Origin of the sequence: Novipirellula herctigrandis (assembly GCA_007859835.1) — a bacterium.
Classification (GTDB): Bacteria; Planctomycetota; Planctomycetia; order Pirellulales; family Pirellulaceae; genus Novipirellula_A; species Novipirellula_A herctigrandis.
The window spans coordinates 5,438,283-5,668,968 of the sequence record SJPJ01000001.1 but is presented as its reverse complement, the minus strand read 5'-3'; the positions used below and the strand labels follow the sequence as shown (position 1 = coordinate 5,668,968).

Sequence of the window (230,686 nt, the reverse complement as noted above, 5' to 3'; positions counted from 1 at the left end):
GCGAGCTTGGCCGAGAAGTTCCAGGTCGGTGCTGGGGCCAATCATCGTGATTCCACGCTGTAGGATTTGGATCGCGATTAATCTCGCTTCCTTCACCTGCTTGCTCATCTCTTCGATTTGCGTGGCGATTTCGGGATCATCGCTACCTTGTTTTTCCAGCAACGCGATCGCCTGAGTCGACGACTCGCTAACTTCTAAAAGCTGGCGGGCCGAATCCATCGCATCGTCAAGACTTTCTGGGTCTTCGGCTTTCGGCAATTCAACCTCAGCGATTTGAATTCCGAGACCACCCAACAACTCGGCCGTTTCCTCGAGATGATCGCCAGGCAACTTTTCAATTTCAACCAACAACTGCCGACCTTCGGATTCCGCCTTTTTGGTTTCCGCGTTCTTCAAATTTTCTTTGTCTTTTGATTTCAGCAAATAGGATTTCGCCAAATCCACTTTAAGACTTAGCACACTTGCTAATTGCTTTTCATTGGGGCGAACGTCTTTGACAATCGCTTGACCACGATCAATGGCTGTCTGATAGTCAGGCGGCGACTTGGACAATGCGATTTGGATCAGCCCAGTCGTGGCTTGAAACCGCGCATCGCGTAGCGGGTCAAGGTCAGGCAACTCGAGTAGCCGAATGTAACTGTCGGTCGCTTTGTCAATCTCGCCAAGTGTATGGAAAGATTGCCCCAAATTCAGTAGCGAAGTGGCTCCGGTGACGAATCCATCGTAGTTGTCGCTAAGGTCTTGAAATTCGGCAACTGCTTCTTCGAGAAGCTTCTTTCCGTCTTCCGCTGGCTTGGCGAACGTCATCGCGGCCAAACGACGTGATTCACCTTTATTGAGTTTTGCATCAAGGAATTCGCCCCGGTATTGGGTCCGCCGCGCCGCCAATTCGGGGTCGGCGCTAGCATCGATCTTTTGCCCTTGCATCTCTTTCAATTTCGATCGCAAGTTCTCGACGATCGTATCAAAGGTCTTCGATGCCGCGAGATAGGATTCGCGTGCCAGAGCCTTTTTTTGGTCATCCGGTTTGACCATCAGTAATTGCCCAGCTCTGACCATCTGAAGCTTTCCAAGCTGTAATCGTGCTTCGGAAACTCGCGGATGGTCTTCGTTCTTGAGAAACTCGCTCAACGACGACGCAGCCTTCGCAAAATACTCGTCACGCTCGGTAGCACTTCGCGCATCGACGGCTGCATCGATATACGTTTGTGCCTTTTCGAGATCGATGGCTTCAAGAAAGGATGGATCGACGCCTGGATACTCGTTGATACGATCAAGGTAGGTGATCGACGTGTCGAAATAGCCGCCCGCTCGTAATCGCTTCAAAAAATCTTGTACGGGTTCGCCGTCGGCACGAGCCTCGTTCACGACAAGCGTGCTGCTCAAGACGAAGATGCTGCACACAACCGCACGGAGCAAAACGCTGCCGATTTGCTGTGAGTGGGATCGAAGATAGACGAGCATATTGGAGATGATTGTTGAAAGGTGGCCCATCGAGACGTTTCGTTCGACTTCCCTAAGCCTTAGATTAAAGAGTTCCTCTGCCCCCTAGATTAAAGTGCAGTGGTCGCTCCTTCAAGCATAGCCAGCCAATCCGAAGAATATCCGATGAGAATTCCTTCTCAATTTACCGAAGATAACCTTTACAGCCGCCCCAAGCGTCGAAGCGAGACGATTCAGACCTATCGACGATTGATCCGCCTCGGCCTCGGATTGCTTTTGGTGGTCGTCGTGATGCAGCAAGCCGCTAAACCGGTTTTGTATGAAACCTTCTTCGCAGAGGAGACAGCTTTCGCACCCTCCCCCCCGAACGATGACAACCGTAGCCCATCCGCAAACGCGTTGGATGCTCAAGCGACAACCGAGAAGCCACCCCCCATCGATCCTGACACGCTTTTTGCAGCAAGGCAAATCGCCAAGCGGATCCCCGAAACCGACCGATCGGCGTGGATAATGGCTTTGCTCAATCAGCAACGTCATACGGGTATCTCTGTTCTGAATCCTCCGGATCGAACTTGGATAGAAACCCAATGGGACGAAAACATCCCGGACTCTGAATCTTGGAAAGAGCTTTTAGAAAATGCCGCAGTGGGGAATCAACCGGCGGAGCGATCAACCGACGATTCACAACCTACCGACGATTCACAACAAATCCGATCGCTTGTCACGTCGCTCGATAATTGGGTGACTCAGCGAGTCGTTGATGGCAGCGTTTGGAATCCGAAAGATAGCGACGCCCTTTATCTCTACCTCTACCAAGCAATGCATCCGCCGAGAACGACTCCTGCGGTGATCGGCATACTACCGTTGCTGCAACAACCCGAAGTCTACCGAGGCAAATGGGTTGCCTTTTCCGGTCGCGTTGCCCGTAGCGAGAAACAACCTGTCTCGGAGAATGCCTATGACATCGATTCATATTGGCGTCTTTGGCTGCGGCCACGCACCGGAGCAGACCGTCCGGTGCAAGTGATTGTCCCGCGTGTTCCCGATGCGATTGCTGAGATCGGCTCGGAGGCTACGGTTACCGAAGGCCCAGCCGTGATGATCGTGGGGCGGTTCCTTAAACGACTTGCCTATCGGTCCAGCGTCGGTGCCGATTTGGCCCCCGTGATTGTGGGACGAATCGTTCCGCAATCAGGCACGCCCACCGGCGTCAATGCCTCGAACAAGCTCGTTCCCGCAAAACCAAAAAAGCCAAGCCTACTCGCGATCGTCGCAGCGGCAGCGATGGCAGGCATCGGGTTCGCCGGATTGCTGTTTTGGCGCACGGTGTCACAAGCGAAAAAGAGTCAACGTCTTCGCGATGCGAACCGCAAAGACCCCAGTGGTTTTTTGGACGAGTTACAAAATGGTAATTTGGGAGATCAACGATGACCCGTTTTCCTGTCACGGTCGCTTTCACCCTACTGCTCACTTTCGGCCTCCTTACCGATGCAGCCTACGCGGAAAGCGAACTCGTTTCTTTAATTGGCTTTGATCTTTCTCGGATCGAAAAAACATTCCCGGTTCGCAACGAAGACTCGGTGGGCGAGGCGGCAAAGCTACTCTATCGCCTGAACCGAATGACCTCGGAAAAGTTGTCCGAAATTGCGGCCAAAGACAAACAACCTAATGCACCTACGCTTGGTGATTGCTCCATCGTCGAGGGTACGGTCCAAGGGATCAAGCCGTTTGCGATTCCCGAAAAGCTCATCGAGTTCTTGGAACTTCGCCAAGTACTGCAAGTGACGGTACAGCGTGAGGAAGCAGCTTCAACGGTCACTTTGCTAACGACGGAACTTCCTCGCGATATCACGATTGGTGATCGCATTCGCGGAATCGGAATGGTGATTGAAACCAGCGAGGAAGACGTTGTCTCGGCCGTCGCCAGTGTGCCTGTCCAATGGTTTCCAGCAAAACCGAAAAACGAAGGCTGGAAATTGCTTTCTTCCAAAGGAGTCGATGTCGGACAACTGGGCTCGGTCGCTTTACGAAATCGTCAACCCCTGTCTGGGGAAGATACCGAGATTTTCTACGCGATGCTTGCGGCCTCCGCAGAGGTTGGGCGAACTCCGAAAAACGAACTACCCACGCCAGCGAGGATTAAACCGGTCGACCTGTTAAAAGATCCGATGGCCTTCACTGGTGACTTTGTGCAAATCAAAGTCGAAACGATCCAGGTCACTCGAATCGCCGTCACCGAGCCGGCGAGACAAAAACAGTTGGGCAGCGATCACTATTTCCAAATCGATGCAATTGGAGACCTTGGTAATGTGGTCGTCGAAATTGCTCCGCCTCCCGGTTCGGACGGTCAACCGGCAAAGTTTCAGAATCGTTATCCGATCTCTATCGTTTCCAGAACGCTGCCCGCGTGGATGCAACAACGGATCAAAGCAACCAAACAAACCGACGCCGTAGTTACCCCGATCGTGGTCCCCGTGGCGGTCGACGGTTTCTTCTTTCGTCTTTGGAGTTATTCGAGCGAATACATGCGACAATTTGGGGGAGGCGACCAATTTGGACCGCTTCTGATTGCTGCGGACCTAAATAATCGTGAACCGACCAATCCCGACCCAGCCGGAGTTAAAATGATCGGTTGGATTGCCGCGATAGCAACTTGCGCCTCGATTGTGGGACTTTTCATATGGAGTCTTATTGTCGCACGCCGCGACCGACGGATTGAACGCGTTAGAAAAGAACGCGAAGCGGAGCAAATGCAACTTCCAGAGTCGATGTAAGCTCGTCGATGTAAGGTCGATGTCGCCGTTGGCTGCGAGAAAGTGCGTCGGATAGCGATTCTTTTTTGAGCATTGCGTGCTGGTGTGAGGACACGCTTGAATCAACGAACAAGCTGTTTGCAGCCGCTGGGTTGGTCCAAACCAAGGATCTCAGCCCCCCTAATCCTACAAAACTATGGTGTTTTTCGGCGGGTGGCTACTTGACCCGAAGCGTGGTTCTTAGACGATTAAGGACTCATCGAGCTCGCCCATGTGAGCGACGATTCCTATCAGAAACGAAACATCCTTTTCAGACAGAGCAGAACAAGATGCGCCGAGCAAAAATATCGATCATTGGGGCCGGAAATGTTGGAGCAACCTGTGCACATTGGTGCGCCGCAGCCGAATTAGGTGACATCGTGTTGTTGGATATCCCACAAACCGAGGATATGCCAGCTGGTAAAGCACTCGACCTAATGCAAGCATCTCCCATCATGGGCTACGACTCGAACATCGTGGGCACAACCAGCTATGACGACACCAAAGACAGCGATGTCATCGTCGTAACAGCGGGAATTCCGCGAAAACCAGGGATGAGCCGTGACGATTTGCTTGGAACTAATGCCAAAATCATCACCAGCGTTGCGGAACAGATCAAGACCACCAGTCCAAACGCAGTCGTGATCGTCGTCAGCAACCCGCTCGACGCAATGGTCCAACAAATGTGGAAAGTAACCGGATTCGATTCGGCTCGCGTTTGTGGTCAAGCTGGTGTTTTGGATACCGCTCGTTATCGCGCCTTTTTGGCAATGGAGTTGGGTGTCAGCGTCGAAGACATCAGTGCATTGTTAATGGGTGGCCACGGCGACACGATGGTTCCAATGCCAAGCTGCACTAGCGTCGGGGGAATCCCAGTAACCCAATTGATCGGTGCCGAGCGACTCGAAGAAATCGTCACCCGAACTCGTAAGGGTGGTGCCGAAATTGTTTCACTTTTGAAGACCGGTAGCGCTTATTACGCTCCTGCGGCAGCTTGTGCCCAAATGGCAGAAGCGGTTGTGAAGGATAAGAAACGCCTGATCCCTGTCGCTGCACTATGCGACAGCCAATACGATGTCGGTGGTTACTATGTCGGCGTTCCCGTTGTCATGGGAAGTGGCGGAGTCGAAAAGATCATTGAGCTTGAATTGTCCGAAAAAGAAAAGGCTGGATTTGAGCACAGCGTGCAAGCAGTGAAGGACTTGGTCGCAGCAATGGATGAATTGCTATCGGCTTAAGAGAACGCACTTTCGTTCTCACGCTTATGGATGGGCAATTCACGTTGACACCTACGTGCCTTGGCGCGTAGGTTTACGGTATTCATCCCACGTGTTAGTCGCAATTTCCCCTTCCCCCCGCGTCACTTCGTTCGTTTGATGCTTTTGGGGAAGCGTGGTTGTTGCGATTGCTCGTATGGCCATCCTACCGAAGACCCGGGTGCTATGAGTCGTTTTGATCCAACGGAAATCTGGGGCCCGCCATCCTCTCACGAAACAACTCATTCGCCTTCAGAATCGAGCGATTTCGATTTCTTTTCAGGCGATAGCGATTTCCTCTGGGACAGTGATGCTCCTACCGAAGGGGCTTACGATGACGTCGGGCCGTTCTCGCAGAATCCATCGTCGCGAGTCGCGTTCTTTTTGCCCACTCATTACGAAGCCAAATACGAATACCCGCTGTTGGTGTGGCTGCACAGCGATGGATTCAATGAAAACCAAATCAAGCAGGTTTTGCCCCACATCAGCCTGCGCAATTATGTCGCAGTCGGCACACGAGCAAGTCGCGCGGTCGACTCCTCGGGGCATTGTTACGAATGGCGAAAGAGCCCTGCGGCGATCGCATCAGCTAATGAAAATGTCTTGATGGCCATCGACGAAGCCCAGAGTCGCTTTTCCATAAACCCGTCGCGAGTGGTTCTGGCAGGCTATCAAAATGGTGGCACAATGGCGATGCGAATCGCACTGCAATCCCCCAATCGCTTTGCCGGCGTGGTCTCACTCGGTGGGGCGTTGCCCCAAGGTTGCCATAGCCTTTCCAACTTGGATCTGCTCCGCGAGCGACGTTTACAGATGCTTTGGCAATGGGCACACAAGAACCCCGCTTACAGTTCAAACCGGCTCGATCATGACATGCGAACGGCACTGATGATCCGCGCCAAGTTAGAAGTTCGAAAGTACGACGACGATGATGAAATGAACACCGTCGCGCTAGCGGATATGAACCAATGGATCATGAATTCGGTGATCCCTGCGAGCCAAAACCAATCGAACGATGCTTGGTCAACTTCGCCAACCCAGTTTTCTCATAACTGATTCCTAAGCAACCGAAAAACGGTTACAATCCGATTCTCACCTGTCCCCTGCCCTACCCCGCCCAATTAATTCCCACGCTTTGTTCGCCCCCGCTCGTTTGAATGAGAATCGATGAATAGCGACGATAACCTATCGGAGAAACCGGCTTCCTCAGGTCAAAGTGATCCTCAAAAGGGCGGTCAGGTTAAGAAAGTCTTAATCGTTGACGACGACTACGAAATCATCGACTCCGTTCGCTATGCGATCGAAGGCGAAGGTTACGAAGTGATCGTCGCCCGCGATGGCAACCAAGGCTTGGCATTGGCCGAGCGAGAAGACCCAGACTTAATGATTTTGGACATGATGATGCCCAAACGTAGTGGTTTTTTGGTGCTCGAAAAACTACGACGTACGCGTGACGAACCGATGCCTGTAATCATGATCACGGGTAACGAAGGAAGCCGTCACAAAGCCTACGCGGAACTGTTGGGCGTCAGCGATTACATTCGCAAACCCTTCCCCATGAACCGTCTCATCGCCGCAGTCAACAAACTGATCGGCTAGATGCTCTGATGAGTTTGGCACCGAAAAAAATCAGTGTTGCCTCGTAACATCTTGGCGATTTCGTTGCTAAGCCTCAGTCGATTCGCGATACTCGCCCGGGGTCATCTTCAACTCTCGTTTGAAGAAAGCGTGCATGTATTCAGGATGTTTGAATCCGCAGATATTTGCGATTCGTTCGATGGAAAGATCCGTCATTTTCAAAAGTTCACAAGCGCGGCGCATCCGAACATTGCGAATTTCTTGTTGAGGCGATCGGCGCAGATACTTTCGTAGTTGACGTTCGAGCGTACTTCGCGAAACCGGAATATTTTTAAGGACATCTCGTACCGAAATCCCTGCACAAGCGTTCTCTCGGATGTAGCCAATCGCCGCGGCAATATCCGGATCATCGATTGCAACAATTTCCGTCGAATGGCGTGTGCAAATCCCAATCGGCGGGATGTGACTTTCACCTGTTTCTTGTTCGATTCCCTCCATCTTCACAGCAAGCGTTTCGGCAGCCAAATAGCCAACCATCTCTGCATTGGGTATCACACTCGAAAGCGGTGGCGAGCAGAGTTGGCACAGCAATTCGTCATTATCGACCCCAAGCACTGCGACCTCTTCGGGGGCATTGAACCCTGATTGAGCACAGGCTTGTAAGACATGGTGCCCACGAATATCACAACAGGCCATCACACCGACGGGCTTCACTAGCGTTCCGAGCCAACGGATTAGATTCGCCTGCTCGACTTCCCAGGGGGTCATTGTCGCACCGTGCCAACGCGATCGGTAAACGCAACATTGGCCGTACTTCGATGCATGCTGAACGAACGATTTTTCACGGCGCACTGACCACGCTTCATCTTCAAAACCACAAAAAGCGAAGCTCTGGAATCCACGATCAGCAAAGTGTTCAAACCCCATCTTTCCAATAGCCGTATCGTCAGACCGCAATGATACCGAATCACTCTCTTCACTGCGATCGGCGAGTTGCACCAGCGGAATCCCCTGCTGTTTAACCACTTCGGCAAGTTCGCGGTTTGCCACGCGAGAGATAATCCCATGCCCGGCCCAATTCATTAACCACGATGGCAACTCGCTCGAAAGATCCCGTTGTTCGTAGTAGACCAACCAATCATCCGTCGACCGGCAATAACGCATGATCCCCTTGAGCAATTCACGTCCGTAAACACCCGATGACTCAACGATTAAGGCCACACGTTTTTTTTCCGCCATCGAACTTTCACTCGTGTTCGGGACTGTAAGGCAAGAATGCCGTCACAATCGCTGCGAGCAAAAGGCAAACGCCACCGAAAACGACCACATGCAAACGATTCACTTCATCGTACTGAGCCAATACTCGGCTCAAAACGATTGCCACCAAAATCTGAGGTATCACGATAAAGAGATTAAAAATCCCCATGTAAACGCCGATTCGACGCTCCGGAAGCGATCCCGCAAGCATGGCATAGGGCATCGACAAAATGGATGCCCATGCGATCCCCACTCCGGTAAAACAGCCCCAAGTCAAAATGGTCGGGTCACGCACAAACAGCAGCGAAGCAAGCCCCAACCCTCCGCAAAACATCGACACGACATGAATCCACTTTGCGGAAACAAAACGACCGATCCAAAGAAACCCAATCGCAGTAAAAAAGGCAACCAAATTATAGGTTGCGAAACAATCGTTCGCTAAATAGATCCCTGTCTTATACAAATCCGATTGCGCGTCGGTTGCGCCAAGAATATCCCTGGCAACCGCAACAGTGAAAAAGATCCACATGCAAAACAATCCCATCCAAGTCAGGAACTGCACGACGGCCAAGTGCTTCATCCGAGAAGGCATGTGACGAAACGCATCGTAAATCTCTGCCATTCCGCTTCTTTTCTGTTTGGTCTCTGCCAACTCTGCTTCGCTTGGAGGTTTTTCACGCGTGCTGATGACGGTCCAAAGCACAGCAAAGAAAAACACGAACGCACCCGCCGTAAACGCAACATGAACCGTTTGCGGAATCGGATGCGCATCGGATGTTGTTGAATCTACCCCGCAGTCCTTTAGCCAACCGGGCAACTTCGACGCAATCACGGCACCTGCACCGATAAAAACCGATTGCATCGCAAAACCAACCGTACGCTGTCGCTCCGGCAGTAAGTCGGCAACGAACGCTCGGAATGGCTCCATGCTGATATTCACCGAAGCGTCTAAAACCCAAAGCAATCCAGCTGCCATCCACAACGCACCACTGCGAGGCATCAAGATCAAAGCGATACTCGAAAAGATCGCACCAAAAAGAAAATAGGGACGCCGACGACCGAGCCAACACCATGTGTTGTCGCTCATGTATCCAACGATGGGCTGGACAATCAAGCCCGTCAGTGGGGCGGCCAACCACAGCAGCGGTAGTTCGCTCTCGCTCGCACCGAGATACTCGTAGATGGCCGACATATTCCCCATCTGCAATCCCCAGCCGAATTGGATTCCAAAGAAGCCAAACGACATATTGCAGATTTGCCAAAACGACAACGCAGGCTTTTCCGTATTCACTGTTGATTCATGGGGTAAGAAGTTTGATTCATCGCCTTGTGCCACTATCGAATATAGATGACAGCCGAAGAGGGCGGGACTTCCACCCGGATCGATGCAGAACTTGCACCCATCATTTCAGTGACCGTAATCTGAATTTCGTCGTCCGATTCAAACGGCCTTACTTGATGAAAGCGATCTCCAGACCGCGCTAATGCCTGTTCGCCATCAGGCCCAACGACCAGCGAAACATGCTCAGCAATAGCCGATTGTTTCGGATTCGCATTGATCGCAACAATCACCGTTTTCGCAGTGTCAATCCCGTCGTCCGTTCCCACGTACCGCGCAAACACATACAACCCGTCATCACTTGACGTACTATCCGAATCGACCCAAAGCGTTGACATTGCCCCCGCATGAAGAGCCTCCTGCTGAGCACGCAACTCACTCAACCGGTTGATAAGTTCAAACGACGCCGTCTTGGTCGCCAATTCGAGCCTCGACGCATCACCGTCTTCACAATAGGTCATCCTGCCCGTCTCGCCATCTTGTTTCAAACGTCCTTTCGAGTCACGCAGCGACGCTTCCGCACCATAGTAAATACAGGGGATTCCTTCGGTCGTCATCAGAATCGCCAAGGCCAAACGATGCTTGACTTCATCGACTTCCGGTACGAGAAAACGATTGAGGCCATCGTGGTTCTCGAAAAAATTGACCATCTTTTGACGCGGTGCAAGTCCATCGACACCGACTTGCGAGTTATAGAACGCCTTCTCTCCCTGCCGATTCAGAGAGTTGGTCGTGTTCTGTAAACCCCATGGATGGCCAAATGAATCCCCTGGTTTGCGAAGATAATCACGAAGATTAAAGCAGAATTGAAAATTCAATAGCGAATCAAGACAAGGTTTCGAGTCTCGTTCACCTGTCTCTGGATTCAGAGAAAAGGTGTATCGCCCAAGAACAAATGGGTTCCCGTCGTAGACTTCGCCAGTAATCAATAATTTCTCAGCCTCTTCGCCAAGTTTGTCGCGAAGTCGGTGCGTGAACTCCGACCAGAACTCATGATGGACGTGTTTCACTGTATCAAGCCTCATGCCATCGATACCAACAACATGGATATAGAAATAGTAGATTTCAACGAACTCATTCACCAACGCGTCAAAATGTTCCGAGTCAGGATGGGTTGCCATATCACGTAGCGAAAAGAAATCACATTTCACTTCTTCGCCATCCGATTTGCCGAGACTATTGGAATTAAATCCGTGCCGACCGTAAATGCGAAATTCGCGAAGCAGACCTGTCGTCTTCACCCTGTGCCCAAGTATCAATTCTTCATCATCAGGATTCGGCGGAACGAGATTCCACTGAGGAAGGTCAACCCACCGAGTGTTCGTGTAGGGATGATTAGAATACGGTGCGATCCATTCGTTTTCACTCGACATATCGAGTTGCTGGTTACCGTTCTCGTCATAGTAAAACAGCGGCCCAATGTGGTTACAAACCGCATCTTGGATAACCTTGATTCCGTGTTCATGAGCAAGCGTGACAAGGTCTTTGTAGTGCATCATCCGTCCATCACGATCATCGGAGTAGGATTTGCCGTCGATCGAAACGGTGCTGGTTAAATGCGGGTCGATATCCAAAAAGTCCTGTGCCCAGTATCCGTGGTACCCGGTTTTGGGTCCGCCTAAATCGTGGGGCGAATGCCAGGCATTTCGAATGGGGGGAGTCAACCAGAGCGTGGTCACTCCAAGCTTATTGAAGTAGCCGCTGCGTAGTGCGATTTCGAGACCTCGAAAATCACCACCGTGATACCGATTAATGTCGTTCTGCGAAGCATCGTAGAGCTGAGGATCGCTTTGCCGGGGAGTATTGTTCGATGGATCACCATCACAAAAACGATCTGTCAGCGCGAAGTAAATAATGTCTTCGTTCCAAGAGCGATCAATCGTGACATCTTCGCCATTGCCATTCGCAACGCCAAGTAACACGATGCCTAGTAGCAGAAGACTTGGTAAACGGTTGAGGACAAGCATGGGTATTACTGTGGCTAAAAGTTAGTCTCGTTCGTCAAAAAAATCTTCATGCTCGCGTGGGGAACGGCAATGTCATGCGTTGCCTTTCCTTTCAGCATCGCATCGTCGGTGTCGATTCCATTTGCAATATCCACTCTCGTCTGATCTGCCACTAAACGCCAATGCACTGAACCAGCATTAACATCTTCAAAAATGCAATCCGTATCACTCGTATTCATCAACACCATGATCCGGTCATTAATGACATAGCCGAGCTGATGGGGGTTCTGTGGCAAAATCCATCGATAGTAGTCCAGTGGTGGCACGTGACCGATACGAAGCACACGTCCGGCATCACTATTGCGAAGTGCAATCAAGCCTTTCCAATACTCGATCATGCTGGCAAAGTCATTCGTTACGGTATCGTCACGTTCAATCCGACCAACATTTGCCCAGACAAACTCATTGGCCGCGCGCAGATTGTAGGTATCTTTTTTGCCGTGATAGACGAGTGGTCCGTCGGGAAGATGTTTCAACAATTTGCCGGGTGGAGCGGAACCTTTGCTACGCATCATTTCCGTCCCGCCGTGGAGTACGACCGGGCCGAGCGAGGTCATCAACAATCCGGCAGCCAATTTGAAACGCCGCTCGTCAACGCCCCGGCGACCATCCCAATCAGTCAGTGCGAAACGATCGGCTAACGCCCAATTATCATGAATATCCAAATAGTTAATGCCGCGATTCGGATGAACTTCATCATCGAAACCGTTGGTCAATGCCAATTGAACGTTCTCTCGTTCAGATCCATTACCCCCGGCATAGCCGCGATCAGTCGCTTTGTTGGTGGGGTCGGCCGTGGGTCCTTTCATTGCGTTGCGTGCATTGTCTTGAAAGAACGTGATCGGAGCGTCTTTCTTGTACCAACTCCACTCCGGATTGAGTGCAACATCGGGGTCACTCGGTGCAATCCACGGTTCGCCGTAAAGAATCACGTCGTCGGGAAGTTCATTACGAAGCCGTGTGAGCGTTTGCTTGTCAATTTGTCCCGCTAGATCAATTCGGAAGCCATCGATTCCAAATTCATTGATCAAGTGTTGGCATTGATCGATCAACCAACGTGCGACCATCGGACGGTCTTCGGTCTTAACTTCGTTACCGAAAGGCCCGATGTGAGAGAGCGTCTCATCGGTACGATAATAGTAAGGCATATCAATAGCGTTGAAGTTGAACAAATAGTGACGACCATCCATGTTCTCGCCTGTGTGATTGGGAACCAAATCGACGATGACAGCGATACCGCGGTCATGGAACGCTTGGACCAAATCGCGAAACTGGTCACGCTGGGCACCATGCGTAGTTCCCTTTTCTCGATAGCGTGTTTCAATGGCGAAGGCGTGCGTTGTGCGGTAGCCCCACTGGTAATTCGACTCACTAACGCCCGCAGCGATCATATAGGGATCCTCGGCGAACGCGGTCTTCCACGTCTCGTCGGGATAATGCAGGTACTCTTGAACCGGCATCAAATGAACGACATTGATGCCTAACTCGCAAAGGTAGTCGAATCCGATCGACTGGCCGAGAAGATTCGTTAGGCCAGGCAACGTCATGGCGGTGAGCGTGCCTTTGAGATTTTCATCAACCGGCAATTGATTTGTAAAATCCTCGACGTGAACCTCGTAGGCGATGACGTCTTCCATCGCCGGACGCCCGTTTCTTAGTGGCGTTGCCGGCTTGGTAGCTTTCCAAACACGACACTTGCCGAAACTATCAACACTGACCCGGGCGTAAGGGTCCGAGACATGAACGGCATGCGTTTCGTAAAAATGGTTGCCTGGATCGTCGGGGCCATGAACCGTGAAGTCATAGTAGACACCGTGCAGGTCACCCGTAACGGTAGCTTCCCAGACGCCATCATCATCCCCATTCATTTGGATCGTTTTCTTGGCAAGTCTGTCTCCGACGCGATCGTATAGATAGAGCCGAACGGCATCAGCCCGCGGTGCGAACAAGCCGAACGTGGTCTGCGATCCATCGTTTGCCACTTGAGCTCCGAGCGGCTTTTGTGATTCGATTTCACGGAACCAGCCGTCGCGTCGACACAACGACCGCAGACCCTTGCTTGGATAATCAAGGTAATAAACCCTGCGGTGATCGATCCGCTCGGCGGCCTGGAGCCGAATCGAATTGTCTGAACTGCGGTCAAGTTCAGCAATCGAAATTCGGGCACCACCGGCATCAACCAAGCTAAGTTCTGATGGTTTGATGGGATGATACGATTCGAATCCTTCAAAGCGAACGGCGATACTGCCATCTCGATTCATTTCCGCACGCAACCGAACGGATTTCTCGCCAGGTCGATGGATCAAATTTCCAGCATGGCGATTTTCCGCCTTGTGATATGGCTCGATCCATCGGCCATCGTCGATGCGGAATTTGAACGGCGACGACGGCGCAATCGTTCGACTGTTTGGGTTTGAGATGGATAGCGTCCACAGCACCGGATATTGCTCGCTTCGCGTCAAGTGCCACTGTGGATCGGTCATATCTTGACTCCACCCTCGGAACTCGCCCGTAACAACAACCCGCGACGGTTCGATTCCATACAATGACGAATCAAAAACAAACATCGTCGTTCCGTTCGCGTAAACGAAGCCATTGTGTTTTTGCTGGAGGGTCAAATCCATTGGATCAATCGGGGGTTGTTGCGGGAGCCTCTCTTGCCCATTTGTCACGGTGACATGGGAAAGCATCAACACAAAGCATAAACAAATCAGACGACAAAGCATCATGAGGACGAACGCGTGTTGGCGAGTGGAGGCATAAAATGAGGGCGAGGAGTTTGAGTGGGGTCAGCCTCAGCTTCGCGTTGCTTCGGTTCGCCCACTCGCGGCCCCCATCCGTTTCGTTCATAAACATTCACTAAGTGCGACAACCGGCTTGCGGTTGATTCCGTGAGCGAATCCTCGGATAGCCGCCAACACCAATTCGCTCCCATCGTCGCGGGTTGGTTCAATCTTGCTTCGCTTCCAAGTCCAAGCACGTCTTGCATTGGGATGATCACGGTATTAGCAACCGAAGCGAGCGCCATTCGTATCAAATCCCACCAAACATCGCCGCACGAATACCCAGCGTATTCATGCAAGAGTTGGCGATCCGATTCCGGATGATTCGCGTACCATCCCCGTACAGTGTCATTGTCATGTGTACCGGTATAGACGACGGTGTTGGCGATATAATGATGCGGCAAGAAATGAGTGCGACGTGACTCGTTACAATCGAAGGCAAACTGCAAGATCCTCATTCCGGGGAAACCATGTCGATCACGAAGTGCCTCGACTTCTGGCGTGATCACACCGAGGTCTTCCGCAATGATCGGGATCTCACCAAGCGATTCGCGTACCGCTGCGAAAACGTCTTCGCCGGGAGCCAAGTCCCAATGTCCGTTGATCGCGGTTGGCTCGTCCGCTGCAATCGACCAACATGCTTGGAAGCCTCGAAAATGATCTAGTCGAACGACATCGACTAATTCCAAGGTTGCTGAAAATCGTTGGATCCACCAACGAAAACCATCGGCCCGCATCGCATCCCAATCATAAAGTGGGTTACCCCAACGTTGTCCCGTCTCGCTAAAGTAATCCGGTGGCACTCCAGCGACTTTGGTTGGGTGTAATTCTTCGTCCAGCAAGAATTGCCCCGGGGACGCCCATACATCACTGCTGTCCAATGCGACGAAGATCGGCACGTCACCAATAAAGCGGACATGACGATCCGAAGCGTACGCTTTGAGTCGATTCCATTGCTCGAAGAAATAGAACTGAAGCACTTTTTCCGCTTCGATTTCTCGTTCGTGCTCTTCGCTCCAACGAGCCAAAGCCTCAGGGCAACGTCGTTTTAGATCGGCATCCCAAAAGACATTCCAAGCCGAATTGGGTGCACCCGATTGGATTGCCAAGCGGTCGGCATGATGTTTGATGGAAACAAACATTGCGTAATCGTTGAGCCACCAGTGAGCTTTTCCACAGAAACGATTAAACGCTTGCCCGCGACTTGGTGGTGCGTTGTCAAGGAACAATTCGGCCGCTTTGCGAAGTCGCGGCAATTTCCATGCTGACACCTTTGCAAAATCAATCACGCGGCTCGAAAACTCTGGTGCATCCGCCAGCAACTCTCCACAATGGTTCTCTTCAGCCATGGCATTGAGATCGATCAGCAGCGGGTTGCCGGCGAAAGCCGAAGTCGATGCGTAAGGCGAGTTGCCATAGCCGGTTGGGCCCAGCGGCAACAATTGCCAATAACGCTGGTTCGCCAGTGAAAGATAATCAACAAATCGGTACGCTGCTTGACCGAGATCGCCGATTCCATGACGGGAAGGCAACGAGGTTGGATGTAGCAGCACGCCACTTGCTCGCTCGGATAATTCCATCTTGCAAAATATCAAATGGGGGTGGGGGTTGTTGATCAACGTACAGGTCGTTTCATCACGCTTCGCTGAATTTTCATCACGCTTCGCTGAATCAAGTCACTCAATCAAGTTCGGCGAAGCGATGAACCTGTCGTTGAGCTAGCGTCTCGGCTGCTTCGTCTGCTTTTCAATTTCCTCCTACTAAGACTGCAATCGCTCAGGCGACCACCCGCAATTCAACCAGCATAAAGCCGGCTCAGAATCGAAGCTTTTCGGTGCTAGTTTTGGCAACCTCACAGCAAGGAACTTCCAACTATCGCGGGACGGTCGGATGAATGAAGATGTTCGTGAAACCCTTGAAGAACCACTGGCAACGTGTCGCCGTTTTTCCCCCGTCAAATTCAGCGATTCCCTGATAGGTGTCAAAGCAGCTGTGTTGAATACCGTCATCCTAAACAGCAAAATAAGCAATGAACACTGCGTTTCCACGTCATTCAACTACGATTCGTTGTCAAATTGCCTCGGGGCTTCAGCCTAGAAAAACCCATCTTTCAATGGGTAAACGCTCGATCCCAGAGGACAAAAACTAAGCATCCTGCACAAGAGTTTCTATTTTTTTCTGAGAGCGCTCGGGGGTGCCATTTCATGACAAAAAATGTTTGGGATCAAAAGGACGATCCGACACCTGTGGCGGGAGGACCTATGGGGTGTGGAACCAACAGAGTCGGAGTGAACGTGGACTCGATTCAGTGTTTTGGGAGTTATCGAGCCTCCTCGCGTTTGCCGCGTTGAGGTGATGAAAGGAGTCAACCGTATTCTGTACCCCATCGCTGAGCGTGACGCACGGCGCGACCTTTACAGAACAGACATCGCCTTTTTCCCAGTGGGATGCCCGGCGAAGGCCAACAGGAAGGCAAGATGGTTGTTGCCGTTTGAATCGACTACAACTACGATTAGAAGGGTGACGCTTACGAGGACACTGTTTTCACTGCGAATCTTGTGTCCCCCAAGCCCTCCCTCCGGTGATTCTGAACGACTAGGAATATCTAACATGTGGAAGCGTTTGTTATCGATTTGCCTCATAACCGGACTGTTGCATCCGGTTGCTTTTGGGGCGATTTACACGGGCAACGGGAATAGCGGGTTTGGTGGTGTGATTGGCACTGGCACGCTCGAATTAGCGCAAGTTGGCACAACGGGCGTGATTAACGGAACGGTGACGAAGGGGACAGCTGATTTCAACGATGAGCTTGTGATCTACCTGAACACGACCGTCGGCGGATTCAATACGACGTCCACGTTCGATGATAATGGCGACACACTTCGTCGAGCTATTTCGGGATTAAGTTTTGACGGGACAAATCGAGCAACTCTCAATTTCAGTGCCGGTTTCGACGCTGATTACGCCATTGCATTGTCTGTAAACGATTTTGACTTTGCCGGCCTTTTTAGCCTGTCGGAAACAGGGGCTCATGGTTTCGTCGCTGACCTTGGCCTCACGCCAATTGATCCATCAGACGCCTCCACTTCCTTCAGTTTCGATTTGGCTTCATTGGGTCTGGCTCCTGGAAACTCATTTGAATTTGTCGGAGCCTACTTGAACGGTGACGATGCATTTCGAGCGGACGAAGCGATTGGCGACGGAATTGCTCCTGGCAATCCTGGTCAAGGGACAACCGTCGCTTATACAGGCTCTCGAACCTTCAGTACGGTTACGGCAGTACCTGAGCCTTCATCGGTTGCATTTATCGCATTGGGTGCGGGCGCGGCAGTACTTCGCCGACGTCGGAGGTAATCGATTCGCGGGCAAAATTGAAAACCTGGCATCTTGGTGCTAGGTTTTTTTGTGCGCGAGAACAAATTCGATAACGGCACCTCCGCGACTTACCCCCCACACGACTTTGACAACGAATCGTAGTCAGAATACGCGGATATTCAGTGTATGACGCGTCCTCTTGGGGATAGGATGGGTTCATAAAGCCGCGATCGCGAAAATTTCGCCACGTTAATTGCATTCCTTATCGATATCCGGGTTCTTCATGCTTCGACTTTTCAAACCATCTCGACGCGATGCGAAACGCAAAAAGTTCCGCCTCGCCATGGAACAACTTGAAAGTCGACGGATGCTGGCTAGCGTTTCGGCTCCCGCAATTTTGCAGTGGTTTGATGGTTCGTTTGACACCATCGAGAGCCGCACGCCCGATATTTTTGACGCCGGCTACGGTACCGTTTGGTTGCCGCCGCCTTCGCGAGCCGATAGCGGTGGTTTCTCAGTCGGCTATGACGTTTACGATCGATTCGATCTTGGACAGCCGGATGATCCGACGCTTTACGGAACCGAAACGGGACTGAGGACCATCGCCGATACGTTCGATGCCGCCGGGGTTCAATTGCATGTCGATACCGTGCTGAACCACGCTGGGTTCACCGATTTAGGTACCTCTGGATTTTATGAATCGGGTGGCTACCCGGGCTTGGCAATCACGTTGCCAAACGCGGTTGATGGTGATTTCCATTCATCGTTTTCCTCGGGGGACTTGGAGGGTCGATTAGCGGGACTGGTTGATATTGACCATACAACGAACTTTCAATTCATTCGTAGCCCCGTTGACCCAGCGGACCCGAATAACTTGCGTCCGGGGGTCACACCGTTCAACGGCAGAGTCGCAAATGTACCAACCGAGGAAAACCGACGTTTCTATCCCGACCGCGATCTCGATCCAATCTACCTCTTTGATCCAGTCACGGGACAATCGGGCATCGCAACCTATCCGTTCAACCCTGACTGTGATTCGTGTGGCGATCCGGTGACTGAGAACGCGCTCGGTTATGAAATGCGGTGGCTGCAATGGTTGGTCCAAGACGTGGGCGTCGATGGGTTCCGCTTGGATGCCGCCAAACATTTTGATCCGTTCGTGATGGACTATTTCGACCGAGCGGTTTATCGATCCAATCCAAGATTGTTACTGGACGGTTCGGTGGACCATGTTTACTCCTATAGTGAAGTATTTGACGGCAACAAAGATGTGCTGCTGTCTTACACAAAAAAGAACATCAACAACTTTGACCCAGGACGTATCGGCGGCAACCGCGACGCATTGGATTTTAGTGCCTTCTTTGCAATGCACGACAAACTTGGTTCCCCCGGGATTTCGAACGCTTGGTACGACGTTCGTGATTCGCTGCTCGACTTGCACGACGATGGTTTACACAACGGCTCAGCAGGCGTGTTGTTTGTCAACAGCCACGATGAATCCGGCCCAGGCTCATTGAATAACGTTGCGCACGCCTTTGCATTGATGTATCCCGGCAACACAGTTGTCTACTTCAACGGAAAAGAGTTCGGCGACAATCGTGATTTCCCCAAGAACGGACGCGGCGATGCGTTGGGCGGAACGTACGGCGACGGGTTGAAACAACTGGTCCAAATCCGCAACACGCACGGCCGCGGTGACTTCCTCGAACGCTGGATCGATAGCGAAGGCTTGTACATTTACGAACGAGAAAGCTCCGCCGTCGTCGGCTTGTCCAACCGAGGTGATGGTGGTTTCGACGAACGCACGGTCTCGGTCGCTTTCGCACCTGGCACCCATCTGGTCGAGTTAACGGGGAACGCATCGAACTCGTTCATCGATCCGTACGATGACATTCCCGACGTGGTAACCGTTTCGGCGAACCAGACAATCAACATACGAGTCCCGCGCAACGCAAACGCAAACGGTGACTTCCACGGCAACGGCTATGTCATTTACGGTTTGGCAAGCCCACAAGCGCTGGCCGGCTTGGAGATCCTCGGCACCAGCAGCGTGTTACCAGGAACGGTTCCCGCAGCCGAAAATTACGCCAACGGTGTTACCCGCTTGAGTGATTTGAACGTGATCTCGGGCGACTCGTTCGATGTTCGTTTGATGACCAACGAAGTTCGGCTGCTCGGACTCGACGCGCTGCGTGACGTGTATGCAGATGGAGATCACGCGATCCTCCGAATTGACGGTGGAACGGATGTGAACGGGAATGGCCAAGTCGATTTCGTCGTTCCTGGCGATGCGGGCTACGGTTTTGAATTATTCGGCGACAAAGCCAGTTCGCTGATCGGCGTGGACGGAATTTCCGGTCCGCGTGGCGATGGCGAATTCCTTCAAACGGTCGATGCAACCACATTGTCCGAAGGTGTCCACTTTGTCGAAGCTCGCGCGTTTCGGCATCGAACCGATGGTGGGCCAGCTGTCTTTAGTGACTTCCGAAAATCGATCTACGTCGATAGGCTTGCACCGCTATCAGCGGTCAAGAGTTTCGAGCCTTGGCAGGAAGGCGTCAATGAGAATCGCGACTTGATCATTCAGTCGCTGGATAAAACTGCGGATTCCGTTCACGTTTTCCTCGACTTGCCCGCCGGACTGTCCGACGCAGAAGTCTTAGCGCTCACCGCTGGTGGCAATGGGAATACAAGACAAATCGATCGCGACCAATTCATCTATGGCTTCTCTGGACTGAGTCATGGCAATCACGCCGTTACAACTGTGACTTACGAGCAAACGGGGACTTTCAATGTCCAGAGGACACCTGGCTTATTCACTTCAACGATCATTGGCAGCGGGCTTGGTGATGTCAATTTCGATGGTGACATCGACTCATCCGATCGCACTCGAATGATGGAACTAGTCGCTGGCAACAACTCCGAGTTCAACGCGGCTGCCGATTTCGACGCTAACGGCTTGATTGACGACGTGGATTTAAGAATTTTCCACGATGAGTTTATTGACCAACTGCGTGGCCCCGTCGATTTCTCCGATTCCCCTGAATCGTTTGTGCGTCCTTACTTTAGCGACCGTGTGACCGCTGGCGAAAACTCGATCACGCTCGAAGTTCCCGGCGGCGACGTCAACCAGCAATCGTCATTCGAAATCCCGTTGTCAGGCTTGTCTCGCAACGATACCGCCAGCGATTCGCTCTACTTCCGTTTTACCGCAACCCCATCATCGCTTGGCGGCGAAGGTTTTGCGGATGCGTTCGCAGGACTTCAACTATGGGAATCCGGCAATGAAGGACTCGGGTTCGGCAACCGATTCGGCACCGAGTTTTGGAGTGCCTTCGGAGCGGCATCCGATCCTTTCAAGTCATCTAACCACGATGTGGCAAGCGAATCTGAAACGATCGCCGAAAATGTGGCTCGGACCTTCTTGGTACGAGTTCAGTATCAAGCCGGAGCGGACGATGCAGTGACCGTGTGGATGCAACCGGGCGATGTGCTGGATGACCTGCAAGACTCGGATGCAACCACAAGCTTCACAGCAGACGCTTCGTTCGACCAGCTTCGACTACGTCTGGGCAGCGATCATGGCGCGGCGATTTGGACATTTTCCAATATCTTCGTCGCGAAGCAGTTGAAGCCAGGGCCGGCGCATCTGCTCAGTAACGATTTGAAATTTGGATTCCTGGTCGACCCCGATGGTGGCCAGCAAACCTCAGCCAATGCGGATGGCGATGATCTCGACGGCAATGATGACGATGACGGGATTCTCTTCAGTGGTCCGCTGGTTGCGGGCACTACGTGGCCCGTTGATGTCGGGGCATCAGGAACAGCAAAGCTTGATGGATGGATCGACTTCAACCAGAACGGCCAATTCGAACACCCGGCGGAACATATTTCCGGTGGCACTTCGCTCGACGTCGCCCTTGGGCTGACTCGCGTTAACGTGATCGTGCCGCCGACCACGGACGCCGGGACGGTGCTGATGCGACTTAGAATCAGCAGCGAGGGCAACTTAACACCAAATTCGTACGCGACCGACGGTGAAGTTGAAGATCATTTATTGCAGGTCATTGATACGGCCCCTGCGGTCAAAAGTGTTCGCCTTGCTTCGACAACTTGGACGACGGAGTTCACTAATGGACTGGATCCGGAACTTGGTTTGGGATATCCAATTCCAACGACGAGCGAACAGCTTGATCCGGTGGTTTGGCCAAACATGGATCGCGTCATCGTCGAGTTTAGCGAAGATGTATCCGAGGGACTCGATGTATCGATGTTCCATCTAAACGGCGTCAATTTACCAAACGTCCCGTTCACGATTACACCGAATGCCGATTCAACGATCGTGACGTTGGTTTTGCCCAGTGGCTTAACGACAGACAAGTTTCGATTAACGATTGAAGATGCAATTCGTGACCGCAATGGAAACCAACTCGATGGTGGACGGTTTGATTTCCGATTTAACGTATTGCCCGGTGACGTAGATGGCGACGGCCTTGTTTCAGGAGGTGACGCCCAACCGATCGGCCCCGCATTTGCGAAGCGTCCAGGACAATTGGGGTACAACGCCCGTGCCGATCTTGACGGTGATGGGTTGGTCAGCGGTGGAGATGCCCAACCGATCGGAACCTATTTTGCTCAGCGGATACCAACGGGTGAACCGGCCGTACCGCCACCAATGCCTGCTTCACTCGTTCTCACAGAGTCTCAGTCCGTCATCGCAACTTCCGATGTGTCCGCTAATCAGGTGGTCGTTGATGCCGAGACTCAGCGGCAACTCGATCGAGACCGCCGAGTCGCCGAACGGCGTGCGCAGAGAGAAGAACGAATGGCCGATCGACGAGCGGAACGCGAACGGTGGATTGCCGAACGTGCCAACAGACGCGCCGAAAGAATCCGGCAGCGGGAAGCACGCCGCGAGAGGATAAAAGCAAGACGACTGGGAAGAGTTATTGAACGCCGCGAGGCGAGAATGAGGGCGGATTCCGGTGTCCCCCAAACAGAAACGTTGTCGGATGCGGCGTTTGCATCACTGGACCGTCAAGAATGGGAATTGTCTTCTTGATATCGAATTTGGTCGCCAATTCGTGTTCGACCAATTATCCTTAAAATTAACGATCGCCGTTTAACGCGGTGCCCATTTTGCAAAAGAGCTTCACTATGTTCTCGACTACTCGGATTCAATACTCCAAACTCGCGTTGCTCGTTGCTTTGGCATCCTTCATTTGCGTTGGTTCAGCAGACGCTGCGTTTGTTGTCAAATTCGATCCCAACATGACAACCATCGTTTCCAACGGAACGACGCAAACAGTGTCCGTCGATTTGTTGATCGATTATATGGACGATGGTAACCCAAATACCTTGTCGGCCTATACGTTCAACATAACGGATCCTGGAACCGGTCTTACCTTTACCAATCCGTTAGCCGCAGACTACGCCTGGGATTTTGGACCTTCACTATCGATGGACCTTGCTGGCGATTCCCAAGTGCTTTCTTCGAATTTTTCTTCAGGTAACTTTGTGGTTCCTGAAGGATCTACTCGCTCTCTGATGACGTTGGATTTTGTCGTGGACGGCAGTGTGATTGACCAGACATTTCCATTGAACCTGTCCGTTCTCAATGCCAGTCGTAACCTCTTCACGGACATTGAATCTGAATTTTCTTTTGACGCTGGTCAATTCGTTGTCACTTCCGTTCCTGAACCAAGCACAGCGAGCGTGCTCGCTCTTGGGGTAGGCCTTTGCACACTTCGACGTCGAAAACGATCCCGTCAAACGAATCGGCATTGTTAGTATGCACCACCATTTCTCGGCAACGGAGCCCCCGTCACGGGACGAAGCTCCGGTTGGTTATTAATACCAACTCGCGTAATTGGGACTCACGTTCATGAATTGGCGTCTGCGGCTCAGGAAGCATGGCGTGATTGCATTGTTCGCTGAACTGGTAATTGCGTCTTGGTGCGTGATGACATTCACGCATGAAATGGGCCATATCATCGGCGGTTGGATTGGTGGAGCGACTCTGATTGATTTCACGCTTGCGCCATGGCGACTCCCTTACAGTCTCCATAGCCCCGATCCATTGCCGCTGCTCACCCTTTGGGCAGGTCCTGTTCTAGGTGTTCTCATCCCTGTGATTTTTGCGTCGTTAGTCCGCAGACGTTGGGCTTGGTTCATTGCCGACTTTTGCTTACTCGCCAACGGCGTCTACCTAGCCGTCGCGTGGTGGTCGGGAGATCGATTTCTCGACACACCACGCTTGATCCAAGCCGGCGCCTATCCCCTTTGGATCGCGGGCTATTGCATCTTGACCATCTCCGTTGGTTACTATCGCTTTCGAGCCGATTGCATCGGAATACTCCGCTAACCCAATTCTGACAACACCGCGCTGCTATCACCAAATTTGTCCGCCTTCACTCCCATTTGCTGCATCATCCATAGGTACAAATTGCAAAGGGGAGTTTTATTTTCGTAGCGAATGTGGCGGCCCGTTTTGATTTGCCCTGCACCTCCGCCCGCCAAAAGAATAGGCAAATCGTCGTGATTGTGCCGATCGCCGTCACTGATCCCGCTGCCGTAGACCAACATGCAATGATCTAACAGGGTTCCATCTCCCTCGGATACACTACTAAGTCGTTTCAAAAGGTATCCAAATTGGTCAACGTGAAAACGATTGATCTTTGCGATTTGAGCTTGTTTATGTTTGCTCTTGCCGTGATGCGACAGCTCATGATGTCCTTCGCTAACATCAATCTCAGGATAACTTCGATTGCTTCCCGCGTTGGTAAACATGAACGACAAAATACGCGAGCTATCGGTTTGAATCGCCAAGGTAATCATGTCCATCATCAATTCGGAATGGTTGGCCAATTCGCGAGGCACTCCACTCGGTCGCGGATAATCGGGCACACCTTCTTCGGAAATCCCCAATCGTTCCGCTCCGGCGATTCGTTTTTCAACGTCGCGCACTGCGTAAAGGTACTCGTCTAACTTTCGGCGATCGACTTCCGGCAGCGTTTGGTGCAATCGTTTGGCATCCTCTTGAATAAAATCAAGAACACTTTTTCGGTATTTTTCACGCACCGATTTAGCTCGGCGTGTTTCCTTGACCGTTTGTCCGGCAAACAAACGATCAAACAACGCACCCGGATCAATTTCCTTTGCCACAGGACTCGTCGGTCCGCGCCACGACATATTAGACGCGTAGGCACAACTGTACCCACTATCACAATTACCGGCTTGGCTACTCTCTTCGAGTCCAAGTTCGAGGGAACCGAAACGCGTCGCACCGCCAATTTGCTCAGCTGCGAATTGGTCGACCGAGACTCCGTTTTGAATATCGGCTCCGTTCGTTTTTCGAGGATGTGCACCGGTCAGGAACGCAGCCACACTTCGCGCATGGTCGCCGCCACCGTCTCCATGAGCATAGGCTCCATCGAGCGTTAGTCCTGTTAAGACGTTGAATTTATCGCGATGTTTGGAAAGCCGCGCCAACGTCTCCGGCATCTCATAACCATGACCTGCCTTCGTGGGCGTCCAATCGGGCATGTGCATGCCATTGGGAACATAAAAGAAACCCATTCGCAGCGGCGTTTCGGGGGCCTTGCTAGTGGCAGCCAACAATCGCGTCGCGGACATTGATTCAAAAAGCGGCAGGGCTAACGAGACACCGAGCCCGCGCAGCAGCGTACGGCGTGAAAGTGAATCTGGCATCGTGATCGATTTCCTATTCTCGTGAACCTTGGCTTTGAAACGGGGCGCTATCAATGATGGCGGAAAGAAGGTAGGCAAACCGATAGTCATTTTGCCTCAAATTTTCCATGATCTCATCTAACGCACATTTATCGTAATATTCAGTACCTCGCCCGGTGGCATAAATCATCATTTTTTCAGCAAGACAGCGTACAAATTGATCCCGCCGCTGCTGGGACAAAACCCGGCGGAGGTCTTCCACCCCATCAAAACGGGTTCCGTCAGGCATTTTGCCGCTGGGGTCAATCGCATCACCGCCGTCTTGCGTTCGGAATCGACCAACGGCATCAAAATTTTCGAGCGCAAAGCCCAATGGGTCCATCATATTGTGGCAAGCTGCGCAGGCGGGATTGGCGCGATGCTGTTCGAGTCTTTCGCGAAGCGTTCCGCTAAGCATCCCTTTGTCTAATTCGGGAATATTTGGCGGCGGAGGTGGCGGTGGCGTATTGAGAAAATTTTCAAGAATCCACTTGCCGCGTTTCACCGGACTGGTTCGCGTCGGGTTGCTGGTGACCGTCAGGATGCTGGCGTGAGTCAACAATCCGCCTCGCGGGGTCCCCGAAAGGGAGACTCTTCGAAAATCGCTTCCGGCGACATCCTTCCTACCATAAAACTTCGCCAAATCCTCGTTCAGGTAAGTAAAATCAGCGTCCAACAAATCGGTCACGGGCCGATTCGCTCTCATCACGGCAGCAAAAAAAGTCAGCGTTTCTCGCCGCATCAAATCGCGGATGTTGTCATCGAACGATGGAAAACGTCGAACGTCGGGGTCGACGTTATCGAGATTGCGCAATTGTAACCATTGGCCTGCAAAATTTTCGATGAATTCATTCGACCGTGGGTCCACGATCATCTCGCCTACTTTCCGAAGCAATCGTTTTCGATCGCGAAGTTGTCCTTTGCGAGCCATTTGAAGCAGTTCATCATCGGGCATACTGCTCCACAAAAAATACGAGATTCGCGTCGCTAGCTCGTACTCACTTAGCGGAACACGCCCGCCGTCGGAATCTTTCCCCGGCGGCGATTCCACTTTAAACAAAAAATGCGGCGAAACCAAAATCGCTTGCAGTGCCACTTGAATCGACTCTTCAAAGGTGGCATCATCGGAACGGACACTCGCGGCCAATTGCGACAACCGACGAACCTCCTCATTGGTTGCGGGTCGACGAAATGCGCGACTGGCGAATCGCCCAAGAACTTGAGCTGTCGCTTGACCTTCGGACAATTTTTCACTGGGAGTAACGAAGATAATCTTGCGATGACTTGGTGGTAAATCTCGCGGATTGACGGTTCGGCTGGTTGCTTCGACTCCAGAAAGACGAACGGCATGCAAATGCAAGTTCCGATCGGCCTTGCCAGCTTGATAGAAGTCATTGATAAAGCCAATTTTGATTTGTCGTTTCCCACGATTCAATCGAAAGGGAACCCTGTATTCATCGATTTCGGTTTTCGGTACTTCGATGACTTGCTTTTTATTTCCGGTGACAACTTCCATTTTCACCGGCTCGTCGCCTCCTTGATCACCACTCGCTGTGATCACCAATTGGTACGTTACGCTAAATGGCACGTCGACTTCCAATACAACCGTACCATGGCTAGCCATCGTCAAACGGTTGCCACGTCCATACTTTTCCGCACCGGTCAACGAAGTCGCCGCAACATCGATTTCAAACAAACGCGGCGGAGGTGGCGTCAGGATCGCTGTACCTGCGACGACTTCAGCCGCATCAAGATATTTTTCAAGCAAGATAGGTGGCAGGGACAAAACATCCCCAATATTGTCAAACCCGTAGCCGACATCGTCACCAGGAAAAGTGTCGGCCGGTTCGTAATCGACGCCGGTCAAGTCGCGGATCGTATTACGGTACTCTGCCCGATTGAGCCGGCGAATGACCACCTTGCCAGCGTTGGGATTTTGAACGCAGTCGACCGCATTGGCAACTTGATCAAGCAGGTCGACCATCCGCATTCGTATGTCGGCGTCCATGATCTCGCCATCTTCGGGTGGCATCGTACCGAGTTGGACTTGGGCAAACGCCCGTTTCCAAAGATCGCGATTGAGCGAGATACTGGCAACGGTATCGTCATCCTCGAGTGATAAGTCACTGCCACTATCGTGACAATCAAAGCAGTATGTCCGAAGTAATGGCAAAAGTGAATCGCGATAGGCGGTTTCCAATGCAGCTTGGTCCGCAAATGAAGTATTTGAAGCGACAAGCAATAGCATCGGGAAAGCGAGCCATGATTGTGCTCGCAATCGCAGCGGGGGCAAAGAATCCATAGGAGTTACGCGAAACGATGGAAGGCGGGACGGATGGGAGGGAGGGTGTGGGATTATACGCAAAAAACGACACGCAAAAGGGTCCATCGCTCCGATTTTGGCTGGCGTTATTCGACAACTCCATTGTCTCAAACGTCGTTTTTTATAGCAAATGGCCGCCTCGTTCGGACCACAGTGCCAACCAGTGATAGCGTCGTCATGACTACGACACTTCCAATGCCACCGATCATCACCGAGTCAATTTGTTTGTCAAAAGTGCTTTCGCTTCTGTGTCCGCCTTCGCCATTACTTCGGCAATGTCCACGGGTTTCCCCCCCCGTTGCTTACTCAACATGGCAGCTTGCATGAATGCGTATAACTCGATTGTCTCGGTTGGCTCGATCGGCGACTGACGGGATCGAAAGAATTTTCCGATTTCGCCCACAAGCGGTTTGTAACCTTCATAGGGCCCAATCGGCTGAATACTCTTTTTGCAGAACACCGTGCCACCGTACCGGGACAATCCGGCACGAATTCCGCGGAAGGTTCCGATCCGTCCGTCAGCCCATCGCCCCACGGCAAATTCAAAGTCATCCGTCGACGTGTGGCTGACGCTGACACAACCGGTTCCCATGCACGTGTACAGCAATTCCACGCCGTGAATTCCATACCAAAACAAATCCACATGCGTCTTTTCGAGTGAACAAGGACTGTGGCTACTGCACCCTAGGACCGCACCATACTGACCGCCGCGAACCTTCTGTACCGTGCTGCTGAATCGAAGGGACGAACTGGAAAACATCGGCGTCTTGTAGTACTCCGCTGCCTCAAATATCGCGATCGCTTCGGCAAGATTCGAACCGATTGGCTTATCAATGAAGACTGGTTTCCCAGATTGAAAAACCTCCAACGCTTGTTCAAAGTGCATGCGACCATCATTGGTTTCAAGCAGCACGCAATCAACTTTGGTTAACAGATCCGCTATCGAATTGGTGATTTCAACGCCCATCGCTTTGACTTCGGCGGTATACCTTGGAATTCGGCTGGCGCTCGATTCAATATCAGGGCTGCCGTGCGGGTAAGCAGCGACCACACGAAGCCCAACTAATGCTGGGTCGTTGGCCTCGTTTTGATTGAACTCTTTGGTGAAAGCGGGCGAATGAGAGGTATCCAGTCCGATGATCCCAATTCGCAGAACGGGGTGCTGCAACGACTCCGGCTCGTCGGCGCAAATTGGTACGGTGGTCGAGACCAGGAAGGCGGCTACAAGCCATACAGGTAAGACGAAATCATTCCTCATCGAGAGTACCTTGAAAGGGTGTTTCTAACTTGGCAATGTCCAAGGACTGCGGTATTCGTAGTGTAGTAGAGAGTTCGCTTCTTCATCTGCCACGAAGTGTTCCGTTTTCGCATCCCACTCTAAACGTCGTCCGAGCTTCTGGGAAAGGTTGGCAAGATGGCAAAACGTGGTGCTACGATGCCCAATTTCGATGTCCGCATGGGGATTTTCTCGAGACGTCATGCAATCCAGGAAGTTTCGAGCATGCAGCGAAGTTAAGGAGTGATTGTTGTAGGATGCTTCCTGTTTTTCCGGTTTCGTTCGCGGCACCTTCTCTTGAAACTGACCATGTCCTTCTGGGATGATTTCATACGCCCGTTCCGACACGTATGCGGTGCCTCCGGTGCCTCGCAGCTCAATTTCCCCACTGGGCATCATCGGGTTACCACTGGTTTCATATTGGCCAAAGATCGCCAATCGACCTGAATCGAATTGGAATGTCACTTCCATCGTATCGGGGATGGTCCGGTCGTCATCGACCGCAAATCGACCGCCCATCGCACACACGCTGCTCGGAGCTTCTTCCCCGAGACACCAGCGTATGGCATCAAGATAATGAACGCCCCAATTACCCATTTGTGAGCTGTAGTCCTGCCACCAACGAAACTTGTAAGGGGCAATGTTGGCTTGGTATGGCTGAACATCGCGAGGTCCAAGCCACATGTCCCAGTCCAAGTGCTGCGGTGGCGACGAAAGCGGTTCTATGCCGATGCCAGCAGGGGCCATGTTGCTAAGGCGATACGCCCGTGACACGCAGACTTTTCCGAGCAGTCCAGCTTGCACACGGTTTGACAATTCGGCATACAGCGGACTGCTTCGACGATGCGTCCCAACTTGGACAACTCGTTTGTATTTGCGAGCAGCGTTGACCATTGCGCGGCCTTCATGGATCGTCACCGAAAGTGGCTTTTCGACATAAACATCCTTGCCTGCAGCGCATGCCGAGATCGCTTGGATGGCGTGCCAATGATCAGGTGTCGCAATGACAACCGCGTCGATATCCGTCCGTTCAATGAGCTTGCGAAAATCGCCGGTTTGGAATGTGGCATTGGGGACATTTCCCGCTGCCTTGGCGAGTGCTTGCGAATCAACATCGCACAGCGCCACCGTTTCACAATCGTCGTGTTCCGCAAACGCCTTCATCAATTGGGATCCACGGTTTGCAACACCAATGAATCCCAATCGAATGCGATCATTCGATCCGGAGGCATGGGCGGCCGAAACTGCTGTCGCGGTGGACAACACAAATGTCGAAGCAGCTTTCACCTGAAATCCGCGGCGGGTCATTCGATCAGGCATGGATCTTTCCAATCGTCAAAGGAGGAGGGCGGGGTTGGTTGGAACCATCAGTTTAACCTGAAAGAGACGCCTAGGTTTTATGGGGCGATACTAATTCGGCTCACAAAAAAGATATCTGTCGAGATACGCACGGAGGCGTTAATCATCGTTATTTCGCGTCAAATGACCACTCCGATTGATCGCGATTAGCAACCACATCATGACCGCGACGCTTCCAACGACTCCGATCAAACCGAGCAGACTCATATTTTGAATCCCCAGAAAGGATGTCTCGCGAAAGAGAACGGGGGGTACGTTCATCGCCAGCATGAGTGAGGAACCGAGGAACACAGCACTGGCCATCAACCCCAGTACCATTCGGTTGACTGTCGGACCAATCCGCTGGTGCTCAAGAATCATGCGAACTTCGCCTCGACGTGCTTGTTGAATCAGGTTGAGGACCTCGTCGGGGGCGATTTCCAGAAAGTTTTCGGCCTCCATGTAGATTCGTCTAGCTTGCCGAATTCGACGCCTTGGACTCAATCGACTCAACATCGATTTTCGAACGAAGGTATGAACAACCTGCATCGAATCAAAGCTCGCCCCCAGTTCGCGCAGTGTCCCCTCAAGCGAGATAAGCATTTTGAGAAGAAGTGCAGATTGGTTGGGCAATTTGATCGCATGACGATGCAGCATATCGCTCAATTCGTTGAGCGCTCCTGTCAGATCAAAATCACCAAGGCTTTGTCGCCCAAACGTCGAAATATACTCGGCTGCGTCGATCGCTAGCGCCGATTCATCGAGCGTCGGTGGTGCATCGCCAATCCGGCGAATCAAGCGAGTCAACCGATTTTGGTCACCGCGTGCGATGCATCCCATCATCTCTTCGATCGATTCGCGAAGCGTCTCGTCAATTCGGCCAACCATGCCGAAGTCCAGAATGCCGAGTCGACCGTCATCGAGCAAAAGCAAGTTACCCAAGTGTGGGTCGGCATGAAAAACCCCTTCATCGAAGATCATTGTCAAATAGATGCTGGCGATAATCTCCGCCAATCGTTGTTTGCACTGCTGATGGCCGCCATCCTCTGTATCAAGTGGTTGACTGATTTGCTTTTCCGCTGATTCACTCTCCGTCGTCAATTCATGCCTCCATTCGTTCAACGGTTCATGCAAGAATGTCGACAGCGTTTGACCGACCAATTCGTCCATCACCAAGACGCGTTTGGTACATAAGGTTCGAACGGGTTTGGGAATCGCAACCTCGTCGCTGCGACTGGAAAGCATCTCGGCAAAAAATTCGAGATTTTGACGTTCACGGCCAAAGTCGAGTTCTCGTTGAAGCATCGTTGACAATTGGTTGGCCATTTGACACGGCCCCCAGGCAGCGAACGTGTCAACCCGCTCGGCCAATTGAGCCACCCCGGCGAGCACGTCCATATCTTGCCGCATCGTCTTTTCAATGTCTGCTCGCATCACTTTGATTACCACACAACGGCCATCATTAAGCGTTGCTCGGTGAACTTGGCCGATCGATGCAGTTGCCAAAGGTTTGGGATCGATATATTGGAACGCGTCGAGATAGCCTTCGCCAAGTTCTTTGGTTAGAGTCGCTCGCACCTTTTCGATGTCATCGGGCGCGACATCGGCTCGAAGTCGTTTCAGCTCGTTTCCCAGTTTTGGGCCGACTAAATCAGGACGTGCCGCTAAGATTTGCCCAAGCTTGATGAAGGTTGGCCCAAGGTCCGTCAGCGCCATTCGGACCCGTTGCTCGCGTGAATATTGCGAAAGAGGCACGCCGCTGGGGTCAGTAATCCGATCCCGAAAAGGAAGTTTTTGGAATTGGCTCATCCAATCCGCCAAACCATAACGCTGCAAAACAGCGAGGATCTCTCGCCATCGTTTTAGGTTTCGGTACAGTTGGGGGATTGAAGTTATCTTCATGCGTACGATTCTAGTGTGAAGCGTTATTTTATGATTCGCTGTTTTCTATGAGATCTTTGCTTTGGATTGGTGGCATCCGCTTTTATCGACTTTGCAGCTTGTAGCGGTTGCCGTCAGCATTTCGCTAGCGATTGGCATCCCCTCGGCGTGGGCGACCGACATTCTGAGCCGATCAGGGTTCATCGGCCGATGGCTCGCCCACGCGTTTATTTTGGCAATGATCATGGCGATTGCTATTCCCCTGATTCTGCACGCTGCGGCCTGGGAAGCGACCGCCGGCAAATTTGGATGGCTCACAATGACGCAAACGGGCAGCCGGTCCTTTGAGGCATTTCGAGGACTCGTTGCATCGGGATGGATTCATGCGGTCGTCGGTTCGGCGATCGTGACCGTGGCAACTTGGTATGGTACTCGAAGCCAATCACGTGGAATGATCGAAGCCACGTCCCTTGATGTTGGCCCACTACGAGCGTGGTGGACGATCCAATTGCCGGTCGCGTGGCCGTGGGTCTTCGCTGCATGTGTGGCCAATGCAGGATTGGCAGCAACCGAGATGACGGTCGTGGATCTTTATGGCTATCGTACGATCGCGGATGAATTCTATCTCTTCTACGCAGTCAACCCGAATTTAATTTCCGTAATCGTTACTTGTGGGGTCCCATTGGCAATTGCGTTTACCTTCATCGGGATTGTGATATTCTCAAGCAACTCACTTTCGAGACGATGTCGCCTAACCCAAACTCGCCAAGAGATGGACCTCGGCGAGCATGCCGAAAAACCGGGGCTGTTGATCACGTTGATCGCCGCAGCGATTGTCACCGCAAGCTTGCTTGTTGTTGTTGCAGTACCCGTGGTGGGATTGATCGCAAAAGCCGGTCATCAGATCGTGATAACGGACAATCATGTTTCCACTGATTGGTCACTTGCTCGGGCGATGAGTCAGGTGATGACGGCTCCTCGCGTGTTTGCTCGCGAGTACCAATGGACGATGGTGCTTGGGTTTGTCACAGGACTTTTAGCAACACTTCTTGCTTGGCCACTCGCATCGATTGGACGAAAGAACGAATCCGCCGAGCGTATTATGGATATCGCCAGCGTCGTGATGTTCTGTATTCCAGGGCCGATCGTTGGACTAACCGTCGTTGGGTTGTTTCAATACAACATTCCGCTTTTCCGGTTTCTCTACGAGATGACTATTGTGCCAACGGTCATGGCGTTATCCGTTCGTGCGATTGCGGTTGCCTATTGGGTGCTGCGCAGTGGTTACCGCAGCATCGACAATTCAGTACTAGCAAGTGCCAAGCTCGATTCATTATGGTGGCAATGTTTTTGGCGAATCGAACGTCCGCTTCTAAGTGGCACCTTGGTCACCTCGATACTAGCCGTTGCGATTGTTGCGTCGGGAGATGTTCCGGTCACGTTGCCAGTGGCCCCTCCAGGTGTTTCGACCGTTGGGACCCGACTATTCGGACTTCTACATAGTGGTGCGAGGTATCAAGAAGCAGCGTTGGCCCTTTGGTATTTGGCGATGGTTCTTTTGTTGGCTTTGGCAATAGGTGTTGGGGTTCATCGCCAGCGTGCTAGAATAGTACGAGAGAAGGACGAACAGGTTTTTTGTGATCATTAGGAAAAAGCACCGCATGCTTCGAGCCATTTTCATCCCATTGACGCTCATCGGTTTGATCTGCTTTTCCGTGCCAGCGCAATTGCTCGCAGTGGAAGTGGTCCAATTCAAAAGCGAGGGCGAAACGAATGCTAGGTCGGTCGTTGGTGAAATTCTAGTCGAAGCACAAGATGGCGGACTGATGCTGTTGGGTGACGACGGGCGGATTTGGATGATCCAGCCCGAGGAGTTGATTTCTCGCGATTCGACATCGCAGGATCTTGTACCGATCGATGCCGACACGATGGCAACTCGCATGCTTGCGGAAATGCCGAGCGACTTCTCCATCTATCGGACGGCAAACTACCTAATCTTGCATAACACCGACGAACTCCACGCGCGGCAAGTCGGTAGCCTTTTTGAACAGCTTTATCGAGGATTCTTCGCCTACTGGGACAACCAAGGCTGGGATTTGCCTCAACCTCGATTTCCGCTCGTGGCACTGGTCTTGAAGGACCACAACTCGTTCCTGACGCATGCAGAAAAAGAGATTGGAGATGCCGCCAAATCGATGATTGGCTACTACCATCTTGCCAGTAACCGAATGACAACGTTCAACGTCCCAAATTGGGAACGAAACATTGCAACGATCATTCACGAAGCCACGCATCAACTCGCTTACAATTGTGGATTACAGCGGCGGTACGCAGACAACCCAATGTGGGTCAGCGAAGGACTCGCCACATTTTTCGAATCACCCGATCGTCGCAACTCGCGAGGTTGGCGAGGAATTGGGCGAGTCAACCAAGTGAATTTGCTGCGATGGAAGAAGTACTACCGAGATCGCCCCGAGGAATCGTTATCGACGCTGCTTGCGGATGATGGGCGTTTCCGCAGTGCATCGACAGCCGCGTCGGCTTATGCTGAATGCTGGGCGTTGACCTATTTTCTTCTGAAAACCAAACGGGAACAGTATGTCCAATACCTTCGCACGCTTAGTGCCGGCAAGCCAATGGTCGATCGCACCAAACGCGAACGTGTGGAGATGTTCGAGACTGCCTTTGGCGTGACGCTCCGTGAGCTTGACAAAGATTTCGTGACCTACATGAGGCGAGTACGTTGAAGCGTAAAATCGCGTTTGGACTACAACGTCATTAGAATATCCAACATCTCGGCGGCGGTTGAGATGACTTTGGACGAGGCTTGGAAGGCTCGCTGATACGCAATCATCTTGATCGACTCTTCGTCAATGTTCACACCCGTGATCGATAGGTGCTGACTCTCAAGCGTGGCATGAAAATTTTTGAGCCCCTCGGCTTCGCTGCTCTGCAAACTCACTTTTTGACCGAGACTTGCCAAAGTACCTTCGTAGACACCGCGGACACTGCGACCATCGAGTTGGTCGAGCGGACGGTCGACCAAATCAACCAACGTGGTAAGTACATCGGTGTCTTCGCCAATCCCACTGCTGCTAATCGCCAACAAGTTGCTGTTCTCCTTCAGCTGACTACTCACATCGATATCTACCGCACTTTTGCCGACGAAAAAAGTGTTGATCCCCGCTGCAGCTAGAAACCCGCTGGTATCTTCGCCAAACGTGAAACCGGCGGTTGGTGAATCGGCATCAATGTGGATACGACCATCGCTGGTCACTTTTGCCGATATACCATCGATTGCATCGACGTCATTCACGATCGAATTAATCGAGGAATCGGTGACTTGGCCGAGCCTTCGGATCGCGATCTGGTGTGTTGACACAATTTCGCCTTTTGCATCAACGACGTTCATGTCAAAGGTGCCATTATCTGGAACAAACGTCAAACCAGCGGATGCTAGCGGTACACCGCTCTCTCCGTTGAAACTCGATGCAAGCGTTTGATATCCGACCCTGCCCTGCCCTTGCGAATGCGCCGTATTGACGGCGCGGATGAGGGCCGCTGACATATTGTCGAGGTTCTCGATGTATTCGCCGAAGACTCCGTCGCGGGCCTCGATCGAGGCGGCCAACTTTCCGCCGGTCACTTGCAGTGGTGAGTCGGTTTCGATAATCCGGATTTCTTGCCCACCAGCCGATTCGCTATAGTCGCTGAAAACTTCGCGGTGAGTACTGTTGCTGACCAAGTAGTCGCCGCCGACGAAGACGTTGACCGCACCGCTTTCTTGTTCTTGGTAGTTGATTTGCACGTATGTCGAAAGCTCTTCCAGATCGCGGTAGCGTTGATCGCGAAGTCCGGTCGCGTCACTACTACGCAAACCGCCACCGCCTTCGATCGTTGAAATTTCGAGATTTAGCGAGGCGATCCGTTCGGTCAAACGATTCATCTCGTTCGCCATCTCTTTGAAGTCGCCATCCCAGGTCGATTGTTGATCGATCGCGTTTTGACGAGTTCGCCGCAGATTGGTCGCCAAGGTTTCGCCTTGCAAGATGACGAATTCGCGTAGCGATGCATCACCTGGTTGAGCCGACAGCTCGTGGATGGCGTTATTGAACTGAGAAAATTGCTGACTGAGCCCGGTGTTATCGAGGTCGGATGAGAGTTCCTCAAGTTGGTTGTAGGCTTTCTCTAACGCCTCAGCACCGGTCAGGGCGGTCTTGGCGTTCATCATCCGTTCGGCCAAGGCTTCGTCGACGACTTGAACGATGCCCGTGGGCAGCACGCCGGTTCCTTTGATCAGGTTCCCTTCACGAACCGAGACCGAAGAGGACTGCTGCAATTGTTGGCGGATGTAGCCGGGCGTATTGGTATTGGCGACGTTATTGCCGACTACTTGCAGCCCAATCTGGGCGACGTCAAGTCCGCCTTTCGCCTGCTGAATTGTTCCGAATAGGCCCATACCGATATCCCTAGCGACCGAAGAAGACTCTTCTTCGGTTTAGAATCGGCATAGACAGGGCAATAAGTTGACCTAATCGGAATAATCGGGCAAAACGGAAGTTTGAAAGCAATTGCGAAATCGCTTTGGACCAGCGTCGCCGCGCATAGAAACGCCGCGCAAAGAAACGCCGCGCAAAAAAACGCCGCCAAGAGACTCGGCGGCGTTTTATTCGCTAGTTGTTAAACTTTCATAGCCCAACAGGGCTGTACGGAAACGGTTATTCTCCGCCCGGGAAAAGTGGGCCTTCGCCGCTTCCGAGACCACCCTTAAGCTCACCGTCAACGGACGATGCGGGGATTTCGTTCTCTGCGGCTTCCGCTGCAGCGGCTGCCTTCTCTTGGTCCTCATCCCATTCGACTCGCTTCAGCGAAAGACCGATTTTGCGTTCGCCTGTATCGACGCGAAGCACTTTGACTTCGATCTCATCGCCAACCTTGACGACTTCTTCTGGGTCTTCGACCTTTTGGTCTGCAAGCTCACTAATGTGCAACAGTCCTTCCAAGCCGTCTTCCAAGCCGATAAAGACCCCGAAGTTGGTGATCTTAGTGACCTTGCCCTTCACCAATTGGCCTGGTTGATACTTATCAGGAATGTCGCCATCCCATGGATCGCTATCAAGCTGCTTGAGTCCAAGTGCGATACGACGGCGTTCTTCGTCGACGCTCAACACGCGGCAAGCCAACTCTTGGCCCTTTTCGAGCATTTCGCTGGGGTGACCAATCTTGCGAGTCCACGACATGTCGCTGACGTGAAGCAAACCATCGATCCCTTCTTCCAACTCGATGAATGCACCGTAATTGGTCAGATTTCGCACCTTGCCGGTAACGTCGGTACCTTCGGGATAACGCTCGAGAACTTCGTCCCACGGGTTCTTTTGAGTTTGCTTCATTCCGAGCGACAGTTGTTGGCCTTCGGGGTCGACGCCAAGGATCTTGACTTCGATTTCGTCGCCGATGTTGACCAATTCGCTTGGATGATTGACTCGCTTGGTCCAGCTCATTTCGCTGATGTGAACCAAACCTTCGATGCCGGGTTCGAGTTTGACGAACGCACCGTAGCTCATCACATTGACAACTTCGCCCTTGTGATCGCTGTTGACCGGGTACTTCTCTTCGATGTTTTCCCACGGGTTGCGGTCTTTTTGCTTTAGACCCAATGCAATTTTTTGCTTTTCGCGGTCGATATGCAGCACCTTGACTTCGATTTCTTGATCGATCGAAACCATTTCGGTTGGATGACCAATGCGTTCCCAAGCCATGTCGGTGATGTGAAGCAATCCGTCGATGCCGCCCAGGTCCACGAACGCACCAAAATCGGCGATGTTCTTGACCACACCTTTGCGGATTTGGCCGACTTCGAGTTCCTTCATCAAGTACGCACGGTCTTCTTCGCGTTGACGTTCGATGAGCGATCGGCGGCTGATAACGATGTTGCGGCGCGTGTCGTCGATCTTCAGCACTTCGGCTTGGATCACGCGGCCAATGAAATCACCGATGTCGCCAGGACGTCGGATGTCGACTTGGCTGCCAGGAAGGAAGACGTGAATAACGCCCAATTCGACCAGCAAGCCACCTTTGATTTTTCGGACGACTGTCCCGGTGACCACTTGGCCCTCGGCGACTTTGTCCATCATGTCTTCCCATTCGATGATCTTTTCCGCTTTGCGCTTGCTCAGCGAGATCATGCCATAGGGATCGTCGGCGGCCCCAATTTCGTCCTCCATCTCTTCGATCAGGACTTTGACGGTGTCGCCTACTTTAGGCGGGTTCTCGTCACCGCTCCATTCGTCGAGGCTGACGGTTCCTTCACTTTTGAAACCGACATCGATAAGTGCCCATTCGTCATTGATTTCAACGATGTGCCCGTCGACGAGTTTTCCTTGGGCGTAGTCTTGTTGTTCGGCCGCGAGGGCTTCCAGGAGTAGCTCTTCCCCTTGATCCTCAGGGACCAGGAGAGCTAATTCAGCAAAAATGTCGTCGTCTTCGAGACTGCGAATGAGGTTACGGTTGACCATGAAAAAAATACCAATTGAGATTCGATCGCGGTGGTCGGGAGACGAACCGGCCAGAATCGAATGTCGGGGGGGTTAGAGTATATGTGTCTCTTGCCAGGCACCTTGCCAAGCGCGTAGCCCGGTAACCTATCAAAGCCGCAAAATCGTCACAACAGCTTTCCCCCCCGTTTCGCTGTTTTCCAAGCAGTTTCACAGTGAAACAGCAAATTCATGGTGAAACAGCGAAGGATTTCGAGTTTTCGCTCGAGTTTCCGTTTGGGAACAACGAAAATGGGACGACCCGGGGCCAACTGACGACCCGGGGCCAACTGACGACCCGGGGCCAACTGACGACCCGAGGCCAACTGATTTAGTGAAACGCTCCAAAACCGACCTCACTCCCCTCCCCTTTCTCCTCGAGCAGATTGCTGATCAAGCCATTTTTTATCAGCCGGAAGATCGGACCAATACGATCGATTCATCGCCCCCGGTAGCCGATTTTTACTTCTCGCGGTATTAATTGCGACTCCCCGATTCCTCTATTTCTTTTAAACATCCAATGCCTGACTCTGATTCCCTTCGCGTAGCCATCGGCGGCGATCACGCTGGTTTTCCCCTCAAGAACATGATTGTCGAACGACTTGGGCGGAATGTCAGCAAATTAATTGACTGTGGCACCAATAGCGACGCGAGTTGCGATTACCCCGATTTTGCAGTCGCTGTGGCAAAGGAACTGCTTGGTGGGCGAGCGAACAAGGGGATCATCGTCTGCGGCAGCGGTGTCGGCGTTAGTGTCGCGGCAAACAAAATCCCAGGCATTCGCGCCGCGATTTGTCACGATACGTACTCGGCTCGCCAAGGCGTTGAACACGACGACATGAACGTGCTTTGTATCGGCGGACGAATCATCGGCCCTGAATTGGCATTTGAAATCGTCGAAGCGTTCCTAAACGCAAAATACACTCCGCTTGAACGCCACGCCCGCCGGCTCGAAAAGGTTCTCGAGATCGAAAAGAACGGAATCGCCTAGTTGGAAAGCCCTACTGAGCGGACGCGGGGGCTGGCACTTGATGCCAGCGACTTGGTGGAGCGGAGCAACAAAGCGGTGCAATCGTCTCGTTCCAAATCGTCCAGATCGACGTTAGCAAACAGAAAATCGATCAGTTTCGCAATAGGTTCGGAGGCATGGCGAGAGACTTGATCCACAGCGAATTGAAATGATTGCTGTGTCGGTTCTGCTGAAATGGAATCGACGATGCCATCGGTAAAGAGCAACAGCGTTCGTGATTCGAAGGAGACTGGCGACTGAACCGTTGTGTAGACTTTGTCCGCGACGATTCCCAGAGGCGGATCCAGAGACTCAAGAGAAATCGGAGCTTGGTTGTCACCGAGCAAGTACCCTGGATGCCCGGCGCTGGCATAACATATCGTCCGCCGATCTACCGATAGGCACCCCAGAAAGAGGGTGACAAAGTACTTCATTTGAACGTCATGATAGATGATCCGATTGGCACGCGTGAGAATCGTTCCCGGGTCATGACAAACCGTCGCCATCGCTCGTAAAATAGCGCGAGTTTCCATCATTAGCATCGCGGGACCAAGACCATGACCACTGACATCCGCGATCACGAACGCGAGTCCACCGTTGGGGATTTCCATCAGATCATAGAAATCTCCACCCGCTTGGTCGGCCGGTTCACAACGTCCACGCCACTGGACGTTAGCGAATGACTCGTCCGGCTTGGGAAGTAACATACACTGAATTCGACGCGCCAAATCCATCTGACTTTCGACGGCAAGTAGCGAGACTTCGGCCGACTTGCGACGATTTCGTTCGATCGCCAAGTCGATCGGGCGCGAAAGATGCTCAGGCCTCGTGACTTCACTTTTTAGGATGTAATCCTCGACCCCTGACCGAACCGCCCGAATCGCCATACTTCGATCGGAGATCCCCGTAAAAATAACGATCGGCGTTACTTCGGTGATGCATTGCACTTGCCGCAAACTATCAAGCCCAAATGACTCGGTCAGCGTAAGATCCAGCAAAATCAAGTCGGGCAGTCGCTCACGAATTAATTGTCCCGCTTCATTGATCGTACGAACCCCGACAAAATCGTACGTGGTTTCGCTTCGAGACAGCCAACGACGCACCGCTTCCACATCATCAAGATTGTCCTCGATCATGAGTATCAGGGGCGATCGATGCTCGTTCACGTCGACACCTCGTCGGCAGTATTATCGCAATACTTGACCATCACAATCTCTTTTCCGCCCTCGTTGTGACTAACCTCGTCCATAAAGGCGTTGATTAACAGTAGACCTCGTCCACTCACGTTTTCCAAATTGGCCATATCCGTTGGATCGGCCACCTTATCGACGCAAAAACCGGGACCCTGGTCACGAATTGTGAATGTCGCGTTGTTGCGATCCGCTTGAATGCGAAACAAGACACGACGATCACAGTAGGGTGGCAAGGTCATCCGGCGATTGATTTCATCAACGTACGGTTGGCCATTATCGATATCTCGCAAATCCGAATTGATTTCTAAATTGCCATGAACAATCGCGTTCGTAATCGATTCATCAAGCGCCATTGCAATCTGCATATGTTGGCTTGAATCATACACGCCAAATTCATTGAGAATCGCTTCGACGCGCCGAATCAGATCCGGTACAAGGGATTGATCATTGGTCAAATGCCACTGGATGCTGACGCTGCCTAAGCAGTCTGCCAATTGTTGATTGGGTTGAGATGCTTTGCGAAGCTCCAAAATACGCACAACCGTTGGAAGCAACAGCGTCGCCAACGCACTCTTGGGGACGTAGCTTGCCGCCCCCGCGTGCAATGCTTCGGCAGCGATTATTTCGCTTCCTGCTGCGGTGGTCAAGATAACGGGCACATCAATTTGCTGCTCGGAAATCTCACGGACCAACTGCAATCCATCCATATTCGGCATCTGCAAGTCGGTGACAACCATATCCGGCAATTCACGTTGGATGCACTCCAACGCCTCGACACCATCACCAGCGGTATGGATATCGTAACCACCCGATTTTAAATGTGATTCAAGCAGAATGCGCTGCGTAGCGCTATCATCAACTACTAGAATCCGAACTTGATTGGTCATGAATTGCCCCTAAGATTCGAACGAATCAATCGCTTTGACCACCGAATCTTGGATACTCAATATCGTTCCATCTAAATTCGTGACCTTGAACGCCATCCTAACCACTGGACTCATCCCACATAGGGCAAGCTTTCCATTTTCGCTTCGCACGTACTCACTGCACCGGAGCATCGTGGTAATGAACTCTGACGAAATCGACTCGACCGACTTAAAGTCAATCACCATCTTTTCCGGTTTTGTCGACTTGATATACGAAATCAACTCCTGCTGCGTCTCTTGAATCAACAGCCGATCAATAAATTTAGATACCGCTAACGTCACAACAGGAACATTTTCTTTCAAACTCGTTTGGATATGATCGTAAGTCATTATCGGTCCCTTGTTTGCCTGAAAAAAAGCCCATGCCAACTCAACCGACGTTCGCTCGCGGATTGGCCCTTTAACCTGTTTGTTACATCCATCGTTTCATTGTAATGGAGTATCATGGCGATGTGTGTACCCAGGGACTACCGGCACGAGTGCAAATTCGCTGCCACAATTCCATTTTCTTCGGCAGTTCGCCTTCCGGTCAGAGACTTAATTCCGATTACAGGTTAGCACATGGGCCCTAATTAGAGAGCGGACTGACGAGGTAGCTGTGCTACAATAAAAATGGCGTTTGATTTTCTCGATCGTCCTCATCGGAGATGCGCAACGTGCGAATTGTCCACAAGCTTTTACTCGTCACGCTACTTCCAGCATTGTTAATTTGGCTGGTTGGTCTGTATGCGACTCGCACGAGCGAGCAAAGCCTTCGTCAAGCGATCGAATCGACTGCTTTGGCCAGGGCGACTGCGGTGATGGATGAGATTGACCGCGTGGTGGATGTTCGCACTGCTGACTGGAAAGCGTTTAACCTTAGCGACTTGGTACAGCAGACGCTTGCAGAATCGAATACAAAAATTGAGCAGTTCGACGATCCCGCCGAAACCATCCTCAGTCGTGACGAGCAGTGGCAGAAAACGGCCCCGAATCAACCGACGCCACTAATGAAGTCGCTAAGGACCAATCGATTGGCTCGAGAGCTAAAACGACGATTGGAAACTCTACAAAACGGTAGCGGGCACTCGGTCTTTGGCGAAGTATTTTTCACCAATCGTTTTGGTGCCAATGCCGCCCAGACCAATCGAACGAGTGATTACCGGCAAAACGACGAAACTTGGTGGCAACGTGCCGCCCAGGACGGTGTCTATATTGGCGACGTTATTTTCGATGAGAGTGCAGGCATCTACTCGGTTGACATTTGTCTTCGGGTGGAAGATGACGCAGGCCAACTCGCCGGCGTGATGAAAGCGGTTATGAACATCCAAGAAGTTTTGAGCATCGTGGATCGTCGGGCTGAGAGGTTTCATTCGAGTGATCGGCTGGTTTTGCTCAATGACCAAGGGCGAGTGATTCACGTGGGCAATGACCCATCCAATCCGCTCGCGGACGGATCCGCGTACCTCAACGGAGTCAAGTTAACGCCCCAGGTACCTGAAAAAGTGTCCTATCGACGTGATCCAGCGACAGGCGAATTGTTCATCGGAGCATATGCCTTATCACAAGGACATGGTTCTTTCGCAGGCTTGGGGTGGATTCTGCTCGACGAGCGTCTTGAGTTGGAAGCGTTTGCAACAGCAAACATACTACGAAAACGTATTTTCTGGATCTCCTTTTTGGCAACGATGCTAGCCCTTGGTATCGGAGGCCTGATTGCGTTGTCGTTACGCCGGCGAATCGGTGAATTAGCGATTGCGACCAATGCAATTCGAAGAGGAAAACTCGACACCACCGTATCGCTCCGAGGAAACGATGAAATCACCCAATTGGCTGGTCACTTCAATCGGATGAGCCAAGACTTACATCAAACGCATTCCGAACTTGTCATTGCACGCGATGAAGCTCACAAAGCGAGCTTGGCGAAAAGTGAATTCTTAGCAAACATGAGTCACGAAATTCGTACGCCGATGAATGGGATCATCGGCATGTCGGAACTGCTAAGCGGGACCAAACTTTCGCCGGAACAGAAGGAATATCTCGGGATGGTTCGTGGCAGTGCCGATTCGCTGCTGAGACTTCTCAACGACATCCTTGATTTTTCAAAAGTCGAAGCGGGCAAATTGGAACTCGAGATGATTCCGTTCGATTTGCGGGATAACGTTGAAAAAACCACGCGTACTCTCTCGGCGCGCGCCACAAAAAAAGGACTGGAACTTGCCTGTCGCATCGATCCGCAAGTACCGCAGTGCATCGTCGGAGACCCCGGTCGGCTTCGGCAACTTATCGTCAACCTTGTCGGAAACTCGATGAAATTCACCGAGCAAGGCGAGATCATCATTTCAGTTGTTTCCGATGAAATCGACGAACATTCCACGCTCTTACACTTTTCCGTTATCGACACGGGGATTGGCATTCCCCAAGAGAAGCAAAAGTCGATTTTCCAAGCATTCTCTCAAGTAGATACTTCCACCACGCGACAATACGGCGGAACCGGCTTAGGACTGGCGATCTCGTCACAACTAGTCAACTTGATGGGCGGTCGTATTTGGGTTGAGAGCACCGTTGGTGAGGGGACGACCTTTCACTTTACCATGCGCGTAGGAATCGCCCAGGACCAACCCCCAAGCTGCCCTACGGTGCTCGCCGATTTAATCGGTCTTGCTGTGTTGGTTGTCGATGACAATGAAACGAACCGGAAAATTTTGCAGGAAGTGCTTGGCTCTTGGCAATTGAAGCCTACATGTGTACCCGATGGTCCCACGGCACTTGCGGAACTGCGACGCGCCGCTGACTCGGGTCATCCGTACCGATTGGTTTTGCTCGATTGCATGATGCCAAAGATGGATGGATTCACAGTGGCAAAGAGGATGCATGATGACCAGAAGCTACAGCATCCCAAGACCATCATGATATCGTCGGCTAGCGAGCGAGCGGATTCTCAGCGTTGCCGCGAAATTGGCGTTGGTCGCTATATGATCAAACCCGTCGTTCAGTCAGAGCTACTTGATACGATTCTGCACATGATGATTTCGCCCGAAGATCTCGAAGCGGCACAACCATCTACTCCCGTTGAGAAACCGGCTCAGCCTCTGCGTGTCTTGTTGGCCGAAGATGGGATGGTAAACCAACGCGTTGCGGTTGGACTGCTTCAACGGATGGGCCATCAAGTGGAAGTCGCCGAAAATGGCTTACAGGCACTCGAAGCATGGCGAGCACATCCCTTTGATGTCATCCTCATGGATTGGCAAATGCCGGTGATGGATGGTCGAGAAGCAACACGAAAAATTCGCTCTGAGGAACAACCTCTTGGAACCCACATTCCCATCATTGCGATTACAGCCGCTGCCATGAAAGGCGACCGAGAGAAATGCTTGGAAGCGGGGATGGACGACTATGTGACCAAACCGATTAACCCCGAAATTCTGTCTAAAGTACTACGAAAAGTGGCGACAGAGGATTCAATTACTTTGCCAGTACCCGAACCAACGGACATCGCACCAGCGGACATCGAAAATTCAAACTCACAATGCTCGAATAATTCAGACAGCGAAATCGACAACACTCTCGAACACGCATCCACCGTCGACTCGAACATTCTAAATCTTGAAGAAGCTCGTACGTTGATGGGCGGCTGTGACGATGCAATGCTACGCGAGTTGAGCGAAGTGTTGCTAAAGGAGTGTACGATACGGATCGAAGAAATCAGCCAAGGTATCCGTGAGCAAGACAGCGAAAGCACGTCGCGAGCCGGCCACACCCTCAAAGGAGCTGCCGGAGTATTCGGGAAAACCCCAGTCCAGCAAACCGCAATGCAAATTGAGATTGCTGGACGCGACGCGGACTTCGATCAAGCTGCCAAACTACTCGAACAACTCAAAGGCGAAGTGAAGGAATTGACCGGGCAATTAAGCCGCTTCTTGGAATCCACTTAACCGACTGCTTTGTCAACTCGATTCGTGGGTTTGCGGTTGCCGATAGCGCAGCAGGCTCAAGTTTCGCAAATCGAGTCGGCGTCCCGTTCCGAGGTTGTCTCTAACGAGAATAGCCGAGCGAATGCATCACTTTGAGCATTTCGTCACAGGTGATGTAACGACGATGGTGTTCGACTTTGTATTGGTCGATCGCCAAAGCAAGTTCACATCCATCGGCGGATAGTTCCGCGTATGAACTTCCGAATTGGCGGCGTTCACCGCGAGACTGATATTCGGATTTTCGGCGGTCGACGAAAGACTTGGCAGTTGGATTTTGCGATGCAGGTGTCCCACTTGAAACGGCAAACGAATCCGAATCGAGACCGAGGTTGTTGGGCGAGAGATTGGGTAGCGACATCAAGAGGCTCTTAGCTGCTGGACAAGAGATAGGTTCCGATGAAAGCGTACGCTATAAATCGTCATCAGGACGTTTCCTTGATGCCACTTTCTGGCAAAACGGGACACGCGTGGATAGATCGACATCGGCTCAATCCGCATAACCCGCTCTACCGCAACTCGATTGGGGAGTCCCCAAGCTTCTGCTGGTCGGCCAATCGTTCTTGTTGGCGTTTAAAACGATCGCTCCAATCGCCTTCGAGCAACGAGTTTGGATTCAACATCAAAGCGGTAGCCAGCGATGTTTTGGCCTGATCGACATTGCCATGTTCAAGTGACAGCGATGCCAACTCCAAATGAGGCGTTGCGTCGTTGGGATCCTTGCCAGCAGCTCGTATAAAGCTCCTTTTGGCTTCGTCAAGTCGTCCAACTTCTCGCATCGCGATCCCTTGCAGAATATCCGCTCGCGCCGGCGTCGCTTCGGGCCCCAACCCGTCTTGCAACCGATCAAGGGTCGCTAGCAGGCGTCCATGACGCTCCTGCATATGGTAGATCTCAGCAGCTTGCAGCTGTAACTCTGGGTAGTCCGGCTGAATCGCCAAGGCGCGGTGGTAGGCCGCCAGGGCGTCCGAGAGTTGGTTTGCCGCAAGCAAACAATCACCTCGCAATGCCCACACATCCGCAGAACCCCGAGCCGCAGCAAGAGCGATTTCACTCTGCTGCTGAGCCTCCTCGAGCCGACCGACATCCAGGTACATTTGCCCCAATCGTTGGACCCGCTTAGGATCGTTCGCGCTTAGTCGAACGGCTTGTTCCATGTGCTTGATCGCGAGGTCAGATTCACCTCGCTGCCACAATGATTCGGCGAGCCCCCAATGAGCACGGTCATCGGTGCGAGAAACATCCAAGGCGTCCTCGAACAAGGACTCAGCAACATCCCATCGGTCATTGTGCATCGCATTGAAGCCTTGCCCCGACAAACGTCGCGCCGCGATCGATTGTCGGCTCTCACCAATTCGACGAATCGAGCGGCAACCGGCGGGTGCCAGAACCGTCGCGACGAGTATCATAAAGGTGAAAAACGACTTCATAGTGTCGCTTTTAGCAACTTATCCCTGTGCGAAGCAACGCAGAACCCCCACAATAACGCCTTAGTCAGCTTCCCAAAACAAAAAGGCTCTTTTGGATCGATGCCCGCCACTTTTGAACACTTTGGTCTCCGATTTCTCTTCCCCGATAATTGGGAGATCGCCGTCGATGAGGAGGACCCCGATAACGGCGTCACACTTCAGCTGCCGAGCGGCGGGTTTTGCTCGATTATTAGGGACAATCATCCACACGGCGATGAAGATATTGTCGATGAGACCGCAGACGCGATCCGGTCCGATTATGGCGAAATGGAGTCGGAGAGAGTGCCAATCGACTCGTTCTTTGACGAAGGTTTGGCGGTGGAGATCCGGTTTTATTATTTGGATCTGTTGATTATGGCTCGGATCTTGATCACCCGTCTCGGTGGGGAGCGGTTTGTGATCCAATTTCAAGCGGAAAGCCGCGACTTTGACGCTAATGAAGCCGTTTTCGCTGCCATTGCGAAACAGTTGCGTGATGGCAATCAGGCTTAGCCCGGACGATTCGCGTTAAACCAAATCTTGCTTGCGTTTTTTCCGGCGATTTTTGCTGCATTCGCGACAGACGCCGTGGATGATCATTCGGTGGCCTGAAATCCGAAACCCCTGCTCGGCGGCCACTTCGTCTCGTAGTGTCGTTAACGCTTCGCTTTGAAATTCAAACAGCTCGCGACACACCGTACAGTATAAGTGGTCGTGTTGCGGATAGCCGTAATCGTGTTCGTAAACCGTGCGGCCTTCGAGTTGAAAACTCTTCAGCAACCCTGCGTCAACGAACTCGCGCAGCGTTCGGTAGACCGTCGCACTACTGACGTAATTCTTCGCCCCTTTGCGAGGCAAACGCTCCATCAATTCATCAGCATCGAAGTGCTCATGGTGGCTAAAGATTTCATCCACCAAGAACTTTCGCTGATTCGTCTGCCTCAATCCACGCGTCTGCAAATACTCCTCAAAGCGTTCTTGAGGGGTCAGCGAAACGTCAACGGGCGGCAGCGAAGGGGAAGAATTGGACACGAGTGGTGAATCAATGCGAACGTCTAAATGGGATCTGTGCTTCTAAGATACACCAAACGAGCGTTTCGTAGCAGAAGGTTTCACGACTTCCGCTAGAAAGCAATTCCTCGAGAACGTGTTTGAAACCGTTCCCTTTTAAGCAAATTGATCCAGCATTCGATCGAGTGCCGCATCCAATTTCTCGGGCGTGTCGTAGCTGCCATCGGCGATTTGGCGGCGAATATCGGCAACCTTGTCAATCCGGATCTCTCCGCCACCTGCAACGGCACCTTCAAGACGATTGATGCCCGAGGCCGCACTGCTTAGATCGAGCTGATCGACCGGCGCCGCGGTTTTTTTAGGTGTAAGTTGCTGTGGCGATTGAGCTTGTGACCTTTGAACTCCACCAGCGTTTTGGGCGGTAGAAAGACGAAAAGGGCCATAAATTTGCATAGTCTGATTGCTCCCCATTTGGGACGGGTTCCTTCTAACAAGCCACCGTAACTCGAAAATCGAGTCGCCGTGGTACGGCTTGATAGATGCGAAAGCGCGGTGATTGACCGAGTCGTCCGAGTGCCTTCATCCTTGAAAACCATCGAATTTGACCATTTCCGCGTCGGTCGTCAGCGCCGCGATCCTTGTCCCAGGATGCAATCCGTAAGCGAAAAAAGAGACTTTTTCAGCGCATAGCGGGCGGAAACATTCATTTCATCGTCCACTTGGCCGCTAAACCTGAGCCTAATCTTTCCCGTCGGAGTCACATTTCCCCAAAGCAAGGACAGCGGCGAGAGTAGCAAAGCCGTGAAACCTCGATCAAGACCGGTTCAACGGGACTCTTTAACGAAACCGAAAATTTTCTGCCACAATCCCACTATCTCAGAACACTCACCCAATTGTGGACGAAAATCATTGTCTCCCTGATTGGCAACTTTGCCAGCAAAATCAAGATCTCGCGTCCCACCGTTGACCTCTACCGACAAGCCGACATATCGGGGGGGGGATCTTTCAGCCAATGTTACTTGACGGTTGATCAGGCGAACGCGTCTGGCCGCGACCCATTGGTTCCCCTTCGCTCGCCAAGTTAGACTTGGACCGATGCTGCCACCCGTTTCCAATCCAGCGGAATCCTCATTTGTCGATTAGCCCACCTCGTGACGAAGCCTCCCTTGCAATTCGCAAGGGAGTCTATGTCGATGCGACACGTGCAGCGGTATGGGGATTGGGCGCCAACATTGCATTGGGAATTACCAAACTCACCTGCGGCATGCTCACGGGATCAGCCGCACTGATCGCCGACGCTGTCAATTCAGTCGGCGATGTTGCCAGTGGTTTGGCCGTGCGTGGCGCACTGAGCGTCGCCCAACGTGAAGAAGATGAAGACCATCCGTATGGACACACCAAAGCCGAATCAATCGCTGGGTTATGTGTAGCGTTATTGGTCGTATTCACCGCAGTTTTATTGGCGTTCGAAACCATCAAACGCTTCTCGGGAGACCTACGAACGCCAAGCATGATCGCAGGTTCGGTGGCCGCGGCGTGTGCTTTGGCCAAAGAGACCATCTATTGGTATACCCATCGTGTTGCACACCGACTCGACTCGTCCGCGCTACGTGCTACCGCATTGGATCATCGTAGCGACGCACTTAGTAGTGGCGCGGTAGCGATATCGTTATTAGCTGCCCCCTATCTTGGGTCGTTCGGTCCCTACGTCGATCCAATCGCCGCGTTGTGTGTCTGTGCCATATTGGTCATCACCGGGATTCGCATTTTCATAAGCACTGCGCGTGAAATGATGGACCAACAAGCCGACGAGGAAACGGTAATTCAAGCAAGAAGAATCGCCCAAAGTGTCGATGGAGTCGCGTTTGTAGAAAAGCTACGGATTCGTAAAAGTGGGCTGGAGTTCTTTGTCGAAATCCACGTGCACGTCAATGGCGAGATGACAGTCCAACAAGGCCATCGGATCGGCCACAACGTCAAAGACCAACTGCTGTTGGAAATGCCACGTGTCCGCGACGTTCACGTGCACATCGAACCCGCCGGGCCAGACGAACCCGCCGGGCCAGACGAACCCGCCGGGCCAGACGAACCCGCCGGGCCAGACGAACCCGCCGCATCCGATGAAAACACGACTGCCAGCGGCAATCTCTCAAATAATAAACCTAAAGATGTTTGTTAACACGAGCTTTGGGCCCTCGACATTCCGTTATTGGGCATTCCCAATTCGATCATCGAATGGGGGACGGAAATGATTACTCCCTACCGGTCGTTGGACTCCACGGACAACGCTCAGTCCTGAGCTGTTCTAAGTTGGAAGTAGGCGGAAACCTGTCCTGGCATTGCGGCATTAGGACAGGTCCTTGCCTACGATGGTGCCCCTCAAAGATGAATATTCTCAAGCCAAACCGTGACACGGCCCGGCGCGCAAAGGGCAATTCGCCGCACCAAGCGTTTGTAAGGAAAGCCATTTTTTTGGATCTTACTCCATCACTAGGCGGACCTACTCATCCACAACATCCCCTACAATAAGGAGTGCAAAAACAAACATTCCTCCAAGGCGAAGTGGTGCAACATGTGTGCTTCCCAAACGAATGCGTCTCTTGCTGATCGCGCAGTCTCGCTTGCCGCCGATATACTCAAAAAAGCGAATACACTTCAAACGCCTCAAGAGCGACGTCAGCAATCGGAATTTGACCGGATGGTCAGCAACCCCGAAGACAAAGCAACTCTGGTTGAAATGACCGACCAAGCGTTTCGAACCCACTCGTCGGCTCGCGTCGCGGATCAACTTACCCATCTGCTCGACGTTCAGGGTGTCCCTCGCTTTTTCAGCCCGATTGAACAGGCGATGCTGCGCGGATTCCAGTCGTTTGGCGAGTATTTGCCAGGGGTTGCCGTGCCGATGGTCAAGGAAAAAATGCGCCGAGAAACGGCAAATGTGATCTTACCTGCCGAACCGGATCTATTGGCTGAACACTTGCGGAACCGTCAACTGCATGGCGTCCAAATGAATGTTAACTTGCTCGGCGAAGCGATCCTGGGCGAGGCCGAAGCGAGACGCCGAATCCAACAATGCTACAACGCTTTGCGGATGCCCGAAGTGCGATGTTTGTCGGTAAAAATATCAACGCTCTATAGCCAAATTTCTCCGCTGGCTCGCAAACACTCGATCGCAAAAATCGCCGACCGATTGGAAGCTCTCTACCGAGTCGCCCTGAGTGAATCGGATCCCGATGCGGGGCTAACCAAGTTCGTTTACCTCGATATGGAAGAGTATCGAGATCTTTGCCTGACTGCTGAAATTCTATGTGAGACGCTCGATCGTGAAGGCATGGAGCAGGTTCACGCGGGAGTGGCACTGCAAGCCTATGTCCCTGATTCCTATCAAGTGATGTTGCGGTTGATCGATTGGTCAAAAAAACGTGTCGCATCGGGATGCCAACCTTTGACGGTTCGAATCGTCAAGGGAGCGAACTTGGAAATGGAACGAGTCGAATCGTCCATTCGCGGAATTCCACAAGCTCCTTATGAAACAAAAATGGAAACGGATGCGAACTTTAAACGAATGCTTCGCCATCTGATCGACGCTGCGGCAAGCGGGGAATTGCGAGTGGGCGTTGCATCGCACAACCTTTTCGATGTTGCACTCGCCCTCATCTGGGCAAACGATTCGGACGCCATGCATAATGTCCAATTCGAAATGCTTGAAGGGATGGCGAATCATCAGCGACGCGCGCTGTCGGAAGAGGACATCGAAATGGTGCTGTACGCACCAGCTTGCTTTCGCGAAGGATTTCTCAATGCCATCGGCTATCTGATTCGGCGATTAGACGAAAACACCGGTCCTGAGAACTTCTTGCGTCACGCCTACCGATTATTGCCTCAGAGCGACGATTTCAAGCGACTTAGCGAGGGATTTCGCCAATCGCTCGAATTCATGGATACCGTCAATAGCCAACCCCGACGCGCAATGCAAATCCGCAGCGGTCAACAAATCGAAGCGAAAGAAATGGCACTCGACCATTTCGTTAACGAGCCTGATACGGATTGGTCGCTGCCCGAAAATGCCGATTGGATCGAAGGGGTATTGAACCAATGGAAAGGCCGATGCATCGATCTGACACCGCAAACCGCATTTCCGAACTCCAGCGAGACCAGCGATTCAAACATCGCGACTTGTTTTGATCCGTCCCAACCGGAAGTTCCCGTATGCCAATACCACGCCGCCACGGTTCAAGAGGTGGAATCGGCCGTCACGCGTGCAGCAAATGACGAAACGAATTGGTCCAATACAACCCTTGAATACCGCCATCAATTGTTGCGAAAGGTCGCTCAGAACCTTCGTGATCGGCGTGGTGATTTGATTGGGGTCATGGTTGCCGATGGTGGAAAAACCGTATCGGAAGCCGACCCCGAGGTGAGTGAAGCGATCGACTTCTGCGAATTCTATCCGTTGACGGTCGACCACTGGTTCGGTCACCAGTCGATCCGGGTGCGTCCACAGGGCATCGTTGCAGTGGTGTCGCCATGGAATTTTCCGCTTGCGATCCCTTGTGGCGGAATCGCGGCATCGCTTGCAGCCGGAAACCGCGTCATCCTTAAACCGGCTTCCCAAACGGTACTGACCGCTTGGCAATTGTGCCAAGCCTTCTGGGACGCGGGTGTTCCCAAATCCGTCCTGCAATTGATCCCCTGTAGCGGCCAAACCGCTGAACAAGGACTGATTAACAATCCCGATATCGACACGGTGATTTTGACCGGTGGCACCGCCACGGCGAAACGAATGTTGGCGGTCCGAAATGACCTACATTTGCTGGCTGAAACGGGTGGCAAGAATGCGACGATCGTCACCGCAATGGCTGACCGCGAATTGGCCGTCAAACATGTAGTGCAGTCGGCGTTTGGACACAGCGGCCAGAAATGCAGTGCAACCTCGTTGCTGTTGCTGGAAGAAGAAGTTTTCAACGACGACAGCTTTCGCGAACTACTAGCCGATGCTGTGGAGAGTATACGCGTTGGTTCAAGCTGGGATCTATCCACTCGTATGGGACCGTTAATTTCTCCGCCGCGTGCGGAATTGAATCGCGGACTCAAAACACTTGAAGACAACGAGTCTTGGTTGGTCGTCCCCGAGCACATCGTCGCCAACCCGAACTTGTATCGGCCAGGTGTGAAATGGAACATTCGCCCGGGAAGTTTCAGCCATTTGACGGAGCTATTCGGGCCCGTTCTATCGGTGATGCGTTTTTCGCGATTGGAAGAAGCGATCGCAATCGTTCGTTCGACCGGGTACGGATTGACCAGCGGCATTGAGAGTTTAGACGATCGAGAAATCCAATTGTGGCGTGAAACCACTCACGCAGGAAACTTGTACATCAACCGCTCGACGACAGGTGCGATTGTGCTGCGTCAACCATTCGGTGGCGTTGGGCTGAGTGCCTATGGTCCTGGAGTAAAGGCCGGTGGCCCGCACTACATTTTGGCGTTAATGCATGTCGAAAATACTGATGATCTGAACCATCATGAGAAAACATCTTCACCAACCCCTTTTATCGATTGGCTAAATCAATTGCCTGACGCCAACCCGCTCGGCGAGGATGAGATCGAAAAACTCCGTTCCGCTAGTTGGTTGCAACAATCGGCAATGGAGACCGAGTTTTCGAAAGAACACGATACGTTCCGGCTCGTGGGCCAGGATAATTTGCGGCGATACCGAAGCACCGACGCGATGAATCTTCGCTTCGAGGCGGGCGATACGCTGAGCGATGTTTTGGTTTGCCTCTCGGCTTCCATCGCCGTCAACACTCAAATCACATTGTCAATTGATCCGGGATGTAATCCGAAAGTGAAAATAATTCTCGAATCGATTGCCGATGCGTTCCCGGGTCTCGTTCATCCAACGGAAGAGAGCGACCATGAATTAGCGGTCCGCATCGCAAGTGGTGATGTAGGGCGATTGAGAATCCTAACGCGTTCGACTTCCGCGGAAATCGACACGGCTTGCGCAGAAGCTTTTGTCACGGTCGTGCGCGAACCGGTGGTGATCGATGGTCGAATCGAATGTTTACGTTACCTCGATGAGCAATCGGTCAGCTATGATTACCACCGCTACGGCAACCTCGGTCGACGCGGCAATGTTTGAAAGGTCCATCTAGCTTCGACAGCGACCCAAAGAAGATCACTTTTCGTGCTTCGGTTCGTGCGTCTCGAAGGTCGTTCGGCGGCTTTGCTTTGCTTTGCGAATCGCTTCAACCGCGCGGCTATGGAGAACCCGCTGGGCTTGGAACGTCTCCTTTCCGATTTTGCCAGGTGTGGTTCGCTCGTACATCCCAGTCGACAACATTCGCCAACAATTTGTGTTGTCTTTGAAATACGTCCGCAGTGTAGAAAGCAGTTTGTCCCGACACGTTTGATCCTGTACAGGAACGAATAATTCGACCCGACGGTCCAAGTTTCGTGGCATCCAATCGGCACTACTGATAAACAACTCGTCGTCCCCACCATGACGGAAATAGATGATACGAGCATGCTCGAGGAATCGATCAACGATCGATATCACCTCGATGGATTCGCTGAGTCCCTTCACGCCGGGTCGCAAACAACACACGCCGCGAACATTCAAACGAATCCGCACTCCCGCTTGGCTAGCCCGATAGAGCGCATCGATCACTTGGGTATCAACAAGTGAATTCACTTTAGCAACGATTTCCGCCTTTTGACCTTCGAGACAACGTTTCGTTTCCGCTTCTATCAGACCAAGCAATCGCTTGCGAAGTGTCATCGGAGCCGCGGAAAGCACCTGTAACTGCTGCGGTTGACTCGCCCCCGTAACTGCATTGAAAAACGTAGTGGCATCTGCACCGAGCGTATCGTTGCAGGTCAACAAAGAGACATCGCTGTAGATTTTCGCAGTCGCTTCGTTGTAGTTGCCAGTACCAAAATGCATGTAACGAACGATGCCCTGAGGTTCACGGCGAACAATGATACAGACCTTGGCGTGCGTCTTCAGTCCACGGATGCCGTAAATCACTTGGACGCCAGCCTGTTCCATTTCGCGTGCCCATTCAATGTTTCGGGCCTCATCAAACCGTGCCTTCAATTCCACGATCGCCGAAACATATTTGCCTCGTTCGGCTGCTCGCATCAACGCCGCCACGATCGGACTTCGCTTGCTGGTTCGGTAAAGCACTTGCTTGATCGCCAAGACATCGGGGTCGACCGCAGCTTCTTCGATCAGCCGTACAATCGGATCAAATCGCTCGTAAGGATGCACAAGCATCAAGTCGCCCTTGGCGATGGTCGCAAACATCGTTTCGGCAGGATCAATGTGCGGATTCGCTTGCGGAAGCCACGGTTGTTCACGCAGAGAGTCGAAGCCTTCGAGTCCATGCAGGGTGAACAAGTAACTCAGATCGAGCGGCCCATCAATCGGGTAGAGATCCTGGTTAGTGAGCTGCATCATTTCGGACAAAAATGCGACGGTAAAGTCGCTTGCCGTTGCACCATATTCAAGCCGTACGACTCGCGACAAGCGACGGCTCTCCAAAATCTCTTCCATACCATCGACAAGGTCGGCGGCGCCATCTTCTTGCAGTTCGATATCCGCGTTTCGCGTGATCCGAAATGGAACACACTCCATTACCTCGCGGCCGGGAAAATACTCTTCCACATTATGCATCACCAAATCTTCTAGCAACACGTAGCGAAGCCCGCGATCGGCCGGAACCGGGATCAAACGTGGCACCGTTCGCCCCAGAGGAATCACTGCATACTGCCAAGCCTCACCATCGCCCTTGGACTGCGTTTCATCGGATGCCGATGATTGTTCCAAGTCCTCATCGTCGAACTGCTTGCCAGTTTCCGTCGGCTCCGCACGGAGCCGAACGCACAAATGGACGCCAAGCCCCTGCAATAACGGAAACGGACGATCGTGCGAGAGCGCTTGCGGGGACAGGACCGCCGACACATCGGTTTGAAACCGCCGGTCAGCCACCTCGCGCACACGGTCATTTGCCGAGTCCAAATTCACTCGGCAAACATCGGCATCAGCAAGTTGCGGTTCGAGCACATCACGCAATAACTGGTATTGCCGATCGACCATTTCCTTGCACCGACTTGATACCGCATTAATTTGCTGCGATACGGTCAGTCCAGCCGCATCATGCAGCATCGCATTGCGTTCAAATTGAAGCTTCAATCCACCAATGCGAACCATCACAAATTCGTCAAAGTTGGAGCCGGTGATGGCGAGAAATTTTGCTCGTTCTAGCAGCGGCAACGAAGCGTCCGCCGCTTGATCAAGCACTCGTTCATTGAACTCTAACCAACCGAGCTCACGATTGATGAAGCGATCATCAGGAAGCGGCAGATCAAGCGGGTTCGCTTTTTTTTTAACAGCGGATTTTTTTTTGGCCACAACAATGCTTACGGGTCTAAAGTGACTGGGCGAACGAATAAAAAATGGGATCAAGCGAATGTCTATTCTGCTGCCTGATTGTCGATCGGCTGCTCGCTTATGGCAACCGGTGGTACGGGCTCGGCCTCAGCTTCTGTCGACTCGGTTCCAAGCAGAATGGCGATGGCTTTTGGATAAAAATCTTTGCCATAATTCAACTCACCGCCCTGATGCCCGACGGCGCCGACCATCCCAGCCATAACCACCATCCCCACTTTCCAAACGTGACCCAATCTCTCGCTGTCTCGCCAAAATGCCATTGCCGCAATTCCAATCAAGACGACCGAACCAAATGCGACCAAAACACCGCTCCATCGATGCCAGAATACTTCGGAGTCAAAATCGATTCGACTCCAACTGCCGTAACCTTGTTCAGTCGCAAAGGACCATCCCATCGCGGTGGCAACGACCGCGGAAATGCCTCCCAAAATCAAGCACGCCAATGGCACTTGTGTGCTAAGCGAAGGCCATTTGATGCCTAATACAACAAACAAGGCCCCGAGCAGCAACAGTGCAATTGGGAAGTGGACCGTCGCCGGGTGCAAGAAACCTTGAAAAGCCCAAATCCGCTGGGCCAAATCCCTTGGCTCTGCTGCAACAACGGCCGGTACAACCACCGCATCGGTCGAACCGACCTTCGCGCCCTCGGGCCACTGTGCCCCTTCGTCGACCCAAGTTCGCACGAGCGCCAAATCGCTGGGCGATAGAGGACCACCGTGCGATGTTGGTGGCATCATCATGTCCTCGTCACTGGTAGTTAAGTAGTCGATGTAGAGTGTGCTTCCCTCGATATCGTCTGGCTCGACATATTGCATGAAAGTTTCCGCATCGTCCACGCGAAAGTCATTCTTTGCGTCTTCGGGACCGTGGCATTCCAAGCAATGACGGCTCAATATCGGAGCGATGTCGCGTTGGAACTGAATCAAATGACCTTCTTCATCGACGACGGCAACTTGGGACGGCGTTTCCTGTCCCCGCACTGGCCAAACGAAACTGACCGCAACCAGCAAGGACACGAATCGAGCCACGTAGAGACTTGGGCATCGACAAAGGACATTCACGGCAGGCTCCAAATTCAGCAAGAGAGAATAACAACGCCATTGGGTGAAAAGCGTCATCGAATGGGAGGGACATTTTGGCAGGACCGTTAGATTGCGATACCATCAAACGCTTTGGTCAAGCCAAGCGTTTTCAGTTCCGCTTTCACCTCTTCTTCTTTCGGCTTTTCAAGTGTCTCAGCAACTTCGTCGGCTAACAATTGTGCAAACATCGCCCGCGCCGCTTGAAGCAGCGACTGAATTTTGGCTTCCTCGATCTCGATGCTTCGTTCCGATTTAATCCGCTCACGAAGGGATTGCCCCGGTTGTTTTGCTTTCGTGGTTGCACAGTGCAACACGGAAAACAAAGGCTGGTCGGGCTTCTTATGTTCCTTTCGCTCGAGCGCTCGCCACGCTCGTTCAAGCAATCCGGTTCGCCACAGAGAAAGCCACTGCTCATTGTCAGCCAGAATCGAATCAATATCAACATTCGGTTTTTCGCTGTCCGGCATCTCGCGAATCTTTGCCTTGGCGGTGGTCCGGATCGCCTTGATCAAAAAGTCTCTCAACCGGCCTTTCTTGTGTTCACCAAAACCGACCTGAACAAGGTGAGCGATCAGAATTTTCAAACAATCATCCGCCTGGTCGGCCGAACCCAGCACCGAGATCAATTCTTTTCGCACGACCAATAGGTATCGCAGCACGAATCCGGCCGCGCTGCTGGCGCTGGTCCATGGATTCGAAGAACGGACCAAGTTGATCGAACTGGTCGGGTTCACGGTGGGCGGTACGTCGTTGGGCATGCGACCTAGTTTAACCTGAACTTATCGAAAAGGTGAACGGTGGCAAACCACCTTATTTGATTCCGGTCAAAATACCACATCGTTGTCGACGGGGTTGTTTTTTTGACGTTTTCCGCCATTTGGGCCCAATCTGAACGTCACCGCCTTGCCAAAGGACCGTCGAAAACGCCATCCTAATTAGACCCAAAACACTTCTTGTCTCCGGCGTCTCCATCTCTACCTCTATCTCTAACCACAAGTGCAGCACTCGTGATTCGCATACCCATTATAGAATTGACCGATGGCCAACAAGTGGAACAGGCCTTTCGTGCGGTCGACAAACAACTTCGCGTCAATCGCCAAGGCGGCAAGTATATTATTTTAAAGCTATCGGATCGATCGGGGACCCTGTCGGGCATGCATTGGAATGCGGACGAGCGGATTTTCGACTCCTTTGACCGTGGCGACTTCGTTCACTGCATTGGGCGGACTCAGGTCCACAATGGTGCACTGCAAATAATCGTCACCGAAGTCCAGCGAATGGATCCCTCGGAAGTCGACCTTGCCGATTTCGAACGATTCGACGCCAACGAATCTCAGCGGCTACGCGAGCGGCTAGCCGAGATTCTTGAAGGGCTCCACGACGTCCATCTGAACCGACTTGGACAAGCGTTTCTTAGCGACACACAGTTCATGTCCCGTTTGGAACTCGGTGCCGCTGCCGTCTCAAACCACCACGCTTACCCAGGTGGTCTACTGCGTCACACAATCGACCTGATGGAGCTGACCCAATTGGTGGGCCCACGGTACCCACAACTCGATACGGAATTGCTCACTTTCGGCGCATTTCTTCACGATCTCGGCAAACTTGAAGAACTTTCAAGCGAAGGCGAGGCAACTTATACCGACCGTGGCCAATTGGTCGGCCACATCGTCATCGGCGTGCAAATGCTCGATGACAAAATTCGTGAAGTGGAATCATCAGGCGAATCATTTCCCGCGGAACTACGTTTGCAACTGGAACACCTTGTCGTCGCCCATCATGGGCAATTCGAATTTGGTAGTCCAAAGTTGCCGGTAACGCTCGAAGCGTTGACGCTGCATCACCTTGACAACCTTGATGCCAAAATCGATTGCTATAGCAGTGTTATCGCATCGGACATCGCCGCAGACGGAAATTGGACTAACTTCCATCCTTCGATTGGCCGCAAACTTTGGAAGAAACGTGACTAGCTCAAAACAGCTCCCCGCCGTCGTTCTGCTGTCGGGTGGACTCGACAGCGCGACGTGCCTTGCGATTGCCTTGGCGGAAGGCTTTGTGCCACATGCGATCAGTTTCCGCTATGGGCAACGGCACACCTACGAACTTGACCGCGCCGTCGCGGTTGCCGAATCGCTCGGCGCAGCATCACACCGAATCGTCGATATCAACTTGGCTCAATTCGGTGGCTCGGCATTAACCGACTCGGCGATCGACGTCCCTAAAAGTGAATCCGTTGACGAGCTTGGGGATTCGATTCCTGTGACTTACGTCCCGGCTCGTAACACAGTATTTCTATCGCTTGCGTTAGCGTTTTCCGAAACCATCGGCGCAACGGACATCTTCATCGGCGTCAACTCGCTCGACTATAGCGGCTATCCCGATTGCCGCCCTGAATTTATCGCAGCGTTCGAGACCATGGCAAACCTCGCCACGAAAGCAGGCGTCGAAGGAAAACGATTAACGGTCCATACGCCGCTAATCGACTTGACGAAAGCACAAATCATCGCCCAGGGGCTGTCCCTGGGGGTCGACTATTCGCAAACGCTATCTTGCTATGATCCCGGTAAAAATGGCAAGCCATGTGGCCACTGCGACGCGTGCCTATTGAGGCAAAAAGGGTTTGCCCAAAACGGCATGCCTGATCCGTCGATGTGTGGATAAAAACCAAGCCAAAGCCAATTCGAACGGAACACTCACCGTGACGTCTCATCGTAGAATCATACTGTCGAAGAAGAATGCCGTTGGAACAATCATGTTGGACTATTCCGACATCAATTGCTACGACATTCACTTCATGCGCCAATTCAATGATGCGATCGATTCAGCAAACGATGATACCGAGATCAAAGTTGTGCTGCTCAAGAGCGCGTCGGCCCGATGCTTTTGTGTCGGTGCGGACGTAAAAGCGTTTCTGGCCAACGACACCTCGGCAAACAAAGAAATGATTGACGCAGCGCGTTCTGCCTTAGCCAAAATCGAAGCAAGTTCCAAAATTTTCATCGCAGTGATCGGCGGGCATACGCTCGGTGGCGGACTTGAAATGGTGATGGCCTGCGACCTCAGGTTCGCGGCCGAGGGAAAATACGTTTTTGGATTGCCGGAAGTCAAACTGGGGTTGATGCCTGGCAATGGTGGTTCGGTACGTTTACCTCGACTGATCGGTGCCAGCCGCGCATTACGATTGCTTGTGACGGGCGACAACATTGGCCCCGAAGAGGCTTACCGAATCGGCCTCGTCAATGAATTATGCTCTTGCGAAATGATTGACGAAGAGGCCGAATCGTACGCGCGCACGCTTGCTCAAGGTGCGTCGTTGGCGATCGCGGCAATCAAACGGTCCGTATTTGACGGTCGTCACTTGTCCCTACAGGATGCATTGGCCTTGGAAGACTCGTTAGTTGAACCGTTATATAATTCGGAAGATGCCGCCGAAGGCTTCTTGGCATTTAAGGAAAAACGCGAACCCAGGTATCGCGGCCGTTAGAATTCCCTTTTTTTGAATCACGCACTCTCAACAAAGGCTACCCAATGAACGGAACCGATTCCCCGATCCCGAATTACCGCTGCTACATCGACGGCCAATGGGTTGACTCGGACAAGAGAATCGAAGTTCGCAATCCGGCCAACGACGCACTCTTTGCGACGGTTCCCTCTTGTAGCCAAGCACAAGCCGAACAAGCGCTAGCGTCGTCCGAGCAGGCCCAATTGGGATGGCAGTCGCTACCGGCGATTGAACGAGCGACGTACATATACGCGATCATCGAGCGACTACGAGCGGAACAGGATCACTTTGCAAAGCTGCTCGTATTGGAACAGGGAAAGACGCTCGCAGAAGCAAATGGCGAAGTGGCCGACACGATCCGTTATCTACAATATTCGGCCGAAGCGGCTCGGCGTCTAGAAGGCAGTATTTTTCCGTCCGACGCGCCAAATGAACAGCTTTGGATTCAAAAAGTCCCCTTCGGCGTCACCGTCGGCCTCTGTGCATTCAACTACCCGCTGGCGTTAATCGGTCGCAAAGTTGGACCTGCCTTGGTCACTGGCAACACCATGGTACTCAAACCGCACGATGCGACACCCGTGACTGCGTCCGAGTTTTGCCGATTAGTCGACGAGGCGGGGTTGCCCCCGGGCGTAATCAACATGGTAAGCGGAACGGCCCAAGATGTCGGGGCGACCTTGGTGCAAAGCCCCATCACAAAACTCATTTCGGTCACCGGCAGCACGCGAGCGGGCCAAGCCATCTACGAAGCCGCCGCACCAAACATCACTGCACTTGCTCTAGAACTCGGCGGAAAAGCCCCCTTCATCGTGCTTGATGATGCGGATATCGACCAAGCAGTCGAAGCAGCAGTGGTCGCCAGATACGCAAATTGTGGCCAAGTTTGTATCTGCAACGAAATGGTGTTTGTCGATAGAAAAATCGCGGACGAGTTCGCAGAGAAAGTCCTTCGCCGCGTGAAACAAATCACCGTCGGCGACCCAATGACCGGTATCAACATGGGACCTTACACGACCGCGGTCGGCTTGCAACGTGTCGATGAAATCGTGAACACGACCGTTGCCGAAGGTGCCGAATTAGCACTGGGCGGCAAACGCCCGGACGGAGCTAGCTATGAAAGAGGCAATTGGTATCAGCCGACGGTGCTATTGAATGTGACCGAAGAGATGGCAGCGTCGCAAGAAGAAATCTTTGGGCCGGTAATGCCGATCATCAAAGTAGACGGATATGAGCAAGCGTTGGCGATGACCAATTCACGTCGCGAAGGATTGTCAGCCTACCTGTTTACGCAAAATTACAACCGCATCATGCATGCTGTCGCAAACATGCAAGTCGGCACGATTTTTGTCAACAAAGGCATTTGCGGCTATATCCAGGGTTACCACAGCGGCCACAAACTCAGCGGCGTGGGTGGTGAGGATGGAATCTACGGCATCGAAGGATACTTGCAGAAAAAGACGATCTACTTGAGCTACAATCCCGAGCGATAACGAATCACTTTTGATTCAGCAAAATTGAATCGAGATCGGCGATTTGGATTTCACACTTCCCAAACGTTGAATGATCGCCAATGATGGCGTCATCGCTGACTTCGATGGACGAGAACGAGAGCCGACATCCGCGTGAATAAGTAACGAGAATGTGGCTTCCACTGGATACGTCTTTCGCAGGCGACTCTCTAAGTGGCTCGATCGTTGCGATCCGTTCTCGCGAAATCTCTTGCCGCCGCGATCGAATGTCGACGGTAAGGGAATCCGCATCGAGTTGCACCAATCGGCCTCGCAACACATCACCGGCAACCGAATAGAACAAATGTGTCGGCGGAGTTTCCGCCATCGAATTGGGAATGTTTCGTAATCGTCGCCGTTCGTTTCGCGTCAATGCCAGCGAACGCGTCGGTCTTTGAAGCGTGACACCAGCGACTTCCGCCGCAGCAAGGAAATTCATATCTGTTTGAGGTGATTCAAATTCAACTCCGTCGAGAGTGATGTTCCTAACGTCGGCTTCGAGGCTATCACCGTCGATCAGCCGTATGCAATTTGGTGGCGTCTCGTATTCCACTCTTGCTCGAATAATCCGGTTGAGATAGTCAAGCGATTCAATACCACGAACACTCGCCATAGTGTACGGCTTGGATTCTTCCGACGATGCGGAACGAAATCGAATGAGACCATGCGCGGTGGATGGTTCGATATGGCCGGTGAATTCCGTCGCATCAAGCATCGTCAATCGCAATTGGGGCGTCTTGGCGTCGAGTCGTCCGCACCACGAAAACCCGAAAAAACCTACAAGAATGCAGAAAACAAGCATCGATCCTTTTTGAATTTGCACGCAATTACCTTTCATAGATCGGCAACAACCGATAATTCAGTGCCAATGCCAATAACGACAAGGACGTATTGTTCGCCGCACCCATGTTGCCTCGAAAACTGCCGTCAGCATTTTGTCGGGACTTTAGCGTACGCACCAAACCTTCGTTCCACTTTTTCCACGCTTCAATGTCGGCTTGAAACAATGCCTGTGCTTGATAGTATCGAGCATATTCCGTCCAAGCCGACCGTTGATTCAGATGGTTTCGAAGATAGGTTTCCGTCGCCTTATACTGGGGCAGGTCTTTGCGTCGAGCAATCGCCAACACAAGGCAAGTGATCGAAGATCGCGCGATTGATTCGCCAAAACCATCCAACCCGCCCGCGTACGCGACCACGCCGTCATCCGATGTCATGCTGACAAAATAGTCTAACACGCGATCGATTACCTCATCGGGCACTTCGATTCCCGCGTTTCGGGCGGCCAATAACCCCATCATCACAGCACCACTCACGGATGTGTCTGCATCTATTGCCCCTGGCGAGTATCGCCATCCGCCACGCGGGTTGCTCTTCTGCGACGTGATTGCACAGCGAACCCCAAGCTCCAGCGCGGTTCCAATACCACGCCGGTTCACAGCTTCACTTCCGTTCCATAAACGGTCTTCGTCGACTTGCCCATATGCTTCGGCCAACGCAAGCAGAGCAAACCCATGGTGATACATGCTCGGCCCCATAAAACCGCTTTCCGCATCCTGAGTCGAGATCATATGTCGAATCGCTTTTCGAGCGGCCATTTGATATTTTCCAAAATTGGGATTTTCGCCTGAAGCGAGCAGCGACAACAAACCGAGTGCCGTCGTTCCGGCCCCCGCTTCTCCCATATCATTCCAATGACCGCTATCCGATTGTGCCTCGACGAGGAAAGACAAGCCGCGATCCATCATTTCGCGCACCTCGCGTGAAACCACATTGCCATCGAAGTCTTGCGCCATACCGGCAGTTGGCTTGAGAACAACAACGATCGCGATGCACAACAATGTCGCCGCTACAAAAATCCGGCTCATCGGCTTTCCTCCAATTGACGAAAGTACTCGTCGAGGCCAGCTCGGAATTCTTCGGGAAACGTTTGACCAGTAACACCGGTGGATTGGACAGCCTCCGATTCACGCAATTGTTCGCTGGCATTTAATCCGGCACCAATCAGGGCGAGCGCGGCATTGGCAGCATCGCCCTGCCCTCCCCCGCTCGGATCCGTCCCCGCATCGGTGCCGCCGCTGGGATCCGTCCGCTTTGAACGCAGCAATAGCTCAATCGCTTCCGACTCGGCCGCGATCGCTTCACCAGCAGTATCGGGAGACGCCAGGATACTAGCCGCTTCGTTCATCGTTTGAGCGACCATCAACATCAAGTTAATCTCGTCTTCGAAGGCCACGTTTCCCTCGGGCACCGCTTCCAAATCAGCAATCACGGACTCGACGCGACCTCGCAGCGTTTGTTGCACCTGGCTTAAACGTGTCGCTTCGTCTTGGTACGCCGACTCGGCCGCCACTACCTTGTATTGCTCTGCCGCCCTTGTTTGTTCACGCAAGTTGACTTCTTGTTCCAAGATTCGAAGCACTTCAAGAATGACGGCAACCGGAAGCGACGCAGTCTTCTCCGCGTCAGGATCCGAATCACCATCGGGCGACTCAACCAAAGCATCCGCCCATTGGTCGAGGGCATCACACCAGTATTCCGCCTGCGCAATCGACAAACCGGGCTCATTCGGAATCCGGCGACGAAGCTGCTCAAGCGATGGCAAAAGCGTCTCTTGTTCCATCTTGGCAAGGACGAGTCGGTACGTCACGAGCTGTCTACGATCATAAAAGGCATGCATGTCATCAACCGTATTTTTCGTCGCTTCGCAATTCGTCTGTTGTAGCTGAGCAATCTGGCCGAACAATTCTTGATCCAACGGACGGAGACGGGTTTCACCAAACGTCTGCTCGATCGGGGCGGCCAGTCGCTCGGCGATTTGGTCCTGCGTTCGCGAAGCCGCTTTCAAACGCTTTACGAACGTACTACCTTCCAGCTTCACAAGTGTCTGATGCATTTCGTCCGCGAGTCTCTTGAACTCCGCCAAAAGTTCGGCTTGTTCTTCGATCGCCTCGTCGAGCACTTCGTCGAGCACTTCGTCAAGCGTACTCTCCTCGGACTCGGAATGGGTCTCGTTGCTCGACTGCGACGCCTTGGAACCGGCGATGGTCGTCGCGGCCAAATCCAATCGAGCTTCTGAATCCGTAGTCTCGCTGGTTTCTTCGACCTTCGATTCGCCAACGGCTTGCTGGGAAGATTCCTGATCAACAATACTGGGGAATTCTTGTTCTTCCTCGGCACCTTCCTCTGGGCCTTCTTCTTGGCCTTCCGTAGACGAGGATGTGGATGACGTACGCGACTTCATCCGGTTCTCTCCAACGATTGGCAAATCATCTTGCTGCCTCAATTGATTTTTGGATTGCGTCATAGCAGACGCTTTTTCGAGTAAGTCCGCGACAGAGGGCATTCGATGGGTCGCGATGTCTTGCAGGACTTGGATCATTTCAGCAACCTCTTCGACCTGTTCTGCTGCCACATCGGTGTTCTTTGCCGCTTGGCGAAGGAGCGTTTCCCCTGCTTTGGTCAATTCGGACAATCGCCTCGCATTTGCAGTTTCCGCTGCCGCTTGCTGGCGAAGCTCATCTCGCAGTGCTTCGTTATTGGCCCCATGTTGTTGCTGACGCAACTGTTCGTTCCGCTGGTGCAACCGCATCTCTCGGTCCCGAATGTCGAAAGCGGATTGCTGCCAAAGGGACAATCGATTTGTCATCCACTGAGCATGTTGTGCGTTGCTAAGCAGCGTTACAGGTAGAGGCATCGAATAGGCTCGCTGTCGATTCGGCAAATAGTCTTCTGCCCACAACCGAAGCTCAATCGGCTGTGGCTCAATACCGAGCGAACCAGCAGAGAACGTCGCGGGCAATTCGAGCGATGTCATTTCGGGGCCGCCGCGTGCAATCGTTCGCTCGCCCGTAGCCGTATTGCCGTTGCGATCATCGAGCCCACACCACTCGATGCCGATTCGCTTGATTCCAAAGTCGTCAACCGCCAACGTCTCGAATCGAATGAGTTCGCTATGCAGTAACACCAAGTTCTTTGGCCAATTGACGGCCGCGATTGACGGCGGCTGGTCAACCAAGGGCTTGATCGACAGCCGAAAAGGCTCGGCCCCGCATACCCGATCATGATCTTGCCACTCGATTCGCTGTTCGATTTCTTGGCTATCGACGTCAAGTGGCGGCATCGTAAATGTGTCGCCAACAATTTCGAGCGGAACATCGTCGCTGGTCGCGGATGCAAGCGGTTGTGATGCGGTCGCATGAACGGTGACTCGACTCCCCTTCAAAGCCGCCACAATACCGCCACGCACCTCAAGCGATGTCGGCTGCGGACGTTGCAAGTACTCGGGAAATTCCACTTGCGCACCGATCGCAACCAATGCGGGACGCAGCTTGGGATTGATCGAAAAAATTTGGTGGTAGTCGCCGATCGTCAATCGCGTTTGTGTCGGCTCTGTCACCGATGGCAAGTTGAACGCGTACGTCCGATCCTGGCGCGAGACCGCGACACCGGGCAACTCGCCAACCGCAAGACTCGCCGTCGATGGCTTCCACTGGCTCGTTTCATCAAGCGAGACCAACCAACGAACCGATTCGCCATGCGGAACAATCAAGGTGGAAGCAATTGGCTCAATCGTTGTAAAGGTGAACCGAGGTGTATCTCGCCATGGAAATGCAAGGCGGGCCCACGTGTTCTTTGCCGCATCGCCAGCAAAGATGGAAGTCATCACCGCCAAGCCAACGACAGCCAATAAGGCAACACCTAACGGCCGTGTTCGCGAGGGTGGCGATGCATCGATCAAGTCCAAACGTGACGCCGTCTGAGCGACTTGCTGCATCGCAGCGGCACACAAAGCCCCCGATCGAGTTTGTTCGGAATCGGATTGAGCCAACTCGACAACGCCGAGCAGTTGGTCGCCCAAGCCTGGCCGCCGTTGTCGTACCAGTTTGGCGAGTTGGTCGGGCCGCCGATGATCCCAAACCCAACGATGCCCCCGATAAAGGACCATCAAGCAAATGACGACGGCGCCGAGGAAAAACCCGAGACGAATTGTCGCAGGGGTATCCCCAAATCGGTCGAGAGTGAACACAATCATAAACACGGCAAAACAGACCACGAATGCCATACAGCCCGCCTCGGCTATCTTCGTCCGCCACACGTGCCGGCGAAATGCAGTCAATTGCCTGAGCAGACTTGGCGGAATGCTCAAACGGACGCGGCAATTGGATGTGGATGACGAACTCATTCGATGGACGGCTTCTACGTGCTTTTCTACGTGGTTGACATCCTGAGATGGCTGACGGATGCTAGTCAATGTGGCGAGTTTCTTGATCATTATTGAGCGTAAATTTACCTCTTACCGAGCGGCAGCAGGAGCCCATGTACCCAATCGTCGAAGCCAAGCTACTTGCCCCGGATGTCAAGTTATTCCGAATTCATGCCCCCCGCGTCGCCAGAAAACGAAAAGCGGGCCAATTCGTCATCATCCGTATCGACGAGCACGGGGAACGAATTCCACTAACCATCGCCGACTCGGACGACCAAGGAAACATCACGATTATCGTTCAAGGCGTCGGGAAAACAACCAAATGGCTCAACACCCTTAATACCGGTGACACCATTTTGGACGTGGTTGGGCCACTCGGCGAAGAATCCGAGATCGGAAATTTCGGAACCGTCGTCGTGATCGGTGGCGGTGTGGGAACGGCGATCGCTTATCCAACCGCCGTGGCGATGAAACAAGCTGGCAGTCGCGTGATCAGTATCGTGGGCGCTCGCAACAAGGAACTGCTGATTCTTGAAGAGGAACTTCAAGCGACCAGTGATGAATTGTGCATCATGACCGATGATGGCAGCTACGGCGAACAAGGTTTCGTCACCCAGAAGCTTCAAGAACTCATTGACCGCGGCGAAACCATTGCACGCGTCTTGGCGATCGGCCCTATCCCAATGATGCGAGCCGTCGCGGACGTGACTCGCGAGAAAGGCATCAAAACGATTGTCAGCTTGAATCCGATCATGGTCGACGGAACGGGAATGTGCGGCGGGTGCCGTGTCCAAGTCGGTGGCAAAAGTAAGTTTGCCTGCGTCGACGGCCCCGAGTTCGACGCTCATGATGTCGATTTTGAAATCTTGATCCAACGAAATAGTTTGTACAAGGATCAGGAACAGAAGTCGCTTGAGCAATTTGAATCCGAGCAATGTGAAAGCAAAAAGTCCGCTTGTCGCCTTCAGCACGAACATCCCGAAGTCGGCCCCAAAATCGGCACGCAATCCAATGCCTGATCGATAATTGCGACTGTTCCAATCTCGTCTCGCCTTCCGCATTTTCCTCACTCTATTCCGACTCATTGCGATTTTCACGCCATGGCCAAATCACTTCCCCCAAAAGAACGCGTCAAGATTCCTCGCCAAGGAATGCCTGAGCAAGACGCCAAGCAACGAGCTCGCAACTTCGAAGAAGTCAACTTGGGTTTGGAAGTCGTCGCGGCGGAAAGCGAGGCACAACGATGCCTCTCTTGTGCGGACCCGAAATGCGTCCAAGGATGCCCCGTGGGTGTCAAGATTCGGGACTTTGTCGAGCTGGTTCTCGATGGTGAATACCTCAAAGCCGCAGCGAAAATTCGTGAAGACAACGTACTGCCGGCCGTAACCGGCCGCGTTTGTCCTCAAGAAAAACAGTGCGAAGGCGCATGCATCATGGGCAAGCGATTCAGTTCGCTTGCGATCGGAAACCTGGAACGTTTCGTTGCTGACTACGAACGGCAAACCGGGGAAATCGGATTGCCTGAGCGAGCGCCAGCGACTGGCAAGAAAGTGGCTATTGTCGGCAGTGGTCCCGCAGGGCTCAGCTGTGCCGGCGACTTGGCTCTCCACGGTCACGATGTCACCGTCTTTGAAGCGTTGCACGAAATCGGCGGCGTCTTGCTTTATGGCATCCCGGAATTTCGATTGCCGAAAGATATCGTCCGTGGCGAAATCGAAAACATGAAGAAGATGGGCATCGATTTCCAAACCAATGTTGTCGTAGGAAAATCCGTCACGATTGACGAGCTTTTTGACGAAGAAAATTTCGACGCTGTCTTCATCGCAACAGGTGCCGGACTACCACAATTCTTGAATATTCCCGGCGAACATCTCGGCGGCGTCTACTCGGCCAATGAATTCTTGACTCGCGTCAATTTGATGAAGGCATACGACGAAGAAAACTACGACGAACCCGTTTACAAGTGCCGCGATCGCAATGTTGCCGTCGTAGGAGGCGGCAATACGGCCATGGACTCCGTCCGGTCGGCGATGAGACTTGGAGCTGAGCATGCCTATATCATCTATCGACGTGGTGAAGAAGAAATGCCCGCTCGCGGGGAAGAAGTCCACCACGCCAAAGATGAAGGTGTCGAATTCCTGAACCTGCATAATCCAATCGAATTCATCGGTGATGAGCGAGGCGTTTTGAAAGCCGTCAAACTCATCAAGATGGAACTCGGCGAGCCCGACGAATCGGGGCGGCGGCGGCCCCAACCCATCGAAGGAAGCGAATTCGAAATGCCCCTCGATGTCGCGATCATCGCCGTCGGGACCGGTGCGAATCCGCTCGTTCAATCGACCACACCCGATATGGAAACTAACAAATGGGGCTACATCGTTGCTGACGATGATTCTCTGCGAACGAGCAAAAAAGGTGTCTTCGCAGGTGGAGACATCGTCAGCGGTGCCGCCACGGTCATCCTCGCAATGGGTGCCGGCCGAACCGCTGCGAAGTCAATCAACGAGTATCTTAATACCGGCGAGTGGTAGCCGCGTGCAAACGCTATCGCGATGATTCCTGTGATCGATTCGACACGTGATCAATCGTTTCGAGCTTTTATGGCGGTTCCCGATTCGATTCGTGCCCGTTGCTCTGGACTGAGTCCGAAGTTAAAGAAGATTTCAGGCTGGACGAAGAGGTCGCTTTCTTTCATCTCGATATCATGAACATCGAGGCTCAAGTCGCAATCGAATCTTGCCAACATGCTATGACTCTTATCGGGCAAACCGAGATTTCGGAAATGGCACAGGCCCCAAGTGATCCCTCGACCGTCGCCATTATCGTCAAATGCATCCGCGACGTATGCTCCAGGTGCAATCGGCAGTAACGAAGTAATCGATTTAATTTCGAATGTTACGCCATCGGCCGCATATTGGATCGTATTGTGCTCAAGCCCGTGCCGGCTGACCAATGCAGCGAGCCCCTCTCTAAATGGAAACAGGCACGTTTCATGCCCTGAGTTGATGACCGGGTTCAATGGATGCTTCACAAATGGACCAAGGGGATCGTCTGCAATCGCAAGCCCCTGAGCGCGAACCGGTGGAGTTCCTCCCATTTCGCCTTTGTAGTACAGGTAGATTTTGCCGTTGTAGATTAGCGGATAAGGATCGTGAATCACGTATTGATCCCAAGTCCCTTTAGGCCCATTTTCGACGACGATCTTTTTTGATGGTGTCCAAGGCCCGTTAGGCGAATCCGCAACTGCCACCGATACGCCACAATCATCGCCGCCGGTACCCAATGTCGATGGCGATCCGGGCATGACGACGTACGCTTGATAGTAAAGGTAATACTTTCCTTTCCAAACCAAGATGTCAGGAGTCGATACCGATCGCCATCCTGGGTAAGGCTTCTCGACCCGTGGCACGGCAACTCCTTGCTCTTCCCATACGAAACCGTCCTTGCTAGTTGCAAACCAAATTTCGGCGAGATCCCAATCCCACGAAGGAATCGTTTCGTTTCCACCGCTAGGGCCACGGGGTGGCGTATCGCTTTGGCGATGCGTGTACCAGACATAATATTGATCGTTTGCACGGATGATCTTCGTCGCATCGCGTCGCGAAACGGTTCCGTCATGTCCGTGGTAGTCAAATCCTTTGAGTGGCGTGTATTTGAAATTGGAAAACAACTCGTTCGTTGCCAATTCGGTTGAGCCATAGGTGCTGTCGTACACACGGTTCATCGCAGCACTCAAAGGACGTGTAGGCTTGTTCCGCGGAACATTGCCGTAGGGGAATCCGTCGGGAAAATCACCGTCGGTCACCCGCCCGGAATCCGCTGAATCGTCCGCCGTTGCTAGACGGCTCTCGGTCCACGAAACAGAGATTAGAATCAAGGACAAACCGAAAAGGCATCGTCTCATCGTACGAAAACTCATGGGCTAGAGGCGAAGAAAGGTCAAGTGCTGCGGAAAACCATTGACACGTGATCATACCACGGGCGCAGCCAAATCGCCAAAACTCTCAAATGCAATTCGGCCACTGACGAATGCCCCAAGCATCGCTATCGCATTTTCTCAAAACCGAGCAAATCGTATCCCTGAGCTTTTTGCTGGTCAACGACGCAGAATCCTGGCCACTCTCGATCAAGGTATTGGCCCGTTTGTTTGGTGACCACCCAAGCCCGCGCCCCCGCTGAAAGGCAGGAAGCGGCGGTGGCCATGAAATGTTCGGCAATTTTGAAATCACCGTAATAGGGAGGGTTGAGCAGTGCCAAGTCGCATGGCTCGAGACCGCTCAGCTTGCCGTCGTGATTCAAGATTGCAGTTAGGTTGTTGATGCCGTTCACCTCGGCGCCACGGCGTGCGCAATCGACCGCTCGAGTGTTGCAGTCAACCGCATAAACATCACCGGTCGCCGAACGAAACGCTGCTGCCATGGCGACAGCGCCATTACCACACCCCAGTTCCAAAACGTTGCATCCAGTTGGAACATCGACGTGGCGAATCATGACGCGCGCGGCATTGTCGATCGAACGATGCGAAAAAACCGAAGGAAGTGAAAAGGCTGTTAAAATTTGGTCTTCGACCCGAAATGTGATCTCCGCGTCAAAACTCCGGATTTTCGATATTTCACTTTTCTTCTTGCCAAAGTATACGCATCCTGATTGCAGTCGACGACAGTGAACCTTGTCAAAAACGGCCTGCATTTGCTTGAGCAACCATTGGTCGTCGGGAGCGTTCACGGACGCAATAAGAGTCCCGCCGACTCGCAGCCGTTGGTGTGCTTGTTGGAGCAGTTCACGGTTCATTTCCGCCTCACCATTCTTGAGCACCGGAAGCAATGCCAAGTCCACCATTTGTTCGGGCAGATCACTACTGCATACAATCCGTACGGTTCCTACCGTCGATCGACGTGCTTTTGCCGCGCGGTGGCTATCGACAAACCAAGCGACGACATCCGCTCGCGGATACCGCTCGGCAAGCGACCATGCCGACTGTCCGCGGCCCGGCGACAAAACGATCGCATGCTTAACACCGTGGTATGACTTGGTACAAAGCACATCGATCAACAATGCTTCAGATGGCAGTGGTGGAAGATCAGGCAAACTTAGGCTCATGGTTGAAAGCTTATCCGCAAAAGCGGCTCAACTGAACCGCCAATCGCTCGCGGATACTACGGAATTCTCACCTTGATTTCCGTTACCAACTTGTCGCTAAGCGGCCCGGCATTGGCTGCAGCGACGTTTTCGATCATATGGGCTTCGTTGCAAGTTCCGACGATCGTGGTACTGATTGCCGGATGAGACAAAGTGAAGCGAAGAATCATTTCCGCTCGTGACATGCCGTCGGGCAAAATGCCATCCAAGCCCGCTCGCTCCCACACTTGGTTCAAGTTCGGTCGCTGGATTTCGGCATCGGGGCCGCCCTGGGCAACACCACCACGAACGATGATACCGGCACCTTGTTTCGCAGCTCTGACGATCAAATCGCCATGCTCGGGAGCCAAACAAGAATAGGGAATCTGGTAAGTATCGAAAACACCAAGCTCGATCAAACCTTCGAGTTCAGGAATCTTGCTCGACACGCCGACAAAGCGAACCAAACCTCGATCACGAAAAGAAACAAGCTGGTCGATCAATCCGTTTTGAACAAGCGTTTTGGCATCGCCACCATGAAATTGAAGTAGATCGATATGGTCCGTTTTCATCCGATCAAGCGACGTGTGCAGATTTCGCTCGACGACATCCTTGCTCCAAACGTGATTGATCTCGAGATGGTCTTCGTGTTGAGTGTAATCACATCCACACTTGGTCGCCAAAATATACTCATCGCGCCGCGAGGCAATGTATCGCCCGATTCGCTCTTCACTGATTCCGTAATCGGGTGCGGTATCAATAAAGTTTATCCCGCTATCAAGCACCAAATTCAACATCCGCTCGGCGTGCGATTCATCCACCACGCGAACTCCCCACGTTTGTGGCCCGCGGAGCCCCATACTGCCGTAGCCCAACTGAGTCACACTTAGACCAGTTCGCCCCAATATTCGAGTCGGAAGTAACATGACACATCCTGATTTGAAGAAAGTGAACGTCGGTAGGACCGCAATACTTTGGAACTATGATAAGCTATGCGTAAATCAATGGCTTCCCACCTTTACATCCCCCTTCCCAAAAGGCTTTTCCATGTCACTTCGCTCTGTTTTATTTCTGTTTGCCGCGAGCTCTCTGTTTGGTCTCCCAACGCTTGACGCAAATGCCGAAGAACCGGTTGTCTTGTTCGGCGGACAATCACTTGACAATTTCGACGTGCTTGGATGCGAAGCGGTTGTTGAAGACGGTGCCATTTTGATCAAAGCAGGCAATGGACTCGTTCAAACCAAAGAACGCTACAAAGACTTTGTGCTCCAATATGAATGGAAAGCACTCGACGAAAAGATGTGGGACTCGGGCGTCTATTTCCGCTACTCCTCGGTGCCCGAAGGTAAACCATGGCCTCCGAGATTCCAAGTGAATTTGCGAAAAGGCCTGGAGGGCGAACTAGTTGGATTCAAAAACGGCAAAAACTCCGTGCCGACAAAACCGCACGAGTGGAACAAATTTGAATTGACTGTCGAAGGGTCTAAGGCCTCTTTGAAAGTGAATGGCGAATCGGCTTGGTCTATCGATGGCATCACCGAACCAGAGGGCTTCATCGCGCTTCAATCCGAAGTCCCAGGAGGAGGCCAATTCTTGTTTCGCAATGTGCGAATTACGAAGCTTGACCGACAATAAGTTGAATCGGGAAAAACCGATTACCGGCCAAAAATCGGTTTAAATCAATCCGACGATTTTGCGACCTGTCCAGAAAAGACCAAAGAAAAAGATCAAACCAACGATCGTTGCTGGGTGACTCCAAATCCGAAGGCGACGAATTTCGCGTTGCGATTGCTGGATTTCTTCGATAGTGTCGATCACCGATTCGGTATCATCGGGACCAAAGACGCGACCTTGCGATACCTTGGCGATTTCTTCGAGCACGTCGGGCCGAGCTTGCCTGCCGACGTGCTCTGGCACAATGTCTTGCACATAGAGAGGTGATTCAAGTGTCGTGTTGGTTTCAGCGCAGCGAAGTGTGAGCGTGTGGCTGCCCGGCTCGTTCAATTCGTGCGTTGTGGAATAAATCCCCCAGTCTCGATCCGTGCACTCCAACGTGACGGTTCGGATTTGGCCCGCTGGCGAGAGAATCTGTAGAGTGACATTGGCGTCGGCCAACGGTTCCAATTGAGATCCCATCACATTCGCTGTGAACGAGACGGTTTGTCCGCGTTTCGGCTGCTCAGGCAAATACGACAACCACATCGAATCACCCTTTGCCCTATTGCGCTGGTAGGCCATCCAACGAACGACTTGCCCCCAAAATCGATAGTGATATCGATCCTCGACACCCATTCGCCAACGCCAAACGCTATCGATACCCATCCACATCACCTTGCCGCTGCCAAACGACCGAGTGACGATCAGTGGCGTTCGCCCGTACGCATTGGACTGGTCACGATGAACAGCCAAGACATCGCTACCCGCTTTCGCTCGTAAAGGCGGAGCGTACCATTGGAACCCAGGAAGACTATCCCAAACATCAAGGTTTTCGGCCTCCTCATCGACTAGGCGAGTCAGCAAACTGCGGCGTCCCGAACGAGTCAGAGCGAAAGATCCGGGCATTTGTGATCCTCGACCGCGTGACTCACGCTGATCGAGTTCGACTGGCAACAACGTTTGAAGTGGAGAATTCGCCAGCGACGATGTATTCCCCATTGAACCAGGGATAATCACCAAGCCGCTTGCCTGTTGTTCCACCAAACCCTTTAGCCATTCGCATTGCAGTTCGGTCAGATGAGTGTCGCCAAGCCCAACATCACCCAAAAAAACAACGTCATACGTCGCAAGCTCACTCAAGGTTTCGGGAAAGGCTTGAATGTAGTCCGCGTTACCACCACCGCGTTTGCTCAACCCCTCATGAAACAAAAGGCATGATACCGTGATCCCGGGATCACGCGAAAACGCATTTCGCAAAAACCGATATTCCCATCGGGGCGATGACTCGATCACGAGAACTCTCAGCGTTTCATGTCGCACGGAAACCGAAACCGACAAAGCGTTGTTGTCAAATATTTGCTCTTCTTCCGCAAAGGCAACCGATAGCCGAAGCGTGGTGTTGCCAATCTCTTCGGGTGTCCACCAAGCCACATCATCGGTTCGCCCCATGGCCTTGACCGTGACATCCTTTTTAAGGACCTCGCCATCGGAGTCTTCCAGTGTGACGACAGCAAGGTGATCTCTCGGAAGAGAACTTTCGATGGAAAATGGAATCCGAACGGGCTTGTCTGGAACCGCTGCAGCTGGGCAATCGAAGGAAAACATCCGCAAATCAGGCAATCGTTTCGTGCTGCCCACCGGAACCACGTACACGGGAATTTTCCGCAGGCCGAAACGCGACGCCATCTCAACCGGTGGCGGCCCGGCGTTCCAATCACCGTCAGATGCTAACACAATGCCTCGTAAGTTCGCATATTGTTTGTCGGCTACCGCCAATGCATGATGCAAATTCGTTTCACGATTCAATTCACTGTTTTCAAAGGGCATGATCACCGTGTTTACATTGCCTGACAACCTCTTCCACGTCTTGGTGTCCAACAAAGGCTCGATCCGTTCGGCGCGACTAACGATCGCCTGACCGTCGGATACCACGTCACGAGTCGACATACTCTTGGATTGATCCACCAAGACCACTAGCGTCGGCTCATGATTCCGTTCAACCTTCAATCCAATTTCAGGCTGATTGAACAACAAGACAATGGAAGCCACCAACACCACTCGCAACACTTCGAGCATGACTATTCGACGGCGGAAACCTGATCGCCAACATGCAATCCATGACAGCACGCATGAGCAAGCGATCACAAAAATTGTAATCGCGATCACGGTTGCGGAGGTATCAAAGGTAAGGCCTTGTTCCATCATGCCGTTTCGTTTTCCGCTTTAGCGATACGCAACGACGCCCACGAAGACGTTTGAGACGAACTCTTTGGCACAATCTCCTTTTTCAGTGAACGCGGCAAACAAAGGATCGCTTCAAACAATAGAGCCCCAAGCATCGCCAGTAAAAAGAAACGCCAAACCTCACTTGCACCCGTGCTCTCTTGGTCCAGCGCACCATCCACCCGAGTGAAATCAAGCTCATCGAATAACCCTTGCAGTAACGCAACTGTCGCTAGACCTGGTTGGTCTTCCGCCTCCGATCGATTCACCGCTACGCTATTGCCCCCTCCAGCTACACCCTGCCCTGACCTGACCTGTTCAGAGTCAATCTCATAAACACCACATTGAAACGCATACTCGCTTGATGACGTGCTTTGGTCACCAGCCACACGATGCCATGATGCGAGCGACTGGGTCATCGATCGAGGCACCTGCCCGGCGATGCACTGCGACGAAGACACCAACGAGATCAATCCTTGGTCAATCGCTCGCTGAATCATCGCGTACAGCACTACTCCATTTTCTGCTAGCGAAGAAAATTTCTCCGAAGGCAAAGTCGTGCAAAAGAAAACGCCTCCCTTCGCTGTGGGAACACGCGCAAGTAGCGGGTCACCACCGGAAAGTGTGGCCAAAACGGTGATGTCACCTTCAAGTTTCCCATAGGCATCAATTTGCAATTCATCAACAGGCAATTCTTCACCATTGCTTGTTACAACCAGCAAGTCTTGATCGCGTCGCCAAGATTCCACCATTGCCCTACCCTGATCATGCACCCACCGACTCCAACGAACACCATTGAATGCGTTGTTCCCTACGAGTTCCAAACCGCTTTCCAGTTGCGACGGCGGAAAAAAGACCACTTGACCTCCTCGATTGACGAATGACTCAATACGCAGGCTGGTCGAATCGTCCGGCAAACTGGCTTGCCAAACAACCAATGCGACCTCGTCCAACGACAAAGCATCAAATTGACTCGGTTCAACCCATTCCACCTCGGCACCCGTTTCTGTTCCCGTGTCAGGGGACACCGAGGCGGCGAGTTTTAAGACTCGCGAAACATCGGCCGATTCGCTAACCAGGATCACGCGCCGAATCGTCACTTCGTCAATAACGAAATAGGCATCATTATCAGCAAGGTTCGCATCGGCGGGAATCGAGAGGTGTCCCCATCCGTTTTCGTTGTGTGGGGCAATCGGTATACGAAATTCATGTTGCGCAACTGCATTCCCATCAAATTTAACGATGAAGCGGGTGCTCACGCCATTTATTTCCACCATCACGGGAACCTCGCTCGGGGGATGGGCCGTCACATCACAGGCAACTTCGATCGACAACACAACCTCGGACGCTTCGCTACCACGAACTCGCCAAATCTCTTTGACGCGAATCGATCGATTTATAGAAGGCGGCTGTTCTGGATAAGCCAATAAATGGAACCGCATCGATCCGGGGTGATCACGGACCGACTCTCGCAAAGTCAACCAATCACTGCTGTCTGGTTTCCAATCCGCCAAACGCAAATCACTGCAAATCCAAACATCCGTGGATCCCGACTGATTGCGTCGCGAGTATTCGACTGCCTTGTTCAGCATCGCAGGTATATCCGCAGTATTCGAGGCACTGCGGCCATGCCGAGAATCGATAAGCGACTGAACCGACAAGAGCGTTGATGGTTCTTCGTAAACGCTGTCAATCACAGCAAAGTCGGATCGCCCCCACTTCGAAAACACATTGGCAATCCGTTGGACGCTTGACTGCAATTTACTTTCACCTGAGAGTCCCGTTTGCTGCATACTCGGTGACCGATCCAAGACAAAAATCGTCGAATCGGCGCCGTTGCCGAAGGACCATCCGGCGAGCCCATCCATCAGCGGACGCGATGCGGCAAGGATCAATGCGCCGATCGCCATGGTTCGTATCGCAAGAATTGCCCACTGGCGAATCTTCGCATGACCACGCTGGGCTTGGTGTGCTTGCATCAAAAACAGCATTGCGGCCCACGATTTCGTTTGATAACGCCTCTGATTAAGCAGATGGATAACAACAGGCAAAGCCATCAGCGGCAAAGCCAAGAGCATCCACGGATGCAGCAAACTCATCGACCACCTCGGCCTTGGATTCGACCAAGCAGAAACTGCGTTAGCACCTTCTCATAAGCCATATCAAGCGACACGAACTGATAATCAACCTCGGTTTCCAGCGCTACTCGTTTGATGGATTCTAAGTAATCACGCACCTCGCGATCATAACGATCCGCTATTTCTGCTGGCTCGGCAAACAAAGTCGCACCGCTTTCCATGTCAACAAAACGCGTCGGTCTTTCGATCGGGAGGCAAATTTCCTCTGGGTCCATAAGATGGAACGCCGACACGTCATGATTGCGAAACCGCAAATGCTCAAAACAATCTCGCAACGACTCCGGATCACTGAAAAAGTCAGATAGAACAACAATCCACGCCCGTTGCCGAACGGTTTCCGCCAATTCATGAAGAACATCCGCCAGCCGCGTCTCCCCTTCGCCTTGCGTTTGCTCGAGCGTGTCAAACAGGACCGATAGATGAGAAGCGTTTCGACTTGCGGGCAACGAACCCTTAATCTGATCCGCCACACAAAAAAGGCCTACTGCGTCACCTTGCTCAATAGCCAAATAACCGAGCGTTGCAACAATCCGTTTTGCGTAATCAAGCTTCGAAAGTGGCCCGCTGCCGAACGCCATCGAAGCACTCGTGTCGAGGACAAAAACGAGTCGAAGATTCGTATCGGCTTCAAACTCTTTGACAAAAAACCGGTCCGATCGGCCGTACGCTCGCCAATCAAGGCGTCTTAAATCGTCGCCGGGAACATACTTCCGATACTCAGCAAACTCAACCGACGCTCCGCGGTGGGGGCTCGAATGCCTACCAGACACACTACCCAACATCAACTTGCGGGCGACCAACGGCAATCCGCGCAGACGCGAAACGACCTGGGGGTCTAAAAAGTCGCGGTCGTTGGGGCGGTTAGTCATGAGCTAAATGATAGTCGTTTTATTGAAAAACGACAGCATGTCGCTTGCGAGGCAAGCAGTGTTTCAATCCTATTTGTTAATCCCCAAAATCCCTTCACCAATATTTTCAGGGCGAAATACCGATATCTCGTTCGTCGTCAACACTACCGTCGTTATCAACCATGTCCTGGCCAACCGCGTAGATAGCGATCGAATCACCGACAACGGTTAGCTTCATTGATGATCCATCAAACGGGTCGGTGCACACGGATTCGGGTAGGCCAAGATCGTCAATCGAGATTGCTGTGTCACTTCCCAATGTCTGCCACGTAGCCAAAATTTGAAGAGCTCGAGCCTTGGCTTGGCTGCGTCTCAGACTAGCCAAACTCGACGCAAAACTTGGCCATGCGAGTGCGGTAAAAAGGCCCTCCTTCGGAGATGTTGACGGAGCTAGCCCAGTCGGCATTTTCGCGATGGATTTCATCTCTGAAAAAACGTCGATATAATCGGAAAGTTCGCCAAGCATGAATTGGAAACGTGAAAGTGGAAACGAATCGAACGAGGAGATCCCAAATGCGAGTTCCGTGTCAAGTGTCTTTGCAAAATGGTCCGCAAGAGGAGTATCTTCAAACATGCGCACCAGTTCCGAACGCATTTCCAACGACGCATCCTCAGCATAAATGCAGCTCGCGGCTAAATCGGCTGCTTCGCCAAACAACGCAACACTGACCAAGTAGTTGACCATCAGCGGTTCTTTGGCAAGGTGCTCACTCCAACGCAAGATTGCGATGGCATCAAGAACTGCCTCGTCAGTTTTTCCGTCCGAAAGCGACATCAATCCATGACCACGCAAAACACGAACAACGGTTCGTATCGGATGAACCTGTTTTAGAACATCTTCCACAAGTGGCGTCGGACCAAGCGAGAAATCGTAGTCCGGCTGGTATTTGGGCAAACGTGAGGCTTCACGAAGCTTCACTACAAGACCGGGATTCTCAATCTCGCTTTTTCGAGCGACTTGGATTGCAGCGGCAACATGTTCTTCATCGGTTTCTATTTCGAGTGTTGCTTTGGCAAGCTGATGATCATAATCCGAGATGACCTTCTCAAGCGACCCGATCGCTATGGCTGCATTCTGGGAGTCGTCGACTGGTGAAGGCTGAAGATCAGCAATACAAAGCGGTTTGCCGGCCTCACGCAATGTCGCCAAACGTGTTTCCAATTGGCGTGACGCTCGCCAATTCAGAAACGCGACAATCAAGATCACGATGGATACGACCGAGAGGAGGAAGATCGCGGTCCACTTGAGGAATTTCTTTAGTCGTTTCACGGAACAGCTCTTTATTCAATGTTTCGAGGACAGCAAGGTGGTGACGAAAGAACGCTTGGGGCGAATTGAAAGGATTTCCGCTTGCAAAGCGACTCCTGTCGTCCGTGGTTTGGTTCGTGGAATCCGATACTGATTGGTGATTGCCGTGGAGCAGTTTACCGGTGGACCAATTAACGAGGCCGAATGTGAACAGACTTAAAAGTAAAAAACATGGAGCCGCATAGGTTGCAAACCGTTCAATGCGAACAAACCAGTGACGTTTTTCCGATTCGGCCAATGTCACATTGGTTTCCGAATCGCGTTGAATTTCGATCGCACCGAGCACGGCAACACGCAGCGACGCGGGTGCCTGCGGAGGCGTTAAACGCCGAAGCGATTTTTCGATTGGATCGTGCTGGCTCATCCGATCTGCTCCTGAATGTTCGTTCGAAGTTTGGACAAGGTGCGCCGGTATCGACTCGCACACGTTCCCACCGGCTCCTCCAAAATCTCAGCAATCTGTGCAAACGTGAACTCGGAATAAATTTTCAAGTGAACAATCTCGCGTTCGTCATTGGATAGTTGGGCAAGGACATATCGTAAAAATTCGGCATCTTCCTCGTGTGAATCATTGACCTGCAACGCAGATTGTTCGTCAAGTTGCAACGGCCTTGGACGACGTGGCGTTCGACTCAACCATCGATTGGTTTCGTTTCGTGTCACCATGAACACGTACGCTCTCAAATCACCGACATCCATCAAACGATCTCGGAAGCGGAACAATCGTATAAAAACCTCCTGCAAAATTTCCTCCGCTGCGCCACGATCTCCACTCAACGCGGTGACGTAATGAAACAGCGCATCGACAGTCACATCATACAATTCAGCCCACGCCGATTGTTCGCCCTCGGCTAGTCTCCCCGCCAATCTGCTCATCGCTGCTCCACAAGGTACTGCTGTCGGAAGTAAAGACCTCGCATCAAAACGAATTTATGCATCGGTATCGAAATTTATTGGATTTCGATAATTCTTTGTATTCGATCACAACGCACAGACTCGCTGAGGTGAAGACAACATCCCATCATGCCCCCAAACAGCTCGAATGCAAAAACCGCTCTCAACAGCAGCACGGTTGAGAATAGCAATTCGAGTTGATGCTATCCGCTCGTAAGAAGCCGTTTTCAATCGTAAAAACGCCCTGAGCAATTTGCTCAACCAGCAACCGATTGTGGCTAACCAACAGTGTAGGAATTTGAAACTCCTCAACCACTCGCTCGATGTATGTCGATATTTGCTCGCGCAGGCTCTCTTCCACCGCTGTGAGTGGTTCGTCCAGTAGTAGTAGCCTCGGCCCCGACGCAATCGCGCGTGCCAAGGCGACCCGTTGCTGTTGTCCCCCGCTAAGTGATCCGGGATACCGACCAAGAACGTGTTGGATTTCGAGTGTCTTGATTAGCTTCGCAACACACACTTGGTCGTCACCACGTCTTCGATTTCCATACTCAATATTGGCTTTGACCTTCAAATGAGGAAACAATCGATTCTCTTGGAAAAGAACCCCAATCTGACGACGCTCAGGCGTGACAAAAATGCTTTTCGTTGTATCAACCAGAACTTGATCGCCAAGACAAATGAAACCACTTTCTGGTATCGCCAACCCTGCGATCAGTGACAACAGCGTCGTCTTGCCGCTACCCGACGAACCACAAATCGCGGTTACGGTGTCCGTAGCATTCATCACCACATCCAATTTAAATCCGGATGCGTGTTGATAACGACAATTGATTGAAAGCGTGTTATTCATGCTTGCCCCGCGACACCTCGACGATCAAGTCGCTCACCGGCGAACAATGCGACAACCGCAATCGCAATTGAAAACAACACGATACTTCGCGCCCCGTTCATTCCCTCTGGTACTTGCAGTTGGTTAAAAATGTAGAGCGGAATCGTTTGAGTTTCACCTGGGATACTTCCGGCAATCATAATTGTCGCTCCAAACTCACCTAAACTTCTGGCAAACGAAAGCATGCAACCTGCGATCACACCGTGACGAGCCAGCGGAAGCGAAACAGTAAAAAACGTATCGAGCGGGCTTGCCCCAAGCGTTCGTGCCGCTTGTTCCAATTTCGGATCAACCGAACTGAACGCGACCCGAATTGCACGCACCATCAATGGAAGCGAGACGACCGCTGCTGCCAAAGCAGCTCCTTTCCAATCGAACACAAATCGCAATCCGAACCAATTCTCAAGGATCCGACCTAAAAACCCACTGCGTCCGAATGTCACCAGTAGCAGATAGCCGGTCACAACCGGAGGCAACACCAACGGCAAATTGACGATCGTTTCCACCACCGCTTTGCCGAAAAAGCGTTTTCGAGCGAGCAGCCATCCTGTTGCTATACCAATCGGCAAACTCACAAGGACACCCACAAACGCCACCTGGATGCTGAGCCAAATCGCATTCCATTCAGCAGATGACATTGGTTGACCTTTGAAGTTTTTATCTATCGCGCCGGACGAAAACCATGCGATTCAAATACTCTAATCGCTTCGTCTGATTTCAGATACTCGTAAAACGGTTTCGCCATAACATTCGCTATTCCATTGTTGAGCAATAACACGGGATAGACAATTGCGTCGTGCGACTGCGGATCGAATTCGCTAACAATCTCCACGCCATCCGAGTTCTTCGCGTCGGTTGCATAGACAATCCCAGCTTCCACTTCACCTCGCTCTATATATGTCAACGTCAATCGCACATCACTGCCCCGTACCAACTTGTTCACAGACACGAGCGTTTCATATAACCCGAGCTTCCGCAAAACCTGTTCCGCGTAAATCCCGGCCGGCACATTTTCACCAGCAATTGCGATCCGCCGAACTTCGTCCGAATTCAAATCACTCGGTTGTTGGACGCGTGCTGGGTTTCCCTTGGGGACAACTAACACGAGCCGATTGGTAAGCAGCGGCGTGCTTTCCTCAGCAATTCCTGACTCGATAATCGCGTCTGCCCATTGCTGGTTTGCCGAGACAAAAACATTCGCCGGTGACCCCGCGGCAATTTGACGCGCAAGACCATTCGAAGCCCCACTGCAAAGGACCACTTGCGTTCCGGTTTGCAACTCGAATTGGTCAACAATCTCATTCATCGCCTCCACCGTACTTGCAGCTGCTAACACAATCGCGGCGTTCTCTTCGGGCACATTTTTTTCCACTCCGCCGCACCCAAGCAGTAGCAACCACGACATTAGGGCGAATAGAAAAACCAACGATGGCTTCATTACGATCTTCATTTTGAGTGTTCCAACCTACTGGAAGTCCCTTACCACGTGGCAACGAATTACCCACAGTCACTTGAAGGACGATGCCGCGCTGTATACGCAAATGGAAATAGGATACGCAAATGGAATACCGACAACGCTACTGCGGTACGCAACTTGCCCCGCATCTCATTGGCATATGCCTTTGTGAGGCATATGTTTCGCGGATCGACTCGCATTGTAGTACTCCGAATTCGACTAAGCCGCTGCGTTTTGCGCGGTTTCGTCTAGTTCTCTCCCGTGTTCCAAAAATGATAACCTGCGACACTTTGTCAAAGTCCCCTAGAACGATCGCAATGGAAGTGCATACAAATTGTGCAGGTGAAGGTTGCCCCATGCACGACGATCTAGCAAGTGCTGCCTCATGCGCGGAACTTCGCCGACGACGTGAACTCGAACGAAAAGCCATGCTCCAGATCGCTCGCTTGCTTTCGGATCATCCTGGACAGAACCAAACACTATTGGAAATTGTTGACTGTATCGAGCAACACTTGGGGATGAGGCATGTGACGGTGATGATGGTTTCCGTCGATGGTCAACGGCTCGAATTAGCGGCAACCAAGACACCACTTACGGACGCACGGGGACATGTTGGTTACGATCGCGGTGAAGGGGTGATCGGCCGAGTCTTGCAAGCGGGCCAACCGGAGATCGTTAGCCCGATTGGCGATGATCCACGTTTTCGGAATCGAATTCACCAACGCACTCCATTTCAATTGGAATCACACGCTTTCGTCTGCGTCCCGATCACGGTCGAAGGAGAAACCTTCGGTACGCTTTCGGCTGATATCGAAACGAAGAATGCAGATGAATTGCAGGACGCCGCAGAGACCCTTGGCATCATCGCCAGTATGATTGCTTACGATGTGAACGGTCGTCGCACTCGGCGACTCGAACGTGAAATGCTAGAACTGCAAAATTTGCAGCTGCGGGATACGCTTCAGGAAAGATTTCGCCCAAGTAATTTGATCGGCGGATCGAAACCGATGCGTCAACTCTATACACAAATTCAGCAAGTTGCTCCGAGTGATACAACAATCTTGATCCGAGGTGAATCGGGGACAGGCAAAGAACTTGTCGCAACCGCAATTCACTGCACAAGTGCTCGATCGCAAAAACCGGTAGTCAAGGTTAACTGCGCCGCATTGAACGAAAACTTACTGGAAAGCGAATTATTCGGGCATGAAAAGGGAGCTTTCACCGGAGCGGTTCAACAGCGAAACGGTCGCATCGAAGAAGCGGAGGGCGGAACGCTGTTTCTCGACGAAATCGGTGAATTTTCACCGATCATACAGGTGAAATTGCTAAGAGTCTTGCAGGAACGGCAATACGAGCGAGTAGGAAGCAGCACCACTCGAACAGCGAACGTCCGCATTGTAGCCGCGACGAACCGAGATTTAGAGCAGGCGGTTCGACAAGGACAGTTTCGACAAGATTTGTACTACCGCATCAATGTTTTCCCTGTTCACCTACCGCCGCTTCGCAAGCGTCGTGATGACATTTTGCAATTAGCAAATCACTTCGTCGCTAAATTCTCAAAGCGAATGGATCGGCCGATCAAACGAATTAGTACCCCAGCTATCGACACATTGATGATGTATCACTGGCCAGGAAATGTTCGTGAACTAGAAAATTGTATCGAGCATGCGGTACTTCTGTCGCAAGAAGGTGTAATCCATAGCCACAATTTTCCGCCGACAATCCGAATGCCAGACGAAAAACATCCGAATGGATCCGAAACCGAAAATTGTTTCTCATTGAGCACTCGAGTCAACTCGCTCGAACGGGATATGATTAGCGATGCCTTGAAACGATCAGGCGGAAACATGGCCGCAGCTGCAAGAGAGCTGGGAATCAGTTCGAGGATGATTCGTTACAAGGTCAGGAATTTGGGAATTGATTGGAACTCAGAGTTGTGAGTGCCTCGAAGCGGATGCATCCAATAGCCGGTGGTGAGCTTTGCTTACGACCGGCTATTTTTTTGATTCCTATCGGCTTCGATATCTTGATGTTGCTATCAGAAACTTTGAGCGCAACAAAATTGTCGCTTCGCACTCCTCGCGCGACAATTCTGTCACTTCACTCACTTTGACGGCTCTTGGGTGACGTTTACCCCGCAAGCAATCTGGCCCGCGAGATTGCCCCCCTTACTGTTTGCACCCTCTGCACCGGAGCGACATTCCTGTCGTTTTCAACTTCGTCTGGCTACCGCGGCAAACACTCTTGTCGTCGCGATAACGCTGCCATTTTTCAGATTATCTTGATCGCGTATACGCTCGGCGTTTTTCAGTAAAAGCGAGAGACGCGATGCAACACATTGTTTTTTCCATACGCATTTTGGATGACAGACAAAGCACTTTGGTACGACCTTCGCATTCACAAAACAATCATGTGCTACAAGACGTGTCGCCGACGGTGATGCGAAACCTCACTATACGAAAGGGAACAAAGCAATGCGTAAGATCGCAATTTATGGCAAGGGCGGAATCGGGAAATCAACAACCACACAAAACACCGTTGCTGCTCTGGCGGAAATGGGAAAGAAAATCATGGTGGTGGGATGTGACCCCAAGGCCGACTCAACTCGACTGCTACTTCACGGGCTCGCACAAAAGAGCGTTCTCGACACGCTTCGTGAAGAAGGCGAAGACGTTGAACTCGATGACATCCGCCGTGAAGGCTACGGAAATTGCCTGTGTGTTGAATCGGGTGGCCCAGAACCGGGCGTCGGTTGTGCAGGTCGCGGGATCATCACCTCGATCAACATGCTTGAACAACTCGGTGCCTATGAAGAAAGCGAAGAACTCGACTATTCATTTTACGACGTACTTGGCGACGTGGTTTGTGGCGGTTTTGCAATGCCGATTCGCGAAGGCAAGGCCCAAGAAATCTACATCGTTTGTTCAGGCGAAATGATGGCAATGTATGCGGCCAACAATATCTGCAAAGGGATAATGAAGTTTGCCGAATCAGGCGGTGTACGACTGGGCGGATTGATCTGCAACAGTCGGAACGTGGACAACGAAAAGGAAATGATCGAAGAGTTCGCCAAACAACTCGGCACCCAAATGATCCATTTTGTGCCACGCGACAACGATGTTCAACGTGCGGAAATCCGAAAGATGACGGTCATCGATTGGAACTCGAGTTGCCCGCAAGCGGACGAGTATCGCGCCTTGGCAGCAAACATCGATGCAAACAAATTGTTCGTTGTGCCAAACCCCTTGCAGGTCGAGCAATTGGAAGAATTGCTAATGGAATTTGGTCTGCTTGAAGGCGTTGCTTAAAGAGAAAAAAAATCTGTAGCGGTGGCATTCTGCCACTTCGACGCCGAAACGATGGCAAGAAGCCACCTCTACTTAACAGCGAATTCATTCTTACTTTCAAACCATTGGGAGCGACAATCGTGTCCACCGAACGGATCAATACGCCCGACCTCAATACGCCCAGCGAACCCTTCGTGGTTGAAGCACTGACGGCGGAGCAAATCAAAGAGGAACTGACTCGGCAATACCCGAGCAAAGTGAAGCGAAAACGTGACAAACAAATCGTCTTGAACGAAAAAAAGAAAGACGAATCCGGCAGTTTGACATTGCCAGTCATCAATGCAAACACGCGAACCTCGCCAGGTATCATCACCCAACGGGGATGCACCTACGCGGGATGCAAAGGCGTCATCATGGGGCCAACCCGTGACATCATCAACATCACACACGGGCCGATCGGATGTGGTTATTACTCTTGGCTGACGCGGCGAAATCAAACCAAACCGCCAACCGAGGAACACGACAACTACATTCCGTATTCGTTCTCGACTGACATGCAAGACGAGAACATCATCTTTGGTGGTGAGAAGAAACTCAAAGCTGCGATCAAAGAAGCCTATGAAATGTTCCATCCCAAAGCGATCGCGGTGTTCGCGACTTGCCCCGTTGGATTAATCGGCGACGATGTCCACCAGGCTTGCCGTGAAATGAAACGCGAACTCGTTGACTGCAACGTCTTTGCGTTCTCTTGCGAAGGCTACAAGGGAGTCAGTCAATCGGCGGGCCACCACATCGCCAACAACGGTGTATTCCAAAACATGGTCGGTAACCAAACCAAGGAGCCGAAAGGCAAGTTCAAAATCAACTTGCTCGGAGAATACAACATCGGTGGCGACGCATTTGTCCTCGAAGAGATGTTTGAAAAGTGCGGTATTACGCTGCTGTCAACCTTTAGTGGAAACTCGACAGTGGAACAATTCGAGCAGGCTCATTGGGCCGAACTCAACTGTGTAATGTGTCACCGATCGATCAATTATGTCGCGGACATGATCGAGAAGAAATATGGAGCCCCCTGGATCAAGGTGAACTTTATTGGTGCGAAAGCAACCGCGAAGAGTTTGCGAAAAATTGCTGAGTTTTTCAACGACCCGGATCTGACCGAACGAGTTGAAAACTTTATCACCGCAGAGTATCCCGCGGTGCTAAAGGCTCAAGCCGAGATCTTACCTCGCACCGAAGGCAAACGCGCAATGCTGTTTGTCGGTGGCAGCCGAGCCCATTCCTATCAAGAGCTGTTTTCGGAAATCGGCATGAAGACGATTGCAGCCGGGTATGAGTTCGCTCACCGCGACGATTACGAAGGTCGCAAAGTATTGCCTGACATCAAGGTCGATGCCGACAGCCGCAACATCGAAGAATTGACGGTCGAGCGAGACGAAGAACTGTATCGCGAGCCAAAGACAAACGCTGACTTGGAGTCGCTCAAAAACAGAGACTTTTTTGAAAACTATAAGGGCATGATGGCTGACATGGGCGAGAAAGCGATGATCATCGACGACGTCAGCCATCACGAAGCGGAGAAGTTGATCGAGATGTGCCAACCGGACATTTTCTGTGCCGGCATTAAAGAGAAGTACGCTGTGCAGAAGCTAGGTGTGCCGTGCAAACAACTCCACAGCTACGACTATGGCGGACCGTACGCCGGGTTCCAAGGCGCGATTCAGTTCTACAGTGACATCGATCGCATGGTGAACAGCAAAGTCAAGGACATGATCAAGGCTCCTTGGGAGTGAAACACACGTCGAACACTCGAACGTGACGGTCAGCCTCGATAAGGCTGACATGCATCCAAACTCAACCACAGAAGGAACATATCAAAATGGCACTCTTACGACATACCACTGACGACGTCGTTGAACGTCAAGCATTGACCGTTAATCCTGCGAAAACGTGTCAACCTATTGGAGCAATGTACGCCGCCCTTGGGATTCATCGCTGTTTGCCGCATAGCCACGGCTCACAAGGCTGCTGCTCTTATCACCGCAGCACTCTCAGTCGGCACTACAAAGAACCCGCGATGGCCGCGACCAGCTCTTTCACCGAAGGATCGTCCGTGTTCGGTGGACAAGCGAACTTGTTGCAGGGTCTTAACACCATCTTCTCGGTCTACAAACCAGATGTGGTCGCCGTTCACACGACTTGTCTATCCGAAACGATCGGCGACGACATTCCTCAAATCGCCGATGCAGCAGTCGCGAAAGGGTTCGTTCCCGAGGGTAAACGCGTGATCCATTGCAACACGCCAAGTTACGTCGGATCGCATACGACCGGGTTTGCCAACATGACCAAGGCGATGGTCGACTACTTTTCCACATCCACCACAGACGAAAAGATTGACGGCCAGGTCAACATCATTCCGGGGTGGGTCGAACCCGCCGACATGAGTGAAATCAAACGGCTCGTCAAATTGATGGGACTCGATGGGATCACGTTTCCTGACACGTCCGGCGTTCTCGATGCACCACTCAAGTCGGAATACAACATGTATCCCGACGGCGGCACCACGATCGATCAGCTCGAATCGACAGGCGATTCCGCAGGCACGATCGCACTCGGGCCAATCTGCTCCGGACCTGCCGCCGAAGCACTTAAAAACAAATGCCAAGTGCCACAGGAAACGTTACCGCTGCCGATCGGTTTACGAGCGACGGACATTTTCATCCAAGCACTTCGCAAGTACAACGGCGGTGAAGTGCCCGCTGAAATCACCGCTGAACGTGGCCGGTTGGTCGACTTAGTTTCAGACATGTCTCAGTACTTCTATGGCAAAACGGTAGCACTTTGGGGCGATCCCGACCAACTTGTTTCTCTGACTCAGTTTCTTGTCGACTTAGACATGCGGCCAAAGTACATCGTCACAGGAACACCTGGTAAAGCGTTCCTTCGCCGTATTGGCGAGGTATTGGGCGACAGCGTCAAAGAGGTGATCGCCAAACAAGGCCCCCAAGCAGACATGTTGTATTTGCACCAATTGATCAAACGAGAAAAAGTCGATTTGCTGATCGGCAACACTTACGGCAAGTACATCAGCCGTGACGAGGATATCCCTTTGTTGCGGCACGGCTTCCCAATCATTGACCGCATCGGACATCAGTACTTTCCTACGACGGGTTATCGAGGAGCGATGCGATTGTGCGAAAAAATTCTCGATGCCTTCTTGGATCGCCAAGATCGTGACTCACCCGAAGAGAGTTTCGAATTGACGATGTAAAGCCGAAATTGGATGCCGGACTTCTCCGTCTGGCAGTTAGAGGACATCCGTCGAATGTCAGCCTGAAAAGGCTGGCGAACTGGAAATCAAAAACGCAATGACTACCACGCAAATCCTTGCCGACCGCCGAGCACACATCCACGAAAAAGGAACAGCTCCGTTTAACATCGCTTGCGAAAAGCAAAGTGTTGCCGGATCCGTGAGCCAACGCGCTTGCGTGTTCTGTGGATCACGTGTCGTCCTCTACCCAATCGCCGATGCGTTGCATGTGATTCACGGGCCGATCGGATGTGCAGCCTACACATGGGACATTCGTGGAGCATGGTCGAGTGGACCGCAACTGCACCGCATGAGTTTTTCAACCGACCTACAGGAAAAAGATGTCGTCTTCGGTGGTGAGAAAAAACTCTACCAAGCGCTCGTTGAACTGATTGAACATTATCGCCCCAAAGCGGCGTTTATCTACAGCACTTGCATCGTCGGTCTAATTGGTGATGACGTCGAAGCGATCTGTCGCCGCGTCTCGGCAGAAACGGGTGTGGAGACGATCCCGGTCCACTCCGAAGGTTTCAAAGGATCAAAAAAAGACGGCTATACCGCGGCCTGCAACGCTCTCGACCAACTCGTTGGTACCGGTGATACGACCGGAATCAGCCCGCTTTCGATCAACATACTCGGCGATTTCAACATCGCGGGAGAGACTTGGGTAATCAAGGATTACTATAAAAAAATGGGTGTAGACGTCGTCGCTACGATCACGGGAGACGGACGGGTCGACGATATCCGTCGGTGCCACGGAGCGGCACTGAACGTAGTCCAATGTTCTGGGTCAATGACACAACTTGCGATGAAGATGAAACAGGAATACGGAATCCCGATCATTCGCGTTTCCTACTTCGGCATCGAAGACATGAGCAAGGCGTTGTACGACGTTGCAGAGTACTTGAATGACAAAACGGTCATGAAAAACACTCAAAACCTAGTCCGCGATGAAGTTTCAAACCTTGTTCCACAACTCCGTAAATATAAGCATGATCTTCAGGGAAAACGAGCAGCCGTCTATACCGGAGGTGCGTTCAAGGCTCTATCGATGATCCGTTCTCTTCGCACTCTTGGCATGAAAACGGTCATCGCCGGATCGCAAACAGGTAACAAGCAAGACTACAAACGACTTCAAGAACTCAGTGACGAAGGCACGGTCATTCTCGATGATACCAACCCGCTAGAGTTGGCGAAATTTCTCGAAGAAAAAAAGGCTGATCTGCTGATTGGTGGCGTAAAGGAGCGACCGATTGCTTACAAGCTCGGGCTCGGTTTCTGCGACCATAATCACGAACGCAAAATTGGGCTTGCTGGATTCGAGGGCATGTTGAACTTCGCAAAAGAAGTTCACGGCACGGTCACCAGTCCGGTTTGGAAACTTGCCTCGCTGCGTGACCGGCTTGTAGACCGTCACCGATTGCTAGACGGTGACCGCTCACGGAACGGTAACCGATTCGTGGAAGGGGGAAACGCATCATGATTGCCTCGCTTCCTGTATCACAACACTTCACGGCGACTCGAAACGCCTGCAAACTTTGCACACCGCTCGGCGCATGCTTAGCGTTCAGCGGTATCGAAGGTGCGTTACCCTTCTTGCATGGTTCACAAGGATGTTCAACCTACATCCGCCGCTACATGATTAGCCATTTTCGCGAACCGATGGACATCGCTTCGTCAAATTTTGGCGAGCATACTGCGATTTTCGGAGGAGGCAAGAACATTCGGATTGGACTTGCTAACGTGATCGAAGGCTACAACCCAACGATGATTGGTATTGCGACAACGTGCCTTTCCGAAACGATCGGCGACGATGTGAAGATGTTCTTACATGAGTTCCGAAAAGACCATGAAGGTGAAGCTCTTCCCCACTTGGTTCACGTCGCCACACCGAGTTATACCGGTACACATGCCACAGGATACCACGATGCCGTTCGTGCGATTGTGGACGTTTTGGCCAAACCGGGGCCGACGATCAAAGGGCTCGTGAACGTGATTCCGGGGATGCTGTCGCCTGCCGATCTACGTTGGCTGAAGCAAGTCGTGGCCGATTTCGGCCTCGATCCGATACTGTTGCCCGACTATTCCGACCGACTCGATGGAGGCACTTGGTCAGAATACAAGAAGTTGCCACCCGGCGGGACGACGATTGACCAAGCAGCACGGATGGGACAAGCCCAAGCGACGTTGGAATTCGGATTCACGACCAAACAATCCACCAGTGCCGGGACGCTGCTTGAAAAGAAGTTTGGAATACCTTGTCATCGACTGGGCGTTCCGATTGGCGTTGGCGACACAGACGCGCTGTTTGACAAACTGCAACAAATCAGTGGACGGCCTATACCGGAATCCTACACGGCAAAGCGAGAACGTTTGGTCGATTCATATATCGATGCTCATAAGTACGTGATTGGAAAGCGGGTTGTTGTTTTCGGTGAGGAAGACTTGGTCGTTGGGATGACCGCGATGATGGGCGAAGTTGGCTTGAAACCCGTGCTTTGCTCATCCGGGGGAAAGAGTGGCAAGATGGCCGATTGCATTCATGCGGCTGCACCCGAGATTGCGGAGCATTGCGAGATCCGCGAAGGTGTCGACTTTGAAGAAATCGCGGACCATGCCCGGGAACTTAAACCCGATTTATTGGTTGGAAATAGCAAGGGCTACAAGTTGGCTCGCGAGTTAAACGTGCCTCTGATCCGTGTGGGCTTTCCGATTCACGACCGTATTGGCGGCGCTCGCATTTTACATGTTGGCTACGACGGTGCCCAAGCACGCTTTGATTCGATCGCCAATAGCTTGTTGGAAATACGTCAACAAGATTCCGACGTTGGCTTTACCTATTTTTGAAAGATAACGGAGACATTTTGCTATGACTATCGACACCTCGCGGCACCCATGCTTTAGCGCAAGTGCCAAGCACAAATTCGGGCGGGTTCATTTGCCGGTCGCACCAAAATGCAACATTAGCTGCAATTTTTGCAATCGCAAATTCGATTGTGCCAACGAGAGCCGACCGGGCGTCACCAGCACCGTGCTTTCTCCGGCCCAATCGGCGGCATACCTTAGCAAGGTCAAAGCGTTGGTCGAATGCCCCATCACGGTCGTCGGAATCGCCGGACCGGGCGACCCCTTTGCAAACGCCGAAGAGACCATGGAAACACTACGCCTGGTTCGCGAGTCGGACCCAGACATCATTTTATGCATCGCCTCGAACGGACTTAATCTCGAACCGTATGTTGAAGAGTTGGCGGAATTAAAAACTAGCCATGTAACGGTAACCGTTAACGCCGTCGATCCAAAAATTGGTGCTCAAATTTATCGCTGGGTCCGTCCTCAGCCTAATCGTGTTTATCGTGGCGAAGAGGGCGCGAAGTATTTACTGGATTGCCAACTGGCCTCGATTAACGCACTCAAACGATGTGGAATCACGGTAAAAATCAATACGATCGTCATGCCGGGCGTCAATGACCACCACATCACCGAGATCACTCAAGTGATGGCCGATCTTGGTGTAGACGTTCAAAATTGCATGGCATTGGTGCCAGTCGAAGGGACGCCGTTCGAAAATTTGGAGGCACCAGAACCAAAGTTGATGATGGAAATCCGCAAGGATATTCGTCAGTGGTTACCACAAATGTCGCATTGTGCTCGGTGCCGAGCCGACGCGGTAGGACTACTCGGTGAAGCGAACTCGGATTTGGTTCAAGAGGCGTTGATCGAAACGGCTACAAGTCCGCTGAATCCGGCCGAAAATCGGCCTTATGTTGCCGTCGCGTCGCTGGAAGGGATGTTGGTGAATCAGCATCTCGGTGAATCCGAACAACTATGGATCTTCGAACGCGCAGCAGACGGATCGTTCGAGATGATTGAGACACGCCCAACGCCGTTACCGGGCAGCGGATCGCGACGTTGGAAAGATCTTGCTAATCGGTTGACCGATTGTCGCGCGGTTTTAGCCGCACACGCCGGTCCATCGCCCAAGACAGCACTCGCCAAAGCCGGCATCCGTGTAATGGTTGCCGAAGGGCTAATCGACGAAGCACTCGAATTGGTCTTCGCGGGAAAAAAACCTCGCATGCCACTACGTGTCGCCGCCGACGGATCAGGTTGCGATTCGGATGGAGTTGGCTGTGGCCCGTGTAGCGGACCAGGGACGGGATGTGGATAACTTTCTTAACTCCGACAATAAGTGAGAATCAAAATGGAAAAGCCTCAATATCATATTCTTGTTTGCAGTAGTGCTCGCGCCAACGGCGAACTGAAAGGTGTTTGCCACAAAAAAGGTGCGTCGGATTTGCCACAGTATCTCGAAGACGAGATTCTCGATCGCGGACTCGATGCATTGGTATCAACGACAAGCTGTTTCAAGATGTGTAACAAAGGACCAGTGCTAACGGTGTATCCCAACGGATGGTGGTACGGTGAAATTGACGAAGAGAAGATTGACGAGATTCTCGACTCGCTCGAAGAAGGCAAGGCCGCCGAAGAGTTGTTGATGGCATGATGGATGTTTATCTAATCGACACGACGCTTCGCGATGGCGAACAACGAGCTGATGTTGCATTCTCTCATGCACAGCGTGAGACCATCGCGATGATGCTCGGCGACCTTGGGGTCCCTGAAATCGAGGTGGGAACCCCAGCAGCGGGCCGAGATGAAATTGAATCAATCCGCCAAATCACGCGACTCGGCCTTGATTGTCGATTGACCGGTTGGTGTCGCGCGTTGTCCGAAGACCTCGATGCAGCGGAGAGTGCCAATCTTCGTGCGGTTCACTTTTCGTTACCAGTGTCGAGCATCTTGCTATCCACTCTCGGACGGGATCGGCCTTGGGTGTTTGGGCAACTCAACCTACTGCTTGCCGATGCCCGCAGTCGATTCGATTTTGTCTCGGTCGGCCTGCAAGATGCATCACGCACCGAGACCCGTTTTCTGATTGAATTGGCTTGTTGTGCCGCGATGAATGGTGCAAATCGTGTTCGTTTAGCCGACACGGTCGGCGTTTGGGATCCAATGCGAACATGGGATGTCGTATGCCAAGTTCATGAGGCGGTTCCCGATATCGTATTGGGATTTCACGGACACAACGATCTTGGAATGGCAACCGCAAATTCGATAGCGGCCGTTCAAGCCGGAGCCAAGTGTGTCGATGTGACCATCAATGGGCTAGGCGAACGAGCCGGGAATGCGGCTTTCGAAGAAGTCGCGATGGCATTGAAAGTAGTCTTCAAAGAGGATATTGGTTTACGAACGGAGAACCTAACGTCAATGTGCGATTTTGTTGCTGACGCAAGCAACGTGCCAATCGCTCCTCACAAGGCCATTGTGGGAAAACACGTTTTTCGGCATGAGTCGGGAATCCATGTACGCGCGATGCAGGAAGATCGTCGCAGCTACGAACCTTTCGCGCCGGCGGAAGTCGGGCAAGTCGATTCCGTTACCGTCTTGGGAAAACATTCGGGCCGTGCGGCGCTGCATCAAGCGTTAGCGGAATCGGGAATCGAATTGAATGCTGACCAAGCGGATCGATTGTTGACCGCCGTTCGTCAGCGATCGAGTTCGATGGGCAGGTCGCTTTCACCCACTGAAGTATTGGAATTATACGAGCGAAAACTTAGTCCTGGCGTCAGCTATTAAATTGCGATTTTCACAGAACCGATGTTTGCCCCGACTGAAGAAAACAAACCAAGCATTTCGCGTTAGGATTCAGCAACCAAACGCTCGACGATTTCTTTCGCGGTGACGCGTTCGCTTTGGGCTGCGAATGTCGTGATAATACGGTGCGTCAAAATGGGCGCCGCAACATAGTGGACATCTTCAAGTCTAACCATGTAGCTTCCCTCCAATGCCGCACGGCTCTTTGCTCCAATGATCAAATTCTGAACCGCACGCGGACCCGCGCCCCATGAAACCAGCGGCTTGAGCCATGCCGGTGCGGTATCACCATCAGGCCGTGTTTTTCGCACCAAACGTGCGACGTAAGTATAGATATGATCGGGTACCGGAACGCGACGAACCAAATGTTGGTAGCCAATGATTTCCTCGGCCGTCAACAAAGGATTCAACCGTGGCAACTCATCGCCGGTCGTGGTTTTGGCAATTTGGATTTCTTCCGCCTCGCTAGGGTAATCCAATTCGACCAGCGACATGAACCGGTCGAGTTGCGCTTCGGGCAGCGGATAAGTTCCCTCCTGTTCAACTGGATTTTGAGTCGCCAAAACCAAAAACGGTTCATCGAGTGGAAAGTGTTTCCCCAGAACCGTAACGCGATGCTCTTGCATCGCCTCAAGCATTGCAGCTTGCGTCTTGGGTGGCGCGCGATTGATCTCGTCGGCCAATACGACATTGGCAAAGATCGGTCCTTTGACAAATTGCAGCTCGCGATGACCGGTACTGGTTTCTTGCAGAATATCCGTTCCGGTGATATCCATCGGCATCAAATCAGGCGTGAATTGAATCCGGCTAAAGTCCAACGACATGGTCTCTGCTAATTTGCTGACCAGCAATGTCTTGGCTAATCCAGGGACTCCCATCAACAACGCGTGCCTTCGGGCAAACAAGCAAATCGCTAATTGCTCGATGGTCGCATGCTGCCCCACAATGACACGTCCGAGTTCACGACAAAGGCGATTGTAGACATCACCCAATCGATTAATGGCTTGAACGTCATCGTCGCCGAGCGGTTGCTCGGGATTCATTTCAGCGGATTGGTTCATCATTTCAATGAAAATACAATGGTGGGGTCAAGCGGATAGCGACCAAAACGCTCACCGTAAATGGCAAGTCCACCTGGGAGTGCTGAATCAACTTCCAACCGAATCACGATTTCCTTCGCCTTCGCCGCCGCTTTGACGGCTGCGGTTGGCAAGACCGCTTGGACTAAATAGCCATAGGAACCGGCTTCTCGTAGCTTTCTGTCATGCGGCTGGGAATGCCACGACAAGATGCCCCGATGGTCTGCGGGGTCGTCTTGGAGTTGGAACGTCCCGGCGGAAATACCGTTGAAACGAACACGGACTTCACTGGGGAACATCACCGTATCGGTCATCGGATAGGCGTTGGGAAGTCTGCTCGGATCGTGAGTTCCTTGGCCACGCATGAAGTCACCTTCCTTTGCCTTGTTACCTTCGCGGTCTTTGCCGAACAATTGCTTTGCTGACGTTTCGACGACGAATGAGACTCCCGCGACATCGCTTGCATCCATCCCTTCAGGCCAGGGCATGCGATATTCAAAATAACCGCTGCCGGCACCGTTGACCTTGAGTCCGTCCAGAACGTTCCATTGTTTTTGTGTCCATTCGGCTTTCGTGAATGTTTCAGGAGCGAACCGCACTACTTGCTGCTTGACCGTATCGGTGGACACCGTTTCGGTACGTTTTGAAGGTCCCTCACTCACCAAGAAAGTGGTGAAATTTCGCTGCAAGACTACGCCAGCTCGATTCTCGAGCGTCATTTGCAGTACGGCCAAGGCTGGTCTTTCGGGCATCGTCGCTTTGAGCGGCTCAAGTTCTTTGGCCATCCACGGCTGGTATGGAATCATCGTTTTGCCTCGAGAATAAGTCTCTCGTCGACCGAGTGTGTCCCAACCGTAAAGTTCCGTCTTTAGAACCAGCTCGTCACCCGCTGCCTCGTCGGTGAGGAACGATGCAAATAGAGGAATTTCAACCGTTTCCCCCGGCTTCACATCTCGACAAAGCTGGTCACCAGTCGACATGTAAAATGGGCTATGCAGATCCTTCAGGTTCATCCCCGAGCCCAATTCGTCCATTCCAGTGTGCTTTTCCGATCGATCAAATCGATAGTAACCGTTCCATTCGTTGATCACGTCATGATGCTCGGTGTAGAGCCATCCGGCAATCTTTGGTTGACGCCGAAACTCATTCATCATGATGTGATAGTCCCAGCTATAGTCGACATCACCGGTGCTGCCTTCGTAACCCCAGACGTTGCCACATTCGCTGTTGAAAAGCGGCTGGTTTCCTTGTGTCCGACCGCCGATAAAATTCCACTTCGATCCCGCATGCGTGTCACGAACGATTTGCTCAAGCCGATCACGCCACGCGTAACCTGGCAAATAGTCGTGCCATGTATTGAGATCCGTTTCGGTATGATCGTAATTACACGGTGAATTGTCTTCGACCAAGCGAGTCGGATCGAGTTTTTTGGCTAAACGATACATCTCGATCACCCACTTTTGAGTGTCCGGTCGATAGGCACGTTCTTTTCCTTCTTCGTTGGTGAACAATCCCCACGTTTCATTGAACGTAACCCAACTGAAAATCGCCGGGTGATTGTAGTCGCGGTCAACCATGCCACGCAGCGCGAACTCGCTTTCTGTTTGTGCTTCCTTGGTCGGGTTGCCCCAGAAATTTGGCACGTCTGCCATGATCAACAGTCCCAATCGGTCAGCCCAATAAAGTTTTCTTGGCACTTCAATTTTGATGTGAATACGGTTTGCATTAAGACCAATGCGTTTGGAACGCAGGATCTCGTCTCGCATGAATTCGTCGGATGGAAACGTATAGAACCCTTCGCGGTGATACGATTGATCAAGCGACATTTGCAAATAGATCGGCTTGTTATTGAGTGATACATAGGGATGGTCGGTACCAGGCAATTTTGCGACGCTGATCTTTCGCATACCAAAATAGGTATCGACTTGGTCGCTGGAATCTGGTGTTTTTAGCGACGCGGTTGTTTCATAAAGGAACGGATCTTCCAATGACCATAAGTGTGCGTCCGGTATCTGCACCTCAAACTCAATCTCTGATTCTCCTGACGTTACCGCCTTGGCAACATCCGCGAGATCACCCGTTTTGAAATGCAGATGCAATTCGGTATCCGTGCGTGCAACTTCGTTGAACTTCGCCTTGACAGTCACTTTCTCGGAATCAATGTCAGGTGAGTAATGAAGGGAGGTGATATGCAGAGCGGGTCGTGCCTCAAGATAAGTCGTTTGCCAAATTCCTTTTGCTTCGCCATATCCTTGTTTGCCTTCGAGCTTGAACGGATGCGGCGTATCGTCGACTCGCAGGGTTAGTTCTTGCGTTTGTCCCCATTGGACATCGTTGGTCAACTCAAACTCAAAGGGCGTGTAGCCGCCCCGATGTTCACCCACTGGTTTCCCATCGAGCCATCCGTTGGTCACCCAATCAGAGGCCCCGACCACGAGGAAAATACGCTTATCTTTCCACGACGTCGGCACTTCGATGCTACGGCGATACCAACCGATGTCGGCTTTGTTTTCGAGTCCCGATAGTTCCGATCCCCAAGGAAATGGAACCGTAATCGTTTCAGGGAACGCCACCTCCTTGCTGGCCCATTGGCCCTTTTCTCCCTGGTTCTCTTTATCAAATTTGAACTCCCACTGCCCATTCAAGTTCTCCCAATGGGGACGCTGGAAATCAGGCCGCGGATGTTCTGGGAGCGGAATGGTTTCCGCAATGGCCGGAGCCAACACATTGAGCAACAGCAGGAGAACGACACAGAATGCGTTTGGGAGTTTTGAGCTGAGCATAAGCAGAGAGATCCTGGCGGGTTTACGTTTGCAGATCGCTGGATAACGATTTGCGTATCATAACCGGGCAAGGCCGCTTCTGCATCCGTGGCTTTTCACCACCATTTTGTCAGACGCTTGAGGTTTGGCCCCATGAAACGGGGGTCGCACCACTTTCGAGACGAAAAAGACGAGTCACGAGGGACACCGTCAGCAAACAGCAACACAAAGGTGCCAACCACGTTGTCGAAATCTCGGGCGCAAGAATGAGTCGCCCAATTTCGTAACTGCCAGTGGTAAGCACGGCCAAAGCAAACAACCAGTATGCGACAGGGAAATTTTTCTGGACGGCCACATTTTCAGCAACAAAGTACGCAAACACGGGAGCTACCATGCAGTAGGTGCTATTCTCTGATCGGGGGTTGAATAGCATCAGATAGATGGCGGTCCAAGCAAACAACCATATTGCATGACGATTGGGATCGATTCGACGAAGCGAAAACCAAACCACGCCAAGTGTCGCAAACGCCGCAATCACGCGAGTCGCCGTTTGCATTCCAGAACCAACCGTGATTCCAAACGCTTCGAGCAACCCAAACAGGTCGGCACCGGAAAACGAAGAGCCCATATTAGCTGACACTCGCAGCATGACCACGCAATCTCGGTACTGCTGCCAAACATATGTCGGATTTTGCAGACAGAACGGCAACGCAATCGCAACCAAACAGGCAATAAGCAACGGCTTTCGGATCGGAGGTGAGATCGCAAAAAGCAACAGTGCCATGACAATTGAAAGTGGTTTCACGGCGACTGCCAAAGCGATCAACGCAGCGGCAAAAGCGTATTTTTTTGCTTGCCAGATGTCGACCGTCAATAACATCAGAGCTGTCATCAGCATCGTAGATTGCCCGATCCGTAAACAACTGATCCCAAGCATTCCAACAATCGCAGCGACTCTCCACTGAACCATTCTATTTTCTGGCGCAATCCTTTGGCCCATTCGCCAAACCGCGAACGCAAGCAATGCCCAAGAGATGATTCGCCAGACAACGTCACCGGCAAGACTCAGTCCCGTGACCTGAGTTACAACGGCGTAAGGAACGTGCAGAATCGCGGCGTGGGGAAGGTACAAAAAACCGTGCCCGTTTTCCATCGAATGGGAATAAAGCGACTCGCTTTGTAGCCATTGCATCGCCGCCGCTTCGTAGTGCATCGAAACGGACCGCTTTGGCCGCGATAGAAACGTCATGATGCCAACAACGAGCACCAAGGCGTAAATAATGAAAGGGATCCCTGATCGTGCCGCTTCGGCCCATTGTGGACCAAGGATTGTCCGTGCTTTTTTCATGAGGTCTTTCTTTGACCAAAACAATTGAATTAGGCAGCCTTGCGGACCTTGGCGGGTTCGATTCGCTCGTCAGCAGATGGAAACGGTAAAATGATTGCCTCGGAAAAGGTTGACGAGTCTTCGTTTGGTGTTCTTTGGCTGCGAAGTCGATACTGGATAACGAGATTCATGAGACGCAAGGGAGCCCACAAAAAATCCGATGTTTTTAGCCTCGAGTCACCCACTTCGTTCCACTGGCCAAGCGGTTGTTCAAAAACCACTTGATTGGTTTCGTCTTTAAATCGATTCTTCATGCGTGCAAGCACTTCGACGTCGAACAGCCAACGGTCTGAAAAAGGTGCTGCAAAAATATCATCAAGCCAGGGACCGTAGCGGAATACTTTTGCACCACATTGTGTATCACTGACACCAAGTCCGAGTGACGCCGAGGCGAGCGTCGAAAAGACTCGACCAGCGATTCGTCGCTTACCGTTTCGATTGATTCGATGCCCCGAAAGTGATAGCCGACTGCCGAGGACCAATTGGACATCCTGATAACGGCGCATCGTGTCTAGCAGAGCTTGTAATTCAACAAAAGGCGTCGCGAGGTCGGCGTCGAAATAGCCGATCATTTGGACGTTGTGGCGTCGACGGAAATCTGCCGACAATGCCGTTAGAATCCCCGTTCGAATTGCCTCCGCTTTGCCGCTATTGGTTTGAAGCGAGACGATATCGACGCGGCGAGGATCGACTGCCGCTTGTATTTCTTGGAGCACCTCGACGGTCGCATCACTACTGCCGTCATCGACGAACAGAAAGCAGTTCTGCTTTGCCTGAGTCAAAAACTCAATAAACGGAGCTCTTTCGAGTCGTTTGGCCTCGTTGTAACACGGCACGACAATCACGACGTCATCTTTGAGTGGTCTATAGTTTGCCATCGTGCGTTATCATCTCTGATTAATCGTGCGTTATCTCTGATTAATTCTGGGGGCCGATCATCCCGAAATCCGATCACAACCAGATTTTTGGAGCGGACCATCGTAGAATTAGAGGAATACCGCTTACGCTGCAAGACAGAATTCGAGTGTCACATGCCCCCCAAGTTGGCATCGGATGGCAAATCCCTTACTCGATAGGTTTCTTTTTCCCTTCCAGATGCGTCAAAACCAACGCCAAATCCGCTGGCGTCACGCCGCTGATTCGCTTGGCTTGGTCGAGATTCAACGGGCGAACCCGGTTCAGTTTTTCGCGTGCCTCGTGCCGAAGTGGACCGATTCGGTCGTAATCAAACGTCGCTGGAATTCGCTTACTGGCCAACCGATGTTGTTTCTCTACTTCGCTTTTCTGGCGGTTGATGTACCCTTCGTATTTGATGTCATAGAGTACCTGCTGGGCTGCTTGGGGTTCGATTTGACCGAGTCCTTCGACGCGCTCGCACATTTGAGCCCAATCGACTTCACTGCGACGCAAATAAACATCACCAGGAATTTTTTCGCATCGTGCTTCTTTGAGCAAATGTTGGGCAAGCTCAATCTGGGCTAGCTTGGCTTGAAACCGTGTGCGCCGAGTGGCATCGATCAATCCCAATTCATCGGCCGCGCCCGTCAGTCGACGATCGGCATTGTCCTGACGCAACAGCAACCGGTACTCAGCACGGCTAGTAAACATTCGGTACGGCTCATCGGTACCAGCGGTTACAAGATCATCGACCAAAACACCGATGTAGGCTTGGTCTCGCGTCGGCACCCACGGTTCTTTGCCCACCACTTTTCGAGCCGCATTCATACCTGCGATCAATCCTTGTCCGGCCGCTTCTTCATAGCCAGTCGTGCCATTGATTTGGCCGGCTAAGAAAAGTCCGTTGACCAGCTTCGACTCCATGTGCGGCCACAGCTGGGTAGGGGGACAAAAGTCATACTCAACCGCGTAGCCATATCGCATGATTTGAGCATTTTCGAGTCCTTGGATCATCCGAAACATTTGATCTTGGACATCGCGAGGCAAACTGGTGGAAATTCCGTTGACGTAGACTTCGTTCGTGTTTCGCCCTTCCGGCTCAAGGAACAATTGGTGCGAGTTCTTATCTGCGAACCGAACCACCTTGTCTTCGATCGATGGACAATAACGTGGTCCGGTCGAATTGATTTGGCCACTGTACATCGGCGCACGATCGAGATTGGCGCGAATCAGTTCGTGAACCGCGTCGTTGGTGTGCGCGATGTGACAAGGAAGTTGATCGGAGGCGTTCAGGAATTCAGTCAAAAATGAAAACGGTTGCGGAGTATCGTCACCCGGTTGCAGCTCTAAACTGGAATAGTCGATCGACTTGGCGTTTAATCTGGCCGGAGTCCCCGTTTTGAATCGTTCGACTTGAAACCCTAATCGATTCAACGCACCGCTGATGCCGGTGGTCGTCCCCTCCCCTGCCCTGCCCCCTTCGGTTTGAGCTTTGCCAGTATGCATGATCGCTTTTAGAAAAGTACCGGTTGTGAGGATCACGGTGGGTGCAAGGAACACAGCGTCTCCAACGACCGAAACGCCACAGACGCGAGTCACGCCGTCGACTTCTTCGGTCATCAAATCCATGACGGTTTCTTGTCGCAAATCCAGATTGGGTTGCTGTTCGATTTGATGCTTAATGTGGAATTGGTAGGCCTTCTTGTCGGCTTGTGCTCGAGGGCTGTGCATCGCGGGACCTTTGCGACAATTGAGCAGCCGGAATTGGATCCCCGTTGCGTCGATGGCTTGTCCCATCAAACCGCCCAGTGCGTCGACTTCGCGAACGATTTGACCTTTGGCAACTCCGCCAATCGCGGGGTTACAGGACATCTGGCCGACCGTGTCGAGGTTAGTCGTTAGCAGGGCTGTGTTCGCACCGAGTCGGGCTGCGGCAGCCGCCGCTTCGGTGCCCGCATGACCGGCACCAATGACAATAACGTCATAATGATAAGAGCTTTGTGCCATCGTTATCCAAGTGGAGTTGAAATGCTTCAAGATTAGGTTGACGATCCGTCGAAGCCGAGAAAAGACGTTCCCGGCAATCCCATTTTCCTCTACTTTTGGGGCTAAATCGACAACATGTGTATCGCCAAAAAAGCGATTCCCGATGCCGCCATCCCCACACCGATGCTTGCCGCTACGGTGGTTTTGGTCGCGTTTTGGATGTTGTTCGGTATCGACGGTTTTGCAGCACGCCCGGTTCGGTTGCCCCAACCCCAAGCGTCAAAAACGTCGCCCGACCAGACCTCATCGACTTCGCGGGATTCATCGACTTCGCGGGATTCATTGACTATTGCGACAGATTCGTTGCCTAAAACTGTGATCTTAGGGACGCGATCCTTTCGCATCCCATTTAACGTCGACGCGTCGAATCCCAATCCGCCGAGAATTCGATTGTATGTTAGTCGAGGAGCAAACCAGCCCTGGGAACTTTCTGATACCCAGCCCAGTAGCATCCGTGAATTTGCGTTTGTTTGCAAGGACGATGGGGAATACTGGTTCGCGACGGCGACCATCAACGATAACCACGTCGGACACTCGATCGAAATCCCCGCTAGCATCACGCCCCAATTAAGGGTCTTGGTCGATACCGCAAAACCGGCAATTACGGTGGAAGCCGACGCCGAGGCAAGCGGAACGGTCGCAGGCAAAATCATCATCGATGACCTAACGACGATCGCCGATAAGCGGCTTTATTACGCCACCGATGTCGATAACCAATGGCATGAATGGACGCCGGCGCTCGCTACCAGTTCGGCCTCCGGCTGGATTCCCAACAACGACCACTTCACCTTTTCGCCCAACGATGATTGGCGCCAAATTTCAATCCACGTTCGCGCGACCGATTCGGCAGGAAACCAGGCGGTAGCGACAAAACAATTGCAGCGACCGCGTTTGGCAGCCACCGCGATGCCAACCTTTGCCACGTATATTCCCCATAAAATCATACCGAACAGGGCTATTCCAAGTTTGGACACGCCAAGCATGGATGACATCGCGAGCAAGGACACTCCAAGCGAGGCTACTGCGAGCGTCGACATTCCAAGCTCGAAGCCGAAACCCGTACCGTGCATTGTGGCGACCGCCAAAACCAACGAGACGATCAGGGCGTTACCCGTGCAATATCGGACGCCGACTCCGTTTCGTATCACGGCCCAACACCACGTCGATGAGACATCGAACCTCTACGTAAGACCTGCTTTGTCCGATCCGAACGACGCGTCAAAAAGTCCGGTGATCAAGTTGGATCGACATAAGCCCCCTGCACTCGAATCCCCTGCACTGGTTCGCTTTGCTCACTCCTTTGAAGATTCAAACATTGCGACTAGCTCATCGGAAACCGCACCTCATATTGCCACAAATCCACACATTGCCACAAATCCACTGAGTGATCTTCGTGGCAGCAACTTGGCCGACTTTGCGACGGGGCCACATTTACCCGCTCCGCAGATTCCGAGTCCGATGCAACCAACGTTAACACCTCCGAGCTATCAGACATCAGCACCTTCGACGCAAACGCACACTTCTCGTTATGCGAATTCATCTCGCTATACGGTCTTGCCGAATTACACAAACGCACCGAATTACACAAACGCACCGAATTACACAAACGCACCGAATTACACAAACGCACCGAGCCAAGCTAACGCACCGAGCTATTCACGTGCGCCACGTTACACCAATGCATCCGGGGCTGTCGATTTGCCTGCACCGGCTACTGCCGAACAGGTAGGCAACAGCTTCGGACTGAACGCTCCGAGCTTGCCACTTGGATTGGAAATGCCACAAACCACACCGAGCGCATTACCGGAGACTAACTCAGCGGTTCCCTCGACACTTCCGTTTTCAATACCTTCGGCAGACGCTTCACCTAGCAATACAACCGCGACCGCCATCGCACGCCCTCAAACGGCCGCCGAAGCGATGCGTCCGATCGACAGCACGCAACCAATTGACAGAGCACGGCCGATCCGGCCAGCCCCCCCTGTGGCCCGAACAACCATCTCCTCTTCCAACGCCACAGCCATAGCGCCCACTGCAATAGCGAAACCTGAGAACAATTCATACAGTTCTAAGCGAGTCCAGCAATCGCCGATCGACTCGCCCTCTTTCAGCGAACGAGTGCCGACCCGGTACAGTAATTCCAATCGATTTAGCCTCGAATATGAACTCGAAGCGGTCGGCAATAGCGGCGTCGAGTCGGTCGAACTGTACGGCAGCACGGACGGTGGGAGGAACTGGAAGTTCTGGGGACAAGACCCTGACAAATTGAGCCCGTTCGATATCGAAACCAAAGAAGAGGGGGTCTTCGGATTCTGTATCGTCGTTGTTAGTTCCTCTGGTCTAGCGAGCCCTCGGCCGCTATCGAATGGTAGCCCCGACATCGTGGTGGTCGTTGACAAGAGCGAGCCCAAGGTCCGAATCACAGGTGCTCAATACGGCGAAGGGGATCGCATCGGATCGTTGGTCATTCACTACGAATGCGAAGACGCCAATTTGTTGCCACGACCGATCACCCTTTCTTTCAGCGACAATGTATCTGGTCCTTGGTCGACGATCGCAGCGGGGCTTCGCAATCAAGGCGACCATGTATGGCCTGCGGCCCCACGCTTATCACGTCAACTCTTCTTGCGAATCGACGCAACGGACATTGCGGGCAACACCGCATCCTACGTCTTGGATCAACCGATCGACGCTCAGGGATTGGCCCCGCGAGCCCGAATTCGGGGTTTTCAACCAATCACCGGCTTTCCAACTCCCCTTAAAAACGAACAAACCGCCGAGCGACCGCGAGCAACGTTTAAGTAGCATCCTGACGCAGGTCCGCCGACACAGCCGGTCGATTGGCGAAGGTCTAGCCGATGCAACCGGTAGGGTTTAGGCTATTGGGGAAATCATCGAACCCTATCAAAGCCCCCGTCATGGCGATCCTCAACGCTTTCGATCTGCTCACCAAACCACCCGGCGAACTACCGTCGGTCGCGGCGGTTTTTGGTTCTGACACGACCCTTCGGTCTTGGGTGATCTCAGCGCTTTGCGAAGGCGGCGACGTCACTTCGTTTGATGGCGACACGGTTCGCTGGTCGGATTTGCGTGACGATTTGGCGACCGCATCTCTGTTTGATTTCGATGGCAAACGGGCGATCATTGTTCGCGATGCGGACAAGTTCGTTTCGAGTCAGCGGCCGGAATTGGAAAAGTATGCTGCCAAGCCGGGAACTTCGAATCGATTTATATTGGATCTCTCCTCGTTAGCATCCAACACGCGTCTGTACAAAGCCATCGCAGGAGACCATCTGGTCGTCGCCTGCGCATCGACAGCCGACAAGAAAACGGGCGTCACGGCCGCGTCGCGTCGAAAATTCCTCTGCGGTTATGTGGCCAAGCGACACAACGCTGTCTTAGCTGCCGATGCTGCCGACGCCTTGGTGGAAATGATCGGTGACGAGATCGGTATGCTTGAAACCGAGATCGCGAAATTGGCGTTGTATCGTGCCCCCGGCGAAACGATTGATGAACCCCTCGTTCGTGATGTCGTCGCGGGTTGGCAAGGCAAAACCGTATGGCAAATCACCGATGCCATCGCCTCGGGGGACGCAGCCGAAGCAATGCGACAGCTCGACAAATTGATGAGCGGTGGCCAGCGTCCGATCGCATTGCTGCCCCAAATCGCTTGGTCACTTCGCCGGCTAGGGATGGCAACATCCGTCGTCGAGCACCGCGAACGCGAAGGCCGCCCGATCCAATTGGAAGACGCATTGTCGGCCGCCGGAATTCATCGACCTGCGGAAATTCAACAAGCCAAGAAACAACTGCGCGGCCTCGGTCGTGCTCGTGGCAAACAGCTATTGCCATGGCTACTCGACGCCGACCTTCGGCTCAAAGGAACCCACAGCGCCGATGGTCGCGACCGCTTTCTGCTTGAACAACTCGTCATGCGAATGGCAAAATCGAGCTAACAAGTCACTCGACCCTGCTAAACCGTCTTGGCAGGATACTTGTGAAGCAACTGCAGCACTTCATCGATTTGTTTCTTCTTGTGAAAGCCGATCGTCATCGCATCGAGGGTGCCGAGTCCTTGTGCAAACTCGATGCACGATTCTCGTTGGTCAACCAAGGCACCTTCTCCAAAGATTTTCATACCGATAACCGCCTTGCCGTTGTCTTTCATCTTTTGAAGCAGCGCGGAGACGTCTTCGGTGGATCCGTCCATTTTGACACCCTTGGGATTGATGCGTGCCAACACCACGTCGACCCAGGGGCACTCTGCGGCCGTTTCCATAGCACCAAAATCGTGACATGAAACGCCGACGGCGCGAACGAGTTTCTTCTCCTTTGCGTCCGCCAACTCATCCATGTAGGGCTCTAATTGCTCGTTCCAATTGCGAGTCGTTTCACAGTGCAGCAATACGATATCCAAATAATCGGTGTTGATCTCATGGCGGAATCGTTCAAGGGTGCTTCTGACAATTTCACGACGGTGTGGAGCTCTCGTCGCATTTTGGGGACCATCAAATCGCCACCAAACCTTTGACATGATCGTGACTTTGTCACGAGGAATCGTTCGTAAGGCTTCGCGAAAATAGACATGCGTGCCGTACATGTCGGCAAGGTCAAAAAAAGTGATGCCTCGCTCGTAGGAGTGATGAAACAGTGCCACTAGCTCATCGAACCCCAACCGAGTTTGGTCCGATTGCCTGCGTCCGCCGTGTACTCCCGTTCCCTGGCCAAGGCGAGACATCGTGATCCCCGTGTTCCCCAGTTTCACCTGAGGTGGTGGGGGAACGCTCCCCGCGTCGGATCCGCTGGACTGCTCTGCCGCGATGGACCGGTTCGATCCGCTCAGAGCGGTTGCTACGGCAGCCGCGGCCCCAATGGCTTGTCGTCGATTAGCTTGTCCTCGATTAGCTTGGACCATGGACACGTTTCTCCAAGAATTTATGAGATGGGAATTTCGGAAAGCACAGCAGCAATCAAAATTATAACACCGATTACATCCGTCGGCTGGTGCCTTGAGTCAGGGCCATAAATGCCGATTCAAGGTCAAGTTGTTCCTCGCTAAACCTGCGCAGATCGATGCCGTTTTCAATCAGAAGACGTGGCAAGTCACTGTATTCCTCGACGCCCGCTTTCAAGACCACACGGATGGCATCATCTCCTGGCTCGGTCCCTTGGACTTTTTCGTGTCCCTCCAATAACCGCGCAACTTGGTCAAGCGAATCGCGGTTAGTGGTTTGGATCACCAGCACCGTGTGCTGGCGAACCATTTTGATGATCTCGGTCACCTTAGCGTTCTGTTTAAGCTCACCGCGGTCGATAATGCCGACTTTGTTACAAACATCCGCCAACTCAGGCAAAATGTGACTACTGACGATAATTGTTTTCCCCATTTCACCGAGCTTGCGAAGCAGATTCCGCATCTCGATTCGCGCCCGTGGGTCGAGCCCCGAAAGGGGTTCGTCAAGCAATAACACTTGGGGATCATGAAGCAGCGTCCGCGCCAACCCAAGCCGTTGCGTTTGACCACGCGACAAAGTATTGGCAAAGGCGTCTCGTTTGAAATCGAGATCGACCACGTCGAGCATCTCGCTGACTCGATCCTCTCGTTGTTTGCCACTAATCCGGTAAGCGGCCGCAAAGAATTCTAAATATTCCACGACGGTCATATCATCATAGACACCGAAAAAGTCGGGCATGTAGCCAACCAATCGCCGGATCTCTTTCGGATGTGTATGAACGCTATGTCCGCACACGTATGCTTCGCCCCAGGACGGTTCAAGCAGCGTTGCGATGATTCGCATAGTAGTCGTCTTGCCGGCACCGTTGGGACCAATGAATCCGAACAAATCGCCGGCTTCTAGATCCAAATCGATACTCTTGATCGCGAACGCGTCGCCGTACTTTTTCGTTAAGTCAACTGTCTTAATCACCAGGATGGGCCGCTTCTATCAAGTGGGAATTCGGTGCTGTCAGAAACAAGGAATTGATTGCAGCTAAACGCAATCATCTACAAACGTCGTTTATTTTTGACTGGGATGACCAATCGCATTAGGGTCAACGTGTTATCGTCAATACTGGCTTTCGCATCATCGCTTGACAGTTCCATTTGTGTCGACGGTTTCGCCAACCGCCCGACCAAAATACATCGATCGTCAATAAGCAAATGGCTCCGATCCAAGAACGATAGCACTCGATCGTTGAGCGTCGTATAGCGAGAGCCACCGACGGTATTATGGAACATCAACATTTCAGCCAACCGCTCTGGATTGTCGGTCATCGACGGGTTCCACACTTGTGTCTCGGTGGAACTTTCCAGAGCCTTTTGCCGCGATAGTTGCCAACGAAAGTTCTTTTGGCGAAGGACATCAATCGACTCGATCCGCTCTCCCTTTGGAAATCGAGTGGGCAACAGGTACGCCCAATTTCGATAAATTAAAATGCCATTGAGCAGATCAACGGGCAACGGGTTAACCAGAGTGCCTTCGAGTAACTCCGTACCGCTGCGACGGCTCAACACAATATCCTCGGCCAAGTTTGGCTCGAAGCGAATCCGCGTTGCCACCGATTTGCTGCTTCGCGGTGCCATTGGCAAATCCACGATTTCGGTTGTCCGTTGGCCTTCGCGAGTGTCGAAGCGAACCTCATAGTTTGGCAACCGAGCGTTTTCGCCTGTCACCTGAATCGCACCAAACGATCGACCAGGGAAACCAAACGGCGCCGTGATAATGGATTTGATATTGTGGGAAAATTGACTCAACGAATCCGCTGGGGCGCTTTCAACATCCAACCGATTGGCGTCGTGAGAATACAAAACACTCCAGGCAAACGACTCACCCAATTGCGATTGCACATCAATGTCGACAATTTCAATACGATTAACGGGGACTGCGGCAGTGTCACGATCCGGTGCCTCGGAGTTGACAAGCAGCTTTGGGTCCTCACGAAGTATTGGCTTCGCTTGCATCACCAATAGCGCCGAAATACCAATTGCCATGACCGGAAAGGTGAGCCATCCGAGCAGAGGTTTTCCGAGCAGCCGATTCACCAAAAAATAGTCAAGAGGGCCGATCAACGCGATCAAGCCGATCAGGATTAATGAGACAATCGAGAACGGAAAACGGCGTTGCGTGGGAAAGTGATCCAGTGTCGCACGCATCTGGCCCGCCAAATCATCGTAAGCGGTCGCACGGTTAATCGTCGAAAGGGGCGTTTCGTTAGATTGAAATAGTTTGCCAGTAAGCTGAGTGATCAAATCGGTACGTTGTGGCCAATCGACAAAAGGAGCCTTGTCGAGGTCCGCCGCGATGATCGTAATTTCCCCGAATCCAACGACATATTCAACTGCGATCGGTGCGCTGACTCGGCGAGTCGTCCGCCCGATGACAATGGAATCACCTACCCCTTTGGGAAGCTTTGCACCACGAAATGTTGTCAACGGAGTTTGCGTGGAAGTAAAGGTTTCAATCGCTGATGGATCAAACTCGACGGTAATCCAATCGTCAATGCTGCTATCACCACTGACCGCTGATGTTGGCGAGGGGATCAATTCTAATAGCCAAGGAGCAGCCTTTTTCAACTCAGGTAATGATTCACCGAGTGTCAACAAAACACGGCCACCTCCCTCGATCCATCCGACGATCGCGTCTCGTTGCGATGGATCAAGTCGCTCAAGAATCGCAGCCCCCGAACCACCGATCATCAAGAGGTCGATCCCTTCATATCCAAGCACCGAATCCGGTAAACCGGCCGCAGAATCGGGTATTGAGACGGCCACCGATGCATCGCGACGGAGGATTTCGTTGGCACCAAATTGCTCAACCCCCATTGGATTGCCGATCGATACGACCCACGGCATCCCGAGTGGAATTTGGGCGGAACCTCGTGAGGGTGATCCTATCGACGCAAACCGAGTTGCCACACGATTCCCGTCCGAACACTCGACGACCAGCGGTGCTTCTTCGCTGCCCGGAATCGCATAAGCCCAACGTGTATGGTTTGTTGATTGAGCATCATATGAATGGACATAAGCCACCGACACTCCATCGCCATCTTCTGTTTCGATCCGCGTTGGGACCACTTGTGGGTTGGTGCAATGAATCCCCGTCCAGCATCCCACCCGAAAATGTCCGTCGATCCCGACCGCTATTTGGTCGGTACCAACGTTCTGCTTCGCGGCAATCTCCGCATTGGCCGTCGGTTGAGCCATCGCATGCCGGACGACCGCCAGGTTCGCAAACAGACACACCTGACAAAGGATAACGAAGCAGAATTTTGATCGAACCAAAGGCATTATGGCTTCTCGGAATTGGGGCATTCGCAAACGAGCCGACCACAACCGGGGCACCCGTGTCCGTACTTGGCGACCAACGCAGCATTGAGATCAATTTTGGCCACATTGGCGATCGTCGCCAACCAAGCGATCACGTCGGCAAACTCTTCCGCTAAATTTTCGCGATCGTTTCCCCGTAGCGCCGAAGCCAACTCACCAATCTCTTCCATCAACCACATGAAGGTTCCATCGACACCACGAGCGACATCTTTTTCATAATACATGTCGTGAATGTGACGCTGTAAATCCACAATCGACAATTCTTGCTGATTAGAAGCGGGTGGGTCGGAATCGTTAGCAGAAGTCAAGGTATTGCAGTCGGAAAAGAGAGAATTCGGAGAATTGGCAAGGCTGGAAACTCGGAAACGGATTTGCAGATTGTAGCCAAATCCCCGTGATTGGAGAGGTGAGGTGCCTTAGGGAATCACACAAACCGGTCACCTTGGGACTGCACGGTTGGCCGTTAAACAATTACAGTGTTGGCTAGCGTTTGGTTCCCGTTGTTTTCGCGGTTTTATTGAGGTTTGGGATCTTTGGCCGAACTTTCGTCGAAAGACGCCTTTTCTGACGCTTCCGATAGTCCCAAAGGGGACGAAAAGGGGACGCTGCGCGGAGAGAAACCGGGCGACAAAGCGGTCTCGACCGACCGCCCGTACCACCAATACCCCTTCTATTCGCCTCGTTTTTGGCATGGAATGCGACCATTTGCTTGGTATGAATTGCTTCGCCAAGGCCGTTTCCGTATCCACCCCAGTCGGTGGACATTGGCTTTTGTCGTCTCGATTGCCACAATCGCGAACACGGCTCTGTCAGGCATCCAGAAGCTGTTTTTTGGTCGCCGCAGTCGAAACGCCGAACTCCACGGCACCCCCGTTTTCATTATCGGTCATTGGCGAAGTGGTACGACACTGCTCCATGAATTGATGGTTCGGGACGAACGCCTTAGCAGCCCATCCACGTTTCAATGCTTTGCACCATCGCATTTCCTGGCGACTGAATGGTTTTTTCGGCGATTCGCCACTTGGTTACTGCCGGGCAAAAGGCCGATGGACAATATGGCCGCTGGGTGGGATCGCCCCCAAGAGGATGAGTTCGCACTGCTAACGATGGGGATGCCATCCCCATACCGGCGAATCGCCTTTCCCAACGAAGGCCCCGTCGACTTGGAATACTTAAGCTTCAAAGGGGTCTCGCAACCCGACATCGACACTTGGCTCACAACGCTCCGGCGGTTCCTGTTGAACGTCAGCGTCGCTACCGGTCGTCCGCTGGTCATTAAAAGCCCAACTCACACCGGCCGCATCGCTCAATTGGCACATGAGTTTCCGCAAGCCAAGTTTATTCACATCACACGTAACCCCACCGCACTTTTCCCTTCGACATGCCGGCTTTGGAAAAGTCTCGATGAAGTGCAAAGCCTGCAAAAACCAAATCACGACCAGATTGAACCGTATGTGATCGATTGCCTCGAACGAATGTACGAGGCCTTTCATGAAGGGCGACAATCGGTTTCCCCCGATCGCCTGATCGACATTCGTTACGAAGACCTAATTGCAGATCCTGTTGAGACGCTTCGATCGATTTACAAAACCCTACACCTAAGCGACTTTGAATCCGTTGAACCCCTGATTCAGCATTGGACCGAAACGGAACACAAAGGCTACCAAACCAACCAACATCAACTCGATCCCAAAGCCGACGCATTGATTCGTTCGCGTTGGGCAACCTATTTTAAGCGTTATGGATATGAATAAGCTTCGCTCACGCTACTGGATTTCCCTCTTCGTTTTCGTATCGATCGCCACCCTTGGATGCCGTTCAAAAAAGGCAGCATCCCCAGACCCCGCGAACGAATCGCAGTCCGAAACGCCCCTTATTTTCGAACCGCAAACCTACGAGGCAACGGCCGACGAATTACTCTCCGCTCGGCTTGCCCCAACCGAGACCTCCGAAGGTTGGATTCGACTGTTCGATGGTCACACGCTATTCGGTTGGGAAATTGCGGGAAACGCGAATTGGAAAGTCGAAGACCAAACGATCACCGTCGACAAGGGCGACATCTGCTTAGTCTGCACTTCGATTCCATGGGCAAACTACGAATTAACACTTGAATTCAATGCGGACGAGCAATCCAACAGTGGCATTTTCTTGCGGACCCCACTGCAAGTCGAAGAGCCGAAGTTCGAATGCTACGAAGTCAACATTGCCGGGGACGACCATCCGTTTCCGACCGGCAGTATCGTTGAGCGAGAAAAGGTATCCGGCGACGCGCCAAAGCAAACCTTTGGCCAATGGCGACGGATGACCATGCGAATGGAAGGCAACCACTTGCAAGTCTCGCTAGACGACAAAATTGTCACCGATTACACCGACCCGATTGGCTTGCCAGCGGGCCGAATCGGATTGCAGCACAACCAAGGCCGCGTCGCGTTTCGTGATATTCGCCTGCGGCCCCTCGGACTCAAATCGCTGCTCGACGAAGAGCTTTCGATGTGGAAACAATACCCCGAGATGGACGCCGAATTCACCGTCGCCGATGACGGAGCAATGCAAGTCAAAGGTGGCAGTGGCCAAATCGAAACCACTGAATCGTATGATGACTTTGTTTTGTTAGCCGAGTACAAGTTGCCGAAACCCGAGATCAACTCAGGCATCTTTTTTCGTTGTATCCCCGGCGACAAGATGATGGGTTATGAATGCCAAGTCAGTAACGCAATGCTAAACGATTTGCCGCTTTCGCCAGCGGACTGCGGCACAGGCGGCATTTTTCGACGCCAAGACGCAAGAGTTGTCGCCGGTGAACCAGACAAGTGGGCAACGGTGGTGTTGGCTGCACACGGTCCCAAAATCGCCGCGTGGGTTGAAGGCGTGCAAGTCAGCAATTGGCAAGACGACCGCGAAGAGAACGAAAATCCACGCAAAGGTAAACGACTCGCCCCCGGAACCATCATCATCCAAGGACATGACGAGACGACCGATGCGTTATTCAAACAAATTGCCATCGCCACGCCCGTCATCCCCACGCCCGTCATCGACACATCCGTCATCGACAACGAAAATGGCGAAGACGAAACGAATCAAGGCGATCAATAAAGCAGCGGCAAACTACTCAATCACACGGCCATCGACAACGTCTTCGTCGATGTCCGCATCGAGTTCGGGGTCGTCCATCCAACCACCATCTTCGATTTCTCCGAACGCGTCACTCCCGCCTGCCATCATCACAAAGTCATAGTTGCCTTCGCCTGCGTGCGTTTGCAACTTCTCAAGAATGCGTTGTTGGAACAGTGGTGAATCATGCGGCCCGTTTACATACCGGGGCTTGCCGTTATCGCCTCCATATTGGAACGACTCGGTACATTCACTTGCCTCGATGCCTGTCCAAATCGGCTCAACTTTTCGGTAGTCCGCGTGAGGTTCGATGCCAAATTTCCGCGCGTACTCGACGGATCCTTCGACAAATTTCTTAGCCTTTGCAGTCGCACAAGGCTTGAGCGGTTCAACCTGCTCGGAACGTTCGATATACTCAGTCAAATTCGATGGGTAGGTGACAAAAGCGTGAATATCCTTTACGCCTAAGCAAAACGCATCAACCAAGAATCGAGCACACGCAACGCGACCATCAGGCAAAAACCGACTGATGAATACCGCCCCAAGTCGGCTATTCGCTTCGAACAAGTCGTCGCTCATGTAACAACGGTCAAACGAACCACCGCTAGCGGCTTTCATCTGCCCGGCAAGCGACTGCATCACGCTTTTCTCGCGTGCTTGCTGCTTTCGCTTTGCAACTTCTTTCGAACGTTTTCTGGCAAGCTTCTTTTGACGCTGTTGTTCTTTCGAAGGCATAACTATTGGACTCCGTTATAAAGACATGACTTGGGGGAAAAATGCCGAAAGGAGGATCAGTCTAAAGCGGTGCCAACCTCTTTGCCGAAGGCACGCAACGGCTTCGGCAACGGAAACAGGACCGATTCTTCGCGAATCTGCTGTACTTCCACCGTCGCATTGAACCTCTCCACTAACCAATCAATTGTTTCCTGAACGACCGACTCAGGGGCACTCGCACCAGCAGTAATCAGGACGGTTTCCGCATTTTGGAATAGGTCCACCGACAAATCGGCGGGGCCGTCGACCAAGTAGGCTCGTTTTTGTTGCCTTTCTGCGGCTAACTCGCGAAGCCGTTGGCTGTTGCTGCTGTTTTGGCTACCCAGCACCACGATGACGTCGGCTTGACCCGATAGCAGCCTGACAGCTTCTTGGCGGTTTTGCGTCGCGTAACAAATATCCGCCTTCGACGGACTTTCAATCTTCGGAAACCGTTCGCGAAGTTTCGTGATGATACGAGTGGCATCGTCCACGCTGAGAGTGGTTTGAGTCAAATAGGCAAGTTTGGATTCGTCATGAACTTCAAGCGTATCGACACTCTGCTCGTCTTCAACAAGCACAATCGCTTCGGGCGCTTCGCCCATCGTTCCGATAACCTCATCATGCCCTTCATGCCCAATCAAGAAGATCGTGTAGCCCGCTTTGGCGTATTTGATCGCTTCGAGATGGACTTTCGTCACCAAGGGACAGGTGGCATCAATGGCGTTGAGCTTCTGATCGCGAGCTTCCTGGCGAATTTCCGGTGAAACACCGTGAGCCGAAAACAGTAGCACACTTCCCTCAGGGACCTCTTCAATATGATTGACAAACACCGCCCCTTTATCTTGGAACATGTTCACGACGTACTTGTTATGCACGATCTCGTGATACACATAGACCGGTGGTCCGAACTTGCGTAGGGTAAGATCAAGCGAATCGATCGCCATGTGCACCCCTGCGCAAAAGCCTCGCGGTGCAGCTAGGATGATTTTCATAGAGTTGTTTTTCTTTTTTTAGTGCAAAGCTTAGCCCGCCAAAATGCCTGCTCAGCCAAAATGCCTGCTCAGCCAAAATGCCTGCTCAGCCAAAATGACTAGCCCTCCCATTGTCGCTCAACGACTTGATTCGGGAAGCCCCTCGCAAAGAACCGAAAACCAGAGTACTCGCTAACCGATACCGTTTGCCATGCCCACCGCTGACGAAATCCATCAATCCGAAGCTCTGTGCCGCCGAATGGCCACATCGCACTATGAAAACTTCCTTTTCGCCAGTGTGCTGCTGCCGCGACGGCTTCGTCAATCCTCCTATAACGTCTATGCATTTTGCCGGACCGCAGACGACCTAGCCGATGAATCGTCGTCGCGAAAAACAGCTCTGGCGTCACTCGCGGTGTTCCAACAGAGTCTCGATCGAACCTTTGCCGGTGCACCTCCACAAGGACTTTTCCCAGCGTTATTCACGACGATCCGCGATTTCGATTTACCGAAAAGGCCGTTCGATGACCTACTCGATGCGTTTCGCCAAGATCAAAATAAAACATGCTACGCGAATTTCGAGGAATTGCTTCACTACTGCGAACGAAGTGCCAACCCGGTCGGGCGAATCATGCTCGATTTGGCCGAAGCTAATTCGGAAGCCAACATCGCCTTGTCCAACAAAATCTGTACAGCGCTTCAATTGGTGAACTTCTGGCAGGATGTCGCTCGCGATTATGCGATCGGACGAATCTACTTACCCACGGATCAAATGGACCGTTTTGGTGTCAAAGAGTCGCACCTTTCTGAGAGCAAAACGTCTCCCGAACTACGACGGTTACTTCAGTCAGAATGTCAGCGTGCGGAACGCTTCTTTGATGAAGGGGAACCGCTCATCGATGCGGTACCATCATGGTTTGGCCGAAATTTACGACTAATTGTCGGAGGCGGGCGAGCGACAATCGCGGCGATCCGCCAAATCGAATTTGATGTACTCAGCCATCGTCCGACTCTCAGCAAATGGACCCAAACCCGGCTACTGGTTCGTTCGCTCCTGGTTTCACGCTAAGCGTGTTCTTCCTTTGGCCCTCGGCGAGCGAGTATGATCAGGGTATGAACTCGGAACGGTGCATTGCTGAAAGCTATCGACACTCACGACGCATTTCGCGACGGAGCCGAAGCAATTTCTATCGCTCGTTTTGGCTGCTACCGCGCCCAAAACGAGATGCGATGTACGCGTTATACGCGTTCGCTCGCATTACCGATGACGTCGGCGATTGTGAGGAACCGACGACGCTGCGAACGAAGTGGCTCGATTGGTGGCGACACACAACGGCGCTGAATTTGATCAGCGACACACCTCTGGGCGAGATTACGCTTCCCGATTTGCCCGACGCAAAGGGGTCTCAGTGGAATACGGTTCTGCCCCAACGAGTACGCCAAATTTTACCTGGCCTTCGAGACGCATCGAATCGATACCAAATTCCGACGCGTTACTTGCTCGAAATCATCGATGGTGTAATCGCGGACCAACAAAAGACTCGGTTCGACACCTACGAACAACTTGAACACTATTGTTACCTCGTTGCATCGGCGGTCGGCTTAGCCTGCCTACATGTGTGGGAATTTGACTCGCCATTGCCGCTGGAACCCGCCGTCGATTGTGGACTGGCTTTCCAAATCACCAATGTGCTCCGCGATGTTGCCGAGGATGCAAAACGTGGCCGAATCTACTTGCCACGCCAACACTACGAACAACATGGTTTGTATGAAGATGACCTGCTAAACCCCCGTAGCGATGACCGACTGAGATGCTTAATGCAAGACGAAATCGCAAGAGCAAAAAAGTTGTTCGATTCAGGTTGGCATGTCTGGGATTCGCTGCACGATGACGGGCGGCCTATGTTTAGCATGATGTGGCGAACCTACCGCCGTCTCCTCTCTCGAATCGAAGAAGATCCCGGCTTGGTGGCCTCACAACGCGTCACCCTTTCGGCTCGAGATCAATTTGGATTGGCATCACAGCATTTCTTGCCAACGCGGTTTCGTCGTTTGCCTGTCCCGCCGCTGGAAGTCCGATACCGCTAATCGGACGATCACGGAAACGGCCGTCCGCCGAGAGCCTCCGGCGGCACGCACCCCATTTACACGATAAATCAAACAGCCCCTGCGACTATTCGTGCATGCGACCCCATGCGACTAAAAAGCCCCCCAGCAAGAAATACGGCCAAGGATCGCAGTGCAAAACCTATTAAAAAAGCACGCGAATTTTGAAATAAACTCCAATAGCTACGTATCTTTACTGGTATCCCAGCGAAATGACCATTGATCCAGGCAAAAATCCGAACGAAACCGAGGCTGCCGATGATGGCGCAGAGGGTCGTGAACCAGACAACAACTGGCGGGATGTATTCTTGGACAGCGAACCGGGACTTCGTGCTTTTCTCGGTCGGCGACTTGGCCAACACGCGGATGCCGAGGATTGCTTGCAGGTCGTCTTTTTGAAGGCGGTTGAACAAGGCCAAAACATCCCCGTTGCCGCGAGAAAAGCTTGGCTGTTTCGAGTTGCATCGAACCAAGCTGCCCGCATTTGGCGTGACCAGTCAACGACTACAAGAATATTAGAAAAGCACGCGGAATCCTCCGCTGCAAACGAAACACCGGACCACCTCGAAAACTTAGTTGCCCAGGAAACCACACGGAAGTTACGCCAAGCAATCGATCAGCTTCCACCGTCGTGGCAGCAGGTCGTTCGGTTGCGAATTCACGAGGGAATGACCTTCCAAGAAATCGCGAACCATCTGCAAATCCCACTTGGGACCGCGCTGACACAAATGCGACGAGCTCTTGAACAACTCGCCGCCAAAGTAACACGAGACGAAGATTCATGACCACAGATCAACATTTCCATACCGACGAGTTGTCGCGTAACGAATGTTTGCTGTACTTGTTCGACGAACTCTCGGATGAACAACAGCAAGCGTTCGAGTCGCGTTTGGAAAATTCGGATGCCATGGCCGACCAACTTGCTCGCGCAGCAGACCTGATCGGCAATGTCGCGATGTCGGGTATCGACGGCAAATCATCTCACTCGAATGACTCGCCCCCTTGGTCCAAACAAAGACGTGTCGCTGCAGTCTTACTGACTCTTGCGGGCAGCCTCGCACTTACGTTTCTCTTCAATTGGACTTCCCTGCAAAACCCGAAACCGACGGGCAACGAACAACTGCAAATTGCCGAAGTATGGGTCGCGACGATCACCAACGACGAGGTGCAAGAGGACCCACTTGCGAATTTAGAGTCGTTTGCTGTCACTTCGGTTTCGCTTGACATGGCCGATCCAATCGATTCATCAACCGACGGACTCGATTTAGGGTGGATGGTTGAGGCAATTGCCCAAGGAGAGAACAATGAAGGTTGATCGACGAGACACTTGGACTCAGGCGAGTGTCGTTACGGCCATGCTACTCTGTTGCTCATTGGCATCCGCAGTAGATCGCATCGATTCCTCCGCAAGCGAAACGGCTGAGCGACAGACAAGCAAAGCCACTAAATCGCAGAACGAAAACAACACAAGAACGGTCCAGCGAAAACCCGAACTTGTCGCGATGGAAGTGGTCGCCATGCAATTGGTCGATGAGCATTTACAGGAATTAAAGGGGATGCTCGATCAACTTCGAACACGCAACCCCAACCACTACCGCATCGCGATCCGAGATCTTAGTCGAGCCGCAAAACGACTTGAAAATGCAAAAAAACGCGGCGAACAATTGTTCGAAATTGAGATTGAGTTATTGAAAGCCCAAACTCATGCAACGCTACTAACCGCCAAATTAAAGGTCAACGACAACAATCCGTTGCGGAAAGAACTTCGCGAGGCAACAGACCGATTGGTACATGCACAAATCAATCGAGCCGAGTTTGACGTACAGATCATGACTCAGCGAATTGAAAAGGCGATGCAGCAACTTGAAACAGCGGAGCGTTTGTTGGAAACCAAAAAGACAAACCATGAAGAAGACATCGAAAAGACTTACCGATCCTTCTTGAATCGTGTCGGCCTGTCGGCTGACAATCCATCGGACGCGTCCCCCTAGTAGTCCATTCATCTTCAATACTTCTCCCGTCACTTTTCCAACCCACTTTTTCATCACTTATTCACTCTGGTGCGAATCATGATACGAATCGGAACCAAGCCTACCTTCTGCATTGTCGTTGCGATGTGCGTTCTATTGCTTGGACAATTGGGCGCCCCTGTGTCGGCCGAACCGGCCAAGATCAGCACGCCCAAACCAACCGACACGAACACAAAAACACTCGCTCCACTTCGCGAAAGATTCCAATCTGCGGATGTGACCGAGGCACCCGATTTCCAAAAGCATGTGGTTCCATTGCTCGGCCGTTTGGGATGCAACGGGCGTGCATGCCATGGTTCATTCCAAGGCCGAGGTGGATTCCAATTATCACTATTTGGCTACGATTTCAAATCCGATCACGCAGCACTTCACGAAGAAAACTGCGGACGAGTCGACGTGGACGATATCGACGAAAGCTTGATCCTGGTGAAACCGCTTGATGCCGACATGCACGATGGGGGCAAACGATTCGACAAGGGAAGCTGGCAACACCATGTTCTTCGAAAATGGATCGCGTCGGGTGCCGAGTTCAACCCAAACAAGATGCACTTGCTAGAAAAGCTCGAAGTGATCCCCACCGAAATTTCGTTTTCCAAACAAAGGGAAACCGTACAACTGACCGCAACAGCCCATTGGCAAGATGGAACGATGGAAGATGTCACACAACTGTGCCGGTTTAGCACAAACGATGAATCGATTGCTGCGATTGACGAACTTGGCGAAGTCACATCGGGTGAAAAGGGTGACACCCATGTTGTCGTTTACTATGACAATGCGGTAGTTCCGATTCCTGTCTTACGGCCGATCGGCCCCAAGCGATATGCGGCCTCGGAGGCAACCACTGCAATCGACCGCTTGGTTCTCGAAAAGCTTGATAAGCTTGGCGTCGCTCCGTCAGATGTTTGCACCGATGCCGAATTTCTACGCCGGGTTTCGCTGGACATGACGGGCGTGCTACCTGCGGCAGATTTCGTCCGAGAGTTCCTCGCCGACACCTCCCCAAACAAACGGGCAACCCTGGTCGACGAACTGCTTGACTCTCCCGCCTACGCGGCATGGTGGGCGACTCGCATGTCAGATTGGACCGGCAATAGCGATGCTCAACTCAACAATGCGCTGCCTGTTCGAGGAGCTGCTTCGCGATTGTGGCACGAATGGCTGCGAGTTCGAATCGACCAAAACATGCCCTATGACCAAATCGTCCAGGGAATCGTGGAAGCCAAAAGCCGACAAGAGGGCGAAAGCTACCTTGAATACTGCGAAGCGATGACCGAGGCGTGTCAGAGGGGTAACGAAAATCTTTTCGCCGAGCGAGACGGTCTACCACTGTATTGGGCGCGCCGCAATTTCCAAAAACCAGAAGATCGTGCAATCGGATTCGCCTATGCGTTCTTGGGAGTTCGCATCGAGTGTGCTCAGTGCCACAAGCATCCATTCGATCGATGGTCCAAAAATGATTTTGACAAGTTCTCAAAACTGTTCACCACGGTCAGGGCGAGTCAAAACGGCATCGGCGCCGACGCAAAAGAACAACGAAACGAACTCATCAAGCAAGTGACCGATGGCAAGAAACTCGACAACGGTGAATTGCGAAGAGCAATCTATCGAGCAGCCGCCCAGGGAGAAACGGTCCCCTTCGGAGAGCTGTTTGTTGTGAAGCAAAGAACCGTCAATAAAACGCTTTTGGAAAAGCGAAAGAAACTGATCGCCAAAGCGAAGCAGAACGGCAAGAAGGTCGCGCCATTGCCTATTCCGAGTGGCCATATTCTTGGCGAATCGACGGCTGTGCCCCTATCAACCGATCCTCGTCCTGCATTGATGCAATGGCTTCGCAGCGAAACGAATCCCTTCTTTGCTAAAGCGATTGTCAATCGAGTTTGGGCAAACTACTTTGGCATTGGAATCGTTGATCCGACCGACGACATGAACATGGCGAATCCGCCAAGCAACACGCCACTTCTCGACTTCCTTGCGAAACAATTCATCCATCAAAAATTTGATTTGAAATGGCTGCACCGAGAAATCGTGCTGAGTGCAACTTATCAACGAAGTGCGGAACCCAACGAAACGAACCGACACGATCGTGTCAACTTTGCTCGTCATGTGCCGCGCCGTTTGCCGGCCGAAGTGGTCTATGACGCGGTCGTCTTAGCAACCGGCTCGGACGACAAAGCGAGTCAACTACGTAACGAAGTCGACCAAATGGCAATCGCAGAAGGACTCGCACAAAACCGAAACAAACGCGATTTTGCGATGGAGGTTTTTGGGCAATCGATTCGTGAATCCAATTGTGATTGTGATCGCAGCGATTCGCCAAGTTTACTTCAAGCGATTTACCTGCGAAACGATGCCGACATGCACCGAAGGTTATCAAGCGATGATGGCTGGGTCGCACAAGCCTGTGAGTCGCTCGGCGTTGACGCACCATCGAACCGAATTGACCCTAAGAAAGTGGCCACACTACGGGCTGCCAATGGTTTGCGAAAACAGATCTTGACGAAAGTTCGGCAGTTCAACCAGATACCAAAGGTTCGACAGGCGAACACGATGCCCAAAGTCCAGCGGGAATACCAACGAGCCAAGAGTAAGTTCAATCAGTTTGGTTTTGACATTCCGCCACTGAAAAAACTGCTTACTAACCCAAACTCGTGGCAAAAGGTCGAGCTTGCTAAACAAGATAGCGAAAAAGCAACGATGACGATCGATGCTGTGATCGAAGAGGCCTACATGCGAACCCTCAGCCGTTTTCCCGACCGAGAAGAAACTGCTATCGCAACGGATTACATCGATACTTCGACTTCGAAATCCGATGCGGTGCAATCACTGTTGTGGGCATTGGTCAACACCAAAGAATTCATCATTACTCATTAGACGACTCGTACCATTTGTCTCATTGCAACGAGGCTAACGGAAAACTTTGTTGCCATCCGAGCCAACAAAGGCGACTTTCAATCAAACTACTTTCTTATCAGGTAAATCAACCATGAAATTTCATTCAACATGTGATGGTGTTCGGCGTCGCGACATGCTCAAGGCAGGCGTCCTAACCGTTGGTGGTTTGAGCTTATCGAACTACATGCAGATGGCGAACGCGGGCCAAATCCAACCGGGACGCGCCGATCGAGCAATCTTTATTGAATTGTCTGGTGGCCCGTCACACTTAGACATGTTCGATATGAAACCGGACGCACCGGAGGAAATCCGTGGGGCGTTCAAGCCGATTTCGACGAACGTCAGTGGCATTCAAATCTCGGAACATTTACCGAAACTGGCTGGTTGTGCAGACAAGTACGCGATACTTCGCGGGGTCAGCCATACATTGGCCGCCCACCAACTTGGCCGCGAATACGTCAACACAGGAAGCAAACCGTTACCGTCGCTCGAATATCCCGGCTACGGTTCGGTGCTGAGCAAAGAAAGGCCCTCGGATGCAGATATCCCTAGTCAAGTTGCGATTCCGCGAGCGGGACATGGGCCCGGATTTTTAGGAATTCGCTACGCGGCGCTCGAAACCAATTCAGCGCCTCAATTGGGTCAGCCCTACTCTGTTCGTGGCATCTCGCTTGCCGGCGGAATTGGGGTTGATGAGGTTAAACGACGCCAAGGGCTACTCAAGAAGCTGGATCGTCGTTTCGCGGAACTAGAAAAAGACGACCAATTGCTCGAAGGTCTCGACCAATTTGGCGAACAAGCCTATTCGATGATCACGTCCTCGCGAGCTCGCGATGCATTCGACATCAGCAAGGAACCCGAGAGCTTTGCGAAACAGTTTGGCGAAGATTCCTTTGGGCAAAGCTGCTTACTGGCGATGCGTCTGGTTGAATCAGGAGTACGTTTGGTTAGCGTCCAATTGGGCGGATGGGACACCCATCAAGACAATTTCAAGAAGCTCAAAACCAGCAATCTTCCAAAGTTAGACGCCGGATTGAGCGGACTTTTGATCGGACTCGAGCAACGTGGACTATTGGATTCCACGGCCGTTTTCGTTACAGGAGAATTTGGACGAACGCCAAAAATCAATAACCGAAGCGCTGATGGTGGGCGCGACCACTACCCACGATGCATGTTCATGTTGATGGCTGGCGGCGCTGTTCGTGGTGGCCAAGTGATTGGCGAAAGTGACGCGACTGCTGCGGGCCCACTACACGAAGGCTTCTCACCGGATGATGTCGCGGCAAGTTTCTATTACAACCTCGGGATTGACCCAACGCTTGAGTATGACTCGAATACGGGCCGCCCGATCACCTTGGTCCGAAACGGCAATGTGATCAAATCATTGTTCGTATAATGGCAATCCATGACCAAGACGACTCAAAACCTAGTGAACCGTTTTCACGAGGTTGGCTATGCTAATCAAACAAATTCAGATGCCGAATCGCTAGCTCCCGAAGACGGGCTGATTGGTTTTTTTCAGAATTTTCGCCCAAACGGTGAAGGCGTCGATGGGTTGTTTGCAGAAACGCCTTGGGGCGGCGAACTTCTTCGGAGGTTGAAACGCCTTTTTGACTTTGCCGGCGACGATCGGCGGCCGCAAGGTGGACGGGATGTTTACTTTATTGTCCGCAATCCGAAACCACTCGAACCGGACGACGCGCAGACCCTTGCACAGCAATGGCTCGGCAACCTTCACGATCTGGCGTCACTCGCCCAAGTTCACCGGTTGACCGAGAAGTTGGCCCCCTGCCCTTCGATTCGCATACTCGAAGGGATTGCGCCAAAGCATCCCAAAGACGAATCGGAAAAGGCGGAGCTGCTAAATTTGCTGCAAAAATTTGGCCCCAATCTCGTTTCACGAATCACTTCGCCCGACGAACCGACTCGAACGCTACAGGCAGCTTATTTCTATACTGCTTGCGATTGGATGTTACGAGATTACTTGATGTGGCCGCTTTTTCGGGATGCGATTGATGTCGATGACCCCTTTGAGCCGTATTTCCAATTATGGGCTCATGGAGTGAAGTATCGCATCTTCAATGATTCCCAGGTCGAGATTTACCTGCCTCGCCATTTCAACCAGCCTTGATGTGTTTTAAGCCTTGACCAATCTTGATGTAAAAACGGACAAGCAACCGACAAGCATATGGCTTGGCGGAATTGCAATCTTGATGACGACAATCTTGGTACTGCTAGACCGAGTGTGGTGGTGCCAATCAGGCGACCTCCTGCCATGGTCATGGGATATTTGGTCAAGTCACAATTCGCAGCACTTGCTCGACCCCTATTCGTTGTCACACCTGGAACATGGATTGGCTCTTTGGCTGATTTTGGAATTGCTAATCGGAAAGACAACGCAACGCTCTACTCGGTTGATCGTCATTGCAGCGATTGAGGCGGGTTGGGAAGTGATTGAAAACACGCCGATGATGATCGAACGATACCGCGAGGCCACCATATCGCTCGACTATTTTGGCGACAGCATCCTTAACTCGATAAGCGACTACACCATGTGTGTGATCGGTGCAATGGCTGCGATCAGTTTGTCGAGCAGTCGCTTTTCTTGGCGATCAACTATCGCGGCGGTGGTATTCTTGGAAGCCGTCAGCGTGTTTTGGATTCGCGATAGTTTGCTATTGAATATCGTGATGTTAGCGTATCCCATCGACGCGATCCGAGACTGGCAATCGGGCATTTGATCGCTTGCTTGAGTGGCTGCCTGGACTTGGTAGACGCGAGGCTGTAGAAACACCTGTCCTCCGTCCACCAATCCCTCCACTTTTAAGCAGTGAAAACGACTCTCTTTCATGCAAGTTAATCCTTACGATTCGCCCAAAGAGTCCCCCCAACCGAACAAAAATGTTACCGATCACCGTGACGTGGTCGAGACTCCGCCTCCCTCGGAGCGTCCAAGTCTTTGGACTGAAATGCGAACATCCGAAGACTGGTTGGCGATTTGGTGTGCCGCAGTTTTGCTTTTGGTTTCCTTCGCTGCCGTATGGGTGACGCGGCCAGTCGATCTAGCGGAGCAAGTCGCTGCAAACGAAAAGGTTGCCGTTACAAGTCCGCTGAAACCCTATGTATCAAAACCGGGTGGCTGGGATACCAATCCGATTGACGCGTTCTTGAACACCGATGACGCCGGAGCAGTTTCGACCACGATCCCTGGGACACTTGGGGTCTATGCTGTGATCGGCCTGCTATTCGCTATGGCGACCTTTTTGCGAGGCAAGTCGACGCCACAATTCTTGATTGCGTTCCCGTTTATTTTTGCGCTTGCAGCGATCGCATATACACTTTCGGGCCAAAGTGTGATCAAGGCCTACAACTTGGAGTACGCCCTGTGGGCATTATTGGTGGGATTGATTATTAGCAATACCATCGGAACGCCAACGTTTCTTAAACCTGCGGTGCTAACGGAGTTTTACATCAAGACAGGGCTAGTACTTCTTGGTGCGGAAGTTCTGATGAGCCGTTTGTTGGCACTTGGACTTCCCGGCATCTTTGTCGCGTGGGTCGTAACGCCCATTGTCTTAGTAGGCACATTCATCTTTGGTCAAAAAGTCCTCAAGATACCATCAAAATCGTTGAACATGGTCATTTCCGCTGACATGTCGGTCTGTGGAGTGTCAGCCGCGATCGCGACGGCGGCTGCCTGCAAAGCCAAAAAAGAAGAATTGTCGTTGGCAATAGGCATGTCGTTGTCATTCACGGTCGTCATGATGGTGGTGTTGCCGATGATCATCAAAGCCGTCGGGATGGACGAGATTCTCGGCGGCGCATGGCTTGGCGGAACGATTGACTCGACCGGAGCAGTTGCGGCAGCGGGTGCGGTTTTGGGCGATCGCGCCTTAGAAGTCGCGGCAACCGTGAAGATGATTCAAAACATCCTTATTGGCGTAACGGCATTCTTGGTTGCAATCTACTGGGTTACCTATGTGGAACGCGATCCATCCGCACCACACCCAGGCGTGTCGGAAATCTGGTATCGGTTCCCCAAATTTGTACTTGGTTTTGTGGCAATGTCCGTCTTGTTTTCGACCCTCTACTCGACACTTACCGGTGGCCCAGAGCTAGTCGGCGCGATGATTAGCGGATCGACGAAAACCTTCCGCGGATGGTTCTTCTGCTTGGCTTTCGTCAGCATTGGGCTCGATACCAATTTTTCGAAGTTGATGCCTTACTTTAAGGGCGGCAAGCCGCTGATCCTCTATGTTTGCGGCCAATCGCTCAACCTCGTCTTGACGTTGTTCATGGCGTGGTTCATGTTCAAAGTCGTCTTTGCCGATCGAATTAGTGAGATGGTGCCGTAGGTGATGTCAGAGTCAAACAATCCAAGACGATGTACACGAATGGTTGCTTTTGCAGGGTCGGTGGTTGCCGTCGCGATTATGTGGTTGGTGGTCTTACCGGGATTAAGCAAGCGACCAGCGATGCGAGAACGATTGGATTGGCTTGACGAACGTGGCATCGACCCAAGTGCGATGTATTACACAGAGCTACCAGTTATGGAGGAGATTTTGGTGCGTCAGCGTCAACGCGATCGGAAGTCAAACGACGTATCAACGCAATAAAAAACTCGCCCCTCGGATCAAAATCCGAGGGACGAGTCAACGTGAGTTAGACGGCTTGAAGCACGTCCTCTTCCATTTCCTTTTGCAGCCGCTTCCGAGCGACGTGCAACCGCCGCTTGATCGTTCCGACCGGCGCGTCGAATTCGTTGCTCATTTCGATAAGCGACTTGCTGTGCAAGTAAAACGCCTTAAGCGTTTGCTGGTCCAACGCACCAAGTCGATCGATGCTATCCCGAACCACTTCGGCTTGCTCTCGATCTTCGGCAAATGCATCGGGGGTTCCGACAGCATAGCAAGTCGCTTCGAGCGTTTCCGGATCACAGGCAATGGCGACTCGATTTCGAGTCAACCGATTGATTGCCATTCGGTGCACGATCTGCCGCAACCATCCGCCGAATGCTTCGGGCACCCGCAATTGGCCAATCTTCTGCATCGCTTGGATAAAAACGTCCTGCGTGAGCTCTTCCGCTTCGTCGGCATTGCGAACTCGCCGCATTGCCAGTGCAACGATTCCAGACCGGTACCGCTCAAAGAGCGCACCGAATGCGTCTCGGTCACCGGCTTGTGCCGCAACGACCAATTGAGCGACCGTCCGAGTCTCCGTTTGGAAATCCAAGAAGCTGTTTTCAGTGATGTTCATGTTCGGTTCCTCTCCGAAGTCTCGGGCCACGCTTGATGCAGATGTTTTTCATCCGGCGGGAATAAGTGAGCCGAGTTGCGACAACAGCGGAACGCTGTGCTGCGGGGGTTAAAATTCACTTCATGAGGTTGGTTCACTAAGTACTTGAACGATGAAGTTCAAGGTTTCTTAGCTAACCAGATGCAAAACGCTTGGGGCCGATGGAGCTGCGAATGCAAACGGAATGCAAAAGGCAATACGTTGGCAAGCGAATTTCCGGGCCGCGTTTATCAGTCGTCGTTGTCGCTCAAGGATCGTTGTTGGAATGGCGATCGTCGAAGCGAGAACGTGGAAAAGGGATCGAGCCTTAGGCTCTGCCCCGTTCCAAAACGGGTTCCGATTCGCAGCGGACGGGGACCATTTGCATTCGCAAAAGCCCTCGCCGGCTATCGAACTTCGGATAACCGAGTTGACTGCCGGGTTTTATGCCGCGCGTCCAACTCATCGTCCTTGTGCCGCCGTCATCCAATGTGACGGCGCACGGATTCGATAAGCTCGAATAACACGACATACCCAGTTGCATCCACCATGACCGTAGATGGAGGTGAGATGCGACGACGATACGCGATACGGCAGCAAAATTCTCACGGACTTCGGCGACTGCGAAGAAACGTGCGACGGCGGCGATAATCGATACGAAACGCATTTCAATCCTCCCGGCACCGATAAGCGGGTGCGGCGGCGGAGCAAAGGAAAAAAACAGAACAAACCAAGTAGCATACGATTCGCTACCGGTTTCCTAGATGAACAATATCCAGGAAGGCCAAAGAAAACCAGTGAAAACTTTTCCAAAAGTTCCTTCGACTTCTATCAATGATCGTTTAGACAGGCGACCAAGTCCAAGGTTCGCGGTTAAAATTGAAAAGTATTCTTTTCTTGAAGCCTTTTCTTTCTTTCCCATCGCCGTCCACCATGTCCATTTCGATCAGCGAGACGATTAAGAAATGCCAGCATTGGGTCTCGACGGGGAAAACGGCCGCAGCGGAGTCGGTCCTCGATTTGGCATTTCCCCCGAGTTGTGCCTTGTGTAACCGGTTGGTCAGCCCTGGAGTCGACTTTTGTCAGGATTGTCGTGTCTCGTTAGTTTCCAGTGAATTTCAAATGCGACACTGTTGCCTGCGCTGTGGTTTTCCACTTGGCCGACCAGTGATTAATGAGAACGAAAATTCGGCGGGGCCAATCGCACCAACGGGGAACGCAACCCCCTCTTCGGGGTGCCCGCAGTGCAAGGAGAAGACGTTTCAGTTCGATGGGGTGATTCCGATGTGGACCTACCACGGCTTGGTTTGTGATGCTGTTGTCGCTTCGAAATATGTCCATTTGTCCCCATTGGCGGCCGCTTTGGGGAATCGACTCGGTCGCTGCGTTGCCAATCGACTAGGCGAGGACCTTCCGGACGTGGTCACGTTTGTCCCGTCTTACTTCACTCGCCAACTTTCGAGGGGCGGTATCGGTACCGCCACTTTGGCGCGATCCGTCGGTGAATCCTTGGGGGTTCCCGTGCGTCCGCTGCTTCAAGCGACCCGAAAAATCAAGAAGCAAGCTTGGTTGGACGATGACAGCCGGCTTCACAATGTTCGCGATGCGTTCAAAATAAAGAGAAGTTACGCTTTCGGCAGGTCGCCTAATTTGCTCGATCGGCATATCTTGGTGGTCGACGATGTTTACACCACCGGCGCAACCGTCAACGAGATCGCCGGGGTGCTAAGAGGAGGCGGAGCATTTCGGGTCAGCGTCGCCGTGGTCGCTCGGGCGGTCAGAGCGACCTGAACATGCCAGCAACCAGACACACCATCACAAGACGGACTTCCAAACGGACTTCCTGACGAACTTCACGAATTTTCAGACAGACGTCACGATGCAATCGCCCCTTCCCGAGACCGAAACAACTAGCCCTCCAACTCCGCCACGGAGCGGTGGTTTTCGACGCGCGGTGTTACGTGGGCTCGGCGTTGTCCTGCCGCCGCTACTAACCATCGCCGTTCTCATTTGGGCATGGAGCACAATTGAAAGTTATGTGCTCGCACCGATTGAATTGAGTATCCGATCGGCGATTGTCAATACAATCTCGCCACAACGAACTTATTCATCGGTTCCGCAGGGAGCCATTCCAACCGGCGAACGACGACTCGACGGCTTTACATTCAAGGGCGAACGCTATGTGCCCGATCCTACCAGACGACGGTTCTTGCCCGAAGAAGTGGTCAACACGGTTAACGAGAACGCCGATCGATTTGGCCCCTACACCCCCGCCCCCGCGAGCGCGAATGCCTACTGGCACCGATATGTTGAGATCAGCTACATGCCGCGTTCGGTCGTCGTGCCAGTCTTCTTGATCGTCTTTTTAACGGTGCTTTATTTTGTCGGTCGACTCTTTACGTTTGGGCTCGGCCATTGGTTTGTCCGATCGTTCGATGCCACAATTTTGCGAATCCCAATCGTCAACAAGGTTTATGGCGGAGTGAAACAGGTCACCGATTTTGCGTTCAGTGACCGCGAAATCGAATTCAACCGAGTCGTGGCGATAGAGTATCCGGCCAAAGGCATCTGGTCTTTGGGGTTCGTCACCGGAAATGGAATGAAAGAAATTTCGATTGCCAACGGGGAACCGATGCTGAGTGTGCTGATGCCGACCAGCCCAATGCCAATGACGGGTTTCACGGTGACGGTGAAACGAAGCGACGCCATCGACTTGAACTTAACGGTCGACGAAGCGATCCAGTTCATCGTTAGTTGTGGCGTCGTCGTACCGCCTCAACAGCGCTATGATCAACCGACCGTTCCATCACCCCAACGCTTGACCAAGAATTGATCCTTTACGGATCACGCCGTAAATCGCCGCTATAACCGCCATGTTTCAGGGCAAAGTAACGTCGCCACGCTTGCTTGTCGTAGCCAAAGTCGACGTCAGGCTCGACCGTTTTCAGCAATGCCAACATGCCAGGGTTTTCGACGTTTCGCTTGATCTTCACCGGCTTGCCTCCGGTCGAAAACGAACTTGACCCATTGTCGGAGAACCCAGGCGTTAACCCCGCTTTGGGTGCAATCGTTTTGGTGTGAGTCGTTACCAAAGCATCAATGTAAACCGAAGCCAACTCCACATCGGGAAAGAATCTCAACGCTCTTGCAGCGCGCGTCACATCCGCGTGATCATTGCTCCGTAGCATCCCGACGTAACTGAGGACCGCCGAATCACTTCCATAGTCCTGTAGCTTTGTCAGTGCGGCTTCGCGAACCACGTCGTCGGATTCGAAAAGGCCTGCTCGTGTCAGAGCTTCGACCGAAACCAAGTTTTGGAACCGACTAAGCAACTCAACCCAAAGCAGATCCAATGGTCGGCCATGGTTATTTTCGAGCAATTGTTTGGCGATTGCTGAAGCTGCTAAGGGATCATCGATCGCCTGGAGTGTTGCCATCGCTTCGGCTGACTTACTGTTGTTACGAATAACCACTTTCAGTAGTCGCTCGATTTCGCGGACCCAATGTTTTGCGTCCACGTTACTCGAATCATGGTACTCCGAGATCGCTGCGGCCTCGGGAAGCACCCACTTTCCACCGACTGAAATCATGCCGCGCGATCGCATCAAGTCCGTATAGCGAATCCACTTGCCATCGTCGGTTTGAACATAGCCAAGTGACGCGCGTGCTTTGCTGTGATCGGGGTCAAATCGCACCGCCATCTGCATATGAAATCGGCGATACGCGTCTTTGTTGGCCGAGATGGTCTTTGCACACCAAACGGCTAACAAGTAATGCTCCTGGGCATCCTCCCCCGCCTTGGCCACACGATCGCGATACTCGGCCAATGTTTTCGAGGAGACCGCTCGATCGACTTGGCTTCCAGGGAACGCGATGCTGATTTCGTCGTCCACCTCGACAATGTCGATTTTCCTTTCTACCAAACGACGGACCTTCCCCGAGACATGCCCTCCGCCGCGTAGCTCGATCGTATCGGCCAAAATCAGCGAAGACGTAGCCGAGCACCCCAAAGCGAACACGACCACTCGTATTGCAGCGCAGCAACAAAACCGGGTATCGATGCGTTGAAATCCGCGAAACATATCGAAAATGATGGGACCCGTGCTGGAAAAAGAACGAACGGTTGACACAAAATGTGGCCCAGTACGAATCAGGGCCACCAAATACCCTATCGGCCTATTCTAACCGCATCGCCGCAAAACGCCGTCAAATTCGTTCATTTCCGAACCCCCAATCGCCGATAACCATACTTGACTAAGTAGATCATGTTTGTATGATTCCTTGCCCGTCTTGTTCGCACACGATTCGATCCTGGTACGAGTCGAACCCGAAATGAGCCAAATTTTTGCTATGAGCCAACCAAGTCCCTCCAGCCCGTTACCGCTGTTTTCGATCGACGCGAACGAACCCCGGGGTGCATTAGCGGCCGATCCGCCGCTTGTCCCCACCGAGGAACTGCTGGAGGAAATCAAGCAAGAGAGCGAGAAGCTTGAAACTGCCACGCCACAAGAAATCCTTCGCTGGGCGATCGACCGATTTGCTCCACGATTCACGATGGCAACGGCATTCGGCCCCGAAGGGATGACGATCATTCACATGCTGGCCGAAATGGCGCCGGAAACTCCGATTTTCAATCTCGATACGGGATATCAGTTTCAGGAGACACTTGATCTGAGAGAAACGATCAAGAAACGCTATGGAATCGAAGTGGAGTACAAATTACCCGAAACGACGGTCGCCGAATACGAAGCGGCCAACGGTGGACCCGTTTACAAAACCGACCCGAATCGTTGCTGTTTTGACCGCAAATTGAGCGTTTTGCATAAGGCTGCAAAGGGATGGCACGCTTGGGCCAGTGCGATTCGGCGTGACCAGAGCCCTGATCGTGCCAAAGCGCCGATCATCGGTTGGGACAAGAAATTCCAACTCGTGAAGGTCAGCCCGTTGGCCAATTGGTCGAAAGCCCAAGTTTGGACGCTGATCACGAAAGAGAACATTCCCTACAACCCGCTACATGATCAGGGCTACCCCAGCGTGGGATGCCAACCCTGTACGCGAGCTGTCGGGGCAGGCGAGGACGAACGAGCCGGTCGTTGGTCAGGCTTCCAAAAAACCGAATGTGGACTGCATTCTTCGTAAACCCAACCTTTGGGAGAACTTGATGATGATCTCGGCGCGAGTTCACTACGCTTGCTTGGCGTTGTTTGAGCTGGCGATGCGCGCCGACGACACGACACCGGTGGCTGTTCGCGAGATCACGGACAAACACAATATTCCGGGGCCCTTCTTGGTCCAAATCCTTCGGCCTCTTCGTGCCGCCGGATGGGTTCAGAGCGTCCGAGGTAGTCATGGAGGCTATCGTTTATCGGTAGATCCTTCGCAAATTACGTTGCTAGATATTGCCGAAGCGATGGGATGCCAGGATCGAAATAGCCATTTGTCGGAAACGCCCACCAAGTCGGCTATTGCCCTTCAACATGCCTGGGACGAGGCAAACGAAGCATCACGGGCTGTCCTCAGCGGTCTACGGCTGAGCGATATGGTCGAACGATGCCACCACGGCGAAGCAACGATGTTCTACATTTAGGGCCGCGAAGACGCCCCTCGCCAAACCCTCAATCTCGCCGCAGAGCCCCTCAAGCTCCCATCACGCAAATTCTACCCAGACTCCTTGCTTCTCGCCTAGCAATCGTTATTCTACCATCGGCGGGGGGCTAACCCTTAATGGGTGGGCAAACCGCTCTCGTCGTACTCGTTTGTTTTCTGACGGAGGGTTATTCAACAGTGACCAAGTACTTCAAGTTTTTGACGATTGCCTCAGCAATCATCCTCTTCGCAAGCGTGCCTGACCCGGTTTTTGCAGGCGGGTCCTACGGAGGAAGCTACGGCTCATCCGTTAGTTACTCGTGCACTGGTGGCGGATCATCGGGCGGCTACACAGCCTATAGCAGCGGTTCATCCGGCGGTCGCGTCGGCCCGCTACGACGTCTATTCGCTGCCATCCGTTCTCGTCGTGCCGCTCGCCATCGCAGTAGTGGCTCATCGGGCGGCTCACGCGGCGGTGTCAGCTACGCCAGCTACAACAGCGGCGGGTGCAGCGGCGGCAACGTTAGTAACGCAAGCTACTCGAGCTATGGCAGTAGCGGTGGCAGTGGAATGAGCTTCAACTCGTACGTGGTTCCCACGGTTGATTCGTATCCGATGTCGTATGAATCTCAGTCTTACGGTCTCGACACTGGCTATGAATCGCCGATCATCGAATCCTCTTATCAACCTTACTCGGCGCCGTTGGACTCCGTTCCAATGGGAGACACCATTATCGACGGCGGCTACGATTCGGGTGTAATTCAAGATAGTGGACCAAGTGTGATCGCCGATCCTGTTTTCAACGACAGTGCATCGATCGAAGGCGAGACAATCGACAACTCAAATCGCTATGAATCCGCCAAGCCAAAATTGGATGTGGACGCAGCATTACTGACGGTGGCTGTCCCTGAACATGCCGTCGTCACAGTGAACGGGCACGCGACAACCAGTGATGGCAATGTTCGGCAATTCATGTCACGCGGATTGCAGGAAGGCTACGTTTACACTTACGTGGTGAACGTCGACTACGACTTCAATGGTGAAAATAAGTCCGAATCCAAATCGATCAAGTTACGCCCCGGCGATGTCGAACAAGTCGTGTTCGAAACACCCCAGCAAACCGAAGAACAGCCAAAGACATCTGACAACCAACCGGAAACGAGCGATGTTGTGACGGTCGTTAAGCTACACGTACCCAAGGGTGCTGAAGTCACTTTGGCGGGCAACCCGACCAAGGGCCAAGGTAGTATTCGAACGTTCCGAACGACTCAATTAAAGGTTGGCGAACAATGGACCGATTACACGATTCGTGTAACCGCCGTTGTCAACGGCCAAGCTGTCAGCAAGGAAAGAACCGTCAATGTTGCCGCCGGCAGCAATACGGAATTGACATTTGAATTTGAAGAAAGCTCGTTCGCACAACGATAGTCGAAGACTTCGGCGAAGCGTTATCGAGGCAAAAATGGATTAGCCGTGTCCTTTTCGAAGGACGCGGCTTTTTTGTTGTCCATCCATACTCCATGACTATACATCGTCAACCACCGAGCTAACTTAGTATCGATTGGCGTGCTTCACCTTCGCTTCCTAGCAATTTCATGACTACCAACTTTGGCAAGAAACCGTATCTACGCTGGGTGATCACTGTTGGGTTGATTTTTCATCTCCTGGCAGTCATCGTTCCGCCGCTGGCGTTTCAAACGCGCGGCCCGCTAGGCAGTTCCCCGTCGGTGGAAGCGTTAATCACACCCGTTCGCGATTACTCCCAATTTTTGTATCTCGATCGAGGCTACGCCTTCTTCGCTCCTGATCCCGGCCCCTCCCATTTGATCCAAGCCGCCATCAGCGACGACGTTGGCAACATGACCGAGCGTATGATTCCAAGTCTCGACGACCAGTGGCCCCGCCTACTGTATCACCGTCATTTCATGTTATCCGAATTCCTCCATGAGATTTACGAGCCGCCCGGTCCACCACCTGAATTGGCAAGAATTGATCCAATCGCGGCGCACCGTTGGGAGCAAGGACGTGCGCGGTACGAGTTCGTCCGCCAATCGATCGTCGACCACTTGGCCCATGAAAATCCAGGAAACCGAGTGGTCATTCGCCGGCTTGAGCATGTCTTACCCGGATTTATTGAAATGGCGAACAACCCAATCGAGTTAGATGATCCACGGCTTTATCGCGTGCTCCGCGATCAATCGCTAATCCCAGGTGACGTGACCGAATCGGCCGCCACATTACCCGAAGCGATTCCCGCACCGCGACATACCGAACCGGACAACAGCAACCAAGCGGATCAGAATATCGAGGCGGATCAAAGCAGCCAAGCGGAGACACAGCCGGGAGATCCAGTTCAATGACAGGTTCTCTCTTTGCAGTGACAAAGCGTTGGTTCAAAGAATTCGTTTCGGCCTGGGATCGCTTTTGGTTCTCACCACGCTACCCACACGTACTCGCGGTGCTTCGCATTGCAACTGGCCTGATGCTTCTCTATTCGCACCTCGTTTTGGCGACGGAGTTAACCAGTTTTCTTGGCGATCATGCCTGGATTAATAATACGACCGCAGCTCAACTTCATGATGGCGCATTCGGCAGTAGCGACATGGGTCAAAGCTACCTTTGGCACATTAGCAACCCGCTGCTGCTATGGGTCCATCACGCCCTGACCATCCTGATTACCGGCGCGTTTGCTGCTGGATTGTTGACGCGAATCACCGCACCTGCAGCATGGTTTCTGCAACTGATGTACCTTCATCGATTGACGGGCAGCCTGTTTGGACTAGACCAAATCATCACTTACATGGCGATGTATTTGATGCTGACACCATGCGGCAGTTGCCTCAGCATCGATGCATGGCTACGTCGAACGTTCGCCAATCAATGTTTGACCAACCGCAAACTTGACTGGCTACTTCCAGAAATCCGGCCAACCGTCGCTGCGAATCTTGGCAGCCGGCTTCTTCAAGTTCACCTTTGCGTGATTTACTTGTTCGGTGGTTTGGCGAAAGCGCGTGGCGAGTTATGGTGGGATGGAACGGCCACTTGGTTTGCCGCTGCAAACTTCGAATACCAATCAATGGACATGACGTGGCTTGGTAGCTACCCGCGGATTTTTTCGGCAATCACACACATCACGCTCTTTTGGGAAGTATTTTACGCCGGTCTTGTTTGGCCAAAACTAAGTCGCCCCATCATCCTAGGAATGGCTTTTGCAGTGCACGGCGGAATTGCAGTGTGCTTGGGGATGATCACCTTTGGGATGATGATGATCGTTGCAAATATGGTCTTCATCGAACCGAAATGGTTGGTGCGAACCACTCGCGATACCGACGCTCCCACCCCCCAACTCAAAGCGGAACCAAAAGTCCAATCGACGTTTCACCGCCGTGAACAAGATCGACGCGAACAAGAAATCGAGTCCGCCAAGGAATCGCTGCGGGTACGTGAAGAGAAGCTTCGCGAGCGTGTCGCCAAGCTCAAGAAACGCGAACGAAAGGTTCGCAGGGCCGTCGCGAGGTTAAAACCGAGCAATCGCAACAACCCCGACCCCAACACAGATACTGATGCTGAAGACGATCTATAGTCGCTATTTTCCTTCGGTCGCCAGTTTGCGGAAGTACGCCTCGATCGCTTCGCGGTAGTGCGTTGGCAAATCGCGGCTAATTTGCTGCAATGCTTCCTGTCGTTCTGCGGGTGGCAAATTCCCCCAACCATCACGGTCGCCTGGCTTCTTTGTATCGACATCACCATTGCCACTCGCGCCCGCGATGCGGCTGTCGCTCATCGGCGGACCTTGTTGTTGGCCTTGCTTGCCTTGACCACCTGCGGATTGTTGTTGCTGCTGTTGCTGTTGCTGCTGTTCTTCGATCTTGTCGATCAACTTGGTCAACTTATCGATGATTTTTTGCTCTCGCTTCTTGACCTCGTCATCGGTACGTCCGAGATCCAATCGCCGAGTGACATCTGTCATCAACCGAGAAATTTCATCCAACGAGTCTTCTTTGAGCGGCTTGATGTCGGAAACCATCATCTGTGCCGTGCGGGTAAACCGAATGGGCGCATCCTCTTGGTTCTCGAGCAACCGACGCAAATCCGCTAGTGCTTCGCTCTTCATCAATAGCGAGTGATAACACGCGCCTCGATAGAACAACACGGCAGCCGGATCGATCGATTCGGTTGGATCGACTTCGGCGATCACTGGCAAGGCTTCATCGTACAAGCGATTTCGCACCAACTCTCTACCAAGCCACGTTCGGACACTCATTCGCAACGTTTTGGACAACGATTCAATCTCACCATAGGTCGGTGAGCTAGGATCGATACTTGCGCCCGCCTGGGGCAAACTCATCTCGGTTGAATTGATTAGTGCGTCGACCGAAGGAACGATTGGACGGATGCTGGCGATAAAAGCATCAAGCGGATCCATGTCTCGTTTTTCAATCGCAGCAACAAATGCTTCGGATGCTTGGTCCATCCGGGCTGGCAAGATGCCGATTTCGTCCAGCGACGAACGAAGCATTTGTGACATTTGATCAACATCGTACGCTTGCCAACTCGAACGCCGCTCGAGCACATCATCACCGAATGCAACCGAAACCGCCACGATTGCCATAGCAAACCACACAAGAACCGCAATCAGGATTTGGCGTTTTTGGCTCGATTGAGAGCGAGTGGCTGCGATGCTTGAAGACTGCGCAGAGACCCTTTGGGGGGGCAAATCGTTCGATCGAGATGCGTTCGAAATAGCCACAGGCATGCTCGTTTGGTTATTGGTTTCGTTTTAGTACCAAATCTCGAGTGATCTGGTACAGACGATTTTGCCGATCTGACAAGTCTTGAAGTAACGGCAAAGTCTCGGCAATCGACGATTCGCCTGATTCGATAAGTTCAGAATAGCGCGAGGTCGTCGATTTCACCCGCGTTTCCATCGTACGGAGAAGCTTCAATTCCGCCAACGCTTCAACAAGGGGTTGTTCCCCCTGGCCTTGCTGTTGGCCCTGGCCTTGTTGCTGCTGTTTTTTCTTCTCCAAATCACGCTGAGCTTTCTGCAAAGCCGCGATCATCTCCTCTAAAGCCGCCAAAATGTCCTTTTGGATCCCTTGAGTGACCGCGTCGATCTTGGTTTCCCCTAGTCGCTGGGCAACGTGGGTGGTGTCCAAACGAATCTGAGAAACCACTTCTGGGAACGCGACACTCGAACCTTCTTCCCGCAATAATAGCATCGCCCGGTCGGCCTCGAGAGTAATTTTCTTCTCTTCAAATGCCAAATCCCCGGCTTTCAGGTCGGTTTGACGGTTTCGCTGCGATTTCGGGCTCGCCGCCAACGAGACAGTGTCGTCGAGCACTTTGGACTGCATTGCCGCCATTTTTCGCAGACGAGCTTCCAATTTAGCCAATTCCCGCTGCATTTCTTCCTCGCGGAGCTGGCGCAAGATCCGCTCCAACCGATCAATCGCTTGGCGAAGATTCTCTTCCGCTTCGCGTTGGCGCTGCGTAGCCTCTTTACGTTTGCTGAGTTTCAGCTCCTGTTCCGCCTCCTCCATCTTTTCGATGGCTTTCTGCAATTGCTGCTCAGCAAGCTGCTGGGGGGATTGTGGTTGCTGTGGCTGTTGTTCGGACGGCTGTTGTTCAGACGGCTGTTGTTCAGACGGCTGTTGTTCAGATGGCTGTTGTTCGGACGACTGCTGTTCGGACGGCTGCTGTTCGGACGGCTGCTGCTCACATGGCTGCTGTGACTCAGACGGAGGTTGTTCGGATGGCTGTTTGGACGGATCCTGTTTTTGGTCCAATGGATCCGACGACTCTTGCTCTTCACTCGGATCCTGGCTCTCACTCGGATCCTGGCTCTCACTCGGATCCTGGCTCTCACTCGGGTCTTGCTCTTCAGAAAGCTCGGCTTTCAACGCTTCGCTTCGCTCGGTGATCGATTTTTGCTCCTTCTGAACCTCTTCTAAATCCGCCCCATTTTCAGTCCGTGCACGAGTACTTCGCTCGGCGCGCTCGACTCGTTTAAGATCCTTGATCAGATTTGCAATTCGCTCCTTTTCATCACGGATGCGTTTGGATCGATCCTCGCTCATCAGCAGTTGCAGCAAGCCTTCCAAGCCTTCGGTTGCATTTTTTTGATTATCGACTGCTTCTTGATACCGCTGGTTCCGAAGCGCATCGGATGCTGTATGCAATTTATTTAGCACAAATTGATCGCGTGACTGCCGCGCTGCCCGCCGCAAAAGCGCCGCGCGTTCTGGGTTTTCCGTCGCTTCCATCTCGGCAATCCGCAGCAACAATTCCTCCAGACGCTCGTACCGGCCGGCGATACCCGTTTGTCGCTGCGGCAAGTTAGATTCTTGCGCAAACGCTAAGTCGGTGGTAAACAAGATCGCGATGACAAACGCAGTTGCCATGCCTACATGCCGCAGCACATTCATAACCGTTGTCCGAAAAAAAGACTACTTGAACAAATCCATGACCCGTTTCTTCTGCTCTTTCTTAGTATCCTCGAGCAGCGATTTTTCGTCATCGATCAATTGACGAACCATGTCTAGAATTTCATTATAGCTTTCCAGGTCAAGCATCTTCTCTAAAACAGCCGTCAATTGCAGCAGCACCTGTTCGGATGTTTGCACCGCATCGCCAGTCTTTTGCGTTGCTTCGGATGGTTCATCAAGCGATGCCTCGATCCCTCGAATTTGGTCTTTCAATTTCTCTAGCGGTCCCGCGACGACACTTCTTAGCGGATCTCGAACTCCCGTCCCAATCCGTTCCCGGCGGTCCGCCGAATCGACTCGGTTGTTGACCATTTCCTGCAACAAATCGTCGAGCGATGCCGCGATACCCGTCAACTCTTCGCTTGTTTTGTTAGCCTGCAACCCTGTTTGCTGGACCCGCAACAATCGGACCTGCTTGGCTCGCAGTTCGTCAGTTGTTTCCACGCTCTCTTCCTCCGGCTCGGCTGTCGGCTCTTCGAATCCTCGGCTGCGGAGTAAATCAAGCGTATCACGCAAATTCCGAGTCTCGTCGATCGTCTGCTCAAGTCGCGTTCGCAGTCCCAATTCGCGGCGTTCCAATAACGCCAACAACTTCTCGGGCGTTACCACTTGCAATCGAAACAACTCACTTCGAGTCACATGGGATTGACCTAGATCGTAGGCGTCGGTTGCTTCGGCGAACACGTTAATCACTCCGTCGGGCTTCAATTCTGGCAACCGGCCCTGGGCGGAAAAATCGCGAAGGTCAATCTCGGAAGCGGCGTTTCCTTCGCGATCCCATTCCAATGCCACCATCGTAGAAGCAGTTTCCGATAGTGGCTCGGCTGCCGATTCGCCCTCGGGATCAACCATCGCTGCGGCAGTCACACCTAGCGATTCGATTCCATAGTCATCTTTTGCGATGACTTCGAGCGGAATCTTCGCAATGGGTGTGACGGCGGTTCCAATTCCCGTCAGCCGCAATTGTAACTCGGGTGCCTCGTCAGCAATCACACCGAGATAATAACGATAGGGAGCTTGGGCTGAAATACCGTCCCAGTCGCGTGGAACAATCCGAATCGCGGTGGAGCGACTGAAATTCTTGATCGTGATCTGGCTTTGCCGATGATCCTTGTTGAAAATCAACTCGATATGCGAGGTGACTCCGGAATCATCACGAAGCACCACGTCGGAATTCCCCAACGGGACACTGCTGGTCGCCATCAGAACCACATCGCTGCCTTCGCGCAACCGCAATCCCGCTTGGTAATCCGTTTGCATGTCGAATTCTCCGGAGCCTTCGTTGCGGAGATAATCAGGATAGCGAACGGCAACGTCCATCTTCGTCAATGCGGGTGGCATGACCGATTCAATACGAAACTCATCCAATCGATCATCCAACCCTCGCACACTAATCGTCATCGATTCACTCAGGCCCGAAAACGGCGGTCCGTCAAGAACAAACGATTGATACCCATTGACCACACGGCCAATGCGCCGCATGTTCGATTGGCCACGTGTCCCATCGTCCGTGCGATAGTAGACCGTACAAACCACGGGCACTTCGGCATCGTCGGCTTTCGCTCGAATTCGTAGCGTTCCACTGCTCCCTTTGGGCAAGCGTATGTGTTTGTTTTCAAACAGTATCAATTCGGGAGGCAAGGAATCTTCCTCGGAAGCCGAGATCACCGGCAATTCGACGCCGACCATTTCAAGCTCGGCGCGTCGAGGCCAAGGGTCATTCGATAGTAGTGTCAATCGTCCCGCTGCTCGTCCAAACGCTTGAGGGCTTATCACCAAGAACGCCAATGCCGCCACCGCCAAAGGCACGACCAACATTGCTTTTCGCAGAATCGGTCGCCATGTAAAAATGCGATTCGTGTCAACTTCCTTGACGGCTTCATTCGTTTCCCAGTGAACGCGGTCGAGCAGCGTTAGTGAATGCGAATCGCCTTCACGATCGGGTTCGCTGAGCTGAACGGTGGTGACCAGTCGCCCCCCAAGCTGCGGATGTTGGCGTTCAACCAACAAGGCCAAAGAGTCATCTGGCAGCGGACGCCGCAGTCGGCCGATCAAAAGTCGCACCGCGATCGCAATGACGAATCCCGCAACAATTAACAAAAGCAGCAATCGGGCCAATGGAGGCATTTCGGTTCCGCCGAGCAGCACGGGACCGTAATCGAGTGCTAGCCCGATCCAAAATGCACTTAACAGCACCGCAATGATCGCCAAAACAGAATCGACGACCACGTAGCGACGGATTCGCTGACGCAGCGAATCAATCAATTCACGAAGTGTTGGGTCAAGTGAAGATGGTGTAGCCATCAAGGTGGAAATTCGCAGTGGGGGACAGATCAGAGGAGCCGATGGCCCATTAGAGCCTCGTTGGACTCAGTTTACCACAACGGCTGGAAAACGGTCGAATCACACGTTTAGACACGCGAAAACATATATTTGACACGCGAAAACATAAAATGAACACGTGCCAGCACAAAAAGAGGATAACGCGTCTATTCCGCCCGCCCAATGACCGGCCTTGCCGCAAAGGTGGCCAGTGCTTTAAGCGTCAACTGAGGGTTAATCTCGCATCCGGCGGAAAAAAGCGATGCATCCGCGACGGCCAAGTTCTCGACCGCCTCGCCACAGTCCGTTTTCAACTGAAACGTCTCCGTATCAACCGCTTCACCTAGCGTCCCCCGTTGCGGATGCGTCGTCAACAGATAGACAAACGCCGGACCGCGGCGACGGATTTCGGCGAGAGCCCATTCGAAACCGTCCATTGTGCGAATCCGAGCGGGCCGGCCACAGCGCATCAAGATCGATTTGGTTGGAAAGTACAACGTCACACCGTCATCCGGTTTCGCGGCGGCAAAATAGATCCGCGCGACTCGACGCATGCCGCGAAGTAACATTTCGAATTCTTCAAAATCAAATTCCAAGGAAAATTCGCCACACGAGTCGACGTAGTTACGACAGCGTACTTTTGTCGGAACGACAATGCCCGACATCGACAAGTGATTGAACTTGTTCATCACACAAGCAAACTCTTTGAACCATCCTGTCAAAGCGGCGCAACGGTACCGGGGAAATGGAACCAATTTTCGAGCGCCGGTTCCTCGACCATCTTGCCATTCTCCATCATGTTGCGTCGGTCGACCAAGAAGCACTGCGTCACCCCCGGCTCAGGTCGCCCGCTGCCAGAGGGCCAAATGGTTTTGTCGAACATGGCATAAAACGCGGTACCGATGTTCGCCGTCAATCGCCTGCCGATGTGTCGGTTGCGCAATCCCACAGTGCGAAGGCTATGGCTAAGCAATTTGTTCATTGCACTAATCCCTGCAGCGACAACAAATTGATTCGCCGTGATGGTCGAATGAGTGTGGCATCCCCCTTCCTCTTTGCGGCAAACGTCCACTCCGTGAACTCGCAACGTGCCCGTTTCATCGCCAGCAATCCTGAGTCGCCGTGCTGCGGTTCGGTAGGCCCCTTCCGCAGGGACCGGATTATCCATCGCTTGCATCAAGAAACTCAGCGTAGGAAACGCCTGTGGGTTGATATTCTTGCCACGATTCATAGACCGATTCAAGAATAGGCAAATGGATCGCGTTGTTCACATACGGACCACCACCAAAGACCTTTGCTTGGCATACAATCACGGTCTGCTTCGGCGAGATTTTTTGCGCATCGCGGGAATCGCAAGCTGCAACTTCGATTTTATTTTTCCTAAACCACCTGCAATCTGCCCTGCCCCGTCTTTGTAGAGCCCGTCTTTGTAGAGTTTGTAAAAAACTTGATCGCTGCGAGGCGGAGCAAGTTTTACCGAGCCATCGGGTTGAGGTAGCCTTTGGATCAATGCATCGGGGCTCACAAAATCGCCAATGTCAAGAATCAGAACACGAAGCCCCGCTGCGGTGGCTCGGTTGGCAACCGTCGAACCGCCCGCACCGCTGCCGATAAGACAGACGTCATCGTGCGCGGACAAATCGGCTTGTGGCGGCGCTGCAACCGAGACAAGATAATCGGCGTTCTCACATTGTTTTGACCAACCACCACCGATCAATTGGCGGGCGGGTTGTCGCGAATGGATTACTAATCGACCAAGCATCGTGATGCCGCTAATGGCAGTATGCAGCAAATGATTTTCGGTCCATTCAATCGAGGCGGGCCACCTTTGACGCAAGCGGTCCCGCCATGGTTTAGCACTTCAGGTAGCTTTGCGGGCGAGAGTTTATGGAGTTGATGACCGCAGTGTTTGAGGTTGTAAACATTCAGCCACACAAATGCGGCGTTGATTCCTTGTTAAAGACGCGTTGGCAAATGATCGGTATCGATCAAGACTTCACGTGCAACTTGGCAGGCGTCGTCGCCTTGATGGCCGCACCACAGGGAATCGATTTGTGCACGGATGATTGCCACCAGTGTCGGAAAGCGTTTCTCGCGGACCTTCGCAAGCGGATCATCAGGCAAGCGCGTATCGGTCCCATCCGGACCAAACGGGATCAAGCCTGCTGCGACAGCACCTTTGAAGATATCGCGACGCGAAAAAGCGTCTAAAGCAGAAAAGTCCAGCATCCTTGCCAGTTCCCGATAGTCGTAACAAAAACGAGCCCCTCACAATCAATCGTCGCGCAATGTGAATCGATCGACGTCCTACGCCACCAACTTAGGGCTCACGTTCTTGCCCTCGTCCCCCAATCGATGTCGTGCGTAAAGTGAGACAAATTTACGAAGGGATTCCATCAATCGCAGGAGCTTGACGGTTTTAAGGTTTGCGCGACCAAGCTACACGGGTGATGAAAAAAGACCCTATCGCACGATCCGCCAACAACGATGAATTCGCCGGTTGCGAAAATCCTCAGGCACCGTTTGGCTGGAAATCTCATGGACCTCACTCACCGGAAGCGACTCGGGATCGAACTTGAAGCGGCGGAAATTATTCGAAAAATAAATCACGCCTCCTTTGCGGACCAATGGTAGTAAATCGTTCAACAGCGGCACAGCATCGTTTTGGACATCCCAATCATGCTCGGTTCGCTTGCTATTGGAAAATGTTGGCGGGTCAAAGACGACTAGATCATACTTCTCACCCGCTGGATGTTCTCGCACAAATGTCACAACATCTTCGGCGACAAAGCGATGCTCATTTCCGGAAAAGCCGTTGAGCCGCATGTTTTGCCACGCCCAATCGAGATACGACTTTGACAAATCGACGCTGAGCGTACTCTTTGCACCGCCCGCCGCCGCGTACACCGAGAACGCACCGGTGTAGGCGAACAGGTTCAAAAAGTGTTTCCCTTGCGAGAGGTCGCGAACCATTTGCCGTGCGATGCGGTGATCCAAAAACAATCCGGTGTCGACGTAATCGGACAAGTTCACCAAGAACTTCAAGCCACCTTCGTTGACTTCGATCGTTTGGTTCGTTTCGCCAATTTTCTGGTGCTGGGTCTTTCCGCGTTGGCGGCCGCGACGTTTGAAGTAGACGTTTTGTTTCGCAATTTCAAGCGTCTTACCCGCAGTCTCCGCCATCAAGTCAAGCCAATTTGCATGCTGCGCGGGATCGCGGTCGTGCGGGCGTTCGTACTCGGTGATGTGCAAATAATCTTCATACCGGTCAACGATCAGCGGTATTTCAGGGATATCGCGTTCGTACAACCGAAAACAAGTGATACCGCGTTTGGTCGGCCAACGCCGTAAATGCTTTGCTCGTTTGCGAAGTCGGGTTGCAAATAACTCGGCTTGCTCGAGCCCTTTTTCCGACAAGTGCCCAAACGCGGGCGCACCCGACGCATGAACGTAAGCCTTGGCGACTGGTTTTGGTGTTGGATTTGGGACGGCACTTTCATCGCTATCGACTTCGGTTGCGGTTGCGGTTGCGGTTGCGGATTCTTCAGCGACCGTTTGGTTCACCACTGGCTTTGGGCCGTGGAATTGGTAGTAAGTGCATTCGATTCGGCCATTGTAGAGTTTGCGACGCCGATCTGCCTTGCGACCAACGACTTGCTCGAACCGGGGGTATGCGGTCAGAAAGTAGTGCGACCACGTCGGCAATTTGCGAAGGACGTGAGGAATCGATTCGTACAGCGCATCCAGTTCACGTTTTTCGCGATAGCTTTCGCTGCCAATCCTCAGCCCATAGGGCGGATTCGTAATCAAGCAACCGAAACGCCGTTTGCTCGTGAGTTCATCCATCGGTTGTGCGTGGAAATGAATATCACCGGCGACGCCGGCTCGCTCGGCGTTTTCGCGTGCTGATCGCAAAACTCGTTCATCAATATCGCTGCCAATGATTCGTTCTTCTAGCGGCGGAAGGATCGCCGATTCAGCTTCCGATCGGACGGTTTGCCACAGGTCCGCCGGGAAATCGGGCCAAGCCTCGCATGCGAATTCTCGAATCAACCCCGGCGCCATATTGCGACCAATCCGAGCCGCTTCGATGGGAATCGTGCCGCTACCGCAAAATGGGTCGATCATCGGCCGACCTCCTTTCCAGTAGCTCAGCATCACGAGGGCAGCAGCAAGAGTTTCCTTGAGTGGTGCTTTGGAGATATGGGTACGATAACCTCGGCGATGCAGACTGCGCCCAGTGGTATCAATCGTGATCGTGGCAGTGTCTTTTAGCAGCGCGACATCGACCTTGAATTCCGCGCCGGTTTCGGGAAGCGTTACGGCATTGTGATCGCGGCGCATTGCATCGACGATCGCGCGTTTGACCGTACGTTGGCACGCTGGCACGCTCGAAAGCGTCGACTTGACGGATCGGCCTGTAACGGGAAAGCTGGCATCGACCGGGATCAGCTCGCCCCAATGGATGTCGCGGGTTGTTTCAAACAGAGCGTCAAAATCGGCTGCATTGAATTCGGCAATGCGAAGGAGCACGCGATCAGCCGTTCGCAGCCATAGATTCGCTTTGCAAATCGTTTCGAGATCGCCACGAAAATGCACGCGGCCCGATTCGCCAATGGTGGCTTCGATCCCCAGCGACTGAAGCTCACGGCGAACGATCGCCTCAAGTCCAAACGCACAAGCAGCAATCAGGTCGTAAACATCGTCGTTCAATTTGGGGTCGGTCAAGTAGTGGAGGATTGTGGGTAATGCCAGAGTTCAGTTTACCGTCAAAACAGAAAACCGCCATACTTTCACCCAACCCCGGCTGATTACGGCGTGATATTACTGAATTGATCTGGTCCACCAGCGATGGGGAGGTGTTGGTACTGGATCACTTTCCATTCATCTTGCCCCGTCTTTTGCAGTTTTAGAATGATTCGACGGGGCCCTCGCATATGTCGCATAGCACCAGATGTCATGCTGACATCCACTTTGACTGTCATATCAACGTCGGCCTCGAGCGGGTCGCTACTAGGCACCAAAGTGATCCGGCGGATCGAATTAACCTTGGCCATATCGAAATCATAGATCGGCAATTCCACTCTCGCTCGCCGCAGAGCCTCGGGGTCTCCGATGAATGCATAAACTTTCTCGTAGTCCTCTGCTTCCACGGCCGTTGCAACTTCGTAGATGAGTTCTTCGATGCGTTCTCGATCGGTTACCACATGGGAGGCGATGACCCAAGCAAAGGGGATCAACAGCAAGAAAACCAAACCAACAATCGCCGGCGGTTTCTTTCCGGTTTGAAGCCATCCATAAAGCAACAGAACGCCAAGTAGTCCCAGAATAAGCGACACGACGAGCGGTTGTTCGGCGAGCATGGTCATCGTAATGAAGGTCCCTCAATCAGAAATAAAAAACCATACGCATCAAAGTGACACGTATGGTTTTATTAAACACAAACTTTCACGGCGTTTGACGCAAGTGATTGTTAAACGGTTCTAGCTCTTGGCGAGAAGCTTCTTGGCCAAAACAGGTCCGCCGTAGAGTGCTGCGTCACCGAGCATTTCTTCGATGCGGAGCAGTTGATTGTACTTGGCCATCCGGTCGCTGCGGCTTGCCGAACCTGTCTTGATTTGTCCGGTCGACAGTGCAACGGCCAAGTCGGCGATGGTCGAATCTTCGGTTTCACCACTGCGGTGGCTGGTGACGGCAGTGTAGCCGTTTCGGTTGGCCAATTGGATCGAGTCGATCGTTTCGGTCAATGTTCCGATTTGGTTAACCTTGATCAGAATACTGTTGCCGATTCCTTCATCGATACCGCGTTGCAAGCGTTCGACGTTGGTAACGAACAAATCGTCGCCGACGAGTTGAACCTTGTCGCCGAGCTTGTCCGTCATCTTCTTCCAAGTTTCCCAATCGTCTTCGGCACAACCGTCTTCGATGCTGCAGATCGGGTACTTGCTGCACCAATCCGCCCAGAAGTCAACCATTTCGTCGCCACTGAGGTCTTTGCCGTCGATCTTGTACGTCTTGGTCTTCGAGTCGTAGAACTCGGTCGACGCTGGGTCCAATGCGATCCAAACTTGTTCGCCAGCCTTGTAACCAGCTTTATCGATTGCAGTCATGATCACTTCGAGAGCTTCTTGGTTGCTCTTCAGGTCGGGTGCGAAACCGCCTTCATCACCTACTGCGGTGCTGTAGCCTTTGTCCGAAAGGACTTTCTTGAGGTTGTGGAAGATTTCGGCACCGCAACGAAGTGCATCGCTGAAGCTTTCAACACCCAAAGGCATGACCATGAATTCTTGAACGTCGACATCGTTGTCAGCGTGCTCACCACCATTGATGATGTTCATCATTGGCGCGGGAAGCAAACGAGCACCGACGCCACCGAGGTAGCGATACAGAGGTTGGCCCGTCGAAGCGGCTGCGGCGTGAGCGGTCGCGAGTGAAACGCCTAGGATCGCGTTGGCACCGAGATTCTTTTTGTTGGACGAGCCATCAAGTTCAAGCATCGCAGCGTCAACGGCGGCTTGGTCGGTCGCGTCCATGCCGCACAATGCGTCGGCGATTTTGTTGTTGACGTTGTCGACGGCACCTTGGACGCCTTTGCCCAAGAACTTGGACTTATCACCATCGCGAAGTTCCCAAGCTTCGTGAACGCCGGTGCTCGCACCACTGGGCACTGCGGCCCGACCGTGAGCTCCGTCGCTGAGCAGCACTTCGCATTCAACGGTGGGGTTGCCGCGGCTGTCAAGAATTTGGCGGGCGTGAATTGCTTCAATTAAAGTCATTTGTGGGCCTCGTAGTGGATAAGCGGTTAGTGTATTGGGTTCGTGTAAGGGAATCACGCACGGTTTTTGGGCCGACTGCGTTGTGCAAACCGTCGGCATTTTGTCCAATGCGACTGTGCGTGCCTACCCGTCAATGGTTGCCGCCGCCGTTTTCCTGTCTATCGTTTGAGTGATGGACCCCAAATTTCTCTATTTTGTTGTGCCAAAGCCATGTTTACTGGACTCGTCGAAGCGATGGGCCGCCTAGCCGAATTACGAAACGAACCCCCAGGCAAGCGATTTGCCATCGATGCAGGCATTGTCGCCGAAGGTGTAAAAGTTGGTGACAGTGTTGCGATTAACGGCTGTTGCCTCACCGTTGTCGCGGCCAACGGCACGATGCTGGAATTTGAAGCAGGCGAAGAAACGCTCTCGCGGACCAATTTGGGGAAACTCTCGGCCGATAGCGGCGTGAATCTCGAACGATCTTTGGCGATCGGCGATCGACTGGGAGGGCATTATGTCACAGGCCACATTGATGGCCAAGGAATTTTGCGAGATCGACGCGACGACCCGCCGTGGGCGACGTTGACCTTTGAAGTTCCAAAGCGATTGACGAGCCAAATCGCTAGCAAAGGTAGCATCGCCGTCGATGGAGTCAGCTTGACGATCGTCGATGCGGATGCCGATTCGTTCAGCGTCGCATTGATTCCTCACACGCTCGACATGACCACGCTTGGAAAGTTGACCAAGGGAGACCAAGTCAATCTCGAAACCGACGTGCTCGCCAAATATGTTCAACGATCGCTCGAAATGCTCGGCGATGGTGATCATCCCACCGCACCCACTCACACCGATCCGAACTCTTGAATTCATCTCGTCCGAACGAATCACGTCCAAACCAGTCGCGCCAAACCGCCTCGTATCTATCGAAGCGACTTGCCGCAGCTGGACTTCGCCCCGTCACCCGATTCGGCCAGAATTTTCTGATCGATCTGAACCTTGTCGACCTGATCGCTCGCTCGGCTGAACTTCAACCGACCGATGTGGTTTTGGAAGTCGGGACGGGGGTCGGATCGCTGACGGCAAAGCTAGCCGACGCAGCGGGCGCGGTCTTGTCAGTCGAGATCGATACGAACCTGCACCAAATGGCGAGCGAAGAGTTAGCAGGCCGACCGAATGTCCTACTCCTGCAAGGCGATGCGCTGCGTAACAAAAACTCGCTGCGCGACGATTTGATGGATCACATTCGCGATGCGATGGGCCGCATTGGCGAAGGATCGCGATTCGCCGTGGTCGCGAATTTGCCCTACAACATCGCCACGCCACTGATTAGCAATTTGCTTCACGAAACCCCATCGCCCGATGTGATCGTGGTGACGATTCAAAAGGAGCTTGCTGATCGAATGGTGGCCGAACCTGGGACGAAGGACTACGGTGCTCTAAGCGTGTGGATCCAATCGGTCTGCCGAGCCAATATTGTGCGAGTCCTTTCGCCAAAGGTGTTCTGGCCGCGTCCAAAAGTCGATTCGGCGATCATTCGTCTTGACGCCGAACCCTGGAAAAGAGCGGCAATCCCGGACCTAAAGTATTTTCACGAAACGGTCCGAGCTTTGTTCTTTCACCGCCGCAAATTTCTGCGTAGCGTGGTGATCAGTGCAATGAAAGGCCGACTCGAAAAAACCGAAGTCGATGAAATTTTGGCCTCGCTCGGACATGGCCAAACAAGCCGAACCGAAGAGTTGCCGGTCGAAGAGATCCACAAATTGGTGGAAGCACTGCGACAAGCGGAATTGAAAAAACAGGCATCGTAGAGTTGGTGTTTAGGCGTTAGCCGATTCGGATAACGAACGACACAATGACTGCTTCGCCTCAACTCTGCACACGTAGCGGCCCCTCTAAGTCATCGTCGGAGGTTCAGGCTCACCGGGAATGACTCGGATGTCTTCGAGATCCAAGTCTCGAAGCTTCTGTTCTCGCTCTCTAAACTCCGAATCGTCTCTTTGCTCTTGTTCCGCGTCGGCCGCGTCATCGGAATCCTCTTCGGCTTCCTCCATTCGTGACCGATCGTCTTCGGGCGAATCGAAATCGTCGTCCTTCCGCTTGGCCCGCTCAATTTCGTCCGGCTCAAGGGGCATATCGCGACTGACCAATGGCGAGTTTTTCGCGCCCGCTGGATCGAACAAACTGCCCACGCGGCCTTCGTCTCGACGCGTCCGTTGCCATGCTCCACCGTACGCCGGATAAGCCAAATCTTCGCAGTCCGCACAGATCCGGCATCCACCCACGGGTAATAGACTTGCAACGATGCATAGCAGTACAAGTCTTCGCAAATGGGCGGCGGAGAGGGATGAAGCTTCCATGATCTAGTGATCCGCTTTGAAAACGAGCGCGCAAACAAAAAAAACTGGTGGCCATCAAGAGGCCATCGTTTTTATCGGTTAGCGAACCTGGTCGCTTGAGGAAAGCTTTGCGGATTACCGATGTACACCGAGAGACATTTTTCGAATTTTCGGCATTTTGATTCAAGTCGACCTAGCCACTGCGACACACCAAATGAGACAACCGAATTGTCGCTTATCTCACTTCGATTATTCTCACAGCCTCTTCTCTGGAACTTGTCCGTCATGGTCGACCTACTACAACTTCTTCGCATTGTTGATGCTATCATCCTGCCGATCGTGGCTCTATCGGTTTTGTTCTTAAGTAAAGTAAGCTATGGTGACTTGGCAAAATGGGCAGAACGGCAATTTTTGACAGTTCTGGCCGTGATGACCCTGGTGACACTGCGAACAGTGATCCGATGTGACGATGCGTGGCTGATTCACACGGCGACTCTGGGCATCATGATCGTGGGTGCCTTGGTGGTTCGAACCGAGCATGCATCGGTTGCCACTTGAGCACTCTGGTTTGTTTTCCCCTTAACTTTCATTATGAACGACGCTGCGCCGACGCCCTCGCAACCTTCTGCACCCGCCTTAGTCCAAGTCACCCCGGGCGGCCCTGTCAACGGCGAAATCACGCCTCCCGGCAGCAAGAGCTTGACAAACCGGGCGTTGATTTGTGCCGCATTTGCCTCAGGACATTCCAAATTGACCGGTGCCCTTCGCAGCGAGGACACGGAAGTGATGATCGATTCGCTCGGTAAGATTGGATTCGATATCCGCGTCAGCGAAGGCGGCCGAACCATCGAAGTCGCCAATCCTCGCGAACCGAATTTTTCCCAGACAAACGCGAAACCAACGACCTCATCGCTGTTCATCGCCAACAGTGGCACGACCGTTCGTTTTTTGACCGCCGCACTTTCCGCGTTCGGCGGCAACTACGGACTGTCCGGCGTTCCCCGAATGCACCAACGACCGATTGGCGATTTGGTTAACGCGATCGAGCCAGTCATCATCGGATCGATCAAAGCCGAATCGGCAGGCCAATGTCCCCCCGTGCAAATCGACTCGTCGGGTTGGAGCGACAGCGACATTCACGTTGGCGGTTCGGTCAGCAGTCAATACCTTAGTGGCCTAATGATGGCAGCTCCGATTTATCCGATCGGCGGACCGAGTGCATCGTCGAAAAAGCAGGTACGGATCATTGTCGATGGTGAGTTAGTCTCGCGTCCTTACGTCGACATGACCATCCGCGTGATGGATTCGTTTGGTGCGAAAACGAACGTGTGTACAACCGGATTGTCGACGGGGGAAACGATCGCGTTCGAGATTACCGCCGTCGCAAATCAAAGCGGGTTTGGCTATCGTGGGTGCGAGTACCCGATTGAACCTGATGCCTCGGCTGCCAGCTACTTTTGGGCGGCAGCCGCGATCACGGGTGGCCGAGTGACAGTCAGCGGATTGTCGCGTGATGCGATGCAAGGTGATGTCGGTTTCGTTGACGTGCTAGAGAAAATGGGCTGCACTGTCGAACATCAATCCGATTCCATCACCGTCATCGGTAGCGAGCTTCATGGCATCGACATCGATATGAATGCGATTAGCGACACCGTGCAAACCTTGGCCGTCGTCGCCTTGTTCGCAGACGGCGCAACCCGAGTTCGGGGTGTGGCACACAATCGATTCAAGGAAACCGATCGAATTGGCGATTTGGCATGTGAGCTGCGGAAGCTGGGAGCCGAAGTGATCGAACATCGGGACGGATTGACGATCGTACCGCCTCCGAAAACCGATCTACAGGGAGCCCCATGTTTGCACGGAGCCCAATTAATGACGTATCACGATCACCGCATGGCGATGAGTTTGTCCTTGGCGGGACTACGGATCGATGGTGTGCGAATCGAAGATCCGTCCTGTACGTCGAAAACGTATCCTGAGTATTTCGCCGATCTCGAGCGTTTGATCGGACGACCACATTGTTGGACATAGGCAGGGTTGGACATAGGCAGGGTTGGACATAGGCAGGGTTGGACATAGGCAGGGTTGGACATAGGCAGGGTTGGACGTGGGCAGGGTTGGATAAGGACAGGCCCGACCAACAAAAATTCCCGCTTTGTTTTAACTGCTCGAGACAACCGATCGAGACAACTGTTCAAGGCCTTCGGCCATCGTTATTCGGACTCGGTATCCGAGCCGCTCTTTTGCCGCAGTGATGTCAAAGTAGTGATCTTTTGCCAACTGAGCGGCAACAAAGCGAGTCATCGGTGGTTCACTCTTTCGCGCTGTTACCTTGTACGCGGCCTCCAGTATGCCACCGACTCGGTACGCCGCGCCGTAGCGAATCGTTTTGCGTGGCGGCTCGACTCCGCCGATTTCGCAAAGCTGGCCAATCCAATCCCAACACGACACCGGTTCGTCCTGAGCCACAAAGTAGGCACGTCCGCCCGCCGTTTGCGGATCCGAGGCTAAAGCGTCCAATGCGTCCAAATGGGCCGCGGCGGCGTTGATCACGTGCACTGTATCAACGATATTTTTCCCGTCTCCAACGATTCGCAATCGCCCGCTACGTGCTCGATCAAGAACCCTTGGAATAATGTGCGGATCCTCATTACCCCAAATCAAATGTGGACGTAGGGCAAGGGTGTGCAACGTGCCTGGGGCGTGTGCGCGAAGTACCGCTTTTTCGGCCAGTGCCTTCGTATGCGGATAATGGCACAACCACTTTGTCGGGTATGGCACACTTTCGTTGACGTTGCGCTGATGCTCTCCATCAAACGTCACGCTCGGGCTACTTGTGAAAACGAGATCACGAATTCCGGACGATTGACAGGCGGAAATCACATGATCGGTCGCCACTTTATTGATCGAATAGAAATGTTCCCACGGTCCCCACACCCCGGCAACGGCGGCCGTATGCACCACCGCATCGACATCACAGATATTGGCTCGACAGAACGCTTCGTCCCTTAAATCTCCTTGGCGATGTTGCATCCCGATTTTCTTTAGATCGGGATATTGTCCACGCGAAATGCCAACGACATCGTCGCCTCGATCACGAAGTTGACGCACGATCTCGCGTCCCAAAAATCCTCCACAACCAGTAACAAGAACACGCATGAAGGAAAAGCTATCGCCAGAGGGATGAAACTAGAATGACTCGCTCATCGTGGGCAATTTTTCAATTTTCAGCAAGACGACGACCTGTTGTTCGATATTGTCCGCTGAATTTCCCGTCATCATCTCTTTTCCAAACCCCCGCGTTGGAAGGCTGCCTGCGATTAGGAACAAATCTCCTTCGGAACCTTGAAATTCAATGTCCAGCGATTCGAGGGACCATGTATCACGGCGCGAGTCAATTCGGAGTGCCGAATCGCTACTGACCCACTTTTGTCGCATCGAGCCATGTTGAATTTCAGGCCGACACTGCAAGCGGATTTGACCGGCGGTCGAGGCTTTGGTCGGAGTAATGGCGAGCAAGTATTGTGGATCCAGCAGCGTTTTCCCAACCAACGAATCATTTAGCCGAACCAATGTCACGTGCTCACCGCTGCGAGGTTGGCGGAGCGGTAATTCATAGCGTTTTCCAAATCGCATCGGAATCCGCTTGGATCCCTGCGACACTTCGCTGCCGACATCCGCCTCGCTAAGAAACATATCGATCACATCGTGCGGCCCCGACATTTCCGATAAACGGGCCCGAAACGTGTCTTCGCGGATCACTTTCCCAATCCGAATCCCGTTGTCCGCCAATCGATTGCGTTGTCCGGGCTCGATCACCATTTCGTCAACCCATTGCCAAAGTGAGGCGATCCGGTCAGCGTCGACTTGCTCCGATTCGATCGGATGAAAACCAACGCTAAGCACAATCGAACGTGAACTTTCACTACCGACCATCAAAGGATTGTTCGTCTGGATAAGCTTGGACGAGTCAGTGGATCGGTCAACCCAATTGGCGCAGCCACCAATGATTGACGCCAAAAAAGTGACGACAACAAGCAAGCGAATCGGTCCGATTCGATAGCAATTCAAAAAATGCTCCTCAAGCTGGAAAGACCTGCGTGCCGGGAAGTTACGCATTGAGTTGATGCAGCGTCAAGAGAAAGTGTTTTGCGGGCAATGAAGTAAAAAACCCTGCCCTGTTCGCCCAATAATTTCTGAAAAATCGTTCACCAAGTCACGAGTTTCACACTTTTCCTCTTTCCGAAAAATTGGGATTTCGATTAAAGTCCCATTTCATCCCGCAGATGAGTGGACAGATCGGAAGTATTTTCCGGTCGCAAACCAAAGGCACTGGAAATCGCCGGTTTGCTGAAAATGTCCGATTCGCATTGACCCGCGTGGCCATGGAGGAGCCAGACCATGTTACTCGAACGCATCGACATTGACGCTCACGGTTCACTATATCGAGTTGAACTTGGACCGTTTGCCGAACATCTTAACGTTGTCTGTGGGCCCGAAGGCTCCGGAAAAACAGCTATCGCACGCTTCATCCGCGATTCGCTTGTCGACCGCGACTACCCACTTGGAATGATGAGTTCTTCATCGGGTCGTGTCGTCTGGGCTGACCGAAATGGCCTGTTGCATTGCCGCCGCGAACAAGATGGCACCGCGCACGGTCGTCGAACCGTCGAATTTGAATCGCGTGGCACCGCATCCTACCATCCAACCTCGCTCGATCATTCATGGATCGGGGCGCTCGGCGTCCAATCCGACGCATCCCGAGCAACCCATGCGATCCAACTGCCCGAATCCATCATCGACGGCATAGTGACCGACACGGGAATCACCAACGTGGCTCGCGTCGTTTCGGCTTGTATCCGTGCCGGCCTCGATTCACCAGAAACTTACCGCGCGTTGCCGCTTGATGAAGCGAGCCCCTATTACGAACGTAATGGGCATGTCGAAGCAAACCCAACGACGGATCAGCACCGCAACACGCTGCGGGCCCAATTGGCGGACATCGAAGCGGAATTGGCTCGACTTGAACCAAGCGTTGCCGATTATCGATCTTTGGTCGCTCGCCGTGACGAGCTGACATGCCGCTTAACCGGCTATCGACACGATACGCGGGAAAGCCGCCGGACGGCATACACAACCGGCTACGATACGGTTGCTCATCGCAAACAATTGGCTCAATTGCACGACCGTGCAAGCGGCTTGCGGGCGCGACAAAGTGAACTACGTCGTTGGATCACGGACCTTGATTCTCAACTGCGTTCGACTTCCCCCGGGCACTCGTATCGAGTTAACCCGACATCGGCTGGTTACCGTTTTTACGGTTCCATTGCCGACGAAACACTCCGCCGCCAACTCGACGATCTCGACGCCCAAATGATTCGTTGGCGTCGTGCATTGTTAGAAGTTCGCGGCCTTCGCGAAGCGATCTTGGCTTCTCGCCAACGTCCCATTCACACCGAATATGTGCCGCATTCGGCCTATCATGGCCCGACCGACGAGTCACTTTTGCGTCGTCACCGTTTCGACGGATTCCTACATGCGATCGACCGTTACGATGCGTCGCGAGGTTGGAACGATTTCTATAGTGGCAACTACTTCGGCGGCGATTTGGAACAGCGTGTCGACTCGGCGACTCGGCAAATCGATTGGTTGCTGCAACGGTATGCGACGACCGGGTCCCAAAGCCTCAACGACTTGAACCTCGACTGGTATCATTCGTTGCCATCCTCGGCTCACTACGGCACCACGACACTTGAAGAAACTTTGCGAACGATCCGCGACGATCTTCGTCACGCGTCCCAGTATGTCGCATCCCGCTCAACCGTCTCGCGTTCGTCGGTATCGACCGAAAAAGCAGAAGAGTTGCGTCAACTGAACCGCAGCGAACAATGGTTGGTCGCCGCCATGGAACAATTGACTCGCCATCGCGAATCATTGCTCGGCAACTACACTCCGACGGAAAGGCAAGACACTTCGGATTGGGCAAGCCACCATGAATGGTTGCATCGGCGTTATAGCGCCGAACGTGCTGAGCGCGTAACCGAATTGGATCGGACGACCGCTGACCTAGAAGCCTGTTTGGCCGAAGCGATGCAAGTTCGCCGTAGTCTGCGGCATTTACCAGTCGTCGAACGTTATCAAGATGTCGACCATCGCGAAGCTTCCACTCGCGAAGCATTGACGAATGAACTGCGAACGGTTGACCAACAATTAGCAAAGCTTTCGCGAATCCAATGGCTTCGCACTCAAGCGACAAAGCTACGTGATTCACTGCGAAGCACGCGTACAACTCGCTACCACGGTTCGCCTTTGTCGGAAGCCGCCAGCCGCTGGTTGGTCCGTCTTTCGGGCAGCCGACTTCGACGTGTCGATTGGCCCTACGCCCAATTCCGTGGCGGACAATCCAAATCAGTTCATGCAGCCACGGGGATCAAAATCGATGGCCGCGATGAAAATCAATGCCCCGCAGCCGACCGCGCATTGGCCGTCATCGCTGTCCGAATGGCGGCTGGCGAATTGCTTGGTCGACTCGGCAAATCGATCCCGCTCGTCTTGGAAACGCCTCGCGAATTGATTGGCCGAGTGGCTGACCGACGCCATGGGGCGGATAGTGAACCCGCTCTCGATTCGTCGTTCTATCACTACAGCCACGATGGACGATTCAACCATCCCATTGCTTCGGCTCTTCGAGACTACGCTCAAGACGGTCGCCAAATCCTACTTTTGACCAGCGATCAAGTATTAGCAGACCAAACCGCTCGTGTCGGTGGACGAGTCTTTAACTTACACGCTGACCGCATCGTTCAGCCGCATCGCCCTCTTTGGCGTCCTCAATACGCTACCGAGTCCTACGTTGGTCCACACCCGCATTTGTATGGTGATGATATTGTGAACGAACATCCGGCCCATAACATGTCACGCTACCGCCCCGTAAATGACCACTCCAGCAACCGTGTCGACACCGATGTGAATCGCGATTTCGACGTCGCTTGGCGTGAAGCGTACGGGATGTACGATTCCTGTGGCGTTGTCAACGAACACACCGCCGTCGACGCCCAATACAACGACTACCGTCGTCCGGTGTACAACGGACACGTTCAACCTACTTCGGCCCCCGTACGAGCGACTCGTCCGACCGAGCCGATTTATCGCGACGGTTACTACTACGCTGATTCCTATACGACATCGCCCGAACCGCTGCATCGTGATGCTGCGGTGGTTGGTGGCCCAATTGCTCGAGTGCATCGCCCGGAGCCTGTCGAGCCTGCTTTTTTTTTAACGGTCGACAGTCCTATTGATCAGGCGCCCTCGATCGATTCGGTAGCCGCCGCGCGGCTACGCGGCTTAAGCGTTACGCACGTGACTCACTTGATGCAGCAGGACCCGAACCGGCTTGCGGATGCCTTGGGACTTGCCAATGTTGACGCGTCCACGATCCGCCGTTGGCAAAGCGAATGCCGTTTGGTTTGTCGTGTGCCAAAACTTCGTGGTTTCGATGCTCGTGTGCTGGTCGGATGCGGCGTGACCGATCCCGCCCAATTGGCGTCGACACATCCATCGGACCTGTTGCAACAAGTCGAAGATTTCCTTGCAACCGAACAAGGTCAAAAGGTTCTGCTAAGTGGCAGCAGTCGAGAATTGTCTCGCATCACAAGCTGGATCGCAGCTGCCAATAGCTGGGGAGCCGAAAACTCGTCTCGCTACGTCGATGGCCGAACGCTACGCCGAAAGGTTCGTCGCGAGAGACAACTCGACAACTCGTTCGACCGTGATCGTTACGAGTACGATACCGACGGAGAAACCGTCCGCTACGGAATTCGCAGCGTCGATGCCCAAGGCGTTTACGACCGAAACGGTAGCCGCACAACACGCAGCCACCGAAAAGCTGCCTCGCAACGCAGATCGTCGCGCAGATCGCGAACGTCCGGCTCTGGGTACCCAAATAATGGCCAAAATGACGGCGTAGGATCGGGTCGTGGTAGCGGCAGCGGTTCGGGCAGTGCTAGCGGGTCCGGCAGTGGTAACGGGTCCGGCAGTGCTAACGGGTCCGGCAGTGCTAACGGGTCCGGCAGTGGCAACGGGTCTGGCAGTGGTAGTGGTCGCGCTCGTCGTCGGCGGGCCTCTCGCTCATCCAACCGAACGCGAAGCAACGTTGTTCGCATGGATCGTGATCGATACGAACGAGAACCTCGTGTACGAGAAAATCGACAACAAGAAGATCGTGAAAGGACACATCGCACCACGGTTCGACAAGAACGTGAACCGCGAGTCCGAGAGAACCGCGAGCGGAGTGAACGCGAGCGGAGTGATTCGAGCCGCGAGCTCCGTTTCTATCTCGAACGAAACAGCCCCGTGGTGGATGCTCCTTCGATTGGACCACGCATGGCCGAGCGACTTCACAAGTTTGGCATCTACACCGTGGACGATTTGATCAAAGCCGATCCTGAAACCATCGCAACCAAATTGAACCATCGTCGTATTGATGCTGACACGATTAAGTCGTGGCAACAACAATCGACGTTGGTTTGCCGGATTCCCATGCTGAGAGGTCATGACGCACAATTGTTGGTCGCAGCCGATGTGACAACGGCTGAACAAGTCGCTGTCCAAAATTCGGAGCACTTGTTCCGCCTCATCGATCCAATCAGCCGATCCAAGGAAGGCAAGCGAATCATCCGAGGCGGCAAGTTGCCTGATTTGGAAGAGATCACCGAATGGATCCAATACGCTCAGCAACACCGCGAACTGATGGCAGCTTAGTCCGTCACGGCTTGCCGTTCGGTACTGTTCTTTTGGGGGAAGTCGCAAAGACTTCCCCCTTTTTCGTTAGCATGAGATAGAACACATCAATGACAATGATGCTCTAGGGTTGAAGATCACCGTGTCGAAGCAAACGCAACATCACTCGCTTGGGCAAAATCTCGATTTCGAGCGGCAATCGGCCAACGTAGTCACCGTCCAGCTGATAAGGCACTCTCCCTTGCGAAGTGATCGTTAGTTTTCTCACGCGGGTGCGGCGAACGTCGGCGTCTTTTAAGTGACTGCCGAATATCACACCGGCAATGTACTTCAACCCTGTGGCGACGGTCCCTTGAGCGAATGTGATTAGATCCAACCGGCCATCGTCCTCGATCGCTCTCGGCTCGATGTTCAATCCTGCGCCGTAACACGGCAAATTAAACGTCATCGCCCAGTGTGCTTGTTGGTTTTCGAACGTGCCCGAATCTTCATTGATCACGATATCCAATTTGGGAAATGGATACTTTCGCAACGCCCGATAGATTGGACGCATGTAGCTTAACCGTCGAATGTGACCACGGCGTCGGAGATGCACATCGCGGACCACTTCGGCATCGAAGCCACACGAAGCCATCACTAAAAACAATCGCCCGTTCGCTAGGCCAGCGTCGATCGAGTGGTTAACGCCATGAACAATCGTTTCGAAGACTCGCTCTGCATCCGCTGTGCATCCATAGTGTCGGGCCAGCAAATTCTCGGTCCCAAGCGGCATTGGAACGATTGGTATTTGTGGTGGTGCCAAATCGGCCACCAAACTGATCGTGCCATCCCCGCCGGCCGCAACGAGGATTGATTGTCGGTCTCGGTCCAATTCGGAAAGCGCAAGCTGGCGGCGAATCGTTTCGATCGAATCGGTCGATATAACCGCGAATCCGGCCTCCGAAAGTCGCTCGGTCAATCGTGGCAACTGTTCTCGGCCCTTCCCGCTCCCTGCTTTGGGGCTGGCACACAGGATCACGGTCGTTTGCTTCGGGTCGTTAATGGTCACCACGTTGATTCATTTTCTTTCCCGAAACTTACGTTTGGACGACATCTGTAAGCTATCGTTTCAATGATTCCATCGATATTGGAGCATTCGCCGCGTCGACTGACCTTCGATTGCTCAACAAGATCGTTACAAGCGTTATGAGCCCACCGGGGCAGCCTTGCTGCGCCGATTCGGTCGAACATCCGGCGAATAACGCCATTGTTTTTGATTTCACCTCGTAAAGCAAGAGAATAGGCCGTGAGTTTCGTTCGTCGATACTGGGCAGCAGCGTTAATCCTGATGATGGTGGTCGTTCATGCGGCCGTCATTGGGTACGTGCGCAGCCGCGTCGCACGGCTACAGAACGTTGAATCGAACACGATCGACATGGGCCGGTATCGGTTCCAACCGATTGAAGACAAATCGATGGTGTATCAATTCCACCTATTCGCTGTGGTCGATCCCGCAAAACGTCAAGTTTGCCAAGAACGCGTTTCGCAGCGTCAAATGGAAATCCACGAAGAGTGTGAGTTACTGCTTCGCCAAGTCGATGTGAATTGGCTCAGAGACCCTGAGCAGAACGAAATTCGTGACCGGCTAATGGACATTGTCCGCAAACACCTCGAAGAGCCGGTCATCCAGCGAGTCTTGATCACCGATTGGCTCGAACTGCCAGTCTCGGTTGTCAGCGTTGGACTGGAAAGCCAAAACAGCTTCGCACAGAAGTAGCTTTCTTCGTGCATCGGCCCAAAATCTATCGGCCCTGAATCTATCGGCCCTGAATCTATCGGCCCTGAATCTATCAGCATGCTAGGCCATCTGCCCGTGCGGGCCAGACCTACGCTACCCGTTTTTCCCGAGCAATCGGTTCCGAAACGATTTCCCGGAACAACGTCTGATAGCGAGCCGTTTCAACCGGCCCCGCGAATTCCTCGACCATCATTTCACGGGCCTGGATACCCATCGTTCGACGCTCCACAGGATGATCAATCATCCATTGAATTTGGGTTGCCAAAGCATCACTGTTGCCTGTCGGTGCCAATAGACCCGTTACGTTAGGACGAACGTAATCGGGTATCCCACCGGCGTCGAACGCGACGACCGGAGTCTCGCTCGCGCTGGCTTCGAGTCCCGTTTGCGGCAAATTGTCTTCAAGCGATGGCATGACGAACACGTCCGCCGCAGAGTAAAGCAATTGTTTGCGTGTCAAATCGTGGACATAACCGAAATGCCGAATCGAAGCAGAATCCGCTGGCAATGCCGGTGCATCACCACCGCCGAACATGATCCCTTCGACGCGATGCGAGTCAAACGCAGGCCATGCTTCCATCAAGTGATGAAAACCTTTGCGGCGGTTCGTCGCGCTGTCAGCAGCAAACGCGATGACGGTTCGATTCGGGTCGATCTGAAGAGCGGCTTTGGCTTTGGCTTTGTCGATAGGTGCGTAGGCCTGGACATCGATTCCATAGGGAATCACATGATGACTATTCGCATGCTTAAATGGCATCGACTGTTTCGCTTGCTCGCCCAGCCAACGACTTGGTGCCACGACGTGCAAATTGAGATCACGATACAACGCGGTTTTCATTTTCAAGGTGCGAGCAGACGGATCCGAGAATCGAGGATGATCAAGCTGAGGACAATGACCACAACCATTTTGAAAACGCTCACAACCACCCGAAAAATGGCAACCGCCAGTGAAGGGATTCATGTCATGCAAAACCCAAACGATCGGGCGATCGGCAGGTAGCGACTTGAAAAACGTCGGATAGTCAAACAGCTTTCCCACCCAGTGAATCGCAAGGACATCGCCAGTCAATTGGGATGTCGGAAACGGGGTCGCGTGGCGAAGTCGCCCAAGACTGAAATACTCGCGTTTTTCGCTTGGCCCGGGACGGTGGCGACGTTTCGCCCACGTAAGCGATGCGGTGCGTTGGATTTGATCCCACACCTGATGCACTGGATTTTGATTATTGTCACGGGCCCAACGAATCGGTTGGGTCGCCGGCATCGTCGATCCATCGATCTTTGCTGAATGCCAATAACGACTATCAACACCCGCGCCAACAAGACCCCCATGAATCCTCTGTGCCGCACCGGCTGCGCCACCGGTGACGTCATAGCAAATTTGGTCAACAATCATTGCGAATCCTTTGTCACCAATCGCACCTACGCTGCTCGACTCGATCCGACGGATGACGCCACCTCGTCCCTCGGACGTGTCGCTTCCATGTAGAGCGAATCGGGTTTTCGTGGCGAGGAACCAACACGATCGAGGCCAAACGAATCAAAACCGTCAATGCCGCTTTCGCTAGCAGGAAACACCTGGGCGTCCTCAAAACCAACTTCGCGTAGCACGCGAGCGAGCGAGACACGGTCATACATCCACCGATGGATTTCGCCCGCTTGCCGAAAGTAGCCTTCCCGATAGGCATCTCGCCCCGACTTGCCTTGCAGCATCGTCACCGCTGCGATTGCGAGTTGTTTCTTGGTCGATCGGACAAGACGCGATAGGCGACGGCGGATCGTTTTTTTAGCTTTCGAGGGCGTGTCCATTTCGAAGCCAATTCGCGAGCGAATGAAATCGCGATTGATTTGGTTCGGGTCCTGCATCACACGCATCATCTGGCCACCACTACGTTGCCGCGTCATCTGATCCAGCAGCTCAAACGTCATCCATTGATGATTTGCGACATCCATCTCGTCGCCGTTGTCCGCCTGGTTCAATGAATCGAGGTAGGCTGTCGCAATTGCTTCCAAATTAGGGACCACCACGCGCACGATGCCACCGGGACGCAGCACACGAAAACAATCGCGAAGCATGTTAGCGGCGTCGGCTGGCGCAAGATGCTCTAGCACATGCGAGTGGTAGACCGCATCGAATTGTTTGGGTTCGTAAGGCAATCCACGCCGCAAATCATATTGACGCACTGCCGGACCACTAGCAACTAAATCAATATTGGTCCAATCGGGATGGTAATGGTTGCCACATCCGACATTCAAATAATCGCTAGGCTGCGTCACGGCCGGCTCCTGATTGAGCGGAACTGCTACCCGACGCGGGTTGACTTGGCGAGTCGGCCCGCTTGATCGATGCGTGATGAATTCCGATGCGACCGGTGTAATCGAGTCGATGCAACATCATACCGATCTGGTGCTCCGCAAAATATTCGTCAACCGCTCGTCGAGCTCCTTCCCAATGGCCGTAATCGTCAACGATGAGCACACCGCCGTCGGCAAGTCGTGGAAACAAATGCTCCATTTCATGTCGCGTGGACTCGTACCAATCCGTGTCTAAGCGAAGCAGAGCGATCTTGTCCGGCGCTCCGGCGGGGATCGTATCTTCGACCATCCCCTTGTGATAGTGGATTCGGCTTTCGTCATAGCCGGTTTGCTTCATGTGCGATTTCACTTCGTCCAGCGAAGAAACGCACCAAACCGAAGTCGGATCGTCTTTCGATTCCGTATCCAGAAGTGTTTCAGCGGTTTGCCCGTCCACTGCGATATCTTCGCTCGTCGGCGCGCTCATTCCGCTGAACGTGTCGAAGAGATGCAAATGGCGATCCGTGTCACCAAATTGGTTAAGCATTTTGGCAACGGCCATCATGCTGCCACCTCGCCAAACGCCGCACTCAACGATATCGCCTTGAATCCCCACCGATGTCATATATCGAACGGCCTCACACAGACCATGCAGTCGGTCGACCGAAGTCATCGTGTAGTCTTTGACGGAGACCATCGTGTCGACCACATCCCGGCGCATATCAACCGGATAGGTTGCCGGATCATTGAGTTTGCGGCGACGGCGTTGTTCTCTACGTTGCCGTTTCCACTGTGAGATTCGATGAAACACGCACACGCCTCGATAAGAATATGGGTTAGGGATAGGGGTAAGGACTTCGACGAAATCCTTTTTTTGTCAACGACGATGCCCAGTGGCTTCAAAATGCCCGCAGCATGCTAAGCAGCACGGAGCGATCTTTTTGATGTTGGAATCAGATGAATCGAGTCACAATGCACCTCGTAACGGAAACGTCCATTGCGAGAGATGACCGTCAGCAGCTCATGCAAAGGAGGATAGTCGTTCTCGCCGTTAAAAAGGCGGGCATCGTCGATCAAAATGACATGCCCCTCCACTCGGTGATTCAGAATCGCCTCCAATTCCGTTGTAATCGGAGTATCCTTGTCGGCGCGTGCGGTCGGGCCTCCCGAATAGTGACCGTCTAACCAAAACAAGGCTGGCTCGGAGAGTGTATTGAGAATCCGAGGAAGAACATTTCCGCTATCGCCAAGCAATAACTGCACATTGGAGTAGCTTGCGAACTTTCTTTTTGCAGCTTGGTGGAGATCATCTGCGAGTTCAATACTCATACAGTCGTAGCCCCGTTTCGCCATGTGACAAAGCGTGGAACCTCGAAAAGTCCCCGTTTCAATAAACTTTTTTAACCCGTATGACTCCATGTAATTTGCAAGCATACTGATCTTGACGGCCTGCGGCGGTGGCGTAGTGAATCCACCACGTTGCCACTGAAGGATGTCGCTTGCACTGCGTGATACCAGCCCACGTACACTCGATTCAATTCGCTTTCCAAGGCCCATTTTTCTCTCGTCACGACGGGGCTGAACTGATTGCTTCGGTTTCCAAAGTGGACCCTAACGAAAACCCGCTGCTGGTCACAAGGTGAATCTGGTTGCCCAATTGCTTGGGCCTCCTTCGGTATTGACTGCGATGAAACCCTATCGATACAAGCTTTTATAGGTATCGTCCACAACGAGTCAATTTGCCCCACGAACCCTCCGACACCCCAAACCATCCATCGTTCCAATGATCGTTTTGACTCAGAAATACGGCCAATTGGGAAATCGGTTGTCGTTGATGGCACACTTGATCGCTGCGGCCGAGGAATACGGAGCCACGCTGCTTTGCCCCGCGTTTTTAGATTACGCTGACCTATTTCCTGCAACCGCAAAAGACGTGTGGTGTCGATATCCCGAATTGCCTGGCCTGCCCGATGGCCAAGAAGTGACGATCCCACAATGGCAGCGACGGTTGGCGTACAAGCTCGTCCATAAGCCGTCCAAGTGGTTGCATCGTTACGGTCGCGGTCGAACTCCTTTCCAAACCCTGCAATTGGCCGATGATCAAAAGTACGACCTAGGAAGCAAAGACTTTGCCAAATTGGCCCGGTCAAGGTACCCAGTATTAGTGTCGGGTTGGCGATTCCGCTGCGATCCGTTGCTTGAAAAGCACGCCGATTTGATTCGCAACCACTTTCGGGTCTCCCCATCGTGTCAAGCCCGAATCAACGAACTCATGGGAACAATTCGCATAGAATCCGAATTGGTCGTGGGCATCCATATTCGTCATGGCGATTACGCCCATTGGGACGGGGGCAAATACTATTTCTCGACCCAGCAGTACGCGGCGACGATGCACCGCGTGCGTGAACAATTGAGAGGACATGAGGTCGCTTTTCTCGTCTGTAGCAACGAACCACTCCGCGAGGCTGATTTCCCTGGCCTGAATGTCCATTTCGGAATTGGAGCGATGATCGAAGACATGTATGCTTTGGCGGAAACCGATTTGGTGGTCGGACCACCAAGTACATTCTCAGGCTGGGCATCGTTTTACGGACAGGCTCCGCTGCAGGTCATGCAGGGGCCCGATCATCATATTGATGTAAGCGCCGTTTTGCAGCGACATCACCGTCACATTGCTGCGTAGGCACAACAAAAAACTTGTTTCAGGGATGATTCATGGCTGGACTGTTTCGACACACTTGGGCATCGGTTCGCCGTTTGAACGCTAAGCCCCTTCGGCACTTGCGGCACGCCACGAAAATTCCGTGGTTTCTGCGCGACTACCTTGACCTACGCCAACAAGCAAAATTGGCGGGTGAATCGATTTCGTTTGGACGACCTTACCCTTGTTTAGCCGATCGAGACGAATCTTGTGGAACGGCAAGCGGTCACTATTTCCATCAAGACTTGTGGGTTGCATCACGAATCCATTCACTCAGTCCCAACAGGCATATGGACGTTGGCTCGCGGATCGATGGCTTTGTTGCTCATGTGGCAGCGTTTCGCGAAATCGAAGTGCTTGACATCCGACCTAGCCAAGAACGAATCGGAAACATTCGTTTCGGACAAGCCGATTTAATGAACGAACTTCCTGAACAGATGCGAGGCATCACCGACTCGCTTTCCTGCCTTCACACGCTCGAGCATTTCGGCCTAGGACGCTACGGTGATCCGGTCGATTTTGATGGTCATTTGAAGGGACTTCGGAACCTACATGCTTTGCTGAAACCTGGTGGCAAGCTTTTCTTCTCGACTCCTATAGGCCCACTGCGTATTGAGTTCAACGCGCATCGCGTCTTTTCGCTTAAATACCTCATGGACGTTCTATCGCCCAATTTCCAATTCGATCGGTTCTGCTTTGTCGATGATGCCGGCGACTTTCACAACGACGTGGAATTGACCGAATCGGTGGTGGCAAACAATTCCGATTGTCGGCTTGGATGCGGGATCTTCGAGTTGACTCGCAAGAACGATGACTATGTCAATGCGAAACCCAATTGCGAATCGGCACGAGCAGCGTAGTGGAACCCGATCGCAAACCCGCTGTCCAAATGTGAATCGCTAAAACAAGAACCACGATGACATCGAATGCTTGAAACACCTGTCGCGTTTATCGTTTTCAATCGCCCCGATTTGACTCTCCGCACTTTTGAGCCGATTCGCCGTGCTCGTCCGAAAGTCCTTTGCATCATCTCCGACGCAGCCCGCGGTGGTCGGACAGGGGAAGCAGCTTTGATCGCGCAATCAAGGCAAATTGCTGAAAATGTTGATTGGCCTTGTCAAGTTGAACGCTATTACTCCAACACGAACTTGGGATGCCGGCGCCGAGTGAGTAGCGGGCTCTCGGAAATCTTCGAGCGTTACGAACAAGCAATTGTTATAGAGGATGACTGTGAAGTCAGCGATTCTTTCTTTACCTATTGCGATTCGCTTCTAAACCACTATGCCGACGACCAACGTGTGATGGCGATTAGTGGCGACAATTTCCAAAGTGGACGCCGCTACGGAGATGGTAGCTATTATTTTTCGAAATACCCACATTGCTGGGGCTGGGCCAGTTGGCGAAGAGCTTGGCGACATTACGAACCGACGATGAATGCATGGCCAAGTTTTCGCGACCGGGGTGATCTGATGGCGTTCTGTGATTCGATTCCCGAGCTTGACTATTGGACCCGCATTTTTGATCGCGTTCATCAAGAACAGATCGATTCGTGGGCCTATATATGGAATTTGGCATGTTGGATGAACCATGGATTGACCGCACTTCCGAATCAAAATCTGGTATCAAACATCGGCTTTGGTGAGGACGCAACCCATACGTCGGGACAAAGCCCACTTGAGAACTTGCCGCGATTCGAGTTGGAATCGATCAAGCATCCATCCCATGTAGCTCGTTCTTGCTTGGCCGATCAGCGGTCGGATCGTGAGCTCTTTAGCCGTGGCAAAACAAAACCGCGGCATGTCGTCCAATACGCGCGCCGCTGGTTTACGGGCTCTGCGCAAGTTGCTTAGAAGCCCAACCGCTTGGAAGCACCACTCGCTTAGCAGGCGTGAAACTCGGTATTAATGGTTCCCCATTTCGAACTTTAACCGATTTATCTCACTCTGGCTCTTTTGCTTGAAAATACACCTTGTGGTCTCCCGTTCCACGTTGGTAATTACCAATACCCGAGCGATCTGCGTGACCTATCGCGTCGATCGGTCCCCAAGGACGTAACCGTGATCTCCAATCGGTATGCCGACTGTATGACTCGAAAAAGACAAAAAACAAACCGCTTATTAGGTAACGAATCCGTGCAAAAAAGCATGGCTCGCACAAGCCTATTGCGCTACGTGATAGCCACTCTACTTGCCGCGATGTGGATCAGTCCAACCGAAGCCCAGATGGGTGGTGGTGGCATGGGTGGCGGTGGCATGGGAGCCGGAGGCGGTCCGAGCATGCCGGGCCCCGACACGAAAGTACCGTTCCTCGATCATGTGCGAAGCCGTGATGGACTTGCGATTCGCCGCGAAAAAGGGGACGCAATTGTTTTGGATGTGGCCATCGTTGGCAACAAAGCCGTTAGCACCCATTTGATGCAACAAAAGATCCAAACACGCCGCGACCATTTCTATGACTATGAAACGGTGCTTGGCGACGTCCGACGTCTCAACGACATGGGGTCGTTTGACCATGTCACTTTCAAGCTTGACGAACAACCCGGCGGCGTAGGCGTGACCTTCGTTGTTCACGAACGTCCCGTGATCACACGCGTGGTCTATCACGGAAACCGTGCATTGAACGACCGCGAACTCGCTGGCCGCGCAGGCGTGACGGCATCCGACCCGCTCAGTGAGTTTTCAATCGAATCAGCTCGTCGCCGCATGATCGACTATTACAAAGAAGAAGGTTTCAACCAGGTCGCGATCGAATCGTCGATTGGCTTTAAAGACGATTCGGGTGCCGTGATCTTTCGAATCAACGAGGGTCCGAAAGAGCGAATCGCGGACATCGAGATTAAAGGAGCCACCATCGTCAGCGAAGCACGGCTAAAGAAAATCATCAAGAGCCGCGGTCCCGCAGTCGGAGTCCTTTGGCATCTTGGCAACACCGCTGATATGCGAACCGTGGATGACGACGTCAATATCCTGGCTAGCTACTACCACAACCTCGGTTTCTTGACGGCAACCGTGGGCCGACGGATTCGCTACGACGAATCGGGCAAATGGATCACCGTCACGTTTGTGGTCAACGAAGGTCCGCGTTTCACCGTCAATGATGTGAAAATCGTTGGCAATCAATTTATTACCGAAGAATCGCTACGTGCCCGTATGCAACTTCATGCGGGTGACATGTTTGATGGAACATTGATGCGACGCGATATCGGAGAAATCACTTACGGCTATGGCGAACTCGGATTTATCTACGCCGAAGTCGAACCCAAAACCGTCATGCGTGACGAAGCCAATGTGGTCGATTTGGTCTACGAAATCACCGAAGGCGATCGATGGAAAGTGGGAAGCATTCTTGTCAACATCGAAGGCGAACCCCATTTGATGCGGGAAACAACGATGCTCAACATGGTGGACCTTCGGGAAGGCGATTGGATCGACCGTCGCTCGCTCGAACTGAATCGACGCCGGATCGAAAAGAGTCAATTGCTTGAAACGAACCCCCAGATCGCTGAAGCGCCAGACATCAAGGTGGTGCCCCGTGATGAATACTAATTTTACTTCGCACTCTTCCGATGAAGACGCTCGCATGAGAACACCGAATCCACTGTCCGCGATTCCACAGGTGATAGTACTTGGCATTGCCGCGATGGCATGCTTGTCGAGTGGCTGCACGCGATGGATCGCCAACCCCGCGATGGCGGGCGGTTCGCTACTTGGCGTCAATACTCCGGCACTTACAACGACCACGGATGCAAACGGTGTCCAATTGGTTGCTGCGCCAGCGGAGTCTGCCAACACGGTCCACCAAGCATCGCAAAGTGAGCGTTACGTCGCCCGACAATATCCATCGACGGCTCCTTACGTACCGCCGACAACTTACGTACCGCCGACAAACGGTGTCCCCGCTACAACCAACGCTCCACCGTCCAATTACACAACGCCACCCTCCTTGGCAACGCCGCCATCAACCTACGGAAACAGCGCTTACGGTGTTTCACCAGCACCTTCGGCACCTGTGAACGCGCCCGCAATCCAATACGGTGCTGCCCCCCAATACGGTGCTGCCCCCCAATACGGTGCTACACCTCAATACGGTGCTGCCCCCCCCTACACTGCTCCGCCGCAAAACGTGCCACCAACGACCACGTATAGCCCCGGCCAAAACTACGGAACGCCGATTGCGCCGGACGCCACGTACGCAGCCCCGGATCCGATTTTCCCAGGAACGACTTATAGCGATCCGCTCAGTCCACCAACAAACTACGTCCCCATGCCAACCGTCCGTGAAGCGGACTTGATCATCAACGGATACCCGGCACGCACAGGCCGAATCATGCTCGGTGGTGCCGTCAACAGCGACGCGGGTGTCACTGGTCAAATCACACTTGATGAACGCAACTTTGACATCACGCGTTGGCCACGATCATTCCAAGACATGTTCAGCGGAACTGCGTTTCGTGGTGCTGGTCAAACATTCCGAATCGAAGCTGCACCTGGTAGCGACTTCGACCGATATACGATCAACTTCGCCGATCCCAACTTGTTCGGCTATAAACCCGTCAGCATGTCCGTCAGCGGCTTCTTGGTTGACCGACGATTTCAAGACTGGGACGAAGAACGACTTGGTGGTCGCTTGAGTTTCGGATATCGAATTACGCCTGACCTGTCGGTTTCCGCCGGCATCAGCGGCCAGAACGTCGAAATCAGTAGACCACGAGTGCTTGGCGTTGCCCCATTGGACGCTGTGCTCGGTGACAACGAACTCTACAGCGGCACCTTAAGCCTGAAACACGACACTCGAAACAGCCCGATTCAATCGAGCGAGGGTCACTACTTTGAATTCAGTTTCGAACAAGCTTTCGGTGATTTCGACTACTCGCGATTCGAATCGGAATACCGAAAATATTGGCTACTCTCGCAACGAGCCGATGGCAGCGGACGGCAAACCCTTTCGTACTCGACGCAAATCGGCTACAGCGGCGAAGAGACCCCGATCTTCGAGAACTTTTTCGCTGGTGGCTACGCCACAATCCGTGGTTTCGATTTCCGCGGTGCTGGCCCTGTCGATAGTGGCGTCTCGGTCGGCGGTCGTTTCAAATTCCTAAACACTGTCGAATACATGTTCCCAATCACTGCGGACGATGCATTCAAAGGTGTAGCGTTTGTTGACTTTGGAACCGTGGAACCTGAGGCGAAACTTAACAGCGATTCGTTCCGAGTCTCGCCCGGTCTTGGTTTGCGTGTGGCGATTCCAATGCTAGGCCCCGCTCCGTTGGCGTTTGACTTTGCTTTCCCAGTCAACAAGGCTGACACCGACGAAACGCAAGTCTTCAGCTTTTACATGAGCCTGATTCGATAACGGTTCGATCGTAACGGCGGTGACATGCCGCCGCATTGGTTTGCCAAGGCGATCGAGCGACGTTGCCTAAGGTTCTGCCTGTGGATCCCTCAGTTTTGGCCCCAAATCGCTGTCGATGTACGCCGAACGTAGCAACGGCAATCCCAATCGACACGCAACCACTTCCGCCAACCACTGCGTCGTGGTTTCCTCTCCGGTCCAAAGCGGTTTCGACTGCCCCGCTAGCTCGACTAGCCAAAAACACGGTCCGTCGCCGCCACTGCGAATACCTGTGGCTCGTTGACGGATTTCCGTGAGCGTTTCTGCTGAGAATGTTGTCGTTCGCGCATGCCAATATCCACGTCGACGAATTTTCAACCGATCGTCCTGCATGACCAATTGCCTTCGTTCAGCAGCATTGCCAAACGCCACCACAAGCGACAGTGACCCCAACGACAAAACCACTGCTTGAACGATCCACGAAGGTCGTTCCTCCATCTGTTTCAAGACCAAGGCAGCGACAATCGTCCATACCACAGCAAAAACGAGACAGACAACAAAGAAGTTTCCAGCGGAGGATTCGCGAAAGGTCAGCCGAAGTCGCCCCACATCGGGCTCATCAAACGTGAATCCCGCCGGTGCTTTTTCAATCAATTCCACCAATCGGTCCTGAGGAATTCCCTCACCTTCAAGTAGCAGCGTTTCGCGTTGTGGCGTGCCGAGATGCCAATGAATGAGGGCCTGCCCAGCGATCGCCAGATCACGGTCGCTGCCGATAGGAAACGGGTCAATCGAACCAGTCGTAGTAAACAGTCGCAGCAACGTCCCCTCGCCATAACGTCGCAGGTAAACCCGTTGAGTTTCATCGCGGTGGATCACCCAGCGACGAGGGCGAAGGATCCATTCGAGCAACGTATCTGCCGCCATATTGGGAGCAAGTTCGCTGCGAGGCAGAAACGAATAGAAGATCGCTTCGGTGAATCGCCATCGACTTCGATGGATGACTATCCGATCCGCTTCGAACGCAACTCCCGATTTTGCTGCGTCCAAAAAGACCAACGACAACGGCAACAAGGATGCGAGGAATACCAATGCCGCGAAACCGAGCAGGATCGCGGGAAAGAATTCGATCGTGCCATACCAAATCACAGGCCACCCAAACGCTACTGCCATGGCCAACAAAATGCATCCGAGCGATGTCATCAACAACCACGTATGAACGGCGTCTCGACGACGGATGCAAGCTCGCACTGAAACAAAGGACGGAATGATGGAAGCTTTCGCCACAGACAAGGGTTCATTCATTTTCACGGCGACCCCATCTAGCTCTGTAACTGCAGTCCTTGCTCGGTGATCTCAAACGGAACGATCGAGTCATCACATGCACTGCCACGGTGCTTTGCCACGTGCAGGGCTCGGCCCATCTTGTTTCCCTGTCGAGTTTTCCCCATCAAGATGATCGTGTTGGCATTGGACAACACGTCGCCACTTTCGATCTTTCGTACCAACAAGTCGTCAAGCATCACTTCGTGTGAGGTGTAAAGCAGCAGACAACCAATGTCTTGGTGCTGGTAGGCGTGAGACTCGACAGCCTTTGCGTTTTCACGAAACGCAATACGAAACAGATCGCGTGCAACCCAGTCATGCTCTTTGCGCAAGATTTGGTGATAGATGTATTCAAACATCTCGAATTGGATCGAATCGGAGGCCCGATCAACGGGCTCAACTCCGTCAATCACACATCGCCTGACGCCATGCACAAAATTGCAGTAGAAAAAGGCAATCGCTTGATCCAACTTTCGCGATTGCTCGTATTTCCACTGACGCCACTGATCCGAATCGAGATCCGATGCTGTCACTCGACGACCGGCATGCTCGAAAATATGCATATAGTCATCGCGAACTACACTTTTCTCCCAAGCGGTACTCATATCGATCGAGCCATTCAGGGACCGTTCACGAAGTTGCCAATCAAAAAGTCGCCGAGCATAATCCGAGTGGTTTTGCGAATCGCCGCGAGCGGTCATGTCAAAGACGATTCCTTTTTCCCCCTCCTGCGTCTGGCCTCGATTGGCGAATGCAATGCCCAACTGGGTTTTGCCGATGCCTGACGCACCCATCACAACCGTTAGAGTCCCTGGTACCAAGCCACCACCAAGCCGCTCGTCGAGTCCTTCGACCCCCGTCTTCAAACGACACTTCATCGACAAAACCCATTCAAAAGAGACGACACGGAGCCAAAACAAAAAAAATAAACACAGAGCCCTTCCTGGCAAGACACGCCCCATCTTAATGCTTATAATCCAGTTCACTGAAGAGGAGCAATTTCCACCTTCCAATCCCACCTCCCCCCCCTTCTAGGAATTCAATCATGCAGAACACCCCCTCTCGCCGAAATTTTTTGAAACAATCAAGTGCTGCTGCCGCAGGTATCGCGGTTGCAGGTAGCGTTGCGAGAACGGCTCATGCGGCCGGCAGTGACGAAATCAAAGTTGTGTTGATCGGATGTGGTGGACGTGGCAATGGTGCTACCGACAACATCATGAACACAAAAGGCAATGTCAAGTTAGTCGCCGTTGCAGATGCGTTCCAAAACAAGGCCGACTACACCGTCAGCAGCCTAGGGAAAAAACACAAAGAAAAGGTTGCCGTTGATCCTGACAAGATCTTCGTCGGTCTTGATGCCTATAAGAACGCGATTGATGTCGATTGTGATTTGGTCGTAATCGCAACGCCTCCGGGATTCAAACCGCAACAGTTTGAATACGCCGTTAACAAAGGCAAACACATCTTCATGGAAAAACCGGTTGCCTCGGACGCACCGGGCGTGCGCCGCGTGCTCGCAGCGGTTGAAGAATCGAAAAAGAAGGACTTGATGGTCGGCATTGGACTGCAACGCCGTCACGAACCGCGATATATCGAAACGATCAAACGTATTCATGACGGTGCGATCGGAGATGTCATTGCACAACGCGTCTATTGGAATGGTGGCGGGATCTGGTATCGCAACCGTAACGCGGACCAAACGGAAATGGCGTTTCAAACCAACAACTGGTACCACTTCAACTGGCTTTCCGGTGATCAAATTTGTGAGCAACACATTCACAACCTTGATGTTGGATGCTGGGTCAAAGACGCTTACCCAGTAGAATGCAATGGCATGGGGGGCCGTGAGCAACGTGAAGGTGGCGACCCCACCAAATCCCAAATCTTTGACCATACCTTCTGCGAATACACGTTTGCCGACGGGACCAAGATGTTCAGCCAAGGTCGCCATGTCAAAGGTGCTTGGAACAATGTGTCTGAGTTCGCACATGGGTCAAAGGGTACCGCGAATCCATCCGGATCGATCGAAGGCGCGAACCCCTGGAAATTCTCTGGCAAGAGCCCAGGCGGCCACCAGCAAGAACAACACGACTTGATCGAAGCACTGATGCGAGGCGAGATCTACAACGAAGGCGAATATGGCGCCAAGTCGACATTCACCGCCATCCTTGGTCGTGAAGCTTGCTACTCAGCCAAAGTCATCAAGTGGGACGATCTGCTCGAAAAAGGACGCGACTTAGCGCCCGGAATCGACAGCTATACGATCGACTCGGATGTACCACCATCGGCACGCCCGGATGAAGAAGGCCGATACCCAATCCCGACGCCGGGTTCATACAACCCGTTTGCCTAATGACAATCGAATTCGAAATAGCTCTGTGGAAATTGTACAACCGAGGCTAACAAGCTGCTGCTGTATAAATGTTGGCGAAAGCGATCGCCAACTCCATGGGCGTTAAACAACTCAACCCAGGGTCGCTCGCCTCGCGGGCGGATCCTGGGTTTTTCTTTGCACAGTCCCCAACACCTACCGAGACGCCGAGAACAAACTATCGGGTCCCGGCACGGGTTCCTCGGACTTCTTGAATTCCTCTGCAGCCACTTGGACAACCGGCTCATTACCATTGCCCATTTCGGAGGACACGCTCGTTGCGGGTAGCCCAAAAATGGTCGCAAGGTCCTCTTCCTTAACCTTCGCCATTTCAGCGTAGCTCTGCGGTGGAACTCCGGGCGACGAAGGATCGGATACCTCAGTACTGATCTCCCCATTGCTAGCAAACACCGGCATGACCCAACTCGGCAGCACTCCTATCGTCGACTTACACCCAGCTAGCCCAAAGCACAAAACCGCGATGACCGGTACCAATGTTTTGAGCGGACGCGCGGTTTCGCGACTTTTTGTATCGTCACCTTGATTCATGATGAAACACCTCGGCAGGATAGACAGGCAGGAGCAGGCGCATGAGAACGCCGCTTTAGTCTTATCGAGAAAAAAGGGAGCACAACGCAATACGAACTTCCTGGATTCGACTGTTTGACTGTTTTATCTTCGTGGCGGACTGATCAGACGACCGTTCATTGGTTCATTAGCCCACGATCGAATCGCACGATCAAATGGCGGACTGCCATCCAAGAAAGGAATCGAAACCATGTCTGAAACCAAGACCAAGACCAAGAGTGACGGAATCCACCCAGTCAATCAATCCGCCTACTGCTTCACCTTTCGCAATCGCATACGGATGCGATTGCTCGCTAGCCTCACTTTTTGCCTACTTTTTTTCTCAACGGCATCGGCCGAAATTCGTTGGAACAACTCGATTGAATCGACGATCGAATCAGCGCGAGCGTCTCGCAAACCGATCCTTGTCTTCGTGACGACGGATTGGTGCCACTTCTGCAAAAAGATGAAGCAAGAAACATGGTCCGCACCCAATGTTTCCGTCCCCATTTCGCAACATTTCGAAACCCTGATCCTCGATGGGGACCGCAACAAGGAAGTGGTCAACAAGATGGGACTCAAGAGCTTTCCCGTGACGCTTCTGTACACGCCAGACGGACATTTCGTGGACCAACAAAACGGCTACATGTCGACTGCGAAAGTGATGACTTGGCTAAACAGCAAACTGCGATGACCAGCGATGGGAACGGAGCCAGCGAAAACCTACATTAGGCGAGTAGTTCGCTAATCACGTTCCCTTGACGCATCACACCAACATCCAACCCGATCGTGTGTTCAATCGTAGTATGAACATCGCCGAGCGGACGCACGCACTCAACCGCTCGTGCACCCAATTCATCGGTAGCACCCACGGTAACGCCGCGTCGAAAACCGCCACCGGCGAACCACATGCTCATCGCATTCGGATTGTGATCGCGTCCCAGGTGGTCACCTTTGCCGCCACCTTGCGAGTCGGGAGTACGGCCAAATTCACCTGCGCAAAAGACCAATGTTTGGTCTAACATGCCACGTTTTTTCAAATCGCGAATCAAGGCTGCAAACGGTTGATCGATACTTCGAATACGCGAAGCATGCCCTCGAAAGAGCGCATTGTGACTATCCCAGCCTCCACAAAACAGCTGAACAAAACGCGTACCATGTTCTACCAATCGACGAGCGACCAAACACTTCCTTCCGAACGAATCCGTCGGCGCGTGGCCAATCCCGTACATCGCCTGAGTGGATGCTGATTCTCTATGTAAGTCGAATGCCGCTATGGGGACGGTTCGAATGGCAAGCGACGTTTCGGTGGCACCATGAAATTCACTTGGCAGGCTACCACTGGTCCAATTCGCTATCCCTGCTTGCGGTGGCGCCCGATCGAACATGACAACGTAAGGTGGTGACTCCGTTTGACGCGCATCGAGTGCGTGAGCCATTCGAGCACCAAACGAAACATTGCCGAGATGACAGACCGGAGCAGTCAAATCGAGCATCGCATCGCAATGGAATTCCGATTCGGCTTGGCACCCGCGAAAAAGACATATTTCGTCGGCTACCTGATCTTCTGCGAGATGCACAAAGGGATCGGACATCTCGATTCCCGATTGCCCCGTCTTACGACTGCGAAACGGACTACCAACGTAATACCGTTTCGCTGCAGATGGTTTCGCTGCAAATGACTGCGCCATTCCGCCGGTCATTGACCCGTTGGCTTCCACCCCGTGCAAACGCCTGAGAACCGGTTTCGGATCAAACGTATCAAGTTGGCTCGGGCCCCCTTCCATGACGAGCATGATGACGGCTTTGGCTTTGGGTGACTTGTCGCGAAATGATTGCGATTGTTGCGAAGCGAGTTCCACACTTTCACTTGCGGGCAGCGTTTTTTCCACCGCCATCGCCCCGATTGACGATCCAACTCCAAGCAATAAATCACGTCGCGGCAATCGGGTCATCGGTCACTCCCTGAGAAGAAGAAGGAAGTCCATATTGTGACCGGAAAGACATCACCTGATAAGGCATGCATTTCTTGGGGCCTCGGCGCTGCGAGGAAGTGGGCCGAAAATCGCGTTCTTTTGATCCGACGATACGAACGGCGGGTTCTCTCGAAGCGTGTCCCCGGAACGCGTCCCTATCGTTGCCGACGCAATTTTGTTCAGCCTAGACTGCAAGCATCATGCAAAATTCTCGACGATGCCGGTCCCTTTGACCCCTAAAGCTGCAAGATGATCCGAGAGTTTCGCAACTTCTTCTGGGGCCGTCCGCTCGACGTCGCACACGACCATCGCACTTTCCACCATCTCGGCACAAGCGGCGGCCATGGGCGATGCACCGATCGGTCCATCAATGATGACCAAATCAAAGCTTTCTTTGATCGTGCTTATCAAGTGCTTCATTTCGGTAGGCGAAGCCTGCTCGGACGAATCGGTTTCGAACAACGGATACAACGTCACCCCGTCTTCGACCGAGTGAACTGCGACACTGCAAATGGGTTGACCACTTCGGATCGCATCAAGCCACCCCTTTTCGACATCCAAGCACAAATCATCGACCAATGTTGGCTGGATCGTGTCACCATCGACTAGCGCGACTCGAATGCCTGCGGCGGCCGCGGCGAGGGCAACTCCCATCGCGACCGTGCTGCGACCTTCTTCACCATGCACACTCGTGATCAAAACGGTGCTAAGTCCGGTCTCGACCGCTTCGAGCATCTGCTCAGCGATATGCTGAAATACTTCACCATGGAAGAACAACTTGGCAACATTGCTTGGCAAATCAAACTGGTCGACTTCCCATGCCGGGCGAAATACTGCCGTCTCGGTTTCCAGTTCTGCTTGGGGCTGCGTTCGTGTTTCGATATCCGCGGCCGATTGGTCGGCGATCGCCTCTTCGATCCTCTGCTCCGCCTTAGCATGCGACATCAAAACCGGCTCATCGGCGACGCTTTGGCTTTCGGAGTCTTGAACAATTTCACTCGCTTGGCTGTCTGTTACTGTTTCAACGGCAGGCTTTGTTTGCTTGCTTCGCAACTTCAGTGGCTTGATCGAAAATCGAACATGAGGTTCATCGATCCGCTGTGATGTCTTGGCAACGTCCTTCAGTGAAAAAACCTCTTCTTCACCCGTCGGTTGAGGTTCAACCAAAGGTGCTTCCAGTTCGGTCGAAGCAGCAATTGAAATCGAATTGCCGTACAGTGACGCTAGTTGGTCGTCTTGAGTCGATCCAACCGAATACGACGAAATCGTGTCTTGCAGTGAGGGAACCCTTTCCTGCGGAGCAACGTCCCGCTCAATAACTTCTGGCTCGGCAATTACTTCGTCACGAGCATCCGCAAGACAAATATCGTCTTCCAAATGAGGCTTTGAAATCACTTGCTTCGGATCATTGTCCGCACGGTAGTGATTACCCTCTTCTTCATCGATCCACCATGTCGCCGCAGCCTCAGCCGATACGGGCTTCACTGGTTCACGCCGCACAGGTTCGCTAGAGGTGGTTACCCTTGGTGGGTTTTGACTCTCGGTGGGATTGGCCACACTGCGATTTCGTCGCGAAAACGCTTTGACGAAGCCTTGGTTATTTGAAGTCATGATTGCTACCAAGTGATGGTACGGAATGTCGAATGGTTTGGAAGTTGAATCGTCAAAAAAATGGAAAGCGATCCGGTCCTACTTGACCGGTAAGTATTGTGTCCAATCCGAAATACCCGCCGGCGTTGGCGAGGCAAGGTAAGGCGCGTCCTTACTCGGCTCAACCGAAGGCGTTGATACCCCAAGCGATGCACTCACATCCTCAGGTACGACGACCTGTGCCTGTGAACTTTCGAGTGAGCCTTGCCGAGCAATCACCTCCGAAGCGGTGGGATATTGGTTTTTCGTTTGCGTTAGCGTGTCATGATCATTGACCGTGTTGGGATTCACGTTGGCGTTCGCTGTGCTAACAACACTGGCATCCGTTCCGCTAGACACATTCGGTGCTGGTAAGTTTGCATCTGAATCAGAATTACCCGGCGATGCGGTCGACATTGTGTTCGATGCGATCGAAGCCTCCGGCGTGGGGTTGGACAGCGTAGCCAAGGTATCAGGGGTCAATTCAAAGTCCGTCTGCGCGGTGTCGGCTGGTTCGATTTCAGACGATTCACCAAAAGTAATCAGCTCCGATGGTGGAACAAAATTTGAAGGATCCACCTCGGTCGAACTGGCTTGATTCGCACGGTTTCGCGAGCGACGGCCAACGATCATAGCGGCCACGACGACTGCGATCAGGAGAACGAGCACGAGTCCATGCGAGCTGGCGGTTTCCATCCAAGCACGACCTGCTGGAGCGTCGGACGCAACCTCAAGATTTGGCGAAGCCACTGCGTCCTTGGTGTCCGTGTCCTCGGTGCCCGTATCCTCGATGTCCGTATCCTCGATGTCCGTCGCCAAATTGCAATGCGTTTCCGTATTGGCGGAATCGATCGGTTTGGCCTGGGACGCCATTGGAGGGTTTGTAGGGGCGGAGTCTGCGGCATTTGCATGCGCGACCGCTTGCGATGTGTCGCCGGTATGCGAAGATGCTGATTGACCTGCCGACGTGGCGGGTTTCTGCGATTGATACAGATTCGGTAACTGAAACAATGTTGGTGGCAACTCGGAGGCTTGGTTCGGAGTGTCAGATGCCCCCCGGTTCGCAGATAAACTCGGTGCTTGGCGACTACCGTCTTGGGTTTGGTTGGGAGAGACGGTCATTCGATCTTCCTGATTCATGAGTGCTAAAGCGTCCATTGGCAGCGGCAATACTCCGCTTGCGATCCTCCAGAGCCGGACCCTAACGTCTAAATCGGTACACAACGTTGTTGATCTTTAGGAAGCCGCTTCCGATTTTCTGGAATCTGCGGAATAGTCAAAGTTGACCGATTGAGCAAGATTGAATGGCGACTTTCCGGTAATTCGCCTTGGCAATCCCCGATTCCCTGAACAAGATACTTCTCGGGCGGAGTGACCGCCCTCCACACAAAACGACGATTTAGCGGACAAAATGCTTCAAACTACCTCCACTGATACGCTCCTCGCTGAACTCATTCGCGAACGAATCCTGCTGCTCGATGGTGCCATGGGGACCATGATCCAGCGGCTGAAGTTTGATGAAGCAGCCGTTCGAGGTGAACGTTTTGCCAGTCACCATAAGGATTTGAAAAATTTCTCTGACATTCTCTGTCTAACCCATCCGGCGGAAATTACGGCAATTCATGGCGCCTATTTGGAAGCCGGTAGCGATATCATTGAAACAAACTCGTTTGGCGCCTCCCCCGTTGGGATGGTCGAATTTGATCTTCCGCTCGAGTTGGTGGACGAAATCAACCACGCGGCCGTCGCCTGTGCTCGAGAGGCGACGGACATATGGAACAAAAGAACACCTGACAAACCGCGATTTGTCGCCGGATCGATCGGCCCAACGACCAAGCAGACTGCGATCAGCACCAACGTCGAAGACCCCGCGCACCGCGATACGACGTTCAACGAGATGAAGGATAGCTATCGCGCTCAAATCGAGTCGCTCGTTGCAGCAGGCGTCGACATATTGATTCCCGAAACCGCGATCGACACTCTCAATTTGAAGGCATGCCTATTTGCGATCGAAGAATTCTATGCCTCCGGAGGACGTCGCGTTCCCGTGATGGTGAGCGGGACGTTTGACAAAGGCGGCCGGACTTTCGTCAGCGGACAAAGTGTTGAAGCCTTTGTTGCCTCGTTGGCCCATTTCCCGCTGTTGTCGATTGGAATGAATTGTGCGCTCGGACCCGATGTGATGCGGGGACACATTGAAGAGATGTCTCAAGCGACCGGGATTCCAATCAGCTGTCACCCCAACGCGGGACTTCCGAATGACATGGGCCAATTTGATCTCGGCCCCAAAGCGATGGCCGAAATTGTTGGCGAGTACGCCGACAATGGCTGGGTCAACATCCTCGGCGGTTGCTGTGGAACGACACCTGACCACATCCGCGCGATCGCGGAACGTGTCAAAGGTAAGACACCCAAACAAGAGTCGACCGGCCCAATCTACACTCGGCTATCGGGCCAATTGCCGATGGTCATGCGTCCCGAGATTCCGTTCACCATGATCGGCGAACGCACCAATGTTGCGGGCAGCCGAAAGTTTGCTCGATTGATTCGTGACGAACAATACGATGAGGCGGTCGAAATTGCACGCGAGCAAGTGCTCAACGGCGCGATGGTGATCGACATTAACTTTGACGACGCGCTCTTGGATGGCGTCGAAGCGATGACGCGATTCTTGCGATTAATCTCCGGTGACGATGTTGTCGCAGCCGTTCCTGTGATGATCGATAGCAGCAAATGGGAAGTACTTGAAGCGGGCCTTCAAAACGTCCAAGGCAAAGCGATCGTCAATTCCATCTCGCTAAAAGATGGCGAACAAGAATTTCTCCGTCGCGCTCGTTTGGTTCGTCAATACGGTGCTGCGGCCGTCGTGATGGCGTTCGACGAACACGGTCAGGCGGCGGACGAACAAAGCAAGGTGCGCATTTGTAAGCGAGCCTACGACTTGCTTGTCAATGAAATCGGCTTCCCACCCGAAGACATCATCTTTGACCCCAACATCCTAACGGTTGCGACCGGAATTGAAGAACATGACAACTACGCCGTCGACTTTATCAACGCCGTCCGACGCATCAAAAAGGTTTGCCCCGGAGCAAAGACCAGCGGCGGTGTAAGCAACATTAGCTTTAGTTTCCGCGGAAACGATCCGGTTCGCGAAGCGATGCACAGTGCATTTTTATACCATGCCGTCCGAGCGGGCTTGGACATGGGCATCGTCAACGCAGGTCAACTCGAAGTTTACGAAGAAATCCCAAAAGATTTGCTCGAACGTGTCGAAGATGTTCTGCTCAATCATCGCAGCGACGCGACCGACCGACTGCTTGAGTTTGCCGAAACGGTGAAGAGCAAAGGCAAAAAAAAGTCCGGCGAAGATTTAGCTTGGCGAGACGATCCGGTGACCGAGCGAATGAAGCACGCTTTGATCAAAGGGATCGACAAATACATCGTCGAGGATACCGAAGAAGCTCGTCAACATTTCGATCGCTGCCTGCAAGTGATCGAGGGTCCGCTAATGGACGGAATGAGCGTCGTCGGCGACCTCTTCGGCGCTGGAAAGATGTTTCTACCGCAAGTGGTCAAGTCGGCGCGTGTGATGAAAAAAGCCGTCGCCTATCTTGAACCGTTCATGGAAGAGGAAAAGATCGCCGCGGGGACGCAAAACGATAACGCACGCGGCAAATTCTTGATCGCAACGGTCAAAGGCGATGTTCATGACATCGGCAAAAACATTGTCGGTGTCGTGTTGCAGTGTAATAACTACGAAGTCATCGACCTCGGAGTGATGGTTTCGAGCGACACGATTCTTGAAGAGGCCGACAAAAATGACGTGGATATCATCGGACTCAGTGGATTGATCACACCAAGTTTGGACGAAATGGTCCACGTCGCCCGTGAGATGAAACGTAAAAAGTTGGACATACCGCTGTTGGTTGGTGGTGCAACGACGAGTGCAAAACACACCGCAGTGAAGATTGCGCCCTCTTACGCGGGAGGTGTCGTGCATGTGCTCGATGCTAGTCGCAGTGTGGGCGTCGTCGAGAAGTTGCTTAACAAGGAAAACAAAAAAGCATTTCTTGCGGACAACCAGAAACTGCAAAGCCAATTGGCCGCCAGCTATCGGGATCGAAAGCAAACGCTCGTGCCGTATTCAGAGGCGCTTGAAAAGCGTTTTGCAACCGATTGGGCTAGCGTTCAAATCGATCAACCCGCTTTCACAGGCGTCAAAGTGCTGAAGGATTTTCCGCTCGAAGAGATCCGATCCTTCATCGATTGGTCACCATTCTTCATGACATGGGAATTGAAAGGCAAGTATCCGAAAATCTTTGAAGACAAAGTCGTCGGCTCCCACGCGAAAGAACTTTACGACGATGCAAACCAATTGCTCGACGAAATCATTGCTAAGCAATCTTTAACAGCCAACGCCGTCTACGGTTTTTGGCCTGCCGCCAGCGACGACGATGACATCGTCCTTTACACCGACGAATCTCACTCGCATGAATTGACTCGGCTTTATTGCTTGCGACAACAATGGGAACGCAAAGGTCAAACCGATTACCGATCGCTTGCCGACTATGTCGCACCAGTCGATAGCGGACGAAGTGATTACATCGGCGGATTTGTCGTGACCACTGGCATCGGTGCCGAGGAATTGGCCAACCAATACAAAGCCGAACATGACGATTACCGAGCGATAATGGTTCAAGCTGTGGCGGACCGCTTGGCCGAAGCGTTTGCCGAATTAATGCACCACCGGGCGCGAGAAGATTGGGGCTTTGGCAAAACCGAAGGCTTAACCGCCGAAGAAATGATCGCCGAAAAGTATCGCGGCATCCGCCCGGCGGCTGGCTACCCCGCCTGTCCGGATCATACCGAAAAGCGGATGATATTCCAATTGCTTGACGCGGAAAAGAACACGGGTGTCGAATTAACCAGTAGCTGTGCGATGACCCCCGGCGCCAGTGTCAGCGGATTGTACTTTGGCCATCCTCAGTCACGATACTTTGCCGTGGATCGCGTCACCAAGGATCAAGTCAAATCGTATGCCAAGCGAAAAGGCGAATCGATCAAAGATATCGAAAAATGGCTTAGTCCGAACTTAGCTTACGATCCCGAATAGGATTCTGTAGCGGCATGTTCAACGCAGCTCGGCAACGCAGCTCGGCAACGCAGCTCGGCAACGCAGCTCGGCAACGCAGCTCGGCGGTGCAGCTCGGCAACGCAGCTCGGCAACGCAGCTCGGCGGTGCAGCTCGGCGGTACGCCACCGAAGCTGCCCAAGCTTCGCCTTCGCTAACCGCCAGAGCCTGACATGCGATTGCAATCATCCGGCTTCGCAACCACTCAAATGCTCGGCGATTGATACAGTTCCAACGTACTGAGTGTCGGACAGGCTCGGCTATCAAGAATACGAATGCGAACCGCATTGGCGGTTACCGGATCGATTCGCATCACGCGGCGCGGTCCGACCGTAGTCCCCGTCGCAACCGGTTGCCAATCATCACCCACCCTCGCATCAATCGCGAACTTTTTGATGCGCTGACCAAGCTGAATAAATTCTTGGACACGGATGCGGTCAAAGCAAGTGGGCTGCTGTAGATCGACAACCAATTCACCCGTCATCACACCGTCGTCGGTTGCCCAGTACGAACGACGGTCACCATCGGTCACGTTTGCCGCGGTGAACTGATCGTCTTTTCCGCGAACATTGCTTGCCGACGCAGGTTTACTTTTCGCCAAATCGTCGTCGAATGTTTTTTCAATTACGCGACCAAATTCAATCAACCGAGCTACATCGGCTTCGTGAAATCGACCACGGCGGTCCGGCGGCACATTCAACAACAAATTGGCACCGTTGCCGATGCTACTGTAGTAAATATCGATCAGTTGCTGTAGCGATTTAACTTGTTCGTCTTGTTCGGCATGATAAAACCATCCCGGTCGGATCGACACGTCGACTTCCGCAGGAACCCAATGCGTGCCGTCTAATTGTCCACTACCTAGTGCTTCTCGATCACCACGACCGGGGGCAAATTCAGTTCGGCGAATCATTGCCCAATTCGTCTCACTGCCCTTACCCGATTCGTTTCCCACCCACCGAATGTCGGGGCCACCATCGCTAAACATCACCGCCATCGGTTGATGCCTTCGAACGATCGACCAAGTGTTGTCCCAATCGTAGTACGTATCGGCATCGATACGCCGAGTTTCCTTTGCACCGCCATAGAACCCGTCGCCACCGTTTGCACCATCGAACCAAACTTCAAAAAGCGGTCCATAGTTGGTCGTCAATTCCGTCAGTTGGTTTCGGTAGTATTCGATGTACTCCGGTGAACCATACTTCGCATGGTTGCGATCCCACGGCGAAAGATAAACCCCCATTTGCAATTCATGTTTGCGACAAGCTTCGGCCAATTCGCCAACCATATCCGCAGTCCCATTTTTGAAAGGCGAGTGTTTGATGGTGTGCTCGCTATATTGACTGGGCCACAAACAGAAACCATCGTGATGCTTTGCCGTAATGATCAATCCTCTCATACCAACCTGCTTCGCCACGCTCGCCCATTGGTTTGGGTCACAATCGGTAGGATTGAATATCGCTGGACTCTCGTCGCCATATCCCCACTCCAAACCGGTAAACGTATTGGTAGTGAAATGGATGAATCCGTAGTATTCCATTTCGTGCCAACGCAGTTGACGTTCACTGGGAACCGGCAGCACAGGCGCGGGCGGCTCCGCTGCGTTCATACAAGTGGCAAGACAAAACAACAGGATCAGAGGGCAGGAAATGTGGCGACGCATGGCAAGGTTTTAAGGGTGGGAAGGCCAGACATATTTTCGACGCTTCGACCATCTTACCATGGGACTGGTCAGTGCATGGCAGCGAAGGGAAATCCTTGTTGCCATTGAAACAGGCATTCATTAGCAACACACAACCGGCGACTCACGTCAGGCCCCAAATTCATGCTGATCATTGCATATTGTTCCAGGTCGCGCTGACCCAGCGACCGCAATGCCTTGGCAGTGAGGATTCGCTCCGAAGCTTCGTAGTCTGCGTCTTTCTCAGAGATTATCGCAGGGCGATTCGCACGCTTAATCAAGTGGCAAATGCCGTTAGCTTCGTCTGCTCGCTTGGCCCGGCCCATGGAAACACTCGCTTCGAAGGAAGCCCATCTTACCGAACAACATTGCGTAGACTGGATTTTTTGTACCTGCCACCTTTGTCTATGCAATCCAAACAAAACAAGTTTCGAATTGAAGTGAGCGAACCCGATAGGTCCTTGGCTATCCGACTACGGTGTCGCCACCAAGCCGGCCTTCGATCCGAGTGTCCCTCGAACTGCCGATTTACTGTGGTCAAGCACAAACGGTCCAATTCTGCGATCCAAATGCAATAGCATGACTGTGTCGTCGTCAGGTACAAAGCGACGGTTCGGGCCAAAGTTCTCTCGGTAAATTGCTTTCTTCGAGATCCTAACTTCGTCGATCTTTCCAATAAACGGTCGGCTCGGTCCGCCGGAACTGTCGGGGTCGGCACCGACAAACAGCGGCAACTTGTTCTTTGTGCGGCTTCCCGACCCGAGGGTCGAACCAACGAGCACTCCGTCGACATAAATCGCAACTTGTTTGCCATCAAAAACACCTGCCAAATGGGACCATCGGTTCGGCTTCAGCTTTTCTTTTGCCTTTGCAACTACGTATTCCCCATCCAGATGAACATCAAATACCGGAACGCCCTCATCCATGAAGAATGCAAATTCGCTGTTTTCTGTTTTCGCAATCAAACCACGATGTCCGGCTGTTTGATCCGGGTTCACCCACGCTTCTAAGGTGAAGGGGCCATCGGGCAAACGTAGTTCTGATGAATCAATCCGTAGCACCGACTGTTGATCGACAACGTGTAAACAACGATTTTCAGTCTTATCAAAATAGTCCGCCGGTACGGCAGCTAACTTCAGTGAAATCGGCGTCGTCACTGGCGGCAAGCTGATTCGTGCCGATTCGCCGAGATACTCCATATTCAATCGCAATCGTGGCACCGTCAAATTGGCTGACGAGTCGGCACTTCGTTTAAGCTCGATCTCGATTTCGTGTTTTTCACCCGCAGCAAGATTGAAATGGTCATGGTCAAGCGACGTCATCCAATCGCGAGCCGAAGGATCAAGCGACACGGTCACGTCGACATCTCGGGAAGAGATATTTTTGAGTGAGAACGCAACCCGTCCTGATGCGGACCCATCGATGTTTAAAAGCAATTCGTTAAGTCTTTGCTGCGGACGAATTTTTCGGGCTTGCTTCATTTCCGCCAAAAATTCCTGTGTGAATTCAGTTGGATCGATAACGGCACCAATCGGCAGTGCCGCGACAGTAACCGTATCAGGACGCACGGTCACCACATTCAAATGATGCAAGTAACCAGCACCCGGCATATCAGCCGATAGGTGGGCACCCGTTGTCGCCAACGTGTAGTAACCAATCCCGTCTTTTGGCCCGTCGAACCGCATCTGATGAATATGGCCGGCGAATACGGCCGAGACATTCCCGGCTTCTCGGAGCATCTCGTGAACCACGTCCCAATTCCCTCCGGTGTAACCGCCACCAATCCATCGCGGATGATGCAGGAACAAAAAAACATGGTCGAGTCCTTGGTGCTTCTCTAGAGCCTGCTTCAAGAACGCCAACTGCTTATCACTCATCGTTTGCAAACGACCCTCGTTGAACCCTTTTTCGTTGGAAGCGGGATCTCCTTCGTCACTAAACAACACGATGAAGCCAGCATTCTTGTGTTGGAACGTATACCAAAGTGGTCCAAAATGCTTTTCGAAGTTGGTTTCGTGTTGACCTTGCGGTGCTTCCCCCTCACCTCTCCAGTACACATCGTGATTACCAGGCACCGGGAACCACTGCATCCTTAATCGGTCCATGATTTCCTTGTATTCGGTCATCTGGTCCATCCACTCGGGCGTGTCATTGTAACCTTGTACAAGATCGCCAACGGTCATCACCAAATCAGGATCCAGTAAATTCGTATCCTTCACGGCTTGTTCCAGCACGGCCAATCCAGCGGGTACACCACCAGTTCGATCGCCGTAAACAATAAAATGAAAAACATCTTGATCCTTCGCGAGCGGCAAAACTCGCGCAGCACCGCGAGTCGTAAAGAACTTGGCTTCGCCATCGGTGTGTTCACGAACATGATCCTGGCTCTGCTCAGCAGAATGGTCCGTCCCATGCGGGCCTTCGTGTGCAGAAAGGCTAACCGCATTGCCCACGACAGCTAGCAGTGCAACAAAAACGCGTACGATTCGAATCTGGGTCATGCGATAACTCAACGGCGATAATTCATCAAAGGGGTAAAAGGACAAGCTAACTTGGATCAAAGACTCAGGGCGATTGCAACATTGTTATATTGTAACCGCTCCATCGAGCAGACGCACACTGGCAAACTAGACACACTGGCACGCCGGAAAACCGAACAGGCGATCCAAACTCAAGCGGCACCGAGTCACTGACGAGCGTGAAGCGAGCCGGATACAGTGACGGTCATCGATAGATTTTCAATGTGTTGTCGAACACTTTTCGGATGAATTGAAATCGGACGACAATGTGCTTGCACTTGATCAGGTCGATTAGGCAATTGGCTATGGCGAGCTTGTGGCAATCAGCGGACCGAGCGGTTGTGGCAAGTCGACACTCGTCATTCCTTGACGGCTTTTGGCCCATCATAATCGTAGTGAAAGTAGTCGATATCCAAATAACCATCTTCCAATGATTCGTTCCAACAGAAAAATCCTAGTCGGTCACCGGTCCAATTTCCGAATTTCACAGTGAACTCTGGGCCGAAGCGTTTGAAAGTCTTACCATTGACGCTAAATTCAAAACTCGCTCGATCACCCTCATTGGACGTTCGGATAAACAAGTCATTGCCCTTGAGCGTATCGCTTTGGGTCTCTTTACCATCGTGATCCATCAAGAACAATTTTCGCGTGCCGTCATCGTTGGCATGAACTCCTATCAAGTGAAAGGCAGCGCCAAACCGAACGAACCCTGCCTTTTGTCCCGGCTTCAATCCAGATAAGTCAAGTTTGGCGGTCGCGGTTCCGGTTGTCGTCCCCATTATCCGTTGGCTAACCGTATTGCAGGCACGCCAAAATACCTGACGGTGCATTTTGTAATTCGCAGCGGGTGGGATGGGGACACTGGCATTGATTCTCAAAAACCCCGGTCGCTCGGTCAGAGACCAATGAGAATCACGCGGATTGTGGTTCCATTCCCACTGCAAACCAAGCTTGTCTAAATCGAACTCATCATCGCTAGGCGGTGCGTTGACAGGAAACCCGTCGATTGGTTTCTTGTACGATAAAACGGGTTCACCGATGCCGTCATTATCAATGTCCTCACCAATCATCGGCCAACCATCAACCCACTCAACCGGTTCAAGACACTGTGGGCGACCTTGAAACGGCGCAGGAATGTTTTGGATCAATTGGTGCGTGTACCACCACGATCCATTGGGGGCTTGCATCAATCCACCCTGGCTGCAACTTCGCTCAATACCGTTACCGCGTTCAAACACGACCTTTCGATCATAAGGCCCGTAGATGCTGTCCGTTTTTGACCGTAGTACAATCTGTTTTCGATCTCTTTTGTCGCCCTCGCCTCTCCACTCAGCAAAGAATAGGTACCAAGTGTTGTCAATCTTATAGATCTTAGCAGCCTCCGCGCCCGGACCGGTGTAGACCAGAGTACCCTCATCAAGAATCTCGCGACCGTCCCAACTCATTTTGAAAAGATAATTTTCGTTACCGAGAGATTTATTCTTAAGCGACGCTCGCTTTCTTCCTGCGTTGCAGATCAAGTAAGCCACTTTACTTTCCTGATCCCAGAAAACAGCGGGATCGTCAAACACCGATTCGGTTGGCAGCATTTTGTACGGTTGGGTCCATGGTCCACGCAGATCCGTCGCCGTACTCATAAACAACCCGTGCCGAAAATCGATCTGGTAGCAGTACCATTTGCCATCTTGATAGGTGAAATCGCCAGCCCATACACCAAAAGGGTATCCCTGCATCGCGTCCCAGCTGTACTCGGGTGCCCAGGAAAGCTTGTCCCAAACATGACCAATCGTTGTCCAGTTCACCATGTCCTTTGACTCGAGGATTACCATTCCTGGACACATGTGCTGTTTCGACGAGATCATGTAGTACGTGTCCCCGACCTGCTCGACATCTACATCCGGATAGTCGGCATTGAGGATCGGGTTGTTGTAGGTCCCATCGCCTTGGTCACCCCAACTACCGGTCTTCGCCAACGCTGTAGAGCAGCAAATAATTGCATGAGCAAAGACTGCTAAGCAAAGCCCTAGGTAAGCTGGACGATGTTTTGCGTTTTCGAAAGCGTTTTGCATATTGAGTCCCTTGATACTGCTGATCAGCATTTTTCAACCTATCATAGCCCATTAGCTTTGGTTGAGTGCGTGAATTGTGGAATCAGCAACGGTGGCTAAGAATGTGGCAGAAGCACATGCGTGGAAACGTTTTAATGATCCAAGGATATCCACGTAGGCATCATGCAACATCGATGATAGGTACGCAATCTTCGCGAAACAGGCGACCAGGCAGTTGCATGCAGACATAAATGGCAGTGAAAAAAGTGACTCCATAACTCGGCAGCCTGCTCTACGAATTGGGGCGGTCGCGTAATTGATATTGGCGTTGAACGGATCTGGTTTTGCAGACAGATCGCAGCACAAACCCAATATCATTGCGATTGTGACAGACACCTTTCTCTTCCCATTTTTTCAGAGAAAACAGAGCGAAAGGAGGCTATTTCTGTAACGCTTCGATGAATTCGATGATTCTGATGGTCTCGCCTTCTGAACGATTTGGAGGCTTTCCGAGAGCATCGAGTATGGCTGGCAAAAACTCAGTGCGACTCAATCCGCGATAGGAAAACACGATCCAAAGTGAGGCGGTAGAATTGGAAATCTTAATGTTGTGAGTAAAGGTTGACCAATATGCCTCACGCATTGTCTGCGGCGTGCCGAGTGGACCGCCATACCCTCGAGGGCGATACTCGATACGAAGCAAAAATCCGTTGGCACCAGGGCCCTCTTCGTCATACGTCGATTTCGATATTTCGCCGCCGCGATATTCCCTGTGCAGCGTATACAGCATTGTATTCGCCTTCACAATAAACTCGTTTCCGACAACTGATTCTTCTGCGTTTGGGAAGCGTTTCGCAATGATTGGAGCGACGATTCGTTGAGCGTCCGCCAGCGTAGTTGCTTGCCTAAGAGTTTCGCTACAGCCATACTCTGACAATACGACGGAGATGCCAACGACAACTAGCAAAACGAAAGTCGGACGTCGCATGGTGGTCACTTTCAGTCGGCAAAATAATTGCGATAAACCAATCACGGACAAGGGGGGCGATTGACGGCACTTAGGCCATTCAGCTTTTGCTCGCCAGCTATTCGAGCTCGGCTGCGATCGTCAATTCGATTCGCTCTGACTCAAGCAGTGGTGAACTGAACTCGACGTCGATTTCTCCGCTATCGGCAGTCGCTTGAATGTACGCTAACAGTTGGCCATGCTGACATTGATGATGGTTATCCGTATAGACTTCCGTCACGTTGTTGGAACCGTTTTCCAATCCAATCAACCTGCCGTTTCCTCGCACGCTACACGTAATGTCATTGTCAGCGAGGTAAACAAAATTGCCTTGGCTGTCGACGACCCTCAAGTACACCAGCGCGACATCGTGGCGACCATGTAGAGTACCGGATAGTTGGTCGACCTTGATGGCCGACGGACGATCAGATGTTTTCAAAGTGTCGTTGGCAACTTCTTTGTCATCACGGTAGACGGCCACCTCTAGCTCGCCCGCTTGGTACGGCACAGTCCACTCGATGATGCGAGTTTCTGGGTCAAGCGATTGTCGAGTGCCAACTTTCTCTCCATCGAGTAGCAGGTCCGCAGCATCACCGTTGGTATAGCAGACGACGCGAATCTGCTGACCGTCTTGATAATCCCAATGAGGCGACAGCGGCGCGGAACGGGATCGCCGCTCTACCGAGCGCGACCGTCGCTCGCGCCTCGGCTGTGTAACCAGATAGGCCATCGGCTCATCGGTCCACAACGATTTACGAAAATAACCCCGTGGCTTGATGCGGTTACTGAGGTCAATCAGTCCTGTGGTGAATCCGCGAGACGGCCAGCGGTGGGATTCCCCCAAATAGTCGATGCCGGTCCAGATGAATTGGCCAAAGACGAAATCGTTGTCCACAACTGCGTTCCATGAATCCAGTCCGCTTGACGTTTCGCTACCGTACAAGACTCGCTCGGGATACTTCTGGTGATCCATTTCATAACGGTCTTCGGTATAGTTGTAACCAATAACATCCAACGCCGCAGGGTAATCCGTTTCGTTGGACATCACCGCACCGGCGAGCGCCGCAGTGACCGGCCGTGATCGATCGAATTTGCGAACAACAGCCGCCAGTTCCTGTGCAATTTCGCCAAGCCGATCGGCATGAGGCTGGCTATCCTGATAACCCGCAACATGTTTCTGGCCGATCCCTTCTTCATTCAGTATTGGATGACTGTAGGGATCGTTGGGATAGTCGACTTCGTTTCCGATACTCCACATGATGATTGACGGATGGTTGCGATCGCGACGGACCATCGACTCCAAATCTTGCTTCCCCCAAGTTCGGAAATAGTCGGCAGAACCTTGAAAGCCGGGTGTGCCAACATTCCAACCTTCAAGCCATTTTTTTTTCGGATATTCCCACTCGTCAAAAGCTTCGTCCATCACCAACATCCCAAGTTCGTCACACAAATCATACAACTCGGTCGACTGAGGGTTGTGACTGGTTCGAATACCGTTGCATCCGATTTCTTTGAGTCGTAGCAGCCGATCGTGCCAAACTTGTTTTGGTACCGCGGCTCCCAGAACGCCAGCATCGTGATGCAAACAGACGCCTTTGATCTTGGTCCACTTTCCATTCAAAGCAAACCCATGGTTGGGATCGAATGTCAAGCTACGGATTCCCACTCGCGTGGTACTCGCATCCGTCACCGTGCCATCGCGAACGACGGTGGTTTGTAACGAATACAGATTCGGTGAGTCGAGATCCCACAGCAACGGGTTTTCGATCGTCATTTGTTGTCGCGTCACTACGGACTCACTAACTTCAATCGATTCGCGTACCGTTGCGACCGACTCGCCCAACGGATCGAGCAACTCGTGGACCACTTCAACCGCAGCCGGTTTCGCCTCGTGATTTTTGATCTGCGTTTCGACATTCAACTCAGCCCCTTGTTCGGTGACCGATGCAGTGCAGTAAACGCCCCATTGCCCAATATGCACCGGGTTAGCTGTGACGAGGTAGACGTCACGATAGATGCCTGACCCCGTGTACCATCGTGAGTCCGCACTTTGACTATGGTCCACTCGTACCGCAACGACGTTCTTACCGCTGGGATTCACATAAGGCGTCAAGTCAACCATGTAAGAGACATAGCCATTGGGCCGTTTACTGAGCCATTTCCCATTGATAAATACTTCACTGTTGTTGTAGACGCCGCCAAAGTACAAATAGAACCGTTTGTCTTTTTCTTCCGGTGCCTTAGAGCTTTCGGAAATATGAAGATCCGTGCGATACCAGGCAATACCACCTGGAAGATAGCCGGTGCAACTGGCTAAATCCTGGCTTGCCGGATACTGGACACTCCAATCGTGCGGCACGGTGACGGCTGGCCACGAGGAATGATTCAACGCTTGGCGGCCACCATATTTGATGTCACCGAGATGGAAATGCCAATCGATAACCCGTTCCGCTTTGCCGAAACCCTGAGCGGTAAAATCCTGAGCCGTAAAATCCTCGGCGACAATCTGTGTTTGACCGACAAACGGTGCGATGCATAGAGCCAGAAAGCCCAACAATTTCATGGATGTATTTTTCACGAATCGTGCCTATTTACTAGTTTGGTTTTGCTTTGGTGGTGATAGCGCATTGCGGATTGGCTCGACCCAGTGTTCCTTGTCAATATCGTAAACAATGAAATCGCCGTCGAACTGCCAGTACCCCCAACTCCATCCCAATTCTTCCAAATGCCGAGTGACGAACGATGTCCAACGGACTCGCGAATCCATGTCCCCTTTGTCATAAGCACCAAACTCACCAACATACATCGGTCGGTCATGCTCGTTTGCCCAGGCTTGTGCCTTTGCAAAATCGTCGATGATCGCTTGTTTCTGGTCTGCGGTAGCGTCCCAAGTCACGCCAAGCTTATCCTTCAAGTCGGTCCATCCGGCGCCTTGATGAGTAAACGCAAAAGGATTGTAGTAATGCACGGTAACGACAATGAGACGATCCTCTTCGGGAAGCTCTAGCGTGTCCAGCGCGTTAATGTTGTTCCAAGAAGCTGGGCCAATGATGACGGTTCGCGTCGGGTTCGTTTTTCGAATAATTGCCAACGCTTCCCTGAAGTACTGGTTCCATAAATCCGCAGTCAGTTTCTTGTTGGGTTCGTTCAGAATTTCGAAAACAACTTCGTCCGGCTTATCTTTGTATCGCTCGGATATCTGACGCCAAAACGCAAGCATGCTTTGCTTGTTGATGTCGGGTGCACGGCCGAGAGTGTTGAATTCGTGAAAATCCAAGATCACTTTCAAATCGGCTGCAAGCGACTGATTAACAGCCCAATCAAGCGTCGCCAACCACTTGTCGCTCAGGCGATGATCCGACTCCATTGCATGATCGCGTAGCGGATGCAAATTAATGCGAACATGATCGAAGCCAGCTTGCCGAATCATCTCAAAATAGTGTTCTTTGAAGCGAGCCGTTTGCTTCGATTTCCATATCCCATCGTAACCGAGAATATTGACTCCACGGCCAAGATGTTGGGGTTGCTTAATAGCTGCGTTTGGCTTCGCCGATTCGCTAGTTTGTTCCGCCCGAGCGACAAAGACAAATGCGGATAGGCATAACGTGATTAACAAAAATCGACATCGTGTCAGGAGCATGAGCATGGACCAAAGGTGGGGAATGGGGTGGAAGGGGCCCGAAACTTATGGCCGAGCGGCTTCTAGTATATCGCCACGAGTCCAGCGATACAAAGCACCCACGATCTGCGGGTAGGAAATGTGATCCCTTCTATACCACAAGCAGTTTCGAGTCGAGCAGATCGGGTCGGCTCAGTTAGCGATTGAAACAAAAACGGCAAAGCATGGTAGCATGATTCGCTTGATACCAATTCGATCATGGCACGCACGCCAAAACGAATGACTCTGCATTGAAAATTTTAGATTCACCTTTTTGGGGCCATTTTGTGAACCGTTTCTTTCTGCCAATCGACCTAATAGGCGAATGATCGAGATGGCGAATGAATCAGCAGCAAAGACTCCATAACGAAATACTGGTGATCCAAGCCCAACAGGGGGCCACGGAATCACTCGAGCAACTGATCCAGTGTTGGCAAGACCGACTCTGGCGTTTGGCATGGCGATTGACCGACAACGAACAGGCAGCCTGGGATGTGACTCAGGAAAGTTGGTTCATCATCAGTCGTCGTATCGATCGACTCGAAGATCCTTCTGCGTTTTCCGCTTGGGCCTATCGGATCACCAGTAACAAGTCACGCGACTGGATTCGACGTCAACAACGCGTTCGACGTGCCGACGATACTTACGCAGAAAGTCGTGAAGAGACTCAGTGTCATCAAGTAAACCAACAGGCTGAAAAACTAAGCGATGCTCTGGCGAGTCTTTCCGGTCACGACCGCGCCGTCTTGTCACTCCGCTACGAAGATGATTTCAGTATCTCGGAGATCGCTGAGATTCTGAGGATTCCGTCTGGAACCGTGAAATCACGACTGCATCACGCTCGTGGGCGATTGCGTCACCTAATCGAGGATACAAAAGATGAATGAACACGACCAAGAACTACAGAAAGCGTTAACAGAAAGCTCCGACTTCCGGACACAAACGATGCGAGAAGCGTCCGCGACAGAGTTCTCAAATCGAGTCCGCTGGGCAGAGCGAATCTATTGGATCTATGCCGTGATTCTGGTCCTGATTGGGGTCTTGGTGATCAATTATTTTGCACGCACTCGCGACACCAAAGAATTGATCATCTGTGCGGTGGTGATCCTCGTCGTCTACGAAACAACCGTCTTGATGAAACTATGGTTTGCGGTTGCCGCGACCAAACTCAGCATACTAAAGGACATGAAACTATTGCGTTTCGAAGTTGCTCGCTTAGCAGCGGTCGTCGGAGTCGAGCATCCAGCCGAACCCTCGATCAAATATGAACCAGTACGCGGGTCTTCGCCGTGGGAGCGAAAACTATGGCTTGGCGTTTGTGTCGTCGCTGCCATTGCCGCATCGACCTGGTCATCAAACCTGACTAACACCGGTGGCGGAAAACTATCGGCCGATTCCGTTATCACCGTTCAGACCAACGGAAACGTCACCACCGTAACCAACATCGCACAGACCTACTCCAAAATGCAACGGCCACAAACAATCACCATGCATGTGCCCAAGGATTGCGAAGTTCGTTGGGTCGACAATCAAGACGAAACGATGCCGGTGACAATTACACCAACCGGCACTCATCATCGCTATGACGTAGAAATCACCAACGGAGCCATCGTCGACGACATGCTCAAATACACTCAGGTCACACAGTTTCCGTTGGCAGCAACCGAGCAAGATGGCACCTGGACTTTCAATAGCGATAGACTCTATAGCGCATCGCAAAACGAGCTCAAAGTCACCGTGTTGCTGCCGTTGAACGCAAATGTTGATTCGGTCAAGCCAACTCCTTCGCTCCAATACAACCAATCAGGAAGTACGATATTGCAATTCAACGCGTCGCGAGCGAAAGACGAGAAATTCCAATTCTCGATTCAGTATCGTTTAGATGGCAAGCAAAATCTTTAGCATGCTACCTTTCGAAATGATGACTTTCATTCCAACGACGTCATGTCAAGCGAACCGTTGAAATGGTAGGTCTGACCTACACTCGTTAAAAGCTCTTTCACCAATTCGGCTGAGCGAATTCGCAACGGGTTGCCGCTTAACGACGTGATCGCCACCGATGCCAACTCGCCCTCTTTCCATGTTGCACTGACCTCAAAGTGGCCTCGCGCCCGCAATCCCTCGAAACTGCCAGTCGGCCATGCCGACGGTAAAGCCGGAAGTAAATGGATTTCGTTTCCGTGGCTTTGCAACAACATTTCGGCCATACCGGCCGAAGCAGCCAAGTTGCCATCGACAACGGCGATGTTATGCTGCGCCGACGCGATACCCGCTGCGGAAAACGTCAGCAAATTCACATCACTAAGATCACGCATCAATCCGGTTAGATTCCGAAGGGCGGCATCACCGTCGCGCAAACGAGCCTCGAAACAAATCATGTTGGCGCGACTCCACTCGACGTCTTCCCAATCAGGTTGTGACAGCCGACGCTTGATCGTAACGCGAGCCGCATCAGCTAACTTTGGTGTACCGTCAGGCGTAATCTGAGAACCCGGGAATAGTGCGACAAGATGACTGGTGTGTCGGTGGTTTGGAACCGCTTCGGCGAAGTCCTCAAACCACTCTTGGAGCTGGCCATGCTTGCCGATTTTCAGTGGTGGTAATCGCTTCATCGCGGCGATCAGCTTCGCTCGAAACTCGGAATCGCACTGAAGAATCTCACTGGCGTCGATGCAAGATTGGAAAAGATCGCGAATCAATACCTGATCGTGAACGGTTCCCATCGATTCAGCACCGCGAGTCCCATCCGGTCCGTAAAAAGCATTCTCCGGAGAGATCGAGGGACCACTCACCAAGTACCCGGTATTTGGATCCACAGCGAGGTAATCCAGAAAAAAATGTGCTGCATCTTTTAGCACGGGGTATGCTTTTTCCGCAAGAAACGACTTGTCCTGCTCAAATAGGAAACGTTCCCACAAATGCGAAGCAATCCAGATACCACCGGTTGGATGCAATCCCCAACCAAGTCCCCAGCCCGGAGCGGTGTAACCCCATGCGTTGGTAAACACGTGACACACCCAGCCGTTGCAACCATAAAGATCACGAGCAGTGCGACGGCCGGATTCTTGGACTTTCGAGATCAATCGAAACAGCGGTTCGTGACATTCACTGAGATTACAAACTTCGGCCGGCCAGTAGTTCTGTTGCGTATTAATGTCGAGATGAAAATCACATGTCCAAGGCATGCGACACGCACGGTTGTCGTTCCAAATCCCTTGCAGATTGGTCGGTAAAGGTGAATCGGCACGCGAGCCAGCTATCATCAAATAGCGGCCATACTGGAAAAACAAATTTGCCAATGGAGGATCAAGACGACTCGTCAACAAGCGTTCTCGACGCTCGTCAGTCGGGATTCCATTCTCTTTGTCATCACCAAGGTTCAATGTGACTCGATTGAATAACGTCTGATGATCAACAAGGTGTGTCTTTAGAATTACATCAACCCCTTTTTCCATTGCAGACGCGATCTGTTGTTCTGATCGCATCTTGGGATCGACATCGTTATAGTCCGTATTGATAGCGATATAGAGTATCACCGAGTTTGCATTTCGGACGCTTAGCGACTCCGCGGATGAGGTTACTTCACCGCCATCAGCAACGACTTGGACAATACCGTGGGAATGGACGCCGCTTTTTCCATCACTATGTCGCCTCTCTCTGGCGTCGCCAGTAAGAATCATGCGATTCTTTCCATCCGTTTCGACTTGATAGGGTCCACCCTGACTATCGAAGCGCGTATCAAAGCTAATGTTAGAGGGTTGATCCGCCGACAATCGAACGACGATGACATCATCCGGGTGCGAAGCAATCACCTCACGAGAAAACTCGGTTTGCCCAACGGAATAACAAACACGTGCGATCGCTGCTGGCAGGTCAAGTTCGCGACGATAGTTCGTCACATCGATGTTTCCATCACCGTGTTGCATTGCAAGATAAAGGTCGCCGACCGGAAGATGCGTACCATAGTTGTCAGGGTCGCTGATCAAATGCTCTTTGACGAGCGCAGTTGCTTCAGGATACTTGTTGTCAAAGAACAACTCGCGAATTTTCGAAAGGTTCTCGCGACCGGTCGGGTTCACAACATTGGGCTCGACTCTCCCTGACCAAAATGTCGATTCGTTCAGCGCCAGATGTTCCGAATCAACGCCACCAAACACCATCGCCCCAAGTCGTCCGTTGCCAACCGGAAGCGATTCAAGCCATCGCTCGGCAGGCTGACGATACCAAAGCGACAACGGTTCCACCGGCGCTGGAGCCCGACCAGTCAGAGTCACCTCGGCGGCTTGGACCTTTACATCGCGTCCGTTCAAATTGGAAATGGTTAGAACAAGCAGCAGAATGCTCGATGGCAATGTGAGTCGTGATTTCATCAGTCTCGATGGAAAAAGGCGGGAATACGGTTAACGGAAACACGGTTAACAGGAACACGGTTAACGGAAACACGGTTAACAGGAACACGGTTAACGGGCGGGAATCTTGGCGACGGTAAATACCGCGACGCTGCGAGATTCAACATCCTAGTCGACGCACCCTGAATTGTCGATTTAGTCGAATTCTCCTCTGTGGCAAGCCAAAAGACGTGGCTTCGCAAAAGTCTTCATTCACGTAAAGAGGAACGGCCCGACCAAGAAGCCATGTTTGACGATGAAATCGACGGTCATACGTCAGGAGTAGTTCTCTGTCGGAGGAATAGCGGCCCCATTCCCTTCGATTCTTCGCGGTGCGACTCGCATAGCACGAAAAGCAGCTTTAATAACTGAAGTACCTTGCGATTTATAAGGCAAAATTTGACTCAGCCGTGAAGACTGGTTAAAAATAGAGTTAGCCAATAATTCAACACCGCTTAATATTTATCGTTCCCTGGCACAGTCACTGTTTCGGGGACCTGAAAGCAACCTCCTCGATTGATGGAATCGAACGCTTTTCAGCACTGGAATTGCGTTTGACCAGATCGGCGGTCGTTGCTTTTGGCATCCAGTCAGACGCATCAAGAATTACTGCAGTTGCTTAAGTGTCCATTTCCGTTTCCTTTCGATTAACTAAGAGCAAGGTTTTGTCTCGAACGCGTAAATTTCGATCATGAATGTTCATCAATGGCATTCAAGTGATTCTGAATTATTAGCGTTACTTTTTGCTGGCGGAAACGCTGGCGCGTAGTGTTCAAACGCAGCAAAAACTCAAGCACCATGCTTTGAAGTTGCTGTTTTTTCTTTTAACGAGAGATATTTAGAGATGCTCAAATCCATGTATTCGGCGACCTGCCTTATGTGCGTTGTACTAGGTTTGTTTTTTGTTACCGGTTGCGGTGGTGGTGAAGTCGCCCCGAACGCAACGACCAACGAGATCCAATCCTATTTGGAAGAAAATCCCGACGTTGCAATGCGGGCTGATGACGAGCCACCAGAGGAGCAAGAGCAGTTTGAAATGAGTGACGCGATGGAGTGATTATTCGTTACCTGATCGAAGTCTTGCCATTAAACGCTTGTCAATCAGAAGCCACGAAACGACGCAGAGACGATTGTTCTTTATTCTTTTTTCGAGAGGTGTTCAAATGAGTCAGCGCAACAAACGTAGCGCCTTTACATTAGTTGAGTTATTGGTGGTCATCGCCATTATTGGGGTGTTGGTTGGGCTATTGCTACCAGCTGTGCAAGCGGCCCGAGAAGCCGCGCGACGCATGAGTTGCAGCAATAACGTCAAACAAATTGGGCTAGGAATGCACAATTACCATTCCGCCTACAATCAACTTCCGTTGCAACGGGGTGGAACCGCCCGGATGTACGGAAACAACGACCCTCAGTCACGCGTCCCCACAACGATCAACGGGGAATTTGGCGGCAACAATCTTCATAACTTAAGCGCGTTGGTCCCACTAACTCCCTTTGTCGAGCAACAAGCGATTTGGGAACAAATCAGCAATCGTTTTGCCGCGACGGACCCGCCGTCTGCTGTGGGCACCTACTACTTCAGCGCCATGGGGCCCAACCCGGATATCAATCTCACACAACAAGGGAACTACCGATACGACCCCTGGATGACAGACGTTCCGACCTTCCGTTGCCCCAGTGACCCGGGCAATGGCCTGCCGGGTCAGGGACGTACAAATTATGGAGTCTGTATTGGTGATGCATTGGGACTTCAAAATGATGGTGGAATTAATCAAAATGGAACCGACAATCCCACCCGATTGCCACGGGCGAAGACCAGTTGTCGTGGGGTGTTCTTTCCTCGAAATGTGACCCGATTCCGCGATATTTTGGACGGATTGTCCAACTCCATCATGGCGGGCGAATTGAATACGGATCTTGGAGATTCGGACATCACAACCCAAGCGGTAAATGGCAGCAGTGGCGGAAGTATCATCAATGATCCGTCTCGATGCTACAACAATGTCGATTCGCTTCGCCCCAGGTTTTGGGCTTCCGGTGCACCGTTCAGCGGTAGCACTCAAACGCAACGAGGTCTCAAGTGGGCTAGTGGTTACGCCATGCACACGGGAATCACCACCATCTTGCCCCCGAACTCACCGGTTTGCACCCACGGCTCAGGCATTTGGCGGGAAACAGGAGCAGCGCCAAGCAGTCGTCATCAAGGCGGTGCCCATGTTCTGATGAGCGATGGCGCTGTCAAATTCATTACCGATTCCATTGAAGCCGGAAATAGTAAAGCCGGAAATATCTGGTGGGGCGGTAACGGTGCCCGTGCTCCGGGTAGACAAAGTCCATACGGATTATGGGGTGCGTTGGGGACTCGAGCACTTCGCGAAACCATTGACGAAGAATTTTAAGGAATAGGTTTTTCCTAGTTCTTTCACGTTGGATTCGTTACGACGTCGGCCGAGCCTACTTGGTTGCTTCCTGTTCGTTTTGATCATGAAGCGGATTGACCAATAGGATCGAGCCGGCGTCTTTGCATTGGCGAGCGAGAGGATTTATTGCTCTTGTTTGTATTGATGCTGGCGAACAACAAGAGAAAGTGCGTCGCATCCGGTCATGTACACACCTACTTTGGCGATGCGTCGCAACACAAAGACATCGATCCAACGCACTCCAAGACCAAACCGGTTTTTCAATTCTGGCCTTTGCTCTTATCACTGAACGAGGATCGTCACTTACATATCGACGTCAAAACCACGGTCGATCGACTTTGCACGTGATAGGAAACTTGGTCCTCGACGGGGATACCCCACGAAATATCATCGGGCGACGCAAGGCTGGTGTCGATGACACGTTGCCAGGGCTCGAACGATTCCAGCATCTCCGGAATCTGAAAATGTGTCGGCTCCCAATGAGTGTTAAAGATCAAATGAAACCGTTTGTCGGGTCTCTCAATCGTGAACGCAACATGACGTGATTCGACTCCCCAATCTGGTTTCCCCAGTTCCGCGCCGTGCCATAGAACACGCGCACGCGTCAGCACATCGCTAAGCGTGACGTCCGTTTTCTTTCTCGCGGGCAGCCTTTTACGATACTCAATCAATCCTTTGACGAAGCGATGAATCTCGGCATGTCTCTCTAGCAGTGACCAATCCAACCAACTCACTTGGTTGTCTTGGCAATACGCATTGTTATTGCCACCTTGGCTGCGACGCATTTCGTCGCCCATCAATATCATCGGCACGCCGAACGCCAACAGATTGATTGTCAACAGATTCTTGATTTGCTTGACGCGCAACCGCTCAACATCCGGATCGCTCGATGGACCTTCGACGCCACAATTCCAACTGTAATTCGCGTTACAGCCGTCACGGTCATTTTCCAGGTTGGCTAGATTGTGCTTTGAGTTATAGGAAACCAAGTCATTCATCGTGAATCCGTCATGCGAAGTCACGAAATTGATACTTTGCTCGGGTTCGCGATTACGGTGTTCATAAATATCGGGGCTAGCCAAGAAGCGTTTTGAAAAGATCCCTGCGTGACCTGCGTCACCTTTCACAAACGATCGGACATCATCTCGAAACCGACCATTCCATTCTTTCCAGTGATCGCCAAAGAAACTACCAACCTGATACAACCCCGACGCATCCCATGCTTCGGCGATTAATTTGGTTCCGCTGAGAACCGGATCCGTTTCGATATCCCATAATATCGGCGGGCTCTCTTGCGGCTTGCCGTGTTCGTCGCGTGACAGGACCGATGCCAGATCAAATCGGAAACCATCAACATGCATCTCTTCCACCCAATATCGCAAACTGCTCAATATCAGCCTGCGAACAACAGCGTGATTTCCTTTAAGCGTATTACCGCAGCCGCTGAAATTGGCGAATCGACTGCGGTCATGGCTGTTTGGCCGGCTAGATTCAAGAATATAGTAGGCGGGATTTTCAAAGCCTTTGAAGCAAAACGTCGGCCCATTCTCACTGCCTTCCGCCGTATGGTTGTAGACGACATCCAAAAGAACTTCGATGTTCGCACGATGAAGCGCCTTGACCATATCACGAAACTCGTCTAACACCTGCAGCGGCGAGCTAGTCGAAGCGTATCCAAGATGGGGTGCGAAGAATGACATTGGATTGTAACCCCAATAATTGGTCAAACCGGGAGGAGCTTCCTGTGGATCAAATTGAAAGACCGGTAACAGTTCGACTGCGGTTATGCCGAGGTCTTGCAAGTAGGGGATCATGTCGATCAACCCCGAGTAGGTGCCTCGCCGCTCTGGTGCAACTCCTGACGTGGCATGTTTGGTAAATCCCCCAACGTGCATTTCATAGATAATCGTCTCGTTAAACGGATGGCGTAGCGGCGCGTCACCATCCCAATCGTATGTCGTCAGGTCGGCAACCACGCTCTTCATCGCGGAAGTCGCATTGTCACCCGGACATGCCGCAGCTTCGCGATCATAGGCCTTTGGCATTGCTACAGCGCGACCATACGGATCTAGCAAAATCTTAGATTTATCAAAACGCAGTCCTTGCATGGGCAAAAACGGACCGTCGACGCGATAAGCATAAATCTGCCCTGCTTGAATCCCTTCAACCAAAACGTGCCAATAGTGAAAAGTGTGATGTTGGTCATCGCTGAGTTTGATCACACGTGCAGGCTTGGCGTCGTCAACATCGTCGAATAGCAGCAACTCGACCGACGTCGCACTTTTCGAGTGAACGCTAAAATTGACTCCCCATGGTGTCATGGTTGCACCGAGGGGATAGGACTTTCCTGTGCCAATGCCTGTCATGATGTTTTCCTTTTAATTCATGGTCAACGACGCCACTCATCGATGAGTGACGCAACCAACCCAGTCCATCCGGTTTGATGGCTCGCCCCGAGTCCTTCGCCAGTTTCCGAATGAAAGTACTCGTGAAACAGCAAACAATCGCGCCAATGTGGGTCGGATTGGAATTTTTCATTGTCGCCATAGAACGCTCTTCGACCTGACGCATCTCGTGCAAACAAGCTGATCATCCGATTGGCTAGGTCCGCAGCCATTTCAATCAGCGTCAAGTCGTGCGCACCTTCAGAAGTCTGAATATGCATTTCCCCTTCGTACACTTGAGCAAACCGACGCAACGATTCGATCATCAAAAACGTTGTTGGAAACCAAACGGGGCCGCGCCAATTGGAGTTGCCACCCTTCAACCACGTTGTTGATTCTGCCGCTTCGTACTGCACTCGCTCACCGTTAAAAGAGTACGGATGGTCGGCATGGTGTTTTGATAAACTTCGCAGGCCAAAGGGACTCAAAAATTCATCGGGATCGGCGATTCGTTGCAAAATCCTCCGAAATTGTTCTTGATCGACCAGTGACAGTAGCAGCACATCCCCAGCACTACACTTGTTCTCCGTCATACAAGCCTGAGTCATCGATGCCCGGTTCCGTAAACACCACAACAAGTTATCACGAAACAACGGAAATTGCTCAATCCAATTGTCCTCCAATCGCTCGACCGCGTACAACGGAATCAAATTCACAAGCGACCGCAAATGGAAACGATGGTAGCTGCCGTCGGGATAACTCAATACGTCACAAAACATCCCATCGTTGTCACTCCACAGTTGAAAACTGCGTCCACCCATATTTTTCATCGCTGAGCCGATGTAGGTGTAGTGCTCAAAAAACTTTGTCGCTAATCCAACATACGCTGGATTCTCTTTCGCCAAAGCCAATGCAATGCGCATCATGTTCAAGCAATACATCCCCATCCACCCAGTTGCATCGGCTTGTTTTAGAGTCGCCCCATCATCCGGTCGCTCGCTACGATCAAAAGACGATATATTGTCGAGCCCCAGGAATCCACCTTCGAACACGTTGTGTCCTTCGCTGTCAACTTTGTTGATCCACCAAGTGAAATTAAGCATCAGCTTGTGAAAACAGCGTTCAAGGAACTCTCGGTCGGCACACCCGTTGCGAATCCGGTCCATGTTGTAGACTCGCCAAACGGCCCAGGCATGGACGGGAGGATTCAGATCGGAAAACTCCCATTCGTAAGCCGGTATTTGGCCGTTGGGATGCTGAAACTGTTCGAACAACAATAGCCACAATTGCTCTTTGGCGAATTCCGGGTCAACCAATGTCAACGGAATACAATGAAAGGCAAGATCCCAAGCGGCGAACCAAGGGTATTCCCACTTGTCCGGCATCGAGAGAATTCGCATCGAGTTGAGATGACGCCAATGGTGGTTACGAATTTTGCGGCGACTCTCAGCAGGCGGCGCATGCGCATTGTCGCCATCGAGCCACTTCTGAACGTCAAACAAGTAAATCTGTTTTGTCCACAACATCCCTGCCAATGCTTGACGCTGAATCAAACACTCGTCCGCGGAAGCCTTTGGTGGATGAATCGCAGCATAGAACTCATCCGCCTCGGCTCTCCGCTTGGCAACAATCTCATCCACTTCGCTAAGCGAATGACTTGGTTGATCAAGGGGATTTTGGTTCGACAGTCGCAAACGAAAAACTTTCGATCCGGCTGGCTCAATCACTGTCATGCCATAGTCGATACAAGCCTTTGTTCCAGTCAATTCATGATTGACACAGTCTGTTTTATCCACGAAATGGCGATGGAACGCGTCTTTGACAAAGTGACTCTCATTCGAAACGCCGTACAGAAGTTCTTGGTTCGTTTCGTTATTCGTAAACAGCGGCTGGCTGCTTGCGTCAGTTTGTAAGTAGTAGTTGTCTAATTTGTAGGGAAAGAGCAGGTTTCCCAGTGGAGCAACATTGCTAGAGTCAGCCACTAAGCAAAGTGACTGCGAATCGTGACCGTGCATCCGGAGTATCGGCTCTGGTTGGCGTTCGGTTTCCCATGCCCAAGTATTGCGAAACCACAAATGGGGCAATACCCAAATGGGCGCTGGCTCGGGACCACGATTAAAAACTTCGATGCGAACACATAAGTCGTGAGTATTTTCCTTGGCATACTCGACGAACACATCAAAGTACCGATCGTCATCAAAGATGCCTGTATCAATGAGTTCGTATTCACGCTGCTGGCGGTTGCGCCGCGAGTTCTCAACAAGAAGCTGCTGATAAGGAAATTGTGCTTGAGGGTATTTATACAGATACTTCAAATACGCACTCGACGGCAGCGCATCAAGATAGAAGTAATATTCCTTGACATCCTCGCCATGGTTGGCCTGGTCGGGCGTAAGACCGAACAAACGCTCCTTCAGAAACGGATCCTCTCCATTCCATAGCGCCAACGCAAAAACCAACAACTGATAACGATCGCAAATTCCCGCCAGCCCATCTTCACCCCACCGGTACGCTTTGGATCGAGCATGATTGTGTGTCAAATAGTCCCATGCATTGCCGTCCTCGCTATAGTCCTCCCGAACGGTTCCCCACGACCGTTCACTAACGTAAGGCCCCCAGGCTCTCCAATTCTGAAGCCCCTGGTGGTCGGCCTTAAGACGAGCACGCTCGGCAGTGTTTATGGGCATGATTCTGACAGCCAGCTAGGCGATGCAGGACTTGGTTGTGCGACACCATCAATCATTCAATCTTAGCAGGTGCGTGCCAACTTGGAAGCAAATTTCAGCTATACTACAAGAGCGACTGAAAGTCTTTCCGGAACGGAGACGCTGTTGTGAAATCTGTTGATATTGCAATCCAATCGAACGAAGTGAACTTGCATGTCAAGGATGCGAGCCTTCCTTTGGAAGTTGGTCGCCAGAACGTGAACGAGGAATTGCTGGAAGTTCGCGATCTCGGCAACCAAACGTTCCGCGTTGCGGTCGCACCGCTTAGTTTGTTGTGGGTTCCGCGCCGAGCATTACGAATTGAGGACAACGGCAAGGGAAGCCTGCGGTTAATCAACATTCACGACCAATCGGTCTTTCATGTCGGTGACGACAACCGACCAGTACAGCCTGGTCAATCAATGACGTTTCCTTCGTCCGTCATCGTTACATTGCCGCATCAGTTGACGCTGCATATCTCGCCAAATGCATCGACGGGGACTTCAGTTCAAGACACGACGTTGCGGACAATCAACGCATTCGGCTCTGGCGCCACCGTTGGCTTAGCCGATGCCGGGCTCGGCCAACTTCGTAGCGATTCCGGCGAAGAGGATGCGGGACAAGTTGCCGTTAGCCTCGTTCGTCAAGCATTGGCCGTGGTTCGCAAAACAGCGGGATCGAACGAGTTCTTTGAAGCCGCGGTACGTGCCACCGCAACGATGATCGAATTGGATTGCGCCTATGTCATTCTAAGGATCCATGATCGATGGGTTATGCGCTCGCAATTTAGTTCAGAGACCGGCATGAGTGTCAATTTCGATGACCAATCTGAACCGTTACCTGTTGGCAGTTCGCGACTTTTGGAAAACGTTCTTTACTCGAAAAAGACTGTTATCTTCGAGCCTGACGGTTCGTTTGAATCCGTACGAGCTTCGATGATGTTACTCGATCGTGCGGTCGCCGCACCCATGCTTAGCGAAACAGGCGATGTAATCGGAGTAGTCTATGGCGATCGAAAGTTGAGCCTGTCTCGGGCGAATGAACCGATCGGTGAATTAGAGGCAACCTTATTGGAATTGATGGCTAGTGCGGTGGCGTCGGGACTCGCACGCCAACGCGAGGAGTCGCTGCGTGCGGCAATGTCCCAATTTTTCTCTCCTGCGGTGACGGAATGTTTACAGGAAAACGAAAACTTGCTAGCCGGTCGCGATGCCGAAGTGACGGTACTGTTTTGCGACATTCGCGGATTCAGTGCCATCTCCGAGCGAATTGGCCCCGCACAAACGATCGAGTGGATCAACGACGTGCTAACGGATCTTAGCCAATGTGTGATCCAATACGATGGAGTTCTCGTCGACTATATCGGTGATGAATTAATGGCAATGTGGGGTGCCCCAGCAGAGCAGAAAGATCATGCGGTCCGCGCCTGCCATGCAGCCCGCGAAATGTTGCGTCGCATCGAACCGTTGCGCCAAAAATGGATCGAGTTGACGCCAGATGGATTCGGGGTCGGGATTGGCATCAATACCGGGATTGCACAAGTTGGCAACACGGGCTCGAAAGTCAAATTCAAGTACGGTCCGTTGGGCAACACCGTCAACGTCGCCAGTCGCATCGAGGGAATGACCAAAGCATTCGGCGTCACGGCCATCATGAGTTCGTCCACGCAAAACGCATTGCAAAAATATTCGTCGGTGGTGCACAGCCCAATCTTCAATACCCGACGCCTCGCTGATGCCAAACCCGTCGGTATCAAAAGCGTGATCACGCTCTACGAATTTCGACCGGACGCCGACTCCGATTGGCAGCAGATGCGGGATCGCTATGAAAAAGCACTGGACTGTTATCACAAAAGTGATCTGACAGGTGCCGCGAAGGAATTAGCATCATTGGTCTACGACCATCCCAACGACGCACCAAGTGTGCTACTGTTAGGTCGAGTCGTCGAGTCACTGACTCAGCACCACGCCAAAGTCGATCCGGTGGTTGAGTTTCAAAAGAAGTGAAGCCCGCATAAAATCAATCGCGTTGATGCGCGTTGATTGTCCCCCTGGTGAGAATATGCATCAGTGGTGTTTGTATGCCGCATTCCTCTTTTCCGCCGTCAGCGTCCACTGGTCGGAATCGAATGCCGATACGGCGACTCCACAGGGTGCTGTGTTCGAGAGAACAGCTTCCTTCCGACCTTGACAATCCACGTTGGGCGGAAGCCGAAAACGAGTCACAAAAAGATCCCCGCGGCAAACGAAAAACTCTTGCAGACACTTGCAAATTCGTCAGACCAAGCGACCAAGCTCGCCCTCACGGCAAGAGACTCATTGCCTAAAGCCCATTGGAACCGAACCTCACTTCCCGACGTTGCAACTAAAATTGGTATCGAGTTCGAACATTTCAACGGCACACCAAAATCACTCAAAGAGCTGCTGCTACACCAACCACTATGAAGCGGCATCCCTATTGATTGATTTCGGCCAAGGCGGGGGAGATTCGCCCGACGTCCGTAGCGAGCCAAATAGCGCAACGATACAGCGTGCCGAATCTCTGCGACTCTACACCAATAAAATTGCGTCGGAGCGTCTTCATCACAGGCTGGCCCCTCCAACCCCAAACCCTATTGGACAATGCGACTCGGCCACGACAGAAGCACTTCATTTCTCGAATTACCGAGTTGCAACTTTCGAATGGTCGCCTGGCCCGGCCCGCTACTGACATCGATCCGCAGTTGATAAATGCGTCCATCGCTTGGAAGTTCAATTTCGACTCGCTGCCAATTACTATCCGCCTTGATATCGAACGGGACTCGGTTGGCTTTGGGCAATGTCGCCGCAGGGTCGGTTGTGTAAAACAGTTCACCACCACCTTTCGTTCCACCTCGCAAATCAAACGAGACTCGATACGGGCCGTCGACCAGATCACCGCCGCGCAGGTCCATCGCGATACCAGGATCTTCTCCCGTAAATTGCAATTGGATGGAGTCATTTTCGATTGTCAGTGCAGTGTTTTTTCTCGCGCGGATATCACTTTGCGAAACGGGTTTGATGCGTTTTCGTTTTTGATTTACGCGTGAGGGTTCTCCATCGAACTTCGTCCATTCACGATGAGTGTGCGGCAGCTTTGCTGGTCTGACTTCCGCGTAGGCGTGCGGCGACGCATGCAATACGTCTCGAGCCATATCGGTCCAGGTCTGAACCATGTGAGCAAGTCGCTGCGGATCTTCTTCAGCAAGGTTATTCAATTCCGTACGATCGGCGGCGACGTTATAGAGTTCCCATGTCGTGCCGGCAAAACTAACCGCCTTCCAATCACCATCGCGCAGCCCGCGATCTTTTGAAAACAGCAAATGAATCGGTTCTGAACGCTCGATTGACTGCCCTTCCAATACGGGCTTCAAAGAGACACCCGAGATTGGTCGCAGTTCACGACTTGGCCACGAAACGGGAATTTCACACTGAGCCAAGTCCGCGAGCGTTGGTAGAACATCAATCAGATGAGCTGGAGCATCATTAATACTTCCCGGCGGTGTTTTCAAACCGGATGGCCAATGAACAATCGCAGGCGTCGAAATACCGCCCTCAAACTGATTTTGTTTGTAGTATCGAAATGGCGTGTTTCGGGCCCAGGACCAACCAGTCGAATCCGCTAGGGAAATCGATCCATTGGTCGGCTCGACATCCAATTGCGGCCGTTTGCGGTCGTACGGACAGGCGCCGTTGTCCGAGACAAATAGAATCAACGTATTGTCGAGTTCGTCGTTGGCATGCAAATGAGCCACCAAGCGGCCGACTTCTTGGTCCACTCGATCGATCATCGCCGCAAGGGTCGACATACGATTGGATTCGTACGCTCGCCGCCAAGGCTCCATGTCGGCCCAAGCTGGAATGTGCTCAGGTCGCGGACTGACGTTCAAGTTGGCTGGCAATAACCCCAATCGCTTTTGCTTTTCCGCGCGAGCTGTGCGGGCGACATCCCAACCCGCGTCGTACTTTCCCTTGTATTTGGCATAGTCTTGTGGCAAAGCATGCAACGGTGCGTGCGGTGCATTGAAGGCAATGTATAGATACCAAGGCTTGTTCGTTTGCCGAGCTTCCCCCAAAAACTCCAACGCATAATCGACATTTGCGACGGTCGTGTAAAAATCGCGATCGGGAACTTTCCAAGGTTGCCCGTTCAGTCGAAACGTATTGTCACCGGTGAAGTAGTTGCACGCGCCACTGAGATGTCCAAAGTAGCGATCAAAGCCAAAGTTGGTTGGCTGTTTGTTCAAGTGCCATTTACCCGTCATGGCCGTAAAGTAGCCGCCGGCGCGAAGCACCTCCGCCGAAGTGACTGCATTAGCCAGTGCCACGTCGCCAGCGGCAATGCAATACTGGCCGCTCAGCAGCGAGACTCGCGACGAATGGCATTTCGCTGTGTTATAGAACTGAGAAAACCGCATCCCACCCCTCGCCAACGCATCAAGATGCGGCGTCTCAATCTCGCTGCCGTAACATCCAATGTCAGAGAACCCCAAGTCGTCGACCATCATCACGACAATGTTCGGACGCTCGTCGCCACTGGCCGATGCCATAAACAGACACATCAAGCAGGCAGAAAAAATGGACACTCTTCTGGACTGTCCGTCTGTCATCAGGTTTGGCAAAAAATCCATCATGAAATTAGTCACAAACGAAGGAATTCGAGGATAGCATTTCACGCTGTAAGATTCCATTGGAATCGTTGAAACGGCTGCACTCGCAACTGCGTTCAACCACCACATCTTACTTGATGTCGAGCACAACTTGAATTAGTGACTTTCACTACCTCCACTTCACATGCCACCAGCAGGGCTTTTTTCGGGTATGCTGGCCTCGATTGCTTCCCGCTTAATTCCTACCTGATGACTGAGTGAACTTTCATGAAAACAATGCTTCGGTGGCTGGCCCGTTTAATGATTTATCGCACACGTTTTCGCAATAGAGATTGCCAGAAACTCCAACTTGGGGCGTCCCTTGCCGAGGATCGTGTCATTCAACATCGGCAAATGACTGTTCTGATCAGCTTGGTTTTGGTTTCGAGTTCGATTTCAAATTCGTTTGTAATTGCTCGCGATCCCGAATCGCTCGCTGTTATGAGTGACCAATACCCTCGGGCGTTCTTTTTTCGTGGTGCCGAACGCGCTTACAGCGAGAAGGCTTACCCGACTTATGAATCGTGGCGAAGTGATTTTGATCGACTTCAAGGCATCATGGGAAAATGCTTAGATGAAGAATGCTTGGGGCGGGAAATCCGCAACCCCGAGTTCTTCACTCGCTTCAAACGCGAACACCCAACTCAAGCGGTACTACTGCATTTCAACGGTAACGCTCGCGATCCTCGCTACCAAACCGAGAATTTTTTTCCTGGACATTGGATCTACGATACAGCGATCACGATCACTTCGGACGTTGCGCCGGAATCGGGGGAATCGGTGATCCATGTTGCAGATACTCAAACATTCAAAACCGCTTCGGGGCGATACAAAACGTCGAACGACGATATCGCCTTGTTCGGCATCACGGCAGATGGCAAACATGACTGGGAGCACTGTGAACAAGTCCAATTGATCGACGTTGATCCAACAGCCAACACGATTCGTGTGCGACGCGGTTGTTATGGAACTCGGCCGCTGCGGTTTACCGCGAATGCATCTCGTGCTGCGGCGCATACAACCGAAGGACCGTGGGGAAAGAACAACCACCTAATGTGGTACTACAACTACACGACTCACTGTCCACGGGATTCACAAGGGAAAACCTGTGCGGATCGAGTTGTCGATGACTTGGCACAGTGGTTCGGACCAACGGGAAAGTTGGCTGCTTTTGATGGGTTAGAGTTTGACGTATTGTTCAACCGAACCCATGGAGATACCGATGGCGATGGAATAGGAGACGATGGCGTCATCGATGGCGTGAATCAGTATTCAATTGGTGTCGTCGAGTTCGCTCGTCAATTGCGTCAACGCCTCGGCAATAACGTGATTCTTCAAGCTGACGGAGCACTTGGCCGCGACAGTTCGGCAAGTCAGAGAGCGTGGCGAATCTTTAATGGAATCGAGAGCGAGGGTTGGCCAAACCTTCGTGATTGGCAATTCGATGATTGGTCGGGCGGAATGAATCGCCATTTCTTCTGGCGAGAGAACGCCTTTCCTCCCGCGTTGAGCTACATCAATCACAAATGGAACCAAAGCGTCCCTGGAAAGCCCGGCGTCAACGAGCATCCTAATGTGCCGTTTTCAAGTCATCGGTTGACGCTGGCGGCGAGCCAATTTTTTGATGCAGCCGTTTGTTATTCGTTCGCGCCACGTCCCGATCCCGATGGAAAGTTTGGCATCTGGGACGAATTGCGGTGCGGTACCGAACACCGTCTCGGTTGGCTCGGACGCCCACTCGGTCCCGCCGTTCGTATCGCAAAACAACACGATGATTTGCTTTCCGCAACGGGAACGGGCCCACGGCTTGCCAAGCGAATCCGTGGTCCCGTGACAACAAAAGTCACTGAAGAGGGACTTCAAATCAGTAGCACCAACCCGAATACATCGAGTCTTGATTTTCAAATCCGCGGCATTCCTTGCGACCAACCCAACTTGTTCGTGGCGATCAAGATGAAAGGGGCAACCATGAAAGGCTACCCATCTGAAATGGCTCGTCTCGCGCAACTTGGTGTTTCCGGCGGCATGATCGATCTGTTAGCCCAACCACCGCTGGACACGGGACTTAAGACACGTGCAGCGGATCGCGAGTGCCCACTCGATCGCAACACCGGAGCCAATGTAGCCAGCCGCACCTACGCAATCAACGGAGAGTCCTTGCCCGCGGTCTTTGTCCATCCGCCCTATCGGGATGTAAAGGGATACACGTTCTGGACCCAAGAAGCGGACGTACCGCCTGATTCAGAACTACGTTTTTCGACTGGAATGGGCCAACTGAGCCCGGAACGATCCGATGGCGTTAGCTTCCAAATTCATGCAACAGAAGTGCTGAACGGGAACGTAGGTCGTCAATATGTTCCCCTCTTTGAATACACCACGAATAGCCATCAATGGATACCACAAGCAATCTCGCTCAAGTCACTGTCGGGTAAACGTGTTCGATTCAAATTCATCGTCGATTGCGGGCCAAAAGATAATTCAACAACCGACCAAGCTTATTGGGGAGCCGTGAAGATTGTCAAAAAAGGTGCACCCGAAAATGAAATCACGAAGTTCGTCCAGCATATGACGTGGGTCAACGATCGAATTTTTGAGTCGGGGTTCTATTATCACGACATTCGATCGAGTGAAGTGGATTTGCAGTTAACGGTCGAGAACAACGAACCCATCTGGATCGAATCCATTACTGCCCATGCTCATAGCGACGCAATCTACCGCGTCTTTGAACGCGGGATTGTTCTAGCGAACCCGTCGCGATCCCCGTACACGTTTGACTTGGATGCGATCGCTCCTGGGCTGTGTTTTCAGCGATTGCAAGGCACGAAGTCACAGGACCAAAAAACGAACAATGGCCTACCGGTGAAGGGACATGTGACACTGAGCCCACTTGATGCATTGTTTTTGCAACTCAAGTAGACGGAGATTGGATGGGGGTATTCGGTTGTCGGCGAAACCTTCACCAAGCAACCCCACCATCAGGGAGTGGCCAAAAAAGAAGGGCCATGGTGAAGCCCTCCCTGCCTCACCATGGCCCATCAATGCTGGAACGATGACACCGATCGTTCCACCCTCCCAATCCATGGTGCTAGTATCATCGGCAAGGTCGCCGCCAGAACTAAACCACTTTCAAGAGTGATACAGATATTTTTTTAAAAACAATGAAAAACCGCAGCTCTTCTGGTCTGAAGAACTGCGGTCGGTGTAAAAGTTTACCGGTTAGGCTAATGGCAACAACCGCCACCGCCCGAATCACAACTCGTACAGTAAGGCGGGCACCTGGGCGGCCCCTTCAGTAAATGGCAACTCGCCTGCGATTTTTCGGCGCAATCGCACATACCATGAATATGCTTGTGATGTTTTGCACACTGTTTCATTCGTTCTTGTGCGAAACCGTCCCAAAGCCCCGAGGCACATGGCCTGCTCCGAAAAGATTGGAGTGAAGTGGATGTTGGCAGATTAGGACCTCGACGAGGAATGCAAACGTATTGATCCGGTTGCTTGCAGGCATGACGATGCCCCGCGAAACAACTGTCACAACCGCGACCGTCACACGCTTGGCACCCACACGCCGGTGCCCGATATGCACCTTGGCAGGACGCGCAACCACATCCTCCACCATGCATCGGTTGAGCCTGTATCGCACCCTGGTAACCCATAGAAACGTGGTTTGCAGGCATCGGCTGTTCCAAGTTAGTGGTTTCCATCGATGGCGCATTGACCAAATGTTGGGATTCAGGATCCGGGATTGGCAACGGAGCCTGCGAACTCGAATCATCGGGCAATGGTTGATAGGAGAACCCGTCTTGGTCCTCTACTTGGGGAACATCTAGCTGCATCTGGGGATCGGACCATGTTGGTTGCTGCGACACTAACTGGGATGCTGGATCGGACGACAAATCGGAATCACCAACGAGTTGTGGCTCATTGAAATTCAGCTCGTCGAGCAACGAGTCCAAGTCATCGTTAGCGTAGGCGCGGGGAACGACCAGTACAGCGACGCTAAGAGCGACGATTGATAGGAACTTATGCATAGAAGGTACTTCCATGTAGAGAGGATAGTTGGGGGCTAAAACAAGCCAGGCTCCATTCCACAATGCGACTCTAGCGAGCTTGAGGGACGAATACGTGATCACATCGTGCTAAACGAATCCGCTGGCTATCGAAATATGCCAGCGCGTCAAGACATATTCAAATGGAGCACGAGAAATTCGAAACGAAAACCCTCGCACGCCTTCCTGTTTTCGATGCAAGTAAGGAACTTTCTCTAACCGCGCATGTTTCGCAATCGATTAGAATCCGCACGACCGCGATAGACGAACGGTAACCAAGTTACTTCGTCGCGCGGAGCAACGCTTCTTCAATACTCGCTTGCCACTCAGTATCGAGAATCCGGTTGCCTTCACGATCCGAGACGTAAAAGACATCAGCGACTTGATCTAGATGCGTATCAATTTTGGCAAAGTGCAACACCACGCCCTGTTGGACAAACGCGGACGCGACACGGTACAGTAGCCCCACTTGGTCGTAGGCAAAAAACGATACGATTGTGTAACGATCCACCGTATCGTTATCAAACGTGACCTTTGTCGGTAAGACATTGACTTGGTCACCTTCAAAATGTTTCGATGACCATTTACGACGCTGTGGCGGCAATGGTTCGTCTGGCGAATCAAGTAGATTGCGAACTCGCGTACAAATCTGTTCGATTTGTTTTTCCGGCGGACAATCAGAGTAGTCGGGATCGTTCACCCAAAATTCATCCCACGCGACTTCGTCAACAACGGTTTCAATTTGTGCTCGCAGAATCGACAAACTAGCCGTCGTGAATGCACCGGTCGCACGTGCGAAAGTACCAATCGATTGTTTGGGTTCGCGCCGCACGACCGTATAACGCACCGCAGACAATGCCGGATCGAATTGTGCAAGACAAATCGAACCACTATTGGCATCCAACTTTTCGGCAATCTCTCGCAATTGATCTGCAAGCGGCTCCGGCTCACTTCGTGTCAGCAGCGCCAAGGGCATATTTTCGAGCAGTTTGAAACTCGATGCCGGTGCATCGGTGACGTCAAGCCGCTTGGCAACTTCGCCGCGGATCGTCGCGATCTCAGGATCATCTTCACTGCCAGGAAGGTTGCCGGTATCGAAGTAACGACGGGTCCGCCGATACAAATCCTCGATCAAACTCATCTTCCAATCGGTGAGCACATCGGGGCCAACCGCTTGCAAGTCCGCGACGGCGTGAACGATCAACAGCTCGAGTCGCCGAATCGAGCCCACTTCGGCCGCAAAGGAAAGCACGATTTGTGGATCACTCAAATCATGACGAAACGCCACGACATTGACAATCAAGTGCTTTAGCACCAACCAATGCAACGTCTCGGCGGACGCTGCGTCCAACCCAAGACGCTCGGCGGTTTCAAGAGCAATCCGAGCACCGACGGCACAATGCTCTTCATCGTAGCCTTTGCCAATATCGTGAATCAGCAGTGCAAGGTGCAACAAACTCTTGTCTTTGAGACGTCGATACCGACGCCCCATCGGCGACGGATCGTCTTCAAATAGCGTGGCCGCTTCGACAGCACGAATGCAATGCACGTCCACGGTATATTTGTGGTAAGCATTGAATTGCAGTAGCCCTCTGGTTCGTTTGAACGCTGGAATAAACTGCTCGATAATTCGCAGTTCATGAAGTCGCCTCAGCAATTCGGCCAAGCGTCCCGGCCGGCTTAGCAAAGCCAAGAAAGCACCGATCGATTCTGCGTCGGGCAACTCCGCCGGTCGTTCCTGCATTGCTAACCGAATTGCTTGCCAAGTGCGATGAGAAATCCGGCGTCTGTGCTGATTTGCCAAAAACATCAAACGCAAGACATCTGGCAAACTGGACGCAAATTTTTCGAGTGCTTGATCGGGGACCCAAATGTGTTTTGGGCCCATCCGAATATGATCTGAGATTTTACGAGAAAAAGTGCGTTCGACGATGTGATGCAACAGCGGTTGAGTGCCTGCGTCGTCCGCAAAAAACGCCGAGGCATATCGAACATTGCGTGTGTTGTCGAAGTAATCCTGCATGAACTGCTCGACAGGCAACTTTCCTTCTTCGCCAGGATATCCCCACGCTTTGGCGATTTCCATTTGCATCGGCCGATCGAGAACGTCTTGGCTCTTCTTTTCACGAAAGTGAATTTCGTTGCGGACACGAAGCATAAACTCCGCCGCGCGTCGGAGCACGCGGTAGTCCTCTTCGGGCAAACCGCCAAGTTTGACCAACCGTTCGAGGTCGGTTTCACCGTAGAGCGCAAACCCGATCCAACGGATGAGTTGAATGTCACGGAGCCCACCGCGTGATCGTTTGACGTTTGGGCGGAGCAAGTAATTGGTTTCGCCCCATTTCTTTCGCTCTTCACGTCGCGCGGCAATCACATCGGCAACGATTCGTTTGTGTCGCCGCATCGCTCCTTGACGAAGCGTATTAAAGAACTTGCTGTAGAGCTGCAAACTGCCCGAAAGCAAACGTGATTCGGTAAGCGAGGAATAGATAACAGGATCTTGCCAAGCAAGCGTGCAGGCTTCGATCGGCATCCGAATCGAAAACCCAACCTGAATCCCAGCGTCGACCAAATTACGGGTCAGGTTGGCTGCGATATCATTGGCGAGAAATTCGGATTCTCGCGTGGTCAGCAGCATCAAGTCGGCGTCGGAATACGGCGCGAGATCCCGCCGACCAAATCCTCCGTGGGCGACAAGCGAGATTCCGCCGAGCGCCTCGTCGCCATCACACTGTTCGATGGCATCGTTCCAAACATCAAGGACGATGTCATCATAAAGGTCCGCCAATCGCGCCGATACGAGGATCCCTTGCGAACCGCTTTCATGCTGGACTTGAGCCTTTGCTCGTCCATCGCGAAGCCGCTCGCGACATCGAATCACGACTGGGCGTAGCGTAGTGCCGGCACTCACTAGATAGCGTCTTCGCCACGTTCACCAGTTCGAATGCGAATGGAGTCTTCGAGATTGGTCACGAAAATCTTCCCGTCGCCGATTTGGCCCGTTTGAGCTGTTTGCAAAATGGTATCAATAACCATCTGCAAGTTTTCGTCCGCACAAATCACTTCAATTTTGACTTTGGGAACAAAGTCGATGGCATATTCGGTACCTCGATAGATTTCCGTATGCCCTTTTTGACGCCCAAATCCTCGTACTTCACTGACGGTCATGCCGTGAATTCCGTGATCCGTCAGGGCATTCTTCACATCTTCTAACTTGAAGTGGCGGACAATGGCTTCGACTTTCTTCACAACGGTACCTCGATTTCCTCGATTAGCTTGTCACTCTATTGGCTTAAGTCAGTGGTCTCACTGAATTCAGTAGCCGCATTGTACACTCGCGGTCGCCCCTCACCAGCGGTCACTTCGGCAGAACAATACAAAACCATGCCACAAGCCTCTGGGATTCCACTTCACATTAAGATAACCGGGCTCTTAGCCAGCTTCTACGCCCTTAGCAGGGCCGATTATTGTCGCCTTCACAGCCAATCAGGGGTGCTTGATGCCCCATTTTGCCGTAACAAGGGGCGACAACCAACTATCGTGGCCGCTCCCAGTGAACCTCTGCTACGCCCGCCTCGACGTTGACAACCCGAGCAAGGACAAAAAGCAGGTCACTGAGCCGGTTCAGATAGACAATCGACGCCTCGGTCACTTTCACGTCATGCCGGCGGACCAGCGTAACGACCCGACGCTCAGCTCGCCGGCAAACCGCTCGAGATAGATGCAATTGGGTCGCGGCTGTTGTCCCCGCAGGAAGAATGAAGTTCTTCAGCGGCGTCAGGGTTTGCTCGTGCTGGTCGATCCATTGTTCCAAACGAGTGACATGACTTTCATTGATGATTCGCATGTCATGCTGGTCGGGGTCGGGTGTCGCCAATTCCGCACCAATCGAAAACAACTCGTTTTGGACTTGCTGCAATTGAGCATCAATGGTTTCGGAAACTTGCTCCGATCGGGCAGTGCCAAGAACCGCGTTGAGCTCATCGACCGTTCCGTAAGCCTCGATCCGATCGTCGTCTTTGGAAACTCGCGGCCCGCCGAACAATCCTGTGCTGCCGGAATCGCCGGTTCGTGTGTAAATTTTCATAATGGATACCTAATCAGAAAAACGATCGATGCACAACGGCCACGTTTTCACAACCGCCACCAATTACAACCACCACCAGAAACTTCATGAAGATCCAGCCCAACGGGACCGTTCACGCCGCAGGCATCCTGCTGTTCCGAAAATCCCCCAAGCCCAAGTTCTTGCTAATGCGGCATACCGATCGTTGGGATCTTCCCAAAGGTCACAGCGAAGCGGGGGAATCATTCGTGGAAACCGCCCTTCGTGAGACCGAAGAAGAAACTGGCATCCCCGCCAAGGATATCGCAATCGACCCAGACTTTCTATTCCAACTCAGCTACCCCGTAACCTACAAGAAAACCGGCGACAAAGTCTTCGAAAAAACAGTTCAGTATTTTCTGGGCTTCTTGAAAACGCGTCCCCAGTTAATCTTGACCGAACACGAAGCAGCTGAGTGGTTTGATTGGAACCCGCCTCACCAAATTCAAAACAAGACGATTGACCCCTTGTTAGCCGCCGTCGCCTCCCACATGGAAAGTGTCAACCAAGAGCCAACGGTTTGAATCATTGAAATGGGAATTGTCTTTTCGTTACCAGAGCTCGCCCGATAGTGGACCGCACGGCGTAGCCGATCAATTCTCGAAGCATCGTCTCTCATCAGCATCGTCTCTGGGCACACTTTAGGCTGGTGAAGGGCAACCCGATTTGGGGGACGAAAGGAAACCGTGGGATGTACAAAGAGGTGATTGGTCAACACCGAGAATCCCATCAAACAGCGACCAACAGTCTGCGGCAATTAGTCACACTACTAAATTGCGAGGCGGTTTCTATAGTGCGTTCGCAATGATTCCCTAAGTGGAACCTTTCTTTTTTTGACGCGAACCAACTTGAGCCGACTCGTGGATGTTGAACTTCTTAGCAGGCTACAGTTTGCGGGAACGATCATGTTCCATTACCTGTTTCCGCCCCTTTCGATTGGACTTGGACTGCAACTATTTCTCTGTGAGATTGCTTACAACTGGACGAAGAATCCAGTCTGGGAATCGGCGGCTCGTTTTTGGACTCGCATCTTCGCCGTCAACTTTGCGATGGGCGTCGCCAGCGGGATAGTGATGGAGTTTGAGTTCGGCACGAATTGGGCCGCTTACTCTCGATTCGTCGGCGATGTTTTTGGTTCGGCACTAGCTGCCGAAGGAATCTTTGCGTTCTTCCTTGAAAGTGGTTTTTTAGCAGTGCTGGTTTTTGGCTGGGATCGTGTCGGGCCAAAGTTTCATTTGTTTAGCACCGCAATGGTTTTCTTTGGTTCCGTCTTTAGTGCGGTGTGGATCGTTGTTGCGAACAGTTGGCAACAAACCCCTGCGGGCTACAAAATCGTTTGGCAAACGATCCAAGATAAACAGGTCCCACGTGCCGAAGTGACCGATTTTTGGGCGATGCTTTTTAATCCATCAAGTGTCGATCGATTGACTCATACCGTACTGGGCGCATTCGTCTTAGGAGCGTTCTTTGTCGCATCGGTTTCGGCGTATTACTTGCTCAAAAATCGCCATCTCGATTTTGCAAAGAAATGCTTGGCCATCTCGCTGCCGTCGGCACTTTTGTTTTCCACGCTGTCAGCGATTTCAGGGCATGGCTCGGCACAAAAATTAGCAGTGACTCAGCCAGCCAAGCTCGCCGCCATCGAAGCTCATTTCCATTCTGCCGACCAACCGACGGGCCTAACGTTATTTGGTTGGCCCGACGCCGAGTCCGAAACGGTCCATTTCGACATCAAGATTCCGTATCTTTTGACGTTCATGGTGCACAATGATTTGTCAACGCCTGTTGCAGGCCTCGATCAAATTCCACTCAATGATCGCCCACCGGTTTGGATTCCGTTTCAGATGTTTCATTTGATGGTCGGCCTTGGCACGGCCATGATCGGCTTATCCTTTTTGGCGGTGTTCTTTCAAATCCGAGGCAGCTTGGCAAACTATCCATGGCTATTGTGGGGAATTATTTTTTCACCCGTCGCGGCGATGATTGCCAACCAAGCAGGATGGATCACCGCAGAAGTCGGACGACAACCTTGGATCGTGTATCCGTCGGTTCAAAATGGCGTCGCGATGATGGGATTAAGAACCAGCGAAGGATTGAGCGAATCGGTAGTCGCTAGCCAAGTTGCCAGCTCCATTGCGATGTTTGCAGTGATCTACTCGCTGCTGTTTGCCGTTTGGATTTTTGTTCTTAATGCAAAAATCAAACATGGCCCCGACAGTGTCGAAGAAATGGAACAACTCAAAAAAGAGCATCGCGATGAATCGATGCGAGAAGCGATCAGTGATTCCGGACGAAGCTACGGTGGTTCAATGTTGGAGGATACAGGCAAATGAGTTACGAACTACTAACCTTTATCTGGTTCCTGCTATTGGGTGTGCTTCTGATTGGCTATTCCGTGCTCGACGGATTTGATCTTGGCGTTGGAATCTTGCATCCCTTCGTGGCCAAGGATGACCGCGAGCGTCGCTTGGTCATGAATTCGATTGGCCCGCTCTGGGATGGCAACGAAGTTTGGCTAGTAACGTTCGGTGGAGCGTTGTTCGCCGCGTTTCCAAATGCCTATGCAACTGTCTTCAGCAGTTTCTACGAAGCGTTTCATTTACTGCTAGCCTGTTTGATCGGGCGAGCGGTGAGTTTGGAATTCCGGTCAAAGGTTCATTCGCCATCATGGCGACGTGTTTGGGACGTTGGTTTCTTTGTGTCATCGTTTGTGGCGGCACTCCTTTTAGGGGTCGCCGGTGGCAATGTTTTGGCTGGCATGAAATTGGGACCGGATTTCCTGTACGCCGGATCGTTGCTTGACCAACTCTACTGGTATCCACTCTTGGTTGGCCTATTGACCGTGTCGCTTTTTGCGATGCACGGAGCGATTTTCTTGTATATGAAAACCGAGGGTGAATTGCAGCAACGAGTGCAGAAACGCATCACCAAGCTATTTTTGGCGTTTGCCGCAATGTATGTCATCGTCACGATTGCCACATGGATCCATGTTCCTCATGCGACAGACAATTTGAAACGGTATCCGGTCCTTTGGATCGTTCCGATCGCGAATGCATTGGCGGTTCTAAACATTCCTCGTGCGATGCATTTGGGCCGCCCCGGTTACGCGTTTTTCTCGTCCGCGATGGTGATCTTGGCGCTTGCTCTGTTGTTTGCGGTGGCGATTTTCCCGAACTTCGTGATATCGACCATCGACCCCGCTTTTGGGGTGACGCTCGAAAATGCCCGCAGCAGTGCCGGGACACTACGAAACATGCTCATCATCGCAGTAATCGGCATCCCTTGTGTGCTCAGCTATACCGTCGTGATCTACTGGATTTTTCGCGGCAAAGTGAAACTGGATCCTGCCAGTTATTGAGACCTGCGAACGACTAAGAAAGGGGCAATCGGCTAATTCGACTCGTCATACCGAATCGCCGAAGGAATGACTTCGATGTCATAAGCACCGAGGAAATCGAGAACGGGGATGAGTGAACGATTCACATCGGGTTCACTCAGGTTGCTGGTCACCAACGTCAATCGATCCGCTGCCGCGATGCCGCCGGTGGTCGCGTCGAGCGAAACCCATGTTCCATCGACATAGGCAAGCGTCCAAGCATGGTACACCAACTTGGGCTCGAGAATGTTCTGGTACTGGTACCCAAACGCCACTCGCGAGGGAATCCCTTTTGCACGCAGAAGTGCACAAAGCAAAACGGCGTAGCCTGCCGAATCTCCTTCGGCGGTTCGAGCGACATCCGACGCTCGTGGAAACATCTGTGCCGACCGATCCCACTGCGTCAATCGATTGGTCGACCGCGTCAACTCTAACGCCAACTCAAGCTGTTCCAATTGATTAGCACCAATCGCAGCTTGGGCAATGCGGCGCACCATCGTTTCGCGGTAATTGACCATCGCGTTGGGCTGTGAATCGTTGACATCCGCATCAAGGTCGACTTTGACAAAACGGTTCTTTGCCGGCTCGTCTAGTCGCGTTACCAGCACCAAAAGGGAACCATCATCCATCTCCCGAACAAATTGATTCGGCTGAGGTTTGATCAGAGCGTCTTCACCTTTGGCTGTGGTGGAATGAGGGACTAATTTGTAACCAACTCGCCTCGTTTGTTCAGGTTTGTCGATATCACCTTGGATAGGCGTCGATGCAACAGCAACCGATTCTTCGGCCTCGGGAACGTCGTTCAGAGCGGTACGCATATCCGTCCGGTAGGCGACAAGTTCAAGAGCAGGATCGTAGGTTCGTTGAATCGCTCCTTGCTCATCGGTCCAAACGACATAAAAGCTTCGATCGTTGTCGCCTCGATCCACTTGGACACTCACTTCCATCATCCGATGGTCTTGACGGTCAAGCAAAGGAATTGCGGTAGGACCGGAGCATTTCATGCGAAGGGAAGCGACCTTTTGCGAGATCGGCAAAATCATTTCAAAAACGCGGACCTCGCCCGCTTCCATCGGATCACGGCGCATCGAGGCTTCGACCGCCACCAAGCCCCGAATCTTTGGATTCCAATCAAGTTTCTTGACGGAACTTTTGTTGCCGCGAATTTTGGTTAGCGAAAAACGGTCTTCCTCGACCATACCGGTACACCGCGTGACGACTGGGCCGACACTAAGCTGCGTTTCAAAACTGATCAGTCGCCCGTCAAGTTCCTCGCTGCTCTGCTCGGCTTTGCGTTGAACCAACTTCGCGTCCCTACCACGATTTACAATCACGCTGTCTTCGAAAGAGTATTTGACCCGTTGATTGGGTGCATCTCCTTCGACATCGGCGGAAATGTGACCAAAACCAACGTGTTGGTTCTTGATGTAATAGGCTTCCCACCCGACCCATTCGCCCTTGAACATGGTTTGAACTTCGGGAATTTTGTCGCCCGAGGGGGCCGCATCAGGATCGTCCATCGGACTCAGCCGTGCCGATCTTTTTTCGGGCGGAACGAGCGGGGCACGCTCAGGAACGTCACATCCCGAAAACAACGCCAAAAGGACAAGCCCCATCGCGTGGGCCCGCCCAAAGCCGTTTTGGACGCAAAAACGTGAATATCGTGCTTTGGTCACGCCAACCGCCTGAGTTGAAAAAGATTTCATATTTAAGTATGCAAAAAGTGCGTCTGCAAAAACGCCATTGTAATCATCGATTCGCAATGCGTCTTGGTCACTGCCCCCGATCCTGGAAATCACACGCGGTGCTGAGAAGCAAGTGACGCCGCCGCCGTTCCAATTGCAACGGTTAGCAAGGGACTAACGAATGTAGGGCCACTAAGGTGGGTTGAGGATCCCGGATCGGTAGTGAATCCCCGACGGGGCCAGGATTGTGACCTAGCGTTGGGTGTACAGATCTCGCAGCGGGGACTCTTCGCTCAAGTTCTGTCGCATTGCTCATTATCACACACTACACAGCCACGAAGTGAAACGGGACTGGAAACCAACATGGGTTTTCTCAAACGCATCCTCCGAAACGCCGTCAGCGACGACACCGCACAAGTCATCAGCAGCGGCAGCTTTGAGACGTTAACGGATGAAGAGTTGCAGACACACATGGGGATTCAATCCTATGGAGTGTTCGACCTGACCGACGCGATCCGCCCGTCGTACGATCTGCAAATCGTTCCACGCCAAGGGTTTCGCTACGACGAATACGTCGACGAAACGAGCGGTTCGGCTACGCCAGTGATCCTGGCAGCAGCCACCCGCCATCGACTGATGGATCTGTTCTTGGAACTGATCGATCCGCTCGGCCCGGTGGTCGACGTGGTCCTCGAAACAAGCCATCAAGGCAATACAGGACACGAGGACCTGTATCGAGAACACATCGACGCGCCCGTTCTGAAAAGCACCTTACTTGAATTTGAAGACTTGTTACTCAACGATGGTTGCACCGGTATCGCCGTGATCAATCCTGGCAAACGCCAGGAAGTCCAACTTGACGAACATAAACTGCTAATCGCCTATGGCAATCCACTCGAAGATTACTCGAAAGTGTTGATCGAAGGCGATGTCTATCCCGACGACGAAATTCGCTTTATCACCGAAGCCGAGCACGTTCACAGCAGTAGCGAACGCTACACCGATGAATTCAACCAATTGAAAAATCACTTAGGCATGGACGGCGAAGAATTCGCCGGTGCTTGGTAGTCATCCTCACCCCCAAGCACTCAGCACCAAAGCCACCGATTCACCGGTTGCTTGCCACGACGGCCATTGACTATTCGATTCCGTCGGCTTTGGCTCTCAACGATGTCCATTCCCGCTCGGTGACTTCCTTCATCTGCTTCACTTTCGGACGGATGTTGCCATTGGAATCGCCAGTGATATCGTCGGTCTTTTCGAGCTCCGAAACCTCGGGAAGCGCCTCACTCATCGACTCGGACAGCGAGAAGTGACCCGAATTTGCTGCCTCTTTTAGGTACGTTTGTGCAACCATCCGATGGCGTAGGCTTTGGATGGCATCGTAACGATACTGCGCCAAGACCGCCTCGAGTTGCTCTTGCTTAATCTCTTTCTCGGCAGCGAGAACGATTGCACTTTTCACCTTCGATTTTGGCTTTTTCGAATTTGATCGAGCCGGCACATCTTGCTGATCGAGCTCGTCGGCACGCAACAGATGAGACTTTGCCATACAGATTTCTCCAACAGTGATGCATCGATTTATCAAGTCGTCCGAAGGAACGTCCTTGCCTGTTCGAATCGCTTCCGCGAACGCCGCGAACCGCTCGGCAAAAGATTCAATACCTGCGTTTCCATCGGTCATTGCAGCCGAAGCGGCCAAGTCCAACCATGCCACATTCTGTTCAAGCGACAGGCTCAACTCATCCTTTTTTGACGTTCCAACTGACGCGCAACTTTCCTCAAGCCGATCGAGTGCCCCATAACACAAAGGCCAATACGTCGATTTGGCCGCAACGAACCAACCACGGTCAACCACAGGACAATCGTCGGTCGCATGAATGACCGTTCGGCCTTCCCATCCGCATTCGCGGCAGCCAAATCCGTCTCCGTTTGGGCTTGGGCCACAGACAGACTGCCAGCACCGACCATAAGAAGCGAAAAGAAAGAGCCGTCGTTTCCAGCGAACACGACGGATCGCACAGGAGCAAAGAAGGGCAGCAACC

175 protein-coding genes (1 of these 175 running past the window's edge) are annotated in these 230,686 nt (G+C 52.4%); 80 read left to right on the top strand and 95 right to left on the bottom strand.

Annotation, left to right across the window (positions count from 1 at the left end):
• Window positions 1-1,494, bottom strand: the start of a protein-coding gene (locus CA13_RS20735; RefSeq protein WP_146399869.1) for a tetratricopeptide repeat protein. It extends 1,602 nt beyond the left edge of the window; 1,494 of the gene's 3,096 nt are visible here — the first part of the coding sequence; it begins with the start codon at window positions 1,492-1,494; the stop codon falls past the left edge of the window.
• A gap of 114 nt (window positions 1,495-1,608) precedes the next feature.
• Between CA13_RS20735 and CA13_RS20730 the strand changes: the two genes are divergently transcribed.
• From CA13_RS20730 to CA13_RS20710, 5 genes are all read left to right on the top strand, one after another.
• Complete coding sequence (locus CA13_RS20730; RefSeq protein ID WP_146399867.1) at window positions 1,609-2,874, top strand: hypothetical protein; 1,266 nt, start codon at window positions 1,609-1,611, stop codon at window positions 2,872-2,874.
• Window positions 2,871-4,217 carry a hypothetical protein gene (locus CA13_RS20725; protein WP_146399865.1) on the top strand — a complete coding sequence of 449 codons (1,347 nt, stop codon included), beginning with the start codon at window positions 2,871-2,873 and terminating at the stop codon, window positions 4,215-4,217. Before CA13_RS20730 ends, CA13_RS20725 begins: the two co-directional genes overlap by 4 nt.
• A 308-nt stretch (window positions 4,218-4,525) precedes the next feature.
• Window positions 4,526-5,473 carry a malate dehydrogenase gene (gene mdh, locus CA13_RS20720; RefSeq protein WP_146399863.1) on the top strand — a complete coding sequence of 316 codons (948 nt, stop codon included), beginning with the start codon at window positions 4,526-4,528 and terminating at the stop codon, window positions 5,471-5,473.
• Window positions 5,474-5,677: 204 nt separating this feature from the next.
• Window positions 5,678-6,547, top strand: a complete 870-nt coding sequence (locus CA13_RS20715; RefSeq protein ID WP_419194636.1) for an alpha/beta hydrolase — start codon at window positions 5,678-5,680, stop codon at window positions 6,545-6,547.
• 111 nt (window positions 6,548-6,658) lie between these two features.
• Entirely contained in the window at window positions 6,659-7,090 is a 432-nt protein-coding gene (locus tag CA13_RS20710; protein WP_146399859.1) for a response regulator transcription factor, read from the top strand.
• Between the two features lie 66 nt (window positions 7,091-7,156).
• Here the strand turns inward: CA13_RS20710 and CA13_RS20705 are convergent, their stop codons facing one another.
• From CA13_RS20705 to malQ, 5 genes are all read right to left on the bottom strand, one after another.
• Window positions 7,157-8,308, bottom strand: a complete 1,152-nt coding sequence (locus CA13_RS20705) for a XylR family transcriptional regulator (RefSeq protein ID WP_419194635.1) — start codon at window positions 8,306-8,308, stop codon at window positions 7,157-7,159.
• Window positions 8,309-8,315: 7 nt separating this feature from the next.
• Window positions 8,316-9,617, bottom strand: a complete 1,302-nt coding sequence (locus CA13_RS20700) for an MFS transporter (RefSeq protein ID WP_146399857.1) — start codon at window positions 9,615-9,617, stop codon at window positions 8,316-8,318.
• A gap of 44 nt (window positions 9,618-9,661) precedes the next feature.
• On the bottom strand, window positions 9,662-11,632 hold the full coding sequence (locus CA13_RS20695) for an alpha-amylase family glycosyl hydrolase (protein ID WP_146399855.1): 1,971 nt from the start codon (window positions 11,630-11,632) through the stop codon (window positions 9,662-9,664).
• Window positions 11,633-11,646: 14 nt separating this feature from the next.
• Window positions 11,647-14,295 (bottom strand): alpha-amylase family glycosyl hydrolase, encoded by a 2,649-nt coding sequence (locus CA13_RS20690; RefSeq protein ID WP_419194634.1) that lies wholly within the window; start codon window positions 14,293-14,295, stop codon window positions 11,647-11,649.
• Window positions 14,296-14,396: 101 nt separating this feature from the next.
• Window positions 14,397-16,034, bottom strand: a complete 1,638-nt coding sequence (gene malQ / locus CA13_RS20685) for a 4-alpha-glucanotransferase (RefSeq protein WP_146399851.1) — start codon at window positions 16,032-16,034, stop codon at window positions 14,397-14,399.
• Window positions 16,035-17,064: 1,030 nt separating this feature from the next.
• On the opposite strand from malQ, the gene CA13_RS20680 reads away from it, so the two are divergent.
• From CA13_RS20680 to CA13_RS20665, 4 genes are all read left to right on the top strand, one after another.
• A complete protein-coding gene (locus tag CA13_RS20680; protein WP_419194633.1) occupies window positions 17,065-17,808 on the top strand; it encodes a PEP-CTERM sorting domain-containing protein in 744 nt (247 codons plus the stop codon).
• 244 nt (window positions 17,809-18,052) lie between these two features.
• A complete protein-coding gene (locus CA13_RS20675) occupies window positions 18,053-22,831 on the top strand; it encodes a GEVED domain-containing protein (protein WP_146399847.1) in 4,779 nt (1,592 codons plus the stop codon).
• Between the two features lie 95 nt (window positions 22,832-22,926).
• Window positions 22,927-23,559 (top strand): PEP-CTERM sorting domain-containing protein, encoded by a 633-nt coding sequence (locus CA13_RS20670; protein WP_146399845.1) that lies wholly within the window; start codon window positions 22,927-22,929, stop codon window positions 23,557-23,559.
• 94 nt (window positions 23,560-23,653) lie between these two features.
• Entirely contained in the window at window positions 23,654-24,133 is a 480-nt protein-coding gene (locus tag CA13_RS20665; protein WP_473087473.1) for a hypothetical protein, read from the top strand.
• Here CA13_RS20665 and CA13_RS20660 read toward each other — a convergent pair.
• The 5 genes from CA13_RS20660 to CA13_RS20640 all read right to left on the bottom strand — a co-directional run bounded on the left by CA13_RS20660 (window position 24,130) and on the right by CA13_RS20640 (window position 32,336).
• On the bottom strand, window positions 24,130-25,479 hold the full coding sequence (locus CA13_RS20660; protein ID WP_146399843.1) for a DUF1552 domain-containing protein: 1,350 nt from the start codon (window positions 25,477-25,479) through the stop codon (window positions 24,130-24,132). The two genes, CA13_RS20665 and CA13_RS20660, sit on opposite strands and share 4 nt — an antisense overlap.
• A 13-nt stretch (window positions 25,480-25,492) precedes the next feature.
• Window positions 25,493-27,799 carry a DUF1592 domain-containing protein gene (locus CA13_RS20655; RefSeq protein ID WP_146399841.1) on the bottom strand — a complete coding sequence of 769 codons (2,307 nt, stop codon included), beginning with the start codon at window positions 27,797-27,799 and terminating at the stop codon, window positions 25,493-25,495.
• Between the two features lie 229 nt (window positions 27,800-28,028).
• Window positions 28,029-29,078, bottom strand: a complete 1,050-nt coding sequence (locus CA13_RS20650) for a Gfo/Idh/MocA family oxidoreductase (protein ID WP_146399839.1) — start codon at window positions 29,076-29,078, stop codon at window positions 28,029-28,031.
• Between the two features lie 24 nt (window positions 29,079-29,102).
• Window positions 29,103-30,416, bottom strand: coding sequence for a Gfo/Idh/MocA family protein (locus CA13_RS20645; protein ID WP_146399837.1), 1,314 nt, complete (start codon window positions 30,414-30,416; stop codon window positions 29,103-29,105).
• A 138-nt stretch (window positions 30,417-30,554) separates the two neighbouring features.
• A complete protein-coding gene (locus tag CA13_RS20640) occupies window positions 30,555-32,336 on the bottom strand; it encodes an ABC1 kinase family protein (protein ID WP_146399835.1) in 1,782 nt (593 codons plus the stop codon).
• 61 nt (window positions 32,337-32,397) lie between these two features.
• Here CA13_RS20640 and CA13_RS20635 point away from each other — a divergent pair, with 61 nt between their 5' ends.
• Window positions 32,398-33,963 (top strand): ABC transporter permease, encoded by a 1,566-nt coding sequence (locus CA13_RS20635; protein WP_146399833.1) that lies wholly within the window; start codon window positions 32,398-32,400, stop codon window positions 33,961-33,963.
• 13 nt (window positions 33,964-33,976) lie between these two features.
• Window positions 33,977-35,062, top strand: a complete 1,086-nt coding sequence (locus CA13_RS20630) for a DUF1570 domain-containing protein (RefSeq protein ID WP_146399831.1) — start codon at window positions 33,977-33,979, stop codon at window positions 35,060-35,062.
• A 20-nt stretch (window positions 35,063-35,082) separates the two neighbouring features.
• Here CA13_RS20630 and flgK read toward each other — a convergent pair whose 3' ends face one another.
• Both flgK and CA13_RS20620 read right to left on the bottom strand, forming a co-directional pair.
• Window positions 35,083-36,774, bottom strand: a complete 1,692-nt coding sequence (gene flgK, locus CA13_RS20625; protein ID WP_146399829.1) for a flagellar hook-associated protein FlgK — start codon at window positions 36,772-36,774, stop codon at window positions 35,083-35,085.
• Window positions 36,775-37,033: 259 nt separating this feature from the next.
• Window positions 37,034-38,830, bottom strand: coding sequence for a 30S ribosomal protein S1 (locus CA13_RS20620; RefSeq protein WP_146399827.1), 1,797 nt, complete (start codon window positions 38,828-38,830; stop codon window positions 37,034-37,036).
• 538 nt (window positions 38,831-39,368) lie between these two features.
• Here CA13_RS20620 and rpiB point away from each other — a divergent pair.
• On the top strand, window positions 39,369-39,839 hold the full coding sequence (rpiB, locus tag CA13_RS20615) for a ribose 5-phosphate isomerase B (protein WP_146399825.1): 471 nt from the start codon (window positions 39,369-39,371) through the stop codon (window positions 39,837-39,839).
• Here rpiB and CA13_RS20610 read toward each other — a convergent pair.
• From CA13_RS20610 to CA13_RS20600, 3 genes are read right to left on the bottom strand one after another with little or no spacing between them, the layout of a single operon-like run.
• Window positions 39,836-41,023 (bottom strand): PP2C family protein-serine/threonine phosphatase, encoded by a 1,188-nt coding sequence (locus CA13_RS20610; RefSeq protein ID WP_146399823.1) that lies wholly within the window; start codon window positions 41,021-41,023, stop codon window positions 39,836-39,838. The two genes, rpiB and CA13_RS20610, sit on opposite strands and share 4 nt — an antisense overlap.
• Window positions 41,020-41,937, bottom strand: a complete 918-nt coding sequence (locus CA13_RS20605) for a response regulator (protein ID WP_146399821.1) — start codon at window positions 41,935-41,937, stop codon at window positions 41,020-41,022. The genes CA13_RS20610 and CA13_RS20605 overlap by 4 nt, the downstream gene beginning before the upstream one ends.
• Window positions 41,938-41,946: 9 nt before the next feature.
• Entirely contained in the window at window positions 41,947-42,306 is a 360-nt protein-coding gene (locus CA13_RS20600) for an STAS domain-containing protein (RefSeq protein WP_146399820.1), read from the bottom strand.
• Window positions 42,307-42,632: 326 nt separating this feature from the next.
• Here CA13_RS20600 and CA13_RS20595 point away from each other — a divergent pair, with 326 nt between their 5' ends.
• Window positions 42,633-45,890, top strand: a complete 3,258-nt coding sequence (locus tag CA13_RS20595; RefSeq protein ID WP_419194632.1) for a response regulator — start codon at window positions 42,633-42,635, stop codon at window positions 45,888-45,890.
• Between the two features lie 100 nt (window positions 45,891-45,990).
• Here CA13_RS20595 and CA13_RS20590 read toward each other — a convergent pair whose 3' ends face one another.
• Window positions 45,991-46,287: a hypothetical protein gene (locus CA13_RS20590; protein ID WP_146399816.1), complete on the bottom strand. Its 297-nt coding sequence runs from the start codon at window positions 46,285-46,287 to the stop codon at window positions 45,991-45,993.
• Between the two features lie 148 nt (window positions 46,288-46,435).
• A complete protein-coding gene (locus tag CA13_RS20585) occupies window positions 46,436-47,356 on the bottom strand; it encodes a tetratricopeptide repeat protein (protein ID WP_419194631.1) in 921 nt (306 codons plus the stop codon).
• A gap of 99 nt (window positions 47,357-47,455) precedes the next feature.
• On the opposite strand from CA13_RS20585, the gene CA13_RS20580 reads away from it, so the two are divergent.
• Complete coding sequence (locus tag CA13_RS20580; protein WP_146399814.1) at window positions 47,456-47,887, top strand: hypothetical protein; 432 nt, start codon at window positions 47,456-47,458, stop codon at window positions 47,885-47,887.
• 15 nt (window positions 47,888-47,902) lie between these two features.
• On the opposite strand, the gene CA13_RS20575 is transcribed toward CA13_RS20580, so the two are convergent.
• Complete coding sequence (locus CA13_RS20575; protein ID WP_146399812.1) at window positions 47,903-48,406, bottom strand: Fur family transcriptional regulator; 504 nt, start codon at window positions 48,404-48,406, stop codon at window positions 47,903-47,905.
• 135 nt (window positions 48,407-48,541) lie between these two features.
• Window positions 48,542-48,838 (bottom strand): flagellar biosynthesis anti-sigma factor FlgM, encoded by a 297-nt coding sequence (locus CA13_RS20570; protein ID WP_146399810.1) that lies wholly within the window; start codon window positions 48,836-48,838, stop codon window positions 48,542-48,544.
• 679 nt (window positions 48,839-49,517) lie between these two features.
• Between CA13_RS20570 and CA13_RS20565 the strand changes: the two genes are divergently transcribed.
• Complete coding sequence (locus CA13_RS20565; RefSeq protein ID WP_419194630.1) at window positions 49,518-50,564, top strand: cation diffusion facilitator family transporter; 1,047 nt, start codon at window positions 49,518-49,520, stop codon at window positions 50,562-50,564.
• A gap of 393 nt (window positions 50,565-50,957) precedes the next feature.
• Window positions 50,958-54,527 carry a bifunctional proline dehydrogenase/L-glutamate gamma-semialdehyde dehydrogenase gene (locus CA13_RS20560; RefSeq protein ID WP_146399806.1) on the top strand — a complete coding sequence of 1,190 codons (3,570 nt, stop codon included), beginning with the start codon at window positions 50,958-50,960 and terminating at the stop codon, window positions 54,525-54,527.
• A 36-nt stretch (window positions 54,528-54,563) separates the two neighbouring features.
• Here the strand turns inward: CA13_RS20560 and ppk1 are convergent, their stop codons facing one another.
• From ppk1 to CA13_RS20545, 3 genes are all read right to left on the bottom strand, one after another.
• Window positions 54,564-56,801: a polyphosphate kinase 1 gene (gene ppk1, locus CA13_RS20555; RefSeq protein WP_419194629.1), complete on the bottom strand. Its 2,238-nt coding sequence runs from the start codon at window positions 56,799-56,801 to the stop codon at window positions 54,564-54,566.
• A gap of 62 nt (window positions 56,802-56,863) precedes the next feature.
• Window positions 56,864-57,901 (bottom strand): c-type cytochrome domain-containing protein, encoded by a 1,038-nt coding sequence (locus CA13_RS20550; protein WP_419194628.1) that lies wholly within the window; start codon window positions 57,899-57,901, stop codon window positions 56,864-56,866.
• A gap of 86 nt (window positions 57,902-57,987) precedes the next feature.
• A complete protein-coding gene (locus CA13_RS20545; protein WP_146399802.1) occupies window positions 57,988-58,680 on the bottom strand; it encodes a hypothetical protein in 693 nt (230 codons plus the stop codon).
• A 249-nt stretch (window positions 58,681-58,929) separates the two neighbouring features.
• On the opposite strand from CA13_RS20545, the gene CA13_RS20540 reads away from it, so the two are divergent.
• The 4 genes from CA13_RS20540 to CA13_RS20525 are packed head-to-tail and all read left to right on the top strand — an operon-like array spanning window position 58,930 to window position 62,914.
• Window positions 58,930-59,892, top strand: coding sequence for a 3'-5' exoribonuclease YhaM family protein (locus CA13_RS20540; protein WP_419194627.1), 963 nt, complete (start codon window positions 58,930-58,932; stop codon window positions 59,890-59,892).
• Window positions 59,885-60,583, top strand: coding sequence for a 7-cyano-7-deazaguanine synthase QueC (queC, locus tag CA13_RS20535; protein WP_419194626.1), 699 nt, complete (start codon window positions 59,885-59,887; stop codon window positions 60,581-60,583). Before CA13_RS20540 ends, queC begins: the two co-directional genes overlap by 8 nt.
• Window positions 60,576-61,406, top strand: a complete 831-nt coding sequence (locus CA13_RS20530; protein ID WP_419195133.1) for an enoyl-CoA hydratase/isomerase family protein — start codon at window positions 60,576-60,578, stop codon at window positions 61,404-61,406. The genes queC and CA13_RS20530 overlap by 8 nt, the downstream gene beginning before the upstream one ends.
• Window positions 61,407-61,450: 44 nt before the next feature.
• Window positions 61,451-62,914, top strand: coding sequence for an aldehyde dehydrogenase family protein (locus CA13_RS20525; RefSeq protein WP_146399797.1), 1,464 nt, complete (start codon window positions 61,451-61,453; stop codon window positions 62,912-62,914).
• 4 nt (window positions 62,915-62,918) lie between these two features.
• Here CA13_RS20525 and CA13_RS20520 read toward each other — a convergent pair whose 3' ends face one another.
• From CA13_RS20520 to CA13_RS20510, 3 genes are read right to left on the bottom strand one after another with little or no spacing between them, the layout of a single operon-like run.
• Window positions 62,919-63,755 (bottom strand): hypothetical protein, encoded by an 837-nt coding sequence (locus CA13_RS20520; protein ID WP_146399795.1) that lies wholly within the window; start codon window positions 63,753-63,755, stop codon window positions 62,919-62,921.
• A 4-nt stretch (window positions 63,756-63,759) separates the two neighbouring features.
• Window positions 63,760-64,800 carry a prenyltransferase/squalene oxidase repeat-containing protein gene (locus CA13_RS20515; RefSeq protein WP_146399793.1) on the bottom strand — a complete coding sequence of 347 codons (1,041 nt, stop codon included), beginning with the start codon at window positions 64,798-64,800 and terminating at the stop codon, window positions 63,760-63,762.
• Complete coding sequence (locus tag CA13_RS20510) at window positions 64,797-68,117, bottom strand: coiled-coil domain-containing protein (RefSeq protein WP_146399791.1); 3,321 nt, start codon at window positions 68,115-68,117, stop codon at window positions 64,797-64,799. Before CA13_RS20510 ends, CA13_RS20515 begins: the two co-directional genes overlap by 4 nt.
• Window positions 68,118-68,251: 134 nt before the next feature.
• Between CA13_RS20510 and CA13_RS20505 the strand changes: the two genes are divergently transcribed.
• Together CA13_RS20505 and gltA are read left to right on the top strand one after the other, a co-directional pair.
• Window positions 68,252-69,157: a sulfide/dihydroorotate dehydrogenase-like FAD/NAD-binding protein gene (locus CA13_RS20505; protein ID WP_146399789.1), complete on the top strand. Its 906-nt coding sequence runs from the start codon at window positions 68,252-68,254 to the stop codon at window positions 69,155-69,157.
• Between the two features lie 81 nt (window positions 69,158-69,238).
• A complete protein-coding gene (gltA, locus tag CA13_RS20500; protein ID WP_146399787.1) occupies window positions 69,239-70,669 on the top strand; it encodes an NADPH-dependent glutamate synthase in 1,431 nt (476 codons plus the stop codon).
• A 50-nt stretch (window positions 70,670-70,719) separates the two neighbouring features.
• On the opposite strand, the gene CA13_RS20495 is transcribed toward gltA, so the two are convergent.
• The 3 genes from CA13_RS20495 to CA13_RS20485 form a co-directional block, all read right to left on the bottom strand.
• Window positions 70,720-72,042, bottom strand: coding sequence for a glycoside hydrolase family 117 protein (locus CA13_RS20495; RefSeq protein ID WP_146399785.1), 1,323 nt, complete (start codon window positions 72,040-72,042; stop codon window positions 70,720-70,722).
• Window positions 72,043-72,182: 140 nt separating this feature from the next.
• Window positions 72,183-73,238, bottom strand: coding sequence for a methyltransferase (locus CA13_RS20490; RefSeq protein WP_419194625.1), 1,056 nt, complete (start codon window positions 73,236-73,238; stop codon window positions 72,183-72,185).
• 56 nt (window positions 73,239-73,294) lie between these two features.
• Window positions 73,295-74,182 (bottom strand): aldo/keto reductase, encoded by an 888-nt coding sequence (locus CA13_RS20485; RefSeq protein WP_146399783.1) that lies wholly within the window; start codon window positions 74,180-74,182, stop codon window positions 73,295-73,297.
• A 121-nt stretch (window positions 74,183-74,303) separates the two neighbouring features.
• On the opposite strand from CA13_RS20485, the gene CA13_RS20480 reads away from it, so the two are divergent.
• Window positions 74,304-74,891 (top strand): 3-keto-disaccharide hydrolase, encoded by a 588-nt coding sequence (locus CA13_RS20480; protein WP_419194624.1) that lies wholly within the window; start codon window positions 74,304-74,306, stop codon window positions 74,889-74,891.
• Window positions 74,892-74,930: 39 nt separating this feature from the next.
• Here the strand turns inward: CA13_RS20480 and CA13_RS20475 are convergent, their stop codons facing one another.
• The 9 genes from CA13_RS20475 to modA all read right to left on the bottom strand — a co-directional run bounded on the left by CA13_RS20475 (window position 74,931) and on the right by modA (window position 84,723).
• Window positions 74,931-77,117 (bottom strand): VWA domain-containing protein, encoded by a 2,187-nt coding sequence (locus tag CA13_RS20475; protein ID WP_146399779.1) that lies wholly within the window; start codon window positions 77,115-77,117, stop codon window positions 74,931-74,933.
• On the bottom strand, window positions 77,114-79,234 hold the full coding sequence (locus CA13_RS20470) for a BatA domain-containing protein (protein ID WP_146399777.1): 2,121 nt from the start codon (window positions 79,232-79,234) through the stop codon (window positions 77,114-77,116). The genes CA13_RS20475 and CA13_RS20470 overlap by 4 nt, the downstream gene beginning before the upstream one ends.
• The gene (locus CA13_RS20465) at window positions 79,231-80,142 is read right to left on the bottom strand and encodes a DUF58 domain-containing protein (RefSeq protein WP_146399775.1); all 912 of its coding nucleotides are present in this window, start codon (window positions 80,140-80,142) and stop codon (window positions 79,231-79,233) included. The genes CA13_RS20470 and CA13_RS20465 overlap by 4 nt, the downstream gene beginning before the upstream one ends.
• Window positions 80,143-80,248: 106 nt before the next feature.
• A complete protein-coding gene (locus CA13_RS20460) occupies window positions 80,249-81,388 on the bottom strand; it encodes a hypothetical protein (protein WP_146399773.1) in 1,140 nt (379 codons plus the stop codon).
• Entirely contained in the window at window positions 81,315-81,854 is a 540-nt protein-coding gene (locus CA13_RS20455; RefSeq protein WP_146399772.1) for a hypothetical protein, read from the bottom strand. Before CA13_RS20455 ends, CA13_RS20460 begins: the two co-directional genes overlap by 74 nt.
• Window positions 81,851-82,366 carry an RNA polymerase sigma factor gene (locus tag CA13_RS20450; protein ID WP_146399769.1) on the bottom strand — a complete coding sequence of 172 codons (516 nt, stop codon included), beginning with the start codon at window positions 82,364-82,366 and terminating at the stop codon, window positions 81,851-81,853. Before CA13_RS20450 ends, CA13_RS20455 begins: the two co-directional genes overlap by 4 nt.
• 181 nt (window positions 82,367-82,547) lie before the next feature.
• On the bottom strand, window positions 82,548-83,234 hold the full coding sequence (locus CA13_RS20445; protein WP_146399767.1) for an ATP-binding cassette domain-containing protein: 687 nt from the start codon (window positions 83,232-83,234) through the stop codon (window positions 82,548-82,550).
• Window positions 83,231-83,911, bottom strand: coding sequence for a molybdate ABC transporter permease subunit (gene modB / locus CA13_RS20440; protein ID WP_146399765.1), 681 nt, complete (start codon window positions 83,909-83,911; stop codon window positions 83,231-83,233). The genes CA13_RS20445 and modB overlap by 4 nt, the downstream gene beginning before the upstream one ends.
• Window positions 83,912-83,934: 23 nt before the next feature.
• On the bottom strand, window positions 83,935-84,723 hold the full coding sequence (modA, locus tag CA13_RS20435; protein ID WP_146399763.1) for a molybdate ABC transporter substrate-binding protein: 789 nt from the start codon (window positions 84,721-84,723) through the stop codon (window positions 83,935-83,937).
• Between the two features lie 362 nt (window positions 84,724-85,085).
• Here modA and CA13_RS20430 point away from each other — a divergent pair, with 362 nt between their 5' ends.
• The 9 genes from CA13_RS20430 to CA13_RS20390 all read left to right on the top strand — a co-directional run bounded on the left by CA13_RS20430 (window position 85,086) and on the right by CA13_RS20390 (window position 96,963).
• Complete coding sequence (locus CA13_RS20430; RefSeq protein ID WP_419194623.1) at window positions 85,086-86,669, top strand: sigma-54-dependent Fis family transcriptional regulator; 1,584 nt, start codon at window positions 85,086-85,088, stop codon at window positions 86,667-86,669.
• Window positions 86,670-87,203: 534 nt separating this feature from the next.
• Entirely contained in the window at window positions 87,204-88,037 is an 834-nt protein-coding gene (gene nifH, locus CA13_RS20425) for a nitrogenase iron protein (RefSeq protein WP_146399760.1), read from the top strand.
• Between the two features lie 119 nt (window positions 88,038-88,156).
• Window positions 88,157-89,809, top strand: a complete 1,653-nt coding sequence (locus tag CA13_RS20420) for a nitrogenase component I subunit alpha (RefSeq protein WP_473087472.1) — start codon at window positions 88,157-88,159, stop codon at window positions 89,807-89,809.
• Window positions 89,810-89,895: 86 nt separating this feature from the next.
• Entirely contained in the window at window positions 89,896-91,287 is a 1,392-nt protein-coding gene (locus tag CA13_RS20415) for a nitrogenase component 1 (RefSeq protein WP_146399758.1), read from the top strand.
• Window positions 91,288-91,384: 97 nt separating this feature from the next.
• Entirely contained in the window at window positions 91,385-92,809 is a 1,425-nt protein-coding gene (nifE, locus tag CA13_RS20410; protein WP_146399755.1) for a nitrogenase iron-molybdenum cofactor biosynthesis protein NifE, read from the top strand.
• On the top strand, window positions 92,806-94,173 hold the full coding sequence (locus CA13_RS20405; RefSeq protein ID WP_146399754.1) for a nitrogenase component 1: 1,368 nt from the start codon (window positions 92,806-92,808) through the stop codon (window positions 94,171-94,173). The genes nifE and CA13_RS20405 overlap by 4 nt, the downstream gene beginning before the upstream one ends.
• Window positions 94,174-94,195: 22 nt before the next feature.
• Window positions 94,196-95,494, top strand: a complete 1,299-nt coding sequence (locus CA13_RS20400; protein ID WP_146399752.1) for a radical SAM protein — start codon at window positions 94,196-94,198, stop codon at window positions 95,492-95,494.
• 33 nt (window positions 95,495-95,527) lie between these two features.
• Entirely contained in the window at window positions 95,528-95,830 is a 303-nt protein-coding gene (locus CA13_RS20395) for a (2Fe-2S) ferredoxin domain-containing protein (RefSeq protein WP_146399750.1), read from the top strand.
• On the top strand, window positions 95,827-96,963 hold the full coding sequence (locus tag CA13_RS20390; RefSeq protein WP_146399748.1) for a homocitrate synthase/isopropylmalate synthase family protein: 1,137 nt from the start codon (window positions 95,827-95,829) through the stop codon (window positions 96,961-96,963). The genes CA13_RS20395 and CA13_RS20390 overlap by 4 nt, the downstream gene beginning before the upstream one ends.
• A gap of 62 nt (window positions 96,964-97,025) precedes the next feature.
• On the opposite strand, the gene CA13_RS20385 is transcribed toward CA13_RS20390, so the two are convergent.
• The 5 genes from CA13_RS20385 to mnmG form a co-directional block, all read right to left on the bottom strand.
• Window positions 97,026-98,045 carry an AAA family ATPase gene (locus CA13_RS20385; protein ID WP_419194622.1) on the bottom strand — a complete coding sequence of 340 codons (1,020 nt, stop codon included), beginning with the start codon at window positions 98,043-98,045 and terminating at the stop codon, window positions 97,026-97,028.
• Entirely contained in the window at window positions 98,042-100,843 is a 2,802-nt protein-coding gene (locus tag CA13_RS20380) for a glycoside hydrolase family 2 protein (protein WP_146399746.1), read from the bottom strand. The genes CA13_RS20385 and CA13_RS20380 overlap by 4 nt, the downstream gene beginning before the upstream one ends.
• Window positions 100,844-100,952: 109 nt before the next feature.
• Window positions 100,953-102,170 (bottom strand): glycosyltransferase 87 family protein, encoded by a 1,218-nt coding sequence (locus tag CA13_RS20375; protein ID WP_146399744.1) that lies wholly within the window; start codon window positions 102,168-102,170, stop codon window positions 100,953-100,955.
• 29 nt (window positions 102,171-102,199) lie between these two features.
• Window positions 102,200-103,087, bottom strand: a complete 888-nt coding sequence (locus CA13_RS20370; protein ID WP_146399742.1) for a glycosyltransferase — start codon at window positions 103,085-103,087, stop codon at window positions 102,200-102,202.
• 187 nt (window positions 103,088-103,274) lie between these two features.
• Entirely contained in the window at window positions 103,275-105,113 is a 1,839-nt protein-coding gene (gene mnmG, locus CA13_RS20365; RefSeq protein WP_146399740.1) for a tRNA uridine-5-carboxymethylaminomethyl(34) synthesis enzyme MnmG, read from the bottom strand.
• Between the two features lie 114 nt (window positions 105,114-105,227).
• On the opposite strand from mnmG, the gene CA13_RS20360 reads away from it, so the two are divergent.
• Together CA13_RS20360 and holA are read left to right on the top strand one after the other, a co-directional pair.
• Window positions 105,228-107,957: a hypothetical protein gene (locus CA13_RS20360; protein ID WP_146399738.1), complete on the top strand. Its 2,730-nt coding sequence runs from the start codon at window positions 105,228-105,230 to the stop codon at window positions 107,955-107,957.
• A gap of 113 nt (window positions 107,958-108,070) precedes the next feature.
• Window positions 108,071-109,108 carry a DNA polymerase III subunit delta gene (gene holA, locus CA13_RS20355; protein WP_146399736.1) on the top strand — a complete coding sequence of 346 codons (1,038 nt, stop codon included), beginning with the start codon at window positions 108,071-108,073 and terminating at the stop codon, window positions 109,106-109,108.
• 17 nt (window positions 109,109-109,125) lie between these two features.
• On the opposite strand, the gene CA13_RS20350 is transcribed toward holA, so the two are convergent.
• The 4 genes from CA13_RS20350 to CA13_RS20335 form a co-directional block, all read right to left on the bottom strand.
• The gene (locus CA13_RS20350; protein ID WP_146399734.1) at window positions 109,126-110,067 is read right to left on the bottom strand and encodes an aldo/keto reductase; all 942 of its coding nucleotides are present in this window, start codon (window positions 110,065-110,067) and stop codon (window positions 109,126-109,128) included.
• Between the two features lie 73 nt (window positions 110,068-110,140).
• Entirely contained in the window at window positions 110,141-111,079 is a 939-nt protein-coding gene (locus CA13_RS20345) for an ABC transporter ATP-binding protein (RefSeq protein ID WP_146399733.1), read from the bottom strand.
• Between the two features lie 77 nt (window positions 111,080-111,156).
• Window positions 111,157-113,439: a hypothetical protein gene (locus CA13_RS20340; RefSeq protein WP_146399731.1), complete on the bottom strand. Its 2,283-nt coding sequence runs from the start codon at window positions 113,437-113,439 to the stop codon at window positions 111,157-111,159.
• A complete protein-coding gene (locus CA13_RS20335) occupies window positions 113,439-113,702 on the bottom strand; it encodes a MazG nucleotide pyrophosphohydrolase domain-containing protein (protein WP_146403792.1) in 264 nt (87 codons plus the stop codon). The genes CA13_RS20340 and CA13_RS20335 overlap by 1 nt, the downstream gene beginning before the upstream one ends.
• A 309-nt stretch (window positions 113,703-114,011) precedes the next feature.
• On the opposite strand from CA13_RS20335, the gene CA13_RS20330 reads away from it, so the two are divergent.
• Together CA13_RS20330 and CA13_RS20325 are read left to right on the top strand one after the other, a co-directional pair.
• The gene (locus CA13_RS20330; protein WP_419194621.1) at window positions 114,012-115,232 is read left to right on the top strand and encodes a sulfotransferase family protein; all 1,221 of its coding nucleotides are present in this window, start codon (window positions 114,012-114,014) and stop codon (window positions 115,230-115,232) included.
• Window positions 115,225-116,571 carry a 3-keto-disaccharide hydrolase gene (locus CA13_RS20325; protein ID WP_146399729.1) on the top strand — a complete coding sequence of 449 codons (1,347 nt, stop codon included), beginning with the start codon at window positions 115,225-115,227 and terminating at the stop codon, window positions 116,569-116,571. The genes CA13_RS20330 and CA13_RS20325 overlap by 8 nt, the downstream gene beginning before the upstream one ends.
• 12 nt (window positions 116,572-116,583) lie before the next feature.
• On the opposite strand, the gene CA13_RS20320 is transcribed toward CA13_RS20325, so the two are convergent.
• Together CA13_RS20320 and ispH are read right to left on the bottom strand one after the other, a co-directional pair.
• The gene (locus tag CA13_RS20320) at window positions 116,584-117,324 is read right to left on the bottom strand and encodes a hypothetical protein (RefSeq protein ID WP_146399727.1); all 741 of its coding nucleotides are present in this window, start codon (window positions 117,322-117,324) and stop codon (window positions 116,584-116,586) included.
• 56 nt (window positions 117,325-117,380) lie between these two features.
• Window positions 117,381-118,337: a 4-hydroxy-3-methylbut-2-enyl diphosphate reductase gene (gene ispH / locus CA13_RS20315; RefSeq protein ID WP_146399725.1), complete on the bottom strand. Its 957-nt coding sequence runs from the start codon at window positions 118,335-118,337 to the stop codon at window positions 117,381-117,383.
• Window positions 118,338-118,527: 190 nt separating this feature from the next.
• Between ispH and hpnC the strand changes: the two genes are divergently transcribed.
• From hpnC to CA13_RS20260, 11 genes are all read left to right on the top strand, one after another.
• Window positions 118,528-119,385 carry a squalene synthase HpnC gene (gene hpnC / locus CA13_RS20310; RefSeq protein WP_146399723.1) on the top strand — a complete coding sequence of 286 codons (858 nt, stop codon included), beginning with the start codon at window positions 118,528-118,530 and terminating at the stop codon, window positions 119,383-119,385.
• A 44-nt stretch (window positions 119,386-119,429) separates the two neighbouring features.
• Entirely contained in the window at window positions 119,430-120,404 is a 975-nt protein-coding gene (locus CA13_RS20305) for a phytoene/squalene synthase family protein (RefSeq protein WP_146399721.1), read from the top strand.
• A 230-nt stretch (window positions 120,405-120,634) separates the two neighbouring features.
• The gene (locus CA13_RS20300; protein ID WP_146399720.1) at window positions 120,635-121,207 is read left to right on the top strand and encodes an RNA polymerase sigma factor; all 573 of its coding nucleotides are present in this window, start codon (window positions 120,635-120,637) and stop codon (window positions 121,205-121,207) included.
• A complete protein-coding gene (locus CA13_RS20295; protein WP_146399718.1) occupies window positions 121,204-121,737 on the top strand; it encodes a hypothetical protein in 534 nt (177 codons plus the stop codon). Before CA13_RS20300 ends, CA13_RS20295 begins: the two co-directional genes overlap by 4 nt.
• Window positions 121,727-122,413 (top strand): hypothetical protein, encoded by a 687-nt coding sequence (locus CA13_RS20290; RefSeq protein ID WP_146399716.1) that lies wholly within the window; start codon window positions 121,727-121,729, stop codon window positions 122,411-122,413. Before CA13_RS20295 ends, CA13_RS20290 begins: the two co-directional genes overlap by 11 nt.
• 78 nt (window positions 122,414-122,491) lie before the next feature.
• Window positions 122,492-125,323: a DUF1549 and DUF1553 domain-containing protein gene (locus CA13_RS20285; protein WP_419194620.1), complete on the top strand. Its 2,832-nt coding sequence runs from the start codon at window positions 122,492-122,494 to the stop codon at window positions 125,321-125,323.
• Window positions 125,324-125,435: 112 nt separating this feature from the next.
• Window positions 125,436-126,740, top strand: a complete 1,305-nt coding sequence (locus tag CA13_RS20280) for a DUF1501 domain-containing protein (protein WP_146399714.1) — start codon at window positions 125,436-125,438, stop codon at window positions 126,738-126,740.
• A gap of 9 nt (window positions 126,741-126,749) precedes the next feature.
• Window positions 126,750-127,475 carry an apolipoprotein acyltransferase gene (locus CA13_RS20275; RefSeq protein WP_146399712.1) on the top strand — a complete coding sequence of 242 codons (726 nt, stop codon included), beginning with the start codon at window positions 126,750-126,752 and terminating at the stop codon, window positions 127,473-127,475.
• Window positions 127,476-127,488: 13 nt separating this feature from the next.
• On the top strand, window positions 127,489-128,085 hold the full coding sequence (locus tag CA13_RS20270; protein ID WP_419194619.1) for a DUF2585 family protein: 597 nt from the start codon (window positions 127,489-127,491) through the stop codon (window positions 128,083-128,085).
• 108 nt (window positions 128,086-128,193) lie between these two features.
• Window positions 128,194-129,699: a YeiH family protein gene (locus CA13_RS20265; RefSeq protein WP_419194618.1), complete on the top strand. Its 1,506-nt coding sequence runs from the start codon at window positions 128,194-128,196 to the stop codon at window positions 129,697-129,699.
• Window positions 129,700-129,738: 39 nt separating this feature from the next.
• Entirely contained in the window at window positions 129,739-129,960 is a 222-nt protein-coding gene (locus tag CA13_RS20260; RefSeq protein ID WP_146399710.1) for a hypothetical protein, read from the top strand.
• Between the two features lie 46 nt (window positions 129,961-130,006).
• On the opposite strand, the gene CA13_RS20255 is transcribed toward CA13_RS20260, so the two are convergent.
• Both CA13_RS20255 and CA13_RS20250 read right to left on the bottom strand, forming a co-directional pair.
• Entirely contained in the window at window positions 130,007-130,600 is a 594-nt protein-coding gene (locus CA13_RS20255; RefSeq protein WP_146399708.1) for an RNA polymerase sigma factor, read from the bottom strand.
• A 346-nt stretch (window positions 130,601-130,946) separates the two neighbouring features.
• The gene (locus CA13_RS20250) at window positions 130,947-131,285 is read right to left on the bottom strand and encodes a hypothetical protein (RefSeq protein ID WP_146399706.1); all 339 of its coding nucleotides are present in this window, start codon (window positions 131,283-131,285) and stop codon (window positions 130,947-130,949) included.
• Window positions 131,286-131,551: 266 nt separating this feature from the next.
• Here CA13_RS20250 and CA13_RS20245 point away from each other — a divergent pair, with 266 nt between their 5' ends.
• Together CA13_RS20245 and CA13_RS20240 are read left to right on the top strand one after the other, a co-directional pair.
• Window positions 131,552-132,409, top strand: coding sequence for a ComF family protein (locus tag CA13_RS20245; protein ID WP_146399705.1), 858 nt, complete (start codon window positions 131,552-131,554; stop codon window positions 132,407-132,409).
• An 88-nt stretch (window positions 132,410-132,497) separates the two neighbouring features.
• The gene (locus tag CA13_RS20240; RefSeq protein WP_146399701.1) at window positions 132,498-133,451 is read left to right on the top strand and encodes a DUF502 domain-containing protein; all 954 of its coding nucleotides are present in this window, start codon (window positions 132,498-132,500) and stop codon (window positions 133,449-133,451) included.
• 4 nt (window positions 133,452-133,455) lie between these two features.
• On the opposite strand, the gene CA13_RS20235 is transcribed toward CA13_RS20240, so the two are convergent.
• On the bottom strand, window positions 133,456-134,700 hold the full coding sequence (locus CA13_RS20235) for a HEAT repeat domain-containing protein (protein ID WP_146399699.1): 1,245 nt from the start codon (window positions 134,698-134,700) through the stop codon (window positions 133,456-133,458).
• A gap of 268 nt (window positions 134,701-134,968) precedes the next feature.
• On the opposite strand from CA13_RS20235, the gene CA13_RS20230 reads away from it, so the two are divergent.
• The 5 genes from CA13_RS20230 to CA13_RS20210 all read left to right on the top strand — a co-directional run bounded on the left by CA13_RS20230 (window position 134,969) and on the right by CA13_RS20210 (window position 139,787).
• Window positions 134,969-135,757, top strand: a complete 789-nt coding sequence (locus CA13_RS20230; protein ID WP_146399697.1) for a phosphoadenylyl-sulfate reductase — start codon at window positions 134,969-134,971, stop codon at window positions 135,755-135,757.
• Between the two features lie 22 nt (window positions 135,758-135,779).
• A complete protein-coding gene (locus CA13_RS20225) occupies window positions 135,780-136,205 on the top strand; it encodes an RrF2 family transcriptional regulator (RefSeq protein ID WP_146399696.1) in 426 nt (141 codons plus the stop codon).
• A gap of 197 nt (window positions 136,206-136,402) precedes the next feature.
• Window positions 136,403-137,632 (top strand): TIGR03000 domain-containing protein, encoded by a 1,230-nt coding sequence (locus tag CA13_RS20220; protein ID WP_146399695.1) that lies wholly within the window; start codon window positions 136,403-136,405, stop codon window positions 137,630-137,632.
• 167 nt (window positions 137,633-137,799) lie between these two features.
• The gene (locus CA13_RS20215) at window positions 137,800-138,564 is read left to right on the top strand and encodes a hypothetical protein (RefSeq protein WP_146399693.1); all 765 of its coding nucleotides are present in this window, start codon (window positions 137,800-137,802) and stop codon (window positions 138,562-138,564) included.
• A complete protein-coding gene (locus CA13_RS20210) occupies window positions 138,561-139,787 on the top strand; it encodes an HTTM domain-containing protein (RefSeq protein ID WP_146399690.1) in 1,227 nt (408 codons plus the stop codon). The genes CA13_RS20215 and CA13_RS20210 overlap by 4 nt, the downstream gene beginning before the upstream one ends.
• Window positions 139,788-139,790: 3 nt before the next feature.
• Here the strand turns inward: CA13_RS20210 and CA13_RS20205 are convergent, their stop codons facing one another.
• The 11 genes from CA13_RS20205 to eno all read right to left on the bottom strand — a co-directional run bounded on the left by CA13_RS20205 (window position 139,791) and on the right by eno (window position 151,790).
• On the bottom strand, window positions 139,791-140,816 hold the full coding sequence (locus CA13_RS20205; RefSeq protein WP_419194617.1) for a hypothetical protein: 1,026 nt from the start codon (window positions 140,814-140,816) through the stop codon (window positions 139,791-139,793).
• Between the two features lie 154 nt (window positions 140,817-140,970).
• Entirely contained in the window at window positions 140,971-142,632 is a 1,662-nt protein-coding gene (locus tag CA13_RS20200) for a coiled-coil domain-containing protein (protein WP_419194616.1), read from the bottom strand.
• Between the two features lie 21 nt (window positions 142,633-142,653).
• Window positions 142,654-144,996, bottom strand: a complete 2,343-nt coding sequence (locus tag CA13_RS20195; protein ID WP_146399688.1) for a polyketide synthase — start codon at window positions 144,994-144,996, stop codon at window positions 142,654-142,656.
• A gap of 185 nt (window positions 144,997-145,181) precedes the next feature.
• Window positions 145,182-145,703 carry a hypothetical protein gene (locus tag CA13_RS20190; RefSeq protein ID WP_146399686.1) on the bottom strand — a complete coding sequence of 174 codons (522 nt, stop codon included), beginning with the start codon at window positions 145,701-145,703 and terminating at the stop codon, window positions 145,182-145,184.
• Between the two features lie 29 nt (window positions 145,704-145,732).
• On the bottom strand, window positions 145,733-146,191 hold the full coding sequence (locus CA13_RS20185; protein WP_146399684.1) for a hypothetical protein: 459 nt from the start codon (window positions 146,189-146,191) through the stop codon (window positions 145,733-145,735).
• A complete protein-coding gene (locus tag CA13_RS35445) occupies window positions 146,175-146,327 on the bottom strand; it encodes a hypothetical protein (protein WP_419194615.1) in 153 nt (50 codons plus the stop codon). Before CA13_RS35445 ends, CA13_RS20185 begins: the two co-directional genes overlap by 17 nt.
• Window positions 146,324-146,851, bottom strand: coding sequence for a hypothetical protein (locus tag CA13_RS35440; RefSeq protein ID WP_419194614.1), 528 nt, complete (start codon window positions 146,849-146,851; stop codon window positions 146,324-146,326). Before CA13_RS35440 ends, CA13_RS35445 begins: the two co-directional genes overlap by 4 nt.
• A 119-nt stretch (window positions 146,852-146,970) precedes the next feature.
• On the bottom strand, window positions 146,971-147,243 hold the full coding sequence (locus CA13_RS20175; protein ID WP_146399680.1) for a hypothetical protein: 273 nt from the start codon (window positions 147,241-147,243) through the stop codon (window positions 146,971-146,973).
• 234 nt (window positions 147,244-147,477) lie between these two features.
• Window positions 147,478-149,742 (bottom strand): bifunctional 23S rRNA (guanine(2069)-N(7))-methyltransferase RlmK/23S rRNA (guanine(2445)-N(2))-methyltransferase RlmL, encoded by a 2,265-nt coding sequence (gene rlmKL, locus CA13_RS20170; protein ID WP_419194613.1) that lies wholly within the window; start codon window positions 149,740-149,742, stop codon window positions 147,478-147,480.
• Between the two features lie 83 nt (window positions 149,743-149,825).
• Window positions 149,826-150,383: a hypothetical protein gene (locus CA13_RS20165; protein ID WP_146399676.1), complete on the bottom strand. Its 558-nt coding sequence runs from the start codon at window positions 150,381-150,383 to the stop codon at window positions 149,826-149,828.
• A 114-nt stretch (window positions 150,384-150,497) separates the two neighbouring features.
• Window positions 150,498-151,790, bottom strand: a complete 1,293-nt coding sequence (gene eno, locus CA13_RS20160) for a phosphopyruvate hydratase (protein WP_146399674.1) — start codon at window positions 151,788-151,790, stop codon at window positions 150,498-150,500.
• A gap of 210 nt (window positions 151,791-152,000) precedes the next feature.
• Between eno and CA13_RS20155 the strand changes: the two genes are divergently transcribed.
• Both CA13_RS20155 and rsmA read left to right on the top strand, forming a co-directional pair.
• Window positions 152,001-152,639: a riboflavin synthase gene (locus CA13_RS20155; protein WP_146399672.1), complete on the top strand. Its 639-nt coding sequence runs from the start codon at window positions 152,001-152,003 to the stop codon at window positions 152,637-152,639.
• Window positions 152,636-153,583, top strand: a complete 948-nt coding sequence (rsmA, locus tag CA13_RS20150) for a 16S rRNA (adenine(1518)-N(6)/adenine(1519)-N(6))-dimethyltransferase RsmA (RefSeq protein ID WP_146399670.1) — start codon at window positions 152,636-152,638, stop codon at window positions 153,581-153,583. Before CA13_RS20155 ends, rsmA begins: the two co-directional genes overlap by 4 nt.
• Window positions 153,584-153,667: 84 nt before the next feature.
• Here the strand turns inward: rsmA and CA13_RS20145 are convergent, their stop codons facing one another.
• Window positions 153,668-154,132: a hypothetical protein gene (locus CA13_RS20145; RefSeq protein ID WP_146399668.1), complete on the bottom strand. Its 465-nt coding sequence runs from the start codon at window positions 154,130-154,132 to the stop codon at window positions 153,668-153,670.
• 264 nt (window positions 154,133-154,396) lie between these two features.
• On the opposite strand from CA13_RS20145, the gene CA13_RS20140 reads away from it, so the two are divergent.
• Both CA13_RS20140 and aroA read left to right on the top strand, forming a co-directional pair.
• On the top strand, window positions 154,397-154,669 hold the full coding sequence (locus tag CA13_RS20140) for a hypothetical protein (protein ID WP_146399666.1): 273 nt from the start codon (window positions 154,397-154,399) through the stop codon (window positions 154,667-154,669).
• Between the two features lie 33 nt (window positions 154,670-154,702).
• Window positions 154,703-156,142 carry a 3-phosphoshikimate 1-carboxyvinyltransferase gene (aroA, locus tag CA13_RS20135; RefSeq protein ID WP_146399664.1) on the top strand — a complete coding sequence of 480 codons (1,440 nt, stop codon included), beginning with the start codon at window positions 154,703-154,705 and terminating at the stop codon, window positions 156,140-156,142.
• A gap of 129 nt (window positions 156,143-156,271) precedes the next feature.
• On the opposite strand, the gene CA13_RS20130 is transcribed toward aroA, so the two are convergent.
• Together CA13_RS20130 and CA13_RS20125 are read right to left on the bottom strand one after the other, a co-directional pair.
• Complete coding sequence (locus CA13_RS20130; protein ID WP_146399662.1) at window positions 156,272-157,270, bottom strand: NAD-dependent epimerase/dehydratase family protein; 999 nt, start codon at window positions 157,268-157,270, stop codon at window positions 156,272-156,274.
• A 30-nt stretch (window positions 157,271-157,300) separates the two neighbouring features.
• Window positions 157,301-158,182, bottom strand: coding sequence for a hypothetical protein (locus tag CA13_RS20125; RefSeq protein ID WP_146399660.1), 882 nt, complete (start codon window positions 158,180-158,182; stop codon window positions 157,301-157,303).
• A 330-nt stretch (window positions 158,183-158,512) separates the two neighbouring features.
• Here CA13_RS20125 and CA13_RS20120 point away from each other — a divergent pair, with 330 nt between their 5' ends.
• Window positions 158,513-162,871 (top strand): DUF4332 domain-containing protein, encoded by a 4,359-nt coding sequence (locus CA13_RS20120; RefSeq protein WP_146399658.1) that lies wholly within the window; start codon window positions 158,513-158,515, stop codon window positions 162,869-162,871.
• 103 nt (window positions 162,872-162,974) lie between these two features.
• Here the strand turns inward: CA13_RS20120 and CA13_RS20115 are convergent, their stop codons facing one another.
• Window positions 162,975-163,898 carry a diacylglycerol/lipid kinase family protein gene (locus tag CA13_RS20115; RefSeq protein ID WP_419194612.1) on the bottom strand — a complete coding sequence of 308 codons (924 nt, stop codon included), beginning with the start codon at window positions 163,896-163,898 and terminating at the stop codon, window positions 162,975-162,977.
• 237 nt (window positions 163,899-164,135) lie between these two features.
• Here CA13_RS20115 and CA13_RS20110 point away from each other — a divergent pair, with 237 nt between their 5' ends.
• On the top strand, window positions 164,136-164,606 hold the full coding sequence (locus CA13_RS20110; protein WP_419194611.1) for a hypothetical protein: 471 nt from the start codon (window positions 164,136-164,138) through the stop codon (window positions 164,604-164,606).
• 109 nt (window positions 164,607-164,715) lie between these two features.
• On the opposite strand, the gene CA13_RS20105 is transcribed toward CA13_RS20110, so the two are convergent.
• The 4 genes from CA13_RS20105 to CA13_RS20090 form a co-directional block, all read right to left on the bottom strand.
• Window positions 164,716-166,020 (bottom strand): glycosyltransferase, encoded by a 1,305-nt coding sequence (locus tag CA13_RS20105; protein WP_146399655.1) that lies wholly within the window; start codon window positions 166,018-166,020, stop codon window positions 164,716-164,718.
• 26 nt (window positions 166,021-166,046) lie between these two features.
• A complete protein-coding gene (locus tag CA13_RS20100; RefSeq protein ID WP_419194610.1) occupies window positions 166,047-166,901 on the bottom strand; it encodes a class I SAM-dependent methyltransferase in 855 nt (284 codons plus the stop codon).
• Window positions 166,888-167,730 (bottom strand): TylF/MycF/NovP-related O-methyltransferase, encoded by an 843-nt coding sequence (locus tag CA13_RS20095; RefSeq protein ID WP_419194609.1) that lies wholly within the window; start codon window positions 167,728-167,730, stop codon window positions 166,888-166,890. The genes CA13_RS20100 and CA13_RS20095 overlap by 14 nt, the downstream gene beginning before the upstream one ends.
• A 107-nt stretch (window positions 167,731-167,837) precedes the next feature.
• Window positions 167,838-168,476 carry a class I SAM-dependent methyltransferase gene (locus tag CA13_RS20090; RefSeq protein WP_146399650.1) on the bottom strand — a complete coding sequence of 213 codons (639 nt, stop codon included), beginning with the start codon at window positions 168,474-168,476 and terminating at the stop codon, window positions 167,838-167,840.
• 226 nt (window positions 168,477-168,702) lie between these two features.
• On the opposite strand from CA13_RS20090, the gene CA13_RS20085 reads away from it, so the two are divergent.
• The 5 genes from CA13_RS20085 (at window position 168,703) to CA13_RS20065 (ending at window position 174,972) form a co-directional block, all read left to right on the top strand.
• Window positions 168,703-169,602, top strand: a complete 900-nt coding sequence (locus CA13_RS20085; RefSeq protein WP_146399648.1) for an O-fucosyltransferase family protein — start codon at window positions 168,703-168,705, stop codon at window positions 169,600-169,602.
• 32 nt (window positions 169,603-169,634) lie between these two features.
• Complete coding sequence (locus CA13_RS20080; RefSeq protein ID WP_146399646.1) at window positions 169,635-170,480, top strand: DUF268 domain-containing protein; 846 nt, start codon at window positions 169,635-169,637, stop codon at window positions 170,478-170,480.
• A 66-nt stretch (window positions 170,481-170,546) separates the two neighbouring features.
• The gene (locus tag CA13_RS20075) at window positions 170,547-171,470 is read left to right on the top strand and encodes a glycosyltransferase family protein (RefSeq protein ID WP_146399644.1); all 924 of its coding nucleotides are present in this window, start codon (window positions 170,547-170,549) and stop codon (window positions 171,468-171,470) included.
• Window positions 171,471-171,764: 294 nt separating this feature from the next.
• Complete coding sequence (locus CA13_RS20070) at window positions 171,765-173,165, top strand: BamA/OMP85 family outer membrane protein (RefSeq protein ID WP_146399642.1); 1,401 nt, start codon at window positions 171,765-171,767, stop codon at window positions 173,163-173,165.
• 34 nt (window positions 173,166-173,199) lie between these two features.
• The gene (locus CA13_RS20065; RefSeq protein WP_419194608.1) at window positions 173,200-174,972 is read left to right on the top strand and encodes a BamA/OMP85 family outer membrane protein; all 1,773 of its coding nucleotides are present in this window, start codon (window positions 173,200-173,202) and stop codon (window positions 174,970-174,972) included.
• Window positions 174,973-175,038: 66 nt separating this feature from the next.
• Here CA13_RS20065 and CA13_RS20060 read toward each other — a convergent pair whose 3' ends face one another.
• Complete coding sequence (locus CA13_RS20060; protein WP_419194607.1) at window positions 175,039-176,256, bottom strand: hypothetical protein; 1,218 nt, start codon at window positions 176,254-176,256, stop codon at window positions 175,039-175,041.
• Between the two features lie 17 nt (window positions 176,257-176,273).
• Window positions 176,274-177,155 carry an RAD55 family ATPase gene (locus tag CA13_RS20055; RefSeq protein ID WP_146399638.1) on the bottom strand — a complete coding sequence of 294 codons (882 nt, stop codon included), beginning with the start codon at window positions 177,153-177,155 and terminating at the stop codon, window positions 176,274-176,276.
• A gap of 167 nt (window positions 177,156-177,322) precedes the next feature.
• On the opposite strand from CA13_RS20055, the gene CA13_RS20050 reads away from it, so the two are divergent.
• Entirely contained in the window at window positions 177,323-178,630 is a 1,308-nt protein-coding gene (locus tag CA13_RS20050) for a Gfo/Idh/MocA family protein (RefSeq protein WP_146399636.1), read from the top strand.
• A 174-nt stretch (window positions 178,631-178,804) separates the two neighbouring features.
• Here CA13_RS20050 and CA13_RS20045 read toward each other — a convergent pair whose 3' ends face one another.
• On the bottom strand, window positions 178,805-179,197 hold the full coding sequence (locus tag CA13_RS20045; RefSeq protein WP_146399635.1) for a hypothetical protein: 393 nt from the start codon (window positions 179,195-179,197) through the stop codon (window positions 178,805-178,807).
• 229 nt (window positions 179,198-179,426) lie between these two features.
• On the opposite strand from CA13_RS20045, the gene CA13_RS20040 reads away from it, so the two are divergent.
• Window positions 179,427-179,909, top strand: a complete 483-nt coding sequence (locus CA13_RS20040) for a thioredoxin family protein (RefSeq protein WP_146399633.1) — start codon at window positions 179,427-179,429, stop codon at window positions 179,907-179,909.
• 34 nt (window positions 179,910-179,943) lie between these two features.
• On the opposite strand, the gene CA13_RS20035 is transcribed toward CA13_RS20040, so the two are convergent.
• From CA13_RS20035 to CA13_RS20025, 3 genes are all read right to left on the bottom strand, one after another.
• Window positions 179,944-181,170 carry a DUF1501 domain-containing protein gene (locus CA13_RS20035; RefSeq protein ID WP_146399631.1) on the bottom strand — a complete coding sequence of 409 codons (1,227 nt, stop codon included), beginning with the start codon at window positions 181,168-181,170 and terminating at the stop codon, window positions 179,944-179,946.
• Window positions 181,171-181,389: 219 nt separating this feature from the next.
• Entirely contained in the window at window positions 181,390-182,802 is a 1,413-nt protein-coding gene (locus tag CA13_RS20030) for a P-loop NTPase (protein ID WP_146399630.1), read from the bottom strand.
• Between the two features lie 78 nt (window positions 182,803-182,880).
• Window positions 182,881-183,942 (bottom strand): hypothetical protein, encoded by a 1,062-nt coding sequence (locus CA13_RS20025; RefSeq protein ID WP_146399627.1) that lies wholly within the window; start codon window positions 183,940-183,942, stop codon window positions 182,881-182,883.
• A gap of 289 nt (window positions 183,943-184,231) precedes the next feature.
• Here CA13_RS20025 and metH point away from each other — a divergent pair, with 289 nt between their 5' ends.
• Window positions 184,232-187,933, top strand: a complete 3,702-nt coding sequence (metH, locus tag CA13_RS20020) for a methionine synthase (protein ID WP_146399625.1) — start codon at window positions 184,232-184,234, stop codon at window positions 187,931-187,933.
• A 223-nt stretch (window positions 187,934-188,156) separates the two neighbouring features.
• On the opposite strand, the gene CA13_RS20015 is transcribed toward metH, so the two are convergent.
• The 3 genes from CA13_RS20015 to CA13_RS20005 all read right to left on the bottom strand — a co-directional run bounded on the left by CA13_RS20015 (window position 188,157) and on the right by CA13_RS20005 (window position 192,133).
• Complete coding sequence (locus tag CA13_RS20015; RefSeq protein WP_146399623.1) at window positions 188,157-189,614, bottom strand: alpha-L-fucosidase; 1,458 nt, start codon at window positions 189,612-189,614, stop codon at window positions 188,157-188,159.
• Between the two features lie 68 nt (window positions 189,615-189,682).
• Window positions 189,683-189,958 carry a hypothetical protein gene (locus tag CA13_RS20010; RefSeq protein WP_146399621.1) on the bottom strand — a complete coding sequence of 92 codons (276 nt, stop codon included), beginning with the start codon at window positions 189,956-189,958 and terminating at the stop codon, window positions 189,683-189,685.
• Between the two features lie 147 nt (window positions 189,959-190,105).
• Entirely contained in the window at window positions 190,106-192,133 is a 2,028-nt protein-coding gene (locus CA13_RS20005; RefSeq protein ID WP_146399619.1) for a LamG-like jellyroll fold domain-containing protein, read from the bottom strand.
• 316 nt (window positions 192,134-192,449) lie between these two features.
• Between CA13_RS20005 and CA13_RS35435 the strand changes: the two genes are divergently transcribed.
• A complete protein-coding gene (locus tag CA13_RS35435; RefSeq protein ID WP_419195132.1) occupies window positions 192,450-192,521 on the top strand; it encodes an ATP-binding cassette domain-containing protein in 72 nt (23 codons plus the stop codon).
• Here the strand turns inward: CA13_RS35435 and CA13_RS19995 are convergent.
• The 4 genes from CA13_RS19995 to CA13_RS19980 all read right to left on the bottom strand — a co-directional run bounded on the left by CA13_RS19995 (window position 192,511) and on the right by CA13_RS19980 (window position 198,845).
• A complete protein-coding gene (locus CA13_RS19995) occupies window positions 192,511-194,220 on the bottom strand; it encodes a glycoside hydrolase family 43 protein (protein ID WP_146399617.1) in 1,710 nt (569 codons plus the stop codon). The genes CA13_RS35435 and CA13_RS19995 overlap by 11 nt on opposite strands.
• Window positions 194,221-194,638: 418 nt before the next feature.
• The gene (locus CA13_RS19990; RefSeq protein WP_146399615.1) at window positions 194,639-195,187 is read right to left on the bottom strand and encodes a hypothetical protein; all 549 of its coding nucleotides are present in this window, start codon (window positions 195,185-195,187) and stop codon (window positions 194,639-194,641) included.
• Between the two features lie 97 nt (window positions 195,188-195,284).
• Window positions 195,285-197,783, bottom strand: coding sequence for a glycoside hydrolase family 2 TIM barrel-domain containing protein (locus CA13_RS19985; RefSeq protein ID WP_419194606.1), 2,499 nt, complete (start codon window positions 197,781-197,783; stop codon window positions 195,285-195,287).
• A gap of 9 nt (window positions 197,784-197,792) precedes the next feature.
• Entirely contained in the window at window positions 197,793-198,845 is a 1,053-nt protein-coding gene (locus CA13_RS19980; RefSeq protein ID WP_146399613.1) for a glycoside hydrolase family 5 protein, read from the bottom strand.
• Between the two features lie 359 nt (window positions 198,846-199,204).
• Here CA13_RS19980 and CA13_RS19975 point away from each other — a divergent pair, with 359 nt between their 5' ends.
• Window positions 199,205-199,750 carry an RNA polymerase sigma factor gene (locus CA13_RS19975; RefSeq protein ID WP_146399611.1) on the top strand — a complete coding sequence of 182 codons (546 nt, stop codon included), beginning with the start codon at window positions 199,205-199,207 and terminating at the stop codon, window positions 199,748-199,750.
• Window positions 199,743-200,765 carry a DUF6768 family protein gene (locus tag CA13_RS19970; RefSeq protein WP_146399609.1) on the top strand — a complete coding sequence of 341 codons (1,023 nt, stop codon included), beginning with the start codon at window positions 199,743-199,745 and terminating at the stop codon, window positions 200,763-200,765. Before CA13_RS19975 ends, CA13_RS19970 begins: the two co-directional genes overlap by 8 nt.
• A 26-nt stretch (window positions 200,766-200,791) precedes the next feature.
• Here the strand turns inward: CA13_RS19970 and CA13_RS19965 are convergent, their stop codons facing one another.
• Window positions 200,792-203,233, bottom strand: a complete 2,442-nt coding sequence (locus CA13_RS19965; protein ID WP_146399607.1) for a glycoside hydrolase family 95 protein — start codon at window positions 203,231-203,233, stop codon at window positions 200,792-200,794.
• Between the two features lie 24 nt (window positions 203,234-203,257).
• Between CA13_RS19965 and CA13_RS19960 the strand changes: the two genes are divergently transcribed.
• The 3 genes from CA13_RS19960 (at window position 203,258) to CA13_RS19950 (ending at window position 205,650) form a co-directional block, all read left to right on the top strand.
• Complete coding sequence (locus CA13_RS19960; RefSeq protein WP_146403782.1) at window positions 203,258-203,398, top strand: pentapeptide repeat-containing protein; 141 nt, start codon at window positions 203,258-203,260, stop codon at window positions 203,396-203,398.
• Between the two features lie 730 nt (window positions 203,399-204,128).
• Complete coding sequence (locus tag CA13_RS19955) at window positions 204,129-204,308, top strand: hypothetical protein (RefSeq protein WP_146399605.1); 180 nt, start codon at window positions 204,129-204,131, stop codon at window positions 204,306-204,308.
• A gap of 106 nt (window positions 204,309-204,414) precedes the next feature.
• Window positions 204,415-205,650 (top strand): DUF1559 domain-containing protein, encoded by a 1,236-nt coding sequence (locus CA13_RS19950; RefSeq protein ID WP_146399603.1) that lies wholly within the window; start codon window positions 204,415-204,417, stop codon window positions 205,648-205,650.
• A 144-nt stretch (window positions 205,651-205,794) separates the two neighbouring features.
• Here the strand turns inward: CA13_RS19950 and CA13_RS35430 are convergent, their stop codons facing one another.
• Genes CA13_RS35430 through CA13_RS19940 form a run of 3 tightly spaced genes read right to left on the bottom strand, consistent with a single transcriptional unit; the run spans window position 205,795 to window position 210,742 of the window.
• The gene (locus tag CA13_RS35430) at window positions 205,795-205,935 is read right to left on the bottom strand and encodes a hypothetical protein (protein WP_419194605.1); all 141 of its coding nucleotides are present in this window, start codon (window positions 205,933-205,935) and stop codon (window positions 205,795-205,797) included.
• A 35-nt stretch (window positions 205,936-205,970) separates the two neighbouring features.
• Window positions 205,971-208,037 (bottom strand): glycogen debranching protein GlgX, encoded by a 2,067-nt coding sequence (gene glgX, locus CA13_RS19945; protein ID WP_146399601.1) that lies wholly within the window; start codon window positions 208,035-208,037, stop codon window positions 205,971-205,973.
• A 23-nt stretch (window positions 208,038-208,060) separates the two neighbouring features.
• Window positions 208,061-210,742, bottom strand: coding sequence for an MGH1-like glycoside hydrolase domain-containing protein (locus CA13_RS19940; protein WP_146399599.1), 2,682 nt, complete (start codon window positions 210,740-210,742; stop codon window positions 208,061-208,063).
• 146 nt (window positions 210,743-210,888) lie between these two features.
• Here CA13_RS19940 and CA13_RS19935 point away from each other — a divergent pair, with 146 nt between their 5' ends.
• Window positions 210,889-212,766 carry an adenylate/guanylate cyclase domain-containing protein gene (locus CA13_RS19935; protein ID WP_419194604.1) on the top strand — a complete coding sequence of 626 codons (1,878 nt, stop codon included), beginning with the start codon at window positions 210,889-210,891 and terminating at the stop codon, window positions 212,764-212,766.
• A gap of 605 nt (window positions 212,767-213,371) precedes the next feature.
• On the opposite strand, the gene CA13_RS19930 is transcribed toward CA13_RS19935, so the two are convergent.
• Entirely contained in the window at window positions 213,372-215,363 is a 1,992-nt protein-coding gene (locus CA13_RS19930) for an arylsulfatase (RefSeq protein ID WP_473087471.1), read from the bottom strand.
• Window positions 215,364-215,654: 291 nt separating this feature from the next.
• Between CA13_RS19930 and CA13_RS19925 the strand changes: the two genes are divergently transcribed.
• Window positions 215,655-218,342 carry a hypothetical protein gene (locus CA13_RS19925; RefSeq protein WP_146399595.1) on the top strand — a complete coding sequence of 896 codons (2,688 nt, stop codon included), beginning with the start codon at window positions 215,655-215,657 and terminating at the stop codon, window positions 218,340-218,342.
• 305 nt (window positions 218,343-218,647) lie between these two features.
• Here CA13_RS19925 and CA13_RS19920 read toward each other — a convergent pair whose 3' ends face one another.
• The 4 genes from CA13_RS19920 to CA13_RS19905 form a co-directional block, all read right to left on the bottom strand.
• Window positions 218,648-219,457 (bottom strand): hypothetical protein, encoded by an 810-nt coding sequence (locus tag CA13_RS19920; RefSeq protein WP_146399593.1) that lies wholly within the window; start codon window positions 219,455-219,457, stop codon window positions 218,648-218,650.
• A 298-nt stretch (window positions 219,458-219,755) separates the two neighbouring features.
• Complete coding sequence (gene glnD / locus CA13_RS19915; protein ID WP_146399591.1) at window positions 219,756-222,386, bottom strand: [protein-PII] uridylyltransferase; 2,631 nt, start codon at window positions 222,384-222,386, stop codon at window positions 219,756-219,758.
• Window positions 222,386-222,724 (bottom strand): P-II family nitrogen regulator, encoded by a 339-nt coding sequence (locus CA13_RS19910; protein ID WP_146399589.1) that lies wholly within the window; start codon window positions 222,722-222,724, stop codon window positions 222,386-222,388. The genes glnD and CA13_RS19910 overlap by 1 nt, the downstream gene beginning before the upstream one ends.
• Before the next feature lie 286 nt (window positions 222,725-223,010).
• The gene (locus CA13_RS19905) at window positions 223,011-223,562 is read right to left on the bottom strand and encodes a cob(I)yrinic acid a,c-diamide adenosyltransferase (protein ID WP_146399586.1); all 552 of its coding nucleotides are present in this window, start codon (window positions 223,560-223,562) and stop codon (window positions 223,011-223,013) included.
• 86 nt (window positions 223,563-223,648) lie between these two features.
• Here CA13_RS19905 and CA13_RS19900 point away from each other — a divergent pair, with 86 nt between their 5' ends.
• The 3 genes from CA13_RS19900 (at window position 223,649) to cydB (ending at window position 226,938) form a co-directional block, all read left to right on the top strand.
• A complete protein-coding gene (locus CA13_RS19900; protein WP_146399584.1) occupies window positions 223,649-224,104 on the top strand; it encodes a bis(5'-nucleosyl)-tetraphosphatase in 456 nt (151 codons plus the stop codon).
• Between the two features lie 381 nt (window positions 224,105-224,485).
• Entirely contained in the window at window positions 224,486-225,913 is a 1,428-nt protein-coding gene (locus CA13_RS19895; protein ID WP_419195130.1) for a cytochrome ubiquinol oxidase subunit I, read from the top strand.
• A complete protein-coding gene (cydB, locus tag CA13_RS19890; RefSeq protein WP_146399580.1) occupies window positions 225,910-226,938 on the top strand; it encodes a cytochrome d ubiquinol oxidase subunit II in 1,029 nt (342 codons plus the stop codon). The genes CA13_RS19895 and cydB overlap by 4 nt, the downstream gene beginning before the upstream one ends.
• 32 nt (window positions 226,939-226,970) lie before the next feature.
• On the opposite strand, the gene CA13_RS19885 is transcribed toward cydB, so the two are convergent.
• Window positions 226,971-228,662, bottom strand: coding sequence for a transglutaminase-like domain-containing protein (locus tag CA13_RS19885; protein WP_146399578.1), 1,692 nt, complete (start codon window positions 228,660-228,662; stop codon window positions 226,971-226,973).
• Window positions 228,663-229,004: 342 nt separating this feature from the next.
• Here CA13_RS19885 and CA13_RS19880 point away from each other — a divergent pair, with 342 nt between their 5' ends.
• Window positions 229,005-229,709 carry a hypothetical protein gene (locus tag CA13_RS19880; protein WP_146399576.1) on the top strand — a complete coding sequence of 235 codons (705 nt, stop codon included), beginning with the start codon at window positions 229,005-229,007 and terminating at the stop codon, window positions 229,707-229,709.
• A gap of 70 nt (window positions 229,710-229,779) precedes the next feature.
• Here CA13_RS19880 and CA13_RS19875 read toward each other — a convergent pair.
• Window positions 229,780-230,686: hypothetical protein (locus CA13_RS19875; RefSeq protein ID WP_419194603.1), on the bottom strand; the 907-nt coding region annotated here is incomplete at its 5' end.

What these genes read in the sequence shown, in the direction of transcription:
- CA13_RS20295 (WP_146399718.1), top strand. Translation starts at nt 121,204, where the DNA reads ATGACCACAGATCAACATTTCCATACCGACGAGTTGTCGCGTAACGAA.
- CA13_RS20290 (WP_146399716.1), top strand. Translation starts at nt 121,727, where the DNA reads ATGAAGGTTGATCGACGAGACACTTGGACTCAGGCGAGTGTCGTTACG.
- CA13_RS20130 (WP_146399662.1), bottom strand. Translation starts at nt 157,270, where the DNA reads ATGCGTGTTCTTGTTACTGGTTGTGGAGGATTTTTGGGACGCGAGATC.
- CA13_RS20620 (WP_146399827.1), bottom strand. Translation starts at nt 38,830, where the DNA reads ATGGTCAACCGTAACCTCATTCGCAGTCTCGAAGACGACGACATTTTT.
- CA13_RS20470 (WP_146399777.1), bottom strand. Translation starts at nt 79,234, where the DNA reads ATGAGTTTGCTGCATCCGTGGATGCTCTTGGCTTTGCCGCTGATGGCT.
- CA13_RS20490 (WP_419194625.1), bottom strand. Translation starts at nt 73,238, where the DNA reads ATGAGCCTAAGTTTGCCTGATCTTCCACCACTGCCATCTGAAGCATTG.
- CA13_RS20480 (WP_419194624.1), top strand. Translation starts at nt 74,304, where the DNA reads ATGTCACTTCGCTCTGTTTTATTTCTGTTTGCCGCGAGCTCTCTGTTT.
- CA13_RS20445 (WP_146399767.1), bottom strand. Translation starts at nt 83,234, where the DNA reads ATGAATAACACGCTTTCAATCAATTGTCGTTATCAACACGCATCCGGA.
- CA13_RS20600 (WP_146399820.1), bottom strand. Translation starts at nt 42,306, where the DNA reads ATGACTTACGATCATATCCAAACGAGTTTGAAAGAAAATGTTCCTGTT.
- CA13_RS20675 (WP_146399847.1), top strand. Translation starts at nt 18,053, where the DNA reads ATGCTTCGACTTTTCAAACCATCTCGACGCGATGCGAAACGCAAAAAG.
- CA13_RS20225 (WP_146399696.1), top strand. Translation starts at nt 135,780, where the DNA reads ATGATGATCTCGGCGCGAGTTCACTACGCTTGCTTGGCGTTGTTTGAG.
- CA13_RS19900 (WP_146399584.1), top strand. Translation starts at nt 223,649, where the DNA reads ATGAAGATCCAGCCCAACGGGACCGTTCACGCCGCAGGCATCCTGCTG.
- CA13_RS19925 (WP_146399595.1), top strand. Translation starts at nt 215,655, where the DNA reads ATGAAAACAATGCTTCGGTGGCTGGCCCGTTTAATGATTTATCGCACA.
- CA13_RS19955 (WP_146399605.1), top strand. Translation starts at nt 204,129, where the DNA reads ATGTGCGTTGTACTAGGTTTGTTTTTTGTTACCGGTTGCGGTGGTGGT.
- CA13_RS20140 (WP_146399666.1), top strand. Translation starts at nt 154,397, where the DNA reads ATGGTCGACCTACTACAACTTCTTCGCATTGTTGATGCTATCATCCTG.
- CA13_RS20215 (WP_146399693.1), top strand. Translation starts at nt 137,800, where the DNA reads ATGACTACCAACTTTGGCAAGAAACCGTATCTACGCTGGGTGATCACT.
- CA13_RS20155 (WP_146399672.1), top strand. Translation starts at nt 152,001, where the DNA reads ATGTTTACTGGACTCGTCGAAGCGATGGGCCGCCTAGCCGAATTACGA.
- nifH (WP_146399760.1), top strand. Translation starts at nt 87,204, where the DNA reads ATGCGTAAGATCGCAATTTATGGCAAGGGCGGAATCGGGAAATCAACA.
- CA13_RS20195 (WP_146399688.1), bottom strand. Translation starts at nt 144,996, where the DNA reads ATGGCTACACCATCTTCACTTGACCCAACACTTCGTGAATTGATTGAT.
- CA13_RS20065 (WP_419194608.1), top strand. Translation starts at nt 173,200, where the DNA reads ATGAGAACACCGAATCCACTGTCCGCGATTCCACAGGTGATAGTACTT.
- CA13_RS20090 (WP_146399650.1), bottom strand. Translation starts at nt 168,476, where the DNA reads ATGGGCCTTGGAAAGCGAATTGAATCGAGTGTACGTGGGCTGGTATCA.
- CA13_RS20670 (WP_146399845.1), top strand. Translation starts at nt 22,927, where the DNA reads ATGTTCTCGACTACTCGGATTCAATACTCCAAACTCGCGTTGCTCGTT.
- CA13_RS20200 (WP_419194616.1), bottom strand. Translation starts at nt 142,632, where the DNA reads ATGAATGTGCTGCGGCATGTAGGCATGGCAACTGCGTTTGTCATCGCG.
- CA13_RS20385 (WP_419194622.1), bottom strand. Translation starts at nt 98,045, where the DNA reads ATGATGAACCAATCCGCTGAAATGAATCCCGAGCAACCGCTCGGCGAC.
- rpiB (WP_146399825.1), top strand. Translation starts at nt 39,369, where the DNA reads ATGCCTGACTCTGATTCCCTTCGCGTAGCCATCGGCGGCGATCACGCT.
- CA13_RS20335 (WP_146403792.1), bottom strand. Translation starts at nt 113,702, where the DNA reads ATGTATTATGAAAAAGATGTCGCTCGTGGTGTCGATGGAACCTTCATG.
- mnmG (WP_146399740.1), bottom strand. Translation starts at nt 105,113, where the DNA reads ATGGCACAAAGCTCTTATCATTATGACGTTATTGTCATTGGTGCCGGT.
- CA13_RS20015 (WP_146399623.1), bottom strand. Translation starts at nt 189,614, where the DNA reads ATGCGTCGCCACATTTCCTGCCCTCTGATCCTGTTGTTTTGTCTTGCC.
- CA13_RS19990 (WP_146399615.1), bottom strand. Translation starts at nt 195,187, where the DNA reads ATGCGACGTCCGACTTTCGTTTTGCTAGTTGTCGTTGGCATCTCCGTC.
- CA13_RS20400 (WP_146399752.1), top strand. Translation starts at nt 94,196, where the DNA reads ATGACTATCGACACCTCGCGGCACCCATGCTTTAGCGCAAGTGCCAAG.
- CA13_RS20725 (WP_146399865.1), top strand. Translation starts at nt 2,871, where the DNA reads ATGACCCGTTTTCCTGTCACGGTCGCTTTCACCCTACTGCTCACTTTC.
- CA13_RS20505 (WP_146399789.1), top strand. Translation starts at nt 68,252, where the DNA reads ATGTACCCAATCGTCGAAGCCAAGCTACTTGCCCCGGATGTCAAGTTA.
- CA13_RS20075 (WP_146399644.1), top strand. Translation starts at nt 170,547, where the DNA reads ATGCTTGAAACACCTGTCGCGTTTATCGTTTTCAATCGCCCCGATTTG.
- CA13_RS20175 (WP_146399680.1), bottom strand. Translation starts at nt 147,243, where the DNA reads ATGCTGGACTTTTCTGCTTTAGACGCTTTTTCGCGTCGCGATATCTTC.
- modB (WP_146399765.1), bottom strand. Translation starts at nt 83,911, where the DNA reads ATGTCATCTGCTGAATGGAATGCGATTTGGCTCAGCATCCAGGTGGCG.
- CA13_RS20690 (WP_419194634.1), bottom strand. Translation starts at nt 14,295, where the DNA reads ATGGATTTGACCCTCCAGCAAAAACACAATGGCTTCGTTTACGCGAAC.
- nifE (WP_146399755.1), top strand. Translation starts at nt 91,385, where the DNA reads ATGACTACCACGCAAATCCTTGCCGACCGCCGAGCACACATCCACGAA.
- CA13_RS20060 (WP_419194607.1), bottom strand. Translation starts at nt 176,256, where the DNA reads ATGAATGAACCCTTGTCTGTGGCGAAAGCTTCCATCATTCCGTCCTTT.
- CA13_RS20085 (WP_146399648.1), top strand. Translation starts at nt 168,703, where the DNA reads ATGATCGTTTTGACTCAGAAATACGGCCAATTGGGAAATCGGTTGTCG.
- CA13_RS20055 (WP_146399638.1), bottom strand. Translation starts at nt 177,155, where the DNA reads ATGAAGTGTCGTTTGAAGACGGGGGTCGAAGGACTCGACGAGCGGCTT.
- CA13_RS19970 (WP_146399609.1), top strand. Translation starts at nt 199,743, where the DNA reads ATGAATGAACACGACCAAGAACTACAGAAAGCGTTAACAGAAAGCTCC.
- CA13_RS19995 (WP_146399617.1), bottom strand. Translation starts at nt 194,220, where the DNA reads ATGCAAAACGCTTTCGAAAACGCAAAACATCGTCCAGCTTACCTAGGG.
- CA13_RS20545 (WP_146399802.1), bottom strand. Translation starts at nt 58,680, where the DNA reads ATGCCCAACGACGTACCGCCCACCGTGAACCCGACCAGTTCGATCAAC.
- CA13_RS20030 (WP_146399630.1), bottom strand. Translation starts at nt 182,802, where the DNA reads ATGACTTCAAATAACCAAGGCTTCGTCAAAGCGTTTTCGCGACGAAAT.
- CA13_RS20485 (WP_146399783.1), bottom strand. Translation starts at nt 74,182, where the DNA reads ATGTTACTTCCGACTCGAATATTGGGGCGAACTGGTCTAAGTGTGACT.
- CA13_RS20280 (WP_146399714.1), top strand. Translation starts at nt 125,436, where the DNA reads ATGAAATTTCATTCAACATGTGATGGTGTTCGGCGTCGCGACATGCTC.
- CA13_RS19940 (WP_146399599.1), bottom strand. Translation starts at nt 210,742, where the DNA reads ATGCCCATAAACACTGCCGAGCGTGCTCGTCTTAAGGCCGACCACCAG.
- CA13_RS20250 (WP_146399706.1), bottom strand. Translation starts at nt 131,285, where the DNA reads ATGCGTTTCGTATCGATTATCGCCGCCGTCGCACGTTTCTTCGCAGTC.
- CA13_RS20580 (WP_146399814.1), top strand. Translation starts at nt 47,456, where the DNA reads ATGCCCGCCACTTTTGAACACTTTGGTCTCCGATTTCTCTTCCCCGAT.
- CA13_RS20230 (WP_146399697.1), top strand. Translation starts at nt 134,969, where the DNA reads ATGAGCCAACCAAGTCCCTCCAGCCCGTTACCGCTGTTTTCGATCGAC.
- CA13_RS20640 (WP_146399835.1), bottom strand. Translation starts at nt 32,336, where the DNA reads ATGAAGATAACTTCAATCCCCCAACTGTACCGAAACCTAAAACGATGG.
- CA13_RS20360 (WP_146399738.1), top strand. Translation starts at nt 105,228, where the DNA reads ATGTGTATCGCCAAAAAAGCGATTCCCGATGCCGCCATCCCCACACCG.
- CA13_RS20205 (WP_419194617.1), bottom strand. Translation starts at nt 140,816, where the DNA reads ATGGCAATCGTGGCGGTTTCGGTTGCATTCGGTGATGATGTGCTCGAG.
- CA13_RS20255 (WP_146399708.1), bottom strand. Translation starts at nt 130,600, where the DNA reads ATGAACATCACTGAAAACAGCTTCTTGGATTTCCAAACGGAGACTCGG.
- CA13_RS19885 (WP_146399578.1), bottom strand. Translation starts at nt 228,662, where the DNA reads ATGAAATCTTTTTCAACTCAGGCGGTTGGCGTGACCAAAGCACGATAT.
- CA13_RS20285 (WP_419194620.1), top strand. Translation starts at nt 122,492, where the DNA reads ATGATACGAATCGGAACCAAGCCTACCTTCTGCATTGTCGTTGCGATG.
- CA13_RS20475 (WP_146399779.1), bottom strand. Translation starts at nt 77,117, where the DNA reads ATGATGGAACAAGGCCTTACCTTTGATACCTCCGCAACCGTGATCGCG.
- ispH (WP_146399725.1), bottom strand. Translation starts at nt 118,337, where the DNA reads ATGAAAATCATCCTAGCTGCACCGCGAGGCTTTTGCGCAGGGGTGCAC.
- malQ (WP_146399851.1), bottom strand. Translation starts at nt 16,034, where the DNA reads ATGGAATTATCCGAGCGAGCAAGTGGCGTGCTGCTACATCCAACCTCG.
- CA13_RS20375 (WP_146399744.1), bottom strand. Translation starts at nt 102,170, where the DNA reads ATGAAAAAAGCACGGACAATCCTTGGTCCACAATGGGCCGAAGCGGCA.
- CA13_RS20185 (WP_146399684.1), bottom strand. Translation starts at nt 146,191, where the DNA reads ATGCAAGCGATGGATAATCCGGTCCCTGCGGAAGGGGCCTACCGAACC.
- CA13_RS20680 (WP_419194633.1), top strand. Translation starts at nt 17,065, where the DNA reads ATGTGGAAGCGTTTGTTATCGATTTGCCTCATAACCGGACTGTTGCAT.
- CA13_RS20570 (WP_146399810.1), bottom strand. Translation starts at nt 48,838, where the DNA reads ATGCAAATTTATGGCCCTTTTCGTCTTTCTACCGCCCAAAACGCTGGT.
- metH (WP_146399625.1), top strand. Translation starts at nt 184,232, where the DNA reads ATGCTTCAAACTACCTCCACTGATACGCTCCTCGCTGAACTCATTCGC.
- CA13_RS20665 (WP_473087473.1), top strand. Translation starts at nt 23,654, where the DNA reads ATGAATTGGCGTCTGCGGCTCAGGAAGCATGGCGTGATTGCATTGTTC.
- CA13_RS20035 (WP_146399631.1), bottom strand. Translation starts at nt 181,170, where the DNA reads ATGACCCGATTGCCGCGACGTGATTTATTGCTTGGAGTTGGATCGTCA.
- CA13_RS20080 (WP_146399646.1), top strand. Translation starts at nt 169,635, where the DNA reads ATGGCTGGACTGTTTCGACACACTTGGGCATCGGTTCGCCGTTTGAAC.
- aroA (WP_146399664.1), top strand. Translation starts at nt 154,703, where the DNA reads ATGAACGACGCTGCGCCGACGCCCTCGCAACCTTCTGCACCCGCCTTA.
- CA13_RS20660 (WP_146399843.1), bottom strand. Translation starts at nt 25,479, where the DNA reads ATGCCAGATTCACTTTCACGCCGTACGCTGCTGCGCGGGCTCGGTGTC.
- CA13_RS20395 (WP_146399750.1), top strand. Translation starts at nt 95,528, where the DNA reads ATGGAAAAGCCTCAATATCATATTCTTGTTTGCAGTAGTGCTCGCGCC.
- CA13_RS20730 (WP_146399867.1), top strand. Translation starts at nt 1,609, where the DNA reads ATGAGAATTCCTTCTCAATTTACCGAAGATAACCTTTACAGCCGCCCC.
- CA13_RS20450 (WP_146399769.1), bottom strand. Translation starts at nt 82,366, where the DNA reads ATGAGCAGATTGGCGGGGAGACTAGCCGAGGGCGAACAATCGGCGTGG.
- CA13_RS20710 (WP_146399859.1), top strand. Translation starts at nt 6,659, where the DNA reads ATGAATAGCGACGATAACCTATCGGAGAAACCGGCTTCCTCAGGTCAA.
- CA13_RS20210 (WP_146399690.1), top strand. Translation starts at nt 138,561, where the DNA reads ATGACAGGTTCTCTCTTTGCAGTGACAAAGCGTTGGTTCAAAGAATTC.
- CA13_RS20695 (WP_146399855.1), bottom strand. Translation starts at nt 11,632, where the DNA reads ATGCTTGTCCTCAACCGTTTACCAAGTCTTCTGCTACTAGGCATCGTG.
- CA13_RS20275 (WP_146399712.1), top strand. Translation starts at nt 126,750, where the DNA reads ATGACCAAGACGACTCAAAACCTAGTGAACCGTTTTCACGAGGTTGGC.
- CA13_RS19880 (WP_146399576.1), top strand. Translation starts at nt 229,005, where the DNA reads ATGGGTTTTCTCAAACGCATCCTCCGAAACGCCGTCAGCGACGACACC.
- cydB (WP_146399580.1), top strand. Translation starts at nt 225,910, where the DNA reads ATGAGTTACGAACTACTAACCTTTATCTGGTTCCTGCTATTGGGTGTG.
- CA13_RS20190 (WP_146399686.1), bottom strand. Translation starts at nt 145,703, where the DNA reads ATGAACAAGTTCAATCACTTGTCGATGTCGGGCATTGTCGTTCCGACA.
- CA13_RS20630 (WP_146399831.1), top strand. Translation starts at nt 33,977, where the DNA reads ATGCTTCGAGCCATTTTCATCCCATTGACGCTCATCGGTTTGATCTGC.
- CA13_RS20495 (WP_146399785.1), bottom strand. Translation starts at nt 72,042, where the DNA reads ATGAGACGATGCCTTTTCGGTTTGTCCTTGATTCTAATCTCTGTTTCG.
- CA13_RS20510 (WP_146399791.1), bottom strand. Translation starts at nt 68,117, where the DNA reads ATGAGTTCGTCATCCACATCCAATTGCCGCGTCCGTTTGAGCATTCCG.
- CA13_RS20300 (WP_146399720.1), top strand. Translation starts at nt 120,635, where the DNA reads ATGACCATTGATCCAGGCAAAAATCCGAACGAAACCGAGGCTGCCGAT.
- CA13_RS20045 (WP_146399635.1), bottom strand. Translation starts at nt 179,197, where the DNA reads ATGAATCAAGGTGACGATACAAAAAGTCGCGAAACCGCGCGTCCGCTC.
- CA13_RS20645 (WP_146399837.1), bottom strand. Translation starts at nt 30,416, where the DNA reads ATGCCTGATCGAATGACCCGCCGCGGATTTCAGGTGAAAGCTGCTTCG.
- CA13_RS20405 (WP_146399754.1), top strand. Translation starts at nt 92,806, where the DNA reads ATGATTGCCTCGCTTCCTGTATCACAACACTTCACGGCGACTCGAAAC.
- CA13_RS20380 (WP_146399746.1), bottom strand. Translation starts at nt 100,843, where the DNA reads ATGCTCAGCTCAAAACTCCCAAACGCATTCTGTGTCGTTCTCCTGCTG.
- holA (WP_146399736.1), top strand. Translation starts at nt 108,071, where the DNA reads ATGGCGATCCTCAACGCTTTCGATCTGCTCACCAAACCACCCGGCGAA.
- CA13_RS20005 (WP_146399619.1), bottom strand. Translation starts at nt 192,133, where the DNA reads ATGACCCAGATTCGAATCGTACGCGTTTTTGTTGCACTGCTAGCTGTC.
- CA13_RS20560 (WP_146399806.1), top strand. Translation starts at nt 50,958, where the DNA reads ATGTGTGCTTCCCAAACGAATGCGTCTCTTGCTGATCGCGCAGTCTCG.
- CA13_RS20235 (WP_146399699.1), bottom strand. Translation starts at nt 134,700, where the DNA reads ATGTTTCGCGGATTTCAACGCATCGATACCCGGTTTTGTTGCTGCGCT.
- CA13_RS20705 (WP_419194635.1), bottom strand. Translation starts at nt 8,308, where the DNA reads ATGGCGGAAAAAAAACGTGTGGCCTTAATCGTTGAGTCATCGGGTGTT.
- CA13_RS20415 (WP_146399758.1), top strand. Translation starts at nt 89,896, where the DNA reads ATGGCACTCTTACGACATACCACTGACGACGTCGTTGAACGTCAAGCA.
- CA13_RS19905 (WP_146399586.1), bottom strand. Translation starts at nt 223,562, where the DNA reads ATGAAAATTTACACACGAACCGGCGATTCCGGCAGCACAGGATTGTTC.
- hpnC (WP_146399723.1), top strand. Translation starts at nt 118,528, where the DNA reads ATGCCCACCGCTGACGAAATCCATCAATCCGAAGCTCTGTGCCGCCGA.
- CA13_RS20040 (WP_146399633.1), top strand. Translation starts at nt 179,427, where the DNA reads ATGTCTGAAACCAAGACCAAGACCAAGAGTGACGGAATCCACCCAGTC.
- CA13_RS20325 (WP_146399729.1), top strand. Translation starts at nt 115,225, where the DNA reads ATGAATAAGCTTCGCTCACGCTACTGGATTTCCCTCTTCGTTTTCGTA.
- CA13_RS20455 (WP_146399772.1), bottom strand. Translation starts at nt 81,854, where the DNA reads ATGAGCCAGCACGATCCAATCGAAAAATCGCTTCGGCGTTTAACGCCT.
- flgK (WP_146399829.1), bottom strand. Translation starts at nt 36,774, where the DNA reads ATGGGCCTATTCGGAACAATTCAGCAGGCGAAAGGCGGACTTGACGTC.
- CA13_RS20515 (WP_146399793.1), bottom strand. Translation starts at nt 64,800, where the DNA reads ATGAGCCGGATTTTTGTAGCGGCGACATTGTTGTGCATCGCGATCGTT.
- CA13_RS20350 (WP_146399734.1), bottom strand. Translation starts at nt 110,067, where the DNA reads ATGGTCCAAGCTAATCGAGGACAAGCTAATCGACGACAAGCCATTGGG.
- CA13_RS20025 (WP_146399627.1), bottom strand. Translation starts at nt 183,942, where the DNA reads ATGACCGTCTCTCCCAACCAAACCCAAGACGGTAGTCGCCAAGCACCG.
- CA13_RS20105 (WP_146399655.1), bottom strand. Translation starts at nt 166,020, where the DNA reads ATGATTGTTGACCAAATTTGCTATGACGTCACCGGTGGCGCAGCCGGT.
- CA13_RS19895 (WP_419195130.1), top strand. Translation starts at nt 224,486, where the DNA reads ATGTTCCATTACCTGTTTCCGCCCCTTTCGATTGGACTTGGACTGCAA.
- CA13_RS20050 (WP_146399636.1), top strand. Translation starts at nt 177,323, where the DNA reads ATGCAGAACACCCCCTCTCGCCGAAATTTTTTGAAACAATCAAGTGCT.
- CA13_RS20320 (WP_146399727.1), bottom strand. Translation starts at nt 117,324, where the DNA reads ATGCCTTCGAAAGAACAACAGCGTCAAAAGAAGCTTGCCAGAAAACGT.
- CA13_RS20165 (WP_146399676.1), bottom strand. Translation starts at nt 150,383, where the DNA reads ATGACCATGCTCGCCGAACAACCGCTCGTCGTGTCGCTTATTCTGGGA.
- CA13_RS20120 (WP_146399658.1), top strand. Translation starts at nt 158,513, where the DNA reads ATGTTACTCGAACGCATCGACATTGACGCTCACGGTTCACTATATCGA.
- CA13_RS20260 (WP_146399710.1), top strand. Translation starts at nt 129,739, where the DNA reads ATGGTTGCTTTTGCAGGGTCGGTGGTTGCCGTCGCGATTATGTGGTTG.
- CA13_RS20265 (WP_419194618.1), top strand. Translation starts at nt 128,194, where the DNA reads ATGCAAGTTAATCCTTACGATTCGCCCAAAGAGTCCCCCCAACCGAAC.
- CA13_RS20370 (WP_146399742.1), bottom strand. Translation starts at nt 103,087, where the DNA reads ATGGCAAACTATAGACCACTCAAAGATGACGTCGTGATTGTCGTGCCG.
- CA13_RS20305 (WP_146399721.1), top strand. Translation starts at nt 119,430, where the DNA reads ATGAACTCGGAACGGTGCATTGCTGAAAGCTATCGACACTCACGACGC.
- CA13_RS20340 (WP_146399731.1), bottom strand. Translation starts at nt 113,439, where the DNA reads ATGCCTTTGGTTCGATCAAAATTCTGCTTCGTTATCCTTTGTCAGGTG.
- CA13_RS20245 (WP_146399705.1), top strand. Translation starts at nt 131,552, where the DNA reads ATGTCCATTTCGATCAGCGAGACGATTAAGAAATGCCAGCATTGGGTC.
- mdh (WP_146399863.1), top strand. Translation starts at nt 4,526, where the DNA reads ATGCGCCGAGCAAAAATATCGATCATTGGGGCCGGAAATGTTGGAGCA.
- CA13_RS20655 (WP_146399841.1), bottom strand. Translation starts at nt 27,799, where the DNA reads ATGGATTCTTTGCCCCCGCTGCGATTGCGAGCACAATCATGGCTCGCT.
- CA13_RS19965 (WP_146399607.1), bottom strand. Translation starts at nt 203,233, where the DNA reads ATGAAATCACGACTCACATTGCCATCGAGCATTCTGCTGCTTGTTCTA.
- CA13_RS20715 (WP_419194636.1), top strand. Translation starts at nt 5,678, where the DNA reads ATGAGTCGTTTTGATCCAACGGAAATCTGGGGCCCGCCATCCTCTCAC.
- modA (WP_146399763.1), bottom strand. Translation starts at nt 84,723, where the DNA reads ATGAAGATCGTAATGAAGCCATCGTTGGTTTTTCTATTCGCCCTAATG.
- CA13_RS20430 (WP_419194623.1), top strand. Translation starts at nt 85,086, where the DNA reads ATGCACGACGATCTAGCAAGTGCTGCCTCATGCGCGGAACTTCGCCGA.
- CA13_RS20590 (WP_146399816.1), bottom strand. Translation starts at nt 46,287, where the DNA reads ATGTCGCTACCCAATCTCTCGCCCAACAACCTCGGTCTCGATTCGGAT.
- CA13_RS20010 (WP_146399621.1), bottom strand. Translation starts at nt 189,958, where the DNA reads ATGGGCCGGGCCAAGCGAGCAGACGAAGCTAACGGCATTTGCCACTTG.
- CA13_RS20390 (WP_146399748.1), top strand. Translation starts at nt 95,827, where the DNA reads ATGATGGATGTTTATCTAATCGACACGACGCTTCGCGATGGCGAACAA.
- glgX (WP_146399601.1), bottom strand. Translation starts at nt 208,037, where the DNA reads ATGACAGGCATTGGCACAGGAAAGTCCTATCCCCTCGGTGCAACCATG.
- CA13_RS20240 (WP_146399701.1), top strand. Translation starts at nt 132,498, where the DNA reads ATGCAATCGCCCCTTCCCGAGACCGAAACAACTAGCCCTCCAACTCCG.
- eno (WP_146399674.1), bottom strand. Translation starts at nt 151,790, where the DNA reads ATGACTTTAATTGAAGCAATTCACGCCCGCCAAATTCTTGACAGCCGC.
- CA13_RS19920 (WP_146399593.1), bottom strand. Translation starts at nt 219,457, where the DNA reads ATGCATAAGTTCCTATCAATCGTCGCTCTTAGCGTCGCTGTACTGGTC.
- CA13_RS20465 (WP_146399775.1), bottom strand. Translation starts at nt 80,142, where the DNA reads ATGACTAACCGCCCCAACGACCGCGACTTTTTAGACCCCCAGGTCGTT.
- CA13_RS20145 (WP_146399668.1), bottom strand. Translation starts at nt 154,132, where the DNA reads ATGGAAGCTTCATCCCTCTCCGCCGCCCATTTGCGAAGACTTGTACTG.
- CA13_RS19980 (WP_146399613.1), bottom strand. Translation starts at nt 198,845, where the DNA reads ATGCTCCTGACACGATGTCGATTTTTGTTAATCACGTTATGCCTATCC.
- CA13_RS19975 (WP_146399611.1), top strand. Translation starts at nt 199,205, where the DNA reads ATGAATCAGCAGCAAAGACTCCATAACGAAATACTGGTGATCCAAGCC.
- CA13_RS19950 (WP_146399603.1), top strand. Translation starts at nt 204,415, where the DNA reads ATGAGTCAGCGCAACAAACGTAGCGCCTTTACATTAGTTGAGTTATTG.
- CA13_RS20585 (WP_419194631.1), bottom strand. Translation starts at nt 47,356, where the DNA reads ATGAAGTCGTTTTTCACCTTTATGATACTCGTCGCGACGGTTCTGGCA.
- CA13_RS20605 (WP_146399821.1), bottom strand. Translation starts at nt 41,937, where the DNA reads ATGACCAATCAAGTTCGGATTCTAGTAGTTGATGATAGCGCTACGCAG.
- gltA (WP_146399787.1), top strand. Translation starts at nt 69,239, where the DNA reads ATGGCCAAATCACTTCCCCCAAAAGAACGCGTCAAGATTCCTCGCCAA.
- CA13_RS20525 (WP_146399797.1), top strand. Translation starts at nt 61,451, where the DNA reads ATGAACGGAACCGATTCCCCGATCCCGAATTACCGCTGCTACATCGAC.
- CA13_RS20650 (WP_146399839.1), bottom strand. Translation starts at nt 29,078, where the DNA reads ATGAGGAATGATTTCGTCTTACCTGTATGGCTTGTAGCCGCCTTCCTG.
- CA13_RS20070 (WP_146399642.1), top strand. Translation starts at nt 171,765, where the DNA reads ATGGCTCGCACAAGCCTATTGCGCTACGTGATAGCCACTCTACTTGCC.